We start from the raw sequence: 230,686 nt of genomic DNA, 5'->3' as shown, positions 1-230,686 counted from the left end.
TGGAAAATTTCAGACCGATAGATTTTCTTATCGGTGGCTACGGAACCTGTATGATGGGTACAATGGATAATATTGCCGGCAAAAACGGGTTTAACCTGTCGGAAGCCAGAACAGAAATCAGTACCGATTATGACAGCGATAAGGGTAGAATTGCCAAAATTCACATCAAATGCTTTATCAAAAAAGGTGATTATACGGCTGAACAAAAGCAGATTTTAGAAGATGCAGCTAAACAATGCCCTATCGGAAACAGCCTCCACCCGGATATTGAGAAGAACATCAAATTTCTGTATGGAGTAGAATAAGAGCCGTTTCCTACTTCTCGTAACATTGGCTAATAGAACTGTCTATCAGAGAACAGCCGTATCGTACCCCAAAGAGAACAAAAGTATTAGCGATAAAATTTAAAAATTTTTAAAAATGTCAACAACAATCGAAACAATTTATCAGGGAAAATACAAAAGTGAAACAAAATCACCGTTAAATAGCGAGGCTATTACAACAGATGCCGGCAGCTTTAGTCCGGTAGCTTTATTAATCAGTGCTTACGGAAGCTGTTTATTAGGAACTATGGATTATGCAGCTCGCCAAAGCCAGTTTGAAATAACGGATGCAAAAACACAGATTGATTTTGAAATGAACGAAGACCGAACAAAGGTCAGTAAGATAAACATCAAAGCATTATTTGGGAATGATTATTCGGATGAGCAAAAACAAGTGATTGAGTTCGCTGCTAAAAACTATTGTCACGTAGGAAAATCTATCGACCCAGCGATTGAACGGGTCTTCGAATTTGTCTATAACCAAAAATAACCACTATGACAAAATACGTTTTAATCGTCTTAATTAATCTGGTCAACCTTATTGGTTTTACACCTGTGAAAGCACAGGATAAATCACCTGAACAAATTGAAAATTCAATCAGGAAAAATAGTAAATACGCTTTTTTGGTTCAAAATTCAAGGCATTTTATAGCAGCCGTAGAAACCGGGGAAAGGTTTAGAACTAAAAGCAAAAAAATCAAATTTGAAGTTGTTTTGGCTGGCCAGGTCGTAAAAGACCTTGCTACGGGCACGGAATTGAAACCCTATGTGGAAAAAGCCGAAAAAGCAGGTATATACATCGTGGTTTGTGAAAATTCGATGGCTCATCTCGGTGTGAAAAAATCTGAGCTTCCACCGTCAGTTCTGACCACACGTTATGGTTTTACCTACTTTTTAGGATTACAGGAAAACGGGTTTAAAACAATTCAATTATAAAAAATTAAGAAAAATGGATATAGCAGAAAAAATCAAATCCGATAAACCGACATTGGTAAACTTTCACGCTGTTTGGTGTGGCCCATGTCACATGATGAAACCCAACATTGAGGAAGCCGCCACGACATTAGGCGACAAAATATTCTATGAGTGGATAGATATTGACGAACACCAGGAGTTGGCACAGTTGTTTCAGATCAGAAGCGTGCCAACGACCATCATCTTTAAGGATGGTGAAGTAAAATGGCGGCAATCCGGTATTTTTCCAGCCAACGAAATCGTACGATTGGTAGAAGAAAATATAGAGCCAAAGAGCTAACTTTGATTGCACAAATCATGTAGTAACTGATGATAATAATAGATCAGGAAAACGCTATTCCTATTGATAAAATTCACATTTGCACTAGCATCTGAAGCAGCTGATGTATTCTCGGAATACAACCATTTAATCTGCGGGATCGGCAAAGTAAATGCGGCCTATAATCTGATGAAAGCCTTAGAGCAGGAAAAACCGAAATTGATCGTAAACTTAGGTTCTGCCGGGAGCGGCCATTACAGAAAAGGTGAAATAGTCTGTTGCACGAAATTCATTCAAAGAGATATGGACGTTAGAGGGTTGGGCTATGAGCAATACGAGACACCATTGTCGGGGTTGCCCCCAGTCCTCGAATACGGTTTGCAGATGGATGGAATACCCGGAGCCACTTGCGGAACAGGCGATAATTTTGAAATGGCACATTCCACAACCATGTACAATGTGGTGGATATGGAAGCCTACGCTTTGGCTCTGGTCGCCATGAAAGAAAGAATCCCTTTTCTCTGCCTCAAATACATTTCCGACGGTGCAGATGGAAACGCCGCAGAAGATTGGACTATCCAGGTACACAAAGCAGCCCTTGCATTTGGCAACATATTACAGTTGCACAAAAAAGACCATTCGGCTAACTTCGTGAATATCTAAAAAATGGGGTGTCTTCCGAAGCACCCCGTTTTCATAACTCCACAAGCCTAAACCAACATTTACCACACTTACCATAAAAGCGTGGTTATGACACCTGTTTTTCCCTTGTGACACCAATTTTCTTAATGTAACAAATGTTACTGACTCGATTTTCGATATCCCATAATTTTATCGCCATGAGAATCAGAAAGGAAAAATTTCTTTTTTGATGATTATCGCTAATGTATAAACCGTCGGAGGTTACCCACCGATGAAAAATAAATGTTATGGTACCATAGCTTTTTTAGATAGCCCTAAGAAAGTTCAAATAAACGAATATGGAAAATCAAAAAGTTGAACAAGACCTGCTCAGAGAGGTGAACCGACTGTCTACAAGATCACTGTGGATGGGCGTACTGTTTTTGTTGCTGATCGTGATGGCACTTTTCCACCTGTTTAATTGGAATGATTACCGTCTGGCTCCGGATACCGACGGATCTGGGGACGACAGGACATTCATTAGCCATGTTGAAGATTTTGTCATGGAGGATTTCCCCGACACCGAGGAGGGCCGATCTGCCGCTTTTGGTCAAAAACTAATCATGGAAACGGCCAAATACCTTGGTCCGAACAACGAATATGGAGAAGTCTATTCCGGAAACCATTTATCCTGCAACAGTTGTCACCTTGACGGAGGAACCAAAGCTTATGCAGGATCTTATGTGGGTCTGACTGGTATATTTCCCATGTTCAGTGGAAGAGACGGTAAAGTAGCCACATTGGAAGATAGGATCAACGGCTGTTTTGAAAGAAGCCTAAACGGACAGAAGCTACCAAAGGATAGTGAAGAAATGGTGGCCATAGTAAGTTACATGGCACACCTTAGCAAAAATGTGAGAATTGGAGACAGAATAGATGGCCAGGGCTTTGTCGAATTTACACCTCCCGACAGGAAAGCCAATCTCCGCAATGGTGAGCAGGTTTTTCAAGCCCATTGTGTGGCCTGCCACCAACAGGACGGACAGGGAATATGGAAAGACGATACACAAAAGTCCGAGGGATACATTTATCCCCCACTTTGGGGCCATGATTCCTACAATGACGGTGCAGGCATGGGGCGCATGCTCACGGCCTCAAAATTCATCAAAGGGAATATGCCGTTAGGTGTCGACCCGCTAAATCCTATCTTGACCGACGAAGAAGTGTATGACGTAGCGGCTTATATCAATTCATTTGACAGGCCCATCAAGGCCAATAAGGAAAAAGATTACCCAGACCTCACACTAAAACCAAAAGATTCGGCCTACCCACCGTTTGCAGACAGTATATCACCTGAACAGCACAAATATGGTCCTTACAATTTTTAATTTTTAATTTTGTAGATATGAAAAAACTATTGATCGCCTTATTCTTGCTGGGCTTAGGATGGCAATTTGCCATTGGGCAGGAAGTGAGTCCAGAGTTGCAGAAAAACCTTCAGTTTAAAGGTGCGGAAGCCACAAAAACAGAGTACAACGCCATTTTTCAATTGGACACAAATAATCCCGAAATCGTTAAAAAAACATTTAGAAACATCAGAAATGTCTTAACAGACAAAAGGCTTATCGGGAAGCTGACCATCGAACTCGTGACCTTTTCTGGTGGTACCGATGTGATGCTAAAAAGTTCGCCGTATATAGATGATCTGAAAGATATGATCTCAAAAGGCGTTCAAGTTGCCCAATGTGAAAACTCCTTACGAGAAAGGAACTTGACGAAAGAAGATATTTTGGGATTTATCCCTTATGTGCCCAGCGGAAATGGTGAATTGATTATCCGTGCTTCACAGGGATGGGTGGTGATTAAACCGTAATATTTTTATTTTTTGTAATAAAGAATGGTATGGGTGCTTGATCAAGCACCCATTTTTTGCTATAAAGTTTTCTCCAAAAATTGCTTCAAAGCAGGCCCGCGCAAATTCTTTCCTATGATCTTTCCATCGGGATCGATCATAAAGGATGCAGGAATGGCCGTGATGTTATATAAGCGACCGGCCTCGCTATCCCACATTTTAAGTTCCGATACGTGTGTCCACGTCAGTTTATCGTCTTCAATGGCTTGAAGCCATGCATCACGGTCTCTGTCCAAAGAAACACCCAGGACTGTAAAGCCACGGTCTTTAAAATCATGGTATTGGCTTACTATATTAGGGTTTTCATGGCGACACGGTGTACACCATGCAGCCCAAAAGTCCAATAGAACGTATTGCCCCCTCAGATCAGAGAGTTTGACCTCCTTGCCTTCTGGTGTTATAGAGCTAAAGTCCGGTGCCGTCTGACCGATACTCAACGGTTTTATCTCTTCCATGTGCGCGGCGAATGACTGAACGGTCTCATTGTTGGGAAACAGACCTCGTGCTTTTTCTGCATATCCGACCAAGGTTTCTTCGTGTCCGGTAGGGTCCACCGAATACAAAACCAACATCCCGAAGAATCCCGCCAGGTTATCTTCGTTATCCCGTGAAAACTGCAAAACCTGTTCTGATAGTTCGGCAGTATATTGGTCATTTTTTGCTATGAGTTCATTTTGGACGACGCCCCGATCTTCACCATTATCAAGACGTTGTTCAAATTCACTTTGCAGATTCATTTGGTGCGCTTGGAATTTGTCACGCATTCCGGTAAGCTCTTTGAGTTTAGCTGATGTTTCAGATCCTTTTACGGTATATTGCTCCGGTGTGGTCAAATCAATATTCAACTCCAATTTTTCACCGTTTTCCATGACCAGCATAAACGTCTGTTGCTCCACGGCCAATTCGTACAGTGTAGGCTCCGAAGCCGTTCCTTCCAAATAAAAATTACCGTCTTTGTCCACGGCTATCGAATCGACAAATGTGCTCCCTTCATACAGAATAATGCTATTTAACTCATCGGCATTGGCAATATGTCCGGTCAGTATAAAGTTATCACTATTCGCTGCATTGCAGGCGTTAATGAAGATCAAAGCAAATATTTTGGTAAAAAATAATCCTGTTTTCATGCTCGTTCCTTTTCTAAGTTTTTATCTAAAATATCATGAAGTAGTTCCGACGAACGGAATTTTCTATTCCTCCACTTTCAATAGTTCGATGTTGTTCCTGTTCAGTTTGATCTTGCCCTCATTTTCCAACGCTTTCAAAAGCCGTGAAACCACCACGCGCGAGCTGTTCAGTTCGTAGGCAATCTCTTGGTGGGTCTTGTTTATGGTTTGGGAAGAGTTGATCTTACCTGTCTCCAAAAGATAATGGTAAAGGCGTTTGTCCATATTCATGAACGCAATATTGTCAATCGCAGCCAACATCTCGTTAAACCGGTTGTCGTAGCTCATGAATACGAAAGCCCTCCACGTCTGGTACTTGCCCAACCACGATTCCATATAGTGCACCGGGATCATGGCCACCAGCCCATCGGTCTCCGCCACCGCCCGGATCTCGCTTTTCTTGTCTCCCATACAGCACGCAAGGGTCATGGCACAGGTATCTCCCTTTTCAATAAAATACAGCAGCAATTCTCCCTCATCAAAGTCCTCGCGCATGATTTTTATCGCCCCGTTGATGAGCAAGGGCATGGTCTTGATGTACTTTCCGATGTCGATCAGTACTTCTCCTTCTTTAAATTCAACCAGCTTGGCTACCGAGGCAATCTCTTCGATCAAAGCCGCCTCGAAAATGGAGCCATACGCTTCCTCGATAATCTCATTATTCATACCTAACATCTCCAATTATTGCCATCCTTTCTTAAAAATTCAAATTTATACTACACATAACAATATAACGCTTTGTTCATCAATATTAGCCTTTGGGACATCATATTATGGTAAAAGCATTACAATTTAATACGCGTCGTAAAACTAACTATTAATGCCAAATGGGTTGGTAACAAATGTTACCGACACAGGATTTCATGACAAATTGGAGACCGTTCTAAAGAAAAAAGCCAAAAACTCCCCTTGTGTAACAAATGTAACTGACCAGCCTTTTGAATTGGTGCAGATTTGTGTAATAAATAATAAGAATTATATGGAAATAGCAGGCTATATGTCGTCCATTTTAATAGGTGTTGCACTTGGTCTCATCGGTGGAGGGGGCAGTATCCTTACTGTGCCTGTCCTGGTATATCTTTTCAGCATAGATGCCGTTATGGCTACCGCCTATTCACTGTTTATAGTAGGCAGTACGAGTATCGCAGGGTCATTCTCCTATTTTAAAAAGGGACTGGTCAATATTCGGACAGCAGTTGTATTCGGTATCCCGTCAATAGCGGCGGTATATCTCACCAGGGCCTATATCGTTCCCGCCATTCCGGCCGTCATATTCACTTCCGGCGATTTCATCTTTACCAGAAGCATGCTGCTCATGGTACTGTTCGCCATTTTGATGATCGTCACTTCCTTTAGCATGATTAAAAAGGACAAAGAAGTGGTGGTGGAAGTCTCCCAACAGCAGAGGTTTAATTATCCCCTTATACTGATCGAGGGAGCCGTGGTAGGTGTCTTAACAGGTCTTGTCGGTGCAGGTGGAGGGTTCCTCATCATTCCTGCCCTCGTCCTGCTGAGCAAATTACCGATGAAAGAAGCCGTTGGTACTTCATTGGTCATCATTGCGGCAAAATCACTGATCGGCTTTTTCGGAGAAAACAATGAAACCCCAATGGATTGGACATTTCTACTGGCCATAACCGTATTTGCCATTATCGGGATTTTTATCGGGATGGCACTGTCAAAGAAAATAGACGGAAACAAACTCAAACCCGCATTCGGTTGGTTTGTGCTGGTCATGGGCATATATATCCTCATTAAAGAAATCTGGTTATAAAATAAACATCAACATTATGGAAAAGCATTTTCAAATACTGATAGTTGGAGGCGGAACGGCAGGTATAATGGCCGCAGCCAAACTGCAACGGATGAAAAAAGGATTCAAGATCGCCATCATCGAACCCTCGAAAATACACTACTACCAACCTGCATTTACATTGGTCGGAGCAGGTGCGTATAAAATGGAAAAAACAAAGAGGCAGGAAGCAACCCTCATCCCCAAAGGAGTCGATTGGATCAAAGATAAAGTGACCGGTGTCTGGGGTGACAAGAACGTTGTTTCAACAGAAAACAGCGGTAATTTTTCCTATGACTATCTCGTACTCGCACCGGGGCTTATCTATGATATGTCGTTGATAGAGGGATTGTCGGAAGCATTGGACAAAGGGGTGGTATGCAGTAACTATATCGATCCCGAATACACATGGAAACTGTTGCAGAGGTTCAAGGGAGGCAACGCCATATTTACACAGCCCGCAACACCAATCAAATGTGGCGGAGCACCCCAAAAGGCCATGTACCTTGCGGCCGACCATTTCAAAAAACAAGGGATTTTGGACAAAACGAATGTCGTATTCGCCACACCGGGAACGGTTATTTTTGCCGTCAAGACCATCGCCGATACCTTGATGAAAGTTATCAATCGGTACGGCATCGATCTACGCCTGTTCCACACCCCTATAAAGATTGATCCGGAACGTAAAGTTGTCTATTTTAAAGACAACACGCCACAAGATGCAAACAGACCTTCATCTCCGATTATAGATAGTTCTGTCGCTGATGGCGGTCTTGTTGAAGTTCCGTTTGATTTTCTGCATCTCGCACCACCACAGGTTGCACCACCGTTTATCCGCGAATCCAGGCTGTCCAATGAAGATGGCTGGTTGGATGTCGATGTAAACAGTTTGCAGCACAAAAAATACCCGAACATTTTGGGTCTTGGTGATGCCACAGGTGTCCCCACTGCCAAAACCGGAGCAGCCATCCGCAAGCAGGTACCGGTCGTTGTTGACAATATCCTTGCACTGATCAAAGGAAAAGAGGCCAGCAACAAGTCCTATATGGGATATTCCTCATGTCCTTTGGTAACCGGTTATGGGAAGATGGCTTTGGCAGAGTTCAACTACAAAAATGAATTTACGCCCGATCCCATGCTGAAATACATGTTGATCAACGATAGTGACAAGGAGCATTGGAGATTGTGGCTGCTAAAAAAATATATGCTCCCCTATATGTACTGGAATAAGATGATGAGGGGAAAAGACATTTAATTGACAGCTTGTGTAACTAATGTAACCGTACAGGGAAAAACAAAGCAACATCTTTGCATAAAGCGATAAGAAAATTTTAAATAGAAACCCTTAAATATAAAATAGTATGTTTTTTCAACATGTTTATGATAAAAGTTTGGCACAGGCCAGTTACGTAATCGGCTGCCAGGCCAAAGGAATTGCCATCGTCATCGATGCACAGCGTGATATAGATGTGTACCTGCAAATTGTAAAAGAGAACAACCTAAAGATCACCCATATTGCCGAGACCCATATTCATGCCGACTACCTTTGTGGCTCGCGGGAACTCGCCGCCGCAACCGGTGCCGAGATGTACCTATCCGATGAGGGCGGTGAAGACTGGCAATACCAGTTCCCCCACAACGGGTTGAAACATGGGGATAAGATTACGGTCGGCAATCTTACCCTGGAGGTATTGCATACGCCGGGACATACACCCGAAAGTATCAGTTTCCTTTTGACAGACCATCCCGCTACGGATAAACCGGTCATGGTCTTTACAGGAGATTTTATCTTCGTTGGCGATATTGGCCGTCCGGATCTATTGGAGAAAGCCGCGGGCATCATCGGCACGCAGGAAAAAGGAGCCAAACAGATGTACCAGTCGCTTCAGCGATTTGCCGAATTGCCCGAATATGTACAGGTATGGCCTGCACATGGTGCAGGGTCGGCCTGTGGGAAAGCACTGGGAGCCGTGCCGAGTTCGACGGTCGGTTACGAAAAGATCCGGAATTGGGCGTTCCAATATGAAAATGATGAACAGGGTTTTGTCGAATATCTTTTAGCGGGGCAGCCCGAACCGCCACGCTATTTCGCCGTGATGAAGCACTTGAACAAAGTTCCCCGTCCGTTGTTGGTCGAAGTCCCCAAACACCCCAAGCTGAGCAAGGACGAGTTCCTCACGGCCTACCGTAACGGTCTAAAAGTAATAGATGCCCGTAATAAAGTTGATTTCGCGGCAGGTTACATTCCCGGAAGCATGAATGTACAGGGCAACAATTCATTCTCTACTTGGGTAGGTTGGCTGCTGGATTACCAAGAGCAGTTTGTACTGGTTGCTTCTGACCGGCAGATCGACGACCTTACACGGAAACTGATGCGCATCGGTATGGACAACGTGTATGGCTACATCTCCGATGTGGAAAGCCTTGGCTTGGAACTCCATACCGCAGATATCATTGGAATTGCAACTAAAAATAGGAGACTTTTTTATGCTGCCATTTTTTCTTTTTCCAATAGCATTTCTTCGATCTGTCTGGGTGTCTTATAACCCAGAGCAGAATGTGTTCTTTTGGTGTTATAAAATCCTTCAATGTATCCAAAGATCTCCAATTTAGCTGACTGCTGATCCATGAATTTTCTATGATAGACCATTTCAGCCTTTAATGTCTTGAAAAAGCTCTCAGCAACTGAATTGTCCCAGCAATTCGCTTTTCTGCTCATGCTTTGAAGTATCCTGTTTTCTACAATTACCTCCCTGAATTCATCGCAGGCATATTGGATCCCTCTATCCGAATGGAAGATCAGTCCATCTTTGACACGCCGGTTTTTAATAGCCATCCTGATGGCTTCTACAGAAGTGTTTTTAGCGGTCATATCAGTACTCAAAGACCATCCGATGACTTTTCTGTCCGCCAGATCAATGACTGTTGTTAGATAAAGCCACCCTTTGTCAGTATGGATATAGGTAATGTCGCCAACCCATTTCTGTGACAGGGCATCCGCTGAAAAATCTCTTTGGAGGAGATTTTCAGCTATCCCATAGCTATGGCTCGAATCTGTGGTCACCCTATATTTTTTCTTGACCTTACTTCGTATCCCATGTTTCTTCATCAACCTTGCAACATAGCTTCTTGATACCATTTCACCTTTTTTATGCAGCTCTGCAGTTATCCTTGGACTACCATAGATATACTTACTGTCACTGTGTACCTGCTGTATTTTATCCAGAAGTGCTTTACTTCGCTGTTCACTAGGGGACTCCGGAGAAATCAGCCAACGATAAAAACAACTGCTACTAACGTTCAATACTTCGCACATCTTCTCTACGGAATATACCTCTCGGTTCGCCTTTATGAACCGGTATATGGACCGTCTCCCCTGGAGAAGATGGCTATGGCCTTTTTTAATATATCACGCTCTAATTCTGTTTCTCTTAATTTTTTACGCAAAATTCTCAACTCCTGTTCCTCTGGGCTAATTTTAGGATTGTCAGGTAAAACTTTATTCCCATTATAACGTGGGTTTCTACGCCACTTACTGAGCAAACTGGGGTCTATGTCTAATTCCTTAGCTACATCGGCTACAGACCCCTTAACAACGCTCAAATCGACCGCCATGGTCTTAAACGAATCATCAAATTTTCTATGCATTTCTACAAATTTAAAATTACTATCTAAATCTGTCTCGCTTTAAAGGTAGCAACTCCACATCGACATCGAAACATTCAAAGGCTATGTCGGAAAAGAAGATGTCCAGATCGTTGACGTGCGTGGCGAAGAAGAATATAAAGGAGGCCATGTTGAGGGTGCGGAACACGTATTTGTCGGCACACTGCAACAGAATCTCGATAAAATAAAGAAAGATAAACAGATCGTCATCCATTGCCAGGCCGGAGACCGTTCAGCCATTGCGTATTCCCTGTTAAAGAAAAACGGTTTTGAAAACGTCAAGAACTATTCCGGTGGTATGAAAGAATGGAAAGAAAACGGAAACCCGGTAATCTAAAAAAAACAAACTATGGTAAGAAAAAACAATGATAGCAACCGTGGATGGTTGGCCTTTTCGGTCGCTACTATCCTGTTATTGCTCCAAACAGGCGGTGCGTTCGCACAAAAACTGTTCTTTGAGCGGGTCTTTGATGAGAGTCTTGCACAGGCAAGCTATGTCGTAGGCGATATGGAGACCCGTGAGGTCATTGTCATCGACCCGAAGCGTGATATCGACACGTACCTCGAAATGGCAAAGGCAAACAACCTGAACATCACCCGTGTAACGGAAACCCATATCCATGCGGACTTTCTGAGCGGTTCGCGTGAGTTGGTGGCCGCTACCGGTGCAGAACTATTGCTTTCGGCCGAGGGTGGAGATGATTGGCAGTACGAATTTGCACATACACCACTAAGGGCGGGATCAATCATCAACGTTGGGAAGATAAAACTGGAAGTGCTGCACACCCCCGGTCACACACCGGAAAGCATCACTTTCCTATTGACCGATCCATCCGTTTCCAATACCCCCCAAAAAGCCCTTACAGGTGATTTCATCTTTGTCGGAGACGTGGGGCGACCAGACCTCTTGGAAAAAGCCGCCGGACAGGAAGACACGCAGGAAGAGAGTGCAAGACAGCTCTATAGGTCTATCCAAAACTTCCTGCATTTACCGGATGAATTGGAGATATGGCCCGGTCACGGCGCAGGATCGTTCTGTGGCAAGACGTTGAGCAATATACCGCAATCGACCCTTAAAGAAGAGAAGTTGCTGAACCGCGCATTCCAGTTTAAGGATGATGAAGCTGGCTTTGTCAAGTATATATTGGAAGACCAGCCCGAACCGCCAAATTATTTTGCGGTCATGAAACATCTGAACAAGGTGGACAGGCCTTTGCTCATCGAAGTCCCCCAGCATCCAAAACTGATGAAAGATGCGTTTCAGCAAGCACAGCAAAACAAACTCTTGATAGTGGATGCACGCAATAAAGAGAAAGTAGCGGCAGGTTACCTACCGGGCAGTCTCCATATCGAGGGAAATAAAACCTTCTCTACACTGATGGGATCATTGGTCGATTACACGCAGCAAATGGTATTGGTAGCGGATAATGGGAAAATAGAGCATCTGACCCGAAAACTGATGCGCATCGGTATGGACAACATCTATGGATACATTGAAGATATAAACAGTATCGGAAAACCGTTGCAGACGACCGCCCGCGTGGATATAGATACATTCAAGTCGATCAAGGATAAAGATGACGTGCAGGTCGTCGATGTCCGTATGACAGGGGAGTTTGCCGATGGACATATCGCCGGAGCGGAGAATGTGCCACTGGCTGCGCTGGCGGAGAACCTCGATAAAATCAGTAAGGACAAAAAGGTGATTATCCATTGCCAGAGCGGTGTACGTGCTGCCGCAGCCCATTCGATTTTAAGGGATCATGGCTTTGATAACATCACGGTCTATTCGGGTGGAATGAACGAGTGGCAAGAACAGGAAAACGAAGTAGTAAAATAAATGAACGATAGTATGTTCGGATTATTCAAAGATAAGCTGGCCGATACAGAGAACGACCGGTTAGCTGATGAAATTAAAAACGGTGCATTCCTCGTGGATGTAAGGACACCGCAGGAGTTTTCTGACGGTTCAGTGAAAAACGCCGTAAACATCCCATTAAATGAACTGGAAACAAGCCTACATAATTTTAAAGGCAAAGGTGCCATAGTGGTTTTCTGCCAGAGCGGAAACCGCAGTGGAAGCGCAAAACGCATCCTTGAAAAGCATGGTTTCCAACAGGTCTTCAATGGCGGTGGTTGGCGTAGTTTAAATAAGTTGGTAAACAGTATCAAATAAGAAATGAGAGACTATATTAAAAAATGGACGTTGATGCGCACGCTGAGGCTCATCATAGGTATTGTTATCGTCGTACAGGGTATACATGATTCACAATGGATGCTGGTAGGGCTTGGAGCCATCTTTTCCCTCATGCCCCTTTTCAATATCAGCATGTGCGGCATTGGTGGTTGCGAAGTACCTCAGCAAAGACCAAAACGCCGTATAACAGAGGATGTGAACTACGAGGAAGTAAAATAATAGCAAATAAAGTAATCTGAACATGTTGGAATTTTTAAAAGAACCGTGGCCGTGGTACATCGCAGGGCCATTGGTCGGACTTACAGTACCTGCCCTATTGATATTGGGCAATAAATCTTTTGGGATCAGCTCATCCCTTCGCCACATCTGTGCATCCTGTATGCCGGCGAAAATACCTTTCTTCCATTACGACTGGAAAAAGGAAGCATGGAACCTGTTTTTTGTATTCGGTATTTTTCTTGGCGGTATATTGGCTGCACTACTCTTGGCCAATCCAAATCCAATTGAAGTGAATCCGGAACTGGTCGATGAACTGGCAGGTTACGGCATTACCAGTTACAATAGCCTTATCCCGGAAGATGTCATTAACTGGCAATCGCTGCTTACGCCCCGTGGCTTCCTACTGATCGTCGTGGGAGGTTTTCTGGTGGGGTTCGGTACCCGGTATGCCGGTGGCTGTACCAGTGGGCACGCCATCATGGGTCTGGCAAATCTTCAATGGCCTTCACTCGTGGCTACGATATGCTTTATGATCGGGGGCTTTGTCATGGCAAACTTGATTTTGCCCTATATATTATCACTTTAGAATATAAGAACACAAAAAATGAACAATACAACAAATACCGAGTTGGAGAAGAGATCGCAGGACGCGATGTGTGTCAATGAAAGCCAGTTGGAGCATAAATGGTACTACAACCTTAAATACATGTTTGTCGGGATAATTTTTGGTGTCCTGTTTGTAAAATCCGAAGTCATCAGTTGGTTCCGGATACAGGAGATGTTCCGCTTGCAGTCTTTTCACATGTATGGGATTATAGGCAGTGCCGTAGTGGTCGGGATCATTTCAGTCTGGTTGATCAAAAAATTCAATATAAAGACCATTCATGGCGAAAAAATCACCATTTCGCCAAAGAAATTCAACAAGGGGCAGATCTACGGAGGGTTGACTTTCGGTTTTGGCTGGGCGATGACCGGAGCTTGCCCGGGACCACTGTTTGCACAGATCGGAACAGGCGCAACGGTCATTGCCGTAACGCTGTTGAGTGCCGTGATCGGTACATGGGTATATGGGTATTTTAGGGAGAGGTTGCCGCATTAGGAGCGTTGGGAAAATGACGACGAAAGGTCTCTATATTTTATGTATATCACTTGTATGGGCGGTGTACTCATTTGGTCAGACACGCCACAATGTTTGGTTAAGGGGAACGTTGGGATATGGGATAAGTGAAAAATTGGAAAGTGACCTGGAGTTCCAATATAGGCGGCAGAGTGGCTTTGACACCAAGATGCCTTTTCGGCATGACCTGATGCAATCCGTTAGGAACTGGACCCGCTATCGGTTCAGTGATCGGCTTTTCGTTTCGGTTTCCCCTTTTGCCTACTTCAAGCATTATCGGGTCGTCACCCAGCAAGGAGATCATATCTTCAAGCCAAGCCGTGAGTTTCGGTTCTCTGCCGCTTTGACTTGGAAAAAGGAAATCGGCAGAGGGTTTGAGTTCATTAACCGTGGAGCGGCCGAATACCGGATTTTTAACAATGGTACGGATGATGTAACGAGGGTAAGGGATCGCATTGGGGTACAGTATGGTTTTGAGAACTTTTCGATTTTAGTCTTTAACGAATTTCTGGCCAACGTGGCGGGTGTAGACCGTGGGCATTTTGTTGACCACAACCGGATCGGCACACAACTGGAATATAGACCAAAGTCGCAGGTAAAGCTTAGGTTGGGATACCTGTATATCGATAGGTTACCGCTAAAAGGGGAAACGTGGCTTCACGAAAACAATATGTCATTTAACTTCATGTACAATTTCAAGACAGGAGGGTAAAATCACCTATTGTAACTTTAGTTACAGAACACTTGTAATAATTTACCGAACTTTACATGATTAAACATGTGCCATTAAGCACTTAGTATTAATGCAATATGAAAAGGGGAAAAACAATCAATAAATACGGTCTGATAGTGTTTGGAATCATCGCAGGGGCAATAGCAGGATTCGCCTACTGGCATTTCATCGGTTGTAACACCGGAACCTGTGCCATTACATCAAACCCCTTGAACAGTACATTGTATGGCGGGGTAATGGGTGGTCTACTTTTATCCTCTTTTAGAAAAGATAAAACAAAAGCAGCATGACATTCCAAGACATAATAAGCGGGGATAAGCCTGTATTGGTGGATTTTTTTGCCGAATGGTGCGGCCCCTGCAAAATGCAGGCACCGATACTCGATGAACTGAAAGGACGTGTCGGAGAAAATGCGACCATCATCAAGATTGACGTAGACAAAAACCCCAAGGTCGCATCAGATATGGCAATACGCGGTGTACCTACATTGATTATTTTTCGCAAAGGGGAAATCAAGTGGAGACAGTCCGGTATTTTTTCTGCGGATGAACTCGAACGTTTGATAAAAGAAAACAGTTAGACCGACGGAAAAAAACAACATATAAGGAAAGTATGGACAAACGGAGCACAAAAATATTCTTACGGCTTTCCATCGTAGTGATGGTTATCCTGTTGGTGGTGCCCTGTTCGTTAAAAAGGGAATACAAGCAGACGTTTGACATACCGCTTTCCGAAGCCCCTAAATCAGCACAGTCTATCCATGCGTATGGGTGTAGTTTGATAAGCCGCACATCTACACCGACAAAACGTTCACTGAAAAAGAAGCATGTGCATCCCTTATTGGAATGGATACCTTCCATAAGGGTCATTGAACCTCAAAAACATTATTCCAGTACCCCTTTCGGAAAACACATCCGAACAACGGTTCCCATATATATCCTCCATGAACAATATCTGATTTGATTACCGGCCGCAATCATCAAAATGTACCCTGTCAACAAGGGTCGGATCAAATACATATCATCAAATCAGTAAAAAACAATGGAACACGGAACAAAACTGAACGGAGTATCCATACTCCTTTTTAGGATAATGCTGAGCGGGATTTTTCTGATCGCCGGCATATCCCACTTCATTAATCCGGACGGTGTCACAGAACGCATCAACAGTGCGAGATATGCAGAATTTGCACATCTTTTCGGCGATCCGCATACACTTGGAATATGGTCGGGTTATGCCTTGATACTTTTCGGGATGACATTCGTATTGGGAGTCTTCACCCGATGGTCAGCACTCGCGCTATTTCTTCTGCTCATACCCATCACGATAACCATCCAAGTGGGGAATGGCTGGATGCACGGCCCCTTCTGGAAAAACATCGCCATCTTTGGAGGACTTCTGTTTTTTATCGTTAATAACCCAAGATCATATACTTTATACAACTAATCGTACGGAAAAATGAAAAAACATGTTTTAATTATTGCATCGCTGGCCATCTTCCTGTTAGGCGTATTCGGTACAGTTCAAGCGCAGTCGTTAACAAATATTGAAATCGAAAATGCCGTAAAAAAAGACGGCAAATATGCTATCCTGGCCCAAAGTTCACGGCATCTTACAGGTGCCGTCTTGGCCGGCGCAGAAATTAAGGAAGATTTTCCCGATGTGCAATTTGTGGTCGGCATGGCCGGCCCTGTCGTCAAGGAACTTGCCGAAGACGAAAGTCTCAAAGAAACTGTCGAAACCGCTAAAAAGAATGGGATCAAACTGATCGTATGTGAATTTGCTATGAACAGGTTGAACGTTAAAAAAACGGATTACGATGCTTATATCCAGACGACCCCGAATGTCTATCGGTATATGTTTGGCATTCAAGAAATCGGATTTAAAATACTAAGCCTTTAAAATTGGAAAATATGATAAACAAAATAATATATACGGCTATGGCCAGTGCCACATTGATGAGCTGTAACAACATCAGCGAAAACAAGGATAACGAGGAATCTGTCATCACCATTTTGCAGACCTCAGATATCCATGCCTACCTCAATACACATGATGAACTCTTTGTAGAAGATGGGGCTATGGTGTTTAGGGAAGCCGGAGGCTTGGCAAACATCAAGACACTTGTGGAGGGCGTGCGCCAAGAAAATCCCGATGGAACCGTATTCATTGACGGAGGGGATTTTATCCAGGGAAGTGGTGAAAGTGTCCGCTCCAAAGGTGCTTTCTTCCCCACCATAGTTCAGAAAATGGGCTATGACCTCATGATTCCCGGCAATTGGGAGGTCATATATGGTAAACAGGTTATGATGGACATCATGGAGGATTACGGTACACAGGTGATCGTTTCCAATATGTACCATGAAGATAACAAGCAACCTTTGTTTCCACCCTATTGGATTACGGAAAAAAAGGGAGTCAAAATCGGCTTTATCGCCTACAACGACCCGGAAGTGCCGATACGACAAAACCCGATGTTCAGTGAGGGAATGGAATTTAATCCGGTAGAAGCAAACCTTAAAGAGTTGATTTCAGAACTCAAGGAAGAACAGGAAGTTGACCTGCTTTTCCTTATCGCACATATCGGCATATTCAAGCAGGTAACTTTGGCCAATAATCCTATCGTTGAGGGAGTTGATTTTATTTTTGGCAATGATACCCACGAGCGTGTCCGCGAACCTATTCAGGGTAAATATGCTTCCGTAGTCGAACCAGGTGCATTCGGATCATTTGTCGGCAGGTTGGACATAAAGGTAAAAGACGGCAAAATGACCGGTTACGACTATGAACTCATTGAGGTCAACCCGGAGAAGTATACCGCCAATGAAGAAATGCAGGAACTTATAGACACGCTTGTCGCTCCCTATAGAACCGAGATGGAACAGGTAATAGGCTATACATCGGCACCGATGTACCGGTATCTCGTCGTCGAAAATGCGATGGACAATTTTATTACCGATGCCCTGCTTTGGAAATCAGAAGCGGATTTTGCCGTATCCAACGGTTTCCGGTTCGGTGTGCCCATCCTGCCCGATGAAAGCGGAAGGGCATCCATTACCAAAGAGGATCTGTGGCGTATGCTTCCGGTCGATGAACACATGAAGATCGGTGAAGTCACCGGAGAACAGGTCAAAAATTGGTTGGAAAAGGAAATCAACAACGTATTTGCCAAGGATGCCATGCAACGCTTCGGAGGCTGGCTCGTTCGCTTCTCCGGGATGACGGTCAAGTTTGACAGCTCAAAGGAAATGGGTGAGCGTGTACAGGAAATCACCATACAAGGTGCGCCATTGGATCTTAACAAAACATACCGCATGGCATCATGCAACCGTGAGGGAGAACCCATACATATTCTATGTCGGATGAGGGATGCAAAAAATGTAGAATTGAAACCTTATACGTTGCATCAAGCCGTTATTGAATACTTGGAGGAGAAAGGTACAATAAACCCCAAAATCGAGGGTCGGGCAATTGCTGTGGACTTGGAGGAAAAAGCCTTTTCACGGATGTCCGAGGTAGGTTATACGTTTCGGTAAAGTTTGGACAAATACCGGAATGCAAAAATGAAAGAAATCGGTAATTTGGCTAATCACCGATTTTCATTTTATCCATACAATTTTTTCTATATGCTGTTATTTTAATTACATTGATATGGAGACTGAAAGAAAGTTGAGCCTTTTCAACAGCAGGTCTATAACTGTAAAAAATCCGTGAGAATTAGCGATAAACGACCCCAAAAAGGCAAAATTGGTTGTTTTTACTTGTTCCCTAAGACAATTAAAGGTAAATTCGTAAGTAGATGGATAGAACTTTAGTAAATATTGCGAGAAATTTTCAACAATACAGCCTTGTATTGGTTGCAATAGTTTTTGTCCTGCTCACATCCTGTCCGGTCAAAAGCGGTATCAAAAGTTTGGTCGGGCTTCCTGTCAATACCGAACAAGAGGTGCCCAAAGGAAAACATGACTTCATTGGCGGTAGCAATGCGGAGAAATGTGTCATCGGCCAAACGAACGACACCACAATCTCTAATAACACCGCTTCCCACGCAAACTCCCTATTACCGGCTGTTTTTCTGATAATAGCTTTTCTTTCGCTACCGATCATTACATCCGATAAGGAACAATCACATCCCCTCTACGGCAATATAAAGATCCGGGGTACTTTACCCATCTTTATCCAGTACCGCAAACTCATTATTTAGTACCCTTTCCCACCCCTCATTTTTCCTATTGAAACAAGGTATCAATAGGAAACGATTCTATTGGTTTCATTTTAAATAATCCTTGGTCGGCTTTACGACCTATCAAATACCATTTAAGGAATATGATAAAACAGATCATGGCAACCACGGTTATGTGGTTGGCCATCGCTGCAATATTTCCGCTATATGCGCAGCAGCAAACAGCACATACTTTGGGCAGTCTGTGGCCCAAAGTAGAAGAAAACTATCCCGGCATTGGAGCGAAAATGTCGGCGATTGATGCCGCAAAACTTCACGAGCGGGCAGTAAGGGGCAATACGCTCCCACAGGTAAGGGCACAGGTTCAAAACACCTATGGTACTTATGAGGGAAGTGCAGGGGCATTCTTCCCCCAAGCCGGATTCTTCAACGTAGGCGGTCCTACCAATCCACTAAACGGAAGTTCGATGGCAGCCAACAGCTTTGGTTCGACAACTATCGAATGGGAACTGTTTTCCTTTGGCAGACTTCGCAAGGAAAACGAAGCCGCCAGTATGCTTTTTTATAAAACGATCAGTGAAAAGGATGCTTATATCCTCAACCTAAAAAAAATATTGTCGGAACGGTACATTACATTATTGTACAATGATGCAAAACTGAACTGGACGGCCAAAAACGCCGAACGCCTCGACAGCATACGCAATATTACGGCCGGACTTTCCGCAGCTGGATTAAGGCCCGCGGCAGACAGCCTGCTTGCTTCATCATCTTATGTACAGGCCATAGGCGAACATGATAAATGGAGCGGTGTAAAAAATGCTTCCTTTATCAAGTTATTGGAATTATATGGTGACAGCCAAGTCGATTACACCGAATCCACCAACCGTTTCAGCAATCCAAACGGCAATTCTCTGAGTGAGGGAAATGTAATCAATCCATCACATCCCATTTTGGATGCACTGGACAAACAAGCCGAATATTATACGCTCAGTGGTGAAGCGCAGAAACGTTCCTCATTACCATCCATAAAAATATTGGGAGGCTACGCCTACCGTGGAACGGGTATAAGTCCCAATGGAACGGTATCGGGTGCCTGGAAAGACGGTTTTTCCAATACCACCAATAATATCCTTGCAGGTATCGGACTCACGTGGAATATTACCAGTCTGCACACGAACAGACTGAAAGGCGAAGAACTTTTCAAAGAAGCAGAAAGCACGAAATTCTTACAAGCACAGTATGAGCAGGCCATGCAAGCGGACCTTTCTGCATCACAGGCAAAAATTCTGCAACAATACGAACAGCTTGGAAAAACGAGGCTCGCTGTAAAACAGTCACAGGATGCCTATGATATGTATCTGGCAAGATATAAAAGTGGCCTTATCACATTGAGCGAGCTGTTGCAGATACGCATCTTGCTCGAACAGGCAGAGGACGCTCACATCGAGGCTTCGCGTGACTATTGGATGCTCCTTGCTTACGAGGCTGAGTTGACAGCCGACTTCGATTTTCTGTTTAACAACCTTTAATAATTTCACATGAACCTCATAAGATTTGCGTTAAGAAAGCCTATTGCCATTATGGTCGTCGTATTGACGATAGCTTTCTTCTCATACAACACGATAAAAAAAATAAACGTAGATATATTCCCCGAAGTGGAATTACCTGCGATATACATCGCCATGCCTTACGGGGGACTGTCCCCGGCCTATATGGACGGTTTTATGGCGAACGAGTTCCAAAAGGTACTTTTATTCGTCAGTGGTGTAAAGAACATTGATTTTAAAAGCGTACAGGGCTTGACCCTCATGAAGCTGACCTTTTACCAGGGTACGGATATGGCGCAGGCTGCCGGAGAGGTATCTACCTTTACAAACCGGGCAATGGGCTTTCTACCGCCCGGAGCAGTTCCGCCTATGGTCGTCCGGTTTGACGGTAGCTCGCTTCCCGTAGGACAGCTGGTTTTTGAAAGTGAACAGCGTTCGGTCAACGAACTGCAAACACTCGCTATTACGAGGATCAGACCGATGTTTACCGAAATCCCCGGCATTACTTCCCCTGCACCCTTTGGCGGTAACGTCCGTTCCATTGTTATCAATATCAATCCCGAAGCGATGCAGGCCAACGGGCTTAGCCCCGAAGAAATAACGGCAGCCATTACCAGGAACAGTCTTCCGTCGCCTGCCGGAAATATCCGTATAGCCGATGAAAACCTGATGGCTCCGATCAACTCGATTGCCAAGAACCCCGAAGAATTTCTGAACACACCTATTAAAGCAGGTGAAAACCGTACGGTATATGTTAGGGATGTTGCCAGTGTATTGGATGGTGCAGACCAGACCGTAGGTTATGCACTGGTCAACGGCAAACGGTCGGTTTACCTTCCCATCATCAAAAAAGCCGATGCTTCCACATTGGATGCCGTAGACAATCTAAAGGCTTCCATTCCGATGCTGAAAAACCAATTGCCCGAAGACGTAGACGTCCGTTATGAGTTTGACCAGTCGACTTATATCGAAAGGGCACTCTCTACACTTATCCACGAGGGTATCTTGGGAGCGGTTTTCACTGGATTGATGATATTGCTCTTTTTGGGTGATACCCGTGGGGCGATCATCGTTGTACTGACCATTCCGATAGCTATTCTGTCAGCGGTCACGGTACTGCACCTTTTCGGGCAGACGATCAACATCATGACGTTGAGCGGTCTTGCCCTGTCCATTGGTATTCTCGTCGATGAAGCCACAGTTACGATAGAGAACATACACCAGCACATGGAAATGGGCAAGCCCAAACAGCGAGCTATCATTGATGCCCTGCTCGAAATATCCATCCCAAAACTGTTGATATTGCTCTGTATCCTTGCGGTGCTGACACCTGCATTTATCATGACAGGTATTCCCAGAGATATGTTCATGCCCTTGTCAATGGCGGTGGCTTTTGCGATGATCGCATCCTTTTTGGCATCCCAGACCTTTGTGCCGATACTGGCAAACTGGATGATGAAGAACAAGCACAGCAAGGAATCCAATACACCGAGAAAAAGGGCTTTCTTTGAAAAGTTCCGTGTCAATTATTCCTACCGAATGCGGAAATGGGGAAAGAAATCGCTTATACTTTTCGTGGGCTATGTTGCCGTTGCCGGAGGAATTGCCGCATTGCTCTTGAACGTGGTCGGAACAGATGTCATGCCTGTTTCCAACAACGGCGATTTTCAATTGCGCATACAGGCTCCGCAAGGGAGCAGGCTCGAAAAAACAGAGCAGATCGTCAGTGAAATTACCGATGAAATCCGTGGGATTATTCCAGAAAACGGTATCAACCTGACCTCTGCATTTGTAGGAACGCATTCGGCAGGAACACCGATAAACCCGATTTTTCTCTTTACCAGTGCTTCACACGAGTCTGTCTTGCAGGTCTCCGTCAATCAGAAAGTATATAAAGGTTCGATAGAGGATTTGAAAGAAGACATAAGGAAAAGAATTAATGAAACCCACCCCGAAGTCGCTTTCAATTTTGAACCGATGGAACTGACCGAAAAAATCATGGGACAGGGAGCAATGACCCCGATTGAGGTCAAAGTAGGGGCAAATCAATTAAACGGTGCCTTTGCGCACGCATCGAAGATTGAAGAAAATTTGAAGAAAGTGCCTTACCTGCGGGATGTCCGCATCGCCGAAGCCATTGCGTATCCCACATTGGAGATTGATGTTGACCGTGACCTTGCAGGACAGTTTGGTCTGACGATGCAGGATGTTACCCGAAGCCTTGTAACGGCTACCTCCTCCACACGCTATACCGATAAAAACCTTTGGATTGACCCACGTTCGGGCTTGGTGTTCCAGACACAGGTGCAAATACCGGAGGGCATCATGTCTTCCGAAGAAAAACTGCGGTCAATTCCATTGAAGAAAGGAAGCCTGCGACCTGTATTGGAAGATGTGGCGACCATACGCAAGGCTACTTCCCCCGCACAGGTGAACCGTAAAGGCCCGAATCGCTACGTTACCGTTGTGGCCAACGTGTACGGCAAAGATTTGGGAACGGCCTCGGTAGTGGTTAAGCAAGCCATTAAAGATGCAGGAGAACCGCCACGAGGAACAACGGTATGGACAGAGGGAACACTGCAGCTATTGGAAGATACGCTCGGCAGTCTTTTGGCAGGTTTGGGCGTAGCTATTATCGTTATCTTCTTGATGCTGTCAGCTTATTACCAATCGTTCAAAGTTCCTTTGGTTATCCTGTCGGTACTACCGGCCGTCATTGCCGGAAGTCTTACCCTGCTTTTCTTAACAGGGAGTACGCTCAACCTCCAATCGTACATGGGCATTATCATGTCTCTTGGGGTATCAGTTTCCAATGCCGTACTGCTTGTTAACCAAGCGGAATATTACCGCAAACAAGTCGCATTGAAGCCTGCCAATGCCGCAAGGTTGGCCGCGTCATCAAGGTTAAGGCCTGTACTGATGACCGCTGCCGCGATGATGGCCGGGATGTTACCAATGGCAATGGGATGGGGTGATGGAGCAGAACAGGTCGCACCTTTGGGCAGGGCCGTTATCGGTGGGCTTATCGCTTCCACGATAACCATTCTCTTATTGGTTCCGCATTTCTTCTCATCTGTGATGTCAAGAACATCCATCGTCAGTCCATCATTAGATCCGGACGATAAAGAGAGCAGGTATTTTCCAGAACAACACACGGTATAACAATATTTAAAACTAAAATTACAATGTATCAACGCATTATAAAAAATAAGAAACCAGTAGCACTACTGGCAATGGCGACCTCGCTGGCATGGGTATTCACAGCATGTTCCCAAAACAACAATCAACAAGAGCAAGAACAAAATACAGAGGTAAAGCCTGTTAGCTACCCTACGGCTCCCATACAATTTATCAATCCCGAATATGAAATATCTGTTCCTGCCGAATTACGGCCTTATGAGCAGGTAGCCGTATATGCAAAAGTGACAGGGTTTGTAAAACAGCTAAACGTTGACCGTGGCGACCGTGTTCGTAAAGGACAGCTTTTGGCCGTATTGGAAGCTCCCGAAATGGAGCAACAGTATCTTTCAGACCGATCCGTTGAACAAAAGGCATACAGCGATTATGAATATGCAAAACAAGCCTATGACCGGTTGGTCGATGCATCCAAAACAACGGGAGCGGTCGCGGATATTGAACTGGACAGGGCAAAAAGTGCGATGGAAAGTGCCAAATCCAGCTATGAAGCCTCCAAAGCCGGTACTGCACATTCTTCGCAGTTACAGCAGTATTTACGCATCACAGCCCCGTTCGACGGCGTGATAACAGGTCGGAATGTTTCGGTAGGTGCATTGGCCGGTACCGGCTCCAATGTGCCGTTGTTTATGATGGCACAGAGCAATAAACTCCGTTTGACACTATCCCTGCCCGAAAGACACGCTTCATCGGTAAAACAGGGTATGCAGGCAACTTTCACCGTCAGTTCGCAACCGGGAAAAACATTTGATGCCGTCCTTTCCCGCACATCGGGTTTGCTCGATCAGCAGGACCGCTCCCTTACGTTGGAGTTTGACGTAAACAACCCATCGGGCGAATTGCAGGGCGGAGACTATGCGCAGGTAAAACTCAAATTGCAACGTAGGAATCCCTCGCATTGGGTTTCCTCGAAAAGTGTTCTCAACACCCAATCCGGAACCTACGTCATGACGTTGAGCAACGACGAGATCAAACGTATCCGTGTAACGGAGGGTGTTCGCTTGGATACATTGACAGAAGTATTCGGCAATCTTTCGCCGGAAGACAATATTATTTTAAAACCATCAGAAGAAATCCCGGAGGGACAAATAAAAAAATAAGAATATGAAAACATACATCAAAAAAATGCTCTTGCTTCCTGTTGTGGTCATTGCAGGATGGGCATACGCATCAATTAACAATATCGGCAGTCATCAAGGCATGGATAGTCATTCACCCTCCATGTCCAATGATGAACAAATCCCCGATCTAAAGTTCAAGGACGAAAATGGCGAAATAGTTTCAATGAGGTCACTAAAAGGCAAAGTCGTTTTTATAAACCTTTGGGCAACATGGTGTCCCCCCTGTATCCACGAAATGCCATCCATCCATAAGCTACGTCAGCATTTCAAAGACAATGACGATCTGGTATTTCTCATGGTGGATATGGACGGAAACCTTAAAAGTGCCCAGTCCTTTATGAAAAGGAAAAAATTTGACCTGCCGGTACATATTCCCGACAGCGAAATACCACATGAACTTTTTTCCGGCTCGATTCCCACCACGATCATCGTTGACAAGAAAAACAACATCGCTATTAGACGTGTAGGTGGGGCCGATTATATGTCAAAGGGTGTTATTGACTTCATGACAGATTTATTGAATGAATAATTATCAACCATAAAAAAATAAATACAATGAAAAAGATCCTATTTTTTACAGTCGCATTCTTTGTAAGTGCTACTTCGTTTTCCCAGATTTTAGATCCTGTAAAATGGTCGTATGCCTCAAAGCGCATCAGTGATACAGAAGCTGTGGTGCTGATAAAGGCCACGATGGACAAAGGTAGGCATATCTATTCACAGACCGTTCCCAAAGACGGCCCACAACCTACAAGTTTTTCTTTTAACTCCAATAATGGGTACAAGCTAAAGGGAAAGACAAATGAACCGAAGCCTATCATCGAGTTTGAAAAGGCATTCAACATGGAATTGGGCTATTTTGAAAATTCCGTTGTGTTTCAGCAACGAATAGATCTATTGGCAAGCTCTCCGACCGTGAAAGGCAAAGTGGTCTATATGGCCTGTAATGATACACAATGTTTACCACCGGAAGAGGTGGAATTTAGTATTCCAATAAAATGATTTCCTTCCTATGAGAATAATAGCAAAATTATTTACAATATTATTTATTAGTGCAGCAATGCTGTTCACTGCAAATGCGCAGGACACCCTTATCCCTTTTGATGATGTCGAGTTTACAGACATCGGTGAAGAGCAGTCTAACGAGATCAGCGATAACCAAGCTGATCCCCAAGAAATTACGCCAGGAGAGGGTAACATAGATTCCATAGAAGCAGACAGCACAACGAGCAATGAACGCTCGCTTTGGGCAATCTTCATTGCCGGTTTTATCGGAGGGTTTGCAGCACTCTTGATGCCCTGTATCTTTCCAATGCTACCACTGACAGTCAGCTATTTTACAAAAAGTGGCCATACCAAAGGAAAAGCAGTGATGCAGGCTTCGATATATGGGTTGTCCATTATACTCATATACGTACTATTGGGTATATTGATTACCGTTGTGTTTGGTGCCGATGCACTCAATAGCCTGTCCACCAATGGAATTTTCAATTTCGCCTTCTTTGTCCTTTTGGTGGTATTCGCGTTCTCCTTTTTTGGTGCGTTTGAAATTACCCTGCCTACCTCACTTGCCAATAAATTGGATAGCAAAGCTGACAGTGGTGGCTTGATCGGCCTATTCTTCATGGCAGCTACATTAGCGGTTGTATCCTTTTCCTGTACCGGCCCGATTATCGGAACTTTACTTGTACAGGCGGCAACAATGGGTGAACTTTTGGGGCCTTCGATTGGAATGTTGGGTTTTGCATTAGCATTGGCAATACCGTTCACGCTCTTTGCCATGTTCCCAAGTCTTTTAAAAAGCCTTCCTTCGTCGGGTGGCTGGCTCAATAGCGTGAAAATAACCCTCGGCTTTTTGGAATTGGCACTTGCGTTGAAATTCCTTAGCAATGTAGACCTTGCTTACCATTGGAACATATTCGACAGAGAGGTTTTTTTAGTCCTTTGGATTATCATTTTTGTGTACTTGGGTTTTTATTTGTTAGGGAAAATAAGGTTTCCAAGTGAAAAGCCCATTGAAAGCCTAAGCCTGCCAAGGATGGTGCTATCCATGATCGTACTTGCTTTCACGCTGTACATGGTGCCAGGATTGTGGGGTGCACCTCTAAAATCCATTTCAGCATTTTTGCCACCACAGGCAACGCAGGATTTTGACCTGTACACATCTTCATTGGGCGGAACCCGTACGGATAATACTTCGACAGGCAAAGCACATAAATATTCGGATATATTCCATGCCCCATTGAATCTCGATGTCTTTTTTGATTACGAAGAGGGCATGGCATACGCCAAAGAAGTGGGTAAACCTGTCATGCTGGATTTCACAGGCCATGCCTGTGTCAACTGCCGTAAGATGGAGGCATCCGTGTGGCCGGACAAAGATGTATATAGGTTATTGAGCGATGAACTGGTCATCATACAGCTTTATGTGGATGACAAGACAGCATTGCCGGAAGAAGAACGGTATGTATCGTCTTTCAGCGGAAAGAACGTCCGAACCATCGGAAACAAATGGAGTGATTTTCAAGCAAGCAGGTACAACTCCAATTCGCAACCCTATTATGTGCTTTTTGACCCTGCTGATGAAGAGATACTGGTTAATCCCATCGGGGCAGACTATGACTCCAAGAGATATTACAACTTCCTGCAATCAGCAATAGACCAGTACAGAAATAAGCATGAATGAACGATTAATGAACAGAAAACAAATAGAATTTATCATGAAGAAGCAATTTAAAAATGTAGTATTCCGTACAGGACTTTTCATAATGGCCACGATCTCACTGGTCGCTTGTGGAAATACAGACAACAGCAAAGAAAGTAAAGCGGAGAGCGGTGACGTTGTGACCGAGGAAGTACAAGAAGTGGCGGAAGTAGAAACCGCACCGGCCAACGATCTATCGTTTAAGGACAAAAACGGCGATGTCGTATCGCTAAGCTCACTAAAGGGCAAGGTTGTTTTTATCAACTTTTGGGCTACATGGTGTCCGCCATGTATCCATGAATTGCCGTCCATCAACGAGCTAAGGAAAACGTTTAAAGATGACATCGAATTTGTGATGGTAGATGTAGACAACAAAATAGAGCAGGCCACAGCCTTTATGGAGGAAAATAAATACGACCTGCCAGTCTATACGCCAGCGAGTAATATTCCATCCGATTATCTGGGAGGTGCTATCCCCACTACGGTCATTCTCGACAAAAATGGAAAAATGGTCAGCCGAATAGAGGGTGGCAGAGATTATTCAGCACCGGAAATCGTACAAGGCTTGACCCAATTGGTAGAAAGCCATTAATAGAATTTTAAAATAATAATGAACAACAAATATGCGAAACGACAATAAAGTTGGAGAGAAAAACTCTCCAACAACCAAAAATAAATTTTGGCAGTTCATACGAAAAAATGGATTCTCTACCCTGATGGGAATCTTCATTGTGGTATTGCTTGTAAGCCCCGATGCAAAATCATTTATGCTACAACAATTGATGCGTACGGGGGTATTTAATGCCAGTATAGACAAAAAAGGTTCAGCTACAAGTACACATTCGGACAATGATTTTGATTTTGTAGACCACAAAGGCAATGTCCAAAGTACCGCTTCTTTGAGAGGTAAAGTTGTCTTTATCAATTTTTGGGCATCGTGGTGCCCACCATGTAGGGCAGAATTTCCGTCCATCGAAAGACTCTATTCCAGGTTCAAGGATAATCCCAATATGTTCTTTTTAACAATAAATGAGGACACCGACCTATCGGCAGGTTACGATTATCTCAAAAAGGAAAACTATTCCGTACCATTTTATAGAACAAACAGCAAGGTTCCAAGTGACATTTATTCCGGAGCATTGCCAACAACCATCGTACTGGACAAAGCCGGCAAAGTCCGCTTTCATCATGCGGGCTTTGCCAACTACGGATCAGACAAATTCGTAAAGCAAATCGAAGAATTGATAAAGGAATAGGATGAGTTTTCTGCTGAATTTTTGGATACCGTTTCCCAAAACCGATTTGTACAATTTGGGTATAGGGGTTTCGTAGATTAGAAAAAGCAATTTTGAAGAAATAAGGTCAAAGTCTTGCCTAATACACTGGCGAAATTAGATCAAAGTTATATATGCTTAAATGAATATATAAATGGAACGTGGAAAATACCCATTGGAATGGTTAGATTTATTAATAACAGTTACCCTCAATCCGTCAAATACGGATGTTTCTGTCATAACCGAAGAACAGGCAGAGCATATCGAAAGCCATTTGAGGGAAGAAATCTTGCGTTTGCAGTCGCTCATAAAAGGTCAAGTGTTTTCCATTAATAAAGAAAACGAAATAGACTTGCTCATAAAACAATACCATGCTTCCCTGATCGCTTTGCTTGACCAGACCATCAAGAACCAGCGACTAACAGCACATGTAGAAAAAATAATTCAGAATTTAAACAAAGCAATCCTTGCAAATCTGGACGAGCTTTTCTCCTTTTTGGAAACACGTTTTTCAAAATATATCAGTCTCGATGAGCGGGTGCCTGCTACGTATTTTGACGTAACCAAGCACGAGCTGAAAATTAAAGTGGATAGGTTGTGGAAGTATGCAGAAGATAATCAGGTTGCGAAACTATTGCTCAAAAGGTTGACACATTTTGTAACGGCATCCACATACCCATATGAATTGACTTTTAGAGTTGTATTGTATTTGCGTGAACTAATAAATGGACTGGAAGAAATCGACTGGATACGCAATGACAGAGAGGACTTTCCCCAATTGGAACAATTACTAATATACATGAATTTCAACAGCAAAAAATTCATGAACATACTTACCGACCGTCTTGCAAAGGAAGTCAATCGCTATGAACAGCCTGTAGAAAGAATGGATAAGCTATTGTACTTTTATAAGGCTTATAACCAATTGCACCGCAAACCGGACACGAAACTAAATCCTAAATATCGGGATTTGGACACGGTCATCAACAACTGGTTTTCGCAGGAGATAGTTTATCTTGAAAAGAAATTGAGATTGACCGTGATACCATTGCAGGGTAATACAGACATGACATCGAATAACAGAACGACACCAATACAAAAAGTCCTTTGTGTACTTTCGACCGATCAAATGGCATTGATACTGCGGGCGACGGATGACCTTAGGATTATCCACGCTAAATCACTTACCGAAGTTTTCAGAACCATAGCACCTCATCTATCAACTCCCTATAAAGAAGATATTTCTCATGAAGCAATGAGAAGCAAGGCGTATAACCCTGAAGAAAGAGACAGACAGATCGCCATTGAAACGTTGGAACGGATTATACAAAGGATCAGAGAATATTAGCCTAAACAACCCAAGCCTTGATCCCTGTTCCAAAGTAGGATCAAAAATAACCAAATAGCCACAGGAACGAAAAAGGAACGGATAATCCGTCCTTGCAACCGCCTTTGTTTCACCATACTTTGGTACTACCATATAAATTTTAGATGGATAGCACGATGTGGAATTATAGACTTTGTGGTTATGGAACAGGCATCAATCGAAAATCATTATTCCGGTATGTTGGAGCAATTGGGATATATCAATGGATCGATCAGAGAATCCGTAAAGAACCTCAATGAATCACTTTCCTGTATCGCCGACACGATCAACGAATTAAGGGAGCGCATAAGACGCAACCCATTCGAGGATGAAACGGACGAAATCAACTTTTTCAAATATACCAAGCCCCGTTTCTGCGCATGGCAAACCTATGTCGTGGATTTGCACAAGATCCTGTCTGGAGTTGCTACCTTTAAAGCGAGACAGATTTAGATAGTAATTTTAAATTTGTAGAAATGCATAGAAAATTTGATGATTCGTTTAAGACCATGGCGGTCGATTTGAGCGTTGTTAAGGGGTCTGTAGCCGATGTAGCTAAGGAATTAGACATAGACCCCAGTTTGCTCAGTAAGTGGCGTAGAAACCCACGTTATAATGGGAATAAAGTTTTACCTGACAATCCTAAAATTAGCCCAGAGGAACAGGAGTTGAGAATTTTGCGTAAAAAATTAAGAGAAACAGAATTAGAGCGTGATATATTAAAAAAGGCCATAGCCATCTTCTCCAGGGGAGACGGTCCATATACCGGTTCATAAAGGCGAACCGAGAGGTATATTCCGTAGAGAAGATGTGCGAAGTATTGAACGTTAGTAGCAGTTGTTTTTATCGTTGGCTGATTTCTCCGGAGTCCCCTAGTGAACAGCGAAGTAAAGCACTTCTGGATAAAATACAGCAGGTACACAGTGACAGTAAGTATATCTATGGTAGTCCAAGGATAACTGCAGAGCTGCATAAAAAAGGTGAAATGGTATCAAGAAGCTATGTTGCAAGGTTGATGAAGAAACATGGGATACGAAGTAAGGTCAAGAAAAAATATAGGGTGACCACAGATTCGAGCCATAGCTATGGGATAGCTGAAAATCTCCTCCAAAGAGATTTTTCAGCGGATGCCCTGTCACAGAAATGGGTTGGCGACATTACCTATATCCATACTGACAAAGGGTGGCTTTATCTAACAACAGTCATTGATCTGGCGGACAGAAAAGTCATCGGATGGTCTTTGAGTACTGATATGACCGCTAAAAACACTTCTGTAGAAGCCATCAGGATGGCTATTAAAAACCGGCGTGTCAAAGATGGACTGATCTTCCATTCGGATAGAGGGATCCAATATGCCTGCGATGAATTCAGGGAGGTAATTGTAGAAAACAGGATACTTCAAAGCATGAGCAGAAAAGCGAATTGCTGGGACAATTCAGTTGCTGAGAGCTTTTTCAAGACATTAAAGGCTGAAATGGTCTATCATAGAAAATTCATGGATCAGCAGTCAGCTAAATTGGAGATCTTTGGATACATTGAAGGATTTTATAACACCAAAAGAACACATTCTGCTCTGGGTTATAAGACACCCAGACAGATCGAAGAAATGCTATTGGAAAAAGAAAAAATGGCAGCATAAAAAAGTCTCCTATTTTTAGTTGCAATTCCACATCGTTCCGGCATTGTTCATCGCTTCCATTCCCGCCTTGCAGGGCCTGAACATTATGAACTTACATTCGCCTGAAAGTGCCATCCTTTCTGCGGTCATCTTCAATGCGATTATCATCCCGCTTTTAATACCATTGGCATTGAAAGGCGTGGCTTACAAGCCAATCGGTGCAAGTGCCTTACTTCGCAGAAACCTGTTTGTCTATGGTCTGGGCGGTGTGGTCGTTCCCTTCATCGGGATAAAGCTGATTGACATTTTAGTTTCAATATTCATTTAAAAATTAGCAACAATGAAAGAGAATATATTTCCTGCGATACGGCTTACGATAGTTTGCTTATTGTTCTTTTCAGGCGTGTACACCGTGATAATGTTGGGCATAGCCCAACTTGCACCAAATAAAGGCAAAGGCGAAGTGCTTGTTGACAACGGCAAAACGTATTATACCAATATAGGGCAACAGTTCACGGACGATAAATATTTCTATTCCCGTCCGTCTGCGGTGGATTACAATGCTTCGGGTGCAGGCGGCAGCAACAAAGGGGCTTCCAATCCTGAATACTTGGCGGAAGTACAGGCAAGGATTGATACCTTTTTGGTACACAATCCTGATGTAAACAAAGCAGATATTCCGTCTGATTTAGTTACGGCAAGCGGTGGCGGGCTTGACCCGCACATTTCTGTGCAGGCTGCTAACATACAGGTAAAACGCATTGCCAAAATCCGGCACATTGCCGAGGGCAATATCCAACAGCTTATTCTCTCCAATACCGAAAAACCATTGTTTGGATTGCTTGGAACCGAAAGAATAAATGTGCTTAAACTAAACATGGCATTAGACAAATTAAAATAGTTGAAAGTTGGCGGTCATTTTAGGACACGACACAATACAGACAAAGACAACTAAAAAAATATGGCAACTACAATTTTAAAAATACTTATGACCTTGTTTTGTTTACAAGTTGTAATTAAGTCTTATGTTTTCTTTTTCGTTAAATATGACATAAGAAAAAAACAACTTGACAAATCATATGAAAACAAACTTAGTGCAACTAAAACAACAGACTATGTTTCGTTAGCGATATGTGCGATTTTGCTAACTTTATTATTCTTTTCAGAAAACTTGGAATATTTAAGTTTCATCACGGGGCTTTATATTGGTGCGACACTAATTCAACTATACTTCCACCAATATTCCAATAAATTACCATTGTCTGACGACAAAGCACCGACAGAGCCATTATCACCGATAAAACTTATATCGTACTCTATACAAGCATTTCCAAAACGACCTTGGAAAGAACTTTTGTTTCTTACAATATTATTTCTTTGGGGACTTTATATGTTACTATCAAAAGGATTTGACTTGTTTCCAAACTCATAAAAAACAATTAATAATTACAGACAGATGAAAAAGATAATAGTAGCATCATTGATGTTGCTGGCAACAAAAGGATTTGCTCAAACAGACAGCACAAAATCGCCCTTGACCTTTAGTGGTTATCTCGAAACATATTATGCTTATGACTTTGGCAACCCTTCAGACCATAACCGCCCCGGATTTGCCTATTCGTTCAACAGGCATAACGAAGTAAACCTGAATTTGGGTTTTGTGAAAGCAGCGTATCAAACGGATAAAGTAAGGGCAAACCTTGCACTGGCGGCGGGTACTTACATGAATGCCAACCTTGCGGCAGAGCCGGGCGTATTAAAAAACATCTATGAAGCCAATGCAGGGGTTAAAATTTCAAAAACGAAAGACCTGTGGATAGATGCAGGTATCTTTGCTTCACACATTGGCTTTGAAAGTGCGGTAGGTAAAGATTGCTGGAATTTGACCCGCAGCATTTTGGCAGACAATTCACCCTATTATGAAAGCGGTGCAAAGATTTCCTACACCACCGATAACGGCAAATGGTTTATCAGTGGATTGATATTGAACGGCTGGCAACGCATACAACGTGTGGACGGTGATAATACGCCAGCATTTGGTCATCAGCTTACGTATAAACCCAACTCAAAAATCACCTTAAACAGTAGTTCTTTTGTTGGTAGCGACAAGCCCGACAGCACAAGGCAAATGCGCTACTTCCATAACTTCTACGGACAGTTCCAGCTACACGAAAAATTTGCTTTGATAGCAGGATTTGATATTGGCGCAGAGCAAAAAGCCAAAGGAAGCGATAGCTACAATGTTTGGTATTCACCTGTTCTGATTGTAAAATACAGCCCTGCCGAAAAACACAGCATTGCCGTTCGTGGCGAGTATTACAGCGACGAAAACGGTGTGATTATCGGCACGGAAACACCAAATGGATTTCAGACGTTCGGCTATTCGCTCAACTACGATTATCTGATAATGGATAACGTAATGTGGCGAATTGAAGCAAAGGGTTTTTCTTCAGAAGATAAAGTGTTTTTAAAAGACGGCAATCCCACGAACAATAATCTCTTTTTAACGACGTCATTAGCCATTTCGTTCTAATGATAAAAGGCAGGTGTTTTTCAATGCCTGCCTTTTATTGATTTAATTTTGTACATGACAGGTTAATGGAAATTGAAAATGAAACAAAAAATGGCAACATCTGTAATAAAAACGGATAAAGGAATGATAGAATTTACCTTGCGTGGGCGGGGCAAAGCGGTTCTCATTATTCCCGGCGGACACATAGATTGCAGGGAGACAATTTTTCAAAAGGGATTAGACCCCAATAACTATTGCTTTATTACCCCTTCCAGACCGGGTTATGGAAAAACACCATTGACGGATTTTAATAAAACTTCTAAAGGAACGGCAGATCTGTTAATCACACTCTTAGACAAACTCAAAATTACAAAGGCGACTGTTATAGGCATTTCCGCAGGTGGTTTAACATCCCTAGAAATTGCCGCCAACTACCCCGACCGTATTGAACGTTTAGTATTGATGTCCGCCTTGACAAAAAAATGGTTTGTTGAAACCGATAAAACCTATAAAGGAGGGAAAAAAATATTCGCCCCAAAAATTGAATGGATTACGTGGGAGCTTTATAGACTATTTTTCAGAATATTTCCAAAAATGATGACAAAGACGATGTTTAGAGAACTGTCTAAATACCGCCCCGTTGATTTCACAAAAGATGAAATGAGGGAATTAAAAGGAATGACAATGAAAATGCGTTCGTCACAGGGCTTTAGCAACGATTTAGACCAAAGCATCGACCAGGGTACGTTAGGCAAAATAAAATGTCCAACCTTAATCCTTCACGGCAATTATGATAATTCGGTTGACTTAACACATCCCCACAATGCAAAAAGTAAAATCAATAATTCCAGGTTAGTTCTATTCAACAATCGCTGGGGGCATTTGCTTTGGCTCGGCAAAGAATACGATAGCCCATTGGACGAATTAAAAAAAGCAATGAAATAGAAAACGATGAAGATAACCATACTAACATTAGGAACAAGGGGCGATGTGCAACCCTACGCAGTGCTTGGAAAAGCATTGAAAGAACGAGGACACGAAGTTGTTTTGTCCACAGCAAAAAACTTTGAAAGCCTTGTTGCCTCCTATGGGATAGACTTTGTTCCTGTCGATATTGATTTTCAAGCATTGGTTCTTTCTGAAGAAGGAAACAAAGTCAGAAAAAATCCATTCCGTGCCAAAAAGTATCTTAAAAAAATTGTATATCCGATGATGGCAGATGCTTTTACCAAGTTCTATGAATTGGCGAAAGAAAGCGATAAGGTTTTATTTCATGTAAAAACATTAGCCGACAACTTCGCAGACCAGTTTCCCGAAAAGATGGTAAAGGCGGATGTTGTTCCGGCAAGCCAGCCCACATCAGCATTTCCCAATCCTGTGTTTAGCGCACTGCCATTGCCCGCTTTCCTCAACAAATTCACCTATAAACTAACTGAATTGGGATTAAAAATGTGGACAAAGCCTATCCGCGAATTTCGGCAAAGCGTGGGGCTTTCAAAGAAATTTAAAAAGCCTGATTTGCCCTCTCTGTATGGCATAAGCGAATTACTGTTGAAAAAGCCGGATGATTTCCCGCATAATAGCTTTTTCACAGGATTTTGGTTAGGAAATTCTTCTTCCGAATTAAGTAAAGACCTCGTTGATTTTATTTCAGGCGGTGAAGCACCTTTATTGATAACGTTCGGAAGTATGCCTTTTGACAGCAAGCTAAACATTTCCCAACTCATCAATAGGCTAAGCGAGGAATTAAGCATCAGGATTATCGTGATAAAGGGTTGGGGGATTTCAGAAACGGAAGCACTCAATGAAAACCCGAACATAAAAATAATTGATGCTGCAGCTTATGACAAATTGTTCCCGTTGGTGAAAGCCGTTGTTCATCACGGTGGCGTTGGAACAACCGCAGAGTGCTTAAAAGCGGGAAAGCCATTTCTGGTTTGCCCTGTATTGCACCCCCTTGGCGACCAGTTTTTTTGGGGTAAGGTTGCCTACGAAAAAGGAGTGGCTTTATATCCGCAACCACTCAAAAAGCTGACAACGGAAAAATTTGTGAACAACGTAAAAGAACTTTTGGAAAACGAAAGTCTTTATATAAAAGCACAAGAATTAGATGTGCAATTGTCAAAAGAGAATGGAGTTGAGAATGCCGTTGGCGTCATTTTAGGACAAGACAACACTATAAACAACAAATAGACAAAGATAAGTAAAAAATATGGCAACGACAATTTTAAAAATACTTATGACTTTGTTTTGTTTACAAGTCGTAATTAAGTCTTGTGTTTTCTTTTTCGTTAAGTACGACACAAGAAAAAAACAGCTTGACAAATCCTATGCAGACAAATTAAGTGCAACAAAGACGACAGACTACGTTTTGTTAGTAATATGCGCCATCTTGGTAACGCTTCTATTCTTTTCAGAAAATTTAGAGTATTTAAGTTTTATAACGGGACTTTATCTTGGAGCGACACTAATTCAACTATACTTTCATCAATATTCCAACAAACTACCATTATCTGACGACAAGGCACCGACAAAACCATTATCACCCATAAAACTTATGTCGTATTCTATACAAGCATTCCCAAAACGACCATGGAAAGAACTTCTATTTCTTACAATATTATTTCTTTGGGGGCTTTATATGTTATTATCAAAAGGATTTGGCTTATTTTGAAACATAAAAAAAAACAAACCGCCAAAAAGGGTTTGATGTCAGGCGGGCCAACGTTCAACCGTGAAAGTTCCTGCGAACTTTCACGCTCGAACACCAAGCTCCTGCCCGTTAAATCATCGAGCAAAATGCTGTTATATTAAAATTAATAACCTACACATCATTGAATGGAAGAAACAAGAAAATCGGCAGAGGAATTTCTCAATTTGATAAAAAAGTCGAGGCGGGGAAAATTTAAAGTCTATATCGGCATGAGTGCTGGTGTGGGCAAAACGTACCGCATGTTGCAGGAAGCGCATTCCCTGTTGAGGAACGGCATTGATGTAAAGATAGGTTACATTGAAACACACAACAGGGCTGAAACCCACGCCTTGTTAGAGGGCTTGCCTGTTGTACCCCGAAGAAAACTGTTTTACAAAGGGAAAGAATTAGAAGAACTGGACGTTCAGGCAGTCATCAACTTACGCCCCGAAGTGGTAGTTGTAGATGAACTGGCACATACCAACATCGAGGGAAGCAAAAACGAAAAACGCTGGCAGGATGTATTAGAAATATTGGACGCTGGTATCAACGTGATCAGTGCGGTAAACATCCAGCACATCGAAAGCCTGAATGAAGATATTAGAGAAATTACGAGAATAGAAGTAAAAGAGCGTATTCCCGACAGTGTGCTTGCCCAAGCCGATGAAGTGGTAAATATCGACCTTACAGCCGATGAATTGATTGCAAGACTGAAAGAAGGAAAGATATATGAGCAGGCGAAAATTGAAACAGCATTAAACAACTTTTTCAAGAGCGAACACATATTGCAACTACGGGAACTGGCGCTGAAAGAAGTCGCTTCGCAGGTGGAACGCAAAGTAGAAACAGAAATTACACCTTTAAATCCCGTAAAGCGGGAGCGGTTCTTAGCCTGTATCAGTTCCAATGAAAAAACGGCAAGAAACGTAATCCGGAAAACGGCAAGGCTTGCCAATTACTACAATAGCAAATGGTACGTATTATATGTGCAGACGCCCAGGGAAAGTGCAGATAAAATTGCATTGGATAAGCAAAGGCATCTTATCAATAATTTCAAATTGGCAACAGAATTAGGGGCGGAAATCATTAAGGTGGAAAACAACAATGTTTCCAAAGCCATCATTGAGCAATGCGGGAAAAGGAAAATAACCACCATCTGTGTTGGCAAGCCGCATTTGAATTTAATACGTGTCATTTTAGCAACCAATGTGTTCAATGAACTATTGAAAAAGCTATCCACCAATGATATCGACCTTGTTATACTAAGCTAAAGAATTGAAGCGATGAAAATAAAAACTAAACTGACGTTAGGCGTAGGGCTTTTGTTTGCAATGATTGCGTTGCTTACCGTCATAAGTGCAACCCGCATTAACAAACTGTCCGATGAAGCCAAGAATATTTTGGCAGATAACTATAACTCGGTAGACTATTGCCGCCAGATGCTAAATGCTTTAAACAATGGTATTGCCAGCCCTCCGTCACAAAAATCTTTTCAGGAAAACCTTGATAAACAGCAAGCCACCGTTACCGAAGTAGGCGAAAAGGATCTGACCAAAAAAATCACGGCAGATTTTGCCCAAATAGTGCAAGCACCCTATGATAGCGCACTGCAAAAAATAGTGCAGAAAGATATTATCGATATTATCTTGCTGAATATGCAGGCAATACAACGAAAAAGCGAAGTGGCAACCAAAACCGCAGACAGTGCTATTTTTTGGATCACCGTTACCGGAACGATTTGCTTTTTGATCGCTTTTACACTTTTGATAAACCTGCCCTCCAACATTGCCAATCCCATCAAAGAACTTATGGGAAGCATAAAACAGATCGCAGCCAAAGATTATTCGCAGAGGGTACATTTTGAGCAGCACAACGAGTTTGGCGAACTGGCATCGGCATTCAACACAATGGCTCAAAAGCTGGAAGAATATAGCAACAGCAGTTTGGCAAAGCTGATGATGGAAAAGAAACGGATTGAAACCCTCATCAACAACATGAGCGAACCTGTAATCGGTTTGGACGATAAACAAACCGTTCTGTTCATGAATGACAATGCACTGAAAATTGCGGGATTGCAAAAAGAAGAAGTGATAGGCAAACCCATTCAGGGCATTGCCCAACAGAATGACCTGATAAAAACCCTGGTGCGGGATTTGGCAGAAAAGCAGAATAACAACAAAAAAATAAAATCATTGCCTGTGAAAATATATGCCGATAACAAGGAAAGCTATTTTGAAGAAGAGATCATTCCCATCAAGATTATCCCGACAGGTGAGAAACGGGAAAAACATATCGGCAATGTGATCCTGCTGCAAAACGTTACCCCGTACAAAGAGTTGGAATTTGCCAAAACCAATTTCATAGCGACCGTTTCCCACGAATTGAAAACACCCATATCATCCATAAAGATGAGCTTGCAGCTATTGGAAAACGAGCAGGTAGGCACATTGAATACAGAACAGCAAAGCCTTGTGGAAAGCATTAAGGAAGATGCCGGAAGATTGCTGAAAATCACGGGTGAACTGCTGAATATGACACAGGTGGAAAGTGGCACTATCCAGATAAAAGTATTACCGTCAGATGTAAAAGAAATTGTGGAATATGCCGTTAATGCCACCAGAGCAGCAGCCGAGCAAAAACAGATTACGTTTGAAATAAAAGCGCCCGATAACTTGCCGAAAGTGCTTGCCGACAACGAAAAAACAGCTTGGGTATTGACCAACCTGCTTTCTAACGCCATCCGCTATTCATACGACAATTCCGTTATATACATTGACGTAGCAGCAGAAAATAACAAGATAAAGTTTACGGTCACAGACACCGGACAAGGCATTTCACCACAGTACATAGATAAAATATTTGACCGCTATTTCCGCATACCCGGCACAAAAAAAGAAGGTACAGGGTTGGGGTTGAGCATCAGCAAAGAATTTATTGAAGCACAGGGCGGAAAAATTGACGTAAAAAGTGATTTTGGTGCAGGCAGCACATTCTCGTTTGTCCTAAATGGCTTACAGAGCAATAACGGAAAATATAACAGTATTTAGGTTTCTCTATTGGTACCTACACACATGGACTTCAAATTATCAAGGTGAATAAATTTTAAAATGAAACGCTACATACGCTGGAAGCGAAAATAAATGAATTAGAGATTGAAGCCAATAGTTCGATGCAACTTATTAACAAGTCCCCGTATTTCTTCTCTATTTACTTAAATCCATATCGAAAAACCGCCCATTCAGTATATCCAATGGAAACTCAACTCATAATGTCGTAGTTTGTACAACGGCTATCTAACCATCAAAATAATGCATAAGATATTACCCTACAACCAGAGAAATTTCCTGCATATGAAAAAGGAAAAATAAGCGTATTTTTTTCGGCACGAGTTTCCGGATAAAGTTGGACTAGCTAAATACTGCCAAAATATCCCCCGCACTTGTATGAACTTACTTAAAAGTAAGACAATTTTATTCGAGGTTTATTCAACCGGCTTTATTGCCTGCCCAATCTGACCGCTATGAGAATCCTTTTGGATTTCTACTTGTCTTTGGAGCAGGATGCTTTCTGTTGGTCTTCTTTTTGGAAAAACTATCCGATCTATCCATAAGTTCTTGTTTCATAAGCGCGCTTTTGCCCGATTTCTTTTTGGGTGCATTTTCTCTGGGTTCCTGATCTTTCTTGGCCATAATAAACAAATTCTGTTAGTTGACAAATCCTTTTAATTAACGTAAAGATAACAGCTGCTTCTTTGATTTCAAATCATATTGCATTAGAAATCAATTAGAATACATTTGAAAGGCTGCATGCAAGGCCCCCAGATCTTTTTCTTTTTTCCTAAATACGGTAAGGAAAATTATATGTTTAAATTCTTATCGGCGTCCGCTTTTTAGTAAAAAGGGAGGCAACGTATTGCCAAAACAATACTATTAAAAATCTGTTCCCAAATATAGCGTATAGTTAATCTGGCCGAATGCAGAGGAGCGATAAGTGGGGCATACAAAGAGATAAAGTAATATATAAGGTAAACAAATAAGTTAAGGGGGATCTTTAATGGAAACACGAGTCCGGTTGATCATCAAAGTGCTTAAGTGTGCAAAAAAAGTAAACATAGCACATGGTTGTCCGATAATGTTCGACGGCTACAATAATGATGAAGTGCTCTCGGTATCCAAATTTCTTGCTCAAAAAGGTTATATTAAGTTAGCCTATGGGCATACGCTTGTGGAAAAGGAAAACCAATATTACCGTTCAACAGGGCCTAGTCTTATCATGGGGATTACGCAGAAAGGTACAACATTATTAGCGAAACTTTCAAAAATTAAGAAGTATGCGGCGGGCAACGAGATTGAAGATTATGTTAAATCCATCCAGGATTAAACATAGCTATACCGACGCATGTTGTTTTTTCGGTGAAATACCCTTTCAAAAAAGCTATCATCAATTTTGCGGTGAACTACTGGCCAAATAAGCTAAGAGAAACATTGCTAACAGAAAAAGTAATATGCCGGTTACGGCTAACCATGCTCTTCTATTTGTATCATTTCTATTCATAACAATCGAGGTTTTCTTAATAGTAATAAATCCGGTAGGAGAATCAGGTAAAGCGTTTTGATTGTTGTTCCCACACGATTACGTCGTTTAAGTCATTCTCCACATTCAAATGTAGACATAAATTGTTTTTTATCTAATAAAAGAAGTCAGCCGTCTAGACGGCTGACTTCTTATTAAAAGTAAACAAGGATTTCTATTCCGTTTTATCACGGATATGTATATCCCGTTGAGGAAAAGGGATTTCTATTCCCGCGTTGTCAAGTGCGGCTTTGCAATCGATCAATAACTGCTCATGCATCGTCCAGAAATTTTCGTTGGTAGCGGTAACCCGTACCGATAAATTGATCGCACTATCCCCAAGTTCTGTCACGACCACCTGTGGCGCCGGGGTTTCCATGGCATATCCGTTGTTCTTGATCACTTCCAGCAGAATCTCTTTCGCCTGTTTAAGATCTGTATCATAGGAGACACCGATATCAAACCAGGTGCGGCGGGTACCCATATGCGTAAAATTGGTTATGCCGCTATTGGACAAGTCACCATTGGGTACAACCACCAGTTGATTCTGTGGTGTCGTTAACTTCGTATTAAAGATATCTATTTCCTGCACCGTCCCTGAAATACCGGATTGGGACGTAATGAAATCGCCCACACGAAAAGGCTTCAACAGCAGGATCAATATACCCCCGGCAAAGTTAGCCAATGATCCTTGCAAAGCCAGACCAATGGCCAGACCAGCGGCTCCGATAATAGCAACAAATGCAGAGGTTTGAACACCCAATTGTGTTACAACCACAATAAAGAGAAGGATATTAAGTACCCAGGTTATGAGGTTAATCAGGAATCGCTGCAGCGAAACATCCATTTGACGTTTTTTAAAGGCCTTTTCCGTTACACGCGTAATTACCCGTATCAGCCACGAGCCTATCAAATAAATCAATAGAGCGGAAACGATCGCTGTCAGTATACGTGGTGCCCAATCCATTGCCGAGGATAAAAATTTATCCCAGTGCTGCTGAACATCCTTGAACTCTAAGTCTTCCATAATATTTGTTTTTACTGTTGATAAGTGATAAGAGATTTATTCAAAACTAAAGATTTCTTCCAAAGCATCGATGGAATAGAACAACAATTTATCAACAATCTATTTCCTACGCTGATTGTGTTTGGCAATGACAGGGGGGACGTCTTTAAAGGAAAATAAATTGCCAAAATATCATCCCGCACTTTTAAAAACGCATGATAAAAACTAAGTTTGTGCCAAATATATTGAATACTCCTGCATGAACTTACTTAAAGACAGAAGGTTTATCCGAGGGTTAAAGACTGTCGACTTGGGCATGCTTTACACCAGTTTGGTATGTTCCCTATTTATTCTGGCACATATTGGTTATAATTCCGATATAACAGTATCACTCTTTTTCGATCAGGTTATCGTTGGGGTTTTTTATGCCTTCGGCATATTGACACTGGTAAAAACAACCATTCGTTTTACGTCCCGATCAGATGACATTGCCTCTAAGTACGCTGAATTGTTTTTATGCTTCTATTTTTGCTTTGTGGTTATCGAGCGGTTTATTGCCCCCATATCGCCCGATTCCTTTTTCCGGCAGGCAGAGTGGCTTTATATGGGCATATTCGGCGTTTTTCTGGTAGAGATATCCAAGAGCAGTCTTTTCTTTGACCGCTTTTATTTCAACCCTACCTTATTGTTTGTACTGAGCTTTCTCTTTCTTGTACTTCTGGGCACGGCATTGTTACTGCTTCCAAAAGTCACTAACGGGCCTCCGCTGAGTTTTGTTAATGCGTTGTTCATGGCAACCAGCGCCGTGTGTATTACCGGACTTTCCGTAGTTGATATATCGGCTGATTTCACGCTCTTCGGACAAACCGTATTAATCGTGCTGGTACAGCTCGGTGGTTTGGGCATTATGACCTTTACCGGTTTTTTTGGCTATTTTTTCTCCGGCGGGTTTTCATATAAGAATCAATTGATGTACACTGAATTGCTGAGTGAGAACAAACTGGGATCCGTGATAAACACCTTATTGAAAATTATTTCGGTCACCTTTTTTTTCGAAGCGGTCGGAGCTGTACTGATTTACATGCATACACGAGAACTGTCTGATCAACTCAACCAGAGCCACTTTTTCTTTGCGATATTCCATGCGATATCCGCTTTTTGCAATGCCGGATTTTCCACGCTGCCCCAGGGACTGTATGAGGATGAAATCCGCTTCAATTATCCCTTGGTTTTTACTATTGCACTACTGTTCATATTGGGCGGATTGGGTTTTGGCATAGTATTTAACACCTTTACTTTTATCAAACGATGGATCATTAACATCTTTTGCCGGATATACCATGGTAAACCTTATCACTATAAGGCTTGGGTCATCAGTTTTAATTCCCGTTTGGTGGCCTGGACAACATTTATTTTATTAGCTATCGGAACCGTTAGCTGCCTTATATTGGAATATAACAACAGCCTTGCCGAACACGACAGCTTTTTAGGTAAACTGACTACCGCGTTTTTCCTGGGGGCAACCCCGAGATCAGCAGGTCTGAACACAACAGATATGGGAATGCTTGCTACGCCGACGACCATGATCATCATGCTCTTGATGTGGATCGGTGCGTCGCCGGCCTCCACCGGAGGCGGTATCAAAACAACCACCTTTGCGGTGGCCATATTGAATTTGGTGAGTCTGGTCAAGGGAAAAGATAAAGTGGAGATTTTCCGCAGGGAAATTTCAACAGACTCGCTACGGAGGTCCTCTGCCGTGATCATCTTATCGCTTATCGGGCTTGGCCTATCTATTTTCGGTCTCTGTTTGACTGACGGGCAGAAAGAAATCAAAAGTATAGCCTTTGAAGCCTTTTCGGCCTATGGCACGGTAGGTTTAAGTCTCGGGATAACCTCGGAAATGAGCAACGCCGGAAAGGTCGTACTGGCTATCAGCATGTTTGTGGGCAGGGTCGGTGCGCTCACTTTATTGGTTGCGATTGTCAAAGACGTAGGATTCAAAAATTACCATTATCCGCAGGAGAAGGTGCTGTTCTAGCGTCACCTGATATAGCGGGGGCCCCGCGGGGCATCTTAAAAACAACAGATTTATGAAATATATCGTTTTAGGACTGGGAAACTTCGGTAGAGCACTGAGCATCAGACTGACAGCATTGGGCCATGAGGTTATCGGCGTCGACAATAGCATGTCCAAAGTGGAGAACCTGCGCGAGAAGATTACACATACCGTGTGTTTGGATTGCACCGATCGTGACGCGGTAAGTAACCTGCCGTTAAGGGATAGTGACGCGGTGATAATTGCCATTGGGGAGGACGAAGGTGCTTCCCTGCTGGCCACGGCATTGATGAAGCAATTGAACGTCAAACGTATCGTTGGTCGTGTGGTATCCGATCTACAGAAGACGGTGCTAGAGGCCATGAAGATCGATGAATACATCCGACCGGAAACCGAATCTGCCGAGCGCCTAGCTATGCGCTTGGACAATATTGATATCATCGACAGTTTCAAGATTTCAGACAGGTACAGTATCGTGGAAGCGGTTGTCCCCGAAAAATATATTGGAAAGACTTTACAGGAAGCTAATCTTACCAATCAGTATAAAGTAATTGTGCTCACCACCATCAGACAGTACACAGAGAAGGTCAATGGCCATACCGAACAAAAAAAAGAAGCTACCGGCATTGCCAAATCTTCAACCGTGCTGCACGAGAACGACATTCTGGTTCTTTTCGGGGAGCTCAGCAATATCAACAAGTTGATCCGTTGATGGCACGACATGCTGGCTTTGTCAAAAAGGTCCGATAATATGGAGAATGCAGATTCTTCAAACAAAATGCCCAAGGTTTGTTTCTATATAAAAGACCATGTAAAATTTATTGATCACCGCGATGGAAAAGAAAACTTATCAGGGAAAAAGTCAACAGCAAAAACCACTCTTCAAACAATTACGTGGGCAGGTTCTGCCCATTCGTGAAGGGGACTCCGCTGGAAAGCGTATGGCAAAAAATATTGGTTTTGTACTTTTCTGTATATTTTTTCTGGCACTCACCGCAGCTCTCGGAGCCGCTGCCGTCGTTGCCGCTTAGCATGCGTACACTATTACACCCTTTATTTTTAATAGGCTGCGTCACCTGGATTACTGTCCGCATGTTACGGGGGGCTCAAACACTCCCGGAATTTATCAACAATTATCTTACCGACGTTCTCGCTATTCCAGTTATTGGAACGGTGTTACTTACGTTCATGAGGACGTCCGTTATTCACAGTAACAGTTACTTCTTTCCTATGTTTTATGTGTATTTTATGGTGGTTTATACCGCTTTGGTTTTTGAAGGACTGTTACCCCTGTTCTCCGACAGATATACCGCCGATCTTTTCGATATATTGGCGTATATTATTGGAGGATATTTATTTCAACTATTTATCAATAAACCGCTAACAAAGCGACTGCCATCTGACGATTAGCCATTGTATTAATACGCTCCAATGCGGTATTTTATCCAAAAAATGGTACTTTTACAGCGATGACATCTCCAACTTATTACAGCAGGCTTAAAAATTTCTTATTCTCCAATTCAGGGCCGGGCATTTTGCTCATGGCCTGTGTAGTGATATCCTTAACCATTGCCAATTCACCGTTAGGGGCAGGCTTCGAGAAGTTTCTCGACGGGGAAATCGGCTACGAGTCGCACGCCCTGCATCTCAGATATCCGATCATATTGTGGATAAACGACGGTCTAATGGCCATTTTCTTTCTCCTTGTGGGCCTCGAAATCAAGCGCGAAATTGTAGGTGGAGAGCTTTCATCCACCAGAAAAGCGGCGTTACCCGTATTTGCTGCGCTCGGCGGGGTAATCATGCCCGCTGTTATTTATGCCCTGTTCAACCATGGCACAGAAACGGCTTCCGGCTGGGCAATCCCTATGGCTACCGATATCGCCTTCGCTCTGGCTATTATAACCCTGTTGGGCAAAAAAGTACCGATAACACTTAAGATCTTTTTGGCCGCCCTGGCAATTGTAGATGACTTAATGGCCATATTGATCATTGCGATATTCTACTCGGGAGACCTGCATTACAACTACCTTGTTTATGCAGTCTTATTGGTCGCAGGGCTTTTTGTCCTCAACCGCCTTGGTGTCAAAAATCTAGCGGTTTATTTAATTCCGGGGCTTTTCATCTGGTATTTTATCCATCATTCCGGCATACATGCCACCATTGCAGGAGTGCTGACAGCATTTACAATCCCTGTTAAAGGTACAGGCGACACGGAATCGCCATTGCTCAGGTTGGAACACGCACTTTCCCGGCCTGTCAATTTATTGATCATGCCCGTATTCGCTCTTGCCAATACCAATATTGCCTTTGTCGAAGGCATGTTCGGCGGATTGGCATCGCCATTGGGTCTAGGTATCGTATTGGGCCTGTTCATTGGTAAGCCCTTGGGCATATTCCTGCTTTCCTGGATTTCGGTAAAAGCTGGCGTATGTGCCATGCCCAGCCATGCCAATTGGAAGCACTTATTGGGCGTAGGCATGCTGGCAGGCATCGGTTTCACGATGTCTATTTTTATAGCTTTGCTGTCCTTTTCCGGAGAGGAGCTGATGATGGCTGAAGCAAAATTTTCCGTATTGGTTGCCTCTGTCATCTCAGGTATTGTGGGGTCTCTTTTCCTCAGTATCATTAACAAAAAAACGGACAATAAACCTACGACTACAAACGTAAAAGTATCTAAAGAGCTTTAAACAAAATCGTAACAATATGATCCAGTCAATTTTAGTCCCGACTGATTTTTCTAAAAACGCAGGATTGGCCCTTCGATATGCGCTGGCCATTGCCAGAAGATTTGACTGTCGGGTACATGTTATGCATGCATTCACCGCCTTTCAGTCAAGTTTTCAGAATGAAGCTTCCAATCGAGAGGATCTGATCCGTGCAGAGCAGGAAGCTACTGCGGAGATGGATAGCTTCCTGAAGACAGAGACCACTGAGAATCTGGCTGTCTACATCAGCTCCAGCCTGTTTAAAGGAAATATTGTGGAAGCTGTGACCCAGGCAGTAAATACTACGGGATCTGATCTCATCATCATGGGTACAAAAGGCGCTTCAGGTTTAAAACATACCCTGATCGGAAGCAGTTCTTTTGAGGTTGCCGGAAGCTCCCCCGTACCTTTGATCGTGGTTCCCGAAGAAACTCAGAATTTCCGGCTCGAACAGATAGCCTTCCTCACCGACTATGCAAACAGCGATATCAGTGCGCTGAAAACGCTCAAAAACTTATTTGGATCAACCAAGAGTTCCTACAGGTTCTTTCACATGAAGCTATCTGAAGAAGACTCGTCGGAGATCGATCAACGCATCCTCGCAGAATGGGTACAATCGCTCAAAAAAATAGTTCCCCTCGACAATGTATCTCATGAGCTGGTGCAGGGCGAAGAAAGTCTGACTTTGGTGAACGAAATAGCCGAGCGCAACAGCATCGATCTCCTGGTAATCACCATCCGTAAAAAAAACTTTTTTGAGAAACTGTTTCAGAAAAACCTGGTGAAGGCGATTATTCACCAGTCCAAAACACCTGTTCTGATACTTTAAATAACTGTTGAATAATTCTGTTAAAACACAGCCTCATACGAGGTGCCTTCATAAGGTAACACAAAGTTGTGATGCCTACATAAAGAACTAAATTGGACTTCTGAAGACTACTTTGTAAGATCATGTTGGCGATTTTTTTGTTTATGAGATCTATATAGGCGACTACGACATCGGGACACTGATTTAATTTTAATGACATTGCCTATTATTACATGAATATCATGCTCATCGCTAGAACGGTAAGCGCTAAAATTAAATTTTTTAGACCTACTTGTAAACCATTTCCATACAATGACAGCGAAAGAAAAATTAAAAATTGTAAAAATTATCCATACACTAATTTGGATATTTTTTAATGTTGTCATCTTTTACATGTTATACGCTGTATTGACGAACTGTTTAGACGTCTGGCTTTGGCTCGGATTTGTTCTTTTGTTTTTGGAAACGTTGATATTAATACTGTTTAGATGGTCCTGTCCGCTAACGACGATTGCGCGCAGGTACTCATCATCCGCCAGAGATAATTTTGACATTTACCTACCTAAATGGTTGGCGAAAAACACCAAGCGTATCTATACCGTATTAGCAATCTCCATCGCTATTCTTACGATTTACAGATTAATATATGATTGAATTAACAGAATTCCGAAAGTTCTAAAAAATTGAAGTGCAGATAAATTTATTGAGATCACAGGCAGGTTATCATTTTGGCCTGCCCGCAGCTATCGCCTAGATGCAGCTATTTCTTCAACATTCATTGAAACGTTTCTTTCATGAGAAAAAAGAATCTACGGTTTCTTATCGATTCTTCATGCATGACTTTGCTCAATACTTTTCAAAGTATTGAGCACTTCTTTTCGTCATCATAGATTTCACGTCATTTGCGCTATCCTTTTTCATTTTGTTTAAATCAGCGTAATACATAAGCTCACATGCCACATCATGGCCAATATATTCTTTATATTCACAACCTTCTCCATCGTAACGATGATAGTAAAAATGCCTATCGACACATGGAAAGTAACTTTTTTGCTAAGTCTCTTAGGAACAATAATTTTTTCAATACATAAATGTCGCTTGGTTCGAATAGCACGGGACATCGTTCTTTTGTTGCCTATGTCGTCGGGATAGCCGGATTCGAATTTTAGTTTTTAATTTTTTGTACGTTTCGGATCATCACTTTCTTCTATTAAATATGCGATTTCCTTCAATTCCTCCATAATTTGGTTCGAATTTTGCCCAGCTGGGAGCACAAAAAGCCATCTCTTAAGAAATTTCGAGATGGTTTTTTTTTCATTTCTTTGAGCCGATTTCTTCGGCGAGACGGTCACGGGTAAATCACCCCTACGGCTGGTTTTACATAGTTTTTTGTTGAACTTCACGCAAAACCGTAACAAATAGGTAACGGAAATTTTTGCGTGCTAATTGAAAAAATTATGGCAACCGTAAGCGCAAAGGTTTATGAACACCACAAGAAAGCAGATGGAACTTACAACGTAAAAGTTTGTGTCCATCACAAAAGTGAAAGAAAGTTTATTGACACCAATCACTTTGTTGTCAAGAAGCAACTCACCAAGGATTTAAAAATCAAAGATCCTTTTATTGCGGACAAGGTCGAACAACAGCTAAGGGATTATCGAAAGATGATTAGCGACCTCGACGATCGATTGGATTACTTCACCGCCGAATCCTTACGAGATTACTTGCGTGATAAAGATGAGGACGTCGACTTTATCAAATTTTGTACTCACCACCCGTTATTTATCGTTCATTGAACAGTTTCCCGGTCTTGTCAATCGTGTTCCGCTTTCTCATATCGCTTCTTATGTAGGGATCACCCAACAATCATTGAGCAGAATAAGAAAAAACCTTCATGGTGGAAAACATTATTAACAGCAATGAAACTGTCATGAAGGTTCTTTATGGCCTTTTGGATACATGCACTTTCAGAAAAAATATCCGTTGAGATCACTTTTTACCAAATGGTAAATGTTCTGCTTTTTCAAAGCCCGATATTTGTTTCATTAATTTAAATGAACAAAAAAATGAGCAAAAAAGTTGTATTAATTACAGGAACAAATAGCGGATTTGGATGGCTGACAGCCAATAGTGTCGCAGCATTGGGTCATAAAGTTTATGCGACCATGAGAGATACTAATGGAAAGAATGCTGATAAAGCAAGAGCCTTATCACAGGTAGAAAATGTAACCGTTTTAGATCTGGCACTAACTGACGAAACAAGTGTGAAAAATGCCATTGACACCATTATCGCTACAGAAGGAAGCATTGATGTATTGGTAAATAATGCGGGCATTTCGATGTTCGGTGTGGCTGAAAGCGCTACTACTGATGATGTGCAACGGATATTTGATGTCAATGTTACCGCTCCCTGGAGATTGATGAAATTGGCGTTACCTTTTATGCGTAAACAATCGGAAGGTTTGATCATCAATGTTTCGAGCGGGTGGGGTAGATTCTCCGCTCCTTTTTCAGTAGTGTATGGTGCTTCAAAGTTCGCTTTGGAAGGTTTAAGCGAAGGTTTGCATTATGAACTAAGACCGTTAGGGGTTGATGTAGCCATTATTCAACCAGGCGCTTTTCCTACTGAAATGTCCCAAAAGGTCCAATTTGGCTCTGATACTTCAGTGGTAGACAGCTATGAAGTAATAGCTGATTTTCAAAATAAAATGGGTAGTGCGATTGTTCAAATGCTTGAAACGGTCAAGCCTAACCCTCAAGATGTTGCAGACGCGGTAGTAAATCTGATCAATTTGCCAAAAGGTCAAAGGCCATTGAGAACAGTTGTTGACCCCTCGACAGGAGAAATTGTTGAAGCGGCTAACGAAGCTGTCAAAGTGGAATACGCAAAAGTTTTAACAGCGTTTGGAATGAAAGAACTTTTAGCGTAAACTATCTGCTTTACGGAAAAAAATAAAAGGAGCAGAAAAGTGAGCATATAAAAAAGCCCTTTTTAAAAAGGGCTTTTTTATTTTAATGAGAAAATCACAAAGTCAAGTTAAGTTTTTCCCCGGTTTCGCAGGCTTTATAAATAGCATCAATGATCTTAAGATCTTTTAGTCCTTCTTCTCCATCTACGGGTACAATAGGCTTATTTTCCGAAAGGATAATTCCCGCCATTTCTTCCATTTGCAATGTTTGATGCGTTATATGCGGCTGCGTTAGTTCCCCCTTATGTGAGCGTCCCTCTATTGGGCCGTACCCTGTGGAAGGCTGCATTTCAGCAAAGCCCTCTTCACCATTTAAAAAAAATCTATCAAGATAATTCATATTATAGGTGGATAAACACGAAGCGACGGCCCCACTTGGAAAACCAAGTTGAAACTGAATAGTTTCATCTACTCCTTCCTTAAATTTAACGGTGTCGGTTTTGGTTTCCTGCGCAGTTACCCACACCGGTTCTTCACCTACCATATAACGGGCACCGTTAATGGCGTAAATTCCGATATCCATCAATGAGCCACCACCAGCTAACTCTTTATCTAACCGCCACTGATTTGGATCTCCCACCCTAAACCCACACTGTCCCTGAAAAAAAAGTATCTTACCAAAATCGCCATTTTTCCTCATATTAATTACCTCAAGCGTTTTTGGTTCAAAATGCATACGATATCCTACTAACAGTTTCACATTTGCCTGAGCACATGCGTCAACCATCTCTGCACCCTCCTCCGCGTTAAGAGCCATTGGCTTTTCGCAAATCACGTGCTTGCCTGCTTTTGCTACTCTTATAACTTGATCGTGATGCAGTGCATTGGGTGTAATAACATAAACGGCATCTATTTCAGGGTTATCTTTTATATTATCAAAATTCTCATAGTTATAACAGTTTCCTTCGGGTATGTTATATTTAGCTTGCCATGCCTCTATCTTTGCTGGTGTACCACTGATTACTCCCACCAACTTAGCTTTTTTACAATCCTGCATAGCCTCTGCAACTCGGGTTCCGTATCCCCCAAGTCCCATGATAGCAACACGTAGAATGGGGCCATCATACAATATACCATTAACCTCTGGAGAATCAAATGTCCATAACGAAGGTAAAAACGGCAAGGCCATTGCTGAATAAGTAAGCTTATGAAGAAAGTCTCTTCGTGCATTCATATTATCAAGATTAAGGTTTTTATTTCATTTGTATTTTTAACAAAAATAAAATAAAATAGTTTCCCTTTAAAAGTCAGCCTATTTAATTACTAATAAAAAACAGGTTGTAACAACATTTATCTTCCACAGTTGTTAATCTAAAAAGTCGTTATACCTTTTATATTAAACATCTACAACTATGTTGGAAAGATTTGAAAAATGGGCAGAAGAGATTGAAGGTAATTGGACAGGTTATTCTATTACCTATGATAAACAGTCATTTATTGTTTACGATACTACAAAAAAAGAATTAGCAAGGATTGATTATAACGATGGCAGATATGACATCACAGGAGATGATTTACCTACTGTTCAGAAGTTAACAGACTTAATACATCATCGCCATTGACAATTTTCTTTATCATTTATGCTCATTTCAAGTTAACGGATAAATTAAACTTGCCATAATACGGCGTGCCCACCATCTGATTTTCTGCCACCACTATACGATACAAACCTGTTTGGCTTAACTTATACTCCATTTGATTACCGAAAGGACCGTCTGCTGAACCATCAGGCATAAAAATTTGAGCAAGCCTCACATTTCCTCCTGGCTGCTCGGGTACTACTTTGACGAAAAGTACTACGGGGGCCTTTTTAATCTCGAAAACAAACGTTATACGTTTTCCTTTCTCCATAGGTACCGTTTTTTTCGCCTGTCCGTCTTCAAGCTGTAACATAATGGAATCTGTTGCAGATGCACTACCCTCTTGTTTCTTCTGAATAACAGGCGATGCTCCTTCCGAATTTCTCTCACGATTTTTTTCATGTTGATTTCCGCAAGAACACACTAAAATGATAAGGACAAGTCTTATCAAAAGAGAGATCCTGTTTATTTCATTCATACTTTCATGAACAAGTCTTTTTTCATATTGTTTCAAAATTAGGTCGTGCGAAAATATCTGTTATCCAATACACATAAAATTTCAGAGAATTAAACTACTTAAATTATATTTGTAGATATTAAGCTATTTATTATCTTTGCCGACATAAGAATTATGGGGGTTTAGCTCAGCTGGCTAGAGCGCTTGCCTGGCAGGCAAGAGGTCACCGGTTCGACTCCGGTAATCTCCACAATCCGAAAGATTAATTCTGCTGATTTTCAAGACATTATCAATAGATTAATTTTGAAGGCAACATTTTTGGCAGCAATTTTGGGCACTTTTCTTGAAGGATTTTGACTGTCGTTGTAAAGCCTCAACGCTATGAAGGCAAAAAAGCTCATATAGCTCTTTCAAAAATCGAAAGAGCTATATGAGCTTTTTTGCATATCTGTAGCGAGGTGTGGTATAGGATCATTTTGTTTGAATGATAGAAGCTTCTAGGCATACTCCATGTTATCTCTCTTCTGTTGTTTAGAACTTGAGACACTTCATAGATCCAATATGGGTTCTAAATCTTGCTTAAGTCTTTTTTCCTCCATTTTCAATTTGATCACTTCGACAGGATCCAATGCCGGTAAATTCGGAGTTCTACCTTTATAAAGTTATAGGTGACATACACTGTGTTCCGGGAGCAGTTGAAAATGACCACGTAGTATTTGATACAACTTTTAATAATGAGACAAATGATTATAAAATTCTAAATGACTTACTATTTATCTAAAATCGCAATTTTCTATAACTAGTGTCGCCGCTCCTAATAATTGAATTTCTTGAGATAGATCAGAAACGGCTAAGGTTGTTTGCTCGGCTAAACGGGGGATACAATATTCATTGATGGCTTGATGAATGGGTGCTAGCCATATTCTACCTGCAGAGGCTCCCCGTCCACTTAAAACGATACGTTCAGGATTCATAATATGTATTAATGTAGCGAGTCCTTTCCCAATCATTAACCCTCCCTCTGCCAGCAAAGATACGGCTAAGGGGTCGCCCTTTTTTGCTGCACTTAACAACTGCTCACCAGCTAAACGTTTTTTATCAGCAAAAAGATATTCTAAGCTAGATTTCGATCCATTGGCAAGTTCTCTTTCTGCTTTTTTCACCAGGATAGATAAAGAAGCGTCAACTTCTAAGCAACCCCTTTTACCACAGGAGCACAAGTTATTACTATTTGCCAACGGGATATGGCTAAATTCTCCAGCATAGCCATTATGCCCCCTAAAGATTATGCCATCTACAATCATCCCCAAACCTATTCCCCAACCAATATTGACAACCATAACATCCTTATACCCCTTTGCTATACCAAATTTGAGTTCAGCCATTGCGATAGTTCTTGAATCGTTATCGATAAAAACGGGCACTTTTATCTTTTTACTAATATACTTGGGCAAGTAAGGTTGATCTGGGAAAAAAGTATGATTGATCCCTTCTTTCATATTATATACCCCCGGCATGGCAATTCCAACACCTAAGATTTCATCATTTGAAAAGGTGGATTTCTCAATCATTTCTTTTATGAAAGAAATCAACTCTTCTAATATGCTAGGCGTATTTAGCAAATCCATCCTAACAGAGCCCAAGGAATCAACTTTTTCATTTACAAGATTATAAATACAAACTCTAGTCTCTAACTGATCTATCGCTACCGCTACGATACAACGTTTTTTGTTTGCATCTAAAAGATATGTTACCGGTCTACGTCCTCCTGTTGATGGAGCTAAACCATATTCCATAATATATCCACTTTCTAAAAGCAAATTCACTGCTGTGGAAACTACAGGTAAGCTTTTTTTGGTATGAGTGCACAAATCAGCTAAGGATAAAGCCCCATTATAGTACAGTTGCCTTAATATTGCACGCTTCAGATCCTCTTGTTTTTGTATTTTCGCTGTCAAAACTGGTCAGTTTAAGTAAAAACTTTCAACTAAAATAGGTAATATTGATGAAAGCTCCTAATCTATCTTTTCGTCGTTTTCCCCTATTTATTAACCAACTAAAACATTTTAATAAACAAAAATCCAGGTAATTCTAACTGGTTTTATAAATAACAGCAACAGCATACTCCCTCATATAGGAAAAGAAAGTATAAAGTAAATAAAAATGCTATTTACAACATTAAAAAAGGGTAAGATATCTACACTCTTACCCTTTTTCCAGTTTGTGTATTTACGCTGTTATACGCCTTCTTCAACTAGTTCGTCAAGCCCCAACAGTCTGCTGCTTTTTTTACGAGTTGAAATTGCCAGTTCGGCGTCATTAGCTAATGATTGACCAAAGGAAGCAATCATTTCACTGAATTTATTCTGCCAAGGTTCTGCGTTCATTTGTTCAGGAAAGCATTTTTGCAACAATTTCACCATTATTGAAACTGAGGTTGATGCTCCAGGAGAAGCTCCGAGCAAGGCCGATAAAGAACCATCAGCGCTACTAACCACCTCAGTCCCGAATTCTAAAACCCCTCCATGTACCGGGTCCTTTTTTATTACTTGTACCCGCTGCCCTGCTATTTCCAGCTCCCAATCATCTTTACGTGCAGTTGGAACATATTCTTTTAGGGCATCTATTCTATCATCTGAAGACTGCCTAACCTGATTTATTAAATATTTAGTTAGCTTCAGATTATCTAATCCAGCAGCTAACATTGGCCTAATATTATTGATCTTAATAGACGAAGGTAAATCCAACCAAGATCCGTTTTTCAAGAATTTAGTAGAAAAACCTGCGTAAGGCCCAAAAAGTAGCGCTTTTTTACCATCTATAATACGAGTATCTAAATGCGGTACAGACATAGGTGGAGAACCTACTGCTGCTTTCCCATAAACTTTTGCTTCGTGCTTAGCCACAATCGCCGGATTTGTACAGCGCAACCACTGGCCGCTCACAGGAAAACCTCCAAAACCTTTACCCTCTTTAATTCCAGATTTTTCCAGCAAGTGTAAAGCTCCGCCACCAGCACCTATAAACACGAACTTCGCTATAACTGTACGTTTGCGTTTTGTGGTACTATTCCTAACCTCTATTTTCCATCGGCCATCAGGCAAACGTTCCAAATCACGAACTTCATGTGCTAGTCTCAATTTAAAATGGCTTTGTTTACGAAGATGGTCAAAAAGACAACGTGTCAATCCTCCGAAATTAACGTCGGTACCGATGTCCATCCTGGTAGCAGCTACGGCCTGGTCAGCTCTTCTTCCCTCCATGACGAGCGGCATCCAATTTTGCAAGGTAGACCGGTCTTCACTATACTCCATGCCTTTAAAAAGATGATGGTCCTCCATCTTTTTAAATCGTTTGCGAAGATAATCGACATTTGTTTCTCCCCATACAAAACTCATATGCGGGACATTTCTAATAAATTGCGTAGGTTCCTTAAGGATATTTTGCTCCACTAAATATGCCCAAAATTCTTTGGAAACCTCAAACTGCTCTGCAATGTTTATTGCTTTCCCAATATCAACAGAACCGTCAGGTAGCTGCGGGGTATAATTCAATTCGCAAAGAGCTGAATGTCCTGTGCCAGCATTATTCCAAGCATCGGAACTCTCGGCTGCCACCTCGTCTAAACGTTCAAAAACTTCTATATTAGCCTCTGGCAATAGCTGGTTTAACATGATACCTAAGGTAGCGCTCATTATTCCCGCACCTATCAATACAGCATCCTTTTCCTGAATGGTATTTTTGTTACTTTTAGTCATTTCAATCTATGAGGTTGCAAAAATAACACCATTGACTGATTTTTTATTATAAAATTGCTAAAAGAACAGAATATTTACACACAAAACACAAAGTTTTCCCTTCTTACTAGTAAAAATTATTCGATAAAGCCATTATTTTATCGAATATCGCAATAGACTAAAACAGCTAGCTCAAACGACTTTACCTTCTTTCAATACCTCTCTGGAAATGACAATCTTTTGAATTTCCGAAGTTCCTTCACCTATTGTACATAGCTTTGCGTCACGATAAAATTTCTCTGCCGGGAAATCTTTTGTGTAACCATATCCCCCAAAAATCTGCACCGCTTCCGTAGCCGCTTTGACTGCAACTTCTGAAGCATAATATTTCGCCATGGCAGAAATTTTTGTGACTGGTTGATGCGAGTTCTTCAAATTTGCGGCCTTCCTAACCAATAATTCTGCAGCCTCAATTTCTGTAGCCAAATCGGCCAATTTAAATGATATACCTTGAAAATTTGCTATCGGCTGCCCAAACTGATGCCTTTCTTTACTATACTTTATAGCTGCATCCAAAGCGCCTTTAGCTATCCCTAACGCGAGTGAAGCAATAGAGATTCGTCCACCATCCAATACTTTCATCGCTTGCTTGAACCCTTCTCCTTCGACCCCCAATAAGTGATCTTTCGGAATACGCACATTATCTAAAATCAATTCTGTAGTTTCGGAAGCTCGCATGCCTAGTTTATTCTCTTTTTTTCCATGACTAAATCCAGGTGTACCTTTTTCTATTACAAAAGCCGAAATTCCGTTAGCAGATTTTTTTTCTCCTGTTCGCGCCATAACAACCGCAACATCACCACTTTTTCCGTGAGTAATCCAATTTTTAGTTCCATTGATTACATACTCTTCTCCATTTAGCACTGCTGTGGTGTTCATACGCATGGCATCAGATCCCGTATTTGCTTCCGTTAAACCCCACGCACCTATCCACTCACCAGTTGAAAGTTTAGGCAACCATCTCCGCTTCTGAGTATCATTGCCAAAAGCAAGAATATGACCTGTACATAGCGAATTATGCGCGGCTACTGATAAGCCTATACCTCCACATACACGCGCAATTTCAACGATAACATGCATGTACTCACAATACCCCAATCCAGCCCCTCCAAACTCTTCAGGAACTAATACACCCAGCAAACCTAAATCGCCCATTTTTTTAAACAAGTCTTTTGGAAAGATTTGATTTTCGTCCCACTCCATCATATGAGGATGAATTTCTTTTTGAGCAAAGTCCTTGACCATGTCTCGAATCATCAAACTCTGTTCTGTATCAAAATGAAATGTTTCTACAATAGCGTGCATAGTAATTTATAATATGGTTCCATACAATAATAGCCAAATTATATATTAAAAAAGAATGAAAAATCAGTACAACATTTATAACGAAATAGTTTTGGGTATAAAAAACGCATTAACTAATTTAAAACTAAGAAGATCATCCCTCCTTTTCTTCCTGACTATAATTGTAACAATATTTTATTTTTATCATCCTAAACTTATACTCTTTTAAAATTACATATTATGCATAAAATCTTTTACAGTTTTATCTTCTTCATTTTAATAAGTAATACAAACTTTGCTAAAAGCAAAGCACCTTCCGATGTAGATGGAGCTGTGCAATCAGCTGTATTAAGAATGAACTTAAAGCAGGGGCTAAAATACCTTTATACAACCAACACTTCCCAAGTTATCTCGCAAGAAATTATGGGGAATAAAATGAACATTAAGCAACACACCACTATTGACTATATATATGAAGTACTGAAAAGCAATACAAACGGCCTTCAAATAAAAACAACCTACCAAAGCATCTCGATAAGTACAGATACACCAGAAGGTAATATTTCCTATGACTCAAAGAAACAAGAGAATAACGACAGCCCTTTTAAGGACATAGAAGCTATAGTTGGTAAAAGTTTCACTATGTATGTAAGTCCTGAAGGTGAAGTAACTCAAGTAGAAGGAATGGAAAGTATCATAAACTCTTTTGCTAAAGACGATCCCGCTCAACAACTTTTAAAACAGCAGTTCAGCGATTCCGCTTTTATTAATATCATGAATGCCGCTTTAAACATTTATCCTAATAAAGAAATCGACTTGGGAGAAAGTTGGCGCAAGGATTCTTCTGCAGAAATGGCTGGGCTCATGGCAACCGATATGCAAAACACCTATACGTTAACTGATATCAAGGGAAACGATGCGGTCATTTCGCTAACGTCAATTCTAAAACTATCACCTTTATCAGGTGAAGGAATACTTTCCAATATGAAAATCAACCTACAAGGCACGCAAAAAGGCACAATTAACACTCATATAACATCTGGTTTAATAATTTCCAGCACCATAAATCAAGAGATAACCGGGACGTTGAGTGCACAGGGACTCGAAATTCCAATGAACATTACATCTGAAATCACTGTAACAGGAAAAGAAATGTAAATGTACAAACAGTTTTTCTTACAGCATATTATTGATAATTAACAAGTGAAACGAGTTTATCACTAAATAATTCTAAGCGTTTACGCCCTTCTAAAAAATCCAAACTGATAACAAAACAGTACCCGGCAATATTACCACCTAATTTTTCAATTAATTGGCTTGCCGCTGCTATAGTTCCTCCTGTAGCCAGCAAATCATCGTGCAATAACACTTTGGTTCCCGTCTTGAAAGCATCGGCATGAACTTCTATAGTAGCTGTGCCGTACTCTAATTCGTAAGACTGCCTAACTGTTCGGTAGGGCAGCTTACCTGCTTTACGAATAGGAATAAAAGGTATTCCTAGCCTATTAGCCAGCATCAAACCAAACAAAAAACCTCTGCTTTCCACTCCCGCTATGGCATCAAAGGAAATATCTTGCAGACGCACTACAAAGGTCTCAATTATCTGATCACAGAGTTCTGCGTCTTGTAAGATAGGTGTAATGTCTTTAAAAATAATTCCTGGTTTAGGGAAATCAGCAACATCTCTTATTGCTGATCTGAGCATTGTATCAATCATTCATCAAAGTTAAATATGGTGCAATTTTAAGCAAATATTCATCATTAAATAAATCAATGGACAATAGCTCTTCAAGAGCATTGAAAGTACCATGCTGCCGTCTATACTGTACTATGACATTAGCATCTTTAGGTTTGATATAAGGGTGCTTTATGAGCGTCTCGTATTCAGCTTCATTTATATTAATTGATCGAATTTTCGCTTTATCAACCCAAAGGTATTGTTTAATTTCCTTGTATCTTAATGAATCCATCCCGTATACTTCCAACAGCTGATCAGGGTGAGAATAACCTCCTAAAAGCGCCCTATATTTTATAATACGGGACGCAAATACTTTCCCTATTCCGCGTAGCTGCAATAAATCTGTTGAATCGGCGGCATTTAACTCTATGGTTTTTACATATGCTGTAGGATGGGCGTTATACCTTACTTTTTTTTCCTTTTTCTCATTTAAAACGTTTTCATTATTGCGAGTCACCGGCTTTTTCATATCGGATCTTGATGGCAATGCTATATACTTCTCTAAATTTTCGTAGTCAGTTTCCGTGATAGTATATAGTTTTTTAAAATCCTCTTTGGTGCGAAAAGTGCCCCCTTTTGATTCGTAATTTTTAATATTATTAATCTGCTGCTCTGACAAACCCAACTTTTCCCATTCCGTAACAGGCAACTGATTCGGGTTAAAATGAAATAGATGGGCTACATTTCCACTAACCTCTTCATCTTGGGGTTTTTCAAATTGATCCATTTGCTGTGAGGATATCAACGGTTTCACCATATCCGAGTAATTAATGTCATCGGCAACAAATACGTAGCCGTAGAAGATTGGTGTGATCCAAACCAGCACAATGAAGAGCAACAGAACCGTAATCCCACGACTCTCCTTCCTACTAAATTCAAAATATTTCTGCACTTGCTTCAGCATAAAAACACACTATTTCAAACTATTCATGTTTTGTACTGAAGTAGTAAAAAGGAATCCCAAGCAAAACGATAACTAAACCTGGCCAAGTGAACGTTGGCTGATAGATCAATAAACCAACACAAATGGAAAGTGCGGCTATAATATATAATGCAGGCAGTACAGGATAACCAATGGCCTTATAAGGGCGTTTAATATCAGGTCTTTTCCTTCTTAGAATAAAAACGCCCAATATTGTTAATGCGTAAAATATAAGTACCACGAATACAACGTAATTCAACAAATCACTGTACTTCCCCGTGAGACACAATATCGACGCCCAAACACATTGTGCCCATAAACCCCATCCCGGCACCTCAAATTTATTAAGTGAAGCGGCCCTTTTAAGAAAAACCCCATCATTTGCCATTGTATAATAAACTCTCGCACCAGATAATATCAATCCATTATTACAACCAAAGGTTGATATCATAATCATCACCGCTATTACTATAGTGCCTGCATTCCCAAAAATCGCATTTGAAGCTACCACAGCAACTCGATCGGCAGGGGCAAAGGCTATCTCTTCTGTAGATAGGGTTGCGAGATACATGATATTCGTTGAAACGTATATAATGGTAACGATAAGCGTTCCCAAAAACAAACTCAAGCCTATATTACGCTTTGGATTTCTGATCTCTCCTGCTATAAACGTAACATTATTCCAAGCATCACTGGAAAACAGTGAACCCACCATGGCAGACACAATACCGGCAAAAAGAGCGGCACCTCCAACTTCCACGAAGCTGTTAGAAAAAGTATTCCATGTTTTAGGCACCCACGCGTCACTCCAGTTAACGTCCCACACATTGTTATTAAATGCTGTTAATAATCCCCATATGGTGAGCCCTCCTAAGGAGAAAATTTTAATGATGGTAAGCGTTGTCTGCAGTATTTTACCATTTTTCACCCCCCGCGTATTCAGCCAAGTCAAAATTACGATAGTTGCTATTGCTAAAAACTGCGCAGCGTTGAGCTGAATAAAACGGGTATCCCAAAGAATATTTTCGTCACTAACGAAGGGGAGTAAATAAGCAGCAAACTTTGCAAACGCCACCCCCACTGCTGCGATAGTTCCCGTTTGAACAACTGTAAAAAGTGCCCAGCCGTACAAAAATGCTACCAATCGATTATATGCTTCTCGAAGATATACGTATTGCCCTCCTGCTTTAGGGAACATGGCCGAAAGCTCACCATAACTCAGTGCGGCAGTTAAAGTTACTATTCCTGTCAAAACCCATATAGCAATTAACCACCCAGCACTGCCCACGTAACGAACGATGTCTGCACTAACAATAAATATTCCTGAACCTATCATCGATCCTACTACAAGCATCGTTGCATCTAATAGGCCCAGCTCCTTTTTCATTTGATTCTCCGGTTGGATATTGTCCATAAAATAACGTCTTCCATTTAGTTTAGACGAATGTATATAAAATATCACAAAAAACACTGCCAGCCTGTTAATGAAAAGAAATTTAATATTTTCGGTCAAATAAATTTGATTATATCAAGAACCCTCTTTATTTTCGGCGGTAACCATTTATACAAAAAAATATAACCAATTAAAATTATGGATTTTTTACATAGTAACCTCATCTACATCATACCTGTATTTGGCCTTGTTGGCATCGTAGTTATGGCTTTTAAATCAAGTTGGGTTAGCAAGCAAGACCCTGGAGATGCTAATATGCAAGAATTAGCAGGACACATAGCAAATGGTGCTATGGCGTTCTTAAAAGCCGAATGGAGAGTCCTTTCCTATTTCGTCATTATTGCAGGCGTTTTATTAGCATGGTCAGGAACTCTTAGTCCCTCTTCAAGTTGGGTCATTGCAATTTCTTTTGCCATAGGTGCTGTTACTTCTGCCTTTGCCGGATATATAGGTATGAATATAGCAACAAAAGCTAATGTACGCACTACGCAAGCAGCCAGAACAAGCCTGGCAAAAGCACTAAAAGTCTCCTTCACCGGGGGTACGGTTATGGGGTTAGGGGTAGCGGGTCTTGCAGTGTTAGGCATAGGCTCACTATTTATCATATTTTACAATATATATGTGATTAATACCGGTGGCGATGTTAATGGTTTGGCGATGGAAAGGGCGTTGGAAGTGTTAGCGGGATTTTCATTAGGTGCTGAATCTATTGCACTATTTGCGCGAGTTGGTGGAGGTATTTACACAAAAGCCGCTGATGTTGGTGCCGACTTAGTGGGCAAAGTAGAAGCTGGAATACCTGAAGATGACGTACGTAATCCTGCGACTATTGCAGATAATGTAGGCGATAATGTGGGCGATGTTGCAGGCATGGGAGCCGATCTATTTGGGTCTTACGTTGCAACAATATTAGCCACTATGGTTTTAGGGAGGGAGATTGTGTCGGAAGATAACTTTGGAGGGATCGCCCCCATATTACTCCCCATGCTCATAGCTGGGCTAGGACTAATATTTTCTATTATTGGCGCTTCATTAGTTAAGGTCTCAAATGAGAAAGGTAATGTTCAAAATGCATTAAATTTAGGTAACTGGACATCCATAGTATTGACGGCGGTGGCTTCCTTTTTCGCTGTTCGGTGGTTATTACCTGATAACATGGTCATAAGGGGTTTTGAATTTTCAAAAACCGACACATATATGGCTATCTTGGTAGGACTTATTGTGGGCGCCCTTATGAGTATTATTACAGAATATTACACCGCCATGTCTAGACGACCTGTTCGATCCATTGTTCAGCAATCGATTACAGGCCACGCCACTAACATTATTGCCGGACTCGCAGTGGGTATGGAATCTACAGTACTACCCATATTGGTATTAGCATCTGGTATTTATGGTTCGTATCATTTTGCTGGGCTATACGGCGTAGCAATAGCTGCCGCGGGAATGATGGCCACAACCGCTATGCAATTAGCTATAGATGCTTTTGGACCTATAGCAGATAACGCTGGTGGCATTGCCGAGATGAGCCAGCTTCCTGAAGAAGTACGGGGCAGAACAGATAATCTTGACGCCGTAGGCAATACTACTGCAGCAACAGGGAAAGGATTCGCCATTGCATCAGCAGCACTCACCTCCCTAGCACTATTCGCTGCCTTTGTCGGCGTCGCCGGAATAGATCGGATTGATATCTACAAGGCAAATGTATTGGCAGGATTATTTATTGGTGGAATGATCCCTTTTATATTCTCAGCGTTATGCATTTCTGCTGTTGGCAGAGCTGCAATGGATATGGTTCAAGAAGTGCGTCGTCAGTTCAAAGAAATACCGGGGATTATGGAATATAAGGCCAAGCCCGAATATAGTCGATGCGTAGAAATATCTACCAAAGCTTCTATCAGAGAAATGATGTTACCCGGAGCTATCGCGTTGACTGTGCCTGTAATTATAGGGTTCTGCTTTGGACCGGAAGTACTTGGAGGACTACTAGCTGGAGTAACGGTTTCAGGGGTGTTAATGGGCATGTTTCAATCGAATGCAGGTGGAGCCTGGGATAATGCAAAAAAATCTTTCGAAAAGGGCGTGGAGATAAATGGCCAAGTATACTATAAAAAGTCGGAGCCTCATAAAGCTTCCGTGACAGGAGACACCGTAGGTGATCCTTTTAAAGACACTTCTGGCCCATCTATGAACATTTTAATCAAATTAATGTCTATTGTATCGTTAATTATAGCTCCTCATCTCAATCTCAGTGAACATGAGATAGTAAAAACAAAAAACCCACCATTAAAACAGCAGGAATTTTTAAAAAGCTCACCTAAAAATGCAACGGCGGATCATGAAATAGTACTACACGGCACAAATACACTAAAATAAACCTCGTCCGTTCTGCATTTTTAAAATAAAAATTGTAGGTTTGAAATTCTTTTAAAAAAGATGTTTTTTTAGAGAAAAAAGCAATGAAATACGTTACATAATTCATTTATTTTTAAAGAAATCACACACAGTTTTAACGCGAAAAACAAATCAAACCACTACAATTTTAAAAACAAATTTCTATGTTTTATAAGAAATCTATCCCTTCACTGATTAAGGAAGCTCAAGCAAGTGGCGAAGGCACATTAAAACGCACACTTTCAAGCTATAACCTAGTCGCACTCGGAGTTGGCGCAATTATCGGTGCTGGCCTCTTTTCACTTACCGGTATAGCTGCGGCAGAAAACGCAGGCCCAGCAGTTATCATTTCGTTTATTGTTGCCGCTATTGGTTGTGGTTTTGCTGGCTTATGTTATGCGGAATTCGCTTCTATGATCCCGGTAGCGGGAAGTGCTTACACTTATTCTTACGCTACCATGGGTGAATTTATTGCATGGATTATTGGCTGGGATTTGGTATTAGAATACGCCCTAGGCGCGGCAACTGTAGCCGCGAGTTGGTCACAATATTTTTCACAATTTTTGGCTGAACTGGGCATTCAGCTGCCCGCAAGCTTACTCCATGGTCCTTGGGAAGGCGGTTTTATCAATTTACCAGCTATTGTTATCGTTTGCTTGCTATCTTTACTCTTAATTAGAGGTACACAAGAGTCATCTTTTTTGAATAACATTCTCGTTATTATCAAAATTGCTGTTGTTTTGATTTTTATAGCGTTGGGATGGAGTTTTATTAATCCAGCAAACCACAGCCCCTTTATACCACCTAATGCTGGGGAAGAAGCTGTAAAAGCAGGAGAATTAGGTTTCCTTCAATTTTTTGGAAGTCCTGATTTCGGCCATTTTGGTATCAGCGGTATTTTGCGGGGTGCTGGAGTAGTTTTCTTTGCGTTCATCGGGTTTGATGCCGTAAGTACTGCTGCTCAGGAAGCGAAGAATCCACAAAAAGGGATGCCGATAGGCATCATTGGCTCTTTAATCATATGTACGTTGCTTTATGTGCTTTTCTCTTATGTAATGACTGGCTTGGAGCATTATACAGCTTTTAAAGGAGATGCCAAGCCGGTAGCTACCGCCTTTGCTCAAACAGGATATACGTTTTTAAACTTAGCCTTGATAATCGCTATTCTTACAGGTTATACTTCTGTTATTCTAGTCATGTTACTAGGACAGAGCAGAGTGTTTTACACGATGAGTAAAGACGGCTTACTTCCCAAATTCTTTTCAGACCTGTCTAAAAATCAAACCCCTTGGAAGACCAACTTATTATTTATGGTTTTCGTGAGTGTTTTTGCCGGTTTTGTTCCGGTTTCTGATCTTGGGCACATGGTTAGTATAGGCACCTTATTTGCCTTTTCTCTAGTGTGCATCGGTATCATTATTCTACGGAAAAAAGAGCCAAATCTGGAGCGTCCTTTCCGGACACCTTTCGTACCAACAGTTCCCATATTAGGTATACTAGTCTGTGTAACGATGATGGCCTCCTTACCAATTGAAAGTTGGGAAAGACTCGGTATTTGGATGTTATTAGGCGTTATTATTTACTTTTGTTATAGCAAACACCATAGTAAAGCTAAACTTCAGGCCGAAAGAGCTTCTGATATTGAATAATTTTCAAAAAGCCCGTCGAATATTTTGGCGGGCTTTTCTAAAGATACCTTTACTAATCAACCTTACGATTGACTATGTTTTTTAATTTCAAAGAAATCGCTTCCATCACCATGATTCTCTTTGCGATCATAGATATCCTAGGGTCTATACCTATCATCATTGATCTTCGCCAAAAAGCAGGGAAAATTGAATCCGGGAAAGCAAGTATTGTTGCTATGATACTCATGATTGCTTTCCTCTTTGTAGGAGAGAGCATGTTAAAGCTTATAGGAATCGATGTAGCATCATTCGCCATTGCGGGTTCACTGGTTATTTTCTTTATTGCGATGGAAATGGTGTTGGGGATGACATTTTTTAAGGATGACTCATTTGAAACAGCATCGATTGTTCCACTTGCTTTTCCATTGATAGCAGGAGCAGGCACCATGACTACAATCCTATCCCTTAAATCAGAGTATCAAACACAAAATATCATCGTAGGTATATTGATTAACATAGGAATTATTTACTTAGTCCTGAAGAACACCTATCGGCTCGAAAAACTATTGGGACGCACAGGTCTAGCTGTACTACGCAAAGCATTTGGAGTTATTTTACTTGCTATAGCCATAAAGCTTTTTAGAAGTAACACTGGATTGTAGACCAATCGATATTATACCCACAATGGTTGCATATAATTGCTGTCATTTGGCACTGGTTTTACTCCTGCCGGAATTCATCATATCGAAAAACAATTAAATTCTTATATTTACAAAAATACAGAATATTATATGGAACTATACTACTCATTTTCAATCCTAATTGTCTTATCTGCCATTTTTGCTTACATTAATGAACGTTATTTAAGGCTTCCTTCTACTATTGGAGTCATGGTAATTGCATTATTAGTTTCTTTGGGACTGATCTTGACCGATAAAATATTTCCACATATTTTTCAAGAGTTTTCTTCTTTTATCTCGTCTGTTGATTTCAGTGAGGTGCTTATGGGGGCGATGCTAAACTTTCTTCTTTTTGCTGGTGCGATCCATATACGCTTAGATGATCTTAAAGAGCAAAAAGCGCCAGTAATTGTTTTCTCTACCGTAAGTGTTATCATATCAACATTTGCAGTAGGTTTCATGCTCTTTTATATTTTACAAGCATTGAATATGGGTATCCCCTTAATCCAATGCTTACTTTTTGGGGCATTAATTTCCCCCACAGATCCGATAGCAGTACTTGGAATTTTAAAACAAGCTGGGGTCCCAAAATCGTTGGAAACCAAGGTCGCAGGAGAGTCCTTATTTAATGACGGTATTGCTGTTGTCGTATTCATCATTATGCTTCAGCTTGCACGGGGAGAGAATGTTGATCTATCTTTTGGTAGCATATCCTGGTTACTTATTAAAGAAGCTTTAGGAGGAGTTGCCTTAGGATTACTATTAGGGTTTGCTGCTTCCCGTTCTATTGGTAAAATTGATAACTATAAAATCGAAGTACTTATAACCCTGGCTGTGGTGATGGGAGGCCACCTCGTGGCCAGCAGTATGCACATGTCAGGCCCTTTAGCAATGGTAGCCGCTGGTTTAGTTGTGGGCAATTATGGTAGGAAATTTGCGTTGAGTGAAGTTTCTAAGGATTATCTAGACAAATTCTGGGAGCTGATCGACGAGATACTGAATGCTATCTTATTCCTAATTATCGGATTTGAACTTATTATCATCACCAATATTGGGGATTATTGGTTAATAGGCCTAATCAGTATCGTAATGGTTCTGTTGGCTCGTTTGGTATCCATATGGCTTCCTGTCAAGATTATTCCGATGAAAACCAAATTCGATAAAGCCACGATAACCATATTAGTATGGGGAGGGTTACGAGGTGGTGTTTCAGTAGCTTTAGCTTTATCAATCGATAATAACCTTAATAAGGAGCTATTATTATCAGTAACCTATTATGTTGTACTGTTTTCTATCTTAGTGCAGGGGCTTACCATTGGCAAGTTGACCAATAAAGCCAAACAAATTGCCTCTACTACGGAGTCTGCTTAATTGAGCTTATTTGTTTTTTATCAACCGGGCGACAAACATCGTGTCAGCCCGGTTCTCGTACCCTTTTAAGACCTCCATCTGTTCGAGCTGTAACCCTTGCTGTTCTAGAAAAGCCACTTGATCTTCGTTTTCCCGGCGGTAAACGGAACAAGTTATATATATTAATGGTGCATTAAGCTTTAAATGTCTTATAACGTTTAAAATAATTGAACGCTGTAATGATACAAAGTATTCCAAACGTGTCATCTCAAAATGCTTCATCATTTCAGGTGTCCTCCCCCAGGTACCCGATCCCGAACATGGCGCATCCAATATAATCCCATCAAACATTTCGTTCCCTAAAATGTTCGCAGTACCTTTAGTTAAATCTACTATTTTGCGTCTGTATTGTCGAATATTGGCTTGTTCAAAACGCTCATCTAAATTTCGCAAAATACTTGGTCTTACATCACTAACCAACAGTTCTATTGTAGGACAGGTATCCAGTAACAATAAAGATTTTCCTCCAGATGCAGCACAAGCATCCCACCACTTTTCCCCATATTTGGCATTGAAATAAACCGCCGTGCGCTGTGATGATAAATCTTGAATTTGGTATTTACCGAACAAATCACTTATCTTATCCAATCTGGTTCCATTGGGTAAGGCTAAACAATAACTATCTACTTCATGATAGGTTATTTGGTTTCTATCTAAGACAGCTGATACCGTGTCCCTTTCTTTTCTATGAATTCGTATAAATAAGTCTGGCTGCCGAAATAAGCTCTTTAGGAATTCAGATCGATCTATAGTTACCGAGCATTCACTCAATAAAGGATAGATATCCTCTTCATTGAATTTGTATTTGTCCCTTAACAATGCAATCTTTTTATCAAAGGAGTACTGAATGGTTTGATATAACGTGGGATCTAGATACGCAACAACATCGCTACCATTATTGCATAGATAAACTGCTACCATCAAACGCTCGATCCGCAAAGAATCATACAAGGCGTTGCCTAAGCGGTAATAACTATAGGCCCAATGGGATATCGTGCGTCTATCATTGGCCCCCATCTGTTTATTTTCTTTAAAAAAAAGTGTGAGGAACCTCGCTAAAGGCTGTTTGCCATCATAGGCGTCCAACATCCTTTGAAAAGTTCGCAACTGTTGTTGTATACGTTTTGGATTCATCTTGATTACAATGGTCTGTAGCGTTCACCGTCAAACCTTAATAATCGAATGTGATGATTAACATATCCTGCATTCGGGGTATAATTGAAATCAAAACCCATAGATACCCCGTCATGGGCTTCTTTTATTAGATGATCCGCGTAATCCTCTGGATGTTCCGCAAGTAAGCGGCCAAAAAACAATCCGGCGTCATAGCCTTTGTAAGCGAAATCTGTAGGAATAACCTTGAATAAATCACCATAAAGCTTTTTAAAGCTCTTAACCTCTGCGTCATTATCATTTACATAATAAGACGAACTAATGCAGGTATTCAGTGTAGACAAATAATTTGGATCTAAATCTAAACGAACCCAATTTGGGTGCCCTACCAAAGAAATATCGTAAGCATTTTCTGTTTTCTGGGTATATAATTCTGCAACAAGTGGTGCTACAAAAAACTGATTAGTCGAAGCATTAATCACTATATTAGCTGTTGAGACTGCTAGACTCAATTCGAAATCTTCTATTTCCTTTACCTCTTTAAAAGAAATGTTTAATTTATTTAAGGTATTCTTCAAAGGTAAAAGAAATTTCTTGCTATCTTCATCATCGTTATCCACAATAATAATTTGCTCTCCTACACTGTATTCTGCTGCTATATATTTAGCTATTGCTTGGGCATGTACCTCGATGGGTGGAGTAACAGTAACTAGATTACCTATATTATATTGAGAGGGATCACTAGCCGCTAAAGGTGATATCTGTAATTTTCCTTTTAGATTGGCAGCTTTGCTAAAAGCATTTATTTCTGTTGGAAAAACCGGTCCCACTACGAGTTGTGCATCTTTAACATCCTGCCCTACCGCTAAACGCTGTGCTTCGCCGGCATTATCTCTGGTATCCAACACATTTAGTTTAAAGTTGTCTCCTCCTGAGGTTAGGCGGTCTAATCCTAACTTAAATCCCTGATAGAAATCAAGCGCTAGGCTCGATCGTTCTACATCTTTTCGATTAGGCATCGAGTCTATCACTTTATCTAGCTGAAAGGGCAAAAGAAGTGCGATATTATTAAAATTCAACGTTTCTGTAGCTTCGACCTCTTCTTCTATATCCCTTCTCTCTTCCTCCTTCTCTTTGGAAGGTTTTTTTACATCTTTACCTCCACCTGGGCGTAGCACTTTAGGGGAACATGCCCCCCATATTAAACCCGCAAATAATATTGCGAATATTAAATTACTCCCACTCAATGGTAGCCGGCGGTTTCGAACTAATATCATAAACGACTCGGTTTATCCCTTTAACATGATTAATAATTTCATTTGATATTTTAGCCAATAACTCATATGGTAAATGGATCCAATCTGCTGTCATTCCGTCTAGAGATCCTACCGCACGTAAAGCGATCACGTACTCATACGTCCGTTCATCTCCCATGACCCCAACAGATTGTACAGGTAAAAATACTGCTCCTGCCTGCCATACTTTATTATACCAACCGGACTCTCTCAGATTACGTATATATATATCATCAGCTTGCTGTAATATATTTACTTTTTCAGCGGTAATATCCCCTAAAATCCTGATACCTAATCCTGGGCCAGGGAATGGATGGCGTCCTAAGATCAATGGATCTATCCCCAAAGCGCCACCTACTCTACGCACTTCATCCTTAAATAGCGTATTTAACGGTTCGACTACCTTTAATTTCATAAAGTCTGGTAGTCCACCAACATTGTGATGAGATTTTATAGTTGCCGATGGTCCTTTTACAGATACTGACTCTATAACATCTGGGTATATCGTCCCCTGCCCCAACCATTTCACCTCCACACCTACTGGTAATTCCTTCTGTACTTCATGCGCTGCTTCATCAAATACCTCAATAAACGCGCCACCGATAATTTTGCGTTTACGCTCAGGGTCAGTCACACCTTCTAACTGCCCATAAAAACGTTCTTTAGCATCTATCCCTTTTATATTTAGTCCCATATGCTTGTATGAATCTAACACTTGCTCGAACTCGTCCTTACGCAACAATCCATTATCTACAAATATACAATGAAGGTTCTTACCAATTGCCTGATGGAGTAGTACTGCAGCAACAGAGGAATCAACTCCTCCAGATAAGGCTAAAATAACATGATCACTCTGCAACTTTTCACGTAACTCAGCTATTGTTGTTTCTATAAATGTATCCGGTGTCCAATCTTGATTACAGCCGCAGATATCGACGACAAAATTCTCAATAAGTGTTTTGCCATTGGTAGTATGGGTTACTTCCGGGTGAAATTGTATACCATAAGTCTGTGTGTTTTTAATATGGTAAGCAGCTACTTGAACTTTATCTGTACTAGCGATAATCTCAAACCCCTCCGGCACATGCTTTATAGTGTCGCCATGAGACATCCAGACCTGAGAGTCTAGTGGAATATTCTTTAAAAGTGCACTCTCTTCATTTACAAATAAAAGATTCGCCCTACCATATTCTCTGATTTCCGATGGTGTCACCTCACCCCCAGAATGTTGTGCTATATATTGCGCACCATAACAAACCGCGAGCAAAGGAAATTCACCATGAAGCTGTTTAAAATCGATTTGCGGCGCATCTGTCTGACGAACGGAAGAAGGGCTACCTGAAAAAATAACACCCTTTACGTTTTCATCAAATGAGGGAAGATGATTGAAGGGATGTATCTCACAATATACGTTCAACTCTCTGACCCGGCGAGCTATCAACTGCGTGTACTGCGATCCAAAGTCAAGAATAATAATTTTTTCTTGCATGGGCCAAAGTTAGGTATTTGCTTTGAAATCTGTATTACCAGAATCAAAATTACTCTATAACTACACCCATCGCACAAAACTTCTCTATCCGATCACTAACCAGTTTATCGGTTTTCTTTTTACCCAATTCTTCAATATCTCTTAACAACTTTTCTTTGATTGTCTCCCCCATCTGAACCGGGTTTTGATGGGCACCACCCAACGGCTCTGGAATTATTCCGTCAATAAGTCCATTACTATACATGTTTTCAGAAGTAAGCTTCAAACATTCTGCTGCTTTTTCTTTATAATCCCAGCTACGCCATAAGATGGATGAGCAGGACTCCGGAGAAATCACAGAATACCAAGTGTGTTCAAGCATATAAACCTTATCTCCTACACCAATCCCTAAAGCCCCACCCGAAGCGCCTTCCCCTACGATAATACAGATTATAGGTACTTTAAGTACAGCCATTTCTAAGAGATTACGAGCGATAGCTTCCCCCTGCCCCCTTTCCTCTGCCTCTAACCCCGGGTAGGCGCCCATCGTATCAATAAAACACACAACAGGCTTACCAAATTTTTCTGCCATACGCATTAAACGAAGTGCCTTACGATAACCTTCTGGATTTGCCATGCCAAAATTTCGATACTGGCGTTCTTTTGTATTCTTACCTTTTTGATGACCTATAATCATTATAGAACGGCCATTAATAGAAGCCAACCCCCCAATAATGGCTTTATCATCACGCACGGTGCGATCCCCGTGAAGCTCTATAAAATCTTCACAGATCATACTGATATAGTCCAATGTTTGTGGACGATCGGGATGGCGAGACATCTGAACTTTTTGCCAGCCATTCAGATTGCTATAAATCTCTTTGCGAGCTTCTTCCAATTTCACTTGCAACTCAGCAAGTGTGGCAGACATATCCACCTTGGTTTTATCAGCTACCTGCGTCACCTTCTCAATTTGCAAAAGCAAGTCTGCTATAGGTTTTTCAAAATCAAATGTTGTTTCCATAAAGAAAATTTGGGGTGGCTAAATTAGGTATTTTTTTACAATTAGCTATCAATATTGCTCAAAGATGCATCGAATTGTATCGCCACAACCTACTATACCAAAATATTTATTTTTAATCCCTCCTTCTGTTTAGAATTTTTCCAAATAACAGCTTCACCGGTAAAGCTATACAATTCATCTCTTTTTTTTGTAAATTCGCATTGCTTTAATAGCTGATAATGAGTGCAGCAAATACTGAAAAAGCTGGGTTTCTTACTCCTAAACAGCCCAAAAGCATATAATATCCATATAAAATATATATAGAAAATGGCGTTTGACATAGAAATGATCAAAGCGGTTTACAGTCGTTACGAAAGTCGCATAGCTGCGGCCAGAAAAATTGTTGGCAAACCACTTACTTTAACTGAAAAAATCTTATACGCTCACCTGTGGGACGGTGAAGCCCGTGAAGCTTATAACCGAGGTAAATCCTACGTTGACTTTGCGCCAGATCGTGTTGCAATGCAAGATGCAACGGCCCAAATGGCCTTACTACAATTTATGCAAGCTGGCCGTCCGCAGGTAGCTGTGCCATCAACAGTACATTGTGACCACCTTATTCAGGCTAAAATTGGTGCCGAAGCCGATTTAGCGGTAGCAACCGATCAAAATAAAGAGGTTTACGACTTTCTAGCGTCAGTGTCTAATAAATATGGTATTGGATTCTGGAAACCGGGAGCAGGTATTATTCATCAAGTTGTACTCGAGAATTATGCTTTCCCTGGCGGGATGATGATTGGAACGGACTCCCACACTCCAAATGCAGGGGGGCTAGGCATGGTTGCTATTGGGGTCGGTGGCGCTGATGCATGTGATGTGATGGCTGGACTTCCTTGGGAGCTCAAGTTCCCTAAATTAATAGGTGTTAAATTAACAGGCAAGCTTAATGGTTGGACAGCCGCTAAAGATGTAATATTAAAAGTTGCGGGTATTTTAACTGTTAAAGGAGGTACAGGAGCTATTGTTGAATACTTTGGAGAAGGAGCTCGTTCGCTTTCGGCAACCGGAAAGGGTACGATATGTAATATGGGGGCCGAAATTGGCGCAACAACATCTATTTTTGGTTATGATGAAAAATCAGAAGCTTATCTACGAGGAACTGATCGTTCGGATGTAGCGGATTTAGCAAATACGATCAAAGAGCACCTTACTGGCGATGATGAAGTTTATACCAACCCTGAAGACTATTTTGATCAAGTGATTGAAATCAATCTATCGGAGCTTGAGCCGCATATCAATGGTCCTTTTACACCCGACTTAGCTTGGCCGATATCAAAGTTTGCAGCTGCCGTTAAAGAAAATGGTTGGCCAGAAAAATTGGAAGTGGGCTTAATTGGTTCTTGTACAAACTCTTCTTATGAAGACATTAGCCGCGCAGCTTCTCTAGCTGAACAGGCAGTAGCAAAAAATCTGGTCGCCAAAGCAGAGTACACTGTAACCCCAGGCTCTGAACAAGTACGTTACACAGTAGAACGAGACGGTTTTCTAGACACCTTTGACAAAATAGGCGGAGTGGTACTTGCAAACGCATGCGGGCCGTGTATAGGCCAATGGGCACGTCATGGAGCTGAAAAGAAAGAAAAAAATTCAATTATCACATCGTTTAATCGCAACTTTGCAAAGCGTGCTGATGGCAATCCCAACACACACTCTTTTGTTGCCTCTCCAGAAATTGTAACCGCAATGGCGATTTCAGGTTCTCTTTTGTTTAACCCGTTAACAGACACCCTTACTAACGAGCTTGGGGAGCAAGTTACGTTAGAAGAACCACAAGGACTGGAACTACCCGTTAAAGGTTTTGCCGTAGAAGACGCAGGTTACCAGTCTCCAGCAGAAGACGGAAGTACAGTAGAAGTTATTGTTAGCCCAACGTCTGACCGTTTACAATTGCTAGAAGCATTTAAAGCATGGGAAGGCAGAGACCTAACTGGCCTAAAACTACTTATCAAGGCAAAAGGTAAATGTACTACGGACCATATTTCAATGGCTGGTCCATGGTTGAAGTACCGAGGCCACTTGGACAACATTTCAAACAATATGTTAATAGGCGCCATTAACTTTGTAAATGACACTGCTGATAGCGTAAAGAACCAGTTAACTGGCGAATATGGAACTGTTCCTGCGACACAACGCGCTTATAAAGCTGCAGGAATAGATACGCTTGTTGTAGGTGATGAAAACTATGGGGAAGGCTCTTCCAGAGAACATGCAGCCATGGAACCTCGCCATTTAGGCGTGCGTGTTATATTGGTAAAATCTTTTGCACGTATCCACGAAACAAATCTTAAAAAGCAAGGTATGCTTGCTTTAACATTTGATAATCCGGCAGACTACGATTTAGTTCAGGAAGATGACACTATTGATATTCTTGGCTTAACTTCATTCGCGCCGGATAAACAATTAACTGTCGTCCTTCATCACGCTGATGGTTCGAAAGATCAATTTCAGGTAAATCATACTTATAATGCACAGCAAATAGAATGGTTTAAAGCTGGCGGAGCATTAAATATTATCCGCAAAAATCAAGTACAGAATATTTAATCATTAAGGCATTTATCCACTAATGAGTTGGCGGTTCTCATTCAGAGAACCGCTTTTATGTCAACTCGATGATAACGATCTTCCCACCAAACAATTTAACCAAAAATTGATTTTGCGTTAACCGACATTTCACATAAGACTGCAACATTTGTTTTCAGACAAAATAGAAAACAATGGAAAGCTTAAATATAGAAATAACCGAAAGCCAGTATCTTATACGACTCAAGCGAGCCGATTTTGACCTTAACAATTTATACCTTTTACTGAAAAACTTAGGAGCAGAAACTCCCTCGTCAAGAAACGGAAATACCTCCGTTAATGAACAAGGTATGATAAAAGAAAGAACTATTGACGCCGATATAGGAGAAAGATTTGATCACCTACAGGATAAGTAACCGTTTAAACACCTAATATTTTTTATATTTTTTTTTGCGTGCAAAAAAAGTAAAAAAACAGGCCGAAATTCGCTATAAAGCATGTTTTTATCGAATAAACAAGTAGCAAAACCGAAAACTTATACCGCTTTTGTTAAAAACCATTTGCGTAATTAAAAAATATTGATTTATATTTATAACCGAATCGAAGAACTTAAACTTTAAAGATTTGACAATGGGAGATTTTGACAACAAAGAACGGGAAGAAGTTTTTTCAAGAAAGGTAAGAGCAGGTAAGCGAACCTATTTTTTTGATGTAAAAGCCACGAGATCGAATGATTACTATGTAACGATTACAGAAAGTAAAAAAAGATTGGAAGATGGTGTATTTGTGAAGCATAAAATTTTCTTATACAAAGAGGATTTTGAGAAATTTGCAGAAGGGCTTAGTGAAACAGTGGAGTATATTAAGGCCCATCAGGATGTAGTGGAAAAACGCTACGAATTTAGTGAGAACGGAGTAGCAGCTGACTCTAAGAAGGATGATTTTTCATTCTAAAAGACTACTTAATTGATTCTTCAATTAAGAGCCTCAACTATTTGAGGCTTTTTTTATTTCCAATACTAAGTTATCTACAGTGGCGTTTACTTGGTCAGCACCTAAGGTTGTTTCACTATTCGAATAAACTAAACACGAAATCCCGTATCCCGTGAAAAACGTCTCAGCACCTCTCATATGAAACTTATTTTGTGTATTTTTACCCCAAAAAATATATAAAATACAATAAAAAATGGCTAAAGCCATACTTATCATATCGCATCTGTACTTTACTAAGCAATATGTGTAGCAATGATTTATCTTAATAAAATATGTAATAAAGCCATTGATTGAGCTACAGAATCCGTTATAAGAAAAAGAAAATATTAGAAGTTAAAGGATTACTTATCAATGCGTCACCAAGTATCAAAGAAATTTACTAAAGCTATAGGTCAAAAACAACTTCTATTTCTGTAAGCTTTTTAAAAAATATTGCTATCGAACTCCTGAGCAATTCAGGCATAAGTCACAACAAAATGAAACCATCCACAACCAATACTCAAGTAATTCCGCTATTTCCTGCCCTTATGCGGGGCAAATGTGCTCGTTGCAGAATAGGTAACATGTTCAAAGGTCCGCTATCTAATGTTATGTATCACAAATGCAACAATTGCGGATTAACTTTTGAGCGCAATCCGGGTTATTTTTATACGGCTATGTATGTGACTTATGTATTTAACGTTGCAGAAATCGTCGCTTTAGGCGTCGCTATCTTTATACTTTCGGGAGGCTCCAATAATCCATGGTTATATGTAGGTATTACTATACCTGGAATACTTCTACTCGCCCCTCTTAACTATAGATATTCGAGGGTTATTCAGATGTACTGGTTAGACCCAACATTGAAATACGATGCTAGCCTATCTCGCAGGAAAACTCCAGCAGACAAAGACGATAGTTAACAAACGACTTTTAGGTCTTTCTGGTGTTCCTTTTTGCCAATCCCAGTACTAGAGCTACTATCGCCAATACCAGCAATATGTATATCAAATTACCTACGGCATATACAAATGTTCCTAAAGCCCAGCCGATTAGAAGTATTACGGCTATGATGTAAAATAAGGTTCTCATATATTTAGTTTATCTTTTTGCTACTATTCAATAGAAGAACCGTTTATTAACTATTTTGTTTGAGACGGTTTACCTTGATATAACATTTTTTGTTAGACAGCTATTAGATAGCTAATTATTCCACGAATAAATTACGCACACGATAGAGCTATCATAAAATTTACTAATTTTGCATCCAAAGCAGTAATTTATCAGTAAGATTGAGTTATTTGTAATACTTGCTAAAGCCAGTAAAATGGCAACAAAAAAAAGGATTATTAAATAGGGGGAGTGTTATTACCTCCATAAAAAGGGCCTGATGCAACAATCTATCTTATTAAGCGATCAAAAATTTCAAATAACGATACAACGGCTTTGCCGTCAGCTGATCGAGAATCACCACGACTTTAAACACTCGGTAATTATTGGTATCCAGCCAAGAGGTATTTATTTAGCCAATCGCATTAAAGAAGAACTGCAGCGTATCTTACAGCTTGACAACATCTTATTTGGAGAGCTTGACATCACTTTTTACAGGGACGATTTTCGCCGAAAAGAGAGCGGCCCCCTAGTACCGAGCGCTACCACAATAGATTTTGTAATAGAAAATAAAAAGGTTATTTTAATAGACGATGTATTATGGACTGGTAGAACTATACGTGCTGCTCTCGACGCTATACAAGCTTTTGGAAGGCCTAAAAAGGTCGAACTACTTGTATTAGTAGATCGACGTTTTTCTCGCCATTTACCTATAGAGCCCAATTATATAGGCATTCAGGTTGACTCCATTAACTCCCAAAAGGTAATCGTTAATTGGCTGGAAACCGAAAACAAAGATCAAATTATTTTATTAACAGAAGAGAACAACTAAGACATTTCGATTGCATAATAAAATGGTAGAAACAGCACAGCAGCTAAGCACTCCACACCTATTAGGTATAAAGGATCTTTCCGTTACAGATATTAACCTTATATTGGATACGGCGAATACATTTAAGGACATCATTAACCGTCCGATAAAAAAGGTACCGTCACTAAGAGACATCACCATAGCCAATGTGTTTTTTGAAAATTCGACACGCACAAGGCTATCGTTTGAGCTAGCAGAAAAGCGTCTATCGGCGGATGTAATAAACTTTGCAGCCTCCTCGTCTTCAGTTAGCAAAGGAGAAACACTTATAGACACGGTTAATAATATTTTAGCTATGAAGGTGGATATGATCGTCATGCGACACCCTTACCCAGGAGCTGGAGTATTCTTAAGCAAGCACGTTAATGCACAAATTATCAACGCTGGAGATGGGGCACATGAGCATCCAACTCAAGCACTTTTAGATGCCTTTTCCATCCGTGAAAAACATGGTGATATCAACGGAAAAAAGATAGTGATTATTGGAGATATTTTGCACTCAAGGGTAGCACTTTCCAATATTTTATGCTTACAAAAGTTAGGAGCAGAAGTGATGGTTTGCGGCCCTACTACTTTAATCCCCAAATATATAACGTCGTTAGGAGTGAAAGTAGAGTATGATCTAATAAAAGCCCTGAAATGGTGTGATATTGCAAACATGTTACGCATTCAATTAGAACGTCAAGATATCAATTATTTTCCTTCATTAAGAGAATACACCATGCTTTATGGTCTTAATAAAAAAATACTGGATACTTTGGATAAGGAGATTACCATCATGCATCCGGGACCAATTAATAGAGGGGTAGAAATTACAAGTGATGTCGCAGATAGCAAGCATTCTATCATATTGGATCAGGTTCAGAATGGAGTCGCAGTGCGCATGGCCGTCTTATATCTGCTTGCCGGAAAACGGGCTTAACATGAGATAAAATTCGTCATAAAAAGTTAATTGCCCTTTAAATCAAAAATATTCAATAAACACATTATTTAACAAGAAACGCCGTTATATTAACAGGTTATTAACAATTGTTAGATAATAGTAAAAAAAACTTGATAGTATCCCATTAATTTAGCATAATAAAGAATTTAGACAATATGTTTAAAAATTTCACTCGTATAAGCTTAATACTTAGCCTTTTCGCAGGTAATGCAATGGCACAACAAAGTGCTTGGCAGTCACTCAATCAGGCGTATAAAACAGGCATGGAATTATATGAAAGAGGCAAATACGCTGCAGCATACAATCAGTTAGGTAAAGTAGAGGAAATACGAACAAAAACTACGATACAAGAAGATGAAAGCGATCAAATTTCACTCCTAAAAGAAAACGCTCGGTTCTATCAAGCTGTATGTGCGCTAGAGCTAGGCAATCATGATGCAGAAGGGCTTTTTCTCAAATTCATCAAAGATCATCCGACTAGCTCCAATACTAAAGCGGCCTATTTTCAAGTAGGACGATCTTACTTTAATCAGAAAAATTACACAAAAGCTATCGAATGGTTTAATAGGTTAGACGGCGGTAACTTGAGTGGAGGAGAAAATACGGAATATCGGTTTAAGCTTGGCTATGCATTGTTTATGACCGAAGACTATCAGACAGCAAAACCGTTATTTGCTCGCTTAAAAGATGAAAGAAACCAGTACCAGGAGGCTTCTGTTTATTATTACGCTTATATTTGTTATTTAGATAGCGAATATAAAGAGGCTTTGCGCGAATTTGAACGTTTAAAAGGGTCTAAAACTTATGAAAATAGTTATCCGTATTATATTGCCGCGCTTTACTTTTTAGATAAACGATACGATGATGTCCTCGCCTATATATTGCCAATCGTCGAAAAGACAAAACAGGAAAATGAAACGGAAATATTCCGCATTTTAGGCGCAACCTACTTCGCAAAAAACGACCTGGGCAAATCAAAAGAGTATTATGATAAATTCCAAGCAAAAGATCAAGGCAAAACGCAGAACAATCAAGACGATTATCAGATAGGCTATATCGCCTATAAAAACGGAGATTACGAAAAGGCAATCAAGGAGTTGGAAAAATTAACGGATCCAGATGCCTATTTCCAAAGTGGCATGATTCTTTTAGGTGATTCGTTTATCCAGTCAGGTAATAAAGAGAGTGCTCGTAATGCTTTTTTCAGAGCTTCGAAGTTAGATTTTGATCCTTCTATGAAGGAACAGGGCCTTTTGAATTATGCCAAACTTTCTTATGAGTTAGAATTTCACCAAGTGGCCTTAGACGCTACGCAAGAATACTTAAGAACGTATCCCCGTTCTGAGAACCTGAACGAAGCCAAGACCTTACTTGCAGAAGTACTGTTAAGCACAAAAAATTATCGTGCTGCTGTTGATGTACTGGAGTCAATCCCTAAACGCAATAAAGAAGCTGATGCAGCCTATCAAAAAGTTACCTATTATAGAGGATTAGAATATTATAATGAACGAGCGTTTGAAAATGCTATATCCATTTTTATGCGTTCCGAACAAAACCCGATTGATCCGGAATTATTGGCTTTAGCTGCCTATTGGAAGGCGGAAGCTATGTACGAAGTAAGGAAATACGGTGAAGCCACCGACAATTTTGCTCGATTCCTGAATTATCCGGCTGCTAAAAATACAGATGTATATAATTATGCTAATTACGCCTTAGCCTATGCGGCGTTCCGAAACAGTAATTACCGCATCTCTGCAAATTATTTTGGTAAATTTCTGAGCAGCGGTGCACCCATCGAGTTAAACACCCGCAATGATGCCATCGCAAGGTTGGGTGATTCTTATTTTATGTTAAAAGACTATGGCCGGGCTATGGAACAGTATAATAAATTAATGAGTTCCAAAGCCAAAACACAGGATTACGCCCTCTTTCAAAGTGGTATTATCAGAGGGCTCCAAGGCGATGCCGATGGCAAGATCAGTATCATGACAGATCTTTTGGCAAGGTATCCAAACTCGAATTATGCAGATGACGCCAGTTTTGAAATTCCTTATACCTTTTTTCTCAAAGGTGAAAACGAAATTGCCATACAGGGCTTACAAGATATGATAGAGAAGTATCCTCGCAGTAGTTACGTTGCCAGAGCCCTAGTTACTATAGGTCTTGTTCAGTATAATGAAGACAATAATGATGCCGCAGTACGAACTTTTCAACGAGTAGTAGAGCAACATGCCACTACAGATGAAGCTAAACAGGCATTAAAATCAATACAAAATATTTATCTTGACAAAGGAGATGCGCAAGGCTTTTTAGACTATGCAGGCACTACCGCACTGGGCGATTTATCGACTTCAGAGCAAGATAATATAACCTTCCAAGTGGCAAACAACTATTTTTCACGAGGTGAATATGAAGCTGCAATAGACGCTGTAAATGCATATTTCGACAAGTTTCCTAAACCGTTACAAGAGAAATTTGCCCGTTTTATTCGTGCAGAGAGTTTATATAAAACAGGGCATCCGCAAGAGGCTTTACATGATTTTAATATTATATTAAATGATTGGACCAGCGCTTATACCGAGCGGACCTTATTAAGTGTATCCAACCTCTATTTAGACCAAAAAAAGTACAATGAAGCAATTGCCCCGTTAAAAAAACTTGAGCTCACAGCGGAGTACCAGTCTCATTATGGATTTGCCATCAATAACTTAATGGTTGCTTATTTCCATATCAATGATTTCGACAACACGCTGATGTATTCTCGATATGTAAAAGAATATGAGAAATCATCAAAAGAAGACAATGCCAAGGCCAGCCTGTACGCTGCACGAGCTCACATGCTTAAAGGAGATTTAAATACAGCTAAAAAAGAACTAAATGAGGCTATTTCAACCAGTCAAACGGTTGTAGGTGCTGAAGCCAAATACAATTTAGGAAAATTACAATATGAAGCAGGCGAGTACAAAACAGCACAGGAAACTGCATTTGACTTGATTAAAAACATGCCTTCTTATGATTATTGGGTAGCCAAAAGCTTTATCTTACTTTCGGATTGTTACATCAAACTTAAAGACGAATTCCAGGCAAAAAGCACACTCCAAAGTATTATCGAAAATTATGAAGAAGACGATGATATTATTCCTAGTGCTAAAGAGCGTTTAGAGAAAATAACAGGAGAAAAACTAGACCCAGAAAAATCTATTGATACAGAAAATAAAGATGACTCTTTGAATGTAGATAGTATAGGTGTGGACAACTTGGAAACAGACAGTTTAACAACCGATAGTTTAGATATAGAAACAGACAGTTTGGATGTAGATAATATAGGAACAGATTCCACGGCGATAGACACTTCGCGGATAATGGAAAATAATTTCTAGTCTCAAAAATTTTCATCAGGAAAAATATGAATAGGTTTTTTAAACCGCAGACAATAACTACAAAGAAAAAAACCATGATATTGAATCATTCAATGTTTAGATATACATTATTAATCAGTTTTGGGCTTTATTCCTTTACTGCTTTTTCTCAAGAGGAGCAGGATCCTAATGAAGAGGCTAAAGGTCAATTGGGTGAAATCGAAGTAATAAGAGACTATAAGCCAATATTGGCAGACGCCGTAAAAATTAGACAGAGTCCCGATTTAACCAACGAGCGCAAATACCTGTCGAAGCTCAACTATAACATCTTTGATAAAAAATTAGATATAAATACCGGCACACACCGTTTAGAAATTCAGGAAGTGCCAACAGCCAGACCAGACGTACTTACTAACAATTATGCTAAAATTGGTGTAGGAAACTTTAACACGTTGCTAGGTGAAGTTTATATTAGTAACGGTGAGGATGAAGCCTTACAAGTAGGTGGATTTATTAAACATCTCAGCCAAAAAGGCACGGAGTTAACAGGACAAAATTTTAGTGAACAAAAGGTAGGTTTGTTTGGCAGAAGTATTCTGGATCAAATTACATTAAACGGTGAAATAGGTTTTAACAGATATGCAACACGATATTATGGATTTGTACCTTTACAACCAGACTTAAACAATGATCCTACCAAACAGCATTATAATGACCTTTACATAAAAGGTGAACTGAACAGTAATTACGAGGAAAATGACGAATTGTTGAGTTATTCATTAAGAGCAGATGGCTATTTATTTGGTAACGCGTTTTCTGCGAGAGAAAACTCTTTTGCATTAAGTGGTAATTTAAACAAAAAGATAAATGCCTTCAATCTCGGTGCAAACGTGTCTGGAGACTTCACAAATGTTCAAAGTCAAAACCAGAGTTTGGCTAACCATATTGCTCGATTAAATCCCTACATCCGCTTTCAAGGAAACAATTATAAAATCACGTTGGGAGCTACTCTAGTAAGCGAATTCGGAGGAGATGAAAGCCGTAACAATATCTTCCCAACGGTTGACTTGGATTTTGCTCTAGTACCGGAATACGCTAGTTTATATGCTGGAGTTAAAGGAGATGTCGTCAAAACATCTTTCAGAACGTTAGCAAATGAAAACCCATTTTTAATGGAGAGGCCTTTTATAGACTCATTGAATAATACCAACACGCTTGTTATCCATAATATGTTAGAGAAGATTCATGCTTTTGGTGGTATTAAGGGCAATGCCGGTGCCACCTTGGGCTATAAGATCGGTATCTTCTATAAGCAATTGAGCGACCTTCCGCTTTATACAATAAGCCCTAATAACCCTTCTAGATACGATATTATCTACGATAGAGGTGAAAAAAATACTGTTTTTGGTTTTGAGGGAGATGTCAACGTACGTGTATCAGAGGCTTTTACACTTGGCGGGAACCTAATATTCAACGAGTATGATCTAGAAAATGAAGCCGAAGCTTGGTTTATTCCAAAATTAAGGGTTGCGGCCAACACTAGGATTAACATAGGTAAGAAAGTTTATATTGACGGGGAGTTATTCTTTAATGATGCTATGAAAGCACGTTCATACAATAAATATGTAGGTATAGGAGGTGATCCTGACGCTCCAGTCACCGTTTCTCTTCCAGCATTCGCTGATATCAGCGCTGGTATTGAATATCGTGCCACCAAGCAGATCGGTGTGTATGTCAGAGGGAATAATCTGCTGAGCAATAGTTATCAACGCTTTCTATATTATCCCCGTTTAGGATTTAATGTGATCGGCGGGTTAAATGTTTCTTTTTAATATTTAACCTTTCTAAATTTGTCACAATACTTATTAAAGAATTAAGCGCATGTTTAATATTGGCCAATACTTATATCAGTTATTACTCATTCATGAGCAGATTGGTGTGCCTGGGATAGGTATCTTTCGCAAGGAACGTATTGCCGCTGGCTTTAATAAAGAAGAAGGGCAATTTGTGCCTCCAGTATTTACATACGCATTATTGTCGCATGCGACTGTTGACTATATTTTATTAGATTTTCTTGTCAAAAAAGAACAAATATCCCATGAACAAGCACGTGAAAAAATAGATTTGACCGTTTCTAAACTACTCAGTGAAATCGCTAATAAAGGAGAAGTTGAGCTGGATAAAATAGGTTTTCTTAAACAGAAGGATAACTCATATGTACTTGTGCCTTTCGTTTCACCCTTACCTGCCCTGCAACCAATCAGAGATATTTCTGTACAGCATGTGCCAGTTTTACCATCCACAACAAATTCTGCCGAATACTCAGACGAAGAACTGAATATTCCTGAAATTATCGGAGAACAGAATGAGGAAAACGTCGCTCCGTTACCCCATATAGAATCGCAAACAACCAGTAATCACTGGATAAAATGGGCCATTGCTGTAACAGTACCAATTATTATAGTGTTATTTTATTTTTTGTACTTTAACACGTCAGGCACACCTTCGTCAACGACGGCCGTCAAAACAAAAAGAGATACAACCTATCAAAACGGTGACCAAATATCTGCTTCCAGCGCAATAGATACTAATGCAACATCTGCAAATGTTGACACTATATCTGCCACTAATGCGATAAAAACAGAAGAAGAGCCAATTGTAAAGAAAGCTTCAAAAACACTACCATACAGCATCGTAATCGGTTCCTTTAAAACTTTGGAGTTAGCAATTAAACAAGCAGAATATTTTCGAACAATAGGCATTAACGCATTTGTATTAGAAAGTAAAATGCCCAATAATCGAAAAAAAATTTGTTATGGCTCATACGCTACGAAGGAGGAGGCCCAAAAAGATCTACCAAAAGTAAGAAGTGAAATAAATGTAGAAGCATATATTTATCCTTAGACAAAACCAAGAAATAATAATATCTTGGCTACGATATTAAACAAACAGAAGTAACATCAAAAATTTATTATTTTATAAAACATGTTTTTATTACAAGTAACAGACACACCGGCATCACTAGACACTATGCTTACCTCACCTGGAGCATCCACATTACCCGTTGAAGAATTAAGTTTAATGGATCTTCTCATTAAAGGTGGGTGGGTCATGCTTCCCTTGGCAATCCTTGCTTTTCTAGGTTTAGTCATCTTTATTGAAAGGTATTTAACGATAAAAAAAGCGTCAAGATACGATTCTAACCTAATGATACAAGTAAAACAGAATATCATGTCCGGCAGATTAGACGCAGCATTAGCGCTATGCCGTAACAGTAACGGACCGCTCGGCCGCATGTTACAAAAGGGATTAACACGTATAGGTCGCCCTATAAAAGATATTGAAGGCGCAATCGAAAATGTAGGTAAATTAGAAGTATCCAAGCTCGAAAAGAACATTAACATTCTTGGAATCATCGCTGGTATCGCACCTATGCTCGGTTTCGTTGGTACCATCATTGGTGTAATTACTATTTTTCACGAAGTGTCCTTAACAGGCGTGATTGAAATTGGAACTATTTCAGGCGGATTATATACAAAGATGGTAACTTCCGCTACAGGTTTAATTATCGGTATTACAGCTTATGTAGGCTATCATATTCTTAATATGATGGTAGACCGCTTGATACTACGTATGGAAACAGATGCTATTGAGTTTATTGATTTATTAGATGAACCCGGCAGCTAGGGTCGAACTTATATTTACGTAAGGAGATAAATTATTTGTTAGCAGAGATTTTTCTGCTTTATCAACAAACAATATTCAAATGAATTTAAGAAAAAGGGACAATAGACCAACCGCCGAAGTGCATACTGCAGCATTGAATGATATTATGTTCTTTCTACTATTGTTTTTCTTATTAGCGTCTGCAGTAGCGAATCCACAAGTAGTAAAATTACTGCTCCCAAGGTCCCAGTCTGGAGAACAATCGGTTGCTAAAAAAACAATAAGTTTGTCTATTAATAAAGATTTACAGTACTTTGTAGAAAAAGAGCAAGTACCGCTAGATCAATTAATGCCCGCCCTGCAAACATATGTGCAAGAGGGGCAAGAATTAACGGTACTTTTATACGTAGACAGAACTGTAGCCATCGAAGATGTAATTGAGGTAATGGATATAGCAAATAAACTTAAAATAAAGCTTGTTTTGGCTACAGAACCGAAAGAAAAAAGTTAAGTGTGAAGGAGTAAAATATGAATAGTCATCGGCAAGATCATGAAAATAATTACCCAAAAGCTTTTGCCATATCATCAGGTATATTTGGGGCATTTTTAATTCTATGTTTTTTTTGGATGTTGAATAATCCAGCACCTGAATTTGGTATGGGAGGACTAATTGTAAACTATGGAACTGATGATGAGGGCATGGGTGACGATTATATGAGCTTAGAAGAGCCCTCTGTAAATCCAAATGCAAACAAAACACTTCCAGATAAGGTTGTGCCAAACGAAGAACCTACACCTGTTGTATCTCAACAAACAAATGATAAAACAGTTGTAACACAAGATGTCGAAGATGCGCCGGAAGTGGTCACAAAAGAAAATGTCAAACCATCATCCACTACCCCTACAGTAACACCCGAGAAAAAGGAAAGCAAACCTACGGTTAATCCAAATGCATTGTATACGGGAAAAAAGAAAGATGGTTCAGGTATTGGCGATGGTACGGGAACAACTGCAGGCAACCAAGGGAGCTTACAGGGTAATAATATGGCGGCTAATTATGGTGAAGGCGGTTCTGGTAATGGCTTAGTTGGCCTACCTAATCGATCGTTTGCCGTAAGGCCAGAGATAGAAGATAAAGGGCAATTGGCAGGCAGGGTTGCCGTGGAGATTACTGTCGACCGAAATGGCAACGTAACTCGTGCTCGCGCAGGAGCTAAGGGCACCACACTATCAGATGCTACGCTTTGGGAAAAATGTGAAACTGCTGTACGCAATGCCCGTTTAAATGCTACGGATGGAGGTCCTGATTTACAATCAGGTATTGTAGTTTTCAACTTCAAGGTGAAGTAGGGATTTATATATTTCATGAATTACATTGAGGTAATTGATTATCTTTATAGCCGTCTACCTATGTTTACGCGTGACGGAGCTTCTGCTTTTAAAAAGGATCTAACGAACACGTTGCTTCTTTGTAAAGCTTTGGGAAATCCGCACAAACATCTAAAATGTATACATATAGCTGGCACGAATGGTAAAGGAAGCAGTTCACATATGCTAGCATCCGTACTCCAGACGGCGGGCTATAAGACAGGTTTATATACCTCCCCGCATTTGCTTGATTTTAGAGAACGAATAAAGATCAATGGACAATTTGTTTCTCAGCAATTTGTAATTGATTTTATTAGAAAAAACAAGGCACTGATCGAAAAAATCAAACCCTCTTTCTTTGAGGTTACAGCTGTTATGGCTTTTCGATATTTTTATGAGATGCAAGTTGATATCGCTATCATAGAAACGGGACTCGGAGGCCGTTTAGATTCTACCAACATCATCAGTCCTATCGTCTGTCTCATAACTAATATCGGTTATGATCACATGGACATGCTCGGCGATTCGCTGGTAAAGATTGCTCAGGAAAAAGCGGGTATCATTAAGCAAAATACACCAGTTGTAATCAGTGAGCGTCGACACAATATTGATCAGGTGTTCATTAATCATGCAGAGGAAAAGAAAGCGCCTATCTATTTTGCAAACGATGAGTGGTTAGTAGGTAATGTAGCAAATGACATTAAATTCCAATATCTCCAGGTCAAATCATTAAAAGATGAGTGCAATCATTTTGAATTAAAGCTAGATCTTAAGGGTAGCTATCAACAAAAAAATGCTATTGGTGTACTATCCAGTATCATCCAGTTAAACAAGTTGGGTTTCAAAATCAGCCAACAGCATATTAATGAAGGGCTAGCTGCCACTCAAGAGTTTACCGGATTAATGGGCCGTTGGCATACATTAGCTAATCATCCCACTATTATCTGCGACACAGGTCATAATGAAGACGGTTGGAGAGAGGTAATTAAAAATATCGGTCATACTGTCTATAAGAAACTACACATGATCATCGGTGTTATGCGTGACAAAGATTTAGATCATATGCTAAATATACTTCCAAAAGAAGCAACGTATTATTTTTGCAATCCTAATTTCGAAAGAGCTCTTCCCGCTGATCAGTTATACACTCGCTCGTCTGACTTTGGTTTAGTTGGCAAACCATATAACACTTTAGAGCAAGCATTAACAGCCGCGAGGAAAAACGCAGCAAAAGAAGACTTGATATTTATTGGAGGCAGCACCTTCGTCGTAGCGGAAGCACTGCCTTTATTTAAATATTAGGAGTTAGTTGGGCATTATCCGTGATAGACACTTATTTTTCTACAGACAACGAATACGGTAATGCATCAACAGACGTCCCACGCTGTTCGTTGGGAATGTCTACCATATCAAAATCGATTACCGCACCGTTTATGAGATCTTCATGTTTAAAGAAATTTTTATTATATGATTTCGCGTCCAATTTTACAGCTTCAATATAACGATTCTCCTGCGTGTTATTTGGAGCATTGATAACGATTTCTTTCCCTGTCTCCAATCTAATTTTGGCGCGCTTAAATAAAGGGGCTCCTATTATATATTCATCAGTTGCGGGAGTTACCGGGTAAAACCCTAGAGCCGAGAACACATACCAAGCCGAGGTTTGTCCATTGTCCTCATCCCCACAGTAACCATCAGGGGTTGGCAAATACATTCTGTTCAGGGTCTCTCGAATCCAATACTGAGTTTTCCACGGCCTACCTGCGTAGTTATAAAGATAAATCATATGTTGTATAGGTTGGTTCCCATGTGCGTACTGCCCCATATTAGCTATTTGCATCTCTCGAATCTCATGGATCACCTGCCCATAATAACTATCGTCAAATACAGGTGGCAACGTAAACACAGAATCTAATTTTGCTGTAAAGGCTTCTTGCCCTCCCATAAGATCGATCAAGCCCTGTACATCGTGAAATACAGACCACGTATAATGCCAACTATTCCCTTCGGTAAAAGCGTCCCCCCACTTAAACGGATTAAATGGGTTCTGAAATTGGCCGTCTTTATTCTTTCCCCGCATCAATCCCGTTTCTTTGTCAAATAATTTTTGATAATTTAAGCTTCTGTTACGGTATAGTGCTATTTCGTCCTTCGGCTTATTTAGCTTTTTTGCTAATTGATAAATAGCAAAATCGTCATATGCATACTCTAATGTACGCGCAGCGTTTTCGTTGATTTCAACATCGTACGGAACGTAACCCAACTCTTTATAATAATCTGCTCCAGCCCTTCCTACAGCGGTAAGCGGTCCAGCGTTATTTGCACCATGTAGTAAGGCCTCATACAAGGTTTCAATATCGTAACCCCTAAGTCCTTTAATGTACGCGTCCGCTACCACGGATGCCGAGTTATTACCTACCATTACATTACGTAAACCAGGGCTTGCCCATTCAGGTAACCAACCGCTTTCTTTATAAGCATTTACCAGCCCCTCCTGCATTTTGATATTCATTTCCGGATAAACAAGATTTAAAAACGGGAATAAGCAACGGAACGTATCCCAAAAACCGGTATCCGTAAACATGTAGCCTGGAAGCACTTTTCCATTATACGGACTATAATGGACAACATTACCTTGGGCATCGTACTCATAAAACATTCTCGGGAATAATAAAGTCCGGTATAAATTAGAATAGAAGGTTCGCATTTGATCTATATTTCCGCCGCCGACTTCTACCCTGCTCAATACCTTGTTCCAAGCATCTCTACCTGTATCTTTTAGGTCGTCAAATCCCATACCTCCAATTTCTTGTAAATTAAGCTCTGCCTGCTCATGACTAATAAAAGATGAAGAAACTTTTATATTAACCTGTTCTCCCGCCTTTGCAGTTTTAAAACCAACAATTGCCCCAACATGATCTTCTGTCAACTCTAGTTCTCCTTCCTTTAAATCCTTTCCGCTAAAAATCGAGATATTATCAAAAGGTTTATCGAATTCAATGACAAAATAATTCTTAAAATTTTCCGGTACACCACCGCTATTTTTAGTAGTATAACCGATAATTTTATTTTCTTGAGGAATCACTTTTACGTAAGACCCTTTGTCAAAAGCATCAACAACAATATAGGCACTGTCCGTTTCAGGGAAGGTGACTCTAAAAAGCGCGGCCCTTTCAGTCGGAGTAATCTCCGTAGTAACATCGTGATCCGCAAGGTAAACACTATAATAGTAAGGAGTTGCCACTTCCGCTTTATGGGAAAACCAACTTGCCCGATCATCTTCTGTGAATTTTAATTCTCCTGTTACCGGCATAATAGCAAACTGACCGTAGTCATTCATCCATGGAGACGGCTGATGTGTCTGTTTAAAGCCGCGTATCTTATCTGCGTCATACGTATACATCCAGCCATCTCCCATTTTCCCTGTTTGCGGCGACCAGAAGTTCATTCCCCATGGCCTTGCTATAGCAGGATAAGTGTTTCCAGTAGAAAGACTGGGTTTTGATAGCGTACCTACCAATGTATTGACGTAAGTAACCGGATCGGATACTTGGTCTACTTCCTGCGCATAGACAGTTGCGGCAAAGGAAAGAAAAAATAAAAGACATAGCTGTTTCATTCGTAATTGATTTTTATAAATAATTAGGTAAGTACAACTTTATTAGGTTATACTTATTTTTTCTTTTGGCTAATTGTTTCCGTAATCCAAATATTACTTCTCCTATTGGTGCCTTTGTAACGTCGTTTGGCGGTTTATAACAGCCTATTTCAGTTTAATTACAGCTAATATAAGCAAAAGAATTTGGCAAGCTAAAACGTTAAAGTGAAAAATATATTGATCACCGTTACTGAAAATAATCATTAAGGTTTATGAACCTGAAGGAAACTTTTGCAATCTAATATTCAGTGACACCAAAAAATATCTGGCAAGCCTATTATTTCTCACGTCAAAGATATCATTTCCCGTTACCTCTCGCCTAACCCCAGTATTCTGATTAAATAAATCAAACCCTTGAACCCGTATAGCTGCCATATCATTTTGAAAAAAAGATTTTTCAATATAAACATTTAACAAAGTAGGATTTACGTTTATATAATTACTGTAGCCAGTGTTAAGACGTTGAGAAAAATCGACACTTAAGATCCACTTCTTCGGTAAATAGCACTTACTGCCAAAACCTAAGCTGAATGTATTAGCCTCCGAATCAATAAACGTTGGTATATCATAAGTAATCTTATTAACAGTATAACTGCTTCTTAAATCCGCTTCTATTAGATCCTCAATCTGAAAGTTCATTTGCAAATTCTGGGCAAACACTATATTCTTGCCCACATTTCTAACATTATTCAGATAGGTCAAATTATTTGTATAATCCAGAGACCCATTAAGGTTCAGCGTGAGGATTTTTCCGGCTAAAGGAGTACTATAATGATAAAAGCCACGCATATCGTAAAAACCATCGGCATTTAAAAACTCTGTTTCCTGTATAGTGCTGTTTGGACTACTGATCCTATTGGCTACCACTTTATCCTGCACATGCGTAAATGACAAATTGGTAAAAAAAGAACTTCCATTATGTATGCTAAAATGCCTATACTGTAAGCTTAACATATTCATGAATTCAGGTTTGAGGTTAGCATTACCAACCACTACATATTGCGGATTTGTAATATCACGTATTGGCTGTATTTGGGTGAATGTTGGCTGATTATTCTGCCCTCTATAGCTAAATGCTAAATTACTTGTCTTATTGATGCTGTATTGTAATCGAGCACTCGGTACAAAATTCAGGTTATTAATATGCGTAACAACCTCTCTTGATGGTGTTTTGCCGTCTAATTTTGTTGGTTGCAAGGCAAAACCAACCGTGTACTTAAAACGGTCAATATCCCCTTGATAATTTAACCCGAATTGATGGGTTTGAAACAGATAATCATAATCTATACTAAGCGAATCAATCAACTGCTCACTTGAAGTCAATGTATCGATACCAAATGTGTTTCTAGCATTTGCAATCGAATTAGATTCATACTGGTAATTCAATTCAAGATAGCTCCTCTTAGTCACTGGCTCTGTATATGCAATATTGAATAAAAGACTTCGATCATAACTAAAATTATGTACCCTTTGATTAAATATTTCATAACTTCTTGACGGACTAGCTGATGATTGGGCAGAATCGATATTTGTTATAAAATCGTTTACATCATCATCTCGATTACGCTTATAATAATCTATTTTAGAGGTAAAAGTAAAGTTTCGACCGTTTTTTGGGAATCTATGGTTATAAAAAATATCAATATCAAAATTTGGATCAGAAGAAGCTCCAGAGACATTATATATACGATCAGTAAAAACAGCATTATTCGTAATAGTACTATGGGTTTCGCTTAGCAGTTTACTCGATAAATAAGACGCGGTTGGCGTAATCTTTAAGTAATTTGCCGTATCAATATTAGCTTCAATTGTCCAGGTAAGTTTATGTTTGATATTTTCTGTTCTTGAATTGACTTCATCTCTTGCATTTATTACTCTATTCTGGTAAATACTTTGAAGACCTGAGGTACCAACGGTTTGGTTATCTCTTTTGGTGAATGTATATCCTCCATAAACAGTTACACCCTGAGCAATATCATCTCGATAATTCACGCCAATGGAGTTTGCTGTATTAACCCCATCACCCGCATCCATCATACTATTCAAATCAGGGCCGTTTCGGCTACCTGCCCCACTGACATCCCCAAAACTAAATAAGCTCGTATTTGTGTTGTTTGTAGACCCAAGTATGGAGAGTTGTTTACTTCCGTTAAATCTATTTGCAGAAAAGCTTCCTATATAACGTCCATGTGTTTTATCGTTCAAATCAACTCCTCCACCCGCAGTTACCTGACCGAAGGCGCCAAAGTTTTTTTCGTCTTTTATAGTAACGTTTAAAACCTTCTCCGGTTCTGTGTTCCGAATCCCCGTAATATTTGCCTGGTCTCCGTAATCGTCTATTATTTGTATATTTTCTATAATATCTGCAGGTAAATTACGTGTTGCTGTGAGCACATCTCCATCAAAAAAATCTTTCCCGTTTACTTTCACACGTGTTACTCGTTGGCCTTGTGCATCTATATTACCATTTCTATCCACCTGTAAACCAGGCATAAGTTTGATCATTTCTTCCAATAATGCATTTTCTCGAACATCATATGCTCGCGCATTATATTGAACAGTGTCCTGTTTAATTACTACGGGTACAACCCCATATACAGCAATTTCCTGCAATTCCTGAGGTTGCTCCTTTAAATTAACAGTCACAAGTTCTGTAATAGGTAAAAGAACATTAGAAGTATACTGACGTTCAAACAATTGGAAACCTATTAAACTAAAAGTCAACTTAAAATCATTTGCCGCAACCTTGTTAAAAACAAATCTACCCTGATCATTTGTACTTACCATCATGGTATCCTGTTTCGCATAAAGACGAACAGTCACACCTACCAAAGGTCTTCCTGTAGAATCTTGCACTACACCACGCACTTCTCTAGTTTGCACTTGCCCTTTTGCCTCAACAAAAAAAACAAAAACTAACATCATGCATAATAATATTTTGTGCATATTTATTCCAACCTACTTTATAGCCCTAAAACAAGTAAACGGCAAACCGATAAAACTTCTTATAAAGAACCTACAATAACTAACACGATATATCTTTTTCCAGTGAAATATACTAATTAATTATCTTTAGGCAATAAAAAAGGGTTGCCAATTTTATAATTGACAACCCTCTTCTTCCGCATCACTTGAAGCTACGTGGTATTCACATAACCATGGCATTAATATTAACTACTCACCGCTATAAGCAACTTTCGGAACGTGCTTATCAATTTCCCAGCGACCAGTACCTTCCTCACCTATTACATCGAACATTTCTAAAATCCGCCTTGCCACGTACTCTTCTTCTATTTGTTCTGCTAAGAACCACTGAATAAATTGAAAAGTAACAAAATCTTTTGTTTTAAAACATTTTTCGGCAATGTTATTAAATTGCGCTGTAACATGCATTTCTTGTTCTAGTGCTAACTCGAAAACACTCCTGAACGATTCAAAGTCTTTCGGTATATTTACTATTTCTGGAGATACCGCTTTTCCTCCCCTATCATTGATATAGTTAAATAACTTAAGCATATGGGTACGCTCCTCCTCTGCCTGTTTAGCAAAATACCCCGCACTAAAATCATACCCTTGATCATCACACCAAGAAGACATCGCTAAGTATATCGCAGACGAATGTGCCTCAACCTTAACCTGTTCATTTAATATTTTTTCTATTTCTTCGTTTAACGAAGTTTTTAATCTTAATAAATCTTTCATAACTCAACAGTATTAACAAAAATGTGTTTAAGTCAAATAACGACTACAATCACTTATGCAAAGTAAAAGATTTAAACCTTAAGTTGCTTAAAATAAAAACAATACGTATTGAGTCTAAATTAGACACTTAAACAAAAAAGGAACGAAAAATCGTTAATTAAATAGTTGAAGACGATATCGGGGAAACGTTCAAACAGTCTTTGATAATACCCGGAAGTTCCATCATAAACTTAGCTCCGTATAGTAGTTCCTTGAGGTTAAGAACATCCGTTACACTAAGTACAAAACATCTTTGCGATCTAAAGGGCATAATAATGGTATAGTCTGCTCCGGGCTGAGGATCGTATAAAATTTGATCAATATCTATTGCTTCGACCTGTTTTCTAAAGTTTAAAAAATCAGCTACCTTAAATGGCGTACAATCTCCAGCAAACTCTAACCAATAACAATTTTTGTTGCTGCACTGCATAACCGCACCAAACTCCGTTCTAAAAATTTCATCTAAGCTCGCAAAGGCACAAAGCATATCTAGCAATTAAGATTAACCAAACTTCTCTGCGAAGATAACAACTATATATAATCAGTCCAAATAAATTCTCTATTTTATACGTTTTATCGCTGTGTTAAAAATCAGATGATTCCATGTAACACCCCACCTTTCTTTCCCAGGGCGTCTACCTTTTTCTCAATCGTTGAATCCTTAATTAACGGTGGCGCATGATGGGGCTTACTCCTAGCATCTATGATTACCGGACCTGTACAACCCCAGTGCTTGTGTTCAATAAAAGCTCCAACGCCGTATATATCATGAGAAGGATTACTTCTTGTAAATGTAGTCCAAACAAAGTTATGTGGATTTTCCGCAGTAAATTTAGCGTCATCACAAAGCACAATCATTGCTATACCATTTAAATCAATTCGTTCAAGTTCTTTCAGATAGTCTAGCATCAAACGCTGAGTATCTTCATAAGAAGAAAACGCAGGAGCCTCTACCGCTAATACGCCTGGCATCACGAGCTTTTTATCATTGAAAGGCCTAGGTATTTCAAAGTTAGCTGGCAAGCTGTTCCATAAAACACGTATTTTCTCCCCTGCTGCCGCAAAAACCACCTTCGACCCTGAGTTAAGCCCCTCTCCCGTATAATCTAAGGTATCAATTGTGGTTTTTGTATAAAAATGTAAATCTCTCGTCGTGTCAATCCGTTCTAGTATATGCGTAAAAAATAATACGATATTATGTATATCTAACGCTGGATTATCTTCATATGCGGCTATAAATAAATATTTAGCTAAGCTCAATTGATTTTTCCCCAGAATCTGATTAGCTATTGTCAAAATTTCCTGTGGTCTTTTCAGTTTCAGATAGGGAGTATAACGTTCAGAACCAATGGCGAATAATAATGGGTGAACTCCAGCAGCATCCACCGCATGTACTGCATGTAGGCCATGAATCTCCTTTGGTATAGCAGGACCACTAATCTCATGTATCAATTCACCAAAACTCGTATCTTCCTGTGGAGGCCGGCCTACAACAGTAAACGACCAGATAGCGTCACGCCTGTGATACACCTTGTGTACTTTCATTAATGGAAATGGATGCGTTAGGCTGTAATAACCAATATGGTCACCAAAAGGGCCCTCAGGTTTATTTTCATGAGGGTATACCGTACCAGTAATGACGAAGTCAGCATCAGCAGAAACACAAAAGCCTTCATCATCATAAAAATATCTAAATCTGCGATTACCTAAAGCACCAGCAAAAATCATTTCCGACAAACCCTCAGGCAAAGGCATCACGGCTGCTAACGGGTGCGCTGGAGGTCCACCAATAAATATACTCACCTTTAAAGGTCTACCTTGTTCATTTGCTTTCGTCTGATGAATCCCTATTCCCCGATGTAATTGATAATGCAAACCCACTTCCTCATCCTGTATGTACTCATTCCCTGCCAATTGAATCCGATACATACCCAAATTCGCGTGCATAATTCCGGGCCTGGAAATATCTTCTGTGTAAACCTGCGGCATGGTTATAAACGGTCCACCATCCATTGGCCAATTCACAATTTGAGGTAGAGAACTTATGGTTGTCTGATGACGAAAGACAGGAGTTTTTCCCTTTCCTACTTTCATGGGTAAGGCAGAAAGCGCGTTTAGCGACACCCCAGCATACTTCCATGGTTTCTTCAAAGCGCGCATAGGGTCCATTTTCAAATCAACCATCATCTTCATTTTATCTATGGTATCACGAAACATAAAACGTGATCGATCTAGCGTTCCAAAAAGATTCGAAACAGCAGGAAATTTACTTCCCTTTACATGCTCAAATAATATTGCAGGCCCTTGTTTCTCATACACTCGCAGATGGATAGCTGCCATTTCCAAATAAGGGTCAATCTCTTCCTTTATTCGTATTAAATGTCCGTGTCGTTCGAGATCTTGTACACATTCGGCCAAACTCTTATAACCCATAAAATATTTATTTATCATACGGAACAAGCGCATGAATCTCTAGCAAACTTAGATAAAATTGTCATATCAAGACAAAAAAATATCCGATCATTTCTATTAAAAGCTTACAAAAAATCCTATATTAGATCTTAAAACAAGAAATCAATGAATGAGATACGAAAGCGTTTTGGAGAAATTTCTGAACAATATGATCAAGAACGCGAATTCTTAATACCTTGTTTTAAAGACTTTTACCAAATCAGCCTCCCTTTGATAGCGGAACGTACAGCGGCAGAGCATGTTTTGGATATAGGAGCAGGCACGGGTTTATTCTCCTATTTTGTTTATCAAACTAATCCTAAACTTAAATACACGCTATTAGATATTTCTCCGGAAATGTTAGGAATAGCCAGAAAACGTTTTGCAGGTTTATCCAACTTTTCTTACCTAGAAATGGATTATCGCGAGAAGGGCATCCCAGGAAAATATGACATCGTTATCTCCTCTTTATCCATACATCATCTAACTGATACGGAAAAAACGTCTATCTATCAACGGGTCTATAAAGCCTTAAATCCTGGAGGATTATTTGTTAATGCTGATCAAGTAAAAGGCCGGACCTCTGCAATAGACAACTTTTATAAAGCTCAATGGCGTCGTTCGGTTATCGAGTCAGGTTTGGATCAAGCCTCTATACAAAGAGCTTTTCAAAGGACGTCTCTTGATAAGTTTGCACCTTTAGCTTGGCAATTAAATGAACTTCAACGAACAGGCTTTCAAGAAGTGGATTGCATTTATCGTTATCACAACTTTGTAGTAATGATTGGAACAAAAGCTTAAGGATACCCTTAGAATTGTATTGCCTCTACACCGAATTTATTTAGGAAATCAACCCCCTCGTCCGAAGGAAGCCCCTTATAGATAGCATAAGAACGTTTATAATATACCCGAATGATACCTGCTGAATAAATCAGTCTAGCACAAGGCAAACAAGGGGATAAGGTAGTATATAGTGTTGCCCCCTGCAAACCCGCTCCGTTTTTAACAGCATACAATATCGCATTCTCTTCTGCGTGTAGTGCCAATGAACAACTACCTCTAGCATCACGCGCGCAACCATCTTCTGGCCATTCTTGGTCACAGTTATGTGTACCAGATGGCGGGCCATTATAACCTATGGATATGATACGGGTATCTTTAGCTAAGACAGCTCCCACATGTGCTTTTACACAGTGAGATCTTTCCGCTAGCTCTAGCGCTAAATTCATGAAAATTTCGTCAAAACTTGGCTTTACCATTTCTCTATTCGTTACATTTCAAAACTGTTACATGGCATACCCAATAAACCAGTAATGCAAGAGAAAGATACTCTCTCTTAAAAACAACGCCAACAAAAATAAAAAAATAACCGACTCAATCCGTCAAAAATAGCCATGCATTTTTTTAGCAAAATTTCCATTTAATTTTTTTTTAGTATAATTGCAGCTCAACCAAGCAAGGGAAAAACATGATTGAAGTTATTGTTTCTGGCGTTGGCCTAGGTATTGTATTGTCTTTCCTGACCGGCCCAGCATTCTTCGCTTTACTAAAAACTAGCCTTGAAAAGGGCTTTTACGGCGGGTTATCATTTGCTTTTGGTGTCTTCACTGCTGATATTTTATATGTTGCTCTCGCTCTATATGGCTCCTCCTACATTGCCAGGGAACGCGAAATATTGTTACCCTTAGGTATTATCGGGAGTATTGTGCTATTGGGAGTTGGCATTCACTATATTCTTAAGAAAGTAACCATTAAACGGAACAACAAATGTCTTTCTAAAAAAGAACATGGTGGGTACTGTATTAAAGGCTTTGCTATGTGTATATTTAATCCAACGTTGTTATTATATTGGATAAGTGTCACAAGTGGTGTTGTATCTATCAGCAACGATTTCGATCTTAAGCGAATTATCCCGTTTTTCGCCTGTGTATTACTGACGCAGTTAGGTATCGATTCTCTAAAAGCTTTTTATGCCGACAAGCTTAGTCACAAAATAGAAGAGTGCACGTTGAATAAAATCAATAAATTTGCTGGTGCTCTTATCATCGTGTTTGCACTCAGACTCATGTATGAGCTCGTATTTACCCACACAATAGTTTAAGAAAGAGGCAAAATAGCTGTTATGAAGTGTACTTCAAATAGTTTTTACTTTTGGAGCTATGTATTTTTTGACCTCTTTCTTAAAAATATAAAATGGAGCAGTAGATAATACTTCGTGAAAAATTATGCGGAATAGTAAGCTCTAATATTCTTACCTTCTACCCAGTTCATAAATGCCCTGTTTACCACTTTATTCCCTCCAGGTGTTGGATAATCTCCTGAGAAATACCAATCTCCTCTATTTTTTGGACAAGCAATATGCAAATCTTTCAACGTTTGATAAATTACTTCTACTTTGGCGTTTATACCTATAGGAGTAACGATACGAGCAATTTCTTCTGAGATTTCTTCATAAGTGAAAGGTTCATAAATTGCCTTAACATGGTTTACCACTTGCTCATTATCCATATCAAGTGACTCAACACATTTCTGATAAACGTCGTCAATAATATAATTCATACCATTTCTTCTCAATAAAGAAATCGCTGCTTCGAAGGCGACAAATTCTCCCATCCGAGACATATCTATACCATAGCAATCGGGATAGCGGATTTGAGGGGCAGAGGAAACTATAATAATCTTAACGGGGTTCAATCTATCCAATATTTTAAGAATACTCTGCTTCAAAGTCGTCCCTCTAACGATCGAATCATCTATGGCCACAATAGTATCTTTTCCTCCCTTCACTATTCCATAGGTTGTGTCATAAATATGTGCAACCATATCCTGCCTGTCTGCATCTTGTGTAATAAATGTTCGAAGCTTAGCATCTTTAATGTTCAACTTCTCGAACCTGGGAGAGATACTCAACATTTCGTCAAGTTCTTTATCAGCTATCTTATCTGCTCTTTTGAGTAGCGTATCCTTCTGTAATTTCCTTACATAATCGTTCACCCCGTCCATTACCCCATAGAAAGCTACCTCCGCAGTATTGGGTATGAAGGAAAAGACTGTATTCTTAATATCATGCTTAACTGCCTTCAATATACTCGGACAAAGTAAACGGCCCAGCTGCTTTCTTTCTTGATAAACTTCCGTATCACTTCCGCGCGAAAAATAAATTCGCTCAAAAGAACATGATTTTTGTTCTTCCGGTTCACGGAACATCTCTTCACTTATTGTTCCATCCTTTTTGATGATTAACGCATGCCCCGGTTTAATTTCCTTTATACTTTCGAACCTTATATTAAAAGCCGTTTGTATTGCCGGACGTTCAGAGGCCGCTATCACAATTTCATCATCATAATAATAATAAGCAGGCCTTATACCAACGGGATCCCGCATTACAAAAGCATCTCCATGACCAAATATCCCACTGATAGTGTAACCGCCATCCCAGGTTTTAGCCGATCGCCGTAATATATTAGCAACATCAAGATTTTTAGCTATAAGCGCGCTTATTTCAACGTTAGAATACCCCTCTTTTTTAAACTCATCAAATAACTCCTGATTTTCAGTATCAAGGAAATGGCCTATTTTCTCTAGCACAGTTACGGTATCCGCCTGCTCTTTCGGATGTTGCCCTAACTCAAACAATTGTTCCAATAGCTCGTCAACATTAGTCATGTTAAAGTTTCCGGCAATCACTAGATTTCGGCTCATCCAGTTATTCTGCCGTAAAAAGGGGTGGCAATTTTCTATACTGTTTTTACCATGTGTACCATAGCGCAAATGCCCTAACAGCACTTCCCCTATAAAACTCATATTTTCCTTTAACCAGTGCGAATCTTGGAAAAGATCTGGATCAGACTGCTGTATAGCTGCGAATTTCCGTTGTACATATTCGAAAATCTCCGAAACAGCACTAGACCCCATTGCTCGATATCTACTTATATAACGATTACCTGGCTTTACATCAAATTTAATGGTAGCAATACCCGCACCGTCTTGTCCACGGTTATGCTGCTTTTCCATTAATAGATATAGTTTATTGAGACCGTACAGAGGTGTTCCATACTTTTCCTGATAATAGGATAGAGGCTTTAGCAAACGAATCATCGCAATGCCGCACTCGTGTTTAATTGAGTCACTCATATTTGGAATTGAGCATGCAAAATTACATTTTTATATGGCTTTGCAAAAGAAAAGCAGTCTAAAAATAAACACTTCAATGTAAAATAATAAAGGCCCAAAAAAAGGGCCTTCTAATCAGCACGTAAACTAGCTAATTTCTAGTTATTGTTTTTGGTTGGTTATAATTTCTCGCCATGTTGACTAATATCAAGCCCCACTTCCTCCTCCTCTGGGGAAACACGCAACTTGCTGATTGTATTCGTAATTTTTAACAGAATAAAGGCTACTATAAATGTATAGGCCACAGCCCCAATTAATCCTATTACTTGTGCCCAAAACAACGTTGTTTCACCAAAAAACAAACCGTTCGTATCAATATCAGGATTAATAGTTTTTGTTGCGAACACCCCCGTTAAAATCATTCCTATCATCCCCCCTACTCCATGGCTTGGAAACACATCCAACGTATCGTCAACGTTGGAGCGAGTAGTACGCCATTCAACTAACAAATTGCAGATGATCGAGGTTACTACCCCTATTATTAAGGAGTGAGGAACAGTAACGAAGCCTGCAGCTGGCGTAATCGCCACCAAGCCAACAACTACCCCTATAGAAACTCCCATGGCTGTTGGTTTTTTCCCTCGCGCTGCATCAAAAAAGATCCATGCCAAAGCAGCCGCAGCTGATGCTGTCGTAGTAGTTGCTAGAGCAGAAGCTGCTAAGTCATTCGCCCCAAAAGCAGAGCCAGCGTTGAAACCAAACCAGCCAAACCAAAGTAAACCCATACCGATCAATACATAAGTTACACGAGCAGGGTCATGACCGTTACTATTACCTCTTTTAAGAAAAATAGCCGATACAAAAGCGGTCACACCAGCAGACATGTGAACAACAGTACCACCTGCAAAATCTAATACGCCCATATTTGCCAGCAAACCCTCTGGATGCCAAGTAGCGTGTGCTAATGGGGCATAAATAAAGATAAAAAACAAACAAACAAACAGAATATATGACGTAAAGCGAATACGTTCTGCAAACGCACCAGTTATTAACGCTGGTGTTATAATAGCAAATTTGAGCTGATACATCGCAAAAAGTGCAAACGGTATGGTAGGGGCACCAGACCAATTCGGTCCGCCAATCACTCCGTTAAACATAAAATACGTCGCAGGATTACCAATAACTCCATATAGAGACTCTCCAAACACTAAACTAAAACCAAAAATCACCCAAACAACTGCAATTAAACACATACATATGAAGCTTTGCAGCATGGTAGAGATGACATTTTTCTTTTTAACCATTCCGCCATAAAAAAATGCTAAACCCGGCGTCATGATTAACACTAACGCTGTAGATGTTAACATCCAGGCTACATCAGCAGCATCATAACTAGATTCACCACCTACATTTATCGGTATTGACGGAAAAAACAAACACAAAACAACCAATAACAACAGAAAAACAAATGGAATAGTTGATTTTTTAGATTTCATAATCAATTTTTTTACTTTTTTGTCCAAATATATAGAATTGTTAAAAATAAATAACAAAAAAATTAACATTTTTTTATATAAATGCATTTTTACATACAAAAATGTAAACAAAATATCTAAAAAAACAAAAATAAACCGATTACCACATAAAAAGGAAGTAGTAACAACGAGATTTTTTAGTTCAGCATAATGGAGGGAAAAATGCCCAGAATCAAGGTGAAGAATGACAAAAGCAGAGCTATCACCACGAGGCCATTAACAGGCGATTTAGGATAATCAACTTCACTGTTACGCAGGAAGGCGTTAAGTGGAATCTTAAAATAAAAAAACAATGCGACTACTGTAGTAACTGCGCCGGTTGCTAAGAGTACTAACCAGGCCATGTCACCTCCATGCGTATAAACATCCCATGCAGCAGAGAAGGCTAATAACTTTGCAATAAAGCCAGCAGTGGGAGGTAAACCTATTAGGGATACCATAAAAATAGTCATGGCCATTGTTAATGTAGGATACACCTTCCCTAGACCTCGAAACTGATTTACGTCTACTACACCCAGCCTTTCTTCAAAATAGGACGCCAGCATAAACACGCCCATATTCATGATGGTATAGATTAACAAATAATACAGCAAAACATTAACGGATTGTTCGAGACCTGAAAGAACGATCATCATTAAAAAACCGGTATGACCAATAGAAGAGTAGGCCATCATCCGTTTTAAGTTATGCTGTCTAATTGCGACAAAGTTACCTACTACCATACTGGCTACAGCAAAAAATACCAACATATAGAAAATTACCACCGGCATCATAAACATAGACCATGCCGATACAAAGCGCGCTAACAGTACGATCGCCGCAATTTTAGGAGCTGTCGACAAAAGAGCTACCACTGGCGTAGCCGCACCTTGATAAATATCAGGACTCCAAAAATGAAAAGGCACAAAAGACAATTTAAATCCGATTCCTGTCAATACCAATAACATAGCAAACAATAACAACGGCACAGGCATTTCTGCCAAAGCTATTAAGTGGTTTTCTCCAGTAAACGAAAGACTACCTGTATATCCGTAAAGAAAAGATATACCATACAACATCATAGCAGAACAAACGGCACCAAATAGTACATATTTCATTGCTGCCTCACTTTGATTCTTTCCAATCACAAAAGCACCCACCATAATATATGAACCTATTGAAACCATTTCGACAGCGATATAAGTCATCAGCCAATTGACAGACATAGCCATTAAGTTCATTCCTACATGTAGCGCTAAGAGGGTACTCAATAAATCAGCGATCCCTTTCTCATAAGTTTTGAACACTTTACTGTAAAATAAAAAAGAACCAAATAAGAGTCCGGACAAAGTAATCAGAATTTTAATCTTGGCACCGGTGGTATCCGGGAGGATCATATCAAAAAACACGGGTTCATCGGCTGGTGAGTGTAACTGATAAACCGTAGCCATACCCGCCAACAGTAACCCCACCATAGTTATTAACCACGTTATAAACGAATTATTCTTTACAAAAACTCCAGAAAATATACTTATCAAGAAGGCAATGGTAAGTATAGATTCAGGAAGTAAAAAGGCCAGTCCCTCTATCACCAAATCTATCAAATCACTTATATGCGGTATATATTCTTTCATGACGCTTATATTCTGCGCAAATTTATTATTTAGAAACCCCCATCAATTCAATTAATGAAAGTACTGATGTGTTAATTTTTTCAAAAGCTAAGAAAGGAACTATACCCAAAAGTAATGCAAAAACCACCATAGGAACCAAAACAATTGTTTCACGCCTATCAACGTCCCTTAATTGCTTTCGCCAGTCCTCACCTCCCTTCAACCTCGTATTGCCAAAAAACATCCGCTGCAATGTCCAGAGGAAATAAGCGGCACTTAATAGGATACCGACTGACCCTCCAACGGCCATCCATCGAGGCAACAAACCGTTAACACTTTCCGAATTAAAAGCGCCAATGATAGTGAACGCTTCTGCGATAAATGCAGAAAAACCTGGAAGTCCCAAAGATGCAAAAAATCCGACCGCAACAAACACCGTATATTTTGGCATAATGGAGGCCAGTCCTCTAAAATTATAAATCATCCTGTCGTGCACCCGATCATATAGTACCCCTACCAAAAAAAACAACATAGCCGATAAAAAGCCATGACTCACCATCTGAAATATCGCTCCACTTACTCCTTCGGGTGTCATCGAAGCAGCACCTAACAACACAAAGCCCATATGCGACACAGACGAATAAGCCACCAACCTTTTAAGATCTTGCTGCGCTAATGCATTTAGTGCCCCATACAAAATCGACACCACGCCAATCAACCCCAACCACCACGCACTTTCGATGGCTTGATCAGGGAAAATACCAAAGCAAATACGCAAAATACCATATCCGCCAACTTTTAACAGGATTCCTGCCAGAATGATAGAAACCGGAGTAGGAGCCTCCACATGTGCATCCGGCAACCAAGTATGTAAAGGTACGATAGGAATTTTTATACCAAAGGCGATAAACAGGACAATAAATGCTAATAAACGAGCAGATACTCCGAACAACTCCTGATGGGCAATAGGTGAAAAAATGGATTCCTTAACAATATTGTCGGGGTTCATCATATGCAGCATGTTAAAGGTATGGCTTCCTGTTAATGGGTCTATTACGGAGAAATATAAACCCACCATCACCAGTAACATAAACACTGAGCCCAATAACGTATAAAGGAAAAACTTTATGGCCGCATATTCTCTACGTGCGCCGCCCCATATGCCTATAAGAAAATAAAGTGGCAACAGCATCACTTCATAGAACACATAAAACAGGAAAAAGTCAAGTGCCACAAAAACTCCCATTACGGCGGTATTTAACAGCATCAATAAGGCAAAATAGCCCTTAAGCTGCTTTTCCATCGTCCATGATGCCACAACCGCCACGAGCATGACAAGCGCCGTTAAAAACAAGAATAGTATAGAGAGTCCGTCAACCCCTACTAGATAGTCTACTTCCAATGTACCTAAAGCTCCCAAGTTCATTCTTATCCATGGAAGCTGCTCTACAAACTGATACGATTCCAATACATTCACACCACCGAAACCATCGTTAAATTGGTAATATAAATAAGCGGACAGCAACAGCTGCACTGTGCAAATGCCGGCTGCAATATATTTAAAACTAGCTTTCAACGCTGTTGGCAAAACCAACATCACTAGAGCAGCCAATAATGGCAAAAAAATTAAGATAGACAACCAGCTCATAATAATAACATATCAAGGACTAAAAAAAACTAATCCCTAAAAACAGTATAATTAAAAAAAACAAGAACATGCTAAATAGGTATTGTTGAACTCTTCCGCTTTTTGCATTTCTAAATGTATCGCCCAATATGTTGGATAGCGTTCCTGCTCCATTCACCACACCATCTACCAATTTACGATCTACCCACTCAACCATATTTGCCAATAAAGGAATTGCCCTACCAAGTTTATCCACCAACCCGTCTACAAACGTACGATCAAAAGCATATAAAATACGGGAAAACCACTTGACAACCTTTATTATTAATTTGTGATAAACCGCATCTAAATACCATTGGTTAAGGGAAAACTTAAAAAAAACACCGGTGCCTTTTAGGGGGTATTTAAGCCGGGCATACCATCGCCAAGCTACAAAAATAACGATAATACTTATGCTATTCACCGCTGCGGGAACCACCGTATGATAAATATTTACGCGTTGTAAAGCTTCCGTTTTATCAAATCCATTGAGTAGCCATACATTTTCAAAAACCAATGGATTATAGGAAAATAAAGGAAATAATGCGCACAAGGCTAAGAAAGTCATAGGATAGCGCATCCCTACCGGAGCTTCATATAAAGCGATGGTTTTTTGATAATTTAAAGCTAAACGGAATTTACCATAAAACACTTTAAACACCAAGCGCGCAATATAAAATGCCGTAAGTGCACTGGTTAGTAACAATGACACCGGAACAATCATCCAGATGTTAGACCTCCATTCTGCCCATTCAAAAGCATAAATTAAAATAGCATCTTTTGAAAGATAGCCTGCGGTTAGTGGTAAACCCGCTAGAGCCAACGCTGCGATCAATGTCAAACGGAATGTTTTTGGCATATACTTTCTTAACCCGCCCATATTCCGTATGTCTTGCGGATCAAAATCTAATTGGTTCTGATCTCTCACGTGATGCATCTCATGAATGATGGCACCGGCAGCCAGGAACAGTAAACATTTAAAAAAAGCATGGGTTACCAAATGAAACATCGCTACGCCATATTGCCCAATTCCAATGGCCACCATCATGAATCCTAACTGCGATATAGTAGAAAAGGCTAATATTTTTTTGATATCATATTGCGTCAAAGCGATTGTTGCCGCCATAAAAGCTGTAAAAGCACCTATACTGCCTATCATAAGCAAAACAGTGGCATCAAAAAGTGGTGATATGCGAACCAGCATAAATACACCGGCAGCAACCATTGTAGCAGCATGAATTAACGAAGAAACTGAGGTAGGCCCCTCCATAGCATCCGGCAACCATATATGAAAGGGAAATTGGGCGGATTTTGCCATAGCACCCATAAAAAACGCTGTTCCTGCTAAGGTGAGCCAAACAGCTGGTACGGATGCCCCCCGAAATTGCCATCGCACACCGTCATTCACTGCCTGATTTATAAACCCCTGTTCGCCAAAAAGCAACTCAACGTCAAGCGTTTGAAACTGTGAATATAAGATGCATATTCCGATAAGAAATCCCAAATCACCTATTCTATTAATCAAAAAAGCCTTTTTATTGGCGCGGATTGCCGCCTCTTTTGTAAACCAAAACCCGATTAATAAGTAGGAAGCAAAACCCACTAGCTCCCAACAAACGTACATGAGCAATAAGCTGTCGGCCATAACTAAAGCCAACATAGCAAAGCAGAACAAACTGAGGTACATCCAATATCGATGAATCCCAGGGTCTCCCTTCATATAAAAAACAGAATAAATATGCACAGGCAAACCTACTACGCTAATTAACACCATCATTAGCACCGACAGATTATTTAATATAATACCTGCTTTAAATTCGTTGGCACCAACGGTAAACCATGTAATCTGCTCATGTATCTGCTCTCCGTTCCACACATTTACAAAAACCACTATAGACCCAATAACACTGATACACATGGCTGTTACTGCGAGAAGACCACCGCTAATTTTTCTACCTCCAAAGACAGTGGCCATGAAAGCACATAGCGGAGCAATCAACACCATTAGTGAAAGGAAAACATTCAATGATATGTGGTTCAGGAGGCTCATTTAATCTTTTAAATCCCTGATATCATGAGGGTTTATATTCTTATAGTATCGATACACATTGAGGATAATTGCTAAGGCAACAGCTACGGATGCCGCTGCAAGCACAATAGCAAAAAGTGCAAATGTTTGCCCACCATACAGTGCTTTGTCATATCTCCCAAAAGACACCAAGTTAAGCACCGCAGCATTAATCATCAACTCAATACCCACAAGTACGAGAACAGCATTTCTTTTAGCCAATACTGCATATAATCCTATGACGAAAAGTAGTGCACTAACAATTAAAAAATGGGTTAAGGTGATCAAGATCTACGCTCCTCCTTTCTCGCCAGATGAGCAGCTCCCATTAAAGCCATCATTAAAAAAACGGAAACTACTTCAAAAGGCAGAACATAGCGCGTCATGAGGTTAACCCCGAGGTATCGAATCGTTTCATCTCCCACTTGTATAAACCCTTTAGTATCTTTAGAAGCAGTAATCCACGTAGGTTCTTGTTTGTCAAATAATAGCACCATATAGATCAGCACCCCAAAGAATGAGACAGCGATTAAAGCACCTTGCCAATTTGGAAGGGAAAAAACCCCCATAACTCCCGATTTTAAATCATTCAATAACTCTTTATTAGATAACATAAATGCAAAAAGCATCAATACAAGCACCCCTCCCACGTAAACAATCACTTGGGTAATTGCCACGAAGTCTGCCAATGCAAAAATATACAATCCTGCAACTGAGAAAAGCGTAATAAAAAAAAGAAATAAACTACGAACGAGATTCTTTATGGTTACAACCAATAAGGCAGATCCAACCGCCGTTGTAGCTAACAAATAAAAGAGCATCAGTTCCATAGTCATATCCTTACTTACGTTTAGCTGCCTCCTTTTCAGCCTGAACACGAGCAAATTCTTCCTTTTTTTCGCTGATTTCCGATTCGCTCATTTCAGAAAACTGGTAAATAAAGTCTGCTAATTTAGAAGTACTTCTGTCGTAATTATCGGTCATGGTGATACACTCTGTAGGGCAAACCACGGTACACAGTCCACAGTACATACATTTAGCCATGTCAATATCAAATTTAGCAGCGTATAAACGTTTAACGCTTCCATCAGAAGTTTTCCCTATGGCTTCGGTAGCTTTTATGGCTTCAATATCAATACAATCAACAGGACAGGCTTTTGCACATAAATCACATACGATGCAATCATCAATTTCAACATCTAATTGGTAGCGAGCTACCTCAGGTATCGGAATTTCCTCTTTTGGATATTGAATCGTAGTCACTCCTTGCTGTTTATCAAAGTAATTTTCCTGTTTAATATCTAATTCTTTACGTGCTCTACGTGCAGCAAAAAAATGCCTGAGGGTAATACTTAACCCCTTAATTGCACTGGTAAAAGCGTATAAAGTTCTCTTAAACATAAAATAAAATTATCAGCTGTTAGTAATTGACTATATTTTCATTATTATCAGCTCTAAATCCTCAAATAGCCTTAATATAGCATATTTGCTTAAGCAATCATCCAACCATTACGGCAACTCTCCATATACCAGAAATTACCATACATAGAAAAGCTAAAGGCGTTAACACTTTCCAGCATAAGTTCATTAACTGGTCTACTCGTAACCGGGGCAATGTCCACCGAATCAATATCTGTACTCCCACGATTAACAATGTTTTTGTAAGTATCCAGAAAACGCCCCATCCCATACCTGTGGTCCATTTAGCAAACTCGAACGAACCAATATTGGGCAGAGGGGTATTCCACCCTCCTAAGAACAGGACTACGCCAATCATAGAAACCAAAAACATCATACAATATTCTGCCAGAAAAAAGAAAGCAAAGCGCAGCCCTCCATATTCGGTATGGTAACCGGATACCAGTTCAGATTCGGCTTCTGGTATATCAAAAGGAGCTCTATTACATTCTGCCAAAGATGCAATGAAGTAAATAATATAAGCTAAAATTAAATGTGGAGCTTGAAATATATTCCATGCAAGAAAACCTCCAATTTCACTTACATCCCACATCCCGATAAACCAAATTTCCTGATTGCTCAAAATCCCTTGGTTTATCGTAATCTCCTGCATATTTAAGGTTTGTGTAACCATTACCGCTGCAATTAAAGCAATACCGGCAGGTATTTCATAAGACACAATTTGAGCAACGGCGCGCAGCGAGCCGAGTAGCGAAAACTTATTGTTAGACCCCCAGCCAGCCATCAGTACACCTATAGCTTCAACTGAAATAATAGCAATCACATAAAATAACCCGAGGTTTAAAGCTGCGGGAGCCAAGCTAGGTGCCCAAGGCATAGCAGCAAAGCCCAGATAGACTGCCACAAATACAATAACTGGCGCAGCAGCAAATAAAATTTTATCTGCATTGGCTGGAGAAATAAATTCCTTCTGCAACAACTTTAATATATCAGCAATGGTTTGTAAACTACCGAATTTACCCGTTTCCATAGGCCCTAACCTATCTTGCACAAATCCAGCTATTTTTCTTTCTGCATAGACAGCAAAAAGTGTAAAACTTGCCAAGAAGGCAAATAAAACAATGGCTACGAGTATATATGTGATGTAAAAATTCAAGGCAACCCCATACAAATGATCAATGAGTGCAAACTTAATGATTAACCTCGAAAATACTAAATGGAAATCAAACTTATTTTGAATGATTCTAATAACTACTTACTTGATGGGTATTGGAGATTCCTTTTATTCACACCATCCCTTTTAAATGCTTATAATTACTCCTCACCGTGTCCAAAACTTCATCCATACGGCCACTTAAAATCAATTTACCCATGGTAATAGCATAACCTTTCATTTGTGAAAACTCAATCTTAGGGGGCATAGCCAACGCATTTGGATCAGTTTTAACATGCACCAGGACCGGTCCATCGTAGGTAAAAACCTCCCTCAGGGACTGCTCTACCAGCGCTGGATCGTCCACACACAGCCCCTTCATACCCATGGCCATGGCTACCGTCGCAAAATCGGGATTATACATATCTGTTTGCCATTGGGGCAAACCTGCTACTTCCATTTCCAGTTTTACCATCCCCAGGGAACGATTATCGAATACAATTAATTTAATAGGCAAGTTATACTGCACTATCGTGGCCAGATCACCTAGAAGCATAGAAATGCCTCCATCACCGCAAAAGGCAACTACCTGTTGTTTTGGACGGGCAAGCGCCGCTCCAATAGCTTGGGGCATGGCATTTGCCATTGATCCGTGATTGAACGAACCAAGCAGCTCTCTTTTCCCGGTTGCATTTACGAATCTCGCCCCCCAGACACAACTCATGCCCGTATCAACGGTAAAAATGGCATCATCAGCGGCTAGCTTATCAACGGTATCTGCCAGATATTCAGGAGATATATTATCTTTTCTGCCCCGTTCATTTGCATATGAACGCTGGATCTGCATCACTTTTTCATGAATTTTGAGCTGTGCGTCCAGGAAGCTGGTATCTCCGTTTTGCTCAATCAGCGGAAGAAGTGCCTGAAGCGTATCCTTAATATCACCTACCAGGCCCATCTTTAATTTAGCCCTCCGTCCCAATCTTTCAGGGCGTTCATCAACCTGAATAATCCCACAACTCTCAGGCATAAAATCTTTATACGGAAAATCTGTACCAAGCAATAAAACCAGATCTGACTCGTGCATCGCGTGATAGGCCGCGGGAAGCCCCAGCAGTCCGGTCATGCCCACCTCATTGGGATTATCATACTGCACATACATTTTACCGCGGAAAGAATAACCTACCGGAGCATTTAATCTTTTAGACAAGCTCACCACCTCATCGTGCGCATCTTTACAGCCTATACCACAAAAGACCGTAATACGCTTATGTTCGTTCAGCACTGCTGCCAACGCCTGGATTTCGTTATCTTTTGGCCGCAGTAAGGGACGGTTCCTTATCAACGTGGTCTCTGTAACTATTTCTTCCGCCTTCTCCATCGCCACGTCCCCCGGCATACCGATCACTGCTACACCTTTTTTGCTGTAAGCATGCTGAAGAGCCGCCTGTAGCATTCGCGGAAACTGTTTGGCTGTGGTAGCTATCTGGTTATACACACTGCAATCGTCGAACAATTTTATGGTATTCGTTTCCTGAAAATAATCGGAACCCATTTCATCGGTATGCATGGTGGAAGCAATAGCGAGAACAGGTACCCCTGACCGGTTTGCATCGTATAAACCGTTAATTAAATGTACATGCCCGGGGCCGCTGCTTCCTGCACAGCAGGCTATTCCATTGAGTTCCGCTTCCGCGGCAGCGGCGTAGGCCCCAACTTCCTCATGTCTTACATGAATCCACTGCAATTTCCCGTTTCTCCTTACCGCATCGTTAAACTCATTTAGACTATCTCCCGTAACCGCATATACGCGTTTGATCCCAGCTTCCAGAAGCGTTTCCACCAGCTGATCTGCTACTTTTTTTGCCATAGTGAAATTTTAAATATTAATGGTTATTATCTGAACGTATTGAGAACAACAACTCGAAGCAGATTTTGTTAAACTACTTCAAATAAATTCTACGGCAAAATGAACTGAAATTAGCACCTATACTTATTCAATAGCCTTTAAGACGACCTATTTACGCCTAGGGAACATCTACCCAGTTTCCATCCGAACGGATTATATCTATAAGTTCATTAAGCGCATTTGCTGAACTAACATTTTTTTTTACAACTTCCTTACCTCGATACAAAGTGACTTTGTCCGGGCCGGCGCCTACATAACCATAGTCCGCGTCAGCCATTTCTCCCGGGCCATTCACTATACATCCCATAATCGCTATTTTCAGCCCCTTTAAATGGTTGGTCCGGTTTCGGATCATCTGTGTGGTTTCCTGTAGATCAAATAGGGTGCGGCCACAACTTGGACAGGAGATATATTCCGTTTTAGATATTCTAGATCTTGTCGCCTGCAGAATTGCAAAAGAAGCTGTTACAATTTTTCCAGTATTTATTGCAGGGGCATCTATCCATACCCCATCTCCCATTCCATCTACCAACAATGCACCTAAATCGGTTGCTGCATATAATTGTAATTTTGAATTTGGCTCCTCAGGGTTCATCAGATCTCCTAGCGGACCATTAAAATCTCTAGGGTCATAACTTCTTTTAATTATAACGGGTACTTCCAGCCCCCACGCTTTCAGCTTTAAGAAAAGCTGACGCTGTTCGGCCATTCCATGCACTGCATCAGTCTCCACGATAAAAACCAATGTTTGGTCCATAGGAACCTGTTCAAAAAGATCCTCATCCAGATCACTGCAACTTAAGCGTACGAGGTTCATATAAGGATCGCGCATTGCAGCAGTAACATATTCTTCCAAAGAAAAAATCGGATGTGCATTTACCTTATCCTGCAACTGCAGCCATGTAGCGTAATGGTAGAGTTGTTTCAGGTTACCCGGCATATTAAATGAAGGCAGGTTATCTCCCAAATAAATAAAGTCGATTGATTGTTCGCCCATATGGAATTTATCAAGTATTACATCGTACAGATAACCCGCATCTTTCAATACCATAGGATCAATTAATCGCTTTTGAGAATAATCTACTACTATACGAGGTACCATCGAACCGCCTATAAATGCATTGACCTCAATCGTTTCCCTCCGAGCATTAATGCTATTATGTCCGATAGCTGTTGGAAAAGACTGGGTAGACTGACCGGTTAATTTTTCACGCTTTTTATACCTATTCACCAAAGCCTTCGCTACAGGAATCTCCAGCTCCGGCTCTTCTGTCAGTGAGACCCTCACGGTATCACCCAAGCCATCTTCCAATAATGTTCCGATACCTACAGCTGATTTTATTCTACCGTCCTCGCCATCGCCCGCTTCTGTCACTCCTAAATGCAGTGGATAATTCATGTCTTCAGCCACCATTTTTTCCACCAACAATCGATAAGCTTGTACCATTACCTGAGGGTTGCTGGATTTCATGGATATAACCAAATTATGATAATTCAAATCCTCGCAGATACGAATAAACTCGAGGGCAGATTCCACCATTCCTTCAGGAGTATCACCATAATGACTCATGATTCGATCGGACAAAGAGCCATGGTTCGTACCTATCCGCATGGCTGTACCATATTCTTTACAAATCTTCACCAGGGGTGCAAACTTCACGTATATGCGTTCAAGTTCTGCATTATATGCAGCATCGGTATAACTCAGTTGGTCGAATTTTTTTTTGTCTGCATAGTTACCAGGGTTCACGCGTACCTTTTCAACGATACGTGCAGCGACCTCTGCGGCATTAGGTGTAAAATGGATATCAGCTACTAAAGGTACCTTACATCCACGCTTTAGTAATTCGCGTTTTATTTCAGCTAGATTAGTAGCTTCTTTAATACTTGGAGCAGTTATACGTACATACTCGCACCCTGCGTCTACCATCCGTATCGTCTGTTCAACGGAACCGATCGTGTCCATGGTGTCCACGGTTGTCATACTCTGTATTCTTATAGGGTTGTTCCCACCCATCGGAACATCACCAATAGTAACCTCACGTGTTAACCAACGTTCATAATGTGTCAACGACGGACAATATTTACCCGGAAGAATCCAATTTTTAGCCAAATCCATAGTATAGTATATTGCACAAAGTTAGCTATTTTTCATGAGGTCTTCACCTATCGACATCGGTTAACCATGTTATAAAAATAGAAGGGTGGTTTGTGGCAAGCAAGACTCCTTTTGCGACGGGCATGTTGCCCACGGATTGCGATAGAGCAAGCCAGCCAAGCACTTTGCTCTACTTCGGTGCGGACAAAGTAGAAATTTACAAATAATTCCTATCTTTAGCCATGGAAGAAAATCTACCCTTACCTATATTAAACAGCGAAGAACAACGGGTTTTGGGCTCCTTGATGGAAAAAAGCAAAACTACACCCGAATACTACCCACTAACACTCAATAGTTTGGTAGCTGCATGTAATCAAAAGTCAGCGCGAAAACCTGTCGTTCAATACGACGGAGATACGGTTATAGGTACATTAGATTCCCTGCGAAAAAAAAGTTTGGTTGCTACCGCCACCGGGGGTTCAAGTCGAACCATAAAATATAGACACGCGCTTAGCGTTGCCTATCCGATCATTCCCGCAGAAGTGGCTATTCTTTGTTTATTACTCTTACGCGGCCCCTTGACCGTTGGTGAAATCAATAGCAATTCCGGTAGGCTTCATCTATTCGAATCTTTGGCGGAGATACAAGAGCATCTGGATAAATTAAGTAAGGATGAGCCTGCCATGGTGATCCAGGTCCCCAAAAGAACGGGGCAAAAAGAAGTTCGTTATACACATCTTTTTGGAGGAGTTCCCGATTTCGATAGTATTGATTTTCAAGAAACAGTAACAACAGGCAATGCCTCTAGCGTAGCGCTTGAAAGCCGCCTCAGCAAAGTTGAACAAGAGTTAACTGAGCTTAAGGAAGCTTTTGACAAATTAGTAAAAGAGTTATATTAATGATGTTCGATAACATCTCTTTTCACCTCCGCTACCGGACTAAATAGATACACCTTCCCTGTGTGTATCTCCGTGCAGCGAAAGCGGGTACGCATTTTTTCACCCTTGCGGAATATTCTTCCGTTGGGTAATACGAAAGCAGCACCCGGAGGCAGTTCTTCGACCCGTACAAAACCTGCTCTCGGCTGATCGTAGCGTTGTAATGTTCTAAACAAGGTAAGATCACCACAGCTGGAGGCTGCAGGATTACCTAGATAGGTTGTTACTGCTGCACGAACATCAGGTGGGAGAATTTCCCCATTGAAAAAAGGCTCCATTAAAAGTTTGAAGTTTTTTTTCCACTCTTTACCGTGTGGCTTAACACGACTTTTATACTCATTCCATGTTTTAAGATGAGCAAATTCATGCACCGTTGTCACCAAAAAGGCATAGGGATTCAAGTTATGATTGATGGAAATACGATGTCCTTTTCTTCCAAAGGGAGATCGATAATCACCGAATTTTGATAACCTGTTTTTTGATATCTTAAACATGCAAGGCGCTTGATAAATCCACTGAGCTATAATAGGAGCAGCTTGCTTTGGCAAATACTTCTCCAATATTGAAGTAGTTTTTTCGATCATTTTTAACGTATTAAATTACCAAGATCTGATTGTGGATTTTTACTTGATGCTTAATTCGCTATTAACACTAGCTCTCATAGCCTGTTTATTTCCTACTATAATTTATTTCAACCATTGATAAACGAGCAATGAAGCGAAATAAGCTAATGCTGTCATATAAGTCAATTGAATGATCGGCCACTTCCAACTTTTAGTTTCCCGATAAACTACTGCAACTGTACTCATACACTGCATAGCAAACGCATAAAATATCATCAATGAAAACGCAGAGGCCACAGTATATACAGGTTCGCCGGTTACTGTATCGCGTGCGTTCGCCATTTTCTCACGGATAGTAGTGGTATCGTCCTCCGGTTCTTCCACACTATAAATCGTTGCCATTGTTCCAACAAACACCTCTCTAGCTGCAAATGAAGTGATTAGCGCAATCCCTATTTTCCAGTCGAACCCTAGAGGTCTAATAGCGGGCTCAATTGCCTTTCCCAATATGCCGACGTAAGAATTTTCCAGTTTCTCGGATGCTTCCATATATATTAATTCCTCTTCAGCATATTGGTTAACAAATTCTTCTGTTTGATACTTCTCTTCAACAGCATCCATTCGACCAGATGGACCGTAGGTAGCTAACACCCAAAGTACAATCGACATAGCAACAATTACTTTACCTACCTGAAAAACAAAAGTTTTAACTTTCTCATACATCGTCAATAGAACATTTCCCCAGCGAGGAGCGCGATACACCGGCAGCTCTAATATAAAATAGGATCTTTCTTTTGCCTTTATTATTTTTTTCATAACCCACGCCACTACCACCGCTCCAACGGTACCAATAAGGTACATAGCCATCAATGCCAATCCCTGCATATTAAAGAATCCCGACATTTTATCGTCGGGGACAACTAAAGAAATGAGCAGTGTGTAAACTGGTAACCTTGCAGCGCAGCTAATCAAAGGTGTGACCATAATAGTAATAATTCTATCCTTCCAGCTTTCAATATTTCGCGCAGCCATAATAGAGGGTACTGCACAAGCAAGCCCGCCAATCATAGGCACCACAGATTTCCCATTAAGCCCAACCTTACGCATAATTTTATCCATCAAGAAGGTAATTCGAGCCATATATCCAGTATCTTCCAGAATAGCTATAAAACCGAATAAAATAGCTATCTGTGGTATGAATACAAGCACACCGCCAAGACCAGCTATAATCCCGTCAAAAATCATGTCGGCTAACACTCCCTCCGGTACATAAGTCCTCCCCATCTCGTCGATCCAAGCAAAGAAATCTTCTATTAGCCCCATAGGATATTCTGCCCAAGCAAATATTGCCTGAAAAATAAACAGTAAAATAATTAGAAAGGTAGCAAAACCCCATACTTTATGCGTCAAGAATTTATCTATTTTTCCGGTAGGGGTATCTTTTACAGGAATTGTTTGGCGTTTCACCGTATCGCTCAGTATTTGACTTATGTAGTCATACCTTGCAATGGTTTCGGCCGTTTGCGATTTCTGCGAATGAAAAGTATTTGTTTGCTCTAAAGACTCTATATGATTACTTTCTTCTACAGTCAAATAGTCTAAAATTTCATGCTGATGGGCTAATAGCAATGCAACGTAGTCTTGCTCGATCTTGATATCATGCTTGATCTGGGAAATAAGTGCTGGAGCAATTTCGGCAATCGCAATACTTTCTGTTTGCAATGCCAATGAAGGAGCATCTTCTATCGCTTGTTTAAGTACTTCTATATTTTCATTTCGCCGTGCACTAATAGGAATAACTTGTACTCCTAATTTGTGAGACAATTGATCAACATCAATCAAAATTTGCTCTTTTCTTGCTACATCAGTCATATTAAGAGCAAGAATGACCGGTATCTTCAGATCAGCAACCTGCGTAAATAAAAGTAAGTTTCTTTTCAGGTTAGTGGCATCTACCACTACAATTATCAAATCAGGGTGCGAAGAATTCTTTTGATTTGTTAACACTTCAAGAACAATCGCTTCATCTTTACTCTTGGGGTATAAACTATAACATCCAGGTAAATCTATCACCTCGATCTGCTTACCGTTTGGAAGTTTAGTGGTTCCTGTTTTCTTATCGACGGTAATACCTGGAAAATTGCCTATTTTCTGGTTTAGTCCTGTTAAGCTATTAAATAAAGTTGATTTCCCCGTATTGGGATTTCCTACTAAGGCTACTTTCATGAAACAGTGGGTCTTTACTAAATTGTATGGTGTAATTCTTCGACAACAATGGTAGCGGCTTCTTCTTTGCGAAGACTCAGTTGATAACCAGCGACAGAGATAGCAATAGGATCTCCTAAAGGAGCAACTCTTTCAAAAGTTACCACTTCTCCTGGTAAACATCCCATTTCCATTAATTTAACTGAAAGATTTAGATTCGTAAAATCTCTGATCACTCCTGATTTACCTGGTTTCAATGCTGTCAATTTCATGTGTGATTGCTTATCTCCATAAATTAGCTCAAAGGTACACTTTATTTAGAATCATTCAAAAAAAAGACTGGCGATTCACCAGTTACTCCTGAAACTATATTTATCGTTGGACATTTACACCTCTTTTTTAGTACACCACAGGACAGAAACATAAGACTCATCACCACTGCAAAAATAAAAAAGCGAATACGTTTCATAAAATATTGTTCTGGGTTAGCCACCTCAGTTTAAAGTCAATACTAGGTGAATAAGTCTCTAACGATAATTTCTATGGAGTACAAGATATGAAAACACTCCCATACCTGTACCCACTACATCTACAAAAAAATCCCACCAATCTCCACTACGGTAAGTAAAAAATTGATACTGCAAAAACTCCGTTAACAGACCAAATGCGACGGAAATTATGGCAACAATGCATACGGTTATCCAAGAAGCATTCCTTGTTTTATTCTTACTTGAAAACCCGAAACATAATAATACGGAGAAAACAAAGAAAAACCCCGTGTGTACTAGTTTATCTATGCCCTCAAAAACAGGTATATTCTCCGTTGCTCCACCCATCGGTAAACAAGTCAATAGCAAAATAACAATTGCCCATAAGGCGGACCAAATAAAATGTTTCATGAATTCAGTAATTTTAACAGCTTGATTATAGATAATTGACGCAAAAAGAACTGTAATTATCTTGACTCAAAAACACAATAGGTTGCTTGTTAATAAGCAACAAGCAACCTAATCGTTCATCGTTCTGTCATGCATACAGCCTTTTTGGCTCTGGGATGCAGTTTAATATTTAAACACCTACAAGCTCTTGATAGGCTTCTGCAGATAACAGGCTGTCTAACGCTGTACCGTCCGCAACTTTTACTTTTACCATCCAACCGTCACCATAAGGGTCAGTATTCACCAGCTCAGGGGAGCCATCCAGTTTTTCATTAACACTTAACACAGTAGACGTGATCGGCATAAATAGATCGGAAACCGTTTTAACAGCTTCTACTGTACCAAAAACGTCATTTGCAGCGACCTCTTCACCCACGGTTGGTATTTCAATAAATACAATATCTCCTAGTTCTCGCTGTGCAAACTCTGTAATACCGATGATTGCTTCATCGCCTTCAACACGAACCCATTCGTGATCTTTAGTGTATTTCAATTCAGCTGGAAAATTCATTATGACTATAATTAAAACTTTAAGTGTGGCGCTCTATACTTTGCCATACAAAATAAGAAAATATAAGAGCTATTAATTTTTTGCCAAACTTAGATAAATTTGCTTTTATATGCAATTTTTTACTTTGATGATATCTGCACAAATTTACTGTAACAAGACACGTAGATTGAAGCCAAAATTACTGTATGCAGTAGCAAAAGTTTGCGAAGTATGTGGCCGAATCGCATTACTATCAAAAAACATCCGAACATTGAATCGGTTATTAAACATATAGTCAACAGATGGTCTATATGTTACATTCCGGTTTCCAGAGGCGACCTCCGGGAAATCTGCATCAGAACGGTATACTAATGTTTTCATGTCGTTTATAGCCATATCCAGCTTAAACGTTAAGTCGTTAGATATTTTTCGTTGTGCAAACCATCCAAAAGGAAACCTGAACCCTACTGCACGATATCCTGCTCCAACAACGATGCCTTCATCTAAAAGCTGAGCCAACTGGCTGTTTTGCAAACTAAGGTTCAAAGTACGCGCTAATCGGTATTCTGCATTGGCGGTAAAGTTGTTCTTAAACCTCGCATTAAAACCAATTAGAGGTAAAAACTGCTCCTGCAACGTTATCTGTGAAAATTGAAATTCTGGAAGAAAGTTCCCTTTTATATCTTTTACAGAGGGGGCTCCGTTTGTTTTGCCGTACCGTATCAGCGTTGTATAACCGTTTATGTTATATAAGGTACGATAACCATGGATAAACTCCATAGAAGCCAAATATTCACTAAAAAAGGGGAGTCTTGCCAAACCATTGTATATAACCCTCCAATTCGGAATCGGTATATTTGGAAAAGTTCGTAAGCTCTGTTTTGTCGGTTTTTTACCCGTATATGCTGAAAGAAATGCGCCTACGACTACATCCTGTGATGCGCGACCGTAGCCGTCCGCAAAATCATCAGTTTCACCTATAGAATTTGGGTTCATCTCTCCTAAACGACGGGAAATAGTACTTCTATCTCTCTCAAAATTTCTAAAGAGCCGGTCCTTACTTGAGAATACTGTACGTAAAGCAAAAAAAGACAGACTATAATCTCCAGCAGTTACCGGTGTAAGTCTATCAAATGTATTGTTCGGCTCATCAAATAATATTTGTGTAGTAAAATTGCTGTTCCTTACTCTTGTTGCAGTTAAATCAATCCTTAGGTCTTTGAAGGGTTCAAGAGTGGCTCTAATACTCAGATCCTCTCTTAATGATTTGGCATATAACTGCGTTTGTAGACTGTCCGTGGTAATCCAGCCGTTATCAAATGCTCGGTTCAAGATATCACGTTGACTACCAAACAAAAAACCAAAACCTGGCGCGTTTCGATCAAAATCATAGCCCAGCATATTGGTTTTTCCTAAATAACCAGGAAGAAAGGTTCCGTCAATACGTGTATAAGCCGCATTGAGGTCTTTTAAGCTTGATATGAAACTAGCCAAGACCTCCACTCCTCTATTCGTACTTTTACCCTTTTTAGCCTCTTTGAAAAATCTAAACCTATTGAATAGACCTGAAAAATTGAAGCGGGGATTTAACTGAAAGGTACGTGAATTTTGAATAGTATTACCTATATCCAATTCGGAATCATTTATCGCAAGTAAGGGCTGCGTTCTCCACATAAACTGGCTACCATACCTCGCCGCTACATTGATCCAATCCAGTCCTGGTAGTTTATCTATAGGCACATTATATGTAAGGTTCATCATATGATTGTAGTCGGTTGTCCTACCTAGATGCCAAAAGTTCTCCCAAAGTGTGTCACGCTTAAGGCCATCCAATCTACCTTCCGGTTCGTCAATTATGGAATAGTTCGTTGCATTAAAATCCAATTTTAGCGATCGCGTAAGATTCCAGCTAATTCCATACAAACGATTCATAGTGAAATTTTTATTATACAGTGTACCTATATTCCCAATCGGAAGAAAATTATCCGGAGAACTGCCTAAACGTAGCGTGTTTTCGGCATAAAGCCGCTGGATATCTATTCTGAAATTCAAAAAAGATGGCATTAGATTAAAATTGAGATCACCCAGCAGCTTAGTATATTTACTTTTAAACAGCTTTTTCAGCGGTTCAAGATATTCTTCTTTATGCTGAACATAATCGTAAGCAAATGTCGCTCGATAGTTATTTTGTATAGATCGTTCTGTTAGGTAGTCGCGATGGTAAAATTGAGAAAAAGCATATGAAACGCTAAAATTCTCTATATCCCATAATTTAACGGGTTTCTCATTGTCCATACGTAGCTTCCTAACATTCATAAAACTAATGCTTTTTCTCGCGGTATATTCTTGCGTTAAACGCAGTAAAGAATCTCGCTGACTAGAGTTCAGGCTGACAAGTGCTGATTCCATTTGAATATCTGGCATCAACGGATTATATTCAGGTATTCGTACTTGATTGGAATAGTTAAAAAAGAAAGGAATTCGAATTCCCGCTTGTTCGGGAAAAAATTTACCAAACTCGGCAGCGCTTGTAATATCAAAAAACTGATCGTCACTTCTATTTCGTTCACCAATACGTCTATCGATAGCACCGAAACCTATGGTACTTTTACTGCCAGATAGTGTTACATCGGCAAAATCGGCCAATTTGGCATTTAACCGAGCTGTCGCCGCCCAACCTCCTCTATCATCAAAATCAGTAAGTCGCAATTCATTAAACCAAACTATACCCGATTTCTCTAATCCATCATCTCCATTTTGATTAGCAGACCTCCTTAATGGATTTCTTACACCCAGCATGTAAAATCTCACTTTGCTAATATCTGGCTGTCCTTTTATTGTAACCATATTGGCTCCATCTAAGAAACTATAAGGTATTTCTATCGGCCAAGGGCTTCCATCAGGAAGCATAGTCTTATTACGTTCTTCCTTCGCTTGTTGGAAAAGTTTTATTTTTACATTCATTCGGTTTGCTTCTGGCCATATTGCATCAGGATCTCTACTTCCCATCATTGTGACTGCCAGCGGCATATCATATTCATAATAATTTTCTTCTCCATCTGTTCCCATTCTGATGAATCCATGAAGGTCTCCGTTTCTCAATTGGTCTCCCTCTGCGTGAATGAACATTTGTAACCTACGGTATGCCCTAAAATCATTTGAAGAAGCGCGATAGGCAGCTTGTCCAAATCCATCGCTCAATCTGTTGACAGTTAACGATAAGGCTTGCTCATTTAATTGTACATTCGTATTGAAGTTACCATAATCTATCTGTCGCTCTATACCAGGAGGCACAACGTAAGGAATAGGTTGACGATTGCCATTTTCCTCAATGTTTACTGCTGCAACCTCAAGGGTAGACCTGTCTGGTGCCGGATTGTTCAATTCGGGGTCGGCAATCACTTTTATAGGCGAACGTTCAGCATTGTAACGGCGCCACTCACCTCGTACTAACTGCAACCTTGCCATACGTAACACTATTGTATCCGCAAAATCAGTCATGAACATGCGCATAAACCTTATCGACTTAAAGTCTTGCACGTCACCGACTTTTGATTCGTATTGAGTAATGGGGATTCTGAATTGATACCATTTCACGACTTCTTTGCGTCCGTTGGCAAGTTCCACCGGAGCATCAATCATATCCACTATAAAATTCCTTCCAACCACCATATCCTGTGGTTTTACCGAAACCCTATATTGATAATATTCATCGACTTGATTCATGGTATTGTCACGATTTACGTCTTCACTATCTGGTAATAACGTTGACGCTGATGTTTCCACTCCATTTTCATCCTGCGATTGATCCGCTGTCTTACTATTTCCTTCTGTTCCATTAAACCGCTCATATCGTTTCAGTAAACCGGCATTCTGCGCATCTAACTCTGCACTTCGGAAATAACTGAAATTATCACTGGAAGGATCGTTGTTTAGCTCCTGCATTGGTTGCGGGTCAACGATAGCACTTATCCCCGCCAAAAAGTTGGAGAAATGATTTCTTTCGTCTCTATCAGCTAAAGCATCTAAACCAACGTCCTGCAATGCACGCAGTTCGGTTGCGTTGGCGAAAGCCTGCACCATAGGCTGTAATTTAGGCACCCTCCCCCAATTCGTAAAGTCCATCTGCGAATAGTCGCCATTCACCGGCAATGCATTTTCAACCGACCTGCGTCCGTCTTTCAATATGTCTTCCGAAATATTGCCCAAGTTGAAGTAAAGGTCACCACCTTCTGAAGTTTGTTTGTAAATAAAAGGATCCATCAGCCACATTTCAATAAATTCTATATTTTGCGCTTCAAAATCGGGGGTTTGTATCTGTCTAAATACTCCTCCCCATCTAGCTTTTGGATTTCCCAATGTCCCATCACGATTGATGTCAGAGGTGCCATAATTATAAGGTCCTCTTATAGTTGGATAAAAACCTAAGTCCAAGGTGGACATATAAAGGGGCTGCCCGGTAACAGTTTCCTTATTCGGAAACACTTCTTGTTCAAGAACTTCTCTAACATAATGATTAGAGAGTTCGTCAAGATTACCCCTTATGTTTGTGGGTGTAAGGTTATTGTTTCTATAAAAAATAGGATCTATATTATAGAATGCCAATCGTGCTCGATTAAATCCGTATCTAAGATCATTCTCCAATTGTGATTCCGGAAATAATTGTGGTGTCCCCGAGATCTGCCAACTAATAGCCCCTTTCAAGTCAATAAAAGATCGGCTATTTTCAAAGTCATCTAAATAGCTCACTCCATTTCGGGAGCCAGCTATATTTGTTGCCCGGGAGTGCCCAGGAACTAAACTTGCAAACTCTCCATAAAAGGATATGGATGATTCTTCCTTAGTATCCATAAAAGGAATTTTATCAACCATACGTGTAAGCCAACGTGATGACGCATTATAATTCACGTCAAGCCCCCACATGGTATTGGAAATAGGCTCTTGCGAAATATTAACCTTTTGTGTCAAGGGACGTTCAGTAAGATTCATGATTGTACCCCCTAATTGAAGATGATCATTGACGAAATAGTCCAAGCGAGAACCAAACATGGTTCTTTGCTGCATTCCAAACAACTCATTATTTTCCAATCGAATACGAATCGCTTGTCCCGATTGTAACATCGCCTCATTTAAAATACGTACTCTTCCGATATCATAATCCACTGTAAAATCGGCTCCCTCTTGCAATGGAACTCCTCCTGCAAAAACCTGCACAGAACCACGAGGGATATTAATAGCACCTAACTGAAACTCGGATCCTGCTTCCGATTCATACGTACCCTTTATAAGAAAGCGGTTCTTATTAGGAAATAGCTGCTGCGCCAAAACCTTAGTCGAATCATACAAAGCCTGAAAGGTGTAGCGTTCTGCCAACATCTCTTCTCCAGATGCAAACAAGCGGGCAAGATCTTCTCCGAAGGGTTCCACTACAGGGAAAATAATCCTTCCATTTATTGGGTCTATGGTAAGTCCTTCCAAAAAATCAAACACCCCGTCTGGTTGCCTATCTTCTTGTGGATTCAATCTATCTAATCCGGTAAGCTGTAACCATAATTTGTTGGTTGTGTTGGTGCCTTCAAACATTACCGGTCGCTCTACACCGGTTTCATCTTCCAATCTAAACACATTTAACACAAAATTGTTCCTCCCTACCCGATATGCTCCTATTGAGTAAATATTCTTCATCATCAAGTCCCAAACAGGTAAGTTAGTTTTTAAGATTTCATTTTTCAGCAATTTCGTATACAACACTTGCGGATTTGAAGGTGTAATAGGAATATCATTTGAAAATTCCCCTACTTGATATTCTCTGCCATCTGCTGTGTAACGATATGCTACAGCGAGCACCTGATCAGCATTTAAAGGCATATTCAAAGAAATATACCCGAGTCGATGATTGAGTGTAAATTCGTTTTCGTTTAGTTTGCGTGCGTTGGTCAATCGCGCAAAATTATCGTTTGCACCAGTAGCCTGAAAAAGGGCCGCAATCGCATTTGACGAACTATACCTAGCTTCAGAATATTGCTGCAATATCTCTAATAGACGATTAGACTGCTGTGGAAAGGCAGGGTCGCCTAGCACCGCTGCTGCAGGTAACGCCGAACCTCCAGGCAAATTCAGCATACTGTTCCAAGGGCTATTTTCTCCAAGATCCATAAAGGCTAAAACATCTCGGCTATTTTCTATTGAATTACTTCGATTTGTTACCCAGACTTCAATTTGTGTAATATTTATATTAGTTAACAATAATGGAGCATTTGCCATTACTCTATTGTAGTTTTCTCTAAAATAATGGGCCAGGAAATAATGTTTATTATCTTCATAGTCATCTGCTTTAAGTGCAAATTCATTTTGCTGGGCACCATTTGTAATAGTAATTTCTCTGCTTTGCGATCGTTGTTGAGAAAAGACGCTAGTTACGCCTAATCTGCCAAATTGCAACTGGGTTTTCACCCCAAAAAGAGCCTTTGTTCCAGATATAAGTGTTGAATTAAGAGGCATGCTTACATTCCCTACCTCTATCCTTTTAATAATAGCATCATCTGTACCCACATAATCAAATTTTATTTGATTTTCGAAATCAAATTGTGCGTCTGTATTATAATTGGTTGTAACGCGCATTCGCTCTCCTATTTGTCCGGTGAGGTTCATTTGAATGCTTTGATCGAAATCAAAAGCGAGTTGCCTTCTTTGACGTTCATTAAACATTGGGTTGTCATTTCGGTTAAACTGTCCCATGATTGTGGCATCCGCACTTCCTCTAGGGATAATATTAATGGCATTTCCTCCAAAAATTTTTTCAAATGCTTGGCTATTTACTTCAATTATCGGAATCATCCCTTCTCGGCGAACGCGCTGCGAAAATAAATCAGACAACTCTCGCCAGTTTTGCTGCTTTAACGTTTTCTCTTCATATTGTTGGTATTCATTGATTGTAAAATACTGGGGTGGTCTGTACATACTATTCCCTATATTTTCCCGAAGTGTATAATGTTTATTAATTGGATCAAACTCTACCTCCCTTTTTATAGATCCAGGAGTACGTAACTGAATACCGCTGTTTTTAGGATATAAATCTAGAAAAGGTTTATCTTTAATAGGATAGATAAGTTTTATGCTGTCTCCTATAGACTTCAATGTATCATTTTTTGCTGACAACTCACTAATCACCTTGGCCTCTGCATGCTTCAACACCAGTGGAGCGGCACACCATAAAAAAAATAGTAAAAGGGTAAAGGTATTTCTCAAAGCACCGGTATATGAATACACATTCCTAGTGTAAAATCATCAAAAAACCAAAACCGTTATAATTATATTAACAGCCTCAAAAAAAGGGCTATAGTATTATGTAATTTTAACAGTTTTATCTGATTTAACTATTGTCTGAGCCAAAAAAGATTCGTACAAAAAAGCATACTTTCCACTTACAAACGAACAAAAAACTACAGACAAGCCCTTTGTTCATTTTGTTCAGATTTTACACGATGATCTAAATGAACGACACCTTGTGGTAGGTAGATGGGGTCCTACCTATATAGATTCACACCACACTTCAATTTCTATTGCTAATAGGCTTATTAGCAATAGAAACCATATATTACAACAAATATGATGATGTATATGATTTTATAGACAGATATAGATTGATGGCAATAATTTTACAAAATGATCATACATTAATTTTCTTTACTGCTGCAACGTTAGCAACTACACATTAGCATATTTCAGAGATATTTTGAATAATCACTACTTTTTCATGTTTTTGTAATTTCTACAATTCTAAAACCGTAAATTCCGTTCGCCTATTCAATTAGTGTCGGGTCTCGGAACATTTCACAGTGTCTGGCACATAACTCATCTTTTCACCCAGAACTGTATAAACCTTTGCAACATCGATCTCGAATTCGAATTCGAACACACCTTCCTGTGTGAAGGAACAGATGTCATCAATGCCAACACCCCTTTCCATTGGAAGAGATATAACCCGCTTCCGTAAGGTTAGTAATATCATTTACGGTGTTCACTAATCGAAAATTTCATTCAGTTTGTTCAGTTTTTTATTAACAATAGAGTTTTTATTCACATATTATTACTGTCTATAGGCTCGTTTATTATTTCTCAGCAGTCAGCAAAACATTTTCCCACACATAAACGCGCCGTCTCAAAAACCTGAACAACAAGCAATTACCAAAAAAAGCATTTGTTTAATGTATTGCTTGGTAATTATAAAAAGGAAATTATAGTTCTTTAATCAGCAACGTATTCGATCGATTTCACAATTTATATTTTTTGTTAAACATCTATTTAACTCCTATATTTATCGAAGACATGTATAAACATGATTATTAACCCTAAATTCAAAGCATGAAGATATTTTTACAACCTTACATACAAAAGTTAAAAGACAAAGTCCTGGAGGTTTCCAGAATAGACAGCATCATTGCAGCAGATTGTTATAAACTCGCGTTGGACATTTCAACCAGGACAAATAAAACTATTAGCCAAACTACTATCAAAAGAGTATACGGTTTTGCTCAAGCTCGCTACGCTCCCTCAACTTTTACACTAAATGCGTTATCACAGTATTGTGGTTATGAAAGCTGGGCTGATTTTATCCATGTCATGGATTCAAAAACAAAAAAGGACGACCAAAATATTACGTGGAATGAAATAGCACAGGCTGCACATAATATTACGCGTTTCACTATACAAACCAACAAGCATAAATGCGGTATTTCGTACCTACATACTATTGAAAGAAAATCAATTGATTCACATATTGAATGTTTTTTAAACACAGAGGCCACTGGTTGCATCATCAGTGCTCCTTCGGGGATGGGCAAAACAATTGGTATAACACATTGGGTAGATAAGCTAATGGGCGCAAACCATAGAAATGAAACAAACAATATCATCCTGCATGTCAATAGCTCGTCGCTTTTTTTTGCAGCCGGTTTTGGTTTCCATAGTAATAAATGGCTTGCTCATCTTTTAAACTTCCCACAACATCAACACTTAGAGGATTTCATTATTCAACATCAGGAAAACGCTCCCGGTAATTTTTACCTTATCATTGACGATTTTAATAATAATCTCATCAATAATCGGCTGTTCGATATTGTCTTCAGGCAACTGATTGATATAGCTACTTATTTCTCAAGCTATCCATGGATGAAAATTATTATCACCCTAAGACCTTCTACTTGGCAGAAATATGGACACTTAATTGAAAATCACCCGGAAACCAACAAACTTTGGTTTACAAACTTTCCTTGTAGCAAAAGAGTAAATGCCATTAATTTACAACCGTTTACCACTACTGAGATTCAACAATTGATCAGCAAGTTATGCCCCTCTATTACCGAAGACACTGATTATGCAAGAAAATACTTTCCCGTAATCAGCGTACCTCTTCACTTTCAATATTATTACCAAATCAAAGGTAATAATATAGGTATTGATCAACTGAATCCAGCAGATGAGTATGCTATCGCTTCCTTTTATATACGTAAAAACATTTTAAAAGGCGCTCTCGCAGCAGAAAAGCAAATAATGCTCGATCAACTTGTTAAAATATTCATATTCAATGATTCTGAAGATACTGTTCTGATTAATAAAAAAGAGGCCTACCCCATCATCAAGGAGAACCACAGCATATATAATGACCTTTTGCATGGAGGCCTACTCTACGAATATCAGAAGGAACAGGGGACGCGAGCAGCTTATCAAATAAAATTCCAATCGATACCTTTAGCGGCTTATTTTGTCACTCAGCACGCAATAGAGAAAAACAATAACCAAATAGATACTAATTTAATAATCTGGATTCAAGAGAAGGATTACCCAGAATATATCAAACTAGCAATAATCAAGTGGCTAATTATTTTCTCCCTCGAGGCCGGAGATCTGACCATCTTCAATTTATTGCAAAATGTAGATTTTATCGAAAAGTATCAAGCCACGTTGATCTTATTTACCTGTAGTAATCTAGACTACGTTACCTGTGTGAATCCTTCAATTGCCAATCTCCTAAATCAAGCATTTGCAAACTCTACTTTTATTGATATCGCATTAGACCACATATTAATGGAAACAGAATATAAACTTGCTTTGAAGAAACTCCTGCGATATAACCTCTCCTACCAACAGAAAATATTATTGCACACTTCCCTCGCTTTTTTTGAATTGCTGTATTTACAAGATGAAGATGCACTCAAACATATAGACGCCTTAAGAGCAATACCTTATGAACATTTCGCTGAATTTTCATTAAATCCACTTTTAATTATTGAGAACATCCACCATTATCATAAACATAATGTTTTTAAAGAAAATGCTTTTGAAGAGATCAAACTATTCTGCGATTACCCCGATCGCAATGCCAGCCTCACACATAAACAACTCATTTACATTTTAGGATATACCTTGCTGAAATTAAAGGGAGACGAACATGCAACATTTAATTACTTAAATATAGTAAGCGAACATGCTAAAGATATCACAAAAAAAATAACTGCCGATTTTCGTGCAAACATTGCGTTGGAGCTCGCGGAGCGATTTACGATGATGAAAAAACTAGACGAAGCATTAAAGAAAAGAGAAGAAGCGTTGGTTGTAAACAACTCCTACACACTCAACCGCATACAGCTTGGTTTACTGGACATGGAAATGCTACGACAGGAAAAGAAAGATTACTTGCAAATTGCCCAGCAACTCATTCTCATAACCAAGCAGTTTAATTTAAAATACTATGAGGTTAATATAAGAATTTACTTAATAAGAACACTGAGTCCAAAAGAACATTGCGGGGTAATCGCAGAAAATAAAGCTGCCTTACAAGCACTCTTTAATAATTCAGGATATAAAGTTAAGAGTTTCTATAACCGCTTTAATGCTATTTTTATCAACTCTTCTACTGTTAATTGATCGGCATTCATGCGAACCATCTCATTCAACACCTTTTCTGCCTGGGCTTTATTGAAGCCTAACATAACCAGTGCGGCTAACGCTTCGTCTAAGGCAGACTCCTGTTGCGGTACTTTAATTAAAGTGTCTGGTCCTTCCTTCTTTAATTTATCTTGCAATTCTAAAATAACACGCTGTGCAGATTTAGGACCAATTCCTTTGATGCGCTGTATCTGCTTGACATCCCCCTGCACTATGGCCGCTTGGATCTCTACTGGGGTAATGGAAGAAAGCATCATCCGTGCTGTAGCAGCACCTATACCTGAAACAGATAACAAGTGATGGAACAATCGACGCTCGCCTTCTTCAGCAAAACCATACAACATGTGTGCATCTTCTTTTACCTGAAAACTAATAAACAATTTACTTTGTTCTTTGTCCTTTATCTGCCCAAACGTATGTAAGGAGATGTTAATGTGATAAGCAATACCATTCACATCGAGGACCACATAAGTGGGACACTTATAAACTAACTTACCATTAAAATATTCATACATATTATAAATACAAATAGGTAAAAGACTGATGAGCTAATAGCTCATCAGTCTCTACATCTTTATGATTTCTTTTTACCTTTCTCGGTTTTTTCCTTTTCTTTAGACTGTACATCCACAACCGCTATAGTCACCATATTTACAATCTCTCGCACAGAGCTTCCCAACTGTAATACGTGAACAGGCTTATCAAGGCCCAAGAGAATAGGTCCTACCGCTTCAGCTTCCCCTAATTCCTGTAATAACTTATATGCTATATTTCCTGACTCCAGATTAGGAAACACTAAAACGTTCGCCGGGCCATCACTCAAGTTACTGAAAGGAAAATTCTCTGCCAACATGCGGGCATTGGTAGCAAAATTACCCTGCATCTCTCCGTCAACAATAATTTCAGGATACTTCTCATGTAATTTCTTTACGGTATTACGCATTTTTACTGGCACCTCTCCTTCATTAGATCCAAAATTAGAATAGGAGAGTAAAGCGATCCTTGGCTGTATATTCATCTTCTTCACCGCATCATGCAGCAATACCGTGATATCCACCAGTTCTTCTTCTGTAGGATTTTTATTCACTGTAGTATCACCAAAGAACACTGGTCCTTTTTTCGTAAGCATCATATACATCCCCGCAATACGGCTTCCAGATTTAGTTCCTATTACTTGTAGTGCAGGACGAATAGTAGCACCATAGTTTTTGGTTAATCCAGATATCAGGCAATCTGCCTGTCCAAATTCAACCATACTTGCTCCATAATAATTTCTATCGAGCATAAGCTTACTGGCATCTAAAAACGATATTCCTCTCCGTTGTCGTTTCTTATATAAAGCTTGAACATATTGCTTAAATACCGGAGTATCTACTTCTTCTAACGGATCAATGATCGGCACATCGTTCAGTTCCAAAGCGTGTTCAGCTATAATTTCTTCAATCCTTCGACGCTTGCCCAATAAAACGGGGTATGCGATTCCTTCATCTTTAACAATTTGTGCCGCTCTTAGAATTTTGTAATTGTCGGCTTCTGCAAATACCACTTTTTTAGGATTTTGACGTGCAGCCGCGCTCAGATCACGCATCAGTACATCGTCTAATCCCAAACGTTTTCTAAGATTCTCTTTATAAAGTTCCCAATCTTCAATCGTTGTTCTTGACACACCAGACTGAATAGCTGCCTTAGCAACTGCTGGTGCTACTTCAGTGATCAATCTAGGGTCTGTTGGCTTCGGAATAATATAATCTTTACCAAACTTTAGGTTGTTGATATTATACGCCAAATTAACCGATTCAGGAACTGATTCTTTTGCCAGATTGGCAATAGCATAAACTGCGGCCAACTTCATTTCCTCATTGATTGCAGTAGCCCTTACATCCAGCGCACCCCTAAAAATATACGGGAAGCCCAATACGTTATTTACCTGGTTCGGGTAGTCAGACCTTCCCGTAGCCATAATGATATCTTTACGTGTACTAACTGCCAGCTCATAGGCAATCTCTGGATCGGGATTCGCCATAGCAAAAACAATCGGGTTTTTACTCATGCTTTTTAACATCTCTGCGCTTAACACATCCGCAGCAGATAAACCAATAAAAACATCTGCTCCTTTCACTGCTTCCTCCAGATTGTGAATATCCTGATCAGTAGCGAACTCGCCCTTAAAGGCGTCGAGATTTGGTCTATCTTTACGAATTACACCAGAACGATCGACCATTACGATATTCTCCGGTTTAGCTCCTAAAGAGATATAAATACGTGAACACGATATAGCGGCGGCTCCCGCCCCATTCACTACAATTTTTACTTTCTCTATTTTTTTCTTCTGAAGCTCGCAAGCATTGATTAAAGCTGCCCCGGAAATAATAGCCGTTCCATGCTGATCGTCATGCATCACCGGGATAGACATCTCCTCCTTCAACCGACGTTCAATCTCAAAACATTCAGGTGCTTTTATGTCTTCTAAATTTACTCCCCCAAATGTGGGTTCTAATAGCTTAACAGTGCGAACAAAGTCGTCCACATTCTTCGTGTCCAGTTCAAGATCAAACACGTCAATATCTGCAAAAATCTTAAACAAAAGGCCTTTTCCTTCCATCACAGGCTTTCCTGCCTCCGGACCAATATCTCCCAATCCCAAAACAGCAGTACCATTGCTGATCACGGCAACCAAATTCCCCTTGGCGGTATACTTATAAGCATCTTCTTTGTTGTTCGCAATTTCCAAACACGGCTCTGCTACACCAGGCGAGTAAGCCAGTGATAAATCTCTTTGGGAATTTGTAGGTTTGGTAGGAACTACAGCGATCTTCCCCGGACGGCCGTTAGCATGATAATCCAACGCATCTTGCTTACGATTAATTTTACTCATCTCTAATTTAATTCTTTCGATAATGGTTGTTACTTACTTTAATACATCGGTGTCCTGCCAAAACTTCATAATGAGTAAATGGCCAAACAATCTGTCAACGATTCAAAGGTAGGAAGTTTTATGATATTTAAACCTTCCCCCTTCGGTTTTCTGACACAGGATAGTATCTTCAACTTATCATCAAATTTTAGAATTAGTCGGATTTTATTCAGGTATTATTCGTATCTTGTTCGGACCTTGTTCGGATAAAACCCGAATAAACTCCCTCTTTTTTATGAATAATTAATATCTAATATCACCGTTAAAATAAAATTTGGTGTCCAGTTGCGTATAACGTGAAACGTACCACCTACATATAAAACGTCCCTTAACCTTTTAATTGTTAAAAATCCGTTAATACTTACAAGTAAATGAATAATTCTATAACTTAGCGATTTTAAAAATCTGACTACTTTATGGGTTACATTATAAATAAGTATTTATCGTTTATTCTCCTTTCTTTTTTCTGCGTCTGTGCATTCGGACAATCACGTCAAAAAGGTATCGATCTAAACACCATTGTTGAAAAAACGAATACGTTAGCCAACCAGCAACCCGTTGAAAAGATATACCTACATTTTGACAAACCATATTACGCCGTTGGTGACACCATATGGTTTAAATCGTATATTACCAGTCACCATCAATTGTCGTCGTTGAGTAAGGTAGCTTACGTAGAAGTACTGGACAGCCAAGATTCACTTATGAAAACAGTGATGATACCAGTTGAGCAAGGAACAGGTAACGGCACCATTGTACTAGATCCACTTATATATAAACAGGGAAATTATCGCATCCGTTCTTATACTCGTTATATGATGAACTTCGATCCAGATTATTTTTTCAGTAAAAATATCATCATAGGCGATGTTTTCAACAAACGACTAAAAACACATGCCAATTTCGTAGCCAATCCATCCGCAAAAACAGGTATTGTAAACGGACGTATTCGCTATACGGATGAGGAAGGAAAACCTCTAGTTGATAAACGGGTAACCTGGGAACTGGTAAGGGGGACCAGCAGTTTGGGAAAGGGAAGAGGAAGTACCGATAAAAGTGGTTATTTACAGCTTAACCTAACGAATGACAAACCACAAGTGCTCAAGGAGGCGCTATTGAATACAACCATTAGCTTAGACAATGATCGATCTGTTGCTACAAGTTACACTTTACGCGCAGCATTTCAAGCCCCAGATGTTCAGTTTTTCCCCGAGAGTGGCTATCTAATAGCAGATTTGCCCAGCGTGGTTGCCTTCAAGTCTGTTGGGGGGGATGGCTTGGGTGTACCAATTAACGGTTCAGTAGTTGATCAGAATGGGCAGGAAGTGGCTAAGTTTGAGACGAAACATTTGGGTATGGGGAAATTTCCGTTAACCCCACAAAAAGATGCCACCTACACAGCAAAGGTAACTTTGTCTGATGGCAGTCAGAAAAACTATCCTCTGCCAAAGGTACGTCCATTTGGTACCAGCTTAGCAATAAACAACACAGATAGCGCCAGTATAGCGGTACAGATTACGTCCAATGAATTATATCTTCAACAGAACCAAGATAAAGTTTTTTCTCTGGTTGCGCAAAGTGATGGCGTTATTTATTACGCCGCCCAGACACCCTTGAACAGCAAGAGTATCAACGCTACTGTGCCAAAGGATAAATTTCCTTCAGGAATTGTCCAGTTCACCCTATTTTCTCCAGCCGGCATTCCTTTAAGCGAACGTCTGGTATTTATACAACACCCTAACGAACTTAAACTATCGTTAAACTCGGACAAGAAGACCTATAAGTCTAAACAACCGGTAAATTTACAGTTAGATGCAAGTACTGATAGTACAAAAGCAGTCGGAACCTTCTCTATCGCCGTAATTGACGAGACGAAAGTTCCTTTCAATGAAAACGCCGAAACAACCATCTTAAGCAGCTTGTTATTGTCGTCAGACATTAAAGGCTATATCGAGCAACCAAACTATTATTTTAAGGAAGTGAACGCTGAAACTAAAGATAATCTGGATATTTTGATGCTCACTCAAGGGTACAGACGCTTCGATTACAAGGATGTTATAGGAGACAAAATTCCGGCTATCGACTTTCTACCTGAGCAAGGAATTGACATCACAGGTTCACTACGACTGTTGAACGGCATAGCAGTACCTAATGGAAGATTGCAGCTAACAGTAGGCAACAGTAAAAACGCCATAGAAACTGTTTCGGATGAACAAGGGAACTTCGCTTTCAATAATGTGGCTTTCACTGATTCTGCTCAAATTACGATCAGCGCTCGTAACAACGAAAATTTCCGCAACCTACAAATCACCCTTAACGGAGAAGCGTTTCCCGCTATTACGCCTGGTTTTACTGCTCCGGATGAAGTGCTAAATATTGACAGTACGTTAACTCCTTATCTAAGAAATAGTGAAAGGCAGTACCGCACAGAACGCCTATTGGAAGAAGTTGTTATTACAGCAAGAGCTGCTCCTAAGCCTAGACATACGCAGTATCCCGCACTATCAGGACTAAGCCCTATTCCTGACCATCTCATTGATGGTGCGCGGTTTTCCGGGTGTAACCTACTAATTAATTGTTTACAGACAGCAGCTATGGGTCTAACATTCATGGATAACAATTTTTTTATTACACGCGATTACAATCAAGGAAATAGGACGCCCGTGCAAGTATTCTTAAACGGTATGGCTATTGATGTAAATGGAATTAACACCGTAAGCCCAGCAGAAGTCGAGTCGGTTGAGATATTTCTAAGGGATGATTTAGGAACAGTAAACAGAACTTACCAGAGTAACGGCGTCTTGGTAATCAACACTAAGAAAAAACCGGAAGGTACAAGAATTTCTAAAGCGGAGCTGGAAAATTTACTTCCCAAATCAAACGTCGTGACAATAACTCCTCTAGGTTATCTTGCGGAAAAATCATTCTATATGCCGAAATATACAGCGACCAGTACTCCCGGACCAGATTTACGTACTACCGTATATTGGAACCCGGAAGTAATAACTGATGAAGAGGGGAAAGCTAATTTCCAATTCTTCAACGCTGATGGTCCCGGAACATACAAAACGGTTGTAGAGGGTATAGATGAAAACGGTAATATTGGAAGAGGAGTATATCGATACACGGTAGAATAACATGATTTACTTCTTCTTTCCCATAAGAGTGAATCCCATAATACCTGAGCTGGCGGCCAACAAATAAATACAAAAAATTAATGCGTTGGATATGTTTGGGTTCATCATCATATATATAATTCCGGCGAAAGAAATGAAGCCTGTAAGCATTGTAATTAAAGGAAGGTGTTTTTTCATATACTGCAAAACTAATAAAAGCTGATATAAAAGTATCTAAAACCTTCACATTGATACCATAAAATCTAAGACTTATTTCGTATCTTTGTGGCCTTAAATTCAATGGTTTTAACTGGCATGAAAAACAGGCTAACCCCTCTTTAGAAGTAACCAGATAGCGGTTCTACATGCAATAAAACTATGATCTATAATTCACACTTGAATGAGCTTAAACATAAATTTTCAAGAAAAATTTGAAGAACGTCATATCGCGCCTACTGCACAAGATGTTCCTGAGATGCTGGAAGCCATAGGCGTCCACAGTATTGAACAGTTAATTGAGGAAACAGTCCCTGCTAAGATCAGATTAAAAAATTCTTTGAGCCTACCACCTGCTCTCAGTGAAACCGATTACTTAAGCAAATTGAAGCAAACTGCGTCAAAAAACAAGGTATTTAAATCTTATATTGGTCAAGGTTATTACGATGTTATTACCCCTGGTGTTATTCTTAGAAATGTTTTTGAGAATCCGGGCTGGTATACGCAATACACCCCCTATCAAGCAGAGATTGCCCAAGGGCGACTACAAGCCTTGCTGAACTTCCAGACGGCAATCATTGATCTTACAGGAATGGAGATTGCAAATGCTTCTTTATTAGATGAAGCTACCGCAGCCTCAGAGGCAATGTACATGCAATATAGTCTCCGTAAAAATAAAGTGGCTAATACCTTCTTCGTGTCGGAAAATGTATTCCCTCAAACATTAGATGTACTAAAGACTCGAGCAGTATCTTACGGCATTGATTTAGTAATAGGGGATCACCGTACCATCGAGCTTACGAATGACATATTTGGGGCATTGGTACAATACCCTGCTGGCGATGGTAAAGTTTACGATTATAGTGTTTTTGCTGACGCCTTACATGCCAATCAGTCCACACTGAGTGTGGCAGCTGACATCATGAGTTTGGCACTGCTCGCGCCTCCAGGAGAATGGGGTGCAGATATTGTTGTTGGGTCTTCGCAGCGTCTTGGAGTACCCATGGGTTTTGGTGGCCCCCATGCTGCTTTCTTTGCAACAAAAGAAATCTACAAACGAAATATACCGGGCCGCATTATTGGCGTCACTATAGATTCAGCAGGCAATTACGCTCTTAGGATGGCCTTACAAACTCGTGAACAGCATATCCGGCGTGATAAAGCTTCTTCAAATATTTGCACCGCGCAAGCTTTACTAGCTATTATGGCTGGTTTTTACACAGCCTATCACGGACCACAAGGTATAAAAGCTATTGCGGAACGAATACATGGCTTAACGGTTCTTTTGGCGAAGGCATTAGAAACTCTTGGCTATAAACAAGAGAACGAAACCTATTTCGATACGTTAACTGTCCCTTTGGGAGATCTGTGCGATCCCTTGCACGCCGAAGCATTAAATAATGAAATGAACTTCCGTTACGATGGTGCTAAAGTTAATATTTCAATAGACGAAACCACTTCGCTTGCCGCTATCAAAGAAATTGTACGGGTATTTGCAAAGATTAAAGCTAAAACATTAGCCGACATCGATTTTTCTGCGCTGGAAAACGGTTTAGAAAGCGTTGTTCCGAACGACTTACAACGCACAAGTAAATACCTAACCCATGAAGTTTTCAACAGCTATCATTCCGAACATGAAATGCTGCGTTATATAAAATCTTTGGAAGCAAAAGATTTATCCCTTTGCCATTCGATGATACCCTTAGGCTCATGCACTATGAAGCTAAACGCAACAACTGAGATGATTCCAGTATCTTGGGAGGCTTTCAGTAAACTTCACCCTTTTGCTCCTACAGACCAAGTTGGCGGGTATATGCAGCTCATCAGCGAGCTTGATCAATGGTTATCTGCAATTACCGGTTTCGCTAAAATGAGTTTTCAGCCTAATTCCGGCGCGCAGGGAGAGTATACAGGTTTGATGGTTATTAGAGCCTACCATGAAGATCGGGGGGATCACCATCGTAACGTTGTATTGATCCCTTCATCCGCCCATGGAACAAACCCCGCGTCCGCGGCTATGGCTGGAATGAAGATCGTTATTGTAAAATGCGATGAACGCGGAAATATTGATGTAAATGACTTAAAAGAGAAGGCAAATGCTAACCGCAACAACTTAAGCTGTTTAATGGTTACTTATCCTTCTACGCACGGTGTATTTGAAGAATCTATTATAGATATCTGCCAAATTATACATGATAACGGCGGACAGGTATATATGGACGGAGCTAACATGAACGCCCAAGTAGGCTTAACCAGTCCCGCAACCGTAGGAGCTGATGTCTGTCACCTTAACTTACATAAGACCTTCTGTATCCCACACGGAGGTGGAGGGCCGGGTATGGGACCAATTGGCGTAGCAACGCATTTAGTGCCTTATCTACCGGGACATGAAGTAGTAGACATCAATCAAGGAAAATCGATTTCAGCGGTATCTGCAGCCCCATTTGGATCAGCTTCTATATTGATTATTTCGCATGCATATGTTGCCATGATGGGAGCAGAAGGGCTAACTAATGCCACTAGATTTGCCATCTTGAATGCCAACTATATAAAGGCGCGTTTAGAAAACAGTTATAAGGTATTATATGCTGGCACCAATGGACGTTGTGCTCATGAGATGATTTTAGATTGTCGCAGTTTTAAAAACTACGGTGTAGAAGTTGGTGACATTGCTAAGCGTTTAATGGATTATGGCTTTCATGCGCCAACAGTATCATTCCCAGTTGCCGGCACACTCATGGTAGAGCCGACCGAATCGGAACCTAAGGCTGAGCTTGACCGTTTCTGTGATGCATTAATTGCCATTAGAAAAGAAATTACTGCCATTGAAGATGGCATAGCGGATAAAGTCGACAACTTACTCAAGCACGCACCTCATACATTGGCAGTCATCAGTGCTGATGACTGGGATAGGCCTTACAACCGTCAAGAGGCAGCCTTTCCCTTGCCTTACGTTGCGACACGCAAGTTTTGGCCAGCAGTAGGACGTGTGAATGATTCTTACGGTGATCGTTCATTGATCTGCTCCTGTCCTCCGTTAAGTGAATACGAAGAGGTTGTTTAAAATAAAAAGGCACGGTAGGTTGTAATTGTAACTTACCGTGCCTTTTTATTTTTCTTTACGTTAATTCGAATATTAGTTACCTTGGAGTTATTTAGTAAATACCCCTTACACGATTTCAGCTGCTGAGAAGCAGAGCTATTCTTAAACTGTTTTTACAAATCGCTCATCGTAGTTTTCTATATCAATAATGTAATGATTTTGTGTTAGAAAATCGAATAGTGGTTTAGCTTCTCTCGACACTGGCATATTGTTCGTGTTAATAATTTCATTACTCTTTTTATCTAGATATGGATAGGCGTACAGCTTAACATTTTTACTAAACATACCACTTACGTAGGCCAATAGTTCATCCGTATAAGTATCACCATAGTTTCTAGAATTGAATATATTACGCAAATTCGATATATTGGTAGAAATACCAACGTTTTTTGGTTTGAATTGAGAAAGATAATTTGCCAATTTATGGCTACGAGTAAAGTTGGAAACCAATATATGGTTTCCGGTAGCACAAAGCTCCTCAGCTCTTTGCGCAAAATACTCAAGATCGTCATTACTCAATTCAGGGTGATCGTCTAAAACGTTCGACATAAGAACCTCAATCATCACCAATAAATTGCTATCTTTCACACCTAGATTCCGCTTAAATTGATCAACCGCAAGATTAAATAAATCAAAGTTAGGATTGGATTTCTGCCTATATTTTGTTCTTAAAATAATGATATCCCTTTTATACAAAAAGTCTCTTGCCTGGTGGGCATGTCCATCTTTATCAAATATCGCCGCACTTGAAAACCCCTTAGCTATTAAGTAAAGATTGATCAGCCTTTCGTTCACGTTATTAAACACAGGACCGTTAACTTTTACCAAATCGATTTCTACTGACCCTGCAGCTAGGTTATCTGCCAGACTCTCTATCATCGTTTGGACATCATTTATGTAAAAATACGCCGCAAACACTAGATTCACACCCAATATTCCAAGTACTGTCTGCTGTAACGAAGCGTCGCTGTCCAACAAGCGCACGTGAACGATAATATCATTAGGATCCCCTCCTACTTCCGACTGGAAACGGATACCAATCCAACCATGTGGATCATTTGTTTTGCTAAAATTTAATGTGGTAACCGTATCGGCAAAAGCGAAGAATTTGCGGTTTTGATATTTAGACCCTGTTAGCCGGTCTGTCAATAACCCATACTCATGGTCTAACATCTTTTCTAATCGAGAACTGCTAACGTACCTTCTATTATATTCAGCTCCATAAATGGCATCACTGAAGGCCATATCATAAGCACTCATCGTTTTTGCGATAGTGCCTGAGGCAGCACCCGCGGTAAAAAAATTACGCGCAACTTCCTGTCCGGCACCTATTTCTGCAAAAGTGCCATAAATTTGTTCATTGAGGTTAATTCTTAATGCTTTACGCTTATTTTCCAAAATCTCTCTTGCCATGGAGCAAAGGTACTAATTTCGCCATGAGTTACCAGCTCTGACCACTATTTGGAATAGATAATAGCAATTAATAAAGTGCATAAAACAAAGCCGCCGCATGAAGTGCCTGCGGTATCTTATTTTCTTTCAGGAGTTTTTTTGTTTCGTCAATAGAAACCAAGAAAACCTCTATTTCTTCCTGATCATCCAACGCTTGCTCCCTTATTTTAACACCACCACGCGCAACAAATGTTGTGGTAATATTTGTACTTGTCGCGGGGTTTGGGTACAACTCGACAATCTTTTCCATTTGATCAAATGTATAGCCGGTTTCTTCTAACATTTCACGTCTGGCTGCAGTTTCTGCATCTTCTCCCTCGTCAATAACACCTCCTGGGATTTCCAGCGATTCTATACCCGCACCATGACGGTACTGCTTCACCAAAATGACCTGATTATCTTTTGTCAATGCTACAATATTAACCCAATTAGGATATTCCAACACATAATATTCAGGAACGACGTGCCCATTGGGCATTTCACATTTATCTCTGCGGAGCACTGCCCATGGTGCTTTTATTAAATATTCCGAGGTTAAAACTTTCCACTTCATGTGCTAATTATTTTGCTACTATTGCCTTCACCTAATAAACGTTAACTTTTAGTTGGTGCTTAGGCGTTCCAAGCAGATTCTCAAGCTGTCTGTCCAATGAGCTATTTCGAGGTTAAACGTCTCTTTTACCTTCGTTTTATCCATCACCGAATAAATCGGTCTTTTTGCTTTGGTAGGAAATTCTCCTGTTTTTATGGGTTTAACGGCTACAGATAACCCCTTTATCTTGCATATTTCATAGGCAAAATCGTACCAACTTGCTACTCCTTCATTACTATAGTGGTATATTCCATATTCTTTATTTTCTAAAGAAATAATATGCAATATCGCACGTGCGAGGTCGATTCCGTAGGTAGGTGTACCCACTTGATCACATATGATTTTCACTTCGTCTCTATCTCCAGCCAAACGCAGAATAGTCTTCAGAAAGTTATTTCCATATTCCGAATAAAGCCAACTTGTGCGCAAGATAATTGAACGTCCCCATTCTTCTTGAATTTTCTTCTCCCCGATCAATTTTGTTTTCCCATACACTCCAATCGGCTTTGTGATATCCTCTTCGGTAAGTAACCCTGGCTTATTACCTTCAAACACGAAGTCTGTAGAGATATGTATAAGTTCACTATTATAATGTTTACACAATGAAGCCAAATTGCCGGCGGCATCAGCATTTAAAGCATAAGCAATATCCTGCTCCTCTTCCGCTTTGTCAACTGCGGTGTAAGCAGCACAATTAATTATCATTTGTGGTTTATAGGCCTCAAACATATTACGCATTTGCCCATAATTATTCAAGTCAGCATCCTTTGAAGAAAAAAAAATCAACTTGCTGTCTTCCGATTTTTCTCCGGCAACAGATTTAATACATTGTCCAAGCTGTCCGCTGCCTCCTAATACTATCTTACTCATCTTCTGTTTTACAAGCATTGCTTGTTAATGTTTCATTTAAATAGAATAAAAATGCAAAACTAGTATTCTTTCTCACATAAGCTACCTTAAATAAGGTTTTTTATAGCTATTTGGTCATGGTTACCGGTTTTATAAATCCCTTTTCATCAAAATGCATCTCGTCTATACACGTCACCCGATGGTGGGCACTGGTTTCTCCCAATGGCCTCCTATGATATACAATAAACCATTTATCATTCGATGAGTCATAAATAACAGAATGGTGACCTGCCCCAGTTGCAACGGTAGGATCTTGTTCCAAAATGGTGTCGATACGCTCGAAAGGACCGAATGGAGAATCAGCTATAGCATATGCCACTTTATAGTCTGGCCCTGTCCAGCCGCCCTCTGACCACATAAAGTAATATTTCCCATCCCTTACGAACATAAAAGGGCCTTCTACGTAATCCTTTGGTGTAACCTCCTTATACATTTCTCCGTCATCAAAAGGCACCAATCCAGTAAAATCGTCATTCAACTTTACGATATTGCAGTGGCCCCAACCTCCATAATACATATAATAAGCGCCATCAGTATCTTTAAAAACAAACTGATCGATGGGTTGCGCACCGTTAACTATTTCATTAATTAGAGGTTTGCCCAATAAATCCCGATAAGGTCCCTCAGGTCGATCGGCGACCGCAACACCGATCCCACCTATTTCTCCTTCATGAACATCATTCGCTCCGAAAAACAGATAGTACTTACCTTCTTTCTCTAAAACTGCTGGCGCCCACATGGCCTTTTTTGCCCATTTTACTGCAGAAGTGTCTATAATACGGGAATGTTTTTGCCAATTTTTCAAGTCTTTCGAGGAGAAAGCATCCATAAACACCTGCTCCTCATAAGGCGCTGAGTAAGTAGGGAACACCCAAAATTGATCGCCATATTTTATTCCTTCAGGATCAGCATACCAACCTTCAAAAACAGGATTTTGTTGAGCTTTCGCTGGAATAATCAGTATAAAAAAATAAATAGTGAAAAAAAATTTCAAGCTATAGGCAATGTTTCGGATTTTCATATTTTTCATTACAATTACAAATTTAGGGACTAAAATACTTTAACGTTTTAGCAATGACAAAAAAACAACTTAAGGAATAGTGCATATCAGTAAACGCTACAATAGTTGGGTTATCATCAAAAGGTTATTATCTTCTTCAAAACTATCATTTTTTTAATGATAAACAAAGATTGGATAACTAAATTGTAGTATAAAAAGCAAAGAGGCGCCCAATTGAGCAACCTCTTTGTTTATAAAAATTTTACAGTCTAAAACCAACTTTCAAAGCTAAGTAAGACGTTCCTGCATCCTCTATCCTAAAACCGGCATCGATTCTATTCGTAAATTGATATCCCGCACCTCCTCCAATAAGAAAATGGGTACCGTAATCGTTAAATCCTACGGCAGCTCCCATATTAAAATTCAGATAAAACTGTCCATCAACGTAGTACTTGATACCACCTTTTAATGGTAAGAACGTATAGTTATCTCTTCTGTCGTTTTTCGGAAACAAGGATTCAACACCAGTAGCCAGGGTTAAACCCAATTTACGTTCTACTGGCCATTCGGCTTCCAAAATGCCACCTATACCAACATTATACGCCTTACTGAAAGGCACTAGTAATTCGGGCGATAAGGTAACCTTAGGTGACTGGGCGTAGCTTTTGGTAGCAAAAAAAACACCTGCGAAGCCAAGTATACCTATTAATAAAAGTCTTTTTAAATTCATACAAATTATAGTTTTAGTTCGTCTCAGCTTTAAGCAAATATCGCACCATTTGTTATTTATTTTTACCTTCGCTTAAATAAATACGATCTGACATACTATATATGGATATTTTTATCAGTGTTTTTTCATTTGCTATCATCTCCTTTACGGCAATACCTTTTATCAAGCACGACTACTGGACATTCAGGGTATTTGATTATCCTCGTTTGCAAAAATTGGTGCTTTCTGCAGCAGCGCTTATATTAGTTATACTGTACTTTCAAAAGACATCACTGCTATACTGGTTACTCTTGAGTACGCTTGTTATCAATAGCTGTTACCTTCTTTTTCAGATTTATCCATTTACCATTTTTGCAAAAAAACAAGTGTTAACCGCGGTAGATGATAAACCGACACAAAGTATCCGTATTATGATCGCTAACGTCTATGAGGATAACACAAATACCGCAGGCTGTTTAAATGAAATTTACAGGGCCAATCCCGACGTTGTTCTCCTATTGGAAACGAACAAGAGATGGGAAGCACAAACCAACAGACTCGAAGCAGACTACCATCACCACGTAAAAGTCCCCTTAGAGAACACCTACGGCATGCTACTTTATTCTAAGTTGCCACTAAACAACGTGTCTATCAAGTACATGGTGGAAAAAGATATACCTTCTATACACTGCCAATTAACACTAAGAAACGGACAGGCCGTACAATTATATGCGATACATCCCACTCCTCCTGTACCCAATGAGAATCCACGTTCCACAGAAAGGGATAAGGAATTGTTACTTATTGCAGATCTAGCCAAAGCCTGTAAAACACCAGTCATAGTAATAGGCGACCTGAACGATGTGGCTTGGAGTTACACGACAGAACTCTTCTTAAAAATGAGTGGTCTGTTGGATCCCCGCAGGGGAAGAGGCTTTTTCAATACGTTTCATGCGCATTATCCTTTTATGCGTTTCCCCTTAGACCACGCTTTCATTTCAACCGACTTTAAACTCAAAGAAATGAAACGTCTTCCTAATTTTGATTCTGATCATTTCCCAATCTTTTTAAGTTTACAGTATGAAGCAAACGCCTCTCGACAACAGCAGTCTTTAAGCCCGGAAACGGAAGATGTAAAGGAGGCGGAAGAAAAGAAAACAAAAAGATGATAACTTAGTTAACTCAAGGAAATATCATTTACATGAAACGAATTTTTGCCACTCGGGCACAACATGGTTTTGACTGGATAGATTTAACAGATCCGTCATTGAAAGAGATGGAAGAAATCGCAAAAACGTTCTCGTTACATGAAACTTCTGTCAAAGATTGTTTGCAGCCTGATCACTTACCCAAATATGAGATCGTTGACCACTATAATTTTATTATCTTTCGCGTCTTCACAAAGCGGGCATTAGCTGAGGCAGACACCATCCACGAACTCACCAACAAAATTGCCATCTTTTTCTCATCAGATTATATTGTTACTATACACCGAACAACACAGGCCTTAATTGATGAAGTTCAAGCGAAAGCAATAACTACAGGTGGCTGCAATGATATTTACTGTGTATTAAACCGCTTAATCCGCGCTTCCTTACTCACATTCGAAGAACCTAGCGCAAAACTTGCCTCCTCACTTGACTACTTCGAAGAAAATGTATTTCTCAAACAACGTAAAGCGCCCGTTCTAAGGGGGCTTTATTATGTAAAACGTAAGGTAGATGTTATCCGTAGGCTCCTTATCTTATCATTTGAAATAATAGACAAAATAGATGCACCTGAACAGCGAAATATCTATACAAGAGATATCAGGGATCTTTATGTACGCATTCAAAGTATCTACGACAACCTATCCGAGAATACCGCCCAGTTACTTTCCGCCTATTTCTCTATAGCATCTCATCGTACGAATGAGATCATGCGCGTGTTGACTATCTTTTCGGTATTTTTTATGCCGTTGACATTCATAGTAGGAATATATGGCATGAATTTTCATTTCATGCCAGAACTTGATTGGTATTTTGGCTATCCAATTATTATGCTATTGATGATTATCATCACACTAGCTATTTATGCATGGTTTAAGAAAAAGGGATGGCTATAAAGTCAAAGTCCTCTAGAGATATCAATCAAACCTGCAGACCACGATAAGCCTACGCCGAAACCTGCGATAATAACCGCGGTTTCGTCTACATTCATATCCTGATTACTGTAGTTTTTTAGAGCGATAGGAATAGTTGATGACACGGTATTACCTCCGTCACGCAAATTAATATAAAACTTAGCGATCGGGAGAAATAGCCTTTCTCTCATGACTTTTAGCATATGGGCATTTGCCTGATGAAACACAAACTGCCCAATATCTTTCTTTTCAACATCGTTGAATTTTAAAACTTCCTCAATAAAGGGAGGAACGACAGTACTGGTAAAACGAAATATCTCAGGGCCGTTCATATAAAGATTATTTTCGGTATAGATATTTCCCCTTCCATATATATGCTCTACGGCTTCATTATCATGCGGGTATCTGCCTGCTCCATTTTTAACAATCAATTTATTAAAACCTCCACCGTCTGTGCCAAATCTGAATTTATATATCCCATTTTTTTCTGCAAAAGACACCAATGTTGCTGTGGCAGCATCTCCAAAAATAGCTCTATTCGATCGGTCCTTTTTATTGATATACTTCGAATATGTATCTGTAGTAACCAGCAATATATTCTTGGCCTGCCCGCTTTCGATAAATGCTTTGGCCATACTCAATCCATAAGTATAACCAGAACAGCCCAAGTTAAAATCAAAAGCCCCGACAGTTTTATTTAAACCCAAACGATCTTGCAAAATACAGGCCGTGGAGGGCATAATGTACTCAGGACTTTGCGTACAGTACAACACATAGTCGATTTGATTCTTATCTATCCTTCCGAATAATTTTAAGCAGGCTTTTTCTGCCAAATCCAAGGCTGTTTCATTAGGTGCTGCTACGTATCTGCTGCTAATCCCTATTTTATACTCAAATTTAGAAAAATCGTAGTCTGGAAATTCACGGCCAAGATCTTGATTTGTAACTTTTTTTTCTGGAAAATAATAATCTATAGCCTGTATTTTAGCCCCCATATAAGGTTATAATGTTAACAACAAATAAAAAATAAAAAGTGCAAACCTACTCCTTTTCATTGGTTTTTCCACAAATTTGAGCTATAAAATTACACAAAGGTGGCGAACAAAGAATCCTGAAAAACAAACTCTAAAATGGTTTTCGGTTCAAGAATTAATCACATTGCATTATTTCAGAACTATTAAGCGTGAATGGCTGGATTTTTGGACCTAACGACAAAAACATATCAGTTACACATTTGCCGATTTATAAGGAATATGAAAACTAAATAACGAACCTTTTCCTTCTACGCTTTCAACTTGCAATGTACCTTGTTGCAATTTAACTAACTGATAGCAGATATACAGTCCCAGTCCGGTACCCAGTCTTTTATTATCTCTCCCCGCTTGATAGTACTTCGTAAATAATTTTGATTGTTTATCGAGTGGGATTCCAACACCCGTATCTTTTATTTTTACATGCAGGTCGTACACTCCTCTACGGTTCCCTTCAATAAGACTGCAATTAACTTCTACCGCTCCCTCATCTGTATATTTAATAGCATTTCCTAATAAATTAATCACGATCTGTTTCAATCTAAAGGGGTCACCATATACCATACCGTCCTGCGAACCCTCAAAGGTAAAAGTTAGTTCGATTTCTTTTCTCGTTGCAATGAACCGCATAGTTTCTACCGTTTCTTGTATCTCATGATAGGGAGTAAAAGAAACTACCTTCAGCACATCCGACTGTTGACTTTCTACTTTAGTCATATCCAAAATATCGTTCACGGTTTCCATCAACATATCTGACGAGGTTTGGATAGAGCGCACCATGCGTTTTTGTTCATCCGTAAGTGTAGTGTTTTTCATCAGGTATACGAACCCGGTAATCGCCGTTAGTGGATTACGGATTTCGTGGCTCATTGTAGCTAGCATCTCCGATTTTTGTTCAGCCAGAGCTATCGCTCTGGCATTTTCGACCTTGTACTGGTCCTCAGCCCGACTAGCTCTTCGAATATAAATAATCAAAAGCACCACAAAAATCAAGACCATGACGATTGCTGTAATTGTAAAGCTATCGAGTTCCTGAACGGCTTCATCATATCGCTCTAGCGTTTCCTGTTGGTCTTTCTCCCAAGCTTCTAGGTAGCTGTCTTTTATCTGATCGATTAACTGTCTTAATTGAATAATGAGTGATAGATTCGATGAGATTAATTGCTGCTGAGATTGGGCCAGTAGATTATGCTCTTTACTAAGTTTTTCAAGCAACTGCTGCTGTCCCCGCTCATTCTGTATTTGCAATTCCCTGGAAATAGAATCTCGTATGGCATTCTCTTTCGTCACTACCATCAGCTTAGAGCGTAGCGAATCAGAACCGGGAGAGAACACATCTTGCAATCGCCTAAAAAAGCCTTTTTTCTCTACGGCCGATGCAATCTCCTGCATGATGGTATCTTGACTTGCCTGATATTCTTTCATCTCCTTTTTGGTCACCCTACTATCGGCTTCCACCTCCCCCGTTATTTGCTCTTTTGTAGTCACCGCCAATAAAGAATCAAAGTTCTTTTTTAGTGCAAAAACTTTCAATGAAATATCAAGTTTACCATCGAGGGATCTTTTAAATCGTGCCTCATCCTGCACAAATACACCAGAGTCTGCCTCCGAATGATATTCTTCCAGAATTTTTTCAATTTGATCAAAAACTCCTAACAATTTCGTCTGATATTCATCCAATTTATCGCCGTAGCCATAGAGACTTGCTTGCTGAAAGTCATTTTCAGCACTGTTCAATTCAAGTAGTAAATTACTTATTTCTCCAGTTTCTGGAGGGGCCTTTAACTTATTGCTCAGATATACCAATTTTTCAGAAATGGAATGCCTCAATAGCAGTGACCCTGCCGTAATCAAAAAAATAAATACCAAAAAGATAATCAACAATCGTTGAAGGATATTGGATGATTTATCTGATCTTTCTTGCGTTTTAGCTTTCATTTATAATACTCTACCTCTTCTGCTATTTTGCAACATATCTTATTTACACTGTCAACACTTTCAGGTCGAAAGACCTTAGGTATAATTTTTACAAACTTAGACAAAATGTTTTATATAGAACATCGGTACACCCGTTCATCATCACTTCATAATCTAATTCTATTTTAATCAATTTCTAACGTAAAAAGGGCTATTTTAGTCAAAAAATCGAAGAAAAATGTTATATATAATTTTATTAGGTATCATTGGCGGTCAGGAGCTCACCTTCATTATTCTTGCTATTTTACTCCTCTTCGGAGGTAAAAAAATCCCTGAACTTATGCGTGGACTGGGACAAGGCCTTCGCGAATTCAAAGAAGGACAGACCAGTGAGCAACAAGAAAAACAAACAAAATGACCATACTTTGATCAGTATCCAAGTAATTAATACCCTGGATTCTGATCAGTTGTAGGATCGATTGCATTATTAAAGTTCAGCTCCGAGAATGGTATAGGCCATAAATAATGACTTTCAGCAATGTTTTTATCTTTGTTTCGTAGAATGATATCGGCTGCCTTACCTGTGCGTTTTAAGTCGAACCACCTTTTCCCTTCAAATTGATACTCATATGCCTTCTCCTGCAGTACAGCGTCTATAAATGTATCCGGACTAAACTGTGCTACATCGAAATCTACCGGAGAAAGGTTACTGCTATTATAACCATAAGCCCTTCTATGTACCTGGTTCAAGGCATCTACAGCTTCCGACGTAACCCCATTCACCCTACTTTCGGCCTCCGCAAAAATCAACAGTACCTCGGGATAGCGATACAATGGAAAGTCATTGATCGCGCCGTATTCATTTGGAGCTCCCGGATCTGTAAATTTTCTATTCAGTAAGGTATTATCTCCCATACCGAAATCCATCGTATACCATAGTGATTTACGTAGATCGTCATCATCCCATTCCTGATAAAACAAATTGGTCGTTTCACTGTATTGTGCAAAGGCTCCCCCAGCGCCATGCAGGCCGGTTGATGGATGGCTTACAATCCAGGGAAAGTAGTTTCCCTGCCCCTGCCTATTGTATTTGAAATGGAAGATTTCCTCAGGATTTTCTACAACCTCAGCCCCAAAGATTCGTTCAAAGTCGTCTACATCGTTTATTTCTACTAAAGAAAAGCTGCTGGAATTTATCACTTCCGCTGCCAGGTCACGTGCGGTGGCAAAATCCTCCAATGTTAACAGCACGTCACTTAATAATGTTTTCGCCGCCCATTTTATCGGTCTTCCTTTTTGCGGAGAGCTTTCCGGCAAATATTCTTCGGCGAATCGTAAATCACTTACAATAAGTCCATACACCTCTTCTTCAGTACTTCTTGGAACATCTCGTTCTTCCATGTTCGATTCTATTCGCAGCGGTACCCCTCCCCAATCTCTTACCAAATGAAAGTAACACCAAGCGCGCATAAACATCGCTTCTGCCATATACTTATTAATATCTTCTTCACTGATGGCGTTGCCATTTGGAGCATTCGCGATAACTAGATTGGCATTGCGTATACACAAATAAAATGTGGTCCAAAAATCTCCTACCCGATTTGCATTGACGGTGTTGAGCCCCTCGAATTCGTTAAACTGCGCCCAACTTGCCCTACCATAAGCGTAATCGGTATGACACTCCAAGGTGGAATTATAAGTACCGATCCCCTGTCCTCCGAGCCTTATTGGCGGAAATATAGCGTTTACGGCAGCCTCGACTTCTTCTGCCGTATTGTAGAAATTCTCTTCTACAATGTTTTTGGGATGTTCTTCCAAATCTTTTTGACAAGAAATGGAACACACGTATAAACCTATCAAAATTAAAAACGCTGTTAATAAGCGTGCGCCCCTCCCTTTAGTTAAATCAATTGATTTTATAGGAAATTCCATGATTCTTTTGCTTTAGCTATCAAAATTAAAAACCTGCTTTAATACCAAACATAATCGTCTTCGACATCGGGTAGCTTAAAAAGTCCGTCCCGTTGAACCCTACTTCCGGGTCCCACCAGGAATAATTTGTAAGTGTCAACAGGTTCTGTCCGCTCACATATACCTGTGCATTTTTACACCAGGCTATTCCCAGATCCTGCATAGGTAAATTATAAGCCAGTTGAATATTCCGCAATCTCAAAAAGGAGCCATCCTCCACAAATCGGTCAGAAATATTACTCGTTGTACTTCTGGTAATGTTCGGATATTTCGCCTGTGTATTCTGCGGTGTCCAGTGATCGTAAAGAACTTCTCTCGGCATATTTAAGCCGCCGTTATAGTCAATGGTATTGGCTATTGCACTGGCGTTAAAAACATCGTTTCCATAAGAACCTTGAATGAAGAAAGATAGTTCGAAATTCTTATAACTCATCACCGAATTAAAGCCATAAATAAAATCCGGATTGGGGTTACCAATATATGTTTTATCATTTGCCGTAATACTACCATCCCCATCGAGATCGCGGTAGCGTATTTGGCCGTCTTCCGTATAACCTTCTTCTACAAAGCCATAGAACATTCCTCTGGGCTGACCTTCACGCAATATGGTGGTATTGTCATTGACGATATTGATTGCAAGAAAATCACCCAGTATATCTTCACCATTGTATAATCGTACGATTTTGTTTCTATTGAAGGCTATATTTGCCAAGACGTCCCATTTAAAGGGGCCGGGCAATATGTTCGCTTCCAATCCGAATTCGATCCCACTATTTTTGATCTGTCCGACATTCTGTATTGTGGTGATGAAGCCCATAGAGGAAGGTAAACCCACCGTATTCAGTAGATCTCTGGTATTCTTCACATAATAATCGGCCGTAAAGAGCAAACGGTTATTCCACAGGCCTAAATCGAGACCAACGTCCACCTGTTCGGTGGTTTCCCATTTCAAGTTTCCTGGGAGCATGGTTCCCGGGGCGTAAGCAACGTAAAGATCTTCACCAAAAACCGTATTTCCAGACAACAACCTGTTTAACGTAGAGTAAGGATCAATGGCCTGGCTGCCTGTCAGCCCCCAGCTTGTCCTTAACTTTAGATCAGATATAACCGAATGGTCCTGCAAAAAAGCTTCGTTCGACAGTCTCCAAGCCGCCGCCGCAGACGGAAAATACCCCCATTTATTCCCATCGCTATAACGCGACGACCCATCAGCCCGAAAACTTGCCGTAAACAGGAAACGATCGTCAATGGTATAGTTCACCCGGGCTAAATATGAAATTAATGCAGATTTGTCGTATCCAGACACCGGTATTCCGGGAACATTCGCAGATCCTAAATCATGTGTTTCCTGTGCATTACTGATAAAACCAGTGCCACTCGCGTTGACCGTAGTATTTAAAAAGTTTTGATAGGTGAATCCTACCAGTGCGGAAAGGTTATGTATATCTGAAAATGTTTTATCGTAGGAAATGGTATTTTCGCTCAATAAACTGGTTGACTGATTAGCTACAACAGTTGCCTGGCCTTGCGAATTCTGAAAATTGTTGGTGGTGTAATTGTCGATTCTTTCATCTCTATTTTCGATACCTCCCAAAATTTTCACCGTTATTTCAGGTATCGGATTGTAGAGCAAAGCCGCATTGGCCAAAACAACGTTCGCCTTGGTTGCGTTCGTCTGTTCGTTTATCCAGTTGATCGGATTAATTAGGTCGGACGCGATGAACGGATAAGCTGTTGATAGATTCCGATAAGTTCCGTCATCATTAAATGGCGTAAGGGTAGGTGGTGCGGAGAGCGCAGCAGACATCATGGAATTACCTCTATTCCCCCCTCTGCTATCCCTTCGGTTAGTGGTTAACCTCGTCAAGATCGTTCCTCCCGTCACCCTAAACTTTTCACTAATTTTATGATTAACGTTTGTGCGAAAAGAATAACGGCTATAATCGCTTCCTTTGACAATTCCATTCTGATCAAAGACGCTTCCGGCAACGGAAAATTGCGTTCTTTCGCTACCTCCACTGATATTCAATGAAGCGTTCGTCATGGGAGCTCTCTGAAACATAAAATCCTGCCAGTCGAAGCCGGTCCCCAATAAATTGATTTGCTCCTGCGAAAAGTAAGGGTCTAGGTTATCATTAGTGGCTTGTAGATTATAAAATGTAGCATATTCTTGCGAATTCATCAAATCTAATTTTCTACGCAGTGTTTGAATACCATGATTAAGTTCAAAGTCAACCTTTGTATCTCCTTGGGCTCCTTGCTTAGTTGTGATCATAACCACGCCGTTAGCTCCTCTGGAACCGTAAATTGCGGTTGCTGAGGCATCTTTCAATATCTCCATGCTTTCAATATCGGCATTATTAAGTAAGCTAGGGTTTATACCGGCGGTGGGGAAACCGTCAATAACATAGAGCGGTTCATTACTTCCTTGGATAGAATTTCCTCCTCTGATTCTGACGTTCAATGGCGGGCCGGGTGCTCCTGTAGATTGGGCGACCTGAACCCCCGCAGCCCTTCCAGATAAGGACTGCAAAAGATTAGCTGCAGGAAAAGCATTGACTTCCTGAGCCTTGACCTGCGCAACAGAACCGGTTAAATCACGCCTCCGTACCGTTCCATAACCCACTACCACTACTTCGTCCAAGGCCTCCTGTTGAGGCACTAAAGAGACATTTATTGTTTCCCTACCCTTCAAGCCCTCTTCGTGAGGTCGATAGCCCGTAAAGGAAAACATGATTACCGCTTCATCACTAACGGTTAACCGAAAGCTACCATTTTCATCGGTACTTGTTCCATTGGTAGTATCCCCTTGTACACTGACCGTCACCCCGGCCAAAGGTTGGTTTGACTGATCGGTTACTCTACCACTTATTTCTTTTTGAATACTTCCTAGAGGAGTAGCTATTAACTTATTATCGGCAGGTTTTGCTTTTTCACGTGCATATAAGTCAATGTTGACACTTATCAAAAATACAATTATTAAGAGTAGAGGAAGATCAAACTTTGAGATATACCATATAGGTCTGGCATTAATTAGCTTCCAGCGCTTCAATACAATAAATATTTCATACATTTTTTTAATGTTAATGCTGAACAATAAATTACACGTTATGAGTTTAAAGTACCTGACGAGCGCTTTATTTATTAAGGGTTATATCATGGGGGAATAACCAAAAACCCTTTTCCAGTATCGCTAGAACTCCCTGGGGCAGGCAAGCTAATACTGCTTATAAAACTTCGTTGGGGAGTCATATCTTTAAGTTTTTGCACCTTGATTAGTTTATAAATAACTAATAGACAAATATATTTTACTTTTGTTTTGAAGTACACAAACATAGCGCCAAGATTCATCGATGAATTTGGCACCATTAATGCACAGTTAATTTTCAATATGAACGGAACAACCAATGAAAAGAAAAAACAAATAGGCATTGTATGGGCCAATCCATATAACAAAAACTTAGGGGTAGCCGCCCTAGCCTATTCTGCCTTATCGATTTTACATGATGTATTAACTACGCATAACATAAACGGGGAGATCACATTTTTTGGCAGTGATAAGTCAACAAAAGATCAAATCAAGATTGGCAATAAAGTGATTACTTTCAAAAATATCAAAGGCCTTGACTTTTATGACCTTAAATGGATATTGAAGTTGTTAGTAGACCCTGAGAAACACCAGCTTAAAGCCATACAATCCCTGGAATATATCTTCGATATTGCCGAGGGAGATAGTTTTACAGATATTTATGGTAATGTTCGTTTTGAAAAGATCCGTAACTCGAAAAAATATTTTGCCAAAAGGGTAAAAAAGCAAGTATTATTACCGCAGACTATCGGTCCCTTCAAGCATGTAAGGAACGAAAAATCTGCATTCAAAGCGATGCAAGCTACAGATCTCATTATCAGCAGAGATAAACAAAGTTTTCAATATACCAAAGGAAAGCTTTCGAAAGATAAGATTCGCGAAAACATCGATGTGGCTTTTTATTTACCTTATGAGAAACAGTCTTTTAGCAATCAAAAGGTAAACGTAGGGGTCAATATATCTGGCTTACTTTGGAATGGAGGGTATACGAAAAATAATCAATTTGGTATGCAAGCAGTATATCAGGATTTGATTCGGGAAATTTTAACCTTTTTTGTGGAAAAAGCGGGCGTTCAGGTACACCTAGTACCGCATGTTGTTCCTGAACATCAACCAGTTGAAGACGATTATATCGTATCAGAACAATTACAGCGAGAGTTTTCCGGTGTATTGGTAGCTCCAAGGTTTGAAACCCCAATAGCTGCTAAAAACTACATCAGTGGACTGGATTTTTTCACTGGTGCACGTATGCATGCCTGTATAGCTGCCTTCTCTTCCGGTGTCCCCGTTTATCCCCTCGCCTACAGCCGAAAGTTCAACGGGCTTTTCGTGGATACACTCAATTATCACTGGCTTGGCGATTGTGTAAACACCAAAAACGACGAGATATTAGCCGGATTAAAAAATGCCTTCGAAACCAAAGAAGAGCTAAAAAAACAAATTCAACTAAGCATCAAAACAATCGTAGAGCCTCGTTTGCTAGAATTAAAAGAATTATTGAAACAAGCGCTTGACTCATAAACACCATGTTATCAGTTAAATCAAAGATCAGTGATATTGATCGGGCTAATTTATGTTTAGGTTGTGGCTTGTGTGAAAGCATTTGTGGCAAAGAGCATGTTCATATGCAATTAAAGCCCGATGGCTTTTTCCACCCAGTAGTAAAAAAAGTGGTTCCAGAAGCGGAAAAGATTATCACGGCAATTTGTCCAGGTATAAACATCACTAATGATATCGCTTTCAGTAAAAAGCAAAGTATCTGGGGAAATATAGAAACAGTATGTTCCGGCTACGCTACAGACAATGAAGTCAGAACGCGCGGATCTTCCGGGGGTGTCGTTAGTGGTCTTGCGATCTATCTACTAAGCTCCAAAACGGTAGATGCGGTACTACAGGTTGGCGGCGACCCAGAGGACTACGAGCGAAATAGCCTACGCATATCCTATACTCGTGCAGACGTTTTAAATTGTGCTTCCTCACGCTACGCGCCTGCGCTGATTTTTGATAAAATACTAGCTATATTAAAAAACAGCAATGATACCTACTGTTTTATAGGTAAACCTTGCGACGTTTCTGCGTTAAAGAATTTTTTATCAAAATACCCCATTTATGCCGATAGATTCAAACTCACTATAGCTATCATGTGTGCAGGCTTACCCTCTTTTAAAGGAACACAAGCTATCATTGATAGCTACAAACCAAAACTGCCCATAAAAAATTTAAGCTATCGGGGAAATGGTTGGCCGGGATATTTCTCCTTTCGTGATGGTGAGGGAACATCTTTCAAGCAGAGTTATAATGACTCTTGGGGAAAAACACTGAACCAGCATTTACATTTTCGGTGCAAAATATGCCCAGAGGGTATTGGCTTGCAGGCAGACATTGCTATCGGAGATGCCTGGGAAACAAAGGATGGATACCCTGATTTTACCGAAAAAGAAGGCCAAAGTCTCATCATAACCAGAACGGATGCAGGCGAAGAAACGTTATTAAGTGCTGCCCATGCGCAGGAGATATCTTTTACACCACTAAAAAGTGATATCATCCGATATATGCAACCTTATCAATATACGCGACGGACACGCGCAGGGATTAGGCGTTTAGCCGTTTATGTTACCACCGGAAAATGGCTGAATTTCAAGCATATGCATTTGCATTACAATATGAGGTATGTAAAGGCAACTACGCTTTTAAGAGATTTTTTAGGCACCGTTCGCAGAACCGTTAAACACTTAAAACAAAATGGCTAGCTCTTCAGCCAAAACTATTTTTTCCAGTTCCTTTTGGGGGATTTTGGCAAAAATTCTTGATGCTTTAGCCAAATTTGTCACTATTCCAATGCTGGTGGGCTTTTATGGCAAGGCCGATTACGGATTGATTGCGCTTGCGTTTTCATTAAACGCCTACTTGCGTTTGATGGATTTAGGGATGAATGTCGGTTCTGTGCGTTTTTTTTCCATGTGGGTATCGTTAAATGAATGGGAAAAAATTGCAAAAGTTTCCCGATCAAGCATTGTTTTTTACGGAACCATCGGACTAATAAATGCAATGATATTTGCAGTCATGGCTAATTACGGCACTCAGCTCTTCAATTTAACAGCCAGTCAGCTTCCTATTTATCGCTCCATGATGTACATCTTGGCTTTCAGTACGGTGTTAAACTGGGTCTCAAATGTCTTTGTTCAATTGCTCAGTGCAAAGGAAGAAATTGCTTATATCAATCAGATTAGCATCATTAGCAGTATATTAAATTTTTTATCCGCCTTTATTGCCATAAAATTCCAATGGACACTTGAAGGCTACTTCATATGCTATACACTGTCTACACTTAGCCCCATTCCTTTTTATATTTATAAACTTCGGGTATTCAACATGAATCTCAGCAAGTTAATAAAGCCAAAATGGGACGGAAAAGCTTTCAAAGAAATTCTGGGGTATAGTATTGGGATTTTCATCATGGGGCTCTTTCAGCTTACGGCAAACAATTTGCGCCCACTACTTCTTGGTAAGTTTGCTTCGGGAATAGACGTTTTAACAGATTATCGGGTCATTCAAACTATAGCCATGCTTATTGTTGCTTTTGGTGGCGTGTTTATGCAAGTTTTGCTTCCTTCCGCATCAAAAGTCTATGCAGAAAATAATATTAAAAAAATGGAAATGATGGTATACGATGGCACAAAATACATCACCATCCTTTTATCATTTATGGTTTTTGTGCTGATAGTAAATGCTAACACACTACTTTCGCTATATATGGGAGAAAGTTATGGAGCGTTGACAGTATGGCTTAGCCTATGGTTAATTACCGTATTAATCTCCATGCATAACACACCGGTATCCAGCCTCGTGTTATCTACGGGAAAAATTAAGCCACTTATCTATTCTTCGGCCATATCTTGTGTCCTGTCTATACCCATCACTATCTTACTGGCAAAAAAACTCAATGTAGGTGCAGCTGTGATAGGCTATCTGGCATACATTATCTTACAGATTGCTTTTTACTACATATATTATATCCCTATTATCTTAAAGTTGAGCGGTCGTCGACTCTTTTTGCGGTCATTCCTTCCTTCATTTCTAGCCGGCATAGTTGCTTGTATTCCTGTCTATTTTCTTGATCATTGGATGACTGCTATGCATGGTTATATACAAATTATCATAAACTCTATTGTTTTTTGCTTGTTCTTCTTTTTGATACACCTTATTTTTATCATTAAACCGGCAGAACTCTTAGCATTGAAAAATAAGGTTTTCGCCAAATAAACTCAGGTAATTATTAATAATGACTAAATTTTCTATATGTATACCCGCCTACAAAACACGCTATCTAAAGGCATGTATTGATAGTATATTGAAGCAATCCATTGAAGACTTTGAGCTGATTATTCTTAATGATTGCTCCCCCGAACCAGTTGAAGCGATAGTGAAACAATTTAACGATCAAAGAATTTCTTATTATAGCAATAAAAAAAACGTTGGTGCATTGCATTTAGTAGATAACTGGAACAAATGCCTGTCATTAGCCCGGGGAACATACATTGTGATCATGGGAGACGATGACCTTTTGGAACCGGATTATTTAAACGAATTCGCTCAACTTATTAACCTGTTCCCTGATTTAAATGTTTACCACTGCCGAAGTAAAATAATCAATGATGAAGGAGAGACCATCATGCTAACCCCTTCATGTCCTTTGTTCGAAAGTGTCTATGATAGTATATGGCATCGACTAGCACAGTATCGATCGAACTATATTTCTGATTTCATGTACCGTACAGAGGCGCTCCAGCAACAGGGAGGATTCTACAATTTGCCATTAGCCTGGGGGTCTGATGATATTACCGCATTTATTGCTGCACACCGACAAGGCATCGCACATAGTAGCAAGCCCGTTTTTAACTATCGAAGCAATAACTTATCCATCACATCTACCGGCAATGATTTGCAAAAAATGGAAGCCAATTTAGGTTATGCCAAATGGTTAGGTCATTTTTTACAGGAGCAACCTACCAACAGCGATGATGATATTGTATATCAATATCTGGTAAACAAACAACACGGTTTTATGGCCAAGAGAAAACGTTATACCATGATGCTTTCCATGCGGAGGCAGCTACTAAACAAGTCTTTTTTATGGTTCAGATACCGCAAGAAATTTGACATTAGCGTCAAAGACATTCTGATAGCCGCCGTAAAAAGTTTGAATACAAATTAAGTAGATCACCGTATGAATATCATCTTTAATCCTCCTGAAAACGAAGAGAACAAGTACGTCAATATTATGGTCGGTGCACTTAAAAAGGCTGGGTTTAATGTTTATCCTTTAGATAGCTTTTTATCGTCGATTAAACATTTCAGATCAATTAAATTAGTGCATCTCAATTGGTTTGAAAATGTGGATGACAGCACTTTTTTCGTCGCTTTAAGAAGCTTTTTTAGAAAATTAGTGGTATTAACAGCCATTAAATTGGGAAAGAAGAAGTTGGTATGGACCATGCATAATCGTAGTTCACATGAAAAAGGTCTCAGCTTTTTCAGCCGCACCTTAATGCAACTGTTAATCCGTACCTCTCATACCATTATCCTTCATAGTAAAGTATCCGGTCACTTTCTCGAACAATATGTACGAGGAGCTTCTTCAAAAGCAGTCTATATACCACATCCAGATTTTATCGACGTTTACGGTCCAATATTATCCGCTAAAAATAAGCACCCTAATTTACCCCTAAATTTACTTTTTGTAGGGACCGTAAAACCCTATAAAAATATCGAACTATTGATACAGTTGGCTAAAAAGTTCCCGCTCAAGGTTAGCATAGTCATTGCAGGAAACCCTTCAACAGTTCAATACAAGACAAAGCTTGAAAGTATGGCCGCGCAATCAGCCAATATTGATCTGCAGTTGCGCTTTGTTCCAGATGAAGAGCTTCCTGTTTTTTTTCAGCATGCCGATTTGTTAATTTTACCTTATGATTTGAAAAGTAGTCTAAATTCGGGCACCGTAATTTTAGCTTTTTCCTATGGCAAAACAGTTATATGTCCTAATATCGGTACTATCAGCGATCTGGGGGATCAAAAGAAATATGTATTGACCTATTCCTACGAAACCCCCCAACAACATCAGCAGCTATTATTCGATACGGTTGAACATGCTATCCATTTAAAACAGCAACAACCAACTACTTTACAAGAATACGGGCACAAGTTGTTTGAACATGTGAAAACAATTCATCAAAAGGAAAGCGTTGGCAAACAACTGATAAAAGTGTATAGTAACTTATTAATTGAGGCATAAGCGAACATGAAAATATTATATATCAATGCCCTTTACAGTCCAGACATCTTAGGTGGCGCCGAGCTATCGCTCAAGGTATTGGTAGAAGCTATGCAAGCAAACGGACATGAAGTTGCTGTATTGAGTCTTCAGCCCGCGGGAAGACTAAAAGAAGAATATGTAGACGGGGTAAAAGTCTATCGTGCACCTTTAAAAAACAGGTATTGGCCTTTTCATAAAAGTAAACCCGGAAAATGGGCAAGGCTACGCTGGCACCTAAAAGATCGTTATAATCGTCAAATGCGCACCTATGTCAGAAAAGTTATAGCCAAAGAAAACCCAACCATTATCTCCTGTCATAATTTGGTTGGCTGGAGTATTGCCGTGTGGGATGAAATCAAGAAATCAAACCTCCCTCTTGTGCAGGTATTACACGATCTGTATCTTTTATGCCCCAATAGCGATATGTTTAAAGGAAATGCTTCCTGCCAGCACCAATGTTTACAATGTAAACTACTCCGTAGCAAACACAGAAAGTTATCGGCTAAGGTAGATGCTGTGGTAGGCATAAGCAACTTCATCCTGAAGCGGTTCAATCATTTTCACTATTTCCCTTACGCACAAAAACACGTTATTTATAATAGTCGGCAAATTCCTCCCCCCCCTTTACCATCCGACAGAAAGGTTTATGAGGCATTAAAGGTAGGATATATAGGCACACTGGCCGAAAAAAAAGGAATAGAATGGCTCATTCAACAATTTGAGCAGTTACAAATAAATGCCACATTGACCATTGCAGGTGCCGGGAAAAAGGATTATGAAGAACACCTTCATGCTATCACAAAAGCACCAAATATAGCTTTTATAGGCTCCACCGATTCGACCCTGTTTTACAAAGAAGTAGACGTACTGGTGGTGCCCTCATTATGGCAGGAGCCACTTGGGATGGTCGCTATCGAAGCTTTGGCAAACCATTTGCCGGTAATAGCAAATAATATCGGAGGACTACGAGAAACGGTAAAACATGAAGTGAATGGGTTACTATGCGAATCGGCTGATCCCAATTCACTTGGAAAGGCAATATTACGCTTAAACGAAGATATGGCCCTCTATAATCGTTTAATGAAAAATGCCCGATCATCTGTTGAGGCAATTTTAGATAAAGAAAGAATGATCAATGAATACGCAATGGTTTTAAATGGAACAACTAACAAACATATCAACGCATAAAACATCTATAGTTGGGAACAAAATACCGCTAATAGGTATCGACCTAACGGAGCTTTTCTTCTGTCTGAGCTTACTTGCCATGTTCGTTCCGCTAAAAATATATCCATTTGTGTATTTGGCCAGCTCTTTCGTTTTTCTAATGGACACCTATAGCAAACAGGGGTTTATTGCTATGGGAAATTACCTGAAAAACCCATGGCTTGTTTTTTTGGGAATTTTTACCTGTTACGCTTCTGTCAGCTTCTTTACCACATATAACGGCCAACCATACGTAATCAATAACTTTTTAAAGTTATGGGTTAATGCTATATTTCTCGGTACTGCTACTTATTGGTTAAGTCTCCGAGATAATATTAGGCTATTAAAAGCATTGGATATCACCTTACATCTTATATTCCTGCTTTGCTTTGCCCAGCTATTCATCTATCACGAGGCTTTTAATTTCGGTCTCATTTATGGCTCTGCTTCTTCCGGAAAAGCCAGCACCTTATATAATCCCCAACATTTTTTCTGGGGTTTAGACGATAAGAATATGTTCGGAGCACGTTTGGCATTGCTAGGCTTTATATATGTCCTTGTACCACTAGTACGCTATCATAAATTGACAATCTGGCGCATTGCTGCGGTATTTCTGCTTGCCCATCTCTCTTTATCAAGAACGCCCATTGCTGCTTTGATTATGGGTATCTTTCTTTTGGGGTGGGCGCTATCAACGAAATATGTACGCGTAGGCTTGGTGCTGGTCAGTGCATCCATATTGCCGATTGTGGCGCAGAAATTCCTGCGAATAGACAATATAACCGCTTCAAACGACGGTATGGGCGTTAGAATAACTTATTGGAAGGCATTTTTTCAACATTTTGATACCATTTCACCCTTGGGAAACGGATTTTTCAATGGAGCTCCTTTTTTAAAGCAGTACGCAGCTTACTATCATGGGGAGCCACATTTACATAATACTTTCATGTCTTGTTACCTAGAACTTGGTGTTATCGGTTTGTTGTCGTATGGTTTATTTTTTTGGTATTTTATTAAATTTTGCCTGAAGGCAGGACAGACGCGTTTATTTTGGTGTATCGCATTTTTGCCTTTACTAGCCATTATGATGATTCTCTATTCGGGGTATGACAATGATATTGTTGTATACCTGACTCTTGTTTTTTTACTGGGGAGAACGAAAAGCATCGATTTTAAAAACATAAAGATACAATTCTGAATGACTAAACGGATTTTGATCGATAGTAGATGGGATGGAGATACCGGCATTGGTAGGCTTTATCGGGAAGTAGTGGCACGGAAACCCTCTGGAGTAGATACCACATCTATAAAAAGTAATCTTGCATTGGGAAGTGTTTTTACACCACTCATCCTAGCAAAAGAAATATACAACACCCGGGCAGATGTTTTTTATAGCCCATCATTTATGCCCCCACTTTTTTCAAAAATACCTTTTGTCTTTACCGTGCACGATTTGATGCATCTTTTTTACTACTCCACCTTGCATAAATTGTATTATAAACATGTGATCGGTAACATAGCTAAAAACGCCAAACAAATCATTACCGTTTCTCATTATAGCAAACAACAATTGATAAAACTGTTGGGAATCAAAGAGCAACTCATAACAGTAATCTATAACGGGGTAGATGAACAATTTTCGAAGAATGAAGAACGTTATAAGCTTCCCAGGCCCTATTTTTTATATATAGGTAACCGTCGAAAAAATAAAAATATACCTGCTATGCTTGAAGCATTTGCAAAGGCCAACATTCCCAATGATTTTATTTTTGCACTCACGGGTTCTCCAGAGGACAGTTTAAACACCCATATCCAAAGGCTAGGAATAGGTGAACGCATAAAGTTTTTGGGTTTCGTTTCCGATACCGATTTACCTAAACTTTATAAAGGGGCTTTTGCCACCCTATATGTATCTTTAATGGAAGGGTTTGGCCTACCTATTATAGAATCCATGGCTTCGGGCACACCCGTTATCACATCAAACGCCAGCTCACTGCCAGAAATTGCAGGCAATGCTGCCATATGTGTTGATCCGCTACGGATAAATAGCATCAGCGAAGGGATAGAGCTAGTGGTAAACAATAATTCACTATATCAACAACTTGTTGTTGATGGGAAAGAGCGGGCTAAAGACTTTAAATGGGAAGATACCGCTTTGCAGACCTGGAAAACAATCATTTCTTAACTCATCTAATTAGCTGTCACCATGCCACACCGCTATAACATATACCTCCCATATAAGCTTTTCAACTGCTATTGTTGTTGTTTTTTATTGCTGTTAAATGCATGCCAATTATCCAACTCGAAAAAAGATGCTGACACCTCGGCACAACAGCAGCCACCTGTTAGCGTAACAAACCGCACTCTCAATGTACATGATTACCAAGCAATAGGCGATGGGATTTCTGACGACACAAAGCAAATTCAGGCAGCCATTAACGATGCCCTTAGCGGTGATACCGTTCTCATCCCTTCTGGAAAATACAAAGTTAAAACCCTCGTTTTAAGATCAAATATTCATATCAGAAGCATTGGCCTTCTCCGTCAATATTTACCGGCAGATACCCAGCTCTTTTCGCTTGAGAAACAAAACTCTTCCAACCCTTTGTTCTTTGGAAGAGATGTACATCATATCACTTTAGATTTCCGCGCAGAAACACGGAATGAAGCCATTTACGTTTATCGAAGCAGTAATATAACGGTAAAAAATAGTATGATGACGGGCAGTTCCAAAAAACGGTCTTTCCCTGGAATGCTGTTCTACGACTGTAAAGGAATCGAGGTTAGCGGGTCTGTTGTTCGCAACTATGGCACAGCAAGGGAGTCCGCTATTTATTATCAACCTGGTACAGCGATCCGCCTATTGTCTTGCTCAAATGTGTTGATCGCTCAAAACAGATTGTCTGAAAATGGAGAAAACGGTGTGTTTCTACATGGCAGTTCAGATGCCACCATCAGCGATAACCATATCCTAAACAATGGTATGAGTGCCATACAAATCGGTTTCGGCAATACCGGAATCGAAAAAAACTTCACCATTGTAAACAATGTAATGGATCACAATGCCGCCGATGCGATTGATATAAACAATCGTTCAGCCCAACCACCACTGGCAATACATTGTTTGATCAAGGGAAATAGAAGTTCCAATAACGGATACGTGAAAGGAACACCTACACCCGATGGGTCAGGTATCGCTACGCTAATCAATATAAGTAAAGTAGCGGTCGTCAACAATCGCTCGACATCATCTAATCGACCCGCATTGTATTTCGAAAAATGTGATGAGATAGCTGCTGAAGGCAATCGTTCGGACAACAAAATAGAAATTGTGGATGCTTTTAACGATATAAAACTCTTAGACAACCAATTTGATGCATTAACGGCTTTATCCAATGTAAAGGGCAAAAAACTGCTATTGAGACAAAACATCCTGCGTACTCTTCTGTTACCTAACGGGATACACATTGACAGCTTGTTGTTATATGACAACCAAGTCAAAAAAGCAACTTTAAACTTTAATATGGCAGGAAATATTGTATTGGAAAACAACACTATCCAAAACGATACACCGCGTGATGCCTTATTAATTGTCAATGTTAACAGTGCAACCATCAAAAAAAATCATATTTCCAGCACACGATCTTATGGTGTCAATATCAGGAAAACGGCAAAAAGAGTTGTTGTTACCGAAAATGACATACAAGCAGCCAACGCTTGTATTTTTGATGAAGGTGCTGCAGATTTGAAGATCTACAAAAACAAGCTTACCTCATTACCCGGAGCACAAACAAGCCGCACGTTGGTAAGTTTGAACCCCAATAACCTCCAGCTGAAAAACAACACACATAAAGCAGGTAAATCCGACAACTCCATTCGTCTTGAAGGAACTGGTACAGCAATTATTTCAAACGAAAAAATAATCAGTGGTTATCCGGATTATGGCAAAGTTGTCATTCAGGAGGATTAATTAGCATATGAGAACTATTGTTTATATCCCCACGTTAAATGCGGGAGCCGTTTGGACAGCGGTTTTAGCTGCCCTTAATCGCCAAAGCTTGAAACCGACAAAAAAAGTGTTAGTAGATTCTGGATCTACCGATGGCACGCTTTCTTCAAAAGAGCTTACAGGTTTTGAGGTTTTGACTATAGATAAGAAAGACTTCGATCATGGGGGAACGCGTCAATTGGTGATCAACAAATTCCCTGATGCGGATATCTATATTTTTTTAACGCAAGACGCCATACTTGCCGATCAGTATGCCCTGGAAAAACTGGTGCAGGCTTTTATCAACGACTCTACCATTGGGGTGGCCTATGGCAGACAGCTTCCGCACAAAGGGGCTAAAACATTGGAAGCACATGCCAGGCTTTTTAATTACCCTTCTATATCCCAAATTAGAAGCATGGATAACGCATCTCAATATGGTATCAGAACGGCCTCTTGCTCCAACTCCTTTGCTGCCTACAGCAAGGAAGCTTTTGAGCAAGCGGGCGGATTTCCTTCGGGAACAATTTTAGGTGAAGACGTTATTGCCGCCGGCAGGATACTGTTAAACGGATGGAAACTGGCGTATGTTGCAGAAGCGGCGGTCTATCATTCGCATGATTATACCGTTGGCGAAGAATTTAGGCGATATTTTGATATCGGTGTATTTCATCGTACCAATGCTTGGATTTTTGATCATTTTGGTCATGCAGATAGTGAAGGGTTTAAATATGTAAAATCTGAGCTGGCATATGTTTTAAAACATAATATCTTTGTTCTACCTAAATCCATCTTTTCCATCGGAGCTAAGTGGCTGGGGTATAAACTGGGTATGTATTATAAAAAGTGGCCTATAACTTGGAACAAGTGGTTGTCTATGCATAAGGCATATTGGCAAAAACATAGGTCATGATGCAACATTTGCCTACCCTAAATGTGGAATAATTTCCCCACAATACTAACCAAAAATAAGTTAAAAAAAAGCGCAATAGCCTTCAGGAACATCCTATTCGCTATTTTAAGTACTTGGCATATTTCTTGGCTTTTAATGAATAACAATCAACGTTGAGCAGCATTATTGTTCACATTGCATTAGGAAAAAATTATTAACGTATATTTTTCATTTACGTATAGAACAAAAGAATTCAAAAAGAAATATGTTAAGAGATTCGCAAATACAGGAAATGTCCGCTTCAGGCATGAGTGAACAAACAATAGTTGTTCCCAATGTGATGCTTAAGACCTCTTTTTCAAGCCTAATTGAGCATAATTTTGCTCACTACGCTGATTTTCCACTAATACTTATCAATAGAGGTGAGGCAGTAGATTTAAGCACCAGGTTCTTCAAAAGATGTTTTGACGTTATCTTCGCGTTAACGGTAATGTTAATTGGGCTTCCTATTTTTTTATTGTTAGCTTGCATAACAAAACTAACATCTAGGGGACCAGTATTTTACAAGCAAGAAAGAATCGGTCTTCATGAGAAGCCATTTTATATTTATAAATTTCGGAGCATGAGAGTGGATGCCGAGCAGACAGGTCCGCAATTGGCCTCTGACGAAGATCCTCGTATTACTCCCTGGGGTAAGTTTATGCGTAAAACCCGATTAGATGAGCTGCCACAATTTTGGAACGTGCTTAAGGGAGATATGGCTGTTGTTGGCCCTCGGCCGGAACGCGCTCACTTCATTGAGCAGATCGTTGCTAAAGCACCCAACTATAAAAATCTTTTAACGGTTAAACCAGGTATTACCTCTATTGGACAGGTGAATTTCGGTTATGCACAAACGGTGGATGAAATGTGTGAGCGGATGCTTTTAGATTTACAATATTTACACGGCATAAATTTTTTCTCAGATATGAGCATTATTTTAAAAACCGTTAAAGTAATGGTACAGGGGAAAGGAAAATAGATCATCAACCTCGTGGACCTCGTTACAGAAAAAAGGGCGTAGATATAATAATCTGCGCCCTTTTTTTCATTATGGCTTTTCTGTCCAAAAAAGAGGCTCCTACAAAGCGTATACCCCCGGGGCATATTAAATTTATTGCGAAAGAAGCCCAATAGCTTTAAATAAAGCTACGCAATCGGTTGCGTAAATCTTTTATTTGTTCTAATTTAGCTCGCGCTAAGATCAGAAGTAATCATTTTTATAAAAAGACGAATTTTATGTGCGGAATAGTGGGTTATATAGGACATCAGAATGCTTGGGAAATTATCATTAAAGGCCTTAAAAGACTAGAATACCGTGGATATGACAGCGCTGGAGTGGCACTTATGAACGGTAAAATGAGTATTTATAAAAAGACAGGCAAAGTATCCGAGCTGGAAAGTTTCGCTACTAGTGCAAACAAAAATGGGACACTAGGAATGGGTCACACACGCTGGGCCACACATGGCATTCCTAGCGATCAAAATGCGCACCCCCACCTTTCAGGTAACCAAAGTTTATCTATTGTTCATAATGGAATCATTGAAAATTACGCAGCCATCAAGGAGATGTTGAGTAAAAAGGGGCATACCTTTACAAGTGATACAGATACAGAAGTATTAATCAAATTAGTAGAGCAAATTCAATTGGAGGGTGCCACGGATCTACGAGAGGCAGTAAGAGTTGCCCTTTCACAAGTCACCGGAGCTTTCGCCATTGTGATCTTGTGTAAGGACGAACCTGATTTACTAATTGCGGCAAGAAAGGGCAGTCCAATGGTAATAGGCATTGGCAATAACGAATATTTTGTTGCCTCAGATGCTTCCCCAATTGTCGAATATACTAAGCAAGTCTATTACCCCGAAGATAATGTGCTGGTTTATCTCAGTCGTGAACAGATGGAAATCAGGGATTTAGCAAACATTGAGCTTACGCCTTATATACAAGAGTTAGAGCTTGAATTAGAAGCACTAGAAAAAGGGGGGTATGAACACTTCATGCTGAAAGAAATTTATGAACAGCCCCGTTCCATTGCCAATTGTCTGAGAGGCCGCATCCATGCAGAAGATGCTGGAATAAACCTTGGAGGGCTGAGCGAGTACGCCTCTAAACTTTCTCAGGCAAAGCGCATCATCATTGTGTCTTGTGGCACTTCATGGCACGCTGGCCTAGTTGGAGAATATCTTATTGAAGAATATGCCCGTATTCCGGTAGAAGTTGAATACGCTTCCGAATTCAGGTATAGAAATCCAATAATACATGAGGAAGATATTGTGTTAGCTATTTCTCAGTCTGGAGAAACAGCAGATACCATGGCTGCGATAGAATTAGCAAAAGAAGCAGGGGCTACAATACTAGGCATCTGCAATGTTGTGGGCGCTTCTATCCCACGACTTTCTCATGCTGGGATGTACACACATGCCGGCCCTGAAATCGGCGTAGCGTCAACTAAAGCCTTTACTGCTCAAGTGACAGCATTAACGCTCCTTGCTTTGTTTTTTGCAAAAAAACGTGGGACTTTACCCCTATCTAAAATTACATCACTATTGACGGAATTACAAGAAACCCCGAAATTAATTACTACGTGTCTAGAAAATGATCTGTTTATTCAGCACGTTGCCGGTGAAATTAAAGACAGCACGAATTGTCTATTTCTGGGACGGGGTATTAACTTCCCCGTTGCCTTAGAAGGAGCACTTAAATTAAAAGAGATCTCCTACATACATGCTGAAGGGTATCCAGCGGCAGAAATGAAGCATGGTCCTATAGCTCTTATTGATGAGCAAATGCCCATCGTAGTGATTGCAACAAAAGATTCTTCTTACGAGAAGATTATTAGCAACATTCAAGAAGTTAAAGCACGAAAGGGTAAAGTCATAGCAATCGTTACAGCAGGCGACACAGTCATCAGGGAAATTGCCGACTATACGATCGAAATACCCGTTTGTGCCGAGGCACTCACCCCTCTTCTAGCCACAATCCCCTTACAACTACTTTCCTATCATATAGCAGTTATGAGAGGCTGCAACGTTGATCAACCTAGAAACCTCGCGAAATCTGTAACGGTTGAATAATTATTTTAATAACCAAGCTTATACTAGGTAGAATCACTACTAGCGTCTAGCACAAGTACCCGTAGAACCACCAACGGGTACTATTTGTGCTTAGACTATTCACACATGAAAAACGTCGATTAGATTAAGTTTATAAATTTTTTGATAAATCTACAATTTATTTTTTATTTTGATGAAAATTTTTCAAATTTTTTTTTCTATCATTTCTTTATTCACACCCAAACGAATATTTCAGCACAAATATCACATCCTTATTATCATTTATCAGGTCGAACCCACAGTGCATCCAAAAATGCTTTAGCAATAAAAACACTTTATTACACTCCCTTGTTAAGCGATAAGACAAATTATCAAATATATGAACGAACCGATCACGCTCACCTTATTAGAAAAGCTGCTAGCAGATGGCTTTAGCACACTTATCGCTAGCGCGAAGGATGGAAATCAATTGGTTTTTATTCCAAGTAAAGAACCTATAACCGGTGAATTAATGGACGATGCTTCCATAACTGCCCTTAGCGATCGAGAGATAATCGGTATAGAAGAGATTATCAATAATTTTAGTTTCTATTCAAGTGAAGGCCTCGTAATTGAGATAGATGATGGGGTTTAACAACAAATGTAAAAGTAACAGGGGAATTGCTCCTGTTACTTTTACAGGTTATAGCAAAAGGCGTCTAACGTTTTTTACGCATGTGAAACACTAACTCGCCGCCATCCGCGATATCCGCATGTTTTAGCCGCCAAGATTTTATTTCCTTACCATTCAAGACAACCCTTTCAACATAAACATTCTCATCAGATTGATTAACTGCTTTCACTGAAAAACTTTTACCATTTTCCAAAGTTATTTTTGCCTGTTGTACAGCCGGGCTACCTATCCAATACTCATCAGAAGCAGGAGCAACAGGGTAGAAACCCAAGGAACTAAAAATATACCAAGCGCTCATCTGCCCACAATCATCATTTCCTCCTAAGCCATCAGCACCGTTATGATACTGATCCTTTAAAATCATCCGTACCTTTTCTTGAGTTTTCCAGGGTTCGCCGGTTATATTATATAGATAAGCTACATGGTGAGATGGCTCATTGCCATGTACATAATTCCCTATAATTCCTTCTCTTGTAATATCTTCGGTATTTGCAAAAAATTCATCAGGTAAATGCATACTAAACAGTGAATCCAAATAACGCGACAATCTCTTTTTTCCTCCCATATGTTGCATCATACCTTCCGGATCGTGCGGTACATATAAGCTAAAGTTCCAGGAGTTACCCTCAATAAACCCCTGACCGTGTGTTTCCAGCACATCAAATTCCTTCTTAAAACTACCGTCCTCCATTTTGGGCCGCATAAAGCCTATACTGTTGTCGTACACATTCTTCCAATTTTCCGATCGTTTAATAAAAGCATCGTAAACATCGGTACGCCCAAGCTTCTGTGCCAATTGGGCAATACACCAATCATCGTATGCATACTCCAGCGTGTTAGACACTGAAGTTCCAGATACTTCCGCAGGAATATATCCTTTATCAATATAGGAGCCAATACCTTCATAGTCTCTTGCATTTGCAGTTGCTACACACGCCTCCAATGCCGCCATTGCATCTCCTTGGTAGTTACCTTTAATAATCGCATCTGCCACCACAGAAACACTATGATAACCACTCATGCACCAATTATCGTTTGCATAGTGTGACCATACGGGCAACATATGTAATACACTTTGTTTATAATGTTCCATCATGGAAGCGACCATATCCGCGTTGCGCGATGGACTAATTAAGTTAAGATAAGGATGAAAAGCACGAAAGGTATCCCACAATGAAAAAGAGGTATAGTTTGTAAATCCCTCTGCCTGATGGACCTCATAATCCAGCCCTTTATATCGCCCATCAACATCCATATAAACTGTAGGCATCAATGCAGCATGATACATAGCCGTATAAAAATTAATTTTGTCTTCCTCTTTAGGTACATCTATCTGAATACGCTGCAACTCTTTTTCCCAAAGTGCTTGTCCTGCCTGTTTTGTCTGCTCAAAATTCCAATGAGGAATTTCTTCTTGCATATTCGCTAGTGCTCCTTGCATACTGACAGGGCTGATCGCAAATTTGATTTTTACCTGTTCATCTTCTTCCGTGTCAAAATCAAAATGCATACGCAAATCTCTCCCAGCTATATCCGGGAAATTCTCTTCCTGTTTGAATTTACCCCAAAATCCTCTGTAAACAGACACGGGGTCATTTTTCTGTGTACCATATTCCTTAAATGGTTTAGAAAAGCGCATGGCGAAATAAACCGTGCGCGTACGTGCCCAACCGTTTGTTTGCCGATATCCGGTAATTAACGTATCGTTGACAACGCGTACTACCGTCCATACATTTTTATCTTCATAATTATAGATCCCAGCCATCAAATCCAAAATGATGTGTGACTGTTCCGACTGGGGAAACGTATACTGATGAAAACCGACACGAGTACTGGTAGTGAGTTCAGCTAGCACACCAGGTTCATCAAGCTTAACTTTATAATAGTTTGCTTCTGCAACCTCATTGGCATGACTATAGGTAGAACGATAACCACTTTCAGGACTATCAGCCGTACCCGGATTCATCTGTAATTCACCTACCGTCGGCATGATTAAAAAATCGCCCAAATCTGAGTGACCCGTCCCACTAAAATGCGTATGACTAAAGCCAACAATAGTAGGGTCATCATACTGATAACCAGCACAGTATTTATACACATCTCCATTATATTTACCGTTTACTGCATAAGGAATAGTATCAGTATCAGGACTCAACTGCACCGCGCCAAAAGGCACAGTGGCACCCGGAAAAGTATGTCCCATTTTTGCAGTTCCTATAATGGGCTTCACATATTTCACCAGAGAGGGCTCTTGTGCCAACATTGTCATTGGAAACAAAACAATTAACAGTAAAATCTTAATTCTCATCATGCAAATATTTCATTTTAAAAATAAACACTTTTATATAGCTAAGGTAGCCATTATCTTTACCGAATCAACCAGTAAAAATAGGGCTACCTTCCATGTTTAAATATTTTATTTGTTAACCAATCACGGGATTTTCTGCATACTCTTCCCAAAGCTCATCTACATTTTTTCCTAAATGTTCTTGCCAAAAAGTTTCCGTATATTCTTTATTGCGCATAGCGGCATCTAATTTTTTAATTATTCCCTTTTTCTTAGTTGTTTCCATCCAATAGAAGAAACGTGCGGTAATGCGATAAGCGTTCTCGTAAGATTGTTTACTATCGAAATCGGTAAGTTTCCAATTTGCGCCGGCATTATCAATTCCCAAAGTATACCGCACATAGTCTGCAATCCCTTCGGTAATCCAACCTGGCCCTGCCCCCTCAGGATAGCTTTGTACCAAATGCATCACTTCGTGTGTTACAACATCAATATCGCCCGGGTTCTTTTTAAACCATTCAGGATTAAAACGTACAATTCCTCCACCCGCCGCGGCTACACCTGTGTATTCAGGGTCTATAACGAAAATTACATTTCTGGTAGTTTTCTTATTATAAATCTTGGCTTCTTTAGGATAATTTATAAAGAAGGTTTCAATTAGTTTCTCCTTAACTTGCTGATTAAAATCGCTTGACTTATCGATAAAAACCAGGGTGTATTTGCCTTGTTTAATGGTATCCACCGCTACTGCCGCTTTCAAATCCTTATCTATCCGATTCCAACGATCTTGCGCCTCAGCATAACGTGAAAATAAAAATGATAGCACGAAAATCGTAGCGTATCGAAATACTCTTTTTATCATAATGGAATTGCTAATCATATTTATGCTAGTTTACTTTTCATTAGAATACGAATAAGGAAATGCTTTGGCATCAGTTCCTCTAGCCGTATTGGCCTCACTATCCATTTCAAAGCGCAAATTTCCACCGTCTAAAATCGTTTGATGACCGATCCAATTTTCCTCCAATGTGTTATTATTCAATGAGGCTTTACCGATATAACGATTGGCGGCACTATTATTTTGCGCATCGATGACAAACTGCTTTCCATTTTCCAATTGCAGGGTTACTTTTTTAAATAACGGCGCGCCAATCACATATTGATCCGTTGCTGGGCATACCGGATAAAAACCTAAGGCAGAAAAAACGTACCAAGCAGAAGTTTGACCATTGTCTTCATCACCGCAGTAACCATCAGGTGTCGCGGCGTACATCCTGTTCATCACTTCTCTTGTCCAATATTGTGTTTTCCAAGGCTCACCTGCATAATTATAGAGGTAAATCATGTGTTGAATGGGTTGGTTGCCGTGTGCGTACTGCCCCATATTGGCAATCTGCATTTCACGAATTTCATGGATCACTCCCCGATAATAGCTTTCGTCAAATAACGGCGGTTGTGCAAAGACGGAATCCAACATGTTCACGAAGGTTTTTTGCCCACCCATAAGATCGATCAAGCCCTGTACATCGTGAAAAACGCTCCAAGAGTAGTGCCAGCTATTGCCTTCTGTGAACGCATCACCCCATTTTAAAGGGTTAAATGGACTTTGAAAGGTTCCATCTTCATTTTTACCGCGCATCAATTTAGTTTCGGGATCGAATAAATGTCGATAATTCTGGCTTCTTTTTTCATAGAGGGCGATTTCCTTTTTTGGCCTTTTCAACGCTTTTGCTAATTGATAGATCGTAAAATCATCGTAGGCATATTCCAGTGTACGTGCGGCATTTTCATTGATTCCGACATCATAGGGCACATAACCCAACTTATTATAATAAGCCACGCCTTTCCGTCCCACAGCACTCACTGGTCCTTCGTTATTCGCACCATGCAATAATGCTTCATATAGTTTTTCGATATCGTAACCCCTTAATCCTTTAATATAAGCATCAGCCACCACTGAAGCCGAATTGTTTCCAACCATAATGTCGGCATAGCCCGGACTGCTCCATTCCGGCAAAAACCCACCTTCTTTATAATCATTGATCAACCCTTCCTGCATTTCTTTATTAATGGATGGGTACATCAGGTTCAAGAATGGATAAAGTGCCCGAAAGGTGTCCCAAAAACCTGTTCCCGCAAACATATAGCCCGGTAAGACCTCTCCTGCATAAGGGCTGTAGTGCACAATTTCTTCCTGAGCGTTAATCTCATATAGTTTATTGGGGAAAAACAAGGTGCGGTAAAGACAAGAGTAAAAAGTCCTTTTCTCATCAATCGTACCACCTTCTACTTTTAGTCTGCCCAGCTTCTCGTTCCAGTTTTCGCGGCCCTTTTTCGCAACTTCTTCAAAAGAATCACTTCCTAATTCTTTCAGGTTTAATTCAGCCTGTTCTACACTGATAAAGGAAGACGCAATTCTGGCTTGTACAGGATCAGCTTTCCCATTAACGGAAAAACCGACGATAGCACCTACATGATCAGCGCTTATGCTGACTTGACCGCTATGCTTCGTAGAATCAGACCAGGTAGCATAGTTGCTGAACGGCTTATCAAAAACAATCACAAAGTAATTTCGGAAGTTCTTGAGGTCGCCTCTGCTATAACGGGAAGAATAGCCAGTGATCATATTCTTCTCAGGGATAATCGTCACTTCGGAACCCCTGTCGAAAGCATCCAATACCACAAAAGCACTGTCCGTTTTTGCAAAAGAGAAACGCATGATCGCTGCCCTTTCCGTTGGTGTGATCTCCGCAGTAACGTCGTGATCAGCCAAATAAACGCTATAGTAGTGAGGTTTACTTACTTCGGCTTTGTGTGAAAACCAGCTTGCACGTTCTTCTTCATTAAAGACACTTTTCCCGCTGACTGGCATAATAGAAAACTGTCCATAATCGTTCATCCATGGAGAGGGTTGGTGTGTTTGCTTTATTCCACGTATTTTATCTGCACCGTAAGTATATTGCCAACCATTGCCGTTTTTGCCCGTTTGGGGTGTCCACAAATTCATGCCCCAAGGCAATCCAACTGCTGGATAGGTATTACCATTAGATAAAGAGGGTTTGGAATCTGTACCCATGAGTGGATTTACGTAGTCCACCGGATCCTTTTCTTCTTCCATACTGTGCGCATTTACCTGTCCGCCAAATAAAGTGGCAACTAGTGCCAACCATACATATGCCTGCTTCGCTTTACGATTCATCAAATTGATTGTTTTGTTAAATTTTTAAAGATAATAAAATACTAAAACATTTTAGTTATAACCTGGATTTTGTGCTAAATTTGGGTTTAAGTCCCTTTGCCTTTGCGGGATGGGGAACAGTTCTTTTGAAGGATCGCTAGGTGTATGATCCCACCACTCCTCCGTAGTAAATTTACCGAAACGTATCAAGTCATTCCTTCTAAAACCTTCAAAAATAAATTCTCTCCCCCTCTCCGCTAAAAACTCGTCCATCGTTAATGTTGCAACGGTATAAGCATTTGTTGTCCAATCTTCTTCGCTGAAAGCCCTTTTCCGACATTCGTTTATCAATTCCACCACTTCCTGCGTGGCTGTCCCTCCATTTTTTCGCATAATAGCCTCTGCTTTAGCAAAATAAACCCATGTCAACCGATAAATATTCCAATCAGTATTATTATAGTTTGGATCCTCTGGCGTACCGTCAAAACCCCTCACCTGATTTCCGAGTTTATATTTATTAAACCGTATCCCGCTGTTCTCTTCTCCTTCGCTCATATTGGATACGGTTGAATTCGCTCTGTTTCGCCGAATATTGTCTACAAATACTAACGGTCTTTCGCGATATTCCTCTGTCCCGATAACTGGCTCACCGGTTTCAAAATTCACCATGTCACCCTCCAGTAACCATTCCGTTTTTCGCAGGTCATCAGCTGAAAACGAACCATAAACTCCGGGAACCAGCACTATTCCATTATTCCCGTTTCTTCCCCCTCCATAGATCTCCCTTTGTATAAAATGGTAAAACTCCAAGGGAAAACGGGGTTCGAAATTTGCAGTGGTATAATCGTATGCAATCGAAAATATAACTTCCTTCGATTGATCGTTGGTGCTGTTGAACTGGCTGACAATATCGGGGTCCAAGGCCATTGCCCCATTTTGGCCACCACCAGCACCATTAATCAATTGGTCTGCTGCTGCAATACAGTCGTCCCAACGCGCAGTGCCCGTCCACACTTCTGCATTTAGGTATAGTTCGACCAGCATAGCATAAGCGCCTGCTTTGGACATTCTACCCAACATAGGTCGCGACAAAACTGGTACACTTTCGATATTCTCCAATATTTCACTTTCAATAAAATTAAACACCTCCGCTCTCGGTACGGTCTCAGGCTGAGCCGGTTCGCCTACCTGCGTTACAATAGGTATATTGCCAAACAGATCCATCAGTTTAAGGTAGTGAAAAGCCCTAAGTAGCTTTAATTCAGCAATAAATGCAGCCTTCTCTTCTTCCGTTATCCCCATTTTATCAACATCCCTAGCTTCCAGATTCTCAATAGGATCATTACACAGCCCCATGCCCCAGTACATTAACGACCAAGCATTATTCAATCCCCCTTCATCAACAGTCCAAGTATGATAATGTAAACGCTTCCATTTTCCACCGTCTTCTCCATGCCTTCCTTTAGTTGGCCAAGCCAGTTGATCTCCGGAAAGTTCTGCCGGCCGCCACCAACCATCCTGTCCAGAGGGTGTAACCCAAGCATTTGCGTGGGTATAAGGCCTTAAAACAGCTGAAATCACCTCATTCCGATTATTATAAAAGTTTTCTGTGAGCATTTGGTCATATGCATTCTCATCCAGATTGGTACAACCCAACATGGTTGTCACGATTAGGATTACGACCTTAAAATATGTATTCTTCATTTGAAAATTTCTTTAATTTTTAACCTTTTTAATTGTTAAAAGATTCCTATAAAACTTTTCTTACTAAAAGATCAGGTTTACGCCCATCAAAAAGCTGCGCGTACTTGGATACGCACCCCGATTATCAATTCCGAGTGCGCGGCCATTACCGTCTTCATTTCCTAAGCCGGTGTCAGAAATAAAATCTGGATCGTTTCCAGAATATCCTGTGATGGTTGCTAAGTTCTGTCCGGTAGCATAAATCCTTAAATTTCGCACCAACTTGGTGGGTAGCTTAAATGTGTAACCCAAAGTCACCTCATCAATCTTCCAATGGCTACCACTTTCCAGATAATAATCAGAATACATATAGGTATCATCAATTTCTGCATATTTCCCGAAGGCCTCTCTAAGTAAATTGCCGCTCCACACCTTATTTCCATAGGTTAAAGCTGCCGTATTCAACACATCGTACGCAAATTTCCCACGCATGAATAAACGGAAATCCCATTGTTTATACGTAAAATTGTTGGTGATAGACAGGTAATATTTCGGAACAGCATTTCCGATCGGCGCCAGATCTGTGAGATTCCTATCGGTGGAGTAATTAATCTGGTCATTGGAAACAGCCTCGCCGTTACGGTTATAGAATAACCATTTTCCATCATCCGTAAAACCTGCAAAGCGTTTACCCCAAAATTCGCCTACCCGTTCACCTTCATAAGTGCGGAAAGCATCACCAAGAGCTCCCGCGCCACCTATCGAGCCAAAAGTTTTATATTCTACGACGTATACATCATTGGAATAGCTGTCCAATACATTTTTGGTTGTGCTTGCGGCCAAATCTACTGACCAGGAAAAATTACCGCGATCTATCGCCTGGTAACTCAAGGCCAATTCAAGTCCTTTAGAAGAGATGCTTCCTACATTGGTATAAATGCTCGATTGAATGAAAGGTGGCTGGGGTGAGACATACGTATCCAATAAATCCTTGGTCGTTCTATCGAACGCATCGATACTACCATTAAGTTTACTGTTAAATAAAGTGAAATCTAAACCCAGGTTTATTTCCCTTTTCGTTTCCCAGCGTAAGTTAGGATTTGGGTTTCGGGTCGGTCCATACGTTTCCCTATAAAAACCATCAGGATATAAGTATCGGCCACCACCACCTAAAGTTACCCGGGAAGCATTATTGGCAAAGCCGGAATTTCCGGTTTCTCCATAACCTATACGAAGTTTTAAGTAATCCACAAAATTAACATTATCCATGAAGGATTCTTCGGAGACATTCCACCCAGCGGATACTGCTGGAAAGTTCCCCCACTTGTTATTATCCCCAAAACGAGAAGATCCCTCCCTACGAAGTATAAATTGTGCCATGTATTTGTCGCCGAACGTATAATTCAATCTTCCGAAGAAGGCGATGAGGGTATTATCATTCTTAAAGCTTCCCATCCCCGCTTTTCCGTCAATTAGTGCTGTACCGGTACCTAAGTTATTTTCCTCAAATAGGTCATTAATAAAGCCTCTGTTAGACGCGTCCATTCCTTCATCTATATAATATCGATAACTATAACCAGCAATGGCCGTTAAACTATGGTCGTTATTTATAGTGGTATTATATTGTAAAGTCGGTTCAAACGCGTATGATTGCTCTAAGCGATCACTTTTCGCCGCATAGGCCCCACCGGGATAGTCTGTATTTTCCAAAGAGCCTTCACTGCCTTGTGGTGCATACTGACTATCTACCCAAAAATTCCGTTGAAGTGATCCAAAAACAGAACCTTTCAGTCCTTTCACGATATCAATATCCGCTTTAACATCAGCAGAAGTCGTTTGCTGTTTTCTCAAATTGGTTTCCTGCATTAATCGCGCATACTCGTTCGTACTCAACAAATCAAACCGATAACTGCCATCAGGATTAAAATTGGAAAGCGTTGGATTTTTGAAAGCTTCACTCTCCCATCCTCCACCACCTAAGCGGTTCGCATTATTAAAGTTGGTTGCCAAATTCAGTTGAACATTTAGACGATCGTCGAACCCGCGTTGGTTGATGTTTAGACGGGCACCGTACTCCTGTCTTTCATTTTCCAGACCGATTCCCTGCAGATTTCGGTAATTTAAACTTGCCCGGTAATTCGTTTTATTTGTTCCTCCACTCATAGCAAAATTGTGGTTATGGGAGATGTTATCGCGATTGACGATGTCATTATAAAAATCCGTGCTGCTACCGAAATCTTCCTGAATAATATCACCGGAAGCAATTCTGCCCCTAAATTCCTGTGGAGAAAGAACATCTACCATGTTATTCAAATATTCCTTCCTAACATAATTGTTATAGGTGAATGTGGGTGCACCTGCTTTACCCTTTTTTGTAGTAACCAGTATAACACCTGCATTCGCTGTAGAGCCATAAATTGCGGCACCCGAACCGTCCTTTAACACGTCAATTGAAAGGATATCATCCTGCTGCAGCAAATCCATATTTCCTCCCGGGATCCCATCTATTACGTATAGCGGACTGGCAGAACCCGTCACGGAAACGACACCCCTAAGTTGTACCGCAGGACCAGTATTGGGATTCGAACCTCCTGTACGGGTTACTTGTAAACCAGCAACTTTTCCCTGGATTAAATCTAAAGGGTTACGGGCCCCACTCTGCCTAAAATGAGCGGTATCCACATGTGCTACAGCAGAGGTTACTTCCCGTTGTTTTAATGTTCCGTAACCCACCTCAACGGTCACGGCGTCGAGTGTTTGAATGTCTGGGTCCAGTGAGACATCCACATTTAAACGATTGCCAACAGGCTCTTCCTTCTTAAGATAACCTATATACGAAAACTCTAACACGGCATTCGCAGTAGCCTGAATTTCAAAAATTCCGTCAGCATTTGTTTGTTGTCCGCTTGACGCACCTTTCACCCTAACCGTCACACCGGGAAGTGGCTTTCCGTCTTCAGCACTTACAACCGTTCCGCGAACCGTTTGCTGAGCATTTTGTTGAACAGCAAGTACCGAGATCTGAGAAATAAAAAAACAGCTTAATAATATAAGCCGCAGTTTGATAAAACAGCACCCTCTGACCTCTTTTATAAGGTCAATGCTACTCATCCTGTTTAAATTGAAATTATCCATATATTAATGATGATTGGTTTGATCAATATTTCTTTTGTAAATAGTGGTCGTAAAATATGCAACCGTATGAGGTCAAAAGTTCCAAAACAGCGGATTCATTAAAGGTGAACTTTAAACGATACTTTGTTCATATCCAATTTTAACACTTGTATACCATTTTATCCAATGATTTTCACCACTAAAACATTTTAGTTATAGAATAAAAAATTTATCTTTAAGCCCAATCAGATTAGTATAAGTTTTCAATGGTTTACGACTAACAGCACTCACTTACGCCCAGGTCGATTACTGCCGGTAAAACTATTTATAATTGAAATAGATAGTTGTCAACCAATTCACAACAGAATGTTAATGAATTGTAAACCGAGATAAATTTTAACCACCAAAAAATGGACAAATTCACTAAATCCCCATTTAAGAGGTATCAAATTATCAGTATCTTAAGCTTAATTATTTTACTTTATGTACAAGCCAAATTAATCTACAACACCTATGAGCTAAAAAACAACCAATACAACCTTAAAGAGAAGCAGTTAATCAATGATGCCTATAACCTAAGTATTCGTAACGACAAGGTTTTTCCCGGCGGGCAAAAAATAATAGACGATTTTATTTATCGCAATATGCCTAGTCTCGAAAAATTGCATGAGCATGATATCCGCTCTTTTGAAATCATGGGTTTACACGTTTGCGATAGCATTTTCAGGGAATTAAGGTGCCAAAGCAATATGGACAGTGTATTTATACAGATTATTCATGAAAATCAGCTTGAACCGGATATGAAATACCGTTTGATGATTGAAAACATCAGCATTACCTTTGACGGTATCAACTACATCTCATTATATCATGCTCAAGAAACGGCCTATCCGCTTATTGAGCAAGAGATTCAAACAGAAAAAGGTATAATCATTGATGGCACACTCCAAAACATCGATAGACAAAATCTCGTCGCCGGTTTAAGTGTAAGTACGCCTTCCGACCATTCTTACGAGATTCGCTTTGTCCTGTATGCTGATAAAGACAATCGCATTCTAAGTATTTTCAAAGAGATGCTCCCCACTTTTTTACTCTCACTTTTTTCTATATTATTTGTAATCACCATATATTATTTAACCTACCGGAATTGGCTTAAACAGAAAAAATTAACGGACATGAAATCCGACTTCCTAAATAGCATTACCCATGAGTTCAATACCCCTATTGCGACCATTCTCGTCGCCAATAAAAACCTGGAAAACCAGGAAATCATTGCAGACAGAAAAAATGTTCAGCCTTTGGCCACTATCATAAAACGCCAGGCAATCAGATTACAAACACTTATCAACCAAGTATTGGATATCACATCGTTGAACAAAAAAAATCTTGAAAAAGAATACCACAATTTAAATCTACTTTTGGAAGAGACGGTGAACGATTATCAACTAAAAACAATACACGAAGCAAAGATTCAGTTTGTTCCACTTGGTCAAGATAAACAGATATTGTTAAATAGATTTCTTTTCACAACGATGCTCAACAATATACTGGATAACGCTATTAAATATAATCTCTCATCCGCTAAAAAGATTTCTATAACAGTTGGCAAAGAAGGTGAAAATTTTATCATAGCTATTAAAGACAATGGTATAGGAATGCCCGAAACAATCAAGTCGCGCATTTTTGATAAATTTTATCGAGGGAAAAATAAGCTTAAAACCTCTGGTTTAGGATTGGGTCTATTTTACGTCAAGCAAACTATAGAAGCCCATGGATGGGAGATTAACATACAAAGTGAACAAGGTTTAGGTACAGAATTCCGTATCTTTATCCCATGCTAATATTGAGTGTCCTTGAAAGCATTTGACACCAACCAATTAACCAAAAGCTAGATTGTAGGGATAATATGGTATAATTAAAGTTTTATCATGAAACACAAATTACTTTTTGTAGAAGACGAGCAAGATTTAGGCAATGTAATTAAACAGTATCTGGCTTTCATGGGTTTTGAGGTCTTATGGTGCAACACCGCCCATATGGCCTATGACGCCTATCTAAATGATCCAAATTTTGAATTATTGCTTATCGATGTACAACTACCCGATTATGATGGATTCGCGCTGGCAGAAAAAGTTATCGGGAAGAATCCAAACCAAGCCTTTTTATTTTTAACCGCCAGAAATGAAAAAAAAGACCGCTTACAAGGTTTGAGAATCGGTGCCGACGATTATATCAATAAACCTTTTGACATTGACGAGCTAGTGTTGCGCATAAAAAACATTATCAAAAGACATGGCGGGACTACGCTTGACATCGAAGCTACTGATCAACCAAGCGGTATACAAATCGGCGATATTTTATTTCAGAAAGAATTGCTTAGGCTCTCCTTTGCAGATCAAACAGAAATCGCACTTACGCAGCGGGAAGCCGAGTTATTGGAATATCTTTACCTGAATAAAAACCGGATACTCAGAAGAGAAGATATTCTACTCAATCTCTGGGGTGAAAACGACTATTTCATGGGCAGAAGCTTAGACGTTTTCATATCTCGATTGCGAAAAGCGACGGCCAACTCTTCAAAAATCAGTATCGAAAACGTTTATGGAATAGGCTTTATTTTCAACATTAATAACGCTTCCGATACTGGTACTTAACATCCTTAATGTAAACCACCAACTAATATATGGATGGTCTAGCTTAGGTACACCACGTGTCCTGTACGGACAGATTCATCACAGGCGAAAGCAATCCTTAAGCTATTAACTGCATCTTCATTTGCCTTGCTTAAATCGAGATCATCTTGAATCGCTCGCTGAAAAAAAAGTTGTTCGCGGTTACAAAGCTCTTGATGATCAGGCTCATCCTCAAGATCCACCCACTCATCGGCTTTAACAAAACGATTATCAGCATTCAGTGATGCGTGGTGCACCCGTAGCGATTCGGTTTTAGTATGCGCCTCCACATTATCGGAATATCCAGACATCCCAGCCTCCCGGGCAACTATAGACACCGAACCTTTCGGCCCAATCACATCTTTGACAAAGAAAGCCGTCTCACTCATCATAGGTCCCCACCCAGCTTCGTACCATCCAACTGAACCATCTTCAAAGCGTATCTGTAACTGACCATAGTTATAATTATCCTCAGGTATTTCGTTAGATAAACGCGCACCAATGGCGCTAACCTGCAAAGGCTTAGCTTCGGTCATCTGGCACATCACATCAATATAATGAACGCCGCAGTCCACTATCGGACTTAAACTTTTCATTATGTTTCGATGCACCTGCCACATATTCCCATGACTTTGTTGATTTAAATTCATTCGCATAACTAATGGTTTGCCCAGCCCTTTACTTAGTTCGATAAAACGTTCCCAAGAAGGGTGGTACCTTAAAATATAACCAACAACTAGCTTTTTAGCAGTCTTCCTAGCCGCTTCAACAACTCTTTCGGCTCCAGCAATCGTGTCTGCTAAAGGTTTCTCTATAAAAACATGACAGCCGGCTTCAAAGGCTCTAATCGCAAAAAGCTCATGAGTATCCGGGTAGGTAGCAATGCATACTGCATCCGGATTTGCTAGTGCCAATGCCTCCTCATAATCATTATAGAGCGTATAACCACCACCCAACTTTTCATTTAATAACTCTTTGCTCCGCGCAGTGGAAACTAAACCGCAAATTTCAAATCCATCCAGTTGATGATAGGCCTGCGCATGAGAAGCCCCCATATTACCACAACCCACTACAAGTACTCGTATATTTTTCATTATCATTATAATTTGTAAACCTTTTCTAACGGCAATTAAAACTCAATATCCTCATATTTTAGGCAAATCTGCTTTCATACAATAAGAACTTTCGCGAACACTGCGATTAAACTAATGCCAATCACCCCTCGTATTGTAATCATCGATAAAAATAAAAATTATGCATCATCACGCAAAAGAAATCACCGCTTTCCACACAGATGCAATACAAAACCAAGAAATAATTCGCCTGAGCTTCACTGGATGCACTCACAATGTGTATACATAACATACCAATATTAATACACATTTCATTGCATTTTAACGTAAAATATTGCCTATTTCGCAGTTTTATAGTAGGTTTACAAAAAAACAAAACTATAATTAAATACATATGACAGCCATTAGCTTACAACCATCTATTGAGAAGACCGTTAAAAAATGGTTAAATGGAAATTACGATAAATCGACCAAAGAAACTATACAAGAGCTGATTGACAGCAAAAATATTGACGAACTCAACGATGCCTTCTATAAGGATCTCGCTTTCGGCACGGGAGGACTAAGAGGAATAATGGGAGTTGGCACAAATAGAATGAATAAGTATACTGTAGGGAGAGCTACACAAGGTTTAGCCAACTACCTCTTAAAAACATATCCTAATGAAACCGTCAAAGTTGCAGTAAGCTTCGACAGCAGAAACTCGTCAGCAGATTTCGCACAAACTGTTGCCGATGTATTCTCTGCAAACAACATCGAAGTATACCTATTCACAACATTAAGACCAACTCCAGAGCTATCTTTTGCTATCCGAGAATTAGGCTGCCAAAGTGGTGTTATGTTGACAGCGTCTCACAATCCTAAAGAGTACAACGGTTACAAGGCGTATTGGAAAGATGGGGGGCAACTTATTGCCCCACACGATGAGAATGTGATTAAAGAAGTAGATACACTGGACATCGACCAAGTAAAGTTTGAAGCAAATAATACACTAATTAAAAGGATAGATAAAGAAATTGATCAATCTTATTTAGCGAAATTAGTTAATTTGTCCGTAAGACCGCAAACTGTTGCTGCCCAAAAAGACTTAAAAATTGTATACTCACCCATACACGGTACTGGCATTACAGTAGTTCCGAAGGTACTTGAAAAATGGGGTTTCACCAATGTACATATTGTAGAAGAGCAATCAGAGCCCGATGGAAATTTTCCAACTGTTGTATATCCTAATCCCGAAGAAGAAGAAGCCATGTCTATGGGTTTGAGAGAGGCCGAAAGATTGGATGCGGACCTGCTATTGGCCACCGACCCTGATGCTGACAGGGTGGGCGCGGCTACGAAGAATCTTGCCGGAAAATTCCAGTTACTTAATGGCAATCAAATTGGCTCCTTATTAGTAGACTATGTACTCACGGCAAAGAAAGAGAATAATCAATTGGCAACAAATGATTTCACTTGTAAAACCATTGTAACAACCAATCTCATCCAAGACATTTCACAGGATCATGAAGTACCATGTTATGAGGTGCTAACTGGCTTTAAATATATAGGTGAATTAATGACTAACCTAGAAGGTAAAGAGCGTTTTTTAGTTGGAGGTGAAGAAAGTTATGGCTTTCTTGTTGGAGATTTAGTACGTGATAAAGATGCCGTTATATCATGTGCCTTTATTGCAGAAATGACTGCCCATTATAAAAGTAAAGGAAAAACATTGTTTGAAGCACTCATCTCCCTGTACTTAAAATATGGCTTTTATAAAGAGAAGCTAATCTCTTTAACTAAGAAAGGACAAAGAGGAGCTACTGAAATAAAAGAAATGATGCAGCGATTAAGAACTTCAACACCGAAAACATTGGGCGGAAACGAGGTTGTACTACTTAAAGACTACGAGAATGGAATTTCCATTGACCAAAGAACTGGAAAGCAAGAAAAACTTGCGCTCCCCAAATCAGACGTTTTACAATTTATTACGGCCGATGGAAGTGTAATTTCTGCCAGACCGTCAGGAACAGAACCCAAAATCAAATTTTACTGCAGTGCAAAATTACCGCTGAACACAATGGAAGACTATAATACCGTAGACGAGGCGCTAAATAGAAAAATAGATCAAATGATGGCAGACATTGTTTAGAGGCAAACAAAGGAAACAAAAAACCTTGGTCATAAAGATCAAGGTTTTTTTGTTTCAGCACACATAACCAACAAGATCACATCAAACGCTATACTACAAAATGCAAAATTCTAGCTAAAAACTTGTACTTACAACAAAAAAATACGTATTATTATAAATAATTATACCAAAACCGAATAAATGGCAAAAAATCACATCCTAAATGAATACATTTATCGAGAAAACACCTGGGATGAGATGTATGACTCGAAAAATATAAGGAAACATTACAGCAATGTATTCTCCATCCTTAAAAATTTGGATGTTGACAGCATGAGTAACCGACATCGCTTAGCAGGCGAGTTATTTCTCAACCAAGGCATCACATTCACGGTATACAACAACAATGAGGGAATTGAACGTATTTTTCCTTTCGATATTATTCCTAGAATTATCACAGGTGCAGAATGGGATGAGTTGGAAAAGGGTATCGCGCAAAGATTAACAGCGCTCAACCTGTTCTTGAATGACATCTATCACGAGCAAAACATACTACATGACGGTATTATCTCTCCAGAACTTATTGCTTCCTGTCCTCACTATACTCGCGAGGCATACGGGATAGATGTACCGTACAATATATACGTACATATTTCTGGAATAGACCTCATCCGTGGAAGTGACGGTAAATTCTATGTTTTAGAAGACAATCTACGAACACCATCAGGTGTGAGCTATATGCTTGAAAACAGAGAAGTTACAAAACGTATATTTCCTGATATGCTGGCATCTTCCAACGTACGCAGCATCTCTCATTACCCTATGATACTTCACGAAATACTGTTGGAACTCGCCTCATCGCAGGTATCGGCCCCCTACATCGTTATCCTTACTCCCGGCATGTTCAACTCTGCCTACTATGAACATACCTTTCTTGCAAAACAAATGGGAGTAGATCTCGTAGAAGGAAGAGACCTTGTAGTAGACAATCATAAAGTTTATACAAAAACTACCAATGGATTAAAACAAGTTCACGTCATTTACCGACGGGTAGATGATGATTTTTTAGACCCACTGGTTTTCCGACAAGAAAGTTTACTCGGTGTCCCCGGCTTATTAAGTGCCTACAGAAAGGGTAATGTTGTGATAGTAAATGCTGTAGGCAATGGTGTGGCCGACGACAAAGCCGTGTATGCCCATGTCCCTGATATGATCAAATACTATCTGAACGAAACTCCCATCCTCAACAATATACCCACCTATCAATTGAGCGATCCCGATGCACTAAAATATACCTTATCTAATATCAACAATCTAGTTGTCAAAAGCACTAACCAGTCGGGAGGTTACGGCATGATTATGGGAAACGCGATTGATGATAATGAATGGGCAAAAGCCAAGATAGAAATTGAAAAAAACCCAAGAAACTACGTTGCCCAGCCTATTATTCAGCTCAGTACCGTTCCTTGTTTTATCAATGGTAAAATAGAGCCAAGACACGTAGACCTCCGTCCATACGCCCTTTGTGGGCCACATGGCGTAAAGCTCGTATCTGGCGGCTTAACACGTGTAGCGCTAACAGAGGGTTCTCTGGTAGTAAATTCATCCCAGGGAGGAGGCAGTAAAGACACCTGGATCATCGATACACCTTCAACGAACTGATAAAATGTTAAGTAGAATAGCAGATTCATTGTTTTGGCTAGGTAGATATATGGAAAGAGTGGAAGGTATATTACGTGCCTCAAGAACGCATTATATTTACTCACTTGACCGAAACAACAACACCGCCTCTTGGAGTCCCATTTTAAAAGTGTTTTCAGATTTGCCGGATGAAGAAATAAACAGTATAGAGAATGATACTTATGCAGCCTTACACGCACTATTGCTAGATGGAAACAACAGTAATTCTGCTAAGAATATCATTTCACGGGCACGTGAAAATGCCCGAGGAATCCAAGACCATATCACAAGGGAAGTGTGGGAAGAAGTTAATGCTATTTACCACCTCATCAATCGTCCTTTTGTCAAAATGAAACTGGCCAGCTCGGACACCCTTGAAATGATAGACCTGTTCTTGAAGCATAGCATGATCTACGCTGGCGTAACTGATGTGACCATGCAACGAGGTACAGGCTGGAACGTCATGAAGTTGGGAAAATTCATCGAGCGCTGCACAGAAACCATTATCTTAACGGATAAACAATGCCAGCTCTTTAACTATGATTTAAGTAAAGAGCATGATATCACGCAGTGGCGTTTTTTACTATTATCATTAGCTGGGTATGAGGCCTACCTCAAAACGTATCGTACAATGAAGCATAACCAGTACATCTTACATCAAGCTATTTTTAATGCCGATTTTCCTCACGCTGTTTATTATTGTTTAACACAAATCGATCGTTCTCTAAACATTATGACACAAGAGAACAACAGCCTTGAAGTCCCCGACCTACTTAGAACTTTTGGCATGACCTATAGTAAAATAAAATATACCGCACCAGCTTCATTGTTGGATGTCGACCTTCAGTCTTTTTTCGCGACATTGAAAAATGACCTCCAGTTATTCAATGATAAAATCAAGCAGCTCTTTTTTTCTTATTGAATATTAACAAGTTCATTATGGCTATCTATAACATCAAACATACCACAAAATACACCTACGAACAGCCCGTCACTGAAAGTATAAACGAAATACGGATCTTCCCCTTTATATGTCCAGAGCAAGAACTTCTTAATCAGGAACTTAACATAACCTCATCCCCAATTTTGCATATTTATAATGATTATTGGAAAAACAGGGTTGGTACCTTTTCCATTTTACAGCCCCATAATGAGTTAATTATAGAAAACAACTTGATTGTCCGCACCACTCTTCCGAACCTATTGCAGATCAATTTCCATTCGACCTTTGAGCAACTCAAAGAAGATATGGCCGGAAACCTAGCTCTTGTTGAATTAGCTAAACCCGAAAAAATTAGACAAAGAGCACTTATCGAAGAATTTTCAAAGCAAATCACCAGTGGCAGCAATAATATAGCTGAAGTGGTCGAAAAATGCAGCAATTTAATATTCAAGCATTTCAACTATGTACAGGGTATTACAGATATAGAAACAACCGTAGATGAAATACTGGACCACAAAGCAGGTGTATGTCAAGATTTCGCACACCTCATGCTTCAAATATTACGCAGCCTGCACATACCAAGCCGTTATGTAAGTGGCTATATCTGTCCGAATAGGGTAGGCATGCGGGGAGAAGGTGCCACTCATGCGTGGGTGGAAACGTATATCCCAAAATTTGGTTGGGCAGGAATTGATCCAACCAACAATGTCTGGGTAACCAACTATCATGTTAAACTTGCTATCGGACGCAATTTTAACGACTGTTCCCCTATCAAGGGATCCTTCCGTGGTAACAGCCACCAAGACCTTTCCGTTTGCGTTTCTATACATTATGAAGACGGGAAGTCTTTTGAGCAGACAAACGCGGTAAAAAGGAAAGAGCAGTTTGTAACTCTTGACAACCACACTCAGGGGTTGTTACAGAATCAACAGCAATAAACTAACCCTATTGGACATTATCACATAAATACTATAGGCCCGATATCACGTACGATATCGGACCCTTTTTAATAAAGTAGCTTTAGCTAGTTTGCTGTTAACGCAATAGAGTTAAGCTGACGAGGTGAACCATCTGGTCCAACAGCTATGATATTATCAAATATTACCCTCGCCCCTGGGCCTATACCATTCAATGCCGACTTCATGGCTGCGCTGAGCGAGTTTCCATTAGTAGACAAAACAATCGCGTCTGCCCTCGGTTTAGCGATAATAATAGTAAATTTCGTTATGTTAAACTTAGCGTCAAAATCAAAATTATCCAGACTGGCGAAAACAGCGTTCTGAGCCTTCAGTGCTACAGAACTCATTGTACCACCAGATTTACCGGCAAACTTCGCCACCGGGTCGGGGATGCGTTTCACCCTAAAATCCGTATTACTCAATGTCTGGACTTTCCCGGGAGCAACTTCAGCCGCAACAGTAATCTTTGCTGTTCCAGGAGATGACACCCTAGCAACATATTTACCTCCAGAGCCAGATAAACTTCCACTACTCATGCTAACCTTAATTTTATCTGCGGCTGTTCCAGGAGCAGAAACAGAAAGTGGATTATCTACGCCAATATAAAGTACATTCATTTTGTCGGGAGAAACGACTGCAGAAGGTCTGGCCACCTGATACTGCTGTTCGGGGGTTTGATACTCTTTTATAGTACCATCAGTCTGCTTAACGCGAATAGTTCCCTTCCACGTAAAGACCCCTTCTTGGTTGGTTGGCACATTATATGTTCCTTTCCCATTAGCTACCTGTATAGCATTTCCGTTAACCGAAATTGCCGGATCCGACTTAGAGTCATACGCTGTTAAAAAAACTTCTGCAGTATACGGTTGCCCTTGAATTAAATAGGAACTTGGTGCTACTGCTACAGCGGCAAACTGATCCAGATTTACCACCGCTTGATCCATTTTACCCAAAATCCGTTTAACCATATCAGACTCTGCATTCTGCGCATCGGTTTGTATTTTAGTGAGAATAGTCATGGCCGCAGTCAACGGCGTGCCTTCACCAAAATTAATCTCTTCCCACGTCTTCTTTCGGTTCACTCTTCTTTCAGGGTCATTTGCCTCCAGAGAAAAGGTAACGGCATCGCGGTCGTTTTCGTCTAGCAAGGCTAGCAGTTTTTCTCTAGTCTCGTTTACTTTTTCTTTAAGCTCTCGCCCCCTCTTTTGGTTAATCATTAATCCTGGTGAAATATCTGTATTATCCCTTTGAACTAAATCGCCGGTATCCTCATCATATCCACCACCTCGCTTTTCGAACTCTTCTTTTATCGCATTAATATAATTATTCAGGTCGGCCACTATGGCTCGTGCCTCCTTTGCCTTTTCGTAAATTGGCCTTGCCCTCTCCGGTTCTTCTTTTAACTTACTATTTTCAAAAGCAGTGAACAGCTGTTCTACCGAAGTATTTACATTTGACCGTGAAGTTTCAAGGCTATCATTTATATTTTTAAAGGCATCTAATATCGTGTCTGAGACATTTAAGGCAAGCATCGCAAGTAGCACCAAATACATGATACCGATCATCCGTTGCCTCGGGGTTTCTTTTCCTAAAGCCATTAATTACAATGTTAAGTTTCCAATGAGATATCCGTTTCTACTAAATGCGCGGCTGATTCATCGCGCTTAACATATTTCCATAAACAGCATTGAGAGCAGCTAGGTTCTTCGCCAGTTTATTAACTTCATCTTTAAACGACTTAGAATCATCTAAAGATTCGTTAAAGTTTTGCATGGTAGAGCTCAAATGCTCATAGAAGCTGTTCATCGATTGTAAATGTGCACTTGAATCACGCAGCTCGCGCTCATACATCTCATTAAGAGCACCTAAGTTTTGCGTAAGTTGCTGCACTTGCTTATGATAACCTTCGGTATCCCCATTACTGGCAGACATCGCTACAAGATTTTCCGATGCCTTTTCAAAAGCCAAACTTAGATGATCAAATTTTGAAGAAGCTTGGCGTAATTTTTCAGTAAACTCATTAGCGGCAAATGAAGCATCCGAAATATTATTGATTGCAGTTACCTTTTCATTGAAAGAGCGTAAGCCTCTTCCCAAACTCTCAATCGTTTCAGGTCCAACTTGAGCATCGGCAAACATTTTATCCAAAGCTGCTGTAGTAGAAGTCGTAGGAGTATTTACCACAGCTCTCGGAGAACTTTTGGGTAATTCGCCATCGTAATTTTCTGCGAGCTCGGGGTACACCCTCTCCCAAGCTGGGTCTTTCGGCGGGGGATTAAATCCCATTAAAAAAAACAGAAAAGCTTCCACACCTAGTCCTATACCGATCATATAGTTAGCCATTGCTCCACCAATATGTAAAATTTTAAACAAAGCCCCTAAAATAACTACACTAGCTCCCCAGGAGATAGCCACATGCAACCAATTCGAATTATCTTTCTTCTTCATATTTTGTTTTTGTTGGAAAATTAATGCGTAAATTTAAAAAAAGATATAAGAAATACCTACTTGAATATTTAATCCGGGCACAGCATTATTTGGAAAAGAATTTAATTTATCTTCCAGCGAAGGAAGGCCTTCTGGATCTTTCTCATGCAATACAACCTTTGTAGCCTCTGTCGGAATAAAATATCCAACATTTACTGCAAAATTAAATCGTTGTGAAAGTTTAATTCCATTGAGCCCGGTACCTATATACGGTCTAAATTGGCTCCACTCCACATCATAATCTTTTAATTGATTAGGTTCTTTTGAGCTACCCAGAAAACGTTCCAACTTATTATCAAAATAATAGCCGGCGCCTGCACTAACAATCCACTTCCTTGCTATCCAACTTTCCCGCCCATACAAAGGCTGCCAGTCGGCCAGTAAAACAATGTTTGACCGATGCAAGCTAAACACCTTATTATCCCAAGCCATTTTTGAACTTGGGAAAAAGTTAGCAGTCAAACGCGCATTAAAAGATTCTGACAGTGGGTATCCACCCTCAATTCCAATTCCCTGTGCTCCTAACTGAACGCCAACAAAAGGATTAAAACTCGAATATTCTTTCCAAATTTGCGCATAAACGCAGTTAAAACTCAGTACAGCCCCAAATAGAAATACAACTATTTTTTTTCTCATTGCTGTACTTCCGTTTGATCGTTATTTTCTTTTTCCGAAGCGATAACAGTAGTCGTTTTATCTGTCCTTTCCTTCTTTTTGAACTGATCCTCAGGTCTTACCAACTCTTCCGATTTAACTCCTTTAGGATTTCTCCAAAGGCGCTCCTGATACTGATTTATTTTATCTTCCACTTCTTTTCCATCGAGCTCTTGCTCCTCCTCAGCATTTGCATATTGTCCAACACCTCCAGGAGAAGATTCGCGAACAATTCTACTGGTAAATTTACGCTGCACAAATAAATCATCCATACTCATGTCATATAACTCACGGTCGGGATCTGAAACATCGATCTGCACCAATGTATAACGCAATTGTGGGAAATAAAGCCAAAATGCCGGCGTAGCACCAACAGATTCAGCGAGCTCTTCGGAAGAATTAATTTCCATAAGTGGCGCAACACCAATAATTCGCGTCTCTAATTTACCTCTTTGTTTATCAAAAAACATGTCTTCTTTGATACGGAACTTGGTTACCTTTTCAGGGTTAAATTCATTTAGTGCCATCTGTGCATCAATTTGATTCCCTTCATCATCAAAGATCGGAACCAATACACTATCAGTAAATCTTGCTTCGCCTTCTTTTGCTGTCAATCTTGTTTTAAAACCGTCATCTTCTGGGTTATAAGGTGTTAATTTACCAGCCTTAATACCTGCCATGATCGCTTCAATCAAGGATGCCCCGGGCGTAGCAAAAATATAATTCTCCTCCTCTTTTAGATCGACATCTCGCCATATCCGTTTATAAAAACGAATATTTTTAGGATTAACTTTTGGATAGGCAAAAGGCACCGCATCCTTAAGGTTATCGAGTTGGTAGTATCCATCCGTTTCCGGAATCGTATCCTGTAGAATCTCTCCTCCAGCTGTGTCAGCCACCAAATCATCCGCTATTACCTGATGCGAAGTAGCTCCGGTATCAGGAAACATTTCTTCTATTTCTTGCGCGTTTACAGCTATAAAAGATAAAACCGTAAAACAGCATATTACAAACTTTTTCATTTCCACCTTATTCTGATTTATACTTACGAGTTTTCAAATGTTCCGTAGGGACTTCAAAAGCCGACATTACGCAGCGAAAACCTATATAAGAATGCGCGGCATCTTGCTCCTCATAATTTCTCGCATCGCTATCTAACACACCGCCATTATCTTTCCAAGATCCCCCTTTCACTACTTTACGTTTTAACGCGTAATTGGCACCGTCGTCTGCATCATATAATAGCACCGGATTCAAGTCGTTCACAAATGCTATTGCAGATGGACTATAGGCATCTAAAGTCCATTCCGAAACATTTCCCGCCATATTATAAATACCAAAAGCATTCGGAGCATATGATTTAACCGGTACCGTAAAAGTAGCACCGTCCCTAGAATACGTACCTTCTCCTTGTTTAAAGTTCACCGCCAATTTCTTTTTGCGCGATTTTCTGTCATCAATAGTTAACATTGACCGATTTACGGTATCTCTGGGATCTAATTTCCCTTCAGCGGCGTATTGCCATTGCGCCTCGGTTGGCAAACTAAAAGTTAATTGAAACCCTTTTAAGTAAGAATTCTTTTGCAATTTCGCCATAATTTCCTTGCCACGCCAATCTGTATACGCGCGCGCCTGCTTCCAACTTACCCCCACAACAGGATTATAATCAAAAGATTCATGATAAAAATAATTGGCATCCATAGACGTTAACTGGGCATTCGGAAAATCCTTAGACCAGATATCTTCTATTGGCATTACCGCTACGGTGTCTGTAACATATTGATCATTATTTACGCCATCAGCTTTTAAGTAAGAGAAGCGATATTTAACTACTTCCCTATTAAGCGTTTTTTTGTCTCCCTCATAGGAAATCATCGGCTGCAATCTCTCTTGAATTGTAGGGTCTTCGTTCTTCCACAAAGGTGATACTTTCTTAACACGATCCCAGTTAATCGGCCTGTCTACATTACTAGACAGATCGTCTCCTTGTTGATTAATAAAATACTGATCGTCATTCAAATAATCAGTTACTGCAATAGAATCCGCCACCCAATTAACAAATGTTCGGTACTGCTTATTTGTCACTTCTGTTTGATCAATAAAGAAAGCACTGAGACTCACATTTTTGCCCACATCACTACTATCTTGGGAACTTTTATAAAAAATTGTTCCAGAAGGCACATAAACCATTCCCGGGGGAGCTGGCAAGTTTCGTCCTCTAAAAGCAGAAACTTTCGGAGCATCGTATAAACGATTCGATTGACATGCACCTAATAAAAGAACAACACCTAATACATTAAGCACTGTTATGCTTTTATTTTTTATCTTATCTCTTCTTTTTGTTTGGTTCAGACCAATTCCTAACAAGGCATTTAACATAGTTTCATTTATTCAGTTTATTCATTTTTTCACTATTTCACAGCCACTACATGCAAAAATGTTACCAAATATTGAAAACTCCTACACAAATTCTATTTTGATCAAGATATGTGTATTAAACAACAGTGAAACAATAACATTTAGTGCGCATCATTTAACCTTCGGATGTAACGATCGCTTAACGCCTACAGAAAAATACATCATACGGTCTTGATAATTGCTGTAACTATTGGTATATCCATCTAAGTTGTCTCCAAAAGATATTCCAAGCTGAAAATTCACATTGACAGCCCACACTGGACCGGTTAACGAATATCCGAAAGGGATATCTATACCAACATTTACCGGTACCACCGTGGTGTAACTATAGTCTTCTCCGGCAAAAGTTTCTGAAATCCCACCATCAGGATGCTCACCTCGATATGCCTCAACATCCGAATAAATAAAACCTATTCCAACTCCTGCATAAAGATTACTGAGATAACTCCAGATATTTTTATTGGAAAGCGAATAAAGGCTGTAATTTTTCGCCTGCGGCATGAACTGTCCCACACGAACCTTCACATTCGCATTTGCGCCGACATAGCGATTCAGGGCATCCCTACCGGCTTGATCGTCGCCCTTTAATCGACCCAACTGTCCCTGTAAGCCTACTGAGGTGAAAGGCGACACGAGATAGTCCACCTCAAGGTGCCCTGCGTAGTCTATTGGCTTATTCCGCAAATCACCATAAAGCTTGGTTCCTCCTCCACCAATACCTATACTAAACGGCCCGACAAACTGTCCAAAACAAACAGCAGGCACACTTAACCCAAACAAAAGAGAGCAAAAACGTATCTTTTTCAACATAAAACAACTTTTAAATAATTTATTAATTTAATTACAAAGTTATGTTTTTATAACGCTTCTTTTAACAAATTATTCTTCTATTCACATAGATAAAGCTCTTAAGCGAACAACCGATCATCAGTCATAATTACCTGGTTCTATCGGTAAGCGAAAATGGTTTATCTTCCTCTGCCATACCACGTGTTCGAGAAGGCTCTCTTCCCATAAGCAATTCCAGCCGGCCGCCATTAATGAGATCTTTATAAGTAAGGTAGTTCTTAGTATATGTCTCACCGTTTAAATTAGCTTCCTGAATATATACATTATCTTTATCATTATTCTTTGCATGTATCACAAACGTCTTTCCGTCCTCCATCGTTATGGTAACTTTTTCGAACAGCGGGCTTCCTATCACATACTCATCGGTACCCGGGCAAACGCTATAAAACCCCATCGCGCTTAACACGTACCAAGAAGAGGTTTGGCCCTGATCTTCATCTCCTGGATAACCGTTCTCAGTGCTATTGTATAACCTATCCATAATATTTCTGGCATGATACTGAGCTTTCCAGGGAGCACCAGCATAATTGTACAGATATACCATATGTTGTATTGGTTGATTTCCATGTGCATATTGCCCCATATCGGCCATTACCATTTCTGTCATCTCATGAATCATTCCTCCATACGTCCCTACATTTACCCTATTGGGTTCGGTAAAAACGGCATCTAATTTTGTTATAAAGTTCTCGTCGCCACCAAGCAACTCCGTAAGCCCTTTTGTGTCATGAAAAACCGACCACAGCCAATGCCATGCATTCCCTTCCGTGAACGCTCCTCCCCATTCCATTGGATCGAAATCTGGATTCCATTTCCCAAGCCTGTCTCTCCCCCTCATAAAACCCGTCTTGTGGTCGAACACGTTTTTATAGTTGTACATCTGTCGTTTAAAAATATCCGCATAAAAAGGTTTGTCAGCCATGAGCGCCAACTGGTATCCACAAAAATCATCGTAAGCGTATTCCAACGTTTTTGCAGTTGCTTCACGAATACCGGGATAAGGTACGTATCCAAGTTGGTAATATTCCTTCCATCCATCTCGGCCATTTGCCGGCCCCCAAGGTCCTTTATTCGTTGCCTCATGCAGATAAGCTTCTAAAGCTTTTTCCGGGTCGAAAGTGCGGATACCTTTTGCCCACGCATCAGCAAGTAATGATATAGCATGGTTCCCAATCATACTCCCAGCTTCACTGGGGAAAGACCAAGAGGGTAGCCATCCACACTGTTCATAGGCAGCCAGTAATGCTTGCATATAACGTCCATGCATCGTCGGATACAACAATGCATTCAGCGGGAACTGTGCCCTAAACGTATCCCAGAGTCCTGTATCAGTAAACATGTAACCCGAATAAACCCTACCATCATATGGGCTGAAATAATAAGCGTTTCCGTCCTTATCATATTCATAGTATCGCCGCGCAAACAAACTCGCCCTGAAGAAACAGCTATAAAAAGTTGCTTTATCAGCCTCACTTCCCCCCTCCACCTTTATACGAGATAGGTGTTTATTCCAAACATCACCCGCACGATTTTTCGTATCCTCCAACGCTTTATCCTGCATCAGTTCCTGCGTTAAGTTTAGCTCTGCCTGTTCCATACTAATATAAGAAGATGCTACCTTTACCTGAACCGTTGCTCCTTTTTCAAATGTCAGGTATGCGCCTTTTCCTTCGCCTTCATCTTCCAATTTGTTTGGATATATATTATTATCTCTATTTTCCCAAGCGCCATAAGCTTTAAATGGTTGGTCGAAAACTGCAACAAAAAAACTTTTAAACCCCTCCTTAAAACCTCTGCCATTATTCACATATCCAATAATTTTCCGTTCATCAGGAAAAATTTTAACCATGCTTATTCCCGTATAGCCATCCAATACTAAAAATGCCTCGTGTTCCTGTGGGTAAGAAAAACGTAGATGCGCCCCTCTTTCGCTTGGAGACATCTCCACCTGTATATTATTATCCATAGTTACACTATAGTAATGCGGCTTAGCAACTTCTTTTTCATGTGTAAAACCTGTTGCTCGCGCATTCTCGTCCACTTGAAGGCTGTCGATAGTAGGAAAGAAAGAAAATACCGCATAGTCATTAGACCACGAACTGCATTGGTGTGCTTGTTGAAACCCCCGCAATGTTTTTTTAAAATACTGATATTTCCAGCCGTCTCCATTTTCACCGGTTTGTGGCGTCCAGGTATGCATTGCAAAAGGTAAAGCCGTGGTTGGATAGGTATTGCCTCTTGTAAGTTCATGTTTGGAATTCGTTCCTTGAAGCGTATTTACATAATGAACAAGGTCTTCTGTTTCAGCGGGTTCAGGTTGGATGATTGCTTGTTGACCAAAAGAGGTGCCGAAAAAGGCCATAATAGCACCCGTTAAGACTAGCATAAGTCGTCTCATAATTAAATAGCTTATAATATCAGTATCTCGTACAAATATAATAAATCGTTTTAGCTATTTAAAATTAACATTGAGTTTTCCAGCTCTTCTCAATATTACTTCAAAATACAATTAAATCGTAATAGAAATCAAGCAATCGCGATGAAGCAAGAATCGGTCATGAATATCCATTAGAAAAAAATAGCTGAAATCAGCTATTGTAGCAAAAACCATAAGCACATAATTTTATTCTTCAGTTCAAACACGTGAATTGAAAAGTTTAACAACACCTTTCATCATATCTATATTAAGGTCAAGTGCAGTAAAAAAAATAAAAAACAAATCGGCTGAAGCATTACGTCGAAAAGAGCTATGGCAACTGAGAAACTAATCTTTCCTTCTGAAATAATAGAATTTACTACAGAGCATCATTTCTATAGGTACAACAGCCGTAGTAATATCATCTATCAAGCAGTATTATGCATTACCGTATTGGCTTTTATTTCTCTATTTTTTATTAAAGTCGATGTAAGCGTCAACGGACAGGGTTTATTAACCGCTATCAACGAGCGTAATATGGTAAAAGCCCCTATATCTGGACGAATTAAGCAAGTATATGTTAAATTAAACCAAGAGGTACAAGCTAACGACATATTATTCACTATAGAAACCAACCAGCTTAACGAGCAATCATCGTTCAATACACAAAGAAGAATAGAGATTTCACAACGTCTCAGCGATCTTCGCAAATTAACACACCTCCGAGAAAACAGCACTATAGGTAATTTGTCGTTACAATCTGCTCTTTATCGCCAACAATATAATCTATATATACAACAATACTCAGATGCGCAACTGCATTTGGAGAACGCACAGGGTATTTACGAAAGAAACAAAAAGCTATACGATAAGCAAGTTATCTCTGATGCTGAATTCGAGAAAGTTCATTTCGATTATCAAGCAGCGCTAAACAAAAAGAGATTAATACACGAGCAACAGATCAACCAGTGGCAAACAGATCTAAATAGTTTGAACGCGGAGCTAATGGATCTCACATCGCAACATGAGCGATTTGAACAAGAAAAAGATCTATACACGGTTAAAGCACCTATCAACGGTTCGCTACAACAATTTAACGGTATACTACCAGGCAATTTCGTTACCGTGGGTGAGACCGTAGTTGAAATTTCTCCAGATTCAGGGCTTATTGCCATCATTGGTATTACTCCTAGAGATATTGGCTTGCTTAGGCCAGACATGCCCGTTCGTCTACAGATAGACGCTTTTAATTATCACGAGTGGGGCATGGTAAGCGGTAGCATTGTCGACATCTCCAAAGACGTTGACATCGATGAAAATCGCTCAGCCATATTTCAGGTAAAATGCCAATTACAACAAGGCTCTCTTTACCTTCCAAACGGTTACGAAGGTAGATTAAAGAAGGGCATGAGTGTACAAGCACGCTTTCAAATCGCTAGGCGTAGCCTTTTCCAGCTATTGTACGATAAGGTTGACAATTGGTTAAATCCTGCAAATAGTCGTAGCACCTAGTATTTATTTAACAAAATATTTATGTCTGGTATAAGAATAAAACAGCACGACATTACTGATTGCGGCGCCGCCTGTTTAGTTTCAATCGCTGCTCATCATAAACTTCTGATGCCTATCGCTCGCATCCGTCAGCATGCAGGTACAGACACCAAAGGAACAAATGTTATGGGGCTAATTGCTGCCGCAAATAAAATAGGCTTCTCAGCGAAGGGGGTAAAAGGGACATATGATAGTCTTTATAAAATACCGCTGCCCAGCATCGCACATATTATCTATAACAATGGGTTACATCACTATGTGGTTATCTATCAAATCAATAAAAAAAACGTTAAAATCATGGATCCGGCCGACGGTAAAATCCATAAAATACCACACACCGAATTCGAGAAATTATGGACCGGAGTATTGGTGTTGATGGCCCCAAATGAGCAATTCAAATCAGGCAAAAAACGTGTTTCCATTGCCAGTAGATTTCTTTTTCTTCTCAAACCACATCGTTCAGTATTCCTGCAAGTACTCTTCGGTTCCATTATATATACCATTCTTGGTCTTTCCACATCCATTTTTGTACAGAAAATAATTGATCAGATACTGCCAAATGGTAATCATAACCTCCTCAATCTCATGGGAGTCATTATGATCGTAATATTAGGTCTTCAATTTTTCATCAATCACGCAAAAACACGCTTCACGCTTCGAAGTGGTCAACAGATTGACGCGCGCCTCATCTTGGGTTATTACAAACACTTACTCCGACTTCCGCAACAATTTTTTGACACGATGCGTGTAGGGGAGATCATTTCCCGTGTTAATGACGCGGTAAAGATTAGAACATTCATTAATGACGTGCTGGTAAACTTTGCCGTTAACATCTTTATCGTCATCTTTTCCTTCGGCCTAATGTTCACCTACTATTGGAAACTTGCCGTGATCATCCTGCTGGTTATACCCATATACGCCATCATATACTATATTTCCGATCACCTTAATAAAAAAACTCAGCGCAGCTTAATGGAACGATCGGCCGATTTGGAAGCCCAACTGGTGGAGTCTATCAATGCCGTAGGCACAGTTAAACGTTTTGGGTTGGAAGATTTCGCCAATATGAAGACAGAAAACAGATTTATTAAATTACTGCAAACCGTATATACGTCTTCTATCAACGCATTATGGATTGGTAATTCGAGCTCTTTCTTTTCCAGCTTGTTCACCATTATTCTTCTATGGGCGGGGTCTAATTTTGTTTTGAACGGACATATTACTCCCGGAGAACTTCTCTCATTCTACGCCCTCATTGGTTACTTCACCGGGCCCGTCAGCAGTTTGATCACCATGAACAGAAATATTCAGGACGCCGTAATCGCTGCTGATCGCCTATTTGAAATAATGGATTTGGAAAGAGAAGAAACTGAAAATAAAGCATCGCTAAGCCCAACGCTTATGGGCGATATTATTTTCAAAGACGTAACCTTTCGTTATGGTACACGCGCACCCATTTTCAGCCACCTTGACCTTTGCATACCTCAAGGTAGAACAACAGCGATCGTTGGCGAAAGCGGATCAGGAAAAACCACCTTACTTTCGCTACTACAAAAGATCTACCCTATTCAAGCGGGAAATATTTTTATTGGTCGGCTAGATATAAAGCATATTAACCCGTCAAGTCTCCGTCAATTTATTAGTGTGGTACCTCAACAAATTGATTTATTTGCAGGCAACGTTATAGATAACATTGCGGTAGGCGATCTATCCCCTGATATAAACCGCATTTTAGAGATTTGTTCGTCCTTAGGGCTTCTATCCTTTGTGGAGAAGCTACCGGCAGGTTTCGACACTTACCTGGGAGAAAACGGAGCTTCACTTTCCGGTGGTCAGCGTCAGCGACTAGCTATTGCCCGCGCGCTTTATCGAAAGCCGGAAATTCTCATTTTAGATGAAGCGACATCGTCTCTTGATACCGCTTCGGAGCGATACATTCAGCAAGCGATCAGCGATATGCGTCAGCAGGGCAAAACGGTAATTCTTATTGCCCATAGATTGAGTACGGTTGTTGGCGCTGATAAAATCATTGTCATGCAGGGCGGCAAGGTTGTAGAAGAAGGAACTCACGAAGAGTTAGTCCAAAAGCAAGCTGTCTATTATAATATGTGGAAACCCCAAACGATTGTTTTACCAGAAACAACGCTAATATAAAATCAACGATTCGTTCTAGAGGTAAAAGTGCATCTTGAATTAGCATTATGATGAAATTATTTATGTACATTGATAGGGTAAACCGTTTACATCAACTCATTAAACGTAAACGTACGGGCACACCTGAAGAACTTGCAGAAAGGTTAAATTTATCCGTATCAAGAATCTATCAAATCATTGAAGAGTTGAAATTAATGGAAGTTCCCATTGCTTATTCCAGAACTTTCAGAAGCTATTATTATACTAGTGCATATGAGATCCTGATAGATGTTCAATTAAGACCTTTAAACAATCAGGAATACCATAATACAAATGGTGGGTGTTACGCAAAAATCACTGTTTTGCCCAATCTTGTACCAAGCCCTTTATAGTTCGTATCATATTCTTCGGATGGTCTCCCTTTAATATAAGAAAATCGGCTCCACAACTAATAACTTGTTGAAAAGTGTCAGGCTCCACCATTCCAGTGTACCCCATTACTCTAACCTCTGGCCACTTTTCCTTGATACACTTAATAGTTTCATACCCCCCCAAACCAGGCATAACAATATCAACTATACATAACATGGGTTGTTGATCTAGATTGGCTAACGCGTCGATAAATTTCTCGCCATTTTCTGCTTCAAGAGCCACATTAAAACCATGAGACTCCAAGACCTCCCGAAGTAAGGCTCTATGGAACTCATTATCATCTACAATTGCAATTTGAGGTGGAGACATACATACAATTATATGAGATTTTTTTATACATATCAAGAAACACTACACATATAATTACTCATAAATACACAGCCCCCATAAATAACTATTTTTGGGCAAAAACCCATAAGCTCTTCTCATTTGCGTTTTTATCGTTCTTTACAGCTCCAAATAAGAGCAAACAATACTGGGTGTGAAACGGTTATAAAAATTTATTTTTTATTTGTTAAAATTCAAAAAAGGATTTGTATTACATTTGTTATGCGGAAAAGTCCATTAAATTAAGAGATATCATGCAAGAAAAGATCAATATTCTCTATGTTGACGACGAAGAGAACAATCTTATTTCCTTCAAAGCTACTTTCAGAAAGAAATATAACGTAAAAACTGCCATTAGTGGTGAAGAAGCTATGGTATTGTTAAGTAACCACCCATTTGAAGTCATCATAACCGACCAACGCATGCCCAAAATGACAGGGGTCGAGTTTCTTGAGCATATTATTCCCACATACCCGGATCCAACACGAATTCTACTAACCGGTTATACAGACATGGCTGCAGTAGTAGAAGCCATCAATAAAGGAAAAATTTTTCATTACCTTAATAAACCCTGGAGTGAAGAAGAGTTAGACAATACTATTCAAAAAGCCTACCAAGCCTTTATGGAGAAAAAAAAGATTAAAGAAGCGAACGATCAACTTTCTCTAACAAATGAGCAATTAGAGTTCTTGCTTAGACAACGACTGCTTTCCTAGTAATCGTCGACATGACTTGAATTAGGGTGAGCAATCGGAATTTTAATCAAAAACTCACACCCTTCACCTTCCTCGCTATTAACCGTTATTTTTCCGTGATGTTTTGATATGATCTGTAAAACAATAGCTAAACCTAGACCGGTTCCCTCACCTATTTCTTTAGTAGTAAAAAACGGTTCAAAAATTTTATCTCTGACATCATCACTAATACCTCCTCCATTATCCTTAATAGTAATATACGTATATGTTTCATCCGCGCGTGTATGCAACAGCAATTTTCCTCCATAAGAAGCACTAAATTTTTGTTCTATCGCGTGTACTGAATTGGTTATCAGGTTTAAGAACACCTGATTTAGTTTTCCAGGGAAACATTCTACATAAGGGAGTTCTCCATAATTTTTTTCAACAATTATTTTATCTTTTATCATGCTATTCAGCACAACCAAAGTCGATTCAATACAGTCGTTCAAATTGGCCAACTTTAGATCATCCTCGTCCACTCTCGAAAAAACACGTAAACTTCGCACAATTTCGGCTGTCCTTACTGCCCCCTCTTGAATACCACTTAATAATGATTGAATTTCTTCCTTAAGGTAATCAAACTCCAGTTCTTCTTTATACTGACTGATTTTCTCCATTTTATCTTGAATGTCAGAAGAGGATAAAGCTGTTTTTTCGAAAAATTCAATTGTTTCTAGCAGAAATGCGACATCCCGTTTAAGCGGTCCAACGTTTGAGGTTACAAAATTAATGGGGTTATTGATCTCATGTGCAATACCGGCTGTGAGCATACCTAAAGATGCTAATTTTTCAGATTCAACCAAATGTGCTTGGGCCTGTTTTAAGTTCTGCATAGCATTATTTAAATGCTCATTAGTTTTTTCAAGGTCTGCTGTTCGCTTGGCAACCTCCGTTTCGAGCAATACGTTTTGTTCACTGATAATGCGTTCATTTTCTTTTGAAACCTTTAAAGCATGGGCCTGAGAGGCCTCCTTTTCCTTCCTATAAAAGTTAATCCGATCGGCTAATGCGAAAGAAAGTAAAGATATTTCCAGAATAGATCCTATTTCTAAAATATAAGATGTGAATGTGTTGTAAGGAATAACATTAAAATTCCTTAAAACAAAAAGAATTACACTGACAAAGAATACCGTAAAGGCAACCAAAAAGAAAATAGCCGGTCGATAGCCCAATTTCCTTATGTAGTTTGCCAGAAAGAGGATATAAATAGATCCAAGTGATGCAATAACCTGTAGAACGATTGCTCCGTAGTAAATATCAAAAATTCCTATTAATAAAGCAGCAAAATACAAGATAACAATAACATTTACTCCTAGATCCCATTTTGGCGCATAGAATTTCGTATGTAAAAAGGATTTAATAAAGGCGATGGTCATCAAACCAGAAAAGAACGGAACAAAAATAGAACTAAAACCTGCCATAAATGCACTATTAGGCCAAAAATACATGAAAGCATACCCTTGAAACAAGGCTTGAGTCAGTCCAACAGAAAAGATATAGAGGATATAAAAAACGTAACTGTTATCACGCGTAGAGACACTTACAAAAAAGTTATACAGCATCATAATAAGCACAGCCCCCGCATAAAGCCCAAATATCAGATTTTTATTAGATAGCTTTTGTAATATAGCTTCCTCACTACCTACGAATAAAGGTATTTGCAATTGATCGTTTGACGATATTTTAATATAAATTTCTCTTTCCGTGCCCGAATCTAAGGTCAGTGGAAAAATATAATCGGGGGCTCGAACAAACCGTTCATAAAAGGTTTTATACTTACCCAAACTATCTATCAACACCTCACCCGTTTCATCAACGGCATATAATATCACACTATCTAAGGACGGCTGTTGCAGTAAAAGAAAAAAATCTGTTCTTAAGGACTTGTTAGACAGGCAGAACTTTAACCAAACTTTCGATTGTGTAAAGCCAAAATTGAGCACCCCCTTATTTACCTTTCTTTGAAAATGTTCCACCCGTATCGATTCAAAGTCGGCATCCTTGGTTTCATCGATATAATAAGAAATCCCAGTATCAATCATCAGCGGGGAAGATGCGCTTTGCAATGATATTGCCGAAGGGCATTCCTGTGCATATAAACCATATGATCCCAGCAACATTAGATTCAACATCAAGAACCCTATCCTTTCGCCTACCAGGCTCAACATTAACTTGTTAAAGCGCGACAATTGTATGCTGACTGCTTTCATCAAAATCAGGAATAAGTAAATCATACTTCACTAGGTATTCTCCTTTCGGTCCCTTTTCCAAAATTGTTTGTTGTGGTTGCGCCCGAAGAGCTAAAATTTTCTCACGCTCTGTTTCTGTGGCTAAGCTCAAATCATCTATATTTTTCATACGCATAACCGTTGCTACCAAATCATCTTTAGGGTAATAGAAAAGTCCCTCGTTCCCTAGTTTTTTTTCTACCATACACCCTAGGCGTAACCCCATTTTCACTGTTATCGGCGCGCAAAGCACAAATAGACTAACAACTGGCAGTTGCTTTGCAATTGCAACACCTACTCTAGAAAGTATATAACTTCCTATCCCCATTCCAGCAACCTCCCTGGAATTCCAAAGACCGCAGATTTCACAGGTCCCCCCCCTGGCTTCATCTTCTTTTATCAAGTCAAAAATTTTCGCATCATACTTCCCGATAGCTGTTTGGATAGGTAGCGGATACCGTTCACTTACCATCTGTATGCGAGCACCTCCATACACCATTTTTGTTTCCATATGTTCCACAAGGATAACAATCGTATTCGGATCATCCACCCAGTCTTGTCTGTTGGAAGTTATTTGCGTAATACCGAAGATTTCAAGTAATTTTCTATGCCCGACTATAAATTTACTACAAGCTTCTGGGTCGTTTGGGGCTCTAAAGGTTCTAATCTGGATCATACCTTAACCTTGGATTAATTCATCAAAATCTATAAAATACCTTCCGGAACTCGTGTGCTTACCCAATAGAATACGTCTCCCTACATCAGTAACCATTGCCCCGCCCAAAACTACCGATGAAGCAAGTTGAGGCCAGCCAACAATTGTTTTATTCATCTCCGCAAGCGAAACTTTCATTGCAGCCGATACATTTTCCATGCCTATAATATCCACCAAATACGGCACCTTCTCTTCAGCGCGCAAATGCTTAAGTTTAAGGGCTAGTTCGTTCACGTCTCCATCATCTAACTGTGGTAACCTTCCATGGAAAATAGGTCTATCCGGTTCATGATCATATCGCTCAACATCTAACATCCCCATATCGTTTGTATCCATGATAACAGGTATTTTAAGCGCTCGGGCTTTGATTCTGGCTATTATTTTTATATCTATACCATCGCATTCTTCTACTAGCAAATCCAGCTTACCATTCCCTGTTAAAAATTCGTCGATTGTCTCGATATTCACCCCTTCTTGGTAACACACCACTTTTAGATACGGATCTTGCTCCGCTATTTGTCTAGCAGCAAGAACCGTTTTATTGATACCGAGCTCATGTACAGCACACCTCACCCTATTCATATTGCTTAGTTCCACGTTGTCAAAATCTGCCAGCCTAAGTTCACCGCATATCCGTTCCATGGCCATGGTTTGGGCAATACTTTGTCCAACAGACAGCCCTATAATTCCTATCCTTTTGTTTCGTAAAACAGCTATTTCTTCGGGCGTAATTTTGTAAATATTTCTGCTGGTTCTCACTTTAATAAAATCATCTTCATCCAGCAGATGTACTATTTTTCCAAGCCAAGGGTAATAAACCCACGTTCCATAGTCATCACAGGACTGATTGCCGAGCAACTCATTGATCGCTTCTTCAAATTTTTGTTTATTCCAATCGTACGAAGGATAACTAATCTTAACCAGCTCTATCAACTGCTGATAAATAGTATCAACAATTTGAATATCCTGAACATCAGCCAAAAATTTATCCATGGCCTTTTTTTCTGCCGAATTCCTTCGATAAAATATCTTTACTTGATAATTGTTTTGATCAAAGCGATTTACCTGTTCGGGATGCATATGCTAAAGATTAAGTATAAAAATTATCATTCAAACGTTTACAATAAAATCGGTTTTCAATTGCTGGGAATCTTCACAAGAAATTCCGTTCCTTCGCGTTCCACTGAATTTACGGTGATAGTTCCTCCTAATTTTTCCAACACATTTTGTACATTATATAAACCTATCCCGCTGCCAACCTCCGTTGTTAACGATGAAGCTCGAAAGAATAGATTGAAAATTTTGTCTAAATACTCCTCTTTTATCCCAAGCCCATTGTCTTTTACTTTAAAAGTTGCATGCGCATTAGAAACACTCATGTCAAGACTAACAAATTTATCAGCTTCCTCCGGACGCTGATATTTAAAGGCGTTCGACAACAAGTTATTAAGTACCAGTCTTAAGGCCACTTCATCAGAGAAAAACGGTATAGATTCATTAATGGTTATGCGGAAATCTATTCCCTTTACGTTCGCGTGGGTATGGTAAATAGCGTGCATATCTTGAGCAACATCCTTTAAGCTTATCTTTGAAACATTAAATTCGCCGGTTTTGATACTATAATAATCTTGTATTTGAAGAATGTACTTATCTAAGTGTTCTACAGAATTGGATATAATACTTAAAATTTCCTTTACTTCATTTTGATCATCCACTTCAAGTGCAAGTTTGGCCGCCGATAGGATCCCCGTCAGGGGTCCTCGTAAGTCATGACTTACATGATGAGCAAATTTATCGAGCTCCCGATAAGCACTTTCCAGTTCCTTATTTTTCAGCTTCAACAACGAGTTGGTCAAGTAGTGCCTATTTGCTTCTTGTATTACCCTATTAATTGTCTCATAATTCCAAGGCTTCTGAACAAATCGATATACATTCCCTTTATTAATCGCGTCAACCAATGTTTTAAGGTCATCTGTAAATGCCGTAAGAAGAATTCGCACAGGCATCGGATAACTTACACGAATTTCCTTAAAAAAGTCGGTTCCTAATTTATCGGGCATCCGCTGATCTGAAAAAACAATCCGTATATCCGGATGATCGTTTAAAAACTTAAGCGCTTCAGTAATATTACTAGCCAAAAAAACAACGTAGTCGTACCTAAAATGAGCATTAAAACCTACTAGGTTCTGCCTTTCGTCATCTATATACAATATTTTTATCCGATCTTCATTATTCATGATTGACTATATTAGCAGTCAGCATACCTGATTTTTATATTTAGTTAATTCTGGTTATTATCTTCACACACCACACCAAGGTACCCATACGTAAATCAGCTATCAAACAACTAAGCGCGGCTAATAAGCACGCCTATTTATTTTACCTCATTACATCTCCATATCCATTGGGTAGGGAACACTTAGAAGAGACTCCCAACAGGTTCTGTAATGTTTCTTTAACAAAGCAAAGGGCAAAGGGTTATTTTCAATGATCATTGGTATTTCGTAAGCAGGAACCTGTAGATCTTTAGCTAAAAGTGCCACAATCGGTGCTTTAACACTACTTAAATTTTTTATGTGGTGTAGGGTAACAAGCTTAGTGCTCCTAGCCTCTTTATATACATCTCTCAATACAAGTTCTACCTGTTTAACGTTTTCCCGGTATTTCTCAAGCAACTCTCTTTTCTCTTCCAAATAATCTTTCAGGTAGTTAAACAACTTACTTGTTTGTTCTAGATCCAAAAGAATGGATGAAGCCATATTCCCATTATTAGACCATCCATTAATTTCGAGTTTCAAATAATCAGTCTCTAAGGCGTCATCGACAGGTTCTAGATCGATAAAAGATTCTCCGGGTAATTGCTTGATTCTTAATCCCTTCATTAAGCAGTGAGTAATTCAAAGTATATTAAATATTGTATTAGTATTTATTATTGAGCAATGCTTACTTGTTTAATAAATTACACGAACTATGTCAATCTCCTTATTCACCGCTCTCCGTCTAAGTACTCACAAACACTTGCATCTTGTCTTCATGTGTACCGCCTTAGCGTGAAAATAGCACGCCGGATACACATTCGGCCCTTTATGGACGTACAATTCTTCTGAGAGAAAAGACCTCATTTAAGCAATACGCTTTATATTTTAAATAGAGTGGTACCCTCGCCCAAAATTACTATTTATTCTTCCAGAAAGTAATTGATTGTACTCCTCAAGTAAATCCACATATTTATCTTTCCAATAATTTATCCGTTCTATTTCATTAATCAAGCCATCTGTAGGTACAGGTTTACTGTTAATAAATGCCTTTTGGAAATCTTCGGAAGAGAAAAGTTCAGGAAACTCTGATGAAAAATCGTATTTCAATGCGCACCCTACTTTGTAAATAATTTCAGGTTTTAGCTTTTGCTGCCCAAACCAATTATAAATTGACCGTCTATTAACATTAGCCAAGCGGGCCAGCTCACTTATGCTATAGCCATTCCTCCTGACCACTTTTTCTACGATTTCACCGTAATGTTTATTCAAGTTTTTCATTTTATAGATAGTTTTTATATCGCAAAAGTAGGGTATACTTTTTCTCGATACTAGAGGAAAAGAACTATAAAAAAACAGGAAATTTCCTGTTTTTTTATAGTTCTTTTCACAGTTAAACGGAGATTAAGTTGTGTTTAAGCGCTGCCATCACCAGCCCAACCCTGCTTTTTACCTGAAATTTCTCAAAAAGCATCGCCCGATAACCATCTATTGTCTTGATAGACAAAAACATTTTAGCCGCAATTTCCTGATAAGTTAAGTCAGTGCATGCCAACTGCAAAAACTGCAATTCTCGATCTTTCAAGTTGAAAGACATATTTTTAGACTGCTCCTGATAACACAGATTGGTCACGAAAGAGTTGTAAAATCCCTTAAGCAGAATTTCTGTTAATGCCACTTCCAGCTCATTCGGATCCATATTTTTCACAAGGTATGCACAGCAACCTGCCCTGATCATTCTCATCACATTACCTGCATCTTCCATCATGGAAAATGCTACCATCTTCACATTAGGGTAAGAAGCCCTCACCTTTGTAGCCACTTCATAGCCTTCTTCCTGAGGCATATTAACATCTATCAATAAGATATCAGGAGTTGGTTGCGAACCTAATTTAGCTAGTAAATCCTGTCCATCAACAGCATACAGTGTAACATCAAAATTTGGGAAACTATTTACATACATTCCCACTGATTTTAAGAATAATTGTTGATCATCAACTATACCTACTGTCCCTTTCATAAGGCCTTTATCTAGTTTTTATATCTTTCATAACACCCATCAAATAAAGCATTGTGTTTCAATTTTTTATAAAAAACAGAAACATTTGGATAGGTTATGACAAATAGCTCGACGACATATTTTCAAAATTCGTACCAGTTTAGTGTGTGCTTTTCTCTTTTTGCTCGAATAATAATGGTAATTTATGTAAAAACGGTTGACTTTGCACGTAATGAACTGTATAAAAATAGTATTTTTTTTTATATTAAATCATCAAATCAAGCATTTTTATTTAAATGTTTAAACTGGTATTATGAATTTATATATAAAGTACTCACCCCTGTCCAAAAGATTAGACATGTAATTATCCATAATAAGCGGAAACATACCTATTACAATCTGATCTTATCATGAAATAATATTTACTCATTATTTCCTAATTCTTTATACAATCCCTACAAACGTGCATATTCTTCTTCAAATCTTTAGAAATTTGCCTAAAAGTTACGTACATTTTAAAATCATCTATCATGACAAAAAGATTTATTTTTTTATTACCGCTATTTGTATTTGTACTTACAGCATGCGATAAAACAGACGATCCGGAAGTAGATATTCCTGAAACCATAGATCAAACCATTGTTCGTACCATGTGGTTAACGACTTCAGAAACCTTTTCTTATAAAGATACTAATGGGGCAACCGTTCTTGATAGTAGCCAAACGTACAACAACCCCAGTGCCTCGGGCATTCATTACAACTTTAAACACCCGGCTGATCACCAAGTGACACGGACTAACACCATCACAAATGCACGTAGTCAAGGTGATTGGGATATCCTCAGAGAAAACAAAAAAGATCATATTGTTGTCACTTGGGAGTCTGGCGAAATTGATAAATATGAAGTGGTTCATTTTACTAAGTCTGAGATGACCTTACAGCTTATCTCAACCGAAGGGTCAAACTTAAAATACAATAAGGACGGAGAAACCCGGACAGCAGCGAGACGTGAAGGCATTATAGAGCTACTATGTCCCTGTCGTCTGGGCCATTAAAATTAAATTTTCCAATAACATCCTATTTATAACGCAACATCTCCACGTAAATGTTGCGTTTTTTTTGTTCTTCATATTCTCTTCTAATGTTTCTACGCATACTGTCAATAGATTTTTTTTAAAAAAAACACATTATTTTAAATAATAATTGAACGTTTTACAAAAAAAAACTAAATTTGCTTGTCAGATGTAAAATATCGGTCAATATATTCGGAGCCTTTCCGTTATAGTAGCAGTAATTGAAGCATTTTTTATCCAACCGTGAAAGATTAACTGTACTATAAATTAACTGCCTGGGTAACCCATAGTGTAGCCCAGCATGAGTATAGTATGGCTAAATTTTTCTAAATCCTTTAAATTAAATGAAAAAAAACATTTTTTTCTTAGCAGTTATCGCGGGAGCATTTTTATTCACAACATCTTGCTCCAAAGAACCCCTTGTAGAAGAGGCAAAAACAATTGAAACATCAGAATCTTCAACCTCTTCACTTAAAGCTCTTGCACGTTCCGGGAATTTTTTTTACGGTGTTAACGGACATCCTTTGGGAACAATAGCCTACACCAGTGTCCCGGCAAAAAAACAAATTGACGCTATTAAGTCCTTAGGTATGAACATATACCGGATCGATGTCCTTTCACAAACGGCCAATGGTTTAGTCACTGTGCCTTATCTTTACAAACCACTAAAAGAGGCTGCGGATGCCGGCGGCGTTACTTTACTTCCCATGCTCTCTGCAAGAGATTTTAGTTTTGATTTAAGTACGGGTGAAGCCTATCGTCTTGGGCGCGTTAGAGGAGACAGATTTGCGAGAAGATATAAAGACGATTTCACCTACTATAATATCGCAAACGAGATGTGTAATAAGATTATTATCACCGGAAAAAACTACTCAGGTGCACATAAAGAGCATTACGATATGAAGAAGTTTAACATCGTAGCGGCCTATCTCAAAGGCATGGACGAAGGGATTAAGTCAAAAGATCCAGATGCGAAAACTATTATCAATGCATGTTGGATGCATTTTATGTACCTGAAAATGTTGGAAGAGCGAGGCGTAAAGTTTGATATTGTAGGTTACCACTGGTATGATGACCACGAGCGGGCAGCTCTTAATAACCATGGTATAGACGATATTACTAAGTTTTTATCGACAAAATTCAATAAGCCTATTTGGTTTACCGAAATCGGTGTTCGCAATAAAGGTAATTTCCGTACTGACCAAGAGCAAAAGGAATTTCTTGACTCTTTTCTGAAAAAATGTCAAAACAACCCGCAAGTAAAAGCTGCGATGATCTACCAACTATTTGACGAACCTGAAAAATATGCAAAAGATGCTGACTTGGGTATTTTTCGCTGGGCAAATACTTACAACCAGTTTACACCAAAGGCATTCGCAAAATAAGATTGACTAATTAAATTTCAATTACTGTTATTTTATTTAAAGAACGTCAGCCAGTAATTTGGCTGACGTTCTTTAATTATACAGTATCATCAACCGCTCAACTACTTATTTTATTCACCGGTTCTAAAACATTTTCGTAAATACGGAGATATTTTGCTACGTTTACATTAACATTAAACGATTGTGTATGGTTGCGTGCGTATTTACTCTTATCAAGAACCAACGCTGTATTTTCAACAATGTCTGCCAACACTTCAGAAAGCTCAACTTCTCCCGGAGAAAAAAGCCATGAACATTTATCATCATGAATTTCAGTCAACCCCCCTCTAGCTGCCATACAGACGGGAATACCAAAAGCCAATGCTTCGATTGCCACTCTACCAAAGGGTTCATTCCACAACGAAGGCACAATGGCTACGTCAACACGTTGGTAAAAGTCCTTTGGGTGAACGACACCTAAAAACTCATATGAAATCCCATTTAATTTTTTCTTAAGCATATCAACGTACTCTTTTTCACCCTTACCTGCCAGCAAAATCTTAAACCCTTCTGGATAACGATTATTGAGCAAAATAAGTTGATCCACCAAGTAATCCACGCCTTTATCTTCGGCTATCCGAGCCATGAAACCAAACGTCAGACGATCTCCCAGCTGTTTTCGAGGTGTCGATTCATCAGCTATACTGACTGCATTATAAACCACATGCTGCTTGGAAGGAGGCAAGCCCACAAAAAAAGAACTATGTTTCTCGAGAATAAATCTGCTTATCCCGACAAAAACATCCGGAAATTTTATAAAATTTCTTTTAATCTGATAGGTAATATTACAATCCTTACAGAGTTTTTCACAATTTTGCCCTTTGTTGAACATATTACATCGATGACACAAGAGGTAATAATCACGCATCGTATGAACTAATGGAATCTGTAATCTTTTAATGACTTGCCATATTGCTGGTGAAAAACCCATAATATTATTGGTATGGACAAGATCCGGTTTAATCCGCTTAAGTAATTTACGAATTCTCCAAACGTAAAAGGGGTTACAAGAATCAATCAACATCCAAATAGCTTTTATTAAACTATTATATTGCCTACCTTCAAACTGGCGAACTATGTTCCGCTGCTTCACGTGAACTACTTTTACACCATTCAAATCCTGCTCCGTGTCTTTATCTCCTAAAGTAAATACGAAAACTTGATGTCCTTGTTTCACCAAGCCTTCTGCAAGTAATTGCACAGATACTTCTGCTCCACCGATCAACTTAGGGTAGTAAAGCGTATTAAATAGTACGATTCTCATTAGCTGTTAGTCAATTTCGTCAAAACTACCTGATCTACAAACTGTCGAAATTCGCTCTGAAAACGTTCCTTGGAAAACCTCATCGCTGATTCTCTTATAACATGCGGATCGAAATCCCCGTCAACCATGGCAAAGTCTTCTACTGCTCCATTCAATGATTCTGCTGTTTGCATATCAAACAAACGACCATTATCTGCATGAATAAGTTCCTTACTAGCACCTCCACTATAAGCTATTACAGGTATGCCCGATGCTAAAGCCTCAACGATGGCTATACCAAAGTCCTCTACTCCAGCGAAGACAAACCCTTTTGCTCGACTAAGCAATTCCCGAATTTCCGCTTTTGAACGATAACCAACAAAACTCACATTATTCCCTGCCCTTTTCTTCAGTTTTTTCATTTCCGCACCGTCGCCCACCACAATTAGTTTTTTTCCATTTTTCGTAAACGCATCGATAATTATATCAAAACGTTTATACGGCTCTAACCGACCAACCGTTATAAAGTAGTCTTCCTTTTCATCAGATATATAAAAATCTTCCACCTCTACAGGCGGATAAATCACTACACTATCTCGATCATATCTTTTTTTCACCCAGTCTCGTACAAAATAGGAATTGGAGATAAGGAAGTCCGGGTTTTTACTTGCTTTCAGATCGAACTTCTGGAGTAATGTTTTCAAGAATGAAAACATTTTTAACGGCCCACGGAAATATTTATCTGATTCTTCCCAAACATATTTAAAGTTCCTTGCCTGAAGGTAGCAAATATGTATCTCGTTGCCAACTCTATATGATTTTGAAAGGGCCCACGATGAGCTAATTACAAGATCTATTCTGTTTTTTTTTGTTTGATTATTAAATTGGCTTACAACCATAGGAAAAAAGGGCATGAAATACCTAAAGGATGATTTAAATTTCCTCATGATTATCGATTGTTCGATATGCACAGGTTGATCACCATAGGTTTTAACCAAATCTTCCTTTTTCATCTTATTCACGTACGCATAATAATAATCAAACCGCATAATTTCAGAAATAGCGGTTACTACACGCTCTGCTCCACCATACTTATCGAGCCAATCATGAATCAAAGCTTTTTTCATTTATATCTTTTTAAATAATTTATTTGTATAATCCATCCAAGAGCTCTATGCAAAACGGTAGATTTAAAAATACATTTTCAAAACTTCCACAATCCTTTGTCCACTTGATAACCAAGAAAACCGGGCTACATTCCCATAACCTTTTTCTATCAGCGACCTTTTTAAATCTTTGTCTGTTAAGACCACTTTAATCGCTTTAGTCAGAGAATCTATGTTATGAGGGTCACAGTATAACGCACTATCACCAAAAACTTCGGGCAAAGATGAAACGTTGGACACAATCACGGGACAGCCACATTTTTGAGCCTCCAAAGGAGGGATTCCAAACCCTTCATAAAGTGAAGGGTAAATAAACCCCGCTGCATTACTATAATAGCGTACCAAATCCTGATCACCAATCCGTCCTAGGAATTTAATTTGGGAATGCTTTTGATATTTGCCGAAATCAAGTGTCTTAAAACTAACGCTCTTGAGATCACCAATTATATAGAGAAAAATATCCTTCGTAAGCAACTTCTTTTCATTTAGGTTGACGAAAGATGTCAGAACTGCATGCAGGTTCTTCCGCTCATTTAATGAAGAAACGGCTACCAAATAAGAAGTACCATTCAGTTTGGGATCAGTCAACGGCTTAAAGTTATCGTCTACCGCATTGTAAATCACCGTTATGTCCTTTCCTCTTATTTTCTTCGGATAAAATAATTTTATTTCACTTTTAGAAAATTCACTCACAGTAAAAATGTGCCTGGAAGTCTTTAGAATGCGAGGGATCATTAACTTGTATAGTAATAAAAAGCTTTTCGAATAGCTTTTCGGATACCTCAAATAGGCGACGTCATGAATCGTAGAGATCTTGTTTTTATAAAAAATAGGTGCCGCATTACATAAATTTATCAATAACGGCCGATTAATCCTATTCAAATATAATGGCAAGTCAATCTGTTCCCATATATGTCCTTTATTTCTTCCTATGCTAGAAACTGGAACTTTTTTAGTAAAATCCGATGCTTCCATTTCTCCATGTGGCGCAAGAAATACAATCTTATCGCCTAGGAGTTGGTGCAATACCAACGAGATTTCTATAGCAAATCGCTGCACTCCAGTAATTTTCTGCGTTAAAAATCTCGCATTGATATAAATTTTGTTCGTCATTTTATTATTAAATTGCCGGGAAGTAATATTTTTTACCAATTTTTGATTACTAACTTTAAGTTAGCTCACAGAACATTATTATTTACCTGATGAGTTAATAAGTGATTGATATGCATAATAAACGGGCCTCTTTCGATATGAGCTGTCTTCTTTATAAATTAAACCAAAGTTTACTTCCGAAGGATACCGCTTAGCCAAAGCAGGTTGGTCAAACAATTCGTAAATGAATATTCCCTTAACGATGCCTTGTTTTATCAACCGTTGAATGGTTGTTTCTACATAAGTTTGTTGCCTTTCCAAGGAAGATTTTCTAGCGCCCAAATGGGTATTAAATTCTGTAATCCAAATCTCTTTACCGAATTTTTCCTCCACTTTAGAGAGAATATTGCCGTAGGGTTTACGGGCATTTAAAATATCCCCCATATTAGAGTACCAATGATAACCAATGATATCATAATCTATATTATATTGTTCCAATAGTTCTAAATAATACCAATGGGTCCATGTCAGCGATAAGCTTACCTTTATCTTCTTGACCGATTTAAATCCATCGATAAAACCTGATAGTAACCACATTCTTTTCTTCGCTTCGTCAAGATCATAATGTTGTGGTTTAGTCCCATCAACGGAGGCATTTTTCTTCATCAATAAAACGTCCCACTCATTTCCTACTTCTATTACATCAAAAAATCTCCCATATTTCTTTGCGAAAGCTTCACCTTGTGAAAAATAGGTTTGATAGACTGTACTTGAATCTCCAACCATTTTCTTCGTTCTAGGAGATAGCACAGGCATTGCAACAATACCTTTTGCCTTTAGTTTTTCCAGGAAGCCAGAAAAAAGTTGATGATTATGTACCAAGCCATCCTGTGTCAAAATCACATCAAATCGGTAATGACTAAGGTTTAAATCTTTAATAAATGCAATTTGATCCTCCCAAGTCGATTTTTTATATGCTTCCTGCGTGAAAGGATGTCCATTAATTCCCCAGGCAAATTGTTGCGCTTGAGCGTTTTTAAAAGCAGTCGTAATCCATAAACAGCTTAAGAATATGATTATTCTATTCATAACGTTATTTTTCTTCTATTGAAGGTAGTTGCTTATTAAATACGTAAACGACACCGAGATATATCCACAGTGATGGGTAAGCGAATTCAGGGACTGTAGCTAACATAATAAAATACAATATAGCTAAACCTGCAGCATAACAAAAGGCAAGATCTTTATCAGGGATTTTTACAAAAAAGTGCTTACCTACGAAACAGGAGAAAACGATAAAACCAACTAGACCATTATTTACCAAGATCGTCGTTAAAAAGTCAGTTGAACGGACATACCCAAAACCTATCCCAAAAAGTTGATGTAACCACCCCAGCCCCATCCAATATTCAAAATGCGTAGTTATATTTCCTCCCCTGTCTCTTGAGGAAACCGAATCCCCACTTATTTTAGAGTCGAAAACGGAATTGTAAATACTATTAAAGGTATCACGGAACGCATCAAGTTGCATAACTGCAAGTATGATCAGCGCTCCAAGCAAAACATAGAAAATCTGTCTATAACGTTTTTTGTAAATGAACCATGCAACATTGAATAGTATAATAGAAAAATAGGCCGTTGTAGAAAAGGTAAGTATTAAGCATACGAGTAATAATATATTATCAAACCTCCTTTTTAAACCATAAGTTAACGCCCAAAAAGGCAATATAGTAAAGGCGAACATGGAAGGCTCACCAGTATACCCCTTCATTCTCATCAGTCTTATACCAGCAGCGGAGGTCGTTTGAAACAATGAGGCATCTCTATCTCCAAACTTTCTATTCGTCATAAAATCGCCCGGGCCTCCTGTAATCTTAAAGTATACAAACTCATAGATTGCATAGAAACAAAGCAGACGTAAAGCCCAATAGATATATTTCACTACCGATCTATCAGCATAGTATTTTACAAATAAAAAAATAATAAAAGAGATTATTATATAAAGCGACTGCGTAATATGAGAAGGTCTAAAGAAATACTGTAAAAAGCTTCCTCTATTAACCAACACCAATTCATCACTGAGCTTCAGGTCGTATATCAAGTTCAGAAATTGAGAGATGATACTAAAGGACATGAAAATCATAAAGAATATCGTCGTATCCCTTATATACATAGCCTTATTATTGCCCGCAGGAAAAGCTACTAAAACGCCAAATAGAAGTGCCGCAATGACAGTCGTAACCGTTGTACCTTGAACAGCAGGAACGAGTAAAAAAGACAGCAACGGGAAGAAAAGCACCATAAAGTTAACGCAATTCCTATAAAAGGGAATGACATCGCTATGGTATTCTTTCAACTCGTATTCTACAGGTGTTGATAGCTGATTAACTCTCATCACAGAACTTCTAATTTTTTAGCTTTTTCAACCAATTACGTTTATTAGGTTCGCCTTGATCATAACCATAGCCATAGCCATAAGCGAAATACCCTGGACTATCCAGGTCGACGTCGTTCACGACTAGATACATATCCACCAGTTTATTTTTACTCTTGAGTTCGTTGATAAACTCGAACTGTTCTTTCTTCGTATAATTATGACGGCATACATATACCGTCATCTCGATATATTGTTGTATTAAAAAAGCATCAGAAACTAACCCTACCGGTGGAGAATCGACAATTACATAATCAAACGTTTCACGCATCTTCTTAAAAAGTTCATCTACTCGCTCATTCAGCAATAATTCCGACGGGTTGTCGACAAGACTTCCTGCCGCAAGCAGGTAACAGTTAGAGCCAACCGGGCAGGGCTTTACACAATCTTCAAGTGTTGCTTGCTCACGTATAATATCTGAAAAACCAGGTATTCTCTCCTGAATACCCATCATAGCTGCCAACTTCGGTTTACGAAGATCCAATTCGACAAATAACACACTTTTTCCAGTCATGGAAAGTGAATTTCCCAGATTAAGCGACATAAATGTCTTGCCCTCACCATTAATACTTGAGGTTACCATCACCACTTTCGAAGGCTTAGACTGCAAGGCGTAGTACATATTCGCTCTCAAGCTTCTGAAACCTTCAGCAATCGGCGTATTTGGAACGCCATTTCCTATAGCCAACCGATCTTTGGAGGAGTTATGACCAATCTTCCCGATAATCTCGATATCCGTATACTTCTCAATATCAGACTCTGCATGAAGTCTAGTACGTAATAATTCTCTCGCATTCAAAAAGCCAAATGGAACAATTAGACCTAACATACTCGCCATAATATAAATAGTTGCTGGAGTCGGTTTCACCGGCCCGCCACTGCTTTTGGCTTCGTCTACTACAATTGCCAGTTCAGCATTTGACGATTTGGCGATGTTAGCCTCTTCACGTTTCTGTAACAGATAAACATAAAGCTGTTGTTTGAGTTCCTGTTGCCTACTATAATTTACGAATTGTCTTTCCTTTGCTGGCACTTGACTGATCTCGCTATTGAATCCACTGTTCGCACGCCCCAATTCCTCACTGGTCAATTGCAATTCCCTTTTATAGGAAGCAATACTTTGCAGCAGATTACTTCGTTCAGAAGCTACTTGCTCCTTAAGGTTTATGAGCACCGGATTTGATTCTGTATACGACAGTTTTTTCTTCTCTAATTCCTGTAAAAGCGTATTATATTGACTTAACGAAGCAGAAAAAGAAGCGTTCTGTATAGTTGTAGAACTCGGTATACGCTGATTGTCAGGATTCTTAACATAGCTTTCCAACTCACCTATTACTTTTAACTGTGATTGCTGGTCTTTCAGTTTATTATAGTATTCATTCGCGTTTCCTACAAGCAATTTAGATTGCTCCGATAAGTCGGTAATTCTATTACTACTCCTAAAACCCTCCAGCTCCCGCTCAACATCACTTAACTCTGATGCTACGAGAGACAATCTATCATCGATAAAGACGAGCATGCTATCTGCCAACCGTACTTTCTTATCTCTATTGTCACTGATATACCGGCTCATCAGCGATTGTAAAATTACTTCTCCACGTTTGGCGTTCGGATAAAAGAGTTGCAAACTAGCGGTTGTTGCAGATTTATCCGTAAGCTCTAAACTGAAGTTTCGCATTAAGCTGTTAGCAGCAGCGTCTTCTGATACAATGTTTACAGAATAATGCTTATTTTCATAAACGGAGTTACCATGTGGTCGAAGCGCTAAATCATATTGTTTAGTCTTCAAGCTTTCATTTACATTTATTGTCTTATCAATCTCCTCATCTTCGTTTACTACTTTCACTTTACCATTCTCGAGAAAAATGATTTCAAAATTCCGCTCTTTTAGAGAATCTGTCCGAAAATCTTCTATTACCACGTCAAAAGGAAGGTTGTCATAAAGCTCTTGAAATACGAGGCCATTCTTTGCTCCAACTTTCACATTCAATTGTAAATCTTTAACAACCTCTAATGCTAGCCTCCGGGAACTCAGCACCTTCATTTCGTTCATCACATTTTCTGTAGGCTTCAACAAGAATGAAAGTCCGTTGTCACTTGCGAATGAAGTAACCGCCTTACTTTCCGACATGTTTTTCTGGTCTTTCAACATAATAACACCAGAAATCAGATACTGAGGCGTCGCATACTTCAAGTAAGCAAAAGCTAACAATACAAAGAATACTACACTTAACACGAACACATACCACTTGCTGGTCATATTCGTTATAAAGGTCTTTATGCCCCTATCTTTTTCTCTATCTATTTGAGTTCTCATACAATTTTTTTATATCAATAAGCACAATTACCTATATATCACTACCCCTAGCGAGACAAGTGATAACAGTAAACTGGCATACCGAATAACCGAGTTATCCGTATTTAACCACTTCGCACCAGCAGGTTCCACGTAAACAATATCGTTCTGTCTTAAGTAAAAGTATGGTGAAGTAAATGCGTCTTTCGAGGTTAAGTCAATCTTCACAGCCACCCCTTTACCTTCATCATCTTTTCTAATGACCATTACATTACTTCTTCTGCCATATACCGAAAGATCACCTGAAAAAGCTATCGCGTCTAATACAGATACGCGCTGATTAGGAATAATAAACGTACCAGGTCGATTGACTTCTCCCAACACGGAAAGCCTAAAATTAGAAAAACGAATACTTACCGTAGCATCTTTAAAATATTCTTCAGCTTTTGCTTTGATTTTCTGTTTAGCTTCTAACAATGTACTGCCAGCAAGTTCAATAGATCCTAAAATCGGAATTTCCACATTCCCGTCTTGGGCTACCAAGTAACCCGTCACCATTTGGTTATTTGCACCCATCCCACCAACAGAAACCCCTAAACTATTACCTGGACTAAAACTATTGCCGCTGTTAATAGCTTCCGATGCCTCTTGGTCAATCGTGTTGACCCTAATATTTAAGATATCATCTGGTTTAATTAAGGTTTCTTCAAATTTGGTCATTTCAAACTCAGTTCCATTCACCACTTGGGGCATATCTTGAAAATATCTTAATCTTTTTGAGCTAGCGCATGAAGAAAGTAGCGCTACCAATAAGAAGAGTAGCCCTTTAACGGCGAGCCTATTGCATGTTTTCTTATTCATTATTTTTGTTTTTAGTAGATTTTCAAATTAATATCTCCTAACGGAGATTGTGTTATTCATCCTTCAGCCAAGCTGGCATTAATAATATTGAACCTGATTAATACCCTCTTAATGTAATATTTACAGATCAGCAAAATTTCAATATAGGGCGGTACTTTTAATTGAAGGTCGCGCATGATTGTCTTCACATGTTCCAGAGAAGCTTCCCTTCTACCAACCATCATCCTGAACAGTCTCACCGAATATATTCTATGTAAATAATTCGTCCATCCACCAGATTCATTAAGATGTGCCGCAACTCGCAAACGCAGATCAATATAGTTTCTCTCTATTTTGTCCAAAGCCTTTTTACTAGTAGGTCTTGAAATAGAATTAGGCACCTCATATATCAATGCTGCACAGGTCGTATCAAAAGCAACTGCAGCGTTAGATTGGACTAGCCTGAACATCATATCATACTCCTGCGAAGACCCCAATGTCGTATTCCAACCATTTATCTTCAAAACCGCTTCACGCTTATATAGGTTCGAACTGGTAATACCAGCTTGCGAATAGAGAATCGAATACCAAATACTTTTATTTGGGTGCACCTTGTAGAAACTTTTTTTATCTGTTCCCACTTCTACACGTGAAAAGGCACCTATAATTACATCGGCTTTGGCTGCATATTTGCCGAGTTGTCTTTCAAATTTTCCCGGAAGGAGTTCATCGTCTGCATCTAGAAATTGTATCCATTCACCCTTTGCGGCTGAAAGTCCAAGGTTTCTTGCGTAACATGCTCCCTTTCTATCTTCAAATAGACTAAAGATTCTACCGGGAAAAGCCAGCACGTATTCATCGATAACGTTTTGAGTGCCATCTACCGAATTGTTATTTACCAATATTATTTCCCAGTCTGTATACGATTGAGAATGTACACTGTCGATTGCTCTACGTAAGAAGCTCTCACTATTATAACAAGGAATTATTACACTGATCATTGATGATAATTTATTCTTAAATTTGTTTAAATGATTTACGGCAAATATCTTTTCGTACTTCGTCTCTCTTTAACTACCTTCTCTTAAACAGTAACTAACAACTGCTATAATAAGAGGAGATAGCGCCTTGTCAATCCGCTTAAAGTGGCTTTACCACCAAAAAGCACCCTTATACATCAGTAGCGGTATTTAAAGCCCATCTCTTTCTCATCATTTATCGCTACAAAGATCAACAAATCAGCAACAAAAACCTCAAAGCAACCTTTTGTTGTTAAAAAATAGAACACATAGAGGAAAAATTGTGAATAAATTCACAAAATCACTCAATTTTTATCAAAAAAACTACTTTAAACAAAAAACAAACATTAATTAGTGAGAAAATATGTTCGAACAAAACAAACTTATCCTGCGAAAATCGCTAATAGTAACCACTATTTAACATGTAAAAAAAATTTCTATCACAAGTCTTGTGTGAGGACGAGAGGTAATAAGCGCAATATTCTCATTTAACCATAAAATGTGCTACAAGTCGGTCTTGGACAATTAAAAGCGTTCATTTTCCGCTTAAATTTGGATGATTTACGGCACATGCTATACCCTGCTGTTAATATGTAAGCCATTTAGTAGAAACTTGGAAAATGACAGGAATGAAAGTGTAGTAAGCAGGTGCGAAACATTTATTAAAAAAGATTAGAACATCAAATAACACAACCTAATGCAGACGAGTACAGATAAACATTACGGCCAGGCAATTGAGCGTATAATAAGACGAAATGGTTATAGTATTAGCGAATTGGCCCGTTTAACTAATGTTAACAGAAGGTCTATTTACAATTGGTTCAATCAGCGAAATCTAAAGCCAGAAATTATCTTTAGGATCGGTTGTGCATTGAAACATGATTTCTCAGAAGAGTTTCCAGAATTATTCAGCGAGGACGATTTTGAAAAAGTATTGGGAACGTCAAAAGACTCAGGTAACTCCGAAGAACAACCACTAGAGGAAAATAGTAGCGCCTACTGGAAAGACAAATACATCAGAATTTTAGAGGAATATAATCGACTACTTGTCAACCAAATAAGACACGATAGTAGGAAATCCTAAATTTTTCCGGTGCATCGCATTTAATCACATTTAAAAGAAAGCGCCAACCTTCATTTGTTCCGAACTGGGCGCTTTCCCCTTCGCCAATATTCAAAATCAATACAATGTAGTCCCAAAACCGAGAAACATTATGTTATTTTTTGGTGAACGCAGCTACTTCATCGTCGTTTAACCAACGGTCGTATATTCTTAAATCAATCCATTTTTCCACGATAATAGTCATTTTCACGAACTCTATTGTAATTAAATCCCACATTTGCCGGTTCATCAGGCACACTAACACCACTACCTATGTAATTCTCTGACAGAATCTTTTTACCAGACGCAAATATCTCCAACACTCGCCTATCTTTTGACCACCGCATCAACAGATTTTGCCACTTTTTGACAGTAAAGATATCTGAAACAAACACATCCGGAGTTTCACCTTGATCGCTATCGTGCTCCGGACCAACCTAATATAAAGATAAACCACCACCACTTATTGCGACCAGACGGTAATTAAGGGATGGAACATCTCCATAAAAGCCCTTCATAAATAACGGTTGATTTCATCTAAATCATTTAAATACATCCAAATAGACATTGCGCCTTCCGGTGAATCTAATCCCAAATAAACATTCCTTAAACCGCCGTCACTTAAACCACATTTACATCCCAAACTCAATGCCTTCCGAGCATCACCGAAACGATCGTCTGAATAAGAAGCATTCGTGACTTTCATCGTTAACCACATTAATACCGTTGCTATCGGACGGAAAATGATAAACCAGCCCCTGGTCCAGTTCAATTGATGGTTTTAAGTCTTCCGACTCTCTATCGCACCCCACCAATGTTATGGCCGAAGCAAATATAATCGGTAAGATCATCCGAAAAGTAAAATTTTTCCTCATGAAATTTTAGTTTTAACTAACAACACACATTATAACTTATTGTAATACAAAATAATAACAAAAAATAAACTATCAGCAATAGGTTTAATGTGAAGGCCGGCTTTTAAGAAAAAATCGCGGAAATTTTATTCCGCTGAAAATCTGAATGTATAAAAATGTAGCCGTTCCTTCTCGGGATTTGAAAATCTATTTTTCACTCATTTCATATTCCGGTATACTTGAACGCCTCACCGGCGCCTTTGAAACCTCTTCCTTTTTCACTTTCTTCCTCCGTTCTCCAAATAGAATTGATGGCAATAAAGGATGTCTATTACACAATAGCCTGAAAATAATTGGAAAAGCTATCCCTACAGCCAAACAAAAGAAAAAATAAACGCTAAGGTTACTAACACCTAACAGTCTCAGTAAAATCCTACAACCTGCTGTTCCAAAAGAGTGGTATAAAAATATTTCATATGCGTAATTACCGATCCAAGCTAAGGGAGCGTAATAAAATCTAGTCAATATAAGCAAGAATGCACCAGAAATGCCAACAACTATCGTCAATAAATTGGCGATATTATGCGTGTTTTGTTCAGGGGTGAAGAAGACAAACTGCTGGCAGAGTACGGCGATTAGAAAGACACCAGTCCCTATATATTTCAGCGATTGGCTACTGAACAAATAATGATAATACCGCTTCATTCCGAGGCCCAAAAGGAAAAACATGAGTAGAAATGGCACTTTGTCCAAACTAAAAAAAGTGACTTGTACAATATCACTGTAAAATAACAACACACTTAAAAGAAAAACGGTTAGCCATCCGCGAAAGGCCTTCATTGCGCCGAAAGAGTCCAGAAATGAAATCAGAATAAAAACAACAAAGATGCCCTGCACAAACCAAAACTGTGCATAAGGAAACACATACACCTGCCACAATTTATTCAATGGCATTTGATTGTTAGTGCCAGGAATCAATAGCTGAAAGACAGCTAAAAACGTAACTGCAATGAAAAAGGGCAGTAATAGGCGTGATATTTTACGGTCAATAAATTTTTTCCGCGAAGATGCTTCTTTAATAGGTTTCATTGCATATACAAACCCAGAAATCACTGTGAATAATGGCATTCTTAAATACTGGAAAGAATAATAAAAGTATCTAAACCAAGAATCTTCGGGGACCTTTAAACCTGACCGTTGATCATTCCCGATAACATGACCGGCAACCATAAGAATAATGGCAATACCTCTTAACGTTTCAATTCCTTTATCTCTATTTGCTAATGTATCCTGGGTAAAATCTAATTTTAGAGCCATAAAAAACGGTATATACTAAAAACACTAATTACTTGTAAATCGAATATCTACACACATCAACCGATATGCATCTTCTTGTTCCTCGTTAAGAAATCAAAAGTTAAAGTTATTCCATATACTCCGGACATCGGCTATGCACTTATCATAATGTTCAGTAATTGTGCAATAATTAAGCATATAAAAATGCTTAAAACCCCTTGATTACAGGACTTTAATAAAAAAAGTAGCCTAAATATATTTTTGTATTGTAAAATTTGAGAATTTCTCCGATAAGTAAACGAAAATTTGAGAACTCGCCCTTTCTCTCGTCCATCAACGTATTCGCTGATCTTTCCAGAAAACATAGGATAAACCGAACTGCACATTTAGGCCCGAAGTTGCATTACGCGGGTAGGAATTAAGTTTTTCCAACAAATCAGGAATCTCAATGGGATCAATTTCATGCACTTCTATTTTGGAGGAGCTCGTCGGAATATAATATCCCAAATGTATTCCCAAATTCAACCTTTGAGATACTCTGATACCGTTTAGCCCTAAACCAACGTAAGGTCTAAAGGCGCTTGTTTTCACAGTATAGTCTTTTAATTGCCCTGCTTGAACGCTCGTGCCTTGATAACGGTCCACTTCATTTTGGAAGAAATATCCGGCGCCACCGGTAACTATCCATTTTCTAGCAAACCAACTCGCTTTACCATACAAAGGTTGCCAATCAGCGAAAAAGGACACGTCCGATCGCCTTACGCGATAAACCCTGTTATTTAAGCCAGCCTTCACTGGTGGAAAGAAATTACCACCTACTCGCAGATTGAAGGCTGATAAAAAAGGGTAACTAGCTTCTATCCCTACGCCTTTCGTCCCCAACTGAACACCTACTGAAGGATAGAAAGCACTATATTCTTGCCATATCTGCGCTTTTAAACCACTGTGTATCGCAATAAAAACAAATAGTAACCATAATTTCTTCATATCAAAAAGCTCATTTATATTTTTTTAGCAATAAGTAGGATATGTTATAAAAGCAATCCTTAAATTTCCAAAAACTGTCAATATCCGTCCGTTAGATATCATTGTCATACAATTTCCTATACACCAAGGCAAAAGTAAACGTTAAAGGAAGGTATTCAATACTCAATTCTAAGGCTAATTTTCACACAAATTATCAATAATGCGTAAATTATACAAATACCTTGTGTTACGCAATCTTCCTTCTACAAAAAGATCTTGTATATGTGTGTTCAAAATGTCCGGAAAAAGGCAAAAAGCAGGTGATGATACACAACTATTCTGTCACAGAGCGAGCAACCTCTCTTAAAAACTTTGCAAAGGTATAATCAACTTTCTTTGGTTTAAATCGCAATTTTGTTGGATCTTCAGAAAAGATCGTAGCATACCAAACCAAAGATCCTAGATATTTACCAGCATCATTTGCATGATTGGGATCAATTTTCAGCTTTTTCTGTTTATCAGAATAATACCCTACATGAAGTGAATAGTCCTGATTAGGCAGTTTTGGAAAAGGTGATTGCTCATCATTGAAGGTACTATCTTCATGATATTGCATATTTCCGCCTGCTGTTGAAGCTTTCCAAAAGGCGGTTCCGGTAGGAATAAGTTCCACATTAAGTTTTCTGCTGACCGATTGATAAGCATTTTCAACGCTTTTCCACATGCTTTCAGTATTTTGTGCATTTTCCTTATCGCCTATCAAACCGAACTTCTTAGCATCCGA

The 230,686-nt window shown here is 39.8% G+C and carries 195 protein-coding genes, 1 tRNA gene and 2 pseudogenes (2 of these 198 only partly in view); 109 read left to right on the top strand and 89 right to left on the bottom strand.

Annotation, left to right across the window (positions count from 1 at the left end; genetic code table 11):
• The 7 genes from H8S90_RS11915 to H8S90_RS11885 all read left to right on the top strand — a co-directional run.
• On the top strand, positions 1-305 hold the 3' portion of the coding sequence (locus H8S90_RS11915) for an OsmC family protein (RefSeq protein ID WP_222852295.1). Its footprint begins 142 nt before the window's first position; the window shows 305 of its 447 coding nt (coding positions 143-447); its start codon lies beyond the left edge, outside the window; its stop codon occupies positions 303-305.
• A gap of 115 nt (positions 306-420) precedes the next feature.
• Entirely contained in the window at positions 421-813 is a 393-nt protein-coding gene (locus H8S90_RS11910) for an OsmC family protein (protein WP_187342732.1), read from the top strand.
• A gap of 65 nt (positions 814-878) precedes the next feature.
• On the top strand, positions 879-1,259 hold the full coding sequence (locus tag H8S90_RS11905; protein ID WP_187342731.1) for a hypothetical protein: 381 nt from the start codon (positions 879-881) through the stop codon (positions 1,257-1,259).
• Positions 1,260-1,272: 13 nt separating this feature from the next.
• On the top strand, positions 1,273-1,578 hold the full coding sequence (locus tag H8S90_RS11900; protein ID WP_187342730.1) for a co-chaperone YbbN: 306 nt from the start codon (positions 1,273-1,275) through the stop codon (positions 1,576-1,578).
• A 63-nt stretch (positions 1,579-1,641) separates the two neighbouring features.
• Complete coding sequence (locus H8S90_RS11895; protein WP_222852294.1) at positions 1,642-2,220, top strand: nucleosidase; 579 nt, start codon at positions 1,642-1,644, stop codon at positions 2,218-2,220.
• A gap of 317 nt (positions 2,221-2,537) precedes the next feature.
• Positions 2,538-3,566 carry a c-type cytochrome gene (locus H8S90_RS11890; RefSeq protein WP_187342729.1) on the top strand — a complete coding sequence of 343 codons (1,029 nt, stop codon included), beginning with the start codon at positions 2,538-2,540 and terminating at the stop codon, positions 3,564-3,566.
• A 17-nt stretch (positions 3,567-3,583) separates the two neighbouring features.
• Positions 3,584-4,051 (top strand): DsrE family protein, encoded by a 468-nt coding sequence (locus tag H8S90_RS11885; protein WP_187342728.1) that lies wholly within the window; start codon positions 3,584-3,586, stop codon positions 4,049-4,051.
• Between the two features lie 59 nt (positions 4,052-4,110).
• Here H8S90_RS11885 and H8S90_RS11880 read toward each other — a convergent pair whose 3' ends face one another.
• Positions 4,111-5,217: a TlpA disulfide reductase family protein gene (locus H8S90_RS11880; RefSeq protein ID WP_222852293.1), complete on the bottom strand. Its 1,107-nt coding sequence runs from the start codon at positions 5,215-5,217 to the stop codon at positions 4,111-4,113.
• Positions 5,218-5,280: 63 nt separating this feature from the next.
• Entirely contained in the window at positions 5,281-5,922 is a 642-nt protein-coding gene (locus tag H8S90_RS11875; protein ID WP_187342727.1) for a Crp/Fnr family transcriptional regulator, read from the bottom strand.
• Between the two features lie 154 nt (positions 5,923-6,076).
• Here H8S90_RS11875 and H8S90_RS11870 point away from each other — a divergent pair, with 154 nt between their 5' ends.
• The 3 genes from H8S90_RS11870 (at position 6,077) to H8S90_RS11860 (ending at position 9,594) form a co-directional block, all read left to right on the top strand.
• Positions 6,077-7,030, top strand: a complete 954-nt coding sequence (locus H8S90_RS11870) for a sulfite exporter TauE/SafE family protein (RefSeq protein WP_255501923.1) — start codon at positions 6,077-6,079, stop codon at positions 7,028-7,030.
• Complete coding sequence (locus H8S90_RS11865; protein ID WP_222852292.1) at positions 6,981-8,303, top strand: FAD/NAD(P)-binding oxidoreductase; 1,323 nt, start codon at positions 6,981-6,983, stop codon at positions 8,301-8,303. Before H8S90_RS11870 ends, H8S90_RS11865 begins: the two co-directional genes overlap by 50 nt.
• A 106-nt stretch (positions 8,304-8,409) precedes the next feature.
• Positions 8,410-9,594 (top strand): MBL fold metallo-hydrolase, encoded by a 1,185-nt coding sequence (locus H8S90_RS11860; RefSeq protein ID WP_255501922.1) that lies wholly within the window; start codon positions 8,410-8,412, stop codon positions 9,592-9,594.
• Here the strand turns inward: H8S90_RS11860 and H8S90_RS11855 are convergent.
• A complete protein-coding gene (locus H8S90_RS11855) occupies positions 9,534-10,400 on the bottom strand; it encodes an IS3 family transposase (protein WP_255501947.1) in 867 nt (288 codons plus the stop codon). The genes H8S90_RS11860 and H8S90_RS11855 overlap by 61 nt on opposite strands.
• On the bottom strand, positions 10,397-10,696 hold the full coding sequence (locus tag H8S90_RS11850; protein WP_187340262.1) for a transposase: 300 nt from the start codon (positions 10,694-10,696) through the stop codon (positions 10,397-10,399). Before H8S90_RS11850 ends, H8S90_RS11855 begins: the two co-directional genes overlap by 4 nt.
• A gap of 58 nt (positions 10,697-10,754) precedes the next feature.
• On the opposite strand from H8S90_RS11850, the gene H8S90_RS11845 reads away from it, so the two are divergent.
• The 34 genes and pseudogenes from H8S90_RS11845 to H8S90_RS11680 all read left to right on the top strand — a co-directional run bounded on the left by H8S90_RS11845 (position 10,755) and on the right by H8S90_RS11680 (position 40,239).
• Entirely contained in the window at positions 10,755-11,051 is a 297-nt protein-coding gene (locus tag H8S90_RS11845) for a rhodanese-like domain-containing protein (protein WP_187343015.1), read from the top strand.
• Between the two features lie 78 nt (positions 11,052-11,129).
• Complete coding sequence (locus H8S90_RS11840) at positions 11,130-12,554, top strand: rhodanese-like domain-containing protein (protein ID WP_255501948.1); 1,425 nt, start codon at positions 11,130-11,132, stop codon at positions 12,552-12,554.
• Positions 12,555-12,890, top strand: coding sequence for a rhodanese-like domain-containing protein (locus tag H8S90_RS11835; RefSeq protein WP_255501921.1), 336 nt, complete (start codon positions 12,555-12,557; stop codon positions 12,888-12,890). It abuts the gene before it with no gap.
• A gap of 3 nt (positions 12,891-12,893) precedes the next feature.
• Positions 12,894-13,130 (top strand): hypothetical protein, encoded by a 237-nt coding sequence (locus tag H8S90_RS11830; RefSeq protein WP_187342726.1) that lies wholly within the window; start codon positions 12,894-12,896, stop codon positions 13,128-13,130.
• A gap of 22 nt (positions 13,131-13,152) precedes the next feature.
• A complete protein-coding gene (locus H8S90_RS11825) occupies positions 13,153-13,716 on the top strand; it encodes a YeeE/YedE family protein (protein WP_187342725.1) in 564 nt (187 codons plus the stop codon).
• Between the two features lie 18 nt (positions 13,717-13,734).
• Positions 13,735-14,229 carry a DUF6691 family protein gene (locus H8S90_RS11820; protein WP_187342724.1) on the top strand — a complete coding sequence of 165 codons (495 nt, stop codon included), beginning with the start codon at positions 13,735-13,737 and terminating at the stop codon, positions 14,227-14,229.
• A gap of 13 nt (positions 14,230-14,242) precedes the next feature.
• Positions 14,243-14,959, top strand: a complete 717-nt coding sequence (locus H8S90_RS11815; protein WP_187342723.1) for a DUF2490 domain-containing protein — start codon at positions 14,243-14,245, stop codon at positions 14,957-14,959.
• A gap of 98 nt (positions 14,960-15,057) precedes the next feature.
• The gene (locus H8S90_RS11810) at positions 15,058-15,270 is read left to right on the top strand and encodes a DUF6132 family protein (protein WP_187342722.1); all 213 of its coding nucleotides are present in this window, start codon (positions 15,058-15,060) and stop codon (positions 15,268-15,270) included.
• Positions 15,267-15,560, top strand: coding sequence for a thioredoxin (gene trxA, locus H8S90_RS11805; RefSeq protein WP_187342721.1), 294 nt, complete (start codon positions 15,267-15,269; stop codon positions 15,558-15,560). The genes H8S90_RS11810 and trxA overlap by 4 nt, the downstream gene beginning before the upstream one ends.
• A 32-nt stretch (positions 15,561-15,592) precedes the next feature.
• Positions 15,593-15,943, top strand: a complete 351-nt coding sequence (locus tag H8S90_RS11800) for a hypothetical protein (protein ID WP_187342720.1) — start codon at positions 15,593-15,595, stop codon at positions 15,941-15,943.
• Positions 15,944-16,021: 78 nt separating this feature from the next.
• A complete protein-coding gene (locus H8S90_RS11795; RefSeq protein WP_187342719.1) occupies positions 16,022-16,426 on the top strand; it encodes a DoxX family protein in 405 nt (134 codons plus the stop codon).
• A 12-nt stretch (positions 16,427-16,438) separates the two neighbouring features.
• On the top strand, positions 16,439-16,882 hold the full coding sequence (locus tag H8S90_RS11790; protein ID WP_187342718.1) for a hypothetical protein: 444 nt from the start codon (positions 16,439-16,441) through the stop codon (positions 16,880-16,882).
• Positions 16,883-16,893: 11 nt separating this feature from the next.
• Positions 16,894-18,516, top strand: a complete 1,623-nt coding sequence (locus tag H8S90_RS11785) for a bifunctional UDP-sugar hydrolase/5'-nucleotidase (RefSeq protein WP_187342717.1) — start codon at positions 16,894-16,896, stop codon at positions 18,514-18,516.
• A 263-nt stretch (positions 18,517-18,779) separates the two neighbouring features.
• Positions 18,780-19,184: a hypothetical protein gene (locus H8S90_RS11780; protein ID WP_187342716.1), complete on the top strand. Its 405-nt coding sequence runs from the start codon at positions 18,780-18,782 to the stop codon at positions 19,182-19,184.
• Between the two features lie 122 nt (positions 19,185-19,306).
• The gene (locus H8S90_RS11775) at positions 19,307-20,692 is read left to right on the top strand and encodes a TolC family protein (RefSeq protein WP_187342715.1); all 1,386 of its coding nucleotides are present in this window, start codon (positions 19,307-19,309) and stop codon (positions 20,690-20,692) included.
• Positions 20,693-20,701: 9 nt separating this feature from the next.
• Positions 20,702-23,872: an efflux RND transporter permease subunit gene (locus tag H8S90_RS11770; protein ID WP_187342714.1), complete on the top strand. Its 3,171-nt coding sequence runs from the start codon at positions 20,702-20,704 to the stop codon at positions 23,870-23,872.
• 23 nt (positions 23,873-23,895) lie between these two features.
• The gene (locus H8S90_RS11765; protein WP_187342713.1) at positions 23,896-25,005 is read left to right on the top strand and encodes an efflux RND transporter periplasmic adaptor subunit; all 1,110 of its coding nucleotides are present in this window, start codon (positions 23,896-23,898) and stop codon (positions 25,003-25,005) included.
• A gap of 4 nt (positions 25,006-25,009) precedes the next feature.
• Positions 25,010-25,555 carry a TlpA disulfide reductase family protein gene (locus H8S90_RS11760; protein WP_187342712.1) on the top strand — a complete coding sequence of 182 codons (546 nt, stop codon included), beginning with the start codon at positions 25,010-25,012 and terminating at the stop codon, positions 25,553-25,555.
• Between the two features lie 26 nt (positions 25,556-25,581).
• The gene (locus H8S90_RS11755; RefSeq protein ID WP_187342711.1) at positions 25,582-26,028 is read left to right on the top strand and encodes a protein-disulfide reductase DsbD domain-containing protein; all 447 of its coding nucleotides are present in this window, start codon (positions 25,582-25,584) and stop codon (positions 26,026-26,028) included.
• Positions 26,029-26,038: 10 nt separating this feature from the next.
• Positions 26,039-27,712: a protein-disulfide reductase DsbD gene (locus H8S90_RS11750; protein WP_187342710.1), complete on the top strand. Its 1,674-nt coding sequence runs from the start codon at positions 26,039-26,041 to the stop codon at positions 27,710-27,712.
• A 7-nt stretch (positions 27,713-27,719) separates the two neighbouring features.
• Positions 27,720-28,322: a TlpA disulfide reductase family protein gene (locus tag H8S90_RS11745; protein WP_255501920.1), complete on the top strand. Its 603-nt coding sequence runs from the start codon at positions 27,720-27,722 to the stop codon at positions 28,320-28,322.
• Between the two features lie 31 nt (positions 28,323-28,353).
• On the top strand, positions 28,354-28,986 hold the full coding sequence (locus H8S90_RS11740) for a TlpA disulfide reductase family protein (protein ID WP_187342709.1): 633 nt from the start codon (positions 28,354-28,356) through the stop codon (positions 28,984-28,986).
• Positions 28,987-29,158: 172 nt separating this feature from the next.
• The gene (locus tag H8S90_RS11735) at positions 29,159-30,352 is read left to right on the top strand and encodes a hypothetical protein (RefSeq protein ID WP_187342708.1); all 1,194 of its coding nucleotides are present in this window, start codon (positions 29,159-29,161) and stop codon (positions 30,350-30,352) included.
• 180 nt (positions 30,353-30,532) lie between these two features.
• Complete coding sequence (locus tag H8S90_RS11730) at positions 30,533-30,823, top strand: hypothetical protein (protein ID WP_187342707.1); 291 nt, start codon at positions 30,533-30,535, stop codon at positions 30,821-30,823.
• Positions 30,824-30,846: 23 nt separating this feature from the next.
• Complete coding sequence (locus H8S90_RS11725; protein WP_187340262.1) at positions 30,847-31,146, top strand: transposase; 300 nt, start codon at positions 30,847-30,849, stop codon at positions 31,144-31,146.
• On the top strand, positions 31,089-32,009 hold the full coding sequence (locus H8S90_RS11720) for an IS3 family transposase (protein WP_187342862.1): 921 nt from the start codon (positions 31,089-31,091) through the stop codon (positions 32,007-32,009). Before H8S90_RS11725 ends, H8S90_RS11720 begins: the two co-directional genes overlap by 58 nt.
• A gap of 25 nt (positions 32,010-32,034) precedes the next feature.
• Positions 32,035-32,316 (top strand): annotated as a pseudogene (locus tag H8S90_RS11715) (potassium-transporting ATPase subunit B); the annotation flags it as partial.
• 12 nt (positions 32,317-32,328) lie between these two features.
• Entirely contained in the window at positions 32,329-32,889 is a 561-nt protein-coding gene (locus tag H8S90_RS11710; RefSeq protein ID WP_187342706.1) for a K(+)-transporting ATPase subunit C, read from the top strand.
• A 60-nt stretch (positions 32,890-32,949) separates the two neighbouring features.
• Positions 32,950-33,420: a hypothetical protein gene (locus tag H8S90_RS11705; protein WP_187342705.1), complete on the top strand. Its 471-nt coding sequence runs from the start codon at positions 32,950-32,952 to the stop codon at positions 33,418-33,420.
• A gap of 24 nt (positions 33,421-33,444) precedes the next feature.
• Positions 33,445-34,521 (top strand): porin, encoded by a 1,077-nt coding sequence (locus H8S90_RS11700; protein ID WP_187342704.1) that lies wholly within the window; start codon positions 33,445-33,447, stop codon positions 34,519-34,521.
• A gap of 90 nt (positions 34,522-34,611) precedes the next feature.
• Entirely contained in the window at positions 34,612-35,445 is an 834-nt protein-coding gene (locus H8S90_RS11695; protein ID WP_187342703.1) for an alpha/beta fold hydrolase, read from the top strand.
• 6 nt (positions 35,446-35,451) lie between these two features.
• Positions 35,452-36,693 carry a glycosyltransferase gene (locus tag H8S90_RS11690; protein ID WP_187342702.1) on the top strand — a complete coding sequence of 414 codons (1,242 nt, stop codon included), beginning with the start codon at positions 35,452-35,454 and terminating at the stop codon, positions 36,691-36,693.
• A 645-nt stretch (positions 36,694-37,338) separates the two neighbouring features.
• On the top strand, positions 37,339-38,463 hold the full coding sequence (locus H8S90_RS11685) for a sensor protein KdpD (protein WP_187342701.1): 1,125 nt from the start codon (positions 37,339-37,341) through the stop codon (positions 38,461-38,463).
• A gap of 12 nt (positions 38,464-38,475) precedes the next feature.
• Positions 38,476-40,239 (top strand): ATP-binding protein, encoded by a 1,764-nt coding sequence (locus H8S90_RS11680; RefSeq protein WP_187342700.1) that lies wholly within the window; start codon positions 38,476-38,478, stop codon positions 40,237-40,239.
• Between the two features lie 471 nt (positions 40,240-40,710).
• On the opposite strand, the gene H8S90_RS11675 is transcribed toward H8S90_RS11680, so the two are convergent.
• A complete protein-coding gene (locus H8S90_RS11675) occupies positions 40,711-40,881 on the bottom strand; it encodes a hypothetical protein (protein ID WP_187342699.1) in 171 nt (56 codons plus the stop codon).
• Positions 40,882-41,245: 364 nt separating this feature from the next.
• Between H8S90_RS11675 and H8S90_RS11670 the strand changes: the two genes are divergently transcribed.
• Complete coding sequence (locus tag H8S90_RS11670) at positions 41,246-41,572, top strand: hypothetical protein (protein ID WP_187342698.1); 327 nt, start codon at positions 41,246-41,248, stop codon at positions 41,570-41,572.
• A gap of 367 nt (positions 41,573-41,939) precedes the next feature.
• On the opposite strand, the gene H8S90_RS11665 is transcribed toward H8S90_RS11670, so the two are convergent.
• Complete coding sequence (locus tag H8S90_RS11665) at positions 41,940-42,791, bottom strand: mechanosensitive ion channel family protein (protein ID WP_187342697.1); 852 nt, start codon at positions 42,789-42,791, stop codon at positions 41,940-41,942.
• A gap of 238 nt (positions 42,792-43,029) precedes the next feature.
• Here H8S90_RS11665 and H8S90_RS11660 point away from each other — a divergent pair, with 238 nt between their 5' ends.
• The 6 genes from H8S90_RS11660 (at position 43,030) to H8S90_RS11635 (ending at position 48,366) form a co-directional block, all read left to right on the top strand.
• Positions 43,030-44,811 (top strand): TrkH family potassium uptake protein, encoded by a 1,782-nt coding sequence (locus H8S90_RS11660; RefSeq protein ID WP_187342696.1) that lies wholly within the window; start codon positions 43,030-43,032, stop codon positions 44,809-44,811.
• A 52-nt stretch (positions 44,812-44,863) separates the two neighbouring features.
• Positions 44,864-45,541 carry a TrkA family potassium uptake protein gene (locus tag H8S90_RS11655; protein ID WP_187342695.1) on the top strand — a complete coding sequence of 226 codons (678 nt, stop codon included), beginning with the start codon at positions 44,864-44,866 and terminating at the stop codon, positions 45,539-45,541.
• A 121-nt stretch (positions 45,542-45,662) separates the two neighbouring features.
• Positions 45,663-45,860 (top strand): hypothetical protein, encoded by a 198-nt coding sequence (locus tag H8S90_RS11650; RefSeq protein ID WP_187342694.1) that lies wholly within the window; start codon positions 45,663-45,665, stop codon positions 45,858-45,860.
• Between the two features lies 1 nt (position 45,861).
• On the top strand, positions 45,862-46,239 hold the full coding sequence (locus H8S90_RS11645; RefSeq protein ID WP_187342693.1) for a hypothetical protein: 378 nt from the start codon (positions 45,862-45,864) through the stop codon (positions 46,237-46,239).
• 59 nt (positions 46,240-46,298) lie between these two features.
• Positions 46,299-47,519, top strand: a complete 1,221-nt coding sequence (gene nhaA, locus H8S90_RS11640) for a Na+/H+ antiporter NhaA (RefSeq protein ID WP_187342692.1) — start codon at positions 46,299-46,301, stop codon at positions 47,517-47,519.
• 16 nt (positions 47,520-47,535) lie between these two features.
• Positions 47,536-48,366 carry a universal stress protein gene (locus H8S90_RS11635; RefSeq protein WP_187342691.1) on the top strand — a complete coding sequence of 277 codons (831 nt, stop codon included), beginning with the start codon at positions 47,536-47,538 and terminating at the stop codon, positions 48,364-48,366.
• Between the two features lie 368 nt (positions 48,367-48,734).
• Here H8S90_RS11635 and H8S90_RS11630 read toward each other — a convergent pair whose 3' ends face one another.
• Complete coding sequence (locus H8S90_RS11630; RefSeq protein ID WP_187342690.1) at positions 48,735-48,899, bottom strand: hypothetical protein; 165 nt, start codon at positions 48,897-48,899, stop codon at positions 48,735-48,737.
• A gap of 903 nt (positions 48,900-49,802) precedes the next feature.
• On the opposite strand from H8S90_RS11630, the gene H8S90_RS11625 reads away from it, so the two are divergent.
• The 3 genes and pseudogenes from H8S90_RS11625 to H8S90_RS11620 all read left to right on the top strand — a co-directional run bounded on the left by H8S90_RS11625 (position 49,803) and on the right by H8S90_RS11620 (position 51,275).
• Positions 49,803-50,141, top strand: a complete 339-nt coding sequence (locus H8S90_RS11625) for a hypothetical protein (RefSeq protein WP_255501919.1) — start codon at positions 49,803-49,805, stop codon at positions 50,139-50,141.
• Positions 50,116-50,259 (top strand): annotated as a pseudogene (locus H8S90_RS26210) (Crp/Fnr family transcriptional regulator); the annotation flags it as partial. The gene H8S90_RS11625 and the pseudogene H8S90_RS26210, both read left to right, overlap by 26 nt.
• 152 nt (positions 50,260-50,411) lie before the next feature.
• The gene (locus H8S90_RS11620; protein ID WP_187342689.1) at positions 50,412-51,275 is read left to right on the top strand and encodes an SDR family oxidoreductase; all 864 of its coding nucleotides are present in this window, start codon (positions 50,412-50,414) and stop codon (positions 51,273-51,275) included.
• 94 nt (positions 51,276-51,369) lie between these two features.
• On the opposite strand, the gene H8S90_RS11615 is transcribed toward H8S90_RS11620, so the two are convergent.
• Positions 51,370-52,488, bottom strand: coding sequence for a Gfo/Idh/MocA family protein (locus H8S90_RS11615; protein WP_187342688.1), 1,119 nt, complete (start codon positions 52,486-52,488; stop codon positions 51,370-51,372).
• 178 nt (positions 52,489-52,666) lie between these two features.
• On the opposite strand from H8S90_RS11615, the gene H8S90_RS11610 reads away from it, so the two are divergent.
• Positions 52,667-52,876, top strand: a complete 210-nt coding sequence (locus H8S90_RS11610) for a hypothetical protein (RefSeq protein WP_187342687.1) — start codon at positions 52,667-52,669, stop codon at positions 52,874-52,876.
• A 22-nt stretch (positions 52,877-52,898) separates the two neighbouring features.
• Here the strand turns inward: H8S90_RS11610 and H8S90_RS11605 are convergent, their stop codons facing one another.
• The gene (locus H8S90_RS11605; RefSeq protein ID WP_187342686.1) at positions 52,899-53,345 is read right to left on the bottom strand and encodes a hypothetical protein; all 447 of its coding nucleotides are present in this window, start codon (positions 53,343-53,345) and stop codon (positions 52,899-52,901) included.
• 182 nt (positions 53,346-53,527) lie between these two features.
• Here H8S90_RS11605 and H8S90_RS11600 point away from each other — a divergent pair.
• Positions 53,528-53,601 (top strand) — tRNA-Ala (locus tag H8S90_RS11600).
• A gap of 523 nt (positions 53,602-54,124) precedes the next feature.
• Here the strand turns inward: H8S90_RS11600 and H8S90_RS11595 are convergent.
• The 3 genes from H8S90_RS11595 to H8S90_RS11585 all read right to left on the bottom strand — a co-directional run bounded on the left by H8S90_RS11595 (position 54,125) and on the right by H8S90_RS11585 (position 58,453).
• Positions 54,125-55,309 carry an ROK family transcriptional regulator gene (locus H8S90_RS11595; protein ID WP_187342685.1) on the bottom strand — a complete coding sequence of 395 codons (1,185 nt, stop codon included), beginning with the start codon at positions 55,307-55,309 and terminating at the stop codon, positions 54,125-54,127.
• Positions 55,310-55,588: 279 nt separating this feature from the next.
• Complete coding sequence (locus tag H8S90_RS11590; protein WP_187342684.1) at positions 55,589-57,109, bottom strand: malate:quinone oxidoreductase; 1,521 nt, start codon at positions 57,107-57,109, stop codon at positions 55,589-55,591.
• 171 nt (positions 57,110-57,280) lie between these two features.
• Complete coding sequence (locus tag H8S90_RS11585; RefSeq protein ID WP_187342683.1) at positions 57,281-58,453, bottom strand: acyl-CoA dehydrogenase; 1,173 nt, start codon at positions 58,451-58,453, stop codon at positions 57,281-57,283.
• Between the two features lie 219 nt (positions 58,454-58,672).
• Here H8S90_RS11585 and H8S90_RS11580 point away from each other — a divergent pair, with 219 nt between their 5' ends.
• Positions 58,673-59,590 carry a DUF6263 family protein gene (locus tag H8S90_RS11580; RefSeq protein ID WP_187342682.1) on the top strand — a complete coding sequence of 306 codons (918 nt, stop codon included), beginning with the start codon at positions 58,673-58,675 and terminating at the stop codon, positions 59,588-59,590.
• A gap of 28 nt (positions 59,591-59,618) precedes the next feature.
• On the opposite strand, the gene H8S90_RS11575 is transcribed toward H8S90_RS11580, so the two are convergent.
• Genes H8S90_RS11575 through H8S90_RS11565 form a run of 3 tightly spaced genes read right to left on the bottom strand, consistent with a single transcriptional unit; the run spans position 59,619 to position 62,506 of the window.
• Positions 59,619-60,149, bottom strand: a complete 531-nt coding sequence (locus tag H8S90_RS11575) for an adenine phosphoribosyltransferase (protein WP_187342681.1) — start codon at positions 60,147-60,149, stop codon at positions 59,619-59,621.
• Positions 60,142-61,062 carry a helix-hairpin-helix domain-containing protein gene (locus tag H8S90_RS11570; RefSeq protein WP_187342680.1) on the bottom strand — a complete coding sequence of 307 codons (921 nt, stop codon included), beginning with the start codon at positions 61,060-61,062 and terminating at the stop codon, positions 60,142-60,144. Before H8S90_RS11570 ends, H8S90_RS11575 begins: the two co-directional genes overlap by 8 nt.
• A 31-nt stretch (positions 61,063-61,093) precedes the next feature.
• The gene (locus tag H8S90_RS11565; RefSeq protein WP_187342679.1) at positions 61,094-62,506 is read right to left on the bottom strand and encodes an APC family permease; all 1,413 of its coding nucleotides are present in this window, start codon (positions 62,504-62,506) and stop codon (positions 61,094-61,096) included.
• Between the two features lie 177 nt (positions 62,507-62,683).
• On the opposite strand from H8S90_RS11565, the gene H8S90_RS11560 reads away from it, so the two are divergent.
• The 4 genes from H8S90_RS11560 to H8S90_RS11545 all read left to right on the top strand — a co-directional run bounded on the left by H8S90_RS11560 (position 62,684) and on the right by H8S90_RS11545 (position 68,618).
• Positions 62,684-64,921: a sodium-translocating pyrophosphatase gene (locus tag H8S90_RS11560; RefSeq protein WP_255501918.1), complete on the top strand. Its 2,238-nt coding sequence runs from the start codon at positions 62,684-62,686 to the stop codon at positions 64,919-64,921.
• 182 nt (positions 64,922-65,103) lie between these two features.
• Positions 65,104-66,588, top strand: coding sequence for an amino acid permease (locus H8S90_RS11555; RefSeq protein ID WP_187342678.1), 1,485 nt, complete (start codon positions 65,104-65,106; stop codon positions 66,586-66,588).
• A gap of 74 nt (positions 66,589-66,662) precedes the next feature.
• Positions 66,663-67,229 carry a MarC family protein gene (locus tag H8S90_RS11550; RefSeq protein WP_187342677.1) on the top strand — a complete coding sequence of 189 codons (567 nt, stop codon included), beginning with the start codon at positions 66,663-66,665 and terminating at the stop codon, positions 67,227-67,229.
• Positions 67,230-67,358: 129 nt separating this feature from the next.
• Positions 67,359-68,618: a sodium:proton antiporter gene (locus H8S90_RS11545; RefSeq protein WP_187342676.1), complete on the top strand. Its 1,260-nt coding sequence runs from the start codon at positions 67,359-67,361 to the stop codon at positions 68,616-68,618.
• A 6-nt stretch (positions 68,619-68,624) separates the two neighbouring features.
• On the opposite strand, the gene H8S90_RS11540 is transcribed toward H8S90_RS11545, so the two are convergent.
• The 4 genes from H8S90_RS11540 to H8S90_RS11525 are packed head-to-tail and all read right to left on the bottom strand — an operon-like array spanning position 68,625 to position 73,557.
• Positions 68,625-69,791: an RsmB/NOP family class I SAM-dependent RNA methyltransferase gene (locus tag H8S90_RS11540; protein WP_187342675.1), complete on the bottom strand. Its 1,167-nt coding sequence runs from the start codon at positions 69,789-69,791 to the stop codon at positions 68,625-68,627.
• Positions 69,792-69,796: 5 nt separating this feature from the next.
• Positions 69,797-71,047 carry an ABC transporter substrate-binding protein gene (locus H8S90_RS11535; protein WP_187342674.1) on the bottom strand — a complete coding sequence of 417 codons (1,251 nt, stop codon included), beginning with the start codon at positions 71,045-71,047 and terminating at the stop codon, positions 69,797-69,799.
• Positions 71,004-72,554 carry a glutamine-hydrolyzing GMP synthase gene (gene guaA / locus H8S90_RS11530; RefSeq protein WP_187342673.1) on the bottom strand — a complete coding sequence of 517 codons (1,551 nt, stop codon included), beginning with the start codon at positions 72,552-72,554 and terminating at the stop codon, positions 71,004-71,006. The genes H8S90_RS11535 and guaA overlap by 44 nt, the downstream gene beginning before the upstream one ends.
• A 49-nt stretch (positions 72,555-72,603) precedes the next feature.
• Complete coding sequence (locus tag H8S90_RS11525) at positions 72,604-73,557, bottom strand: acetyl-CoA carboxylase carboxyltransferase subunit alpha (RefSeq protein WP_187342672.1); 954 nt, start codon at positions 73,555-73,557, stop codon at positions 72,604-72,606.
• Between the two features lie 306 nt (positions 73,558-73,863).
• On the opposite strand from H8S90_RS11525, the gene H8S90_RS11520 reads away from it, so the two are divergent.
• The 4 genes from H8S90_RS11520 to H8S90_RS11505 all read left to right on the top strand — a co-directional run bounded on the left by H8S90_RS11520 (position 73,864) and on the right by H8S90_RS11505 (position 78,011).
• A complete protein-coding gene (locus H8S90_RS11520) occupies positions 73,864-76,137 on the top strand; it encodes an aconitate hydratase (protein ID WP_187342671.1) in 2,274 nt (757 codons plus the stop codon).
• Between the two features lie 173 nt (positions 76,138-76,310).
• Positions 76,311-76,532 carry a hypothetical protein gene (locus tag H8S90_RS11515; protein WP_187342670.1) on the top strand — a complete coding sequence of 74 codons (222 nt, stop codon included), beginning with the start codon at positions 76,311-76,313 and terminating at the stop codon, positions 76,530-76,532.
• 214 nt (positions 76,533-76,746) lie between these two features.
• Positions 76,747-77,070 (top strand): DUF3276 family protein, encoded by a 324-nt coding sequence (locus tag H8S90_RS11510; RefSeq protein WP_187342669.1) that lies wholly within the window; start codon positions 76,747-76,749, stop codon positions 77,068-77,070.
• A gap of 515 nt (positions 77,071-77,585) precedes the next feature.
• A complete protein-coding gene (locus H8S90_RS11505) occupies positions 77,586-78,011 on the top strand; it encodes a DUF983 domain-containing protein (protein ID WP_187342668.1) in 426 nt (141 codons plus the stop codon).
• A 10-nt stretch (positions 78,012-78,021) separates the two neighbouring features.
• On the opposite strand, the gene H8S90_RS11500 is transcribed toward H8S90_RS11505, so the two are convergent.
• Positions 78,022-78,180, bottom strand: a complete 159-nt coding sequence (locus tag H8S90_RS11500) for a lmo0937 family membrane protein (RefSeq protein WP_187342667.1) — start codon at positions 78,178-78,180, stop codon at positions 78,022-78,024.
• A 298-nt stretch (positions 78,181-78,478) separates the two neighbouring features.
• Here H8S90_RS11500 and pyrR point away from each other — a divergent pair, with 298 nt between their 5' ends.
• The 9 genes from pyrR to H8S90_RS11455 all read left to right on the top strand — a co-directional run bounded on the left by pyrR (position 78,479) and on the right by H8S90_RS11455 (position 89,707).
• Positions 78,479-79,030, top strand: coding sequence for a bifunctional pyr operon transcriptional regulator/uracil phosphoribosyltransferase PyrR (gene pyrR / locus H8S90_RS11495; protein ID WP_187342666.1), 552 nt, complete (start codon positions 78,479-78,481; stop codon positions 79,028-79,030).
• Between the two features lie 22 nt (positions 79,031-79,052).
• Positions 79,053-79,991: an aspartate carbamoyltransferase catalytic subunit gene (locus H8S90_RS11490; RefSeq protein ID WP_187342665.1), complete on the top strand. Its 939-nt coding sequence runs from the start codon at positions 79,053-79,055 to the stop codon at positions 79,989-79,991.
• Between the two features lie 176 nt (positions 79,992-80,167).
• Positions 80,168-83,392, top strand: a complete 3,225-nt coding sequence (locus H8S90_RS11485; RefSeq protein WP_187342664.1) for a tetratricopeptide repeat protein — start codon at positions 80,168-80,170, stop codon at positions 83,390-83,392.
• Between the two features lie 92 nt (positions 83,393-83,484).
• Positions 83,485-85,203 (top strand): TonB-dependent receptor, encoded by a 1,719-nt coding sequence (locus H8S90_RS11480; protein ID WP_187342663.1) that lies wholly within the window; start codon positions 83,485-83,487, stop codon positions 85,201-85,203.
• A 49-nt stretch (positions 85,204-85,252) separates the two neighbouring features.
• Positions 85,253-86,275, top strand: a complete 1,023-nt coding sequence (locus H8S90_RS11475) for an SPOR domain-containing protein (protein ID WP_187342662.1) — start codon at positions 85,253-85,255, stop codon at positions 86,273-86,275.
• Between the two features lie 81 nt (positions 86,276-86,356).
• A complete protein-coding gene (locus H8S90_RS11470; RefSeq protein WP_187342661.1) occupies positions 86,357-87,058 on the top strand; it encodes a MotA/TolQ/ExbB proton channel family protein in 702 nt (233 codons plus the stop codon).
• Positions 87,059-87,137: 79 nt separating this feature from the next.
• Positions 87,138-87,548 (top strand): biopolymer transporter ExbD, encoded by a 411-nt coding sequence (locus H8S90_RS11465; RefSeq protein ID WP_187342660.1) that lies wholly within the window; start codon positions 87,138-87,140, stop codon positions 87,546-87,548.
• A gap of 17 nt (positions 87,549-87,565) precedes the next feature.
• Positions 87,566-88,387 (top strand): energy transducer TonB, encoded by an 822-nt coding sequence (locus H8S90_RS11460; protein ID WP_187342659.1) that lies wholly within the window; start codon positions 87,566-87,568, stop codon positions 88,385-88,387.
• A 15-nt stretch (positions 88,388-88,402) separates the two neighbouring features.
• Positions 88,403-89,707 (top strand): folylpolyglutamate synthase/dihydrofolate synthase family protein, encoded by a 1,305-nt coding sequence (locus tag H8S90_RS11455; protein WP_187342658.1) that lies wholly within the window; start codon positions 88,403-88,405, stop codon positions 89,705-89,707.
• 31 nt (positions 89,708-89,738) lie between these two features.
• Here H8S90_RS11455 and H8S90_RS11450 read toward each other — a convergent pair whose 3' ends face one another.
• The 5 genes from H8S90_RS11450 to H8S90_RS11430 form a co-directional block, all read right to left on the bottom strand.
• On the bottom strand, positions 89,739-92,024 hold the full coding sequence (locus H8S90_RS11450; protein WP_187342657.1) for a GH92 family glycosyl hydrolase: 2,286 nt from the start codon (positions 92,022-92,024) through the stop codon (positions 89,739-89,741).
• Between the two features lie 249 nt (positions 92,025-92,273).
• Positions 92,274-94,988: a TonB-dependent receptor gene (locus H8S90_RS11445; RefSeq protein WP_187342656.1), complete on the bottom strand. Its 2,715-nt coding sequence runs from the start codon at positions 94,986-94,988 to the stop codon at positions 92,274-92,276.
• Between the two features lie 249 nt (positions 94,989-95,237).
• On the bottom strand, positions 95,238-95,765 hold the full coding sequence (locus H8S90_RS11440; RefSeq protein WP_187342655.1) for a ferritin: 528 nt from the start codon (positions 95,763-95,765) through the stop codon (positions 95,238-95,240).
• 157 nt (positions 95,766-95,922) lie between these two features.
• Positions 95,923-96,291 carry a hypothetical protein gene (locus H8S90_RS11435; protein WP_187342654.1) on the bottom strand — a complete coding sequence of 123 codons (369 nt, stop codon included), beginning with the start codon at positions 96,289-96,291 and terminating at the stop codon, positions 95,923-95,925.
• Positions 96,292-96,395: 104 nt separating this feature from the next.
• Positions 96,396-98,237 (bottom strand): UbiD family decarboxylase, encoded by a 1,842-nt coding sequence (locus tag H8S90_RS11430; protein ID WP_187342653.1) that lies wholly within the window; start codon positions 98,235-98,237, stop codon positions 96,396-96,398.
• A gap of 144 nt (positions 98,238-98,381) precedes the next feature.
• Here H8S90_RS11430 and H8S90_RS11425 point away from each other — a divergent pair, with 144 nt between their 5' ends.
• Entirely contained in the window at positions 98,382-99,056 is a 675-nt protein-coding gene (locus tag H8S90_RS11425) for a trans-aconitate 2-methyltransferase (protein ID WP_187342652.1), read from the top strand.
• An 8-nt stretch (positions 99,057-99,064) separates the two neighbouring features.
• Here H8S90_RS11425 and H8S90_RS11420 read toward each other — a convergent pair whose 3' ends face one another.
• On the bottom strand, positions 99,065-99,514 hold the full coding sequence (locus H8S90_RS11420) for a dCMP deaminase family protein (protein WP_187342651.1): 450 nt from the start codon (positions 99,512-99,514) through the stop codon (positions 99,065-99,067).
• Between the two features lie 209 nt (positions 99,515-99,723).
• Here H8S90_RS11420 and H8S90_RS11415 point away from each other — a divergent pair, with 209 nt between their 5' ends.
• Positions 99,724-100,356 carry a LysE family translocator gene (locus H8S90_RS11415; RefSeq protein WP_187342650.1) on the top strand — a complete coding sequence of 211 codons (633 nt, stop codon included), beginning with the start codon at positions 99,724-99,726 and terminating at the stop codon, positions 100,354-100,356.
• Positions 100,357-100,478: 122 nt separating this feature from the next.
• Here H8S90_RS11415 and H8S90_RS11410 read toward each other — a convergent pair whose 3' ends face one another.
• From H8S90_RS11410 to ispG, 11 genes are all read right to left on the bottom strand, one after another.
• A complete protein-coding gene (locus H8S90_RS11410) occupies positions 100,479-102,389 on the bottom strand; it encodes a class II glutamine amidotransferase (RefSeq protein WP_187342649.1) in 1,911 nt (636 codons plus the stop codon).
• A gap of 158 nt (positions 102,390-102,547) precedes the next feature.
• Positions 102,548-103,864: an ammonium transporter gene (locus H8S90_RS11405; protein ID WP_187343011.1), complete on the bottom strand. Its 1,317-nt coding sequence runs from the start codon at positions 103,862-103,864 to the stop codon at positions 102,548-102,550.
• A gap of 176 nt (positions 103,865-104,040) precedes the next feature.
• Positions 104,041-105,516, bottom strand: a complete 1,476-nt coding sequence (locus H8S90_RS11400) for an NADH-quinone oxidoreductase subunit N (protein WP_187342648.1) — start codon at positions 105,514-105,516, stop codon at positions 104,041-104,043.
• Positions 105,517-105,541: 25 nt separating this feature from the next.
• A complete protein-coding gene (locus H8S90_RS11395) occupies positions 105,542-107,143 on the bottom strand; it encodes a NuoM family protein (RefSeq protein ID WP_187342647.1) in 1,602 nt (533 codons plus the stop codon).
• A 19-nt stretch (positions 107,144-107,162) separates the two neighbouring features.
• Positions 107,163-109,211 (bottom strand): NADH-quinone oxidoreductase subunit L, encoded by a 2,049-nt coding sequence (gene nuoL, locus H8S90_RS11390; protein ID WP_187342646.1) that lies wholly within the window; start codon positions 109,209-109,211, stop codon positions 107,163-107,165.
• Positions 109,212-109,517, bottom strand: a complete 306-nt coding sequence (nuoK, locus tag H8S90_RS11385; protein WP_305082290.1) for an NADH-quinone oxidoreductase subunit NuoK — start codon at positions 109,515-109,517, stop codon at positions 109,212-109,214.
• Positions 109,514-110,065: an NADH-quinone oxidoreductase subunit J gene (locus tag H8S90_RS11380; RefSeq protein ID WP_187342645.1), complete on the bottom strand. Its 552-nt coding sequence runs from the start codon at positions 110,063-110,065 to the stop codon at positions 109,514-109,516. The genes nuoK and H8S90_RS11380 overlap by 4 nt, the downstream gene beginning before the upstream one ends.
• Positions 110,066-110,069: 4 nt before the next feature.
• Positions 110,070-110,630: a 4Fe-4S binding protein gene (locus H8S90_RS11375; RefSeq protein WP_187342644.1), complete on the bottom strand. Its 561-nt coding sequence runs from the start codon at positions 110,628-110,630 to the stop codon at positions 110,070-110,072.
• 97 nt (positions 110,631-110,727) lie between these two features.
• Entirely contained in the window at positions 110,728-111,804 is a 1,077-nt protein-coding gene (gene nuoH / locus H8S90_RS11370) for an NADH-quinone oxidoreductase subunit NuoH (RefSeq protein WP_187342643.1), read from the bottom strand.
• 130 nt (positions 111,805-111,934) lie between these two features.
• On the bottom strand, positions 111,935-113,671 hold the full coding sequence (locus H8S90_RS11365; RefSeq protein ID WP_187342642.1) for a thiamine pyrophosphate-dependent enzyme: 1,737 nt from the start codon (positions 113,669-113,671) through the stop codon (positions 111,935-111,937).
• 157 nt (positions 113,672-113,828) lie between these two features.
• Positions 113,829-115,829, bottom strand: a complete 2,001-nt coding sequence (ispG, locus tag H8S90_RS11360) for a (E)-4-hydroxy-3-methylbut-2-enyl-diphosphate synthase (protein WP_187342641.1) — start codon at positions 115,827-115,829, stop codon at positions 113,829-113,831.
• Between the two features lie 221 nt (positions 115,830-116,050).
• On the opposite strand from ispG, the gene H8S90_RS11355 reads away from it, so the two are divergent.
• Positions 116,051-116,707: a YceH family protein gene (locus H8S90_RS11355; protein ID WP_187342640.1), complete on the top strand. Its 657-nt coding sequence runs from the start codon at positions 116,051-116,053 to the stop codon at positions 116,705-116,707.
• Here the strand turns inward: H8S90_RS11355 and H8S90_RS11350 are convergent.
• The 7 genes from H8S90_RS11350 to H8S90_RS11320 all read right to left on the bottom strand — a co-directional run bounded on the left by H8S90_RS11350 (position 116,704) and on the right by H8S90_RS11320 (position 128,953).
• Positions 116,704-117,330, bottom strand: a complete 627-nt coding sequence (locus H8S90_RS11350; RefSeq protein WP_187342639.1) for a SprT-like domain-containing protein — start codon at positions 117,328-117,330, stop codon at positions 116,704-116,706. The genes H8S90_RS11355 and H8S90_RS11350 overlap by 4 nt on opposite strands.
• Before the next feature lie 102 nt (positions 117,331-117,432).
• Positions 117,433-119,535 (bottom strand): ferrous iron transport protein B, encoded by a 2,103-nt coding sequence (gene feoB / locus H8S90_RS11345; RefSeq protein WP_187342638.1) that lies wholly within the window; start codon positions 119,533-119,535, stop codon positions 117,433-117,435.
• Positions 119,536-119,552: 17 nt separating this feature from the next.
• A complete protein-coding gene (locus H8S90_RS11340) occupies positions 119,553-119,786 on the bottom strand; it encodes a ferrous iron transport protein A (protein ID WP_187342637.1) in 234 nt (77 codons plus the stop codon).
• Between the two features lie 255 nt (positions 119,787-120,041).
• Positions 120,042-120,413 carry a VanZ family protein gene (locus H8S90_RS11335; RefSeq protein ID WP_255501916.1) on the bottom strand — a complete coding sequence of 124 codons (372 nt, stop codon included), beginning with the start codon at positions 120,411-120,413 and terminating at the stop codon, positions 120,042-120,044.
• A gap of 169 nt (positions 120,414-120,582) precedes the next feature.
• Entirely contained in the window at positions 120,583-120,963 is a 381-nt protein-coding gene (gene gcvH / locus H8S90_RS11330; RefSeq protein WP_187342636.1) for a glycine cleavage system protein GcvH, read from the bottom strand.
• A 144-nt stretch (positions 120,964-121,107) separates the two neighbouring features.
• Positions 121,108-128,211, bottom strand: coding sequence for a cell surface protein SprA (sprA, locus tag H8S90_RS11325; protein ID WP_255501915.1), 7,104 nt, complete (start codon positions 128,209-128,211; stop codon positions 121,108-121,110).
• A 541-nt stretch (positions 128,212-128,752) separates the two neighbouring features.
• Entirely contained in the window at positions 128,753-128,953 is a 201-nt protein-coding gene (locus H8S90_RS11320; RefSeq protein WP_187342635.1) for a hypothetical protein, read from the bottom strand.
• A 353-nt stretch (positions 128,954-129,306) separates the two neighbouring features.
• On the opposite strand from H8S90_RS11320, the gene H8S90_RS11315 reads away from it, so the two are divergent.
• Positions 129,307-131,868: a hypothetical protein gene (locus H8S90_RS11315; RefSeq protein WP_187342634.1), complete on the top strand. Its 2,562-nt coding sequence runs from the start codon at positions 129,307-129,309 to the stop codon at positions 131,866-131,868.
• Here H8S90_RS11315 and ruvA read toward each other — a convergent pair.
• On the bottom strand, positions 131,820-132,404 hold the full coding sequence (ruvA, locus tag H8S90_RS11310; RefSeq protein ID WP_187342633.1) for a Holliday junction branch migration protein RuvA: 585 nt from the start codon (positions 132,402-132,404) through the stop codon (positions 131,820-131,822). The two genes, H8S90_RS11315 and ruvA, sit on opposite strands and share 49 nt — an antisense overlap.
• A 59-nt stretch (positions 132,405-132,463) precedes the next feature.
• Positions 132,464-134,764: an NADP-dependent malic enzyme gene (locus tag H8S90_RS11305; protein ID WP_187342632.1), complete on the bottom strand. Its 2,301-nt coding sequence runs from the start codon at positions 134,762-134,764 to the stop codon at positions 132,464-132,466.
• 455 nt (positions 134,765-135,219) lie between these two features.
• Between H8S90_RS11305 and H8S90_RS11300 the strand changes: the two genes are divergently transcribed.
• Both H8S90_RS11300 and gcvP read left to right on the top strand, forming a co-directional pair.
• A complete protein-coding gene (locus tag H8S90_RS11300; RefSeq protein ID WP_187342631.1) occupies positions 135,220-137,940 on the top strand; it encodes a carboxypeptidase-like regulatory domain-containing protein in 2,721 nt (906 codons plus the stop codon).
• Between the two features lie 379 nt (positions 137,941-138,319).
• Positions 138,320-141,199 (top strand): aminomethyl-transferring glycine dehydrogenase, encoded by a 2,880-nt coding sequence (gene gcvP, locus H8S90_RS11295; protein ID WP_187342630.1) that lies wholly within the window; start codon positions 138,320-138,322, stop codon positions 141,197-141,199.
• Positions 141,200-141,340: 141 nt separating this feature from the next.
• On the opposite strand, the gene H8S90_RS11290 is transcribed toward gcvP, so the two are convergent.
• The 5 genes from H8S90_RS11290 to H8S90_RS11270 all read right to left on the bottom strand — a co-directional run bounded on the left by H8S90_RS11290 (position 141,341) and on the right by H8S90_RS11270 (position 145,921).
• A complete protein-coding gene (locus tag H8S90_RS11290) occupies positions 141,341-142,651 on the bottom strand; it encodes a nicotinamide mononucleotide adenylyltransferase (protein WP_187342629.1) in 1,311 nt (436 codons plus the stop codon).
• 67 nt (positions 142,652-142,718) lie between these two features.
• On the bottom strand, positions 142,719-143,243 hold the full coding sequence (locus H8S90_RS11285; RefSeq protein WP_187342628.1) for an NUDIX hydrolase: 525 nt from the start codon (positions 143,241-143,243) through the stop codon (positions 142,719-142,721).
• A gap of 48 nt (positions 143,244-143,291) precedes the next feature.
• Positions 143,292-144,152 carry a dTDP-4-dehydrorhamnose reductase gene (rfbD, locus tag H8S90_RS11280; protein WP_187342627.1) on the bottom strand — a complete coding sequence of 287 codons (861 nt, stop codon included), beginning with the start codon at positions 144,150-144,152 and terminating at the stop codon, positions 143,292-143,294.
• 106 nt (positions 144,153-144,258) lie between these two features.
• The gene (locus tag H8S90_RS11275) at positions 144,259-145,221 is read right to left on the bottom strand and encodes a glycoside hydrolase family 43 protein (protein ID WP_255501913.1); all 963 of its coding nucleotides are present in this window, start codon (positions 145,219-145,221) and stop codon (positions 144,259-144,261) included.
• A gap of 232 nt (positions 145,222-145,453) precedes the next feature.
• The gene (locus H8S90_RS11270; RefSeq protein WP_187342626.1) at positions 145,454-145,921 is read right to left on the bottom strand and encodes a hypothetical protein; all 468 of its coding nucleotides are present in this window, start codon (positions 145,919-145,921) and stop codon (positions 145,454-145,456) included.
• 101 nt (positions 145,922-146,022) lie between these two features.
• On the opposite strand from H8S90_RS11270, the gene H8S90_RS11265 reads away from it, so the two are divergent.
• A complete protein-coding gene (locus H8S90_RS11265; RefSeq protein WP_187342625.1) occupies positions 146,023-147,069 on the top strand; it encodes an endonuclease/exonuclease/phosphatase family protein in 1,047 nt (348 codons plus the stop codon).
• Positions 147,070-147,101: 32 nt separating this feature from the next.
• Entirely contained in the window at positions 147,102-148,004 is a 903-nt protein-coding gene (locus H8S90_RS11260; protein WP_187342624.1) for a CorA family divalent cation transporter, read from the top strand.
• A gap of 2 nt (positions 148,005-148,006) precedes the next feature.
• Here H8S90_RS11260 and H8S90_RS11255 read toward each other — a convergent pair whose 3' ends face one another.
• Together H8S90_RS11255 and H8S90_RS11250 are read right to left on the bottom strand one after the other, a co-directional pair.
• Positions 148,007-149,017, bottom strand: coding sequence for a ketoacyl-ACP synthase III (locus H8S90_RS11255; protein ID WP_187342623.1), 1,011 nt, complete (start codon positions 149,015-149,017; stop codon positions 148,007-148,009).
• Between the two features lie 231 nt (positions 149,018-149,248).
• Entirely contained in the window at positions 149,249-150,991 is a 1,743-nt protein-coding gene (locus tag H8S90_RS11250; RefSeq protein WP_187342622.1) for a HAMP domain-containing sensor histidine kinase, read from the bottom strand.
• Positions 150,992-151,208: 217 nt separating this feature from the next.
• On the opposite strand from H8S90_RS11250, the gene H8S90_RS11245 reads away from it, so the two are divergent.
• Entirely contained in the window at positions 151,209-151,388 is a 180-nt protein-coding gene (locus H8S90_RS11245; protein ID WP_187342621.1) for a twin-arginine translocase TatA/TatE family subunit, read from the top strand.
• A 26-nt stretch (positions 151,389-151,414) separates the two neighbouring features.
• On the opposite strand, the gene H8S90_RS11240 is transcribed toward H8S90_RS11245, so the two are convergent.
• Positions 151,415-152,902, bottom strand: a complete 1,488-nt coding sequence (locus H8S90_RS11240; protein WP_187342620.1) for a RagB/SusD family nutrient uptake outer membrane protein — start codon at positions 152,900-152,902, stop codon at positions 151,415-151,417.
• A 25-nt stretch (positions 152,903-152,927) separates the two neighbouring features.
• Positions 152,928-156,014 (bottom strand): TonB-dependent receptor, encoded by a 3,087-nt coding sequence (locus H8S90_RS11235; protein WP_187342619.1) that lies wholly within the window; start codon positions 156,012-156,014, stop codon positions 152,928-152,930.
• 246 nt (positions 156,015-156,260) lie between these two features.
• On the opposite strand from H8S90_RS11235, the gene H8S90_RS11230 reads away from it, so the two are divergent.
• From H8S90_RS11230 to H8S90_RS11170, 13 genes are all read left to right on the top strand, one after another.
• Positions 156,261-157,550: a polysaccharide pyruvyl transferase family protein gene (locus H8S90_RS11230; RefSeq protein WP_187342618.1), complete on the top strand. Its 1,290-nt coding sequence runs from the start codon at positions 156,261-156,263 to the stop codon at positions 157,548-157,550.
• 5 nt (positions 157,551-157,555) lie between these two features.
• Positions 157,556-158,779 carry a Coenzyme F420 hydrogenase/dehydrogenase, beta subunit C-terminal domain gene (locus tag H8S90_RS11225; RefSeq protein ID WP_187342617.1) on the top strand — a complete coding sequence of 408 codons (1,224 nt, stop codon included), beginning with the start codon at positions 157,556-157,558 and terminating at the stop codon, positions 158,777-158,779.
• Complete coding sequence (locus H8S90_RS11220) at positions 158,772-160,292, top strand: oligosaccharide flippase family protein (protein ID WP_187342616.1); 1,521 nt, start codon at positions 158,772-158,774, stop codon at positions 160,290-160,292. The genes H8S90_RS11225 and H8S90_RS11220 overlap by 8 nt, the downstream gene beginning before the upstream one ends.
• Before the next feature lie 19 nt (positions 160,293-160,311).
• Positions 160,312-161,244: a glycosyltransferase gene (locus H8S90_RS11215; RefSeq protein WP_187342615.1), complete on the top strand. Its 933-nt coding sequence runs from the start codon at positions 160,312-160,314 to the stop codon at positions 161,242-161,244.
• A gap of 12 nt (positions 161,245-161,256) precedes the next feature.
• Positions 161,257-162,324: a glycosyltransferase gene (locus H8S90_RS11210; protein ID WP_187342614.1), complete on the top strand. Its 1,068-nt coding sequence runs from the start codon at positions 161,257-161,259 to the stop codon at positions 162,322-162,324.
• A 6-nt stretch (positions 162,325-162,330) separates the two neighbouring features.
• Complete coding sequence (locus H8S90_RS11205; protein WP_187342613.1) at positions 162,331-163,533, top strand: glycosyltransferase family 4 protein; 1,203 nt, start codon at positions 162,331-162,333, stop codon at positions 163,531-163,533.
• Positions 163,502-164,749 (top strand): O-antigen ligase, encoded by a 1,248-nt coding sequence (locus H8S90_RS11200; RefSeq protein WP_187342612.1) that lies wholly within the window; start codon positions 163,502-163,504, stop codon positions 164,747-164,749. The genes H8S90_RS11205 and H8S90_RS11200 overlap by 32 nt, the downstream gene beginning before the upstream one ends.
• Positions 164,750-165,736 (top strand): glycosyltransferase family 1 protein, encoded by a 987-nt coding sequence (locus tag H8S90_RS11195; protein WP_187342611.1) that lies wholly within the window; start codon positions 164,750-164,752, stop codon positions 165,734-165,736.
• A gap of 21 nt (positions 165,737-165,757) precedes the next feature.
• Positions 165,758-167,521, top strand: a complete 1,764-nt coding sequence (locus H8S90_RS11190) for a right-handed parallel beta-helix repeat-containing protein (protein WP_187342610.1) — start codon at positions 165,758-165,760, stop codon at positions 167,519-167,521.
• A gap of 7 nt (positions 167,522-167,528) precedes the next feature.
• Positions 167,529-168,452 carry a glycosyltransferase family 2 protein gene (locus H8S90_RS11185; RefSeq protein ID WP_187342609.1) on the top strand — a complete coding sequence of 308 codons (924 nt, stop codon included), beginning with the start codon at positions 167,529-167,531 and terminating at the stop codon, positions 168,450-168,452.
• 244 nt (positions 168,453-168,696) lie between these two features.
• A complete protein-coding gene (locus H8S90_RS11180; protein WP_187342608.1) occupies positions 168,697-169,452 on the top strand; it encodes a sugar transferase in 756 nt (251 codons plus the stop codon).
• A gap of 257 nt (positions 169,453-169,709) precedes the next feature.
• The gene (glmS, locus tag H8S90_RS11175; RefSeq protein WP_187342607.1) at positions 169,710-171,545 is read left to right on the top strand and encodes a glutamine--fructose-6-phosphate transaminase (isomerizing); all 1,836 of its coding nucleotides are present in this window, start codon (positions 169,710-169,712) and stop codon (positions 171,543-171,545) included.
• Between the two features lie 358 nt (positions 171,546-171,903).
• Positions 171,904-172,158 carry a hypothetical protein gene (locus tag H8S90_RS11170; RefSeq protein ID WP_187342606.1) on the top strand — a complete coding sequence of 85 codons (255 nt, stop codon included), beginning with the start codon at positions 171,904-171,906 and terminating at the stop codon, positions 172,156-172,158.
• A gap of 64 nt (positions 172,159-172,222) precedes the next feature.
• Here H8S90_RS11170 and H8S90_RS11165 read toward each other — a convergent pair whose 3' ends face one another.
• The 5 genes from H8S90_RS11165 to H8S90_RS11145 form a co-directional block, all read right to left on the bottom strand.
• Positions 172,223-174,508, bottom strand: a complete 2,286-nt coding sequence (locus tag H8S90_RS11165; RefSeq protein ID WP_187342605.1) for a GH92 family glycosyl hydrolase — start codon at positions 174,506-174,508, stop codon at positions 172,223-172,225.
• 112 nt (positions 174,509-174,620) lie between these two features.
• On the bottom strand, positions 174,621-175,346 hold the full coding sequence (locus tag H8S90_RS11160; protein ID WP_187342604.1) for a basic secretory protein-like protein: 726 nt from the start codon (positions 175,344-175,346) through the stop codon (positions 174,621-174,623).
• Positions 175,347-175,376: 30 nt separating this feature from the next.
• Positions 175,377-177,683: a GH92 family glycosyl hydrolase gene (locus H8S90_RS11155; protein ID WP_187342603.1), complete on the bottom strand. Its 2,307-nt coding sequence runs from the start codon at positions 177,681-177,683 to the stop codon at positions 175,377-175,379.
• Positions 177,684-177,734: 51 nt separating this feature from the next.
• Positions 177,735-179,366: a RagB/SusD family nutrient uptake outer membrane protein gene (locus tag H8S90_RS11150; RefSeq protein WP_187342602.1), complete on the bottom strand. Its 1,632-nt coding sequence runs from the start codon at positions 179,364-179,366 to the stop codon at positions 177,735-177,737.
• 63 nt (positions 179,367-179,429) lie between these two features.
• Entirely contained in the window at positions 179,430-182,456 is a 3,027-nt protein-coding gene (locus tag H8S90_RS11145) for a SusC/RagA family TonB-linked outer membrane protein (protein ID WP_187342601.1), read from the bottom strand.
• A gap of 413 nt (positions 182,457-182,869) precedes the next feature.
• Between H8S90_RS11145 and H8S90_RS11140 the strand changes: the two genes are divergently transcribed.
• Together H8S90_RS11140 and H8S90_RS11135 are read left to right on the top strand one after the other, a co-directional pair.
• The gene (locus H8S90_RS11140; RefSeq protein WP_187342600.1) at positions 182,870-184,300 is read left to right on the top strand and encodes a sensor histidine kinase KdpD; all 1,431 of its coding nucleotides are present in this window, start codon (positions 182,870-182,872) and stop codon (positions 184,298-184,300) included.
• Between the two features lie 87 nt (positions 184,301-184,387).
• Positions 184,388-185,113: a response regulator transcription factor gene (locus H8S90_RS11135; protein ID WP_187342599.1), complete on the top strand. Its 726-nt coding sequence runs from the start codon at positions 184,388-184,390 to the stop codon at positions 185,111-185,113.
• 38 nt (positions 185,114-185,151) lie between these two features.
• On the opposite strand, the gene H8S90_RS11130 is transcribed toward H8S90_RS11135, so the two are convergent.
• Positions 185,152-186,225, bottom strand: coding sequence for a Gfo/Idh/MocA family protein (locus H8S90_RS11130; protein WP_187342598.1), 1,074 nt, complete (start codon positions 186,223-186,225; stop codon positions 185,152-185,154).
• Positions 186,226-186,598: 373 nt separating this feature from the next.
• Between H8S90_RS11130 and H8S90_RS11125 the strand changes: the two genes are divergently transcribed.
• The 4 genes from H8S90_RS11125 to H8S90_RS11110 all read left to right on the top strand — a co-directional run bounded on the left by H8S90_RS11125 (position 186,599) and on the right by H8S90_RS11110 (position 191,875).
• Entirely contained in the window at positions 186,599-188,335 is a 1,737-nt protein-coding gene (locus tag H8S90_RS11125; protein ID WP_187342597.1) for a phospho-sugar mutase, read from the top strand.
• 180 nt (positions 188,336-188,515) lie between these two features.
• Positions 188,516-189,976, top strand: coding sequence for a circularly permuted type 2 ATP-grasp protein (locus H8S90_RS11120; protein ID WP_187342596.1), 1,461 nt, complete (start codon positions 188,516-188,518; stop codon positions 189,974-189,976).
• 4 nt (positions 189,977-189,980) lie between these two features.
• Positions 189,981-190,916 (top strand): alpha-E domain-containing protein, encoded by a 936-nt coding sequence (locus H8S90_RS11115; protein ID WP_187342595.1) that lies wholly within the window; start codon positions 189,981-189,983, stop codon positions 190,914-190,916.
• Between the two features lie 17 nt (positions 190,917-190,933).
• Positions 190,934-191,875 carry a transglutaminase family protein gene (locus H8S90_RS11110; protein WP_187342594.1) on the top strand — a complete coding sequence of 314 codons (942 nt, stop codon included), beginning with the start codon at positions 190,934-190,936 and terminating at the stop codon, positions 191,873-191,875.
• Between the two features lie 86 nt (positions 191,876-191,961).
• On the opposite strand, the gene gldM is transcribed toward H8S90_RS11110, so the two are convergent.
• The 7 genes from gldM to H8S90_RS11075 form a co-directional block, all read right to left on the bottom strand.
• Entirely contained in the window at positions 191,962-193,494 is a 1,533-nt protein-coding gene (gene gldM, locus H8S90_RS11105; RefSeq protein ID WP_187342593.1) for a gliding motility protein GldM, read from the bottom strand.
• 40 nt (positions 193,495-193,534) lie between these two features.
• Entirely contained in the window at positions 193,535-194,344 is an 810-nt protein-coding gene (gene gldL, locus H8S90_RS11100; protein WP_187342592.1) for a gliding motility protein GldL, read from the bottom strand.
• Positions 194,345-194,377: 33 nt separating this feature from the next.
• Entirely contained in the window at positions 194,378-195,019 is a 642-nt protein-coding gene (locus tag H8S90_RS11095; protein ID WP_187342591.1) for a hypothetical protein, read from the bottom strand.
• Positions 195,016-196,059, bottom strand: a complete 1,044-nt coding sequence (gene gldN / locus H8S90_RS11090; protein ID WP_187342590.1) for a gliding motility protein GldN — start codon at positions 196,057-196,059, stop codon at positions 195,016-195,018. The genes H8S90_RS11095 and gldN overlap by 4 nt, the downstream gene beginning before the upstream one ends.
• A 7-nt stretch (positions 196,060-196,066) precedes the next feature.
• Positions 196,067-197,416, bottom strand: coding sequence for an SUMF1/EgtB/PvdO family nonheme iron enzyme (locus H8S90_RS11085; RefSeq protein WP_187342589.1), 1,350 nt, complete (start codon positions 197,414-197,416; stop codon positions 196,067-196,069).
• A gap of 150 nt (positions 197,417-197,566) precedes the next feature.
• Positions 197,567-198,265 carry a hypothetical protein gene (locus tag H8S90_RS11080; RefSeq protein WP_187342588.1) on the bottom strand — a complete coding sequence of 233 codons (699 nt, stop codon included), beginning with the start codon at positions 198,263-198,265 and terminating at the stop codon, positions 197,567-197,569.
• Between the two features lie 127 nt (positions 198,266-198,392).
• The gene (locus H8S90_RS11075; RefSeq protein ID WP_255501912.1) at positions 198,393-200,702 is read right to left on the bottom strand and encodes a GH92 family glycosyl hydrolase; all 2,310 of its coding nucleotides are present in this window, start codon (positions 200,700-200,702) and stop codon (positions 198,393-198,395) included.
• Between the two features lie 351 nt (positions 200,703-201,053).
• On the opposite strand from H8S90_RS11075, the gene H8S90_RS11070 reads away from it, so the two are divergent.
• The 3 genes from H8S90_RS11070 to H8S90_RS11060 are packed head-to-tail and all read left to right on the top strand — an operon-like array spanning position 201,054 to position 204,796.
• Positions 201,054-202,232, top strand: coding sequence for an HlyD family secretion protein (locus tag H8S90_RS11070; protein ID WP_187342587.1), 1,179 nt, complete (start codon positions 201,054-201,056; stop codon positions 202,230-202,232).
• Positions 202,233-202,253: 21 nt separating this feature from the next.
• Positions 202,254-204,425, top strand: a complete 2,172-nt coding sequence (locus H8S90_RS11065; RefSeq protein ID WP_187342586.1) for a peptidase domain-containing ABC transporter — start codon at positions 202,254-202,256, stop codon at positions 204,423-204,425.
• Positions 204,426-204,472: 47 nt separating this feature from the next.
• Positions 204,473-204,796, top strand: a complete 324-nt coding sequence (locus H8S90_RS11060) for an HTH domain-containing protein (protein ID WP_187342585.1) — start codon at positions 204,473-204,475, stop codon at positions 204,794-204,796.
• Here H8S90_RS11060 and H8S90_RS11055 read toward each other — a convergent pair.
• A complete protein-coding gene (locus tag H8S90_RS11055; protein WP_187342584.1) occupies positions 204,759-205,145 on the bottom strand; it encodes a response regulator transcription factor in 387 nt (128 codons plus the stop codon). The genes H8S90_RS11060 and H8S90_RS11055 overlap by 38 nt on opposite strands.
• A 272-nt stretch (positions 205,146-205,417) precedes the next feature.
• On the opposite strand from H8S90_RS11055, the gene H8S90_RS11050 reads away from it, so the two are divergent.
• Positions 205,418-205,879, top strand: a complete 462-nt coding sequence (locus tag H8S90_RS11050) for a response regulator (RefSeq protein WP_370525692.1) — start codon at positions 205,418-205,420, stop codon at positions 205,877-205,879.
• Here H8S90_RS11050 and H8S90_RS11045 read toward each other — a convergent pair.
• The 7 genes from H8S90_RS11045 to H8S90_RS11015 form a co-directional block, all read right to left on the bottom strand.
• Positions 205,876-208,134 carry a 7TM diverse intracellular signaling domain-containing protein gene (locus tag H8S90_RS11045; RefSeq protein ID WP_187342583.1) on the bottom strand — a complete coding sequence of 753 codons (2,259 nt, stop codon included), beginning with the start codon at positions 208,132-208,134 and terminating at the stop codon, positions 205,876-205,878. The two genes, H8S90_RS11050 and H8S90_RS11045, sit on opposite strands and share 4 nt — an antisense overlap.
• Entirely contained in the window at positions 208,076-208,804 is a 729-nt protein-coding gene (locus H8S90_RS11040) for a hypothetical protein (RefSeq protein ID WP_187342582.1), read from the bottom strand. The genes H8S90_RS11045 and H8S90_RS11040 overlap by 59 nt, the downstream gene beginning before the upstream one ends.
• Positions 208,805-208,807: 3 nt before the next feature.
• Positions 208,808-209,923 (bottom strand): ThiF family adenylyltransferase, encoded by a 1,116-nt coding sequence (locus H8S90_RS11035; RefSeq protein ID WP_187342581.1) that lies wholly within the window; start codon positions 209,921-209,923, stop codon positions 208,808-208,810.
• A gap of 56 nt (positions 209,924-209,979) precedes the next feature.
• A complete protein-coding gene (locus tag H8S90_RS11030; protein WP_187342580.1) occupies positions 209,980-211,080 on the bottom strand; it encodes a hybrid sensor histidine kinase/response regulator in 1,101 nt (366 codons plus the stop codon).
• A gap of 150 nt (positions 211,081-211,230) precedes the next feature.
• Complete coding sequence (locus tag H8S90_RS11025) at positions 211,231-211,725, bottom strand: hypothetical protein (protein ID WP_187342579.1); 495 nt, start codon at positions 211,723-211,725, stop codon at positions 211,231-211,233.
• A 261-nt stretch (positions 211,726-211,986) separates the two neighbouring features.
• Entirely contained in the window at positions 211,987-212,370 is a 384-nt protein-coding gene (locus H8S90_RS11020) for a helix-turn-helix domain-containing protein (RefSeq protein ID WP_187343004.1), read from the bottom strand.
• Positions 212,371-212,491: 121 nt separating this feature from the next.
• A complete protein-coding gene (locus H8S90_RS11015; RefSeq protein ID WP_187342578.1) occupies positions 212,492-213,118 on the bottom strand; it encodes a response regulator transcription factor in 627 nt (208 codons plus the stop codon).
• 509 nt (positions 213,119-213,627) lie between these two features.
• Between H8S90_RS11015 and H8S90_RS11010 the strand changes: the two genes are divergently transcribed.
• Positions 213,628-214,152, top strand: coding sequence for a hypothetical protein (locus H8S90_RS11010; protein WP_187342577.1), 525 nt, complete (start codon positions 213,628-213,630; stop codon positions 214,150-214,152).
• A gap of 362 nt (positions 214,153-214,514) precedes the next feature.
• A complete protein-coding gene (locus H8S90_RS11005; protein ID WP_187342576.1) occupies positions 214,515-215,555 on the top strand; it encodes a glycosyl hydrolase in 1,041 nt (346 codons plus the stop codon).
• A 97-nt stretch (positions 215,556-215,652) separates the two neighbouring features.
• Here the strand turns inward: H8S90_RS11005 and H8S90_RS11000 are convergent, their stop codons facing one another.
• The 8 genes from H8S90_RS11000 to H8S90_RS10965 form a co-directional block, all read right to left on the bottom strand.
• Complete coding sequence (locus H8S90_RS11000; protein WP_187342575.1) at positions 215,653-216,858, bottom strand: glycosyltransferase family 4 protein; 1,206 nt, start codon at positions 216,856-216,858, stop codon at positions 215,653-215,655.
• Positions 216,858-217,964, bottom strand: coding sequence for a glycosyltransferase (locus tag H8S90_RS10995; RefSeq protein WP_187342574.1), 1,107 nt, complete (start codon positions 217,962-217,964; stop codon positions 216,858-216,860). The genes H8S90_RS11000 and H8S90_RS10995 overlap by 1 nt, the downstream gene beginning before the upstream one ends.
• A gap of 63 nt (positions 217,965-218,027) precedes the next feature.
• Positions 218,028-219,116 (bottom strand): glycosyltransferase family 1 protein, encoded by a 1,089-nt coding sequence (locus H8S90_RS10990; protein ID WP_187342573.1) that lies wholly within the window; start codon positions 219,114-219,116, stop codon positions 218,028-218,030.
• A gap of 78 nt (positions 219,117-219,194) precedes the next feature.
• On the bottom strand, positions 219,195-220,184 hold the full coding sequence (locus tag H8S90_RS10985) for a glycosyl hydrolase (RefSeq protein ID WP_187342572.1): 990 nt from the start codon (positions 220,182-220,184) through the stop codon (positions 219,195-219,197).
• Between the two features lie 4 nt (positions 220,185-220,188).
• On the bottom strand, positions 220,189-221,490 hold the full coding sequence (locus tag H8S90_RS10980; protein WP_187342571.1) for an O-antigen ligase family protein: 1,302 nt from the start codon (positions 221,488-221,490) through the stop codon (positions 220,189-220,191).
• A gap of 10 nt (positions 221,491-221,500) precedes the next feature.
• A complete protein-coding gene (locus tag H8S90_RS10975; RefSeq protein ID WP_187342570.1) occupies positions 221,501-223,846 on the bottom strand; it encodes a polysaccharide biosynthesis tyrosine autokinase in 2,346 nt (781 codons plus the stop codon).
• A 27-nt stretch (positions 223,847-223,873) separates the two neighbouring features.
• Positions 223,874-224,686, bottom strand: coding sequence for a polysaccharide biosynthesis/export family protein (locus H8S90_RS10970; protein ID WP_187342569.1), 813 nt, complete (start codon positions 224,684-224,686; stop codon positions 223,874-223,876).
• Between the two features lie 56 nt (positions 224,687-224,742).
• Positions 224,743-225,666, bottom strand: a complete 924-nt coding sequence (locus H8S90_RS10965) for a glycosyltransferase family A protein (RefSeq protein ID WP_187342568.1) — start codon at positions 225,664-225,666, stop codon at positions 224,743-224,745.
• Between the two features lie 715 nt (positions 225,667-226,381).
• Between H8S90_RS10965 and H8S90_RS10960 the strand changes: the two genes are divergently transcribed.
• Positions 226,382-226,768: a helix-turn-helix transcriptional regulator gene (locus H8S90_RS10960; protein WP_187342567.1), complete on the top strand. Its 387-nt coding sequence runs from the start codon at positions 226,382-226,384 to the stop codon at positions 226,766-226,768.
• A gap of 194 nt (positions 226,769-226,962) precedes the next feature.
• Here the strand turns inward: H8S90_RS10960 and H8S90_RS10955 are convergent, their stop codons facing one another.
• The 5 genes from H8S90_RS10955 to H8S90_RS10935 all read right to left on the bottom strand — a co-directional run.
• Positions 226,963-227,133 (bottom strand): hypothetical protein, encoded by a 171-nt coding sequence (locus H8S90_RS10955; RefSeq protein WP_187342566.1) that lies wholly within the window; start codon positions 227,131-227,133, stop codon positions 226,963-226,965.
• Positions 227,134-227,300: 167 nt separating this feature from the next.
• A complete protein-coding gene (locus H8S90_RS10950) occupies positions 227,301-227,558 on the bottom strand; it encodes a hypothetical protein (protein WP_187342565.1) in 258 nt (85 codons plus the stop codon).
• Between the two features lie 289 nt (positions 227,559-227,847).
• Positions 227,848-228,957 carry an acyltransferase family protein gene (locus tag H8S90_RS10945; RefSeq protein ID WP_187342564.1) on the bottom strand — a complete coding sequence of 370 codons (1,110 nt, stop codon included), beginning with the start codon at positions 228,955-228,957 and terminating at the stop codon, positions 227,848-227,850.
• A gap of 312 nt (positions 228,958-229,269) precedes the next feature.
• Positions 229,270-229,923, bottom strand: coding sequence for a hypothetical protein (locus H8S90_RS10940; protein WP_187342563.1), 654 nt, complete (start codon positions 229,921-229,923; stop codon positions 229,270-229,272).
• A 313-nt stretch (positions 229,924-230,236) separates the two neighbouring features.
• A protein-coding gene (locus H8S90_RS10935; RefSeq protein ID WP_187342562.1) for a DUF4886 domain-containing protein crosses the window boundary here: on the bottom strand, positions 230,237-230,686 show its end. The gene runs 474 nt beyond the window's last position; 450 of the gene's 924 nt are visible here — the last part of the coding sequence; its start codon lies off the right edge, out of view; it ends in the stop codon at positions 230,237-230,239.

Origin of the sequence: Olivibacter sp. SDN3 (assembly GCF_014334135.1) — a bacterium.
Lineage (GTDB): Bacteria > Bacteroidota > Bacteroidia > Sphingobacteriales > Sphingobacteriaceae > Olivibacter.
This window is presented reverse-complemented; position numbering and strand designations above follow the sequence as displayed.

What these genes read in the sequence shown, in the direction of transcription:
- H8S90_RS11910 (WP_187342732.1), top strand. Translation starts at nt 421, where the DNA reads ATGTCAACAACAATCGAAACAATTTATCAGGGAAAATACAAAAGTGAA.
- H8S90_RS11900 (WP_187342730.1), top strand. Translation starts at nt 1,273, where the DNA reads ATGGATATAGCAGAAAAAATCAAATCCGATAAACCGACATTGGTAAAC.
- H8S90_RS11890 (WP_187342729.1), top strand. Translation starts at nt 2,538, where the DNA reads ATGGAAAATCAAAAAGTTGAACAAGACCTGCTCAGAGAGGTGAACCGA.
- H8S90_RS11885 (WP_187342728.1), top strand. Translation starts at nt 3,584, where the DNA reads ATGAAAAAACTATTGATCGCCTTATTCTTGCTGGGCTTAGGATGGCAA.
- H8S90_RS11880 (WP_222852293.1), bottom strand. Translation starts at nt 5,217, where the DNA reads ATGAAAACAGGATTATTTTTTACCAAAATATTTGCTTTGATCTTCATT.
- H8S90_RS11875 (WP_187342727.1), bottom strand. Translation starts at nt 5,922, where the DNA reads ATGAATAATGAGATTATCGAGGAAGCGTATGGCTCCATTTTCGAGGCG.
- H8S90_RS11870 (WP_255501923.1), top strand. Translation starts at nt 6,077, where the DNA reads ATGCCAAATGGGTTGGTAACAAATGTTACCGACACAGGATTTCATGAC.
- H8S90_RS11860 (WP_255501922.1), top strand. Translation starts at nt 8,410, where the DNA reads ATGTTTTTTCAACATGTTTATGATAAAAGTTTGGCACAGGCCAGTTAC.
- H8S90_RS11850 (WP_187340262.1), bottom strand. Translation starts at nt 10,696, where the DNA reads ATGCATAGAAAATTTGATGATTCGTTTAAGACCATGGCGGTCGATTTG.
- H8S90_RS11835 (WP_255501921.1), top strand. Translation starts at nt 12,555, where the DNA reads ATGAACGATAGTATGTTCGGATTATTCAAAGATAAGCTGGCCGATACA.
- H8S90_RS11830 (WP_187342726.1), top strand. Translation starts at nt 12,894, where the DNA reads ATGAGAGACTATATTAAAAAATGGACGTTGATGCGCACGCTGAGGCTC.
- H8S90_RS11825 (WP_187342725.1), top strand. Translation starts at nt 13,153, where the DNA reads ATGTTGGAATTTTTAAAAGAACCGTGGCCGTGGTACATCGCAGGGCCA.
- H8S90_RS11820 (WP_187342724.1), top strand. Translation starts at nt 13,735, where the DNA reads ATGAACAATACAACAAATACCGAGTTGGAGAAGAGATCGCAGGACGCG.
- H8S90_RS11815 (WP_187342723.1), top strand. Translation starts at nt 14,243, where the DNA reads ATGACGACGAAAGGTCTCTATATTTTATGTATATCACTTGTATGGGCG.
- H8S90_RS11810 (WP_187342722.1), top strand. Translation starts at nt 15,058, where the DNA reads ATGAAAAGGGGAAAAACAATCAATAAATACGGTCTGATAGTGTTTGGA.
- trxA (WP_187342721.1), top strand. Translation starts at nt 15,267, where the DNA reads ATGACATTCCAAGACATAATAAGCGGGGATAAGCCTGTATTGGTGGAT.
- H8S90_RS11800 (WP_187342720.1), top strand. Translation starts at nt 15,593, where the DNA reads ATGGACAAACGGAGCACAAAAATATTCTTACGGCTTTCCATCGTAGTG.
- H8S90_RS11795 (WP_187342719.1), top strand. Translation starts at nt 16,022, where the DNA reads ATGGAACACGGAACAAAACTGAACGGAGTATCCATACTCCTTTTTAGG.
- H8S90_RS11790 (WP_187342718.1), top strand. Translation starts at nt 16,439, where the DNA reads ATGAAAAAACATGTTTTAATTATTGCATCGCTGGCCATCTTCCTGTTA.
- H8S90_RS11785 (WP_187342717.1), top strand. Translation starts at nt 16,894, where the DNA reads ATGATAAACAAAATAATATATACGGCTATGGCCAGTGCCACATTGATG.
- H8S90_RS11780 (WP_187342716.1), top strand. Translation starts at nt 18,780, where the DNA reads ATGGATAGAACTTTAGTAAATATTGCGAGAAATTTTCAACAATACAGC.
- H8S90_RS11775 (WP_187342715.1), top strand. Translation starts at nt 19,307, where the DNA reads ATGATAAAACAGATCATGGCAACCACGGTTATGTGGTTGGCCATCGCT.
- H8S90_RS11770 (WP_187342714.1), top strand. Translation starts at nt 20,702, where the DNA reads ATGAACCTCATAAGATTTGCGTTAAGAAAGCCTATTGCCATTATGGTC.
- H8S90_RS11765 (WP_187342713.1), top strand. Translation starts at nt 23,896, where the DNA reads ATGTATCAACGCATTATAAAAAATAAGAAACCAGTAGCACTACTGGCA.
- H8S90_RS11760 (WP_187342712.1), top strand. Translation starts at nt 25,010, where the DNA reads ATGAAAACATACATCAAAAAAATGCTCTTGCTTCCTGTTGTGGTCATT.
- H8S90_RS11755 (WP_187342711.1), top strand. Translation starts at nt 25,582, where the DNA reads ATGAAAAAGATCCTATTTTTTACAGTCGCATTCTTTGTAAGTGCTACT.
- H8S90_RS11750 (WP_187342710.1), top strand. Translation starts at nt 26,039, where the DNA reads ATGAGAATAATAGCAAAATTATTTACAATATTATTTATTAGTGCAGCA.
- H8S90_RS11745 (WP_255501920.1), top strand. Translation starts at nt 27,720, where the DNA reads ATGAACAGAAAACAAATAGAATTTATCATGAAGAAGCAATTTAAAAAT.
- H8S90_RS11740 (WP_187342709.1), top strand. Translation starts at nt 28,354, where the DNA reads ATGCGAAACGACAATAAAGTTGGAGAGAAAAACTCTCCAACAACCAAA.
- H8S90_RS11735 (WP_187342708.1), top strand. Translation starts at nt 29,159, where the DNA reads ATGGAACGTGGAAAATACCCATTGGAATGGTTAGATTTATTAATAACA.
- H8S90_RS11730 (WP_187342707.1), top strand. Translation starts at nt 30,533, where the DNA reads ATGGAACAGGCATCAATCGAAAATCATTATTCCGGTATGTTGGAGCAA.
- H8S90_RS11725 (WP_187340262.1), top strand. Translation starts at nt 30,847, where the DNA reads ATGCATAGAAAATTTGATGATTCGTTTAAGACCATGGCGGTCGATTTG.
- H8S90_RS11710 (WP_187342706.1), top strand. Translation starts at nt 32,329, where the DNA reads ATGAAAGAGAATATATTTCCTGCGATACGGCTTACGATAGTTTGCTTA.
- H8S90_RS11705 (WP_187342705.1), top strand. Translation starts at nt 32,950, where the DNA reads ATGGCAACTACAATTTTAAAAATACTTATGACCTTGTTTTGTTTACAA.
- H8S90_RS11700 (WP_187342704.1), top strand. Translation starts at nt 33,445, where the DNA reads ATGAAAAAGATAATAGTAGCATCATTGATGTTGCTGGCAACAAAAGGA.
- H8S90_RS11695 (WP_187342703.1), top strand. Translation starts at nt 34,612, where the DNA reads ATGGCAACATCTGTAATAAAAACGGATAAAGGAATGATAGAATTTACC.
- H8S90_RS11690 (WP_187342702.1), top strand. Translation starts at nt 35,452, where the DNA reads ATGAAGATAACCATACTAACATTAGGAACAAGGGGCGATGTGCAACCC.
- H8S90_RS11685 (WP_187342701.1), top strand. Translation starts at nt 37,339, where the DNA reads ATGGAAGAAACAAGAAAATCGGCAGAGGAATTTCTCAATTTGATAAAA.
- H8S90_RS11680 (WP_187342700.1), top strand. Translation starts at nt 38,476, where the DNA reads ATGAAAATAAAAACTAAACTGACGTTAGGCGTAGGGCTTTTGTTTGCA.
- H8S90_RS11675 (WP_187342699.1), bottom strand. Translation starts at nt 40,881, where the DNA reads ATGGCCAAGAAAGATCAGGAACCCAGAGAAAATGCACCCAAAAAGAAA.
- H8S90_RS11670 (WP_187342698.1), top strand. Translation starts at nt 41,246, where the DNA reads ATGGAAACACGAGTCCGGTTGATCATCAAAGTGCTTAAGTGTGCAAAA.
- H8S90_RS11665 (WP_187342697.1), bottom strand. Translation starts at nt 42,791, where the DNA reads ATGGAAGACTTAGAGTTCAAGGATGTTCAGCAGCACTGGGATAAATTT.
- H8S90_RS11660 (WP_187342696.1), top strand. Translation starts at nt 43,030, where the DNA reads ATGAACTTACTTAAAGACAGAAGGTTTATCCGAGGGTTAAAGACTGTC.
- H8S90_RS11655 (WP_187342695.1), top strand. Translation starts at nt 44,864, where the DNA reads ATGAAATATATCGTTTTAGGACTGGGAAACTTCGGTAGAGCACTGAGC.
- H8S90_RS11650 (WP_187342694.1), top strand. Translation starts at nt 45,663, where the DNA reads ATGGAAAAGAAAACTTATCAGGGAAAAAGTCAACAGCAAAAACCACTC.
- H8S90_RS11645 (WP_187342693.1), top strand. Translation starts at nt 45,862, where the DNA reads ATGCGTACACTATTACACCCTTTATTTTTAATAGGCTGCGTCACCTGG.
- nhaA (WP_187342692.1), top strand. Translation starts at nt 46,299, where the DNA reads ATGACATCTCCAACTTATTACAGCAGGCTTAAAAATTTCTTATTCTCC.
- H8S90_RS11635 (WP_187342691.1), top strand. Translation starts at nt 47,536, where the DNA reads ATGATCCAGTCAATTTTAGTCCCGACTGATTTTTCTAAAAACGCAGGA.
- H8S90_RS11630 (WP_187342690.1), bottom strand. Translation starts at nt 48,899, where the DNA reads ATGTCAAAATTATCTCTGGCGGATGATGAGTACCTGCGCGCAATCGTC.
- H8S90_RS11625 (WP_255501919.1), top strand. Translation starts at nt 49,803, where the DNA reads ATGGCAACCGTAAGCGCAAAGGTTTATGAACACCACAAGAAAGCAGAT.
- H8S90_RS11620 (WP_187342689.1), top strand. Translation starts at nt 50,412, where the DNA reads ATGAGCAAAAAAGTTGTATTAATTACAGGAACAAATAGCGGATTTGGA.
- H8S90_RS11615 (WP_187342688.1), bottom strand. Translation starts at nt 52,488, where the DNA reads ATGAATGCACGAAGAGACTTTCTTCATAAGCTTACTTATTCAGCAATG.
- H8S90_RS11610 (WP_187342687.1), top strand. Translation starts at nt 52,667, where the DNA reads ATGTTGGAAAGATTTGAAAAATGGGCAGAAGAGATTGAAGGTAATTGG.
- H8S90_RS11590 (WP_187342684.1), bottom strand. Translation starts at nt 57,109, where the DNA reads ATGACTAAAAGTAACAAAAATACCATTCAGGAAAAGGATGCTGTATTG.
- H8S90_RS11585 (WP_187342683.1), bottom strand. Translation starts at nt 58,453, where the DNA reads ATGCACGCTATTGTAGAAACATTTCATTTTGATACAGAACAGAGTTTG.
- H8S90_RS11580 (WP_187342682.1), top strand. Translation starts at nt 58,673, where the DNA reads ATGCATAAAATCTTTTACAGTTTTATCTTCTTCATTTTAATAAGTAAT.
- H8S90_RS11575 (WP_187342681.1), bottom strand. Translation starts at nt 60,149, where the DNA reads ATGATTGATACAATGCTCAGATCAGCAATAAGAGATGTTGCTGATTTC.
- H8S90_RS11565 (WP_187342679.1), bottom strand. Translation starts at nt 62,506, where the DNA reads ATGGACAATATCCAACCGGAGAATCAAATGAAAAAGGAGCTGGGCCTA.
- H8S90_RS11560 (WP_255501918.1), top strand. Translation starts at nt 62,684, where the DNA reads ATGGATTTTTTACATAGTAACCTCATCTACATCATACCTGTATTTGGC.
- H8S90_RS11555 (WP_187342678.1), top strand. Translation starts at nt 65,104, where the DNA reads ATGTTTTATAAGAAATCTATCCCTTCACTGATTAAGGAAGCTCAAGCA.
- H8S90_RS11550 (WP_187342677.1), top strand. Translation starts at nt 66,663, where the DNA reads ATGTTTTTTAATTTCAAAGAAATCGCTTCCATCACCATGATTCTCTTT.
- H8S90_RS11545 (WP_187342676.1), top strand. Translation starts at nt 67,359, where the DNA reads ATGGAACTATACTACTCATTTTCAATCCTAATTGTCTTATCTGCCATT.
- H8S90_RS11540 (WP_187342675.1), bottom strand. Translation starts at nt 69,791, where the DNA reads ATGAATCCAAAACGTATACAACAACAGTTGCGAACTTTTCAAAGGATG.
- H8S90_RS11535 (WP_187342674.1), bottom strand. Translation starts at nt 71,047, where the DNA reads ATGATATTAGTTCGAAACCGCCGGCTACCATTGAGTGGGAGTAATTTA.
- guaA (WP_187342673.1), bottom strand. Translation starts at nt 72,554, where the DNA reads ATGCAAGAAAAAATTATTATTCTTGACTTTGGATCGCAGTACACGCAG.
- H8S90_RS11525 (WP_187342672.1), bottom strand. Translation starts at nt 73,557, where the DNA reads ATGGAAACAACATTTGATTTTGAAAAACCTATAGCAGACTTGCTTTTG.
- H8S90_RS11520 (WP_187342671.1), top strand. Translation starts at nt 73,864, where the DNA reads ATGGCGTTTGACATAGAAATGATCAAAGCGGTTTACAGTCGTTACGAA.
- H8S90_RS11515 (WP_187342670.1), top strand. Translation starts at nt 76,311, where the DNA reads ATGGAAAGCTTAAATATAGAAATAACCGAAAGCCAGTATCTTATACGA.
- H8S90_RS11510 (WP_187342669.1), top strand. Translation starts at nt 76,747, where the DNA reads ATGGGAGATTTTGACAACAAAGAACGGGAAGAAGTTTTTTCAAGAAAG.
- H8S90_RS11505 (WP_187342668.1), top strand. Translation starts at nt 77,586, where the DNA reads ATGAAACCATCCACAACCAATACTCAAGTAATTCCGCTATTTCCTGCC.
- H8S90_RS11500 (WP_187342667.1), bottom strand. Translation starts at nt 78,180, where the DNA reads ATGAGAACCTTATTTTACATCATAGCCGTAATACTTCTAATCGGCTGG.
- pyrR (WP_187342666.1), top strand. Translation starts at nt 78,479, where the DNA reads ATGCAACAATCTATCTTATTAAGCGATCAAAAATTTCAAATAACGATA.
- H8S90_RS11490 (WP_187342665.1), top strand. Translation starts at nt 79,053, where the DNA reads ATGGTAGAAACAGCACAGCAGCTAAGCACTCCACACCTATTAGGTATA.
- H8S90_RS11485 (WP_187342664.1), top strand. Translation starts at nt 80,168, where the DNA reads ATGTTTAAAAATTTCACTCGTATAAGCTTAATACTTAGCCTTTTCGCA.
- H8S90_RS11480 (WP_187342663.1), top strand. Translation starts at nt 83,485, where the DNA reads ATGTTTAGATATACATTATTAATCAGTTTTGGGCTTTATTCCTTTACT.
- H8S90_RS11475 (WP_187342662.1), top strand. Translation starts at nt 85,253, where the DNA reads ATGTTTAATATTGGCCAATACTTATATCAGTTATTACTCATTCATGAG.
- H8S90_RS11470 (WP_187342661.1), top strand. Translation starts at nt 86,357, where the DNA reads ATGTTTTTATTACAAGTAACAGACACACCGGCATCACTAGACACTATG.
- H8S90_RS11465 (WP_187342660.1), top strand. Translation starts at nt 87,138, where the DNA reads ATGAATTTAAGAAAAAGGGACAATAGACCAACCGCCGAAGTGCATACT.
- H8S90_RS11460 (WP_187342659.1), top strand. Translation starts at nt 87,566, where the DNA reads ATGAATAGTCATCGGCAAGATCATGAAAATAATTACCCAAAAGCTTTT.
- H8S90_RS11455 (WP_187342658.1), top strand. Translation starts at nt 88,403, where the DNA reads ATGAATTACATTGAGGTAATTGATTATCTTTATAGCCGTCTACCTATG.
- H8S90_RS11450 (WP_187342657.1), bottom strand. Translation starts at nt 92,024, where the DNA reads ATGAAACAGCTATGTCTTTTATTTTTTCTTTCCTTTGCCGCAACTGTC.
- H8S90_RS11445 (WP_187342656.1), bottom strand. Translation starts at nt 94,988, where the DNA reads ATGATGTTAGTTTTTGTTTTTTTTGTTGAGGCAAAAGGGCAAGTGCAA.
- H8S90_RS11440 (WP_187342655.1), bottom strand. Translation starts at nt 95,765, where the DNA reads ATGAAAGATTTATTAAGATTAAAAACTTCGTTAAACGAAGAAATAGAA.
- H8S90_RS11435 (WP_187342654.1), bottom strand. Translation starts at nt 96,291, where the DNA reads ATGCTTTGTGCCTTTGCGAGCTTAGATGAAATTTTTAGAACGGAGTTT.
- H8S90_RS11430 (WP_187342653.1), bottom strand. Translation starts at nt 98,237, where the DNA reads ATGGGTTATAAGAGTTTGGCCGAATGTGTACAAGATCTCGAACGACAC.
- H8S90_RS11425 (WP_187342652.1), top strand. Translation starts at nt 98,382, where the DNA reads ATGAATGAGATACGAAAGCGTTTTGGAGAAATTTCTGAACAATATGAT.
- H8S90_RS11420 (WP_187342651.1), bottom strand. Translation starts at nt 99,514, where the DNA reads ATGGTAAAGCCAAGTTTTGACGAAATTTTCATGAATTTAGCGCTAGAG.
- H8S90_RS11415 (WP_187342650.1), top strand. Translation starts at nt 99,724, where the DNA reads ATGATTGAAGTTATTGTTTCTGGCGTTGGCCTAGGTATTGTATTGTCT.
- H8S90_RS11410 (WP_187342649.1), bottom strand. Translation starts at nt 102,389, where the DNA reads ATGAGTGACTCAATTAAACACGAGTGCGGCATTGCGATGATTCGTTTG.
- H8S90_RS11405 (WP_187343011.1), bottom strand. Translation starts at nt 103,864, where the DNA reads ATGAAATCTAAAAAATCAACTATTCCATTTGTTTTTCTGTTGTTATTG.
- H8S90_RS11400 (WP_187342648.1), bottom strand. Translation starts at nt 105,516, where the DNA reads ATGAAAGAATATATACCGCATATAAGTGATTTGATAGATTTGGTGATA.
- H8S90_RS11395 (WP_187342647.1), bottom strand. Translation starts at nt 107,143, where the DNA reads ATGAGCTGGTTGTCTATCTTAATTTTTTTGCCATTATTGGCTGCTCTA.
- nuoL (WP_187342646.1), bottom strand. Translation starts at nt 109,211, where the DNA reads ATGAGCCTCCTGAACCACATATCATTGAATGTTTTCCTTTCACTAATG.
- H8S90_RS11380 (WP_187342645.1), bottom strand. Translation starts at nt 110,065, where the DNA reads ATGACTATGGAACTGATGCTCTTTTATTTGTTAGCTACAACGGCGGTT.
- H8S90_RS11375 (WP_187342644.1), bottom strand. Translation starts at nt 110,630, where the DNA reads ATGTTTAAGAGAACTTTATACGCTTTTACCAGTGCAATTAAGGGGTTA.
- H8S90_RS11365 (WP_187342642.1), bottom strand. Translation starts at nt 113,671, where the DNA reads ATGGCAAAAAAAGTAGCAGATCAGCTGGTGGAAACGCTTCTGGAAGCT.
- ispG (WP_187342641.1), bottom strand. Translation starts at nt 115,829, where the DNA reads ATGGATTTGGCTAAAAATTGGATTCTTCCGGGTAAATATTGTCCGTCG.
- H8S90_RS11355 (WP_187342640.1), top strand. Translation starts at nt 116,051, where the DNA reads ATGGAAGAAAATCTACCCTTACCTATATTAAACAGCGAAGAACAACGG.
- H8S90_RS11350 (WP_187342639.1), bottom strand. Translation starts at nt 117,330, where the DNA reads ATGATCGAAAAAACTACTTCAATATTGGAGAAGTATTTGCCAAAGCAA.
- feoB (WP_187342638.1), bottom strand. Translation starts at nt 119,535, where the DNA reads ATGAAAGTAGCCTTAGTAGGAAATCCCAATACGGGGAAATCAACTTTA.
- H8S90_RS11340 (WP_187342637.1), bottom strand. Translation starts at nt 119,786, where the DNA reads ATGAAATTGACAGCATTGAAACCAGGTAAATCAGGAGTGATCAGAGAT.
- H8S90_RS11335 (WP_255501916.1), bottom strand. Translation starts at nt 120,413, where the DNA reads ATGAAACATTTTATTTGGTCCGCCTTATGGGCAATTGTTATTTTGCTA.
- gcvH (WP_187342636.1), bottom strand. Translation starts at nt 120,963, where the DNA reads ATGAATTTTCCAGCTGAATTGAAATACACTAAAGATCACGAATGGGTT.
- H8S90_RS11320 (WP_187342635.1), bottom strand. Translation starts at nt 128,953, where the DNA reads ATGATATTACTAACCTTACGGAAGCGGGTTATATCTCTTCCAATGGAA.
- H8S90_RS11315 (WP_187342634.1), top strand. Translation starts at nt 129,307, where the DNA reads ATGAAGATATTTTTACAACCTTACATACAAAAGTTAAAAGACAAAGTC.
- ruvA (WP_187342633.1), bottom strand. Translation starts at nt 132,404, where the DNA reads ATGTATGAATATTTTAATGGTAAGTTAGTTTATAAGTGTCCCACTTAT.
- H8S90_RS11305 (WP_187342632.1), bottom strand. Translation starts at nt 134,764, where the DNA reads ATGAGTAAAATTAATCGTAAGCAAGATGCGTTGGATTATCATGCTAAC.
- H8S90_RS11300 (WP_187342631.1), top strand. Translation starts at nt 135,220, where the DNA reads ATGGGTTACATTATAAATAAGTATTTATCGTTTATTCTCCTTTCTTTT.
- gcvP (WP_187342630.1), top strand. Translation starts at nt 138,320, where the DNA reads ATGAGCTTAAACATAAATTTTCAAGAAAAATTTGAAGAACGTCATATC.
- H8S90_RS11290 (WP_187342629.1), bottom strand. Translation starts at nt 142,651, where the DNA reads ATGGCAAGAGAGATTTTGGAAAATAAGCGTAAAGCATTAAGAATTAAC.
- H8S90_RS11285 (WP_187342628.1), bottom strand. Translation starts at nt 143,243, where the DNA reads ATGAAGTGGAAAGTTTTAACCTCGGAATATTTAATAAAAGCACCATGG.
- rfbD (WP_187342627.1), bottom strand. Translation starts at nt 144,152, where the DNA reads ATGAGTAAGATAGTATTAGGAGGCAGCGGACAGCTTGGACAATGTATT.
- H8S90_RS11275 (WP_255501913.1), bottom strand. Translation starts at nt 145,221, where the DNA reads ATGAAAAATATGAAAATCCGAAACATTGCCTATAGCTTGAAATTTTTT.
- H8S90_RS11270 (WP_187342626.1), bottom strand. Translation starts at nt 145,921, where the DNA reads ATGAATTTAAAAAGACTTTTATTAATAGGTATACTTGGCTTCGCAGGT.
- H8S90_RS11265 (WP_187342625.1), top strand. Translation starts at nt 146,023, where the DNA reads ATGGATATTTTTATCAGTGTTTTTTCATTTGCTATCATCTCCTTTACG.
- H8S90_RS11260 (WP_187342624.1), top strand. Translation starts at nt 147,102, where the DNA reads ATGAAACGAATTTTTGCCACTCGGGCACAACATGGTTTTGACTGGATA.
- H8S90_RS11255 (WP_187342623.1), bottom strand. Translation starts at nt 149,017, where the DNA reads ATGGGGGCTAAAATACAGGCTATAGATTATTATTTTCCAGAAAAAAAA.
- H8S90_RS11250 (WP_187342622.1), bottom strand. Translation starts at nt 150,991, where the DNA reads ATGAAAGCTAAAACGCAAGAAAGATCAGATAAATCATCCAATATCCTT.
- H8S90_RS11245 (WP_187342621.1), top strand. Translation starts at nt 151,209, where the DNA reads ATGTTATATATAATTTTATTAGGTATCATTGGCGGTCAGGAGCTCACC.
- H8S90_RS11240 (WP_187342620.1), bottom strand. Translation starts at nt 152,902, where the DNA reads ATGGAATTTCCTATAAAATCAATTGATTTAACTAAAGGGAGGGGCGCA.
- H8S90_RS11235 (WP_187342619.1), bottom strand. Translation starts at nt 156,014, where the DNA reads ATGTATGAAATATTTATTGTATTGAAGCGCTGGAAGCTAATTAATGCC.
- H8S90_RS11225 (WP_187342617.1), top strand. Translation starts at nt 157,556, where the DNA reads ATGTTATCAGTTAAATCAAAGATCAGTGATATTGATCGGGCTAATTTA.
- H8S90_RS11220 (WP_187342616.1), top strand. Translation starts at nt 158,772, where the DNA reads ATGGCTAGCTCTTCAGCCAAAACTATTTTTTCCAGTTCCTTTTGGGGG.
- H8S90_RS11215 (WP_187342615.1), top strand. Translation starts at nt 160,312, where the DNA reads ATGACTAAATTTTCTATATGTATACCCGCCTACAAAACACGCTATCTA.
- H8S90_RS11210 (WP_187342614.1), top strand. Translation starts at nt 161,257, where the DNA reads ATGAATATCATCTTTAATCCTCCTGAAAACGAAGAGAACAAGTACGTC.
- H8S90_RS11205 (WP_187342613.1), top strand. Translation starts at nt 162,331, where the DNA reads ATGAAAATATTATATATCAATGCCCTTTACAGTCCAGACATCTTAGGT.
- H8S90_RS11200 (WP_187342612.1), top strand. Translation starts at nt 163,502, where the DNA reads ATGGAACAACTAACAAACATATCAACGCATAAAACATCTATAGTTGGG.
- H8S90_RS11195 (WP_187342611.1), top strand. Translation starts at nt 164,750, where the DNA reads ATGACTAAACGGATTTTGATCGATAGTAGATGGGATGGAGATACCGGC.
- H8S90_RS11190 (WP_187342610.1), top strand. Translation starts at nt 165,758, where the DNA reads ATGCCACACCGCTATAACATATACCTCCCATATAAGCTTTTCAACTGC.
- H8S90_RS11185 (WP_187342609.1), top strand. Translation starts at nt 167,529, where the DNA reads ATGAGAACTATTGTTTATATCCCCACGTTAAATGCGGGAGCCGTTTGG.
- H8S90_RS11180 (WP_187342608.1), top strand. Translation starts at nt 168,697, where the DNA reads ATGTTAAGAGATTCGCAAATACAGGAAATGTCCGCTTCAGGCATGAGT.
- glmS (WP_187342607.1), top strand. Translation starts at nt 169,710, where the DNA reads ATGTGCGGAATAGTGGGTTATATAGGACATCAGAATGCTTGGGAAATT.
- H8S90_RS11170 (WP_187342606.1), top strand. Translation starts at nt 171,904, where the DNA reads ATGAACGAACCGATCACGCTCACCTTATTAGAAAAGCTGCTAGCAGAT.
- H8S90_RS11165 (WP_187342605.1), bottom strand. Translation starts at nt 174,508, where the DNA reads ATGATGAGAATTAAGATTTTACTGTTAATTGTTTTGTTTCCAATGACA.
- H8S90_RS11160 (WP_187342604.1), bottom strand. Translation starts at nt 175,346, where the DNA reads ATGATAAAAAGAGTATTTCGATACGCTACGATTTTCGTGCTATCATTT.
- H8S90_RS11155 (WP_187342603.1), bottom strand. Translation starts at nt 177,683, where the DNA reads ATGAATCGTAAAGCGAAGCAGGCATATGTATGGTTGGCACTAGTTGCC.
- H8S90_RS11150 (WP_187342602.1), bottom strand. Translation starts at nt 179,366, where the DNA reads ATGAAGAATACATATTTTAAGGTCGTAATCCTAATCGTGACAACCATG.
- H8S90_RS11145 (WP_187342601.1), bottom strand. Translation starts at nt 182,456, where the DNA reads ATGAGTAGCATTGACCTTATAAAAGAGGTCAGAGGGTGCTGTTTTATC.
- H8S90_RS11140 (WP_187342600.1), top strand. Translation starts at nt 182,870, where the DNA reads ATGGACAAATTCACTAAATCCCCATTTAAGAGGTATCAAATTATCAGT.
- H8S90_RS11135 (WP_187342599.1), top strand. Translation starts at nt 184,388, where the DNA reads ATGAAACACAAATTACTTTTTGTAGAAGACGAGCAAGATTTAGGCAAT.
- H8S90_RS11130 (WP_187342598.1), bottom strand. Translation starts at nt 186,225, where the DNA reads ATGAAAAATATACGAGTACTTGTAGTGGGTTGTGGTAATATGGGGGCT.
- H8S90_RS11125 (WP_187342597.1), top strand. Translation starts at nt 186,599, where the DNA reads ATGACAGCCATTAGCTTACAACCATCTATTGAGAAGACCGTTAAAAAA.
- H8S90_RS11120 (WP_187342596.1), top strand. Translation starts at nt 188,516, where the DNA reads ATGGCAAAAAATCACATCCTAAATGAATACATTTATCGAGAAAACACC.
- H8S90_RS11115 (WP_187342595.1), top strand. Translation starts at nt 189,981, where the DNA reads ATGTTAAGTAGAATAGCAGATTCATTGTTTTGGCTAGGTAGATATATG.
- H8S90_RS11110 (WP_187342594.1), top strand. Translation starts at nt 190,934, where the DNA reads ATGGCTATCTATAACATCAAACATACCACAAAATACACCTACGAACAG.
- gldM (WP_187342593.1), bottom strand. Translation starts at nt 193,494, where the DNA reads ATGGCTTTAGGAAAAGAAACCCCGAGGCAACGGATGATCGGTATCATG.
- gldL (WP_187342592.1), bottom strand. Translation starts at nt 194,344, where the DNA reads ATGAAGAAGAAAGATAATTCGAATTGGTTGCATGTGGCTATCTCCTGG.
- H8S90_RS11095 (WP_187342591.1), bottom strand. Translation starts at nt 195,019, where the DNA reads ATGAGAAAAAAAATAGTTGTATTTCTATTTGGGGCTGTACTGAGTTTT.
- gldN (WP_187342590.1), bottom strand. Translation starts at nt 196,059, where the DNA reads ATGAAAAAGTTTGTAATATGCTGTTTTACGGTTTTATCTTTTATAGCT.
- H8S90_RS11085 (WP_187342589.1), bottom strand. Translation starts at nt 197,416, where the DNA reads ATGTTAAATGCCTTGTTAGGAATTGGTCTGAACCAAACAAAAAGAAGA.
- H8S90_RS11080 (WP_187342588.1), bottom strand. Translation starts at nt 198,265, where the DNA reads ATGTTGAAAAAGATACGTTTTTGCTCTCTTTTGTTTGGGTTAAGTGTG.
- H8S90_RS11075 (WP_255501912.1), bottom strand. Translation starts at nt 200,702, where the DNA reads ATGAGACGACTTATGCTAGTCTTAACGGGTGCTATTATGGCCTTTTTC.
- H8S90_RS11070 (WP_187342587.1), top strand. Translation starts at nt 201,054, where the DNA reads ATGGCAACTGAGAAACTAATCTTTCCTTCTGAAATAATAGAATTTACT.
- H8S90_RS11065 (WP_187342586.1), top strand. Translation starts at nt 202,254, where the DNA reads ATGTCTGGTATAAGAATAAAACAGCACGACATTACTGATTGCGGCGCC.
- H8S90_RS11060 (WP_187342585.1), top strand. Translation starts at nt 204,473, where the DNA reads ATGATGAAATTATTTATGTACATTGATAGGGTAAACCGTTTACATCAA.
- H8S90_RS11055 (WP_187342584.1), bottom strand. Translation starts at nt 205,145, where the DNA reads ATGTCTCCACCTCAAATTGCAATTGTAGATGATAATGAGTTCCATAGA.
- H8S90_RS11050 (WP_370525692.1), top strand. Translation starts at nt 205,418, where the DNA reads ATGCAAGAAAAGATCAATATTCTCTATGTTGACGACGAAGAGAACAAT.
- H8S90_RS11045 (WP_187342583.1), bottom strand. Translation starts at nt 208,134, where the DNA reads ATGATTTACTTATTCCTGATTTTGATGAAAGCAGTCAGCATACAATTG.
- H8S90_RS11040 (WP_187342582.1), bottom strand. Translation starts at nt 208,804, where the DNA reads ATGATCCAGATTAGAACCTTTAGAGCCCCAAACGACCCAGAAGCTTGT.
- H8S90_RS11035 (WP_187342581.1), bottom strand. Translation starts at nt 209,923, where the DNA reads ATGCATCCCGAACAGGTAAATCGCTTTGATCAAAACAATTATCAAGTA.
- H8S90_RS11030 (WP_187342580.1), bottom strand. Translation starts at nt 211,080, where the DNA reads ATGAATAATGAAGATCGGATAAAAATATTGTATATAGATGACGAAAGG.
- H8S90_RS11025 (WP_187342579.1), bottom strand. Translation starts at nt 211,725, where the DNA reads ATGAAGGGATTAAGAATCAAGCAATTACCCGGAGAATCTTTTATCGAT.
- H8S90_RS11015 (WP_187342578.1), bottom strand. Translation starts at nt 213,118, where the DNA reads ATGAAAGGGACAGTAGGTATAGTTGATGATCAACAATTATTCTTAAAA.
- H8S90_RS11010 (WP_187342577.1), top strand. Translation starts at nt 213,628, where the DNA reads ATGACAAAAAGATTTATTTTTTTATTACCGCTATTTGTATTTGTACTT.
- H8S90_RS11005 (WP_187342576.1), top strand. Translation starts at nt 214,515, where the DNA reads ATGAAAAAAAACATTTTTTTCTTAGCAGTTATCGCGGGAGCATTTTTA.
- H8S90_RS11000 (WP_187342575.1), bottom strand. Translation starts at nt 216,858, where the DNA reads ATGAGAATCGTACTATTTAATACGCTTTACTACCCTAAGTTGATCGGT.
- H8S90_RS10995 (WP_187342574.1), bottom strand. Translation starts at nt 217,964, where the DNA reads ATGAAAAAAGCTTTGATTCATGATTGGCTCGATAAGTATGGTGGAGCA.
- H8S90_RS10990 (WP_187342573.1), bottom strand. Translation starts at nt 219,116, where the DNA reads ATGACGAACAAAATTTATATCAATGCGAGATTTTTAACGCAGAAAATT.
- H8S90_RS10985 (WP_187342572.1), bottom strand. Translation starts at nt 220,184, where the DNA reads ATGAATAGAATAATCATATTCTTAAGCTGTTTATGGATTACGACTGCT.
- H8S90_RS10980 (WP_187342571.1), bottom strand. Translation starts at nt 221,490, where the DNA reads ATGAGAGTTAATCAGCTATCAACACCTGTAGAATACGAGTTGAAAGAA.
- H8S90_RS10975 (WP_187342570.1), bottom strand. Translation starts at nt 223,846, where the DNA reads ATGAGAACTCAAATAGATAGAGAAAAAGATAGGGGCATAAAGACCTTT.
- H8S90_RS10970 (WP_187342569.1), bottom strand. Translation starts at nt 224,686, where the DNA reads ATGAATAAGAAAACATGCAATAGGCTCGCCGTTAAAGGGCTACTCTTC.
- H8S90_RS10965 (WP_187342568.1), bottom strand. Translation starts at nt 225,666, where the DNA reads ATGATCAGTGTAATAATTCCTTGTTATAATAGTGAGAGCTTCTTACGT.
- H8S90_RS10960 (WP_187342567.1), top strand. Translation starts at nt 226,382, where the DNA reads ATGCAGACGAGTACAGATAAACATTACGGCCAGGCAATTGAGCGTATA.
- H8S90_RS10955 (WP_187342566.1), bottom strand. Translation starts at nt 227,133, where the DNA reads ATGCGGTGGTCAAAAGATAGGCGAGTGTTGGAGATATTTGCGTCTGGT.
- H8S90_RS10945 (WP_187342564.1), bottom strand. Translation starts at nt 228,957, where the DNA reads ATGGCTCTAAAATTAGATTTTACCCAGGATACATTAGCAAATAGAGAT.
- H8S90_RS10940 (WP_187342563.1), bottom strand. Translation starts at nt 229,923, where the DNA reads ATGAAGAAATTATGGTTACTATTTGTTTTTATTGCGATACACAGTGGT.